The organism is Microcoleus sp. EPA2, from assembly GCA_020882975.1.
Classification (GTDB): domain Bacteria; phylum Cyanobacteriota; class Cyanobacteriia; order Cyanobacteriales; family Microcoleaceae; genus Microcoleus.
This window is the reverse complement of record JAHRFD010000002.1, coordinates 185,242-415,927: the sequence shown is the minus strand read 5'-3', so window position 1 is coordinate 415,927 and position 230,686 is coordinate 185,242. Positions and strand designations below refer to the sequence as shown.

General features: G+C 44.2%; 170 protein-coding genes and 1 tRNA gene (2 of these 171 running past the window's edge). 76 read left to right on the top strand and 95 right to left on the bottom strand.

The annotated features are described in order from the left end of the window. From lpxC to purC, 4 genes are all read right to left on the bottom strand, one after another. Window positions 1-353 carry the 5' end (the start) of a UDP-3-O-acyl-N-acetylglucosamine deacetylase gene (lpxC, locus tag AAFP14_RS04215; RefSeq protein WP_341731045.1) on the bottom strand. 490 nt of this gene lie to the left of the window's left edge, so only the first 353 of its 843 coding nucleotides appear in the window; the start codon lies at window positions 351-353; its stop codon lies off the left edge, out of view. 297 nt (window positions 354-650) lie between these two features. Beyond that, complete coding sequence (locus tag AAFP14_RS04210; RefSeq protein ID WP_341731044.1) at window positions 651-917, bottom strand: hypothetical protein; 267 nt, start codon at window positions 915-917, stop codon at window positions 651-653. Between the two features lie 198 nt (window positions 918-1,115). Next, window positions 1,116-3,527 (bottom strand): BamA/TamA family outer membrane protein, encoded by a 2,412-nt coding sequence (locus AAFP14_RS04205; protein WP_341731043.1) that lies wholly within the window; start codon window positions 3,525-3,527, stop codon window positions 1,116-1,118. A gap of 179 nt (window positions 3,528-3,706) precedes the next feature. Beyond that, on the bottom strand, window positions 3,707-4,435 hold the full coding sequence (purC, locus tag AAFP14_RS04200; RefSeq protein ID WP_341731042.1) for a phosphoribosylaminoimidazolesuccinocarboxamide synthase: 729 nt from the start codon (window positions 4,433-4,435) through the stop codon (window positions 3,707-3,709). 354 nt (window positions 4,436-4,789) lie between these two features. Here purC and AAFP14_RS04195 point away from each other — a divergent pair, with 354 nt between their 5' ends. Both AAFP14_RS04195 and AAFP14_RS04190 read left to right on the top strand, forming a co-directional pair. Beyond that, complete coding sequence (locus AAFP14_RS04195; protein WP_341731041.1) at window positions 4,790-5,221, top strand: response regulator; 432 nt, start codon at window positions 4,790-4,792, stop codon at window positions 5,219-5,221. Between the two features lie 110 nt (window positions 5,222-5,331). Then, entirely contained in the window at window positions 5,332-8,748 is a 3,417-nt protein-coding gene (locus AAFP14_RS04190; protein WP_341731040.1) for a response regulator, read from the top strand. Between the two features lie 128 nt (window positions 8,749-8,876). Here AAFP14_RS04190 and AAFP14_RS04185 read toward each other — a convergent pair whose 3' ends face one another. After that, entirely contained in the window at window positions 8,877-10,064 is a 1,188-nt protein-coding gene (locus tag AAFP14_RS04185; protein WP_341731039.1) for an RNA-guided endonuclease InsQ/TnpB family protein, read from the bottom strand. Window positions 10,065-10,180: 116 nt separating this feature from the next. Here AAFP14_RS04185 and AAFP14_RS04180 point away from each other — a divergent pair, with 116 nt between their 5' ends. Next, complete coding sequence (locus AAFP14_RS04180; RefSeq protein ID WP_341731038.1) at window positions 10,181-12,481, top strand: DNA phosphorothioation-associated putative methyltransferase; 2,301 nt, start codon at window positions 10,181-10,183, stop codon at window positions 12,479-12,481. Window positions 12,482-12,911: 430 nt separating this feature from the next. Here AAFP14_RS04180 and purH read toward each other — a convergent pair whose 3' ends face one another. After that, entirely contained in the window at window positions 12,912-14,456 is a 1,545-nt protein-coding gene (purH, locus tag AAFP14_RS04175) for a bifunctional phosphoribosylaminoimidazolecarboxamide formyltransferase/IMP cyclohydrolase (protein ID WP_341731037.1), read from the bottom strand. Between the two features lie 404 nt (window positions 14,457-14,860). Here purH and AAFP14_RS04170 point away from each other — a divergent pair, with 404 nt between their 5' ends. Further along, window positions 14,861-16,777 (top strand): PAS domain S-box protein, encoded by a 1,917-nt coding sequence (locus tag AAFP14_RS04170; RefSeq protein ID WP_341731036.1) that lies wholly within the window; start codon window positions 14,861-14,863, stop codon window positions 16,775-16,777. Between the two features lie 232 nt (window positions 16,778-17,009). Here AAFP14_RS04170 and glcD read toward each other — a convergent pair whose 3' ends face one another. The 6 genes from glcD to nfi form a co-directional block, all read right to left on the bottom strand. Beyond that, on the bottom strand, window positions 17,010-18,494 hold the full coding sequence (glcD, locus tag AAFP14_RS04165) for a glycolate oxidase subunit GlcD (protein ID WP_341731035.1): 1,485 nt from the start codon (window positions 18,492-18,494) through the stop codon (window positions 17,010-17,012). 194 nt (window positions 18,495-18,688) lie between these two features. Then, complete coding sequence (locus AAFP14_RS04160) at window positions 18,689-19,117, bottom strand: hypothetical protein (RefSeq protein ID WP_341731034.1); 429 nt, start codon at window positions 19,115-19,117, stop codon at window positions 18,689-18,691. Window positions 19,118-19,137: 20 nt separating this feature from the next. After that, window positions 19,138-21,141: an FHA domain-containing protein gene (locus tag AAFP14_RS04155; RefSeq protein ID WP_341731033.1), complete on the bottom strand. Its 2,004-nt coding sequence runs from the start codon at window positions 21,139-21,141 to the stop codon at window positions 19,138-19,140. An 87-nt stretch (window positions 21,142-21,228) separates the two neighbouring features. Then, window positions 21,229-21,759 carry an FHA domain-containing protein gene (locus tag AAFP14_RS04150; protein ID WP_340518382.1) on the bottom strand — a complete coding sequence of 177 codons (531 nt, stop codon included), beginning with the start codon at window positions 21,757-21,759 and terminating at the stop codon, window positions 21,229-21,231. 229 nt (window positions 21,760-21,988) lie between these two features. Next, window positions 21,989-22,219, bottom strand: a complete 231-nt coding sequence (locus tag AAFP14_RS04145) for a KGG domain-containing protein (protein WP_340518378.1) — start codon at window positions 22,217-22,219, stop codon at window positions 21,989-21,991. Window positions 22,220-22,792: 573 nt separating this feature from the next. After that, window positions 22,793-23,446 (bottom strand): deoxyribonuclease V, encoded by a 654-nt coding sequence (gene nfi, locus AAFP14_RS04140; protein WP_341731032.1) that lies wholly within the window; start codon window positions 23,444-23,446, stop codon window positions 22,793-22,795. A gap of 323 nt (window positions 23,447-23,769) precedes the next feature. Here nfi and AAFP14_RS04135 point away from each other — a divergent pair, with 323 nt between their 5' ends. The 3 genes from AAFP14_RS04135 to AAFP14_RS04125 all read left to right on the top strand — a co-directional run bounded on the left by AAFP14_RS04135 (window position 23,770) and on the right by AAFP14_RS04125 (window position 27,720). Further along, window positions 23,770-24,231, top strand: coding sequence for a prohibitin family protein (locus tag AAFP14_RS04135; protein ID WP_341731031.1), 462 nt, complete (start codon window positions 23,770-23,772; stop codon window positions 24,229-24,231). Between the two features lie 167 nt (window positions 24,232-24,398). Then, complete coding sequence (locus AAFP14_RS04130) at window positions 24,399-24,560, top strand: efflux RND transporter permease subunit (RefSeq protein WP_341731030.1); 162 nt, start codon at window positions 24,399-24,401, stop codon at window positions 24,558-24,560. Window positions 24,561-24,711: 151 nt separating this feature from the next. Continuing rightward, complete coding sequence (locus AAFP14_RS04125; RefSeq protein WP_341731029.1) at window positions 24,712-27,720, top strand: EAL domain-containing protein; 3,009 nt, start codon at window positions 24,712-24,714, stop codon at window positions 27,718-27,720. 502 nt (window positions 27,721-28,222) lie between these two features. Here the strand turns inward: AAFP14_RS04125 and AAFP14_RS04120 are convergent. From AAFP14_RS04120 to AAFP14_RS04100, 5 genes are all read right to left on the bottom strand, one after another. Further along, window positions 28,223-28,861 (bottom strand): lysophospholipid acyltransferase family protein, encoded by a 639-nt coding sequence (locus AAFP14_RS04120; protein ID WP_341731028.1) that lies wholly within the window; start codon window positions 28,859-28,861, stop codon window positions 28,223-28,225. Between the two features lie 180 nt (window positions 28,862-29,041). Further along, complete coding sequence (locus AAFP14_RS04115; protein WP_341731027.1) at window positions 29,042-29,986, bottom strand: phosphate ABC transporter substrate-binding protein; 945 nt, start codon at window positions 29,984-29,986, stop codon at window positions 29,042-29,044. A 72-nt stretch (window positions 29,987-30,058) separates the two neighbouring features. After that, window positions 30,059-31,171 carry an RNA-guided endonuclease InsQ/TnpB family protein gene (locus AAFP14_RS04110; RefSeq protein ID WP_341731026.1) on the bottom strand — a complete coding sequence of 371 codons (1,113 nt, stop codon included), beginning with the start codon at window positions 31,169-31,171 and terminating at the stop codon, window positions 30,059-30,061. Then, a complete protein-coding gene (locus AAFP14_RS04105; protein WP_341731025.1) occupies window positions 31,146-31,808 on the bottom strand; it encodes an IS607 family transposase in 663 nt (220 codons plus the stop codon). The genes AAFP14_RS04110 and AAFP14_RS04105 overlap by 26 nt, the downstream gene beginning before the upstream one ends. Before the next feature lie 90 nt (window positions 31,809-31,898). After that, window positions 31,899-32,597, bottom strand: coding sequence for a PspA/IM30 family protein (locus AAFP14_RS04100; protein ID WP_341731024.1), 699 nt, complete (start codon window positions 32,595-32,597; stop codon window positions 31,899-31,901). 213 nt (window positions 32,598-32,810) lie between these two features. On the opposite strand from AAFP14_RS04100, the gene AAFP14_RS04095 reads away from it, so the two are divergent. The 3 genes from AAFP14_RS04095 to AAFP14_RS04085 all read left to right on the top strand — a co-directional run bounded on the left by AAFP14_RS04095 (window position 32,811) and on the right by AAFP14_RS04085 (window position 36,681). Next, window positions 32,811-34,421 (top strand): glycosyltransferase family 39 protein, encoded by a 1,611-nt coding sequence (locus tag AAFP14_RS04095; protein ID WP_341731023.1) that lies wholly within the window; start codon window positions 32,811-32,813, stop codon window positions 34,419-34,421. A gap of 39 nt (window positions 34,422-34,460) precedes the next feature. Next, window positions 34,461-36,134 carry a glycosyltransferase family 39 protein gene (locus AAFP14_RS04090; RefSeq protein WP_341731022.1) on the top strand — a complete coding sequence of 558 codons (1,674 nt, stop codon included), beginning with the start codon at window positions 34,461-34,463 and terminating at the stop codon, window positions 36,132-36,134. A gap of 67 nt (window positions 36,135-36,201) precedes the next feature. Beyond that, window positions 36,202-36,681, top strand: a complete 480-nt coding sequence (locus AAFP14_RS04085) for a hypothetical protein (protein WP_341731021.1) — start codon at window positions 36,202-36,204, stop codon at window positions 36,679-36,681. Window positions 36,682-36,817: 136 nt separating this feature from the next. Here the strand turns inward: AAFP14_RS04085 and AAFP14_RS04080 are convergent, their stop codons facing one another. Continuing rightward, complete coding sequence (locus AAFP14_RS04080) at window positions 36,818-38,614, bottom strand: BamA/TamA family outer membrane protein (RefSeq protein ID WP_341731020.1); 1,797 nt, start codon at window positions 38,612-38,614, stop codon at window positions 36,818-36,820. 189 nt (window positions 38,615-38,803) lie between these two features. Continuing rightward, window positions 38,804-39,004, bottom strand: coding sequence for a hypothetical protein (locus tag AAFP14_RS04075; protein ID WP_340518803.1), 201 nt, complete (start codon window positions 39,002-39,004; stop codon window positions 38,804-38,806). A 160-nt stretch (window positions 39,005-39,164) separates the two neighbouring features. Between AAFP14_RS04075 and AAFP14_RS04070 the strand changes: the two genes are divergently transcribed. Then, a complete protein-coding gene (locus tag AAFP14_RS04070) occupies window positions 39,165-39,980 on the top strand; it encodes an alpha/beta fold hydrolase (protein WP_341731019.1) in 816 nt (271 codons plus the stop codon). 212 nt (window positions 39,981-40,192) lie between these two features. Next, a complete protein-coding gene (locus tag AAFP14_RS04065; protein ID WP_472851021.1) occupies window positions 40,193-41,572 on the top strand; it encodes an ATP-binding protein in 1,380 nt (459 codons plus the stop codon). A 14-nt stretch (window positions 41,573-41,586) separates the two neighbouring features. On the opposite strand, the gene AAFP14_RS04060 is transcribed toward AAFP14_RS04065, so the two are convergent. From AAFP14_RS04060 to AAFP14_RS04035, 6 genes are all read right to left on the bottom strand, one after another. After that, window positions 41,587-41,940: a slr1659 superfamily regulator gene (locus tag AAFP14_RS04060; RefSeq protein ID WP_341731018.1), complete on the bottom strand. Its 354-nt coding sequence runs from the start codon at window positions 41,938-41,940 to the stop codon at window positions 41,587-41,589. Between the two features lie 34 nt (window positions 41,941-41,974). Continuing rightward, window positions 41,975-42,586 (bottom strand): slr1658 family protein, encoded by a 612-nt coding sequence (locus AAFP14_RS04055; protein WP_341731017.1) that lies wholly within the window; start codon window positions 42,584-42,586, stop codon window positions 41,975-41,977. Between the two features lie 28 nt (window positions 42,587-42,614). After that, window positions 42,615-43,850: an adenylate/guanylate cyclase domain-containing protein gene (locus AAFP14_RS04050; RefSeq protein ID WP_341731016.1), complete on the bottom strand. Its 1,236-nt coding sequence runs from the start codon at window positions 43,848-43,850 to the stop codon at window positions 42,615-42,617. A 159-nt stretch (window positions 43,851-44,009) separates the two neighbouring features. Beyond that, window positions 44,010-46,175 (bottom strand): SpoIIE family protein phosphatase, encoded by a 2,166-nt coding sequence (locus AAFP14_RS04045; RefSeq protein ID WP_341731015.1) that lies wholly within the window; start codon window positions 46,173-46,175, stop codon window positions 44,010-44,012. Between the two features lie 124 nt (window positions 46,176-46,299). Continuing rightward, window positions 46,300-47,286, bottom strand: coding sequence for a nucleoside hydrolase (locus tag AAFP14_RS04040; protein ID WP_341731014.1), 987 nt, complete (start codon window positions 47,284-47,286; stop codon window positions 46,300-46,302). Window positions 47,287-47,404: 118 nt separating this feature from the next. Then, window positions 47,405-52,915 carry an AAA family ATPase gene (locus tag AAFP14_RS04035; protein WP_341731013.1) on the bottom strand — a complete coding sequence of 1,837 codons (5,511 nt, stop codon included), beginning with the start codon at window positions 52,913-52,915 and terminating at the stop codon, window positions 47,405-47,407. Window positions 52,916-53,395: 480 nt separating this feature from the next. Here AAFP14_RS04035 and AAFP14_RS04030 point away from each other — a divergent pair, with 480 nt between their 5' ends. Together AAFP14_RS04030 and AAFP14_RS04025 are read left to right on the top strand one after the other, a co-directional pair. Then, on the top strand, window positions 53,396-53,755 hold the full coding sequence (locus AAFP14_RS04030; protein ID WP_341731012.1) for a VOC family protein: 360 nt from the start codon (window positions 53,396-53,398) through the stop codon (window positions 53,753-53,755). Window positions 53,756-53,758: 3 nt separating this feature from the next. Then, a complete protein-coding gene (locus AAFP14_RS04025) occupies window positions 53,759-55,039 on the top strand; it encodes a recombinase family protein (protein ID WP_341731011.1) in 1,281 nt (426 codons plus the stop codon). A 5-nt stretch (window positions 55,040-55,044) separates the two neighbouring features. On the opposite strand, the gene AAFP14_RS04020 is transcribed toward AAFP14_RS04025, so the two are convergent. Both AAFP14_RS04020 and AAFP14_RS04015 read right to left on the bottom strand, forming a co-directional pair. Further along, window positions 55,045-56,184 carry an adenylate/guanylate cyclase domain-containing protein gene (locus AAFP14_RS04020; RefSeq protein WP_341731010.1) on the bottom strand — a complete coding sequence of 380 codons (1,140 nt, stop codon included), beginning with the start codon at window positions 56,182-56,184 and terminating at the stop codon, window positions 55,045-55,047. Window positions 56,185-56,219: 35 nt separating this feature from the next. Next, complete coding sequence (locus tag AAFP14_RS04015; protein WP_472851025.1) at window positions 56,220-59,249, bottom strand: response regulator; 3,030 nt, start codon at window positions 59,247-59,249, stop codon at window positions 56,220-56,222. A gap of 407 nt (window positions 59,250-59,656) precedes the next feature. Between AAFP14_RS04015 and AAFP14_RS04010 the strand changes: the two genes are divergently transcribed. Together AAFP14_RS04010 and AAFP14_RS04005 are read left to right on the top strand one after the other, a co-directional pair. Next, window positions 59,657-59,821: a hypothetical protein gene (locus AAFP14_RS04010; RefSeq protein ID WP_341731008.1), complete on the top strand. Its 165-nt coding sequence runs from the start codon at window positions 59,657-59,659 to the stop codon at window positions 59,819-59,821. Between the two features lie 9 nt (window positions 59,822-59,830). Beyond that, window positions 59,831-60,100 (top strand): helix-turn-helix domain-containing protein, encoded by a 270-nt coding sequence (locus AAFP14_RS04005; RefSeq protein WP_341731007.1) that lies wholly within the window; start codon window positions 59,831-59,833, stop codon window positions 60,098-60,100. Between the two features lie 797 nt (window positions 60,101-60,897). Here AAFP14_RS04005 and AAFP14_RS04000 read toward each other — a convergent pair. The 3 genes from AAFP14_RS04000 to AAFP14_RS03990 all read right to left on the bottom strand — a co-directional run bounded on the left by AAFP14_RS04000 (window position 60,898) and on the right by AAFP14_RS03990 (window position 70,121). Then, window positions 60,898-64,167 carry a DUF4347 domain-containing protein gene (locus AAFP14_RS04000; RefSeq protein ID WP_341731006.1) on the bottom strand — a complete coding sequence of 1,090 codons (3,270 nt, stop codon included), beginning with the start codon at window positions 64,165-64,167 and terminating at the stop codon, window positions 60,898-60,900. Window positions 64,168-64,450: 283 nt separating this feature from the next. Further along, window positions 64,451-67,621 (bottom strand): DUF4347 domain-containing protein, encoded by a 3,171-nt coding sequence (locus AAFP14_RS03995; protein WP_341731005.1) that lies wholly within the window; start codon window positions 67,619-67,621, stop codon window positions 64,451-64,453. Between the two features lie 1,006 nt (window positions 67,622-68,627). Further along, entirely contained in the window at window positions 68,628-70,121 is a 1,494-nt protein-coding gene (locus tag AAFP14_RS03990; protein ID WP_341731004.1) for a hypothetical protein, read from the bottom strand. Window positions 70,122-70,312: 191 nt separating this feature from the next. Here AAFP14_RS03990 and AAFP14_RS03985 point away from each other — a divergent pair, with 191 nt between their 5' ends. The 5 genes from AAFP14_RS03985 (at window position 70,313) to AAFP14_RS03965 (ending at window position 75,197) form a co-directional block, all read left to right on the top strand. After that, on the top strand, window positions 70,313-71,974 hold the full coding sequence (locus tag AAFP14_RS03985) for an ArnT family glycosyltransferase (RefSeq protein ID WP_341731003.1): 1,662 nt from the start codon (window positions 70,313-70,315) through the stop codon (window positions 71,972-71,974). A gap of 270 nt (window positions 71,975-72,244) precedes the next feature. Next, the gene (locus AAFP14_RS03980; protein WP_341731002.1) at window positions 72,245-72,502 is read left to right on the top strand and encodes a hypothetical protein; all 258 of its coding nucleotides are present in this window, start codon (window positions 72,245-72,247) and stop codon (window positions 72,500-72,502) included. After that, window positions 72,495-73,697, top strand: coding sequence for a murein transglycosylase A (mltA, locus tag AAFP14_RS03975; RefSeq protein ID WP_341731001.1), 1,203 nt, complete (start codon window positions 72,495-72,497; stop codon window positions 73,695-73,697). Before AAFP14_RS03980 ends, mltA begins: the two co-directional genes overlap by 8 nt. Window positions 73,698-73,720: 23 nt before the next feature. After that, window positions 73,721-74,263 carry a hypothetical protein gene (locus AAFP14_RS03970; protein ID WP_341731000.1) on the top strand — a complete coding sequence of 181 codons (543 nt, stop codon included), beginning with the start codon at window positions 73,721-73,723 and terminating at the stop codon, window positions 74,261-74,263. Between the two features lie 55 nt (window positions 74,264-74,318). Next, on the top strand, window positions 74,319-75,197 hold the full coding sequence (locus AAFP14_RS03965) for an ROK family protein (protein ID WP_341730999.1): 879 nt from the start codon (window positions 74,319-74,321) through the stop codon (window positions 75,195-75,197). A 599-nt stretch (window positions 75,198-75,796) separates the two neighbouring features. Here AAFP14_RS03965 and AAFP14_RS03960 read toward each other — a convergent pair. Both AAFP14_RS03960 and AAFP14_RS03955 read right to left on the bottom strand, forming a co-directional pair. Beyond that, window positions 75,797-76,219 (bottom strand): hypothetical protein, encoded by a 423-nt coding sequence (locus AAFP14_RS03960; RefSeq protein WP_341730998.1) that lies wholly within the window; start codon window positions 76,217-76,219, stop codon window positions 75,797-75,799. A 304-nt stretch (window positions 76,220-76,523) separates the two neighbouring features. Then, window positions 76,524-78,185 (bottom strand): CTP synthase, encoded by a 1,662-nt coding sequence (locus tag AAFP14_RS03955; protein ID WP_341730997.1) that lies wholly within the window; start codon window positions 78,183-78,185, stop codon window positions 76,524-76,526. Window positions 78,186-78,567: 382 nt separating this feature from the next. On the opposite strand from AAFP14_RS03955, the gene AAFP14_RS03950 reads away from it, so the two are divergent. Continuing rightward, window positions 78,568-81,078 (top strand): VIT domain-containing protein, encoded by a 2,511-nt coding sequence (locus tag AAFP14_RS03950; protein WP_341730996.1) that lies wholly within the window; start codon window positions 78,568-78,570, stop codon window positions 81,076-81,078. A gap of 72 nt (window positions 81,079-81,150) precedes the next feature. Here AAFP14_RS03950 and AAFP14_RS03945 read toward each other — a convergent pair whose 3' ends face one another. From AAFP14_RS03945 to AAFP14_RS03900, 10 genes are all read right to left on the bottom strand, one after another. After that, window positions 81,151-82,305 (bottom strand): RNA-guided endonuclease InsQ/TnpB family protein, encoded by a 1,155-nt coding sequence (locus tag AAFP14_RS03945; RefSeq protein WP_341730995.1) that lies wholly within the window; start codon window positions 82,303-82,305, stop codon window positions 81,151-81,153. 216 nt (window positions 82,306-82,521) lie between these two features. After that, complete coding sequence (locus AAFP14_RS03940; RefSeq protein WP_341730994.1) at window positions 82,522-83,061, bottom strand: DUF2231 domain-containing protein; 540 nt, start codon at window positions 83,059-83,061, stop codon at window positions 82,522-82,524. A 51-nt stretch (window positions 83,062-83,112) separates the two neighbouring features. Beyond that, complete coding sequence (locus AAFP14_RS03935; RefSeq protein ID WP_341730993.1) at window positions 83,113-83,397, bottom strand: hypothetical protein; 285 nt, start codon at window positions 83,395-83,397, stop codon at window positions 83,113-83,115. Window positions 83,398-83,698: 301 nt separating this feature from the next. Further along, entirely contained in the window at window positions 83,699-84,808 is a 1,110-nt protein-coding gene (locus AAFP14_RS03930; RefSeq protein WP_341730992.1) for a hybrid sensor histidine kinase/response regulator, read from the bottom strand. A 4-nt stretch (window positions 84,809-84,812) separates the two neighbouring features. Then, window positions 84,813-87,809, bottom strand: coding sequence for a PAS domain S-box protein (locus AAFP14_RS03925; protein WP_341730991.1), 2,997 nt, complete (start codon window positions 87,807-87,809; stop codon window positions 84,813-84,815). 212 nt (window positions 87,810-88,021) lie between these two features. Beyond that, window positions 88,022-90,802 carry an adenylate/guanylate cyclase domain-containing protein gene (locus AAFP14_RS03920; protein ID WP_341730990.1) on the bottom strand — a complete coding sequence of 927 codons (2,781 nt, stop codon included), beginning with the start codon at window positions 90,800-90,802 and terminating at the stop codon, window positions 88,022-88,024. A 48-nt stretch (window positions 90,803-90,850) separates the two neighbouring features. Further along, window positions 90,851-92,425 (bottom strand): PAS domain-containing sensor histidine kinase, encoded by a 1,575-nt coding sequence (locus AAFP14_RS03915; RefSeq protein ID WP_341730989.1) that lies wholly within the window; start codon window positions 92,423-92,425, stop codon window positions 90,851-90,853. Beyond that, complete coding sequence (locus AAFP14_RS03910; RefSeq protein WP_341730988.1) at window positions 92,422-92,958, bottom strand: Rab family GTPase; 537 nt, start codon at window positions 92,956-92,958, stop codon at window positions 92,422-92,424. Before AAFP14_RS03910 ends, AAFP14_RS03915 begins: the two co-directional genes overlap by 4 nt. 2 nt (window positions 92,959-92,960) lie before the next feature. Continuing rightward, the gene (locus AAFP14_RS03905; protein ID WP_341730987.1) at window positions 92,961-95,666 is read right to left on the bottom strand and encodes an OmpA family protein; all 2,706 of its coding nucleotides are present in this window, start codon (window positions 95,664-95,666) and stop codon (window positions 92,961-92,963) included. A gap of 10 nt (window positions 95,667-95,676) precedes the next feature. Beyond that, on the bottom strand, window positions 95,677-96,285 hold the full coding sequence (locus AAFP14_RS03900; RefSeq protein WP_341730986.1) for a DUF4085 family protein: 609 nt from the start codon (window positions 96,283-96,285) through the stop codon (window positions 95,677-95,679). A 1,241-nt stretch (window positions 96,286-97,526) separates the two neighbouring features. Here AAFP14_RS03900 and alaS point away from each other — a divergent pair. Then, complete coding sequence (gene alaS / locus AAFP14_RS03895) at window positions 97,527-100,235, top strand: alanine--tRNA ligase (protein ID WP_341730985.1); 2,709 nt, start codon at window positions 97,527-97,529, stop codon at window positions 100,233-100,235. Window position 100,236: 1 nt separating this feature from the next. Here alaS and AAFP14_RS03890 read toward each other — a convergent pair whose 3' ends face one another. From AAFP14_RS03890 to AAFP14_RS03875, 4 genes are all read right to left on the bottom strand, one after another. Beyond that, complete coding sequence (locus AAFP14_RS03890) at window positions 100,237-101,196, bottom strand: DUF6282 family protein (RefSeq protein WP_341730984.1); 960 nt, start codon at window positions 101,194-101,196, stop codon at window positions 100,237-100,239. A 65-nt stretch (window positions 101,197-101,261) separates the two neighbouring features. Then, complete coding sequence (locus tag AAFP14_RS03885; RefSeq protein ID WP_341730983.1) at window positions 101,262-102,167, bottom strand: alpha/beta fold hydrolase; 906 nt, start codon at window positions 102,165-102,167, stop codon at window positions 101,262-101,264. A 14-nt stretch (window positions 102,168-102,181) separates the two neighbouring features. Next, a complete protein-coding gene (locus tag AAFP14_RS03880) occupies window positions 102,182-102,628 on the bottom strand; it encodes a SufE family protein (RefSeq protein ID WP_341730982.1) in 447 nt (148 codons plus the stop codon). Window positions 102,629-102,859: 231 nt separating this feature from the next. After that, complete coding sequence (locus tag AAFP14_RS03875) at window positions 102,860-103,216, bottom strand: hypothetical protein (protein WP_341730981.1); 357 nt, start codon at window positions 103,214-103,216, stop codon at window positions 102,860-102,862. A gap of 439 nt (window positions 103,217-103,655) precedes the next feature. On the opposite strand from AAFP14_RS03875, the gene AAFP14_RS03870 reads away from it, so the two are divergent. From AAFP14_RS03870 to AAFP14_RS03860, 3 genes are all read left to right on the top strand, one after another. Further along, window positions 103,656-104,384, top strand: coding sequence for a response regulator (locus AAFP14_RS03870; RefSeq protein ID WP_341730980.1), 729 nt, complete (start codon window positions 103,656-103,658; stop codon window positions 104,382-104,384). A 5-nt stretch (window positions 104,385-104,389) separates the two neighbouring features. Next, window positions 104,390-104,989, top strand: a complete 600-nt coding sequence (locus AAFP14_RS03865) for an adenylate/guanylate cyclase domain-containing protein (protein WP_341730979.1) — start codon at window positions 104,390-104,392, stop codon at window positions 104,987-104,989. A gap of 70 nt (window positions 104,990-105,059) precedes the next feature. Then, window positions 105,060-105,995, top strand: coding sequence for a spermidine synthase (locus tag AAFP14_RS03860; RefSeq protein WP_341730978.1), 936 nt, complete (start codon window positions 105,060-105,062; stop codon window positions 105,993-105,995). 95 nt (window positions 105,996-106,090) lie between these two features. On the opposite strand, the gene AAFP14_RS03855 is transcribed toward AAFP14_RS03860, so the two are convergent. Together AAFP14_RS03855 and AAFP14_RS03850 are read right to left on the bottom strand one after the other, a co-directional pair. Then, window positions 106,091-106,438 carry a rhodanese-like domain-containing protein gene (locus AAFP14_RS03855; RefSeq protein WP_341730977.1) on the bottom strand — a complete coding sequence of 116 codons (348 nt, stop codon included), beginning with the start codon at window positions 106,436-106,438 and terminating at the stop codon, window positions 106,091-106,093. Window positions 106,439-106,695: 257 nt separating this feature from the next. Beyond that, the gene (locus AAFP14_RS03850; RefSeq protein ID WP_341730976.1) at window positions 106,696-107,325 is read right to left on the bottom strand and encodes a hypothetical protein; all 630 of its coding nucleotides are present in this window, start codon (window positions 107,323-107,325) and stop codon (window positions 106,696-106,698) included. A gap of 299 nt (window positions 107,326-107,624) precedes the next feature. Here AAFP14_RS03850 and rpsD point away from each other — a divergent pair, with 299 nt between their 5' ends. Further along, on the top strand, window positions 107,625-108,233 hold the full coding sequence (gene rpsD, locus AAFP14_RS03845; RefSeq protein ID WP_341730975.1) for a 30S ribosomal protein S4: 609 nt from the start codon (window positions 107,625-107,627) through the stop codon (window positions 108,231-108,233). Window positions 108,234-108,434: 201 nt separating this feature from the next. Here rpsD and AAFP14_RS03840 read toward each other — a convergent pair whose 3' ends face one another. After that, entirely contained in the window at window positions 108,435-109,901 is a 1,467-nt protein-coding gene (locus AAFP14_RS03840) for an MFS transporter (RefSeq protein ID WP_341730974.1), read from the bottom strand. Between the two features lie 396 nt (window positions 109,902-110,297). After that, the gene (locus tag AAFP14_RS03835) at window positions 110,298-110,714 is read right to left on the bottom strand and encodes an STAS domain-containing protein (RefSeq protein WP_341730973.1); all 417 of its coding nucleotides are present in this window, start codon (window positions 110,712-110,714) and stop codon (window positions 110,298-110,300) included. A 183-nt stretch (window positions 110,715-110,897) separates the two neighbouring features. Here AAFP14_RS03835 and cbiD point away from each other — a divergent pair, with 183 nt between their 5' ends. Next, on the top strand, window positions 110,898-112,037 hold the full coding sequence (gene cbiD / locus AAFP14_RS03830) for a cobalt-precorrin-5B (C(1))-methyltransferase CbiD (protein ID WP_341730972.1): 1,140 nt from the start codon (window positions 110,898-110,900) through the stop codon (window positions 112,035-112,037). Window positions 112,038-112,213: 176 nt separating this feature from the next. Continuing rightward, on the top strand, window positions 112,214-113,815 hold the full coding sequence (gene guaA, locus AAFP14_RS03825; RefSeq protein ID WP_472851024.1) for a glutamine-hydrolyzing GMP synthase: 1,602 nt from the start codon (window positions 112,214-112,216) through the stop codon (window positions 113,813-113,815). A 326-nt stretch (window positions 113,816-114,141) separates the two neighbouring features. Here the strand turns inward: guaA and AAFP14_RS03820 are convergent, their stop codons facing one another. Both AAFP14_RS03820 and cdf31 read right to left on the bottom strand, forming a co-directional pair. Beyond that, entirely contained in the window at window positions 114,142-114,804 is a 663-nt protein-coding gene (locus AAFP14_RS03820; protein WP_341730970.1) for a hypothetical protein, read from the bottom strand. A 236-nt stretch (window positions 114,805-115,040) separates the two neighbouring features. Beyond that, complete coding sequence (gene cdf31 / locus AAFP14_RS03815; RefSeq protein ID WP_341730969.1) at window positions 115,041-115,970, bottom strand: CDF family zinc efflux transporter Cdf31; 930 nt, start codon at window positions 115,968-115,970, stop codon at window positions 115,041-115,043. A 241-nt stretch (window positions 115,971-116,211) separates the two neighbouring features. Between cdf31 and AAFP14_RS03810 the strand changes: the two genes are divergently transcribed. Continuing rightward, window positions 116,212-116,559, top strand: coding sequence for a hypothetical protein (locus tag AAFP14_RS03810; RefSeq protein WP_341730968.1), 348 nt, complete (start codon window positions 116,212-116,214; stop codon window positions 116,557-116,559). 81 nt (window positions 116,560-116,640) lie between these two features. On the opposite strand, the gene AAFP14_RS03805 is transcribed toward AAFP14_RS03810, so the two are convergent. Both AAFP14_RS03805 and AAFP14_RS03800 read right to left on the bottom strand, forming a co-directional pair. Further along, window positions 116,641-116,781, bottom strand: coding sequence for a DUF5615 family PIN-like protein (locus tag AAFP14_RS03805; protein ID WP_472851020.1), 141 nt, complete (start codon window positions 116,779-116,781; stop codon window positions 116,641-116,643). Window positions 116,782-116,784: 3 nt separating this feature from the next. Further along, the gene (locus tag AAFP14_RS03800) at window positions 116,785-117,132 is read right to left on the bottom strand and encodes a DUF433 domain-containing protein (RefSeq protein WP_341730967.1); all 348 of its coding nucleotides are present in this window, start codon (window positions 117,130-117,132) and stop codon (window positions 116,785-116,787) included. A gap of 576 nt (window positions 117,133-117,708) precedes the next feature. On the opposite strand from AAFP14_RS03800, the gene AAFP14_RS03795 reads away from it, so the two are divergent. Continuing rightward, the gene (locus AAFP14_RS03795) at window positions 117,709-118,836 is read left to right on the top strand and encodes a GUN4 domain-containing protein (protein ID WP_341730966.1); all 1,128 of its coding nucleotides are present in this window, start codon (window positions 117,709-117,711) and stop codon (window positions 118,834-118,836) included. 293 nt (window positions 118,837-119,129) lie between these two features. Here the strand turns inward: AAFP14_RS03795 and AAFP14_RS03790 are convergent, their stop codons facing one another. Then, entirely contained in the window at window positions 119,130-119,747 is a 618-nt protein-coding gene (locus tag AAFP14_RS03790) for a COP23 domain-containing protein (RefSeq protein ID WP_341730965.1), read from the bottom strand. Between the two features lie 407 nt (window positions 119,748-120,154). Between AAFP14_RS03790 and AAFP14_RS03785 the strand changes: the two genes are divergently transcribed. Continuing rightward, window positions 120,155-120,496, top strand: coding sequence for a DUF433 domain-containing protein (locus AAFP14_RS03785; RefSeq protein WP_341730964.1), 342 nt, complete (start codon window positions 120,155-120,157; stop codon window positions 120,494-120,496). Window positions 120,497-120,560: 64 nt separating this feature from the next. On the opposite strand, the gene AAFP14_RS03780 is transcribed toward AAFP14_RS03785, so the two are convergent. Beyond that, complete coding sequence (locus AAFP14_RS03780) at window positions 120,561-121,049, bottom strand: excisionase family DNA-binding protein (protein ID WP_341730963.1); 489 nt, start codon at window positions 121,047-121,049, stop codon at window positions 120,561-120,563. Window positions 121,050-121,157: 108 nt separating this feature from the next. Here AAFP14_RS03780 and AAFP14_RS03775 point away from each other — a divergent pair, with 108 nt between their 5' ends. Next, a complete protein-coding gene (locus AAFP14_RS03775; protein WP_341730962.1) occupies window positions 121,158-121,499 on the top strand; it encodes a DUF433 domain-containing protein in 342 nt (113 codons plus the stop codon). A gap of 64 nt (window positions 121,500-121,563) precedes the next feature. On the opposite strand, the gene AAFP14_RS03770 is transcribed toward AAFP14_RS03775, so the two are convergent. The 5 genes from AAFP14_RS03770 to AAFP14_RS03750 all read right to left on the bottom strand — a co-directional run bounded on the left by AAFP14_RS03770 (window position 121,564) and on the right by AAFP14_RS03750 (window position 127,211). After that, a complete protein-coding gene (locus AAFP14_RS03770) occupies window positions 121,564-122,064 on the bottom strand; it encodes a type IV pilin-like G/H family protein (protein WP_341730961.1) in 501 nt (166 codons plus the stop codon). Between the two features lie 4 nt (window positions 122,065-122,068). Next, window positions 122,069-123,130 (bottom strand): S-methyl-5-thioribose-1-phosphate isomerase, encoded by a 1,062-nt coding sequence (mtnA, locus tag AAFP14_RS03765; protein ID WP_341730960.1) that lies wholly within the window; start codon window positions 123,128-123,130, stop codon window positions 122,069-122,071. Window positions 123,131-123,347: 217 nt separating this feature from the next. After that, complete coding sequence (locus AAFP14_RS03760) at window positions 123,348-123,935, bottom strand: TIGR04376 family protein (protein WP_341730959.1); 588 nt, start codon at window positions 123,933-123,935, stop codon at window positions 123,348-123,350. A 178-nt stretch (window positions 123,936-124,113) separates the two neighbouring features. Beyond that, a complete protein-coding gene (locus AAFP14_RS03755; protein WP_341730958.1) occupies window positions 124,114-125,361 on the bottom strand; it encodes a hypothetical protein in 1,248 nt (415 codons plus the stop codon). 737 nt (window positions 125,362-126,098) lie between these two features. Then, a complete protein-coding gene (locus AAFP14_RS03750; protein ID WP_341730957.1) occupies window positions 126,099-127,211 on the bottom strand; it encodes a ligand-gated ion channel in 1,113 nt (370 codons plus the stop codon). 188 nt (window positions 127,212-127,399) lie between these two features. Here AAFP14_RS03750 and AAFP14_RS03745 point away from each other — a divergent pair, with 188 nt between their 5' ends. From AAFP14_RS03745 to AAFP14_RS03725, 5 genes are all read left to right on the top strand, one after another. Continuing rightward, window positions 127,400-128,020, top strand: a complete 621-nt coding sequence (locus tag AAFP14_RS03745; protein ID WP_341730956.1) for a 2OG-Fe(II) oxygenase — start codon at window positions 127,400-127,402, stop codon at window positions 128,018-128,020. Window positions 128,021-128,159: 139 nt separating this feature from the next. Further along, window positions 128,160-128,606, top strand: a complete 447-nt coding sequence (locus AAFP14_RS03740; protein WP_341730955.1) for a hypothetical protein — start codon at window positions 128,160-128,162, stop codon at window positions 128,604-128,606. Between the two features lie 137 nt (window positions 128,607-128,743). Then, window positions 128,744-129,358: a class I SAM-dependent methyltransferase gene (locus tag AAFP14_RS03735; protein ID WP_341730954.1), complete on the top strand. Its 615-nt coding sequence runs from the start codon at window positions 128,744-128,746 to the stop codon at window positions 129,356-129,358. A 212-nt stretch (window positions 129,359-129,570) separates the two neighbouring features. Further along, window positions 129,571-131,001 (top strand): AAA family ATPase, encoded by a 1,431-nt coding sequence (locus AAFP14_RS03730; protein WP_341730953.1) that lies wholly within the window; start codon window positions 129,571-129,573, stop codon window positions 130,999-131,001. Next, window positions 130,979-131,587, top strand: a complete 609-nt coding sequence (locus tag AAFP14_RS03725) for an RloB family protein (protein WP_341730952.1) — start codon at window positions 130,979-130,981, stop codon at window positions 131,585-131,587. Before AAFP14_RS03730 ends, AAFP14_RS03725 begins: the two co-directional genes overlap by 23 nt. Before the next feature lie 44 nt (window positions 131,588-131,631). Here AAFP14_RS03725 and AAFP14_RS03720 read toward each other — a convergent pair whose 3' ends face one another. Continuing rightward, window positions 131,632-133,593: an ABC-F family ATP-binding cassette domain-containing protein gene (locus AAFP14_RS03720; protein WP_341730951.1), complete on the bottom strand. Its 1,962-nt coding sequence runs from the start codon at window positions 133,591-133,593 to the stop codon at window positions 131,632-131,634. 193 nt (window positions 133,594-133,786) lie between these two features. Here AAFP14_RS03720 and AAFP14_RS03715 point away from each other — a divergent pair, with 193 nt between their 5' ends. From AAFP14_RS03715 to AAFP14_RS03695, 5 genes are all read left to right on the top strand, one after another. Next, a complete protein-coding gene (locus AAFP14_RS03715) occupies window positions 133,787-134,029 on the top strand; it encodes a DUF433 domain-containing protein (protein ID WP_293352131.1) in 243 nt (80 codons plus the stop codon). Continuing rightward, a complete protein-coding gene (locus tag AAFP14_RS03710) occupies window positions 134,013-134,387 on the top strand; it encodes a DUF5615 family PIN-like protein (RefSeq protein WP_341730950.1) in 375 nt (124 codons plus the stop codon). Before AAFP14_RS03715 ends, AAFP14_RS03710 begins: the two co-directional genes overlap by 17 nt. Window positions 134,388-134,506: 119 nt before the next feature. Beyond that, the gene (locus tag AAFP14_RS03705) at window positions 134,507-135,685 is read left to right on the top strand and encodes a HEPN domain-containing protein (RefSeq protein WP_341730949.1); all 1,179 of its coding nucleotides are present in this window, start codon (window positions 134,507-134,509) and stop codon (window positions 135,683-135,685) included. A 41-nt stretch (window positions 135,686-135,726) separates the two neighbouring features. Further along, window positions 135,727-136,110: a hypothetical protein gene (locus tag AAFP14_RS03700; protein WP_341730948.1), complete on the top strand. Its 384-nt coding sequence runs from the start codon at window positions 135,727-135,729 to the stop codon at window positions 136,108-136,110. Window positions 136,111-136,118: 8 nt separating this feature from the next. Further along, window positions 136,119-136,454 carry a hypothetical protein gene (locus tag AAFP14_RS03695; RefSeq protein ID WP_341730947.1) on the top strand — a complete coding sequence of 112 codons (336 nt, stop codon included), beginning with the start codon at window positions 136,119-136,121 and terminating at the stop codon, window positions 136,452-136,454. A gap of 17 nt (window positions 136,455-136,471) precedes the next feature. On the opposite strand, the gene AAFP14_RS03690 is transcribed toward AAFP14_RS03695, so the two are convergent. Both AAFP14_RS03690 and AAFP14_RS03685 read right to left on the bottom strand, forming a co-directional pair. Continuing rightward, on the bottom strand, window positions 136,472-136,801 hold the full coding sequence (locus tag AAFP14_RS03690; protein ID WP_341730946.1) for a helix-turn-helix domain-containing protein: 330 nt from the start codon (window positions 136,799-136,801) through the stop codon (window positions 136,472-136,474). Further along, on the bottom strand, window positions 136,794-137,183 hold the full coding sequence (locus tag AAFP14_RS03685) for a type II toxin-antitoxin system RelE/ParE family toxin (RefSeq protein WP_341730945.1): 390 nt from the start codon (window positions 137,181-137,183) through the stop codon (window positions 136,794-136,796). The genes AAFP14_RS03690 and AAFP14_RS03685 overlap by 8 nt, the downstream gene beginning before the upstream one ends. Window positions 137,184-137,255: 72 nt before the next feature. On the opposite strand from AAFP14_RS03685, the gene AAFP14_RS03680 reads away from it, so the two are divergent. The 4 genes from AAFP14_RS03680 (at window position 137,256) to AAFP14_RS03665 (ending at window position 139,345) form a co-directional block, all read left to right on the top strand. Continuing rightward, on the top strand, window positions 137,256-137,645 hold the full coding sequence (locus AAFP14_RS03680) for a hypothetical protein (protein WP_341730944.1): 390 nt from the start codon (window positions 137,256-137,258) through the stop codon (window positions 137,643-137,645). After that, window positions 137,642-137,953, top strand: a complete 312-nt coding sequence (locus AAFP14_RS03675) for a nucleotidyltransferase family protein (RefSeq protein ID WP_341730943.1) — start codon at window positions 137,642-137,644, stop codon at window positions 137,951-137,953. Before AAFP14_RS03680 ends, AAFP14_RS03675 begins: the two co-directional genes overlap by 4 nt. Before the next feature lie 67 nt (window positions 137,954-138,020). Continuing rightward, window positions 138,021-138,155, top strand: coding sequence for a hypothetical protein (locus AAFP14_RS03670; protein WP_341730942.1), 135 nt, complete (start codon window positions 138,021-138,023; stop codon window positions 138,153-138,155). A 173-nt stretch (window positions 138,156-138,328) separates the two neighbouring features. Then, complete coding sequence (locus AAFP14_RS03665; protein WP_341730941.1) at window positions 138,329-139,345, top strand: histone deacetylase family protein; 1,017 nt, start codon at window positions 138,329-138,331, stop codon at window positions 139,343-139,345. Window positions 139,346-139,358: 13 nt separating this feature from the next. Here the strand turns inward: AAFP14_RS03665 and AAFP14_RS03660 are convergent, their stop codons facing one another. Next, entirely contained in the window at window positions 139,359-139,907 is a 549-nt protein-coding gene (locus AAFP14_RS03660) for a nucleotidyltransferase domain-containing protein (protein WP_341730940.1), read from the bottom strand. 162 nt (window positions 139,908-140,069) lie between these two features. On the opposite strand from AAFP14_RS03660, the gene AAFP14_RS03655 reads away from it, so the two are divergent. Next, entirely contained in the window at window positions 140,070-141,611 is a 1,542-nt protein-coding gene (locus AAFP14_RS03655) for an acyl-CoA synthetase (RefSeq protein ID WP_341730939.1), read from the top strand. A gap of 134 nt (window positions 141,612-141,745) precedes the next feature. Here AAFP14_RS03655 and AAFP14_RS03650 read toward each other — a convergent pair whose 3' ends face one another. After that, window positions 141,746-144,004 carry a DUF1796 family putative cysteine peptidase gene (locus AAFP14_RS03650; RefSeq protein WP_341730938.1) on the bottom strand — a complete coding sequence of 753 codons (2,259 nt, stop codon included), beginning with the start codon at window positions 144,002-144,004 and terminating at the stop codon, window positions 141,746-141,748. 287 nt (window positions 144,005-144,291) lie between these two features. Further along, on the bottom strand, window positions 144,292-145,059 hold the full coding sequence (locus tag AAFP14_RS03645) for a TerC family protein (RefSeq protein WP_341730937.1): 768 nt from the start codon (window positions 145,057-145,059) through the stop codon (window positions 144,292-144,294). Window positions 145,060-145,315: 256 nt separating this feature from the next. Between AAFP14_RS03645 and psaM the strand changes: the two genes are divergently transcribed. Next, a complete protein-coding gene (gene psaM / locus AAFP14_RS03640) occupies window positions 145,316-145,411 on the top strand; it encodes a photosystem I reaction center subunit XII (RefSeq protein WP_015174804.1) in 96 nt (31 codons plus the stop codon). Window positions 145,412-145,693: 282 nt separating this feature from the next. Further along, window positions 145,694-146,107 carry a slr1601 family putative cell division protein gene (locus AAFP14_RS03635; protein ID WP_341730936.1) on the top strand — a complete coding sequence of 138 codons (414 nt, stop codon included), beginning with the start codon at window positions 145,694-145,696 and terminating at the stop codon, window positions 146,105-146,107. Window positions 146,108-146,293: 186 nt separating this feature from the next. Here the strand turns inward: AAFP14_RS03635 and ctpA are convergent, their stop codons facing one another. Together ctpA and AAFP14_RS03625 are read right to left on the bottom strand one after the other, a co-directional pair. Further along, window positions 146,294-147,532 carry a carboxyl-terminal processing protease CtpA gene (ctpA, locus tag AAFP14_RS03630; RefSeq protein WP_341730935.1) on the bottom strand — a complete coding sequence of 413 codons (1,239 nt, stop codon included), beginning with the start codon at window positions 147,530-147,532 and terminating at the stop codon, window positions 146,294-146,296. A 352-nt stretch (window positions 147,533-147,884) separates the two neighbouring features. Continuing rightward, window positions 147,885-148,091: a hypothetical protein gene (locus tag AAFP14_RS03625; RefSeq protein WP_341730934.1), complete on the bottom strand. Its 207-nt coding sequence runs from the start codon at window positions 148,089-148,091 to the stop codon at window positions 147,885-147,887. Window positions 148,092-148,237: 146 nt separating this feature from the next. Here AAFP14_RS03625 and petB point away from each other — a divergent pair, with 146 nt between their 5' ends. The 3 genes from petB (at window position 148,238) to AAFP14_RS03610 (ending at window position 153,389) form a co-directional block, all read left to right on the top strand. Then, a complete protein-coding gene (gene petB / locus AAFP14_RS03620) occupies window positions 148,238-148,906 on the top strand; it encodes a cytochrome b6 (protein WP_340521812.1) in 669 nt (222 codons plus the stop codon). Window positions 148,907-149,025: 119 nt separating this feature from the next. Next, window positions 149,026-149,508: a cytochrome b6-f complex subunit IV gene (gene petD / locus AAFP14_RS03615; RefSeq protein WP_340521813.1), complete on the top strand. Its 483-nt coding sequence runs from the start codon at window positions 149,026-149,028 to the stop codon at window positions 149,506-149,508. A gap of 149 nt (window positions 149,509-149,657) precedes the next feature. Beyond that, entirely contained in the window at window positions 149,658-153,389 is a 3,732-nt protein-coding gene (locus tag AAFP14_RS03610; RefSeq protein WP_472851019.1) for a DUF7149 domain-containing protein, read from the top strand. A gap of 59 nt (window positions 153,390-153,448) precedes the next feature. Here the strand turns inward: AAFP14_RS03610 and AAFP14_RS03605 are convergent. From AAFP14_RS03605 to AAFP14_RS03590, 4 genes are all read right to left on the bottom strand, one after another. After that, window positions 153,449-153,522 (bottom strand) — tRNA-Pro (locus AAFP14_RS03605). Window positions 153,523-153,568: 46 nt separating this feature from the next. Then, window positions 153,569-153,937 carry a DUF1818 family protein gene (locus AAFP14_RS03600; RefSeq protein WP_341730932.1) on the bottom strand — a complete coding sequence of 123 codons (369 nt, stop codon included), beginning with the start codon at window positions 153,935-153,937 and terminating at the stop codon, window positions 153,569-153,571. A gap of 108 nt (window positions 153,938-154,045) precedes the next feature. Beyond that, the gene (locus AAFP14_RS03595; RefSeq protein WP_341730931.1) at window positions 154,046-154,696 is read right to left on the bottom strand and encodes a hypothetical protein; all 651 of its coding nucleotides are present in this window, start codon (window positions 154,694-154,696) and stop codon (window positions 154,046-154,048) included. 92 nt (window positions 154,697-154,788) lie between these two features. Next, window positions 154,789-155,019 carry a DNA-directed RNA polymerase subunit omega gene (locus AAFP14_RS03590; protein WP_340521819.1) on the bottom strand — a complete coding sequence of 77 codons (231 nt, stop codon included), beginning with the start codon at window positions 155,017-155,019 and terminating at the stop codon, window positions 154,789-154,791. A 131-nt stretch (window positions 155,020-155,150) separates the two neighbouring features. On the opposite strand from AAFP14_RS03590, the gene AAFP14_RS03585 reads away from it, so the two are divergent. After that, window positions 155,151-156,356, top strand: coding sequence for an RNA-guided endonuclease InsQ/TnpB family protein (locus AAFP14_RS03585; RefSeq protein ID WP_341730930.1), 1,206 nt, complete (start codon window positions 155,151-155,153; stop codon window positions 156,354-156,356). Window positions 156,357-156,507: 151 nt separating this feature from the next. Continuing rightward, on the top strand, window positions 156,508-157,197 hold the full coding sequence (locus AAFP14_RS03580; RefSeq protein ID WP_341730929.1) for a GDSL-type esterase/lipase family protein: 690 nt from the start codon (window positions 156,508-156,510) through the stop codon (window positions 157,195-157,197). A 142-nt stretch (window positions 157,198-157,339) separates the two neighbouring features. On the opposite strand, the gene AAFP14_RS03575 is transcribed toward AAFP14_RS03580, so the two are convergent. The 5 genes from AAFP14_RS03575 to AAFP14_RS03555 form a co-directional block, all read right to left on the bottom strand. After that, window positions 157,340-158,818 (bottom strand): amidase, encoded by a 1,479-nt coding sequence (locus AAFP14_RS03575; RefSeq protein WP_341730928.1) that lies wholly within the window; start codon window positions 158,816-158,818, stop codon window positions 157,340-157,342. A gap of 18 nt (window positions 158,819-158,836) precedes the next feature. Continuing rightward, window positions 158,837-159,010 carry a pentapeptide repeat-containing protein gene (locus AAFP14_RS03570; RefSeq protein WP_341731083.1) on the bottom strand — a complete coding sequence of 58 codons (174 nt, stop codon included), beginning with the start codon at window positions 159,008-159,010 and terminating at the stop codon, window positions 158,837-158,839. A 143-nt stretch (window positions 159,011-159,153) separates the two neighbouring features. After that, window positions 159,154-160,755: a GIY-YIG nuclease family protein gene (locus AAFP14_RS03565; RefSeq protein WP_341730927.1), complete on the bottom strand. Its 1,602-nt coding sequence runs from the start codon at window positions 160,753-160,755 to the stop codon at window positions 159,154-159,156. 79 nt (window positions 160,756-160,834) lie between these two features. Then, a complete protein-coding gene (locus tag AAFP14_RS03560) occupies window positions 160,835-161,440 on the bottom strand; it encodes a pentapeptide repeat-containing protein (protein WP_341730926.1) in 606 nt (201 codons plus the stop codon). Between the two features lie 59 nt (window positions 161,441-161,499). Further along, entirely contained in the window at window positions 161,500-161,976 is a 477-nt protein-coding gene (locus tag AAFP14_RS03555) for a chemotaxis protein CheW (protein WP_341730925.1), read from the bottom strand. On the opposite strand from AAFP14_RS03555, the gene AAFP14_RS03550 reads away from it, so the two are divergent. Beyond that, complete coding sequence (locus tag AAFP14_RS03550) at window positions 161,968-162,240, top strand: hypothetical protein (protein ID WP_341730924.1); 273 nt, start codon at window positions 161,968-161,970, stop codon at window positions 162,238-162,240. The two genes, AAFP14_RS03555 and AAFP14_RS03550, sit on opposite strands and share 9 nt — an antisense overlap. Here AAFP14_RS03550 and AAFP14_RS03545 read toward each other — a convergent pair. The 4 genes from AAFP14_RS03545 to AAFP14_RS03530 all read right to left on the bottom strand — a co-directional run bounded on the left by AAFP14_RS03545 (window position 162,221) and on the right by AAFP14_RS03530 (window position 171,548). Continuing rightward, window positions 162,221-165,025, bottom strand: coding sequence for a hybrid sensor histidine kinase/response regulator (locus AAFP14_RS03545; RefSeq protein WP_341730923.1), 2,805 nt, complete (start codon window positions 165,023-165,025; stop codon window positions 162,221-162,223). The two genes, AAFP14_RS03550 and AAFP14_RS03545, sit on opposite strands and share 20 nt — an antisense overlap. Window positions 165,026-165,037: 12 nt before the next feature. Further along, window positions 165,038-170,413, bottom strand: coding sequence for a methyl-accepting chemotaxis protein (locus tag AAFP14_RS03540; RefSeq protein ID WP_341730922.1), 5,376 nt, complete (start codon window positions 170,411-170,413; stop codon window positions 165,038-165,040). A gap of 120 nt (window positions 170,414-170,533) precedes the next feature. After that, window positions 170,534-171,034 carry a chemotaxis protein CheW gene (locus AAFP14_RS03535; RefSeq protein ID WP_341730921.1) on the bottom strand — a complete coding sequence of 167 codons (501 nt, stop codon included), beginning with the start codon at window positions 171,032-171,034 and terminating at the stop codon, window positions 170,534-170,536. 148 nt (window positions 171,035-171,182) lie between these two features. After that, a complete protein-coding gene (locus tag AAFP14_RS03530; RefSeq protein ID WP_340521844.1) occupies window positions 171,183-171,548 on the bottom strand; it encodes a response regulator transcription factor in 366 nt (121 codons plus the stop codon). Between the two features lie 427 nt (window positions 171,549-171,975). Here AAFP14_RS03530 and AAFP14_RS03525 point away from each other — a divergent pair, with 427 nt between their 5' ends. Together AAFP14_RS03525 and leuS are read left to right on the top strand one after the other, a co-directional pair. Beyond that, the gene (locus tag AAFP14_RS03525) at window positions 171,976-172,713 is read left to right on the top strand and encodes a phosphoadenylyl-sulfate reductase (RefSeq protein WP_341730920.1); all 738 of its coding nucleotides are present in this window, start codon (window positions 171,976-171,978) and stop codon (window positions 172,711-172,713) included. Between the two features lie 213 nt (window positions 172,714-172,926). Beyond that, window positions 172,927-175,500, top strand: a complete 2,574-nt coding sequence (gene leuS, locus AAFP14_RS03520; RefSeq protein WP_341730919.1) for a leucine--tRNA ligase — start codon at window positions 172,927-172,929, stop codon at window positions 175,498-175,500. Between the two features lie 79 nt (window positions 175,501-175,579). On the opposite strand, the gene AAFP14_RS03515 is transcribed toward leuS, so the two are convergent. Continuing rightward, window positions 175,580-176,386: a helix-turn-helix domain-containing protein gene (locus tag AAFP14_RS03515; protein WP_341730918.1), complete on the bottom strand. Its 807-nt coding sequence runs from the start codon at window positions 176,384-176,386 to the stop codon at window positions 175,580-175,582. A 151-nt stretch (window positions 176,387-176,537) separates the two neighbouring features. Here AAFP14_RS03515 and AAFP14_RS03510 point away from each other — a divergent pair, with 151 nt between their 5' ends. Beyond that, window positions 176,538-177,542 (top strand): DNA-methyltransferase, encoded by a 1,005-nt coding sequence (locus tag AAFP14_RS03510; RefSeq protein WP_341730917.1) that lies wholly within the window; start codon window positions 176,538-176,540, stop codon window positions 177,540-177,542. A 4-nt stretch (window positions 177,543-177,546) separates the two neighbouring features. Here AAFP14_RS03510 and AAFP14_RS03505 read toward each other — a convergent pair whose 3' ends face one another. Then, window positions 177,547-178,362, bottom strand: a complete 816-nt coding sequence (locus AAFP14_RS03505) for an SAM hydrolase/SAM-dependent halogenase family protein (protein WP_341730916.1) — start codon at window positions 178,360-178,362, stop codon at window positions 177,547-177,549. A gap of 203 nt (window positions 178,363-178,565) precedes the next feature. On the opposite strand from AAFP14_RS03505, the gene AAFP14_RS03500 reads away from it, so the two are divergent. Further along, window positions 178,566-179,432, top strand: coding sequence for a DUF3598 family protein (locus AAFP14_RS03500; RefSeq protein ID WP_341730915.1), 867 nt, complete (start codon window positions 178,566-178,568; stop codon window positions 179,430-179,432). A 34-nt stretch (window positions 179,433-179,466) separates the two neighbouring features. Here AAFP14_RS03500 and AAFP14_RS03495 read toward each other — a convergent pair whose 3' ends face one another. Continuing rightward, window positions 179,467-181,026, bottom strand: a complete 1,560-nt coding sequence (locus AAFP14_RS03495; protein WP_341730914.1) for a phytoene desaturase family protein — start codon at window positions 181,024-181,026, stop codon at window positions 179,467-179,469. Between the two features lie 149 nt (window positions 181,027-181,175). On the opposite strand from AAFP14_RS03495, the gene AAFP14_RS03490 reads away from it, so the two are divergent. The 3 genes from AAFP14_RS03490 (at window position 181,176) to AAFP14_RS03480 (ending at window position 193,214) form a co-directional block, all read left to right on the top strand. Beyond that, window positions 181,176-181,760: a hypothetical protein gene (locus tag AAFP14_RS03490; protein ID WP_341730913.1), complete on the top strand. Its 585-nt coding sequence runs from the start codon at window positions 181,176-181,178 to the stop codon at window positions 181,758-181,760. Window positions 181,761-181,886: 126 nt separating this feature from the next. Continuing rightward, the gene (locus AAFP14_RS03485; RefSeq protein ID WP_341730912.1) at window positions 181,887-182,882 is read left to right on the top strand and encodes a homogentisate phytyltransferase; all 996 of its coding nucleotides are present in this window, start codon (window positions 181,887-181,889) and stop codon (window positions 182,880-182,882) included. Between the two features lie 261 nt (window positions 182,883-183,143). Beyond that, window positions 183,144-193,214: a tetratricopeptide repeat protein gene (locus AAFP14_RS03480; protein ID WP_341730911.1), complete on the top strand. Its 10,071-nt coding sequence runs from the start codon at window positions 183,144-183,146 to the stop codon at window positions 193,212-193,214. Window positions 193,215-193,500: 286 nt separating this feature from the next. Here the strand turns inward: AAFP14_RS03480 and AAFP14_RS03475 are convergent, their stop codons facing one another. Further along, window positions 193,501-196,008: a glycosyltransferase gene (locus AAFP14_RS03475; protein WP_341730910.1), complete on the bottom strand. Its 2,508-nt coding sequence runs from the start codon at window positions 196,006-196,008 to the stop codon at window positions 193,501-193,503. A gap of 12 nt (window positions 196,009-196,020) precedes the next feature. Here AAFP14_RS03475 and cobA point away from each other — a divergent pair, with 12 nt between their 5' ends. Further along, window positions 196,021-197,622: a uroporphyrinogen-III C-methyltransferase gene (gene cobA / locus AAFP14_RS03470; RefSeq protein WP_341730909.1), complete on the top strand. Its 1,602-nt coding sequence runs from the start codon at window positions 196,021-196,023 to the stop codon at window positions 197,620-197,622. Between the two features lie 370 nt (window positions 197,623-197,992). On the opposite strand, the gene AAFP14_RS03465 is transcribed toward cobA, so the two are convergent. Beyond that, on the bottom strand, window positions 197,993-198,883 hold the full coding sequence (locus tag AAFP14_RS03465) for an alpha/beta fold hydrolase (protein ID WP_341730908.1): 891 nt from the start codon (window positions 198,881-198,883) through the stop codon (window positions 197,993-197,995). 743 nt (window positions 198,884-199,626) lie between these two features. Between AAFP14_RS03465 and AAFP14_RS03460 the strand changes: the two genes are divergently transcribed. Further along, window positions 199,627-202,029, top strand: coding sequence for an FHA domain-containing protein (locus AAFP14_RS03460; protein ID WP_341730907.1), 2,403 nt, complete (start codon window positions 199,627-199,629; stop codon window positions 202,027-202,029). Between the two features lie 48 nt (window positions 202,030-202,077). Beyond that, window positions 202,078-202,527 (top strand): EVE domain-containing protein, encoded by a 450-nt coding sequence (locus tag AAFP14_RS03455; RefSeq protein ID WP_341730906.1) that lies wholly within the window; start codon window positions 202,078-202,080, stop codon window positions 202,525-202,527. A gap of 392 nt (window positions 202,528-202,919) precedes the next feature. On the opposite strand, the gene AAFP14_RS03450 is transcribed toward AAFP14_RS03455, so the two are convergent. Beyond that, the gene (locus AAFP14_RS03450) at window positions 202,920-203,960 is read right to left on the bottom strand and encodes a glucokinase (RefSeq protein WP_341730905.1); all 1,041 of its coding nucleotides are present in this window, start codon (window positions 203,958-203,960) and stop codon (window positions 202,920-202,922) included. A gap of 36 nt (window positions 203,961-203,996) precedes the next feature. Continuing rightward, entirely contained in the window at window positions 203,997-206,072 is a 2,076-nt protein-coding gene (locus AAFP14_RS03445; protein ID WP_341730904.1) for an amylo-alpha-1,6-glucosidase, read from the bottom strand. A 457-nt stretch (window positions 206,073-206,529) separates the two neighbouring features. Between AAFP14_RS03445 and treZ the strand changes: the two genes are divergently transcribed. The 5 genes from treZ (at window position 206,530) to AAFP14_RS03420 (ending at window position 214,610) form a co-directional block, all read left to right on the top strand. Next, the gene (gene treZ / locus AAFP14_RS03440; RefSeq protein WP_341730903.1) at window positions 206,530-208,353 is read left to right on the top strand and encodes a malto-oligosyltrehalose trehalohydrolase; all 1,824 of its coding nucleotides are present in this window, start codon (window positions 206,530-206,532) and stop codon (window positions 208,351-208,353) included. Between the two features lie 174 nt (window positions 208,354-208,527). Beyond that, on the top strand, window positions 208,528-211,320 hold the full coding sequence (gene treY / locus AAFP14_RS03435) for a malto-oligosyltrehalose synthase (RefSeq protein WP_341731082.1): 2,793 nt from the start codon (window positions 208,528-208,530) through the stop codon (window positions 211,318-211,320). Window positions 211,321-211,500: 180 nt separating this feature from the next. Further along, window positions 211,501-211,698 carry a hypothetical protein gene (locus tag AAFP14_RS03430; protein WP_341730902.1) on the top strand — a complete coding sequence of 66 codons (198 nt, stop codon included), beginning with the start codon at window positions 211,501-211,503 and terminating at the stop codon, window positions 211,696-211,698. Window positions 211,699-211,957: 259 nt separating this feature from the next. After that, complete coding sequence (gene dnaK / locus AAFP14_RS03425; RefSeq protein WP_340549926.1) at window positions 211,958-213,853, top strand: molecular chaperone DnaK; 1,896 nt, start codon at window positions 211,958-211,960, stop codon at window positions 213,851-213,853. Window positions 213,854-214,094: 241 nt separating this feature from the next. Beyond that, complete coding sequence (locus tag AAFP14_RS03420; protein WP_341730901.1) at window positions 214,095-214,610, top strand: DUF4112 domain-containing protein; 516 nt, start codon at window positions 214,095-214,097, stop codon at window positions 214,608-214,610. A gap of 48 nt (window positions 214,611-214,658) precedes the next feature. Here the strand turns inward: AAFP14_RS03420 and AAFP14_RS03415 are convergent, their stop codons facing one another. Both AAFP14_RS03415 and AAFP14_RS03410 read right to left on the bottom strand, forming a co-directional pair. Then, window positions 214,659-215,693 (bottom strand): M28 family peptidase, encoded by a 1,035-nt coding sequence (locus AAFP14_RS03415; RefSeq protein WP_341730900.1) that lies wholly within the window; start codon window positions 215,691-215,693, stop codon window positions 214,659-214,661. A gap of 115 nt (window positions 215,694-215,808) precedes the next feature. Further along, a complete protein-coding gene (locus AAFP14_RS03410; RefSeq protein ID WP_341730899.1) occupies window positions 215,809-216,381 on the bottom strand; it encodes a hypothetical protein in 573 nt (190 codons plus the stop codon). 446 nt (window positions 216,382-216,827) lie between these two features. Between AAFP14_RS03410 and AAFP14_RS03405 the strand changes: the two genes are divergently transcribed. Continuing rightward, window positions 216,828-220,172 (top strand): EAL domain-containing protein, encoded by a 3,345-nt coding sequence (locus AAFP14_RS03405; protein ID WP_341730898.1) that lies wholly within the window; start codon window positions 216,828-216,830, stop codon window positions 220,170-220,172. Between the two features lie 221 nt (window positions 220,173-220,393). Further along, the gene (gene glgP / locus AAFP14_RS03400; RefSeq protein ID WP_341731081.1) at window positions 220,394-222,952 is read left to right on the top strand and encodes an alpha-glucan family phosphorylase; all 2,559 of its coding nucleotides are present in this window, start codon (window positions 220,394-220,396) and stop codon (window positions 222,950-222,952) included. Window positions 222,953-223,105: 153 nt separating this feature from the next. Here glgP and AAFP14_RS03395 read toward each other — a convergent pair whose 3' ends face one another. Both AAFP14_RS03395 and AAFP14_RS03390 read right to left on the bottom strand, forming a co-directional pair. Further along, window positions 223,106-223,864, bottom strand: a complete 759-nt coding sequence (locus AAFP14_RS03395) for a DUF429 domain-containing protein (RefSeq protein ID WP_341730897.1) — start codon at window positions 223,862-223,864, stop codon at window positions 223,106-223,108. A 105-nt stretch (window positions 223,865-223,969) separates the two neighbouring features. After that, window positions 223,970-224,923, bottom strand: a complete 954-nt coding sequence (locus AAFP14_RS03390) for a methyltransferase domain-containing protein (protein ID WP_341730896.1) — start codon at window positions 224,921-224,923, stop codon at window positions 223,970-223,972. 165 nt (window positions 224,924-225,088) lie between these two features. Between AAFP14_RS03390 and AAFP14_RS03385 the strand changes: the two genes are divergently transcribed. Both AAFP14_RS03385 and AAFP14_RS03380 read left to right on the top strand, forming a co-directional pair. Next, complete coding sequence (locus AAFP14_RS03385) at window positions 225,089-226,423, top strand: TrkH family potassium uptake protein (RefSeq protein ID WP_341730895.1); 1,335 nt, start codon at window positions 225,089-225,091, stop codon at window positions 226,421-226,423. Window positions 226,424-226,575: 152 nt separating this feature from the next. After that, a complete protein-coding gene (locus AAFP14_RS03380) occupies window positions 226,576-227,277 on the top strand; it encodes a potassium channel family protein (RefSeq protein ID WP_341730894.1) in 702 nt (233 codons plus the stop codon). A 117-nt stretch (window positions 227,278-227,394) separates the two neighbouring features. On the opposite strand, the gene AAFP14_RS03375 is transcribed toward AAFP14_RS03380, so the two are convergent. Next, window positions 227,395-227,637 carry a hypothetical protein gene (locus AAFP14_RS03375; protein WP_341730893.1) on the bottom strand — a complete coding sequence of 81 codons (243 nt, stop codon included), beginning with the start codon at window positions 227,635-227,637 and terminating at the stop codon, window positions 227,395-227,397. Between the two features lie 1,029 nt (window positions 227,638-228,666). Between AAFP14_RS03375 and AAFP14_RS03370 the strand changes: the two genes are divergently transcribed. Beyond that, window positions 228,667-229,368, top strand: coding sequence for a PEP-CTERM sorting domain-containing protein (locus AAFP14_RS03370; RefSeq protein WP_341730892.1), 702 nt, complete (start codon window positions 228,667-228,669; stop codon window positions 229,366-229,368). A gap of 109 nt (window positions 229,369-229,477) precedes the next feature. Here AAFP14_RS03370 and AAFP14_RS03365 read toward each other — a convergent pair whose 3' ends face one another. Then, window positions 229,478-230,686: the 3' portion of a TldD/PmbA family protein gene (locus AAFP14_RS03365; protein ID WP_341730891.1), read on the bottom strand. It continues 198 nt past the right edge of the window; 1,209 of the gene's 1,407 nt are visible here — the last part of the coding sequence; its start codon lies off the right edge, out of view — the gene reads right to left on this strand; its stop codon occupies window positions 229,478-229,480.

Here is a 230,686-nt window from a genome sequence, read left to right as displayed (position 1 = left end):
CCGGCAGCGGCGATCGCCTCCACCCAAACCAGGGCAGAACCGTCAAGCAGAGGCACTTCCGGGCCATCAACCTCAATGCGAGCATTATCCACTCCCATGCCAGCCAAAGCCGCTAACAGATGCTCTACAGTGCGAATTTGAGCATCACCTGTACCTGTCAGTTCTGTGGAAAGAGCAGTCTGAGATACGGCTTCAACTTTTGCAGGAATAATTGGAGCACCGGGCAAGTCAGTTCTCACAAAATAGCGACCTTCACCGACTTCCGCGGGCAATATTCGGACGCGAGTCTGTTCGCCACTGTGCAAACCAACTCCCGACAGTTCAAATTCAGATTTTAGGGTGTGAATAGTCATTAGTTATTAGTCATTAGTCATTAGTTATTAGTTATTAGATTTCGTAGGTTGGGTTGAAGCTTTGCGAAACCCAACAAATTAATTTGAAAGAGTTGGGTTTTCCCAAAACCTCAACCCAACCTACACTACTTTTACGGTGTGAATAGTCATTTGGAAGAAGGAAGATGGAAAATGGAAGTCTACTCGTTACCAGGCTCTGCCTGGTAACGCAGATCCGGAGGCTCTGCCTCCATTTCCCCCTAGCCACGCGAGGCAGAGCCTCTAGACATCGGTTCCCAGGCAGAGCCAGGGAACCAGTTAGCCACATCCTAAGATGTGCTTAATGCCCTCGACTACAGCCACCACAGCCGCGATATCTAAAAATGACTGGAATGGCACTATTATCGAGGTGATGCTAGCTCCAATTGCAAGACCTCCTAGAACCTTTACTACTGCGGCGGGTATCATAATTGACATAGATGGCACACTAGCTGTAGCAGCAAAGGTTAAAAGTCCCCCCATTAGAGCAATGATCGCGATTAATTCCGACGGTCCGACAGTATGACAAGAGCTAGTTTCTGTCATTTGAGTAAATTGCAATAACAGCATCGAAAAAAATAGACTCATCTTGTGCTGGTGTAAGGTTATATAGGATTGTAGCAGCCACAAGATTGTCACTTAACTGGTTCTCAGGTATAGCCTGGGAACCAATTAAACTAATAACCAATAACCAATAACCAATAACTAATGACTACTGACTAATGACTACTGACTAATGACTAATTAGAATCTCTCTCCAATCCCAAAGTGAATTTGATTGTCACCACTGTCATTGATACCGTAATCGATTCGGATCGGACCTAACGGAGATTGAATCCGCACGCCGAGGCCGTAGCCATAGCCACTACCGGGTTTTCTCCTGATACCAGCCGGATCGCCGGGGACATCTTTACCCGTTCCCAAGTCCGTACCCGCGTCAATAAATAGGGCACCACCGATAAACGAAATAATCGGGAAACGGTACTCAACACTGGCTTCTAGGAAACTGCGACCAGCCCCCATGTCCCCTTCGTTGTATCCCCGGACAGAGTTAGCGCCGCCCAAGGCAAAGGCTTCGTAGGGAGGCAAATCTCCGAAGATGGTGCCGGCTTTAAAACTAAATGCCAAGGTTTGAGGGCCTGGGGTAAAGTTGGTGTACTTGACTGGGAGGTAAAAGCTGTAACTGGCTCGCAGGCGGTTGAGCAGGATGCTGCCGGAACCGACAGGAATTGATTGTTCGACCCCAAATCTGAGCAGGGAACCGCTGGTGGGGCGCAGGGGGTCGTTGCGTCGATCGCGCACAGCACCTGCTTGCAATGTTGTCAAGTCATCGGAACCGGAATTGCTAAAACTCAACAGATTGCCTAGTTCGTCCTCCGATTCCCGTCGGCCTTTGCGATCGGTAATGGCAATCCGCTGGTACTGCAAGCCCACAGAAGCCGTCCATTCAGAGTCGGCAAAAAGATTCCGCGACAGGGGACGGGTAAAATTGATGGCGGCACCGGTGCGATTAATCCGGGGTCGATCGCCATTGGGTAGATACACTTCCTGGTCTCCACCATCAAAAATCACGCTGATCGATCGTCTTCTAAACACATTAATCGTGTAAGAAGTCCGATAAGGATCGCCAGCAATCCAGGGGTCTGTAAAACTCACATCAAACAGATTTTGACGTTCCCCGATTTGTACCTCCGCCCCCAACTTCTGGTTCCTACCGCCCAAATTTTGCTGCTGGTAACTCACCGTACCGAACAAACCCGTAGCGGAACTCAAACCCGCACCCGCGGCGAGAGAACCAGTATTTTTCTCAATCACATTAACAATTACCCTTGCCTTACGGGGGTCAGCCGTTCCCGGTTCCAAAGCCAGCCGGACGTCTTCAAAAATCCCCAAACCAAACACCCTTCTCAAATCCCTTTCCGCCTTGGTGCGGTTGAATATATCTCCAGGTTTTTGTTCTACTTCGCGGGTAATCACATAGCGGCGGGTATTCCCACCAATGGGCTGACCAGTCGCATCCGTTGCTTCTCCTTCCTTGTTGAGGAAGCGAACATCAATGGATTCGATCTGACCTTCTGCCACTTGCAGCGTGACTGTCCCGTCATCTGCGACTTGGGGTGCTTCGGTAATTTGACCCAAAACAAAGCCGTTGTCTTGATACCAGGTATTAATTTTTTTGACTCCCTCCTCAAAGCGGCGGAGGTTGAGAGTTTTGCCATACTGATCCCGGAAGCTTTCGTCCACAACGCTTTGGGGAAGCACTTGCTGACCGACGATGGTGACTCCTCGCAGCACTGGATTTGCCTGGACGATGAAGGTAACTCGCACGCCCAAAGGGGTGTCTTCCGGTACTGCGCGCACATTTTTGAAAAAGCCTGTGGCAAAAATAGCGTTGATGTCTTGTTGCAGTTGGGTACGGTTGGTTGTCCGTCCCGGTTGAGTGGTGATGACTCGGTAAATTTCGCTTTGCAGGTCTCCCGTCACCCCGCTGACTACCACTTCTGCCACTAGCACCTGGGGCTGGGCTGGCCCTGTGGGCGCGGGGGTTGGTCTGGGCTGCGGTGCGCCGGGGGGCAAAGCAGGAATTCTGTTAGGTTCTGGTGTGGCTGGGGCTGGCCTGGTCTGGGTCGGTCTGGCCGGGGCTGGTCTAGCTGGAATTTGGGCGTTTTCTATCCCCCCCGATTCCTCTGGTTTCACCTGGTCTACTGCGACTGAGGCTGGCAAAACCGCTGCTTCCGAGGGGGGGAGTTGGTTGGGTTCCTGTGGAGCCTCTGCCCCTTGATTTTGGCTGCTAGATGGGAGTCCGGGATTGGATTCTCCATCGGCTTTGGGGTCTAAGCTGGGAGTCGCCATGGGGGGCGACGGTTCTGTGAGTCCGTTTGGGGGTTCGCGGTCGTCTTCTCCCCTCCTAGGGGCGGCCGCCACTATTTTGAGGGCTTCTATTTTAGTGGCTTTGGCCACAGCCCGGTTTTGAGGAGGATTTTCGGTTAATTCTCCCTGGTTTCGATCGGGCGATTCGATCGCCTCCACGGGAGGAATGGCGGCCGATATTTTCTCTGTAGATTCAGAGTAGGATGTTTGGCCGGAAGCAGAATTTGAGAGCCCGAATGTTGCTGAGACAGTTAAAACTGCCACCAATACAGCAGATAAACGCATTTTTGTTCACTTGTTTGGAATCCACACACCACATTAGTCATCAGTCATCAGTCATCAGTCATTAGTCATTAGTCATTAGTTATTGAGTAGCTTGAATTTGCCGCTGAATGCTAACTGTTGACTGCTGAGTGCTGAATGTCCGTGACAAACTGTGCAATTTTAGCGCATTGCCAAGGCCTCTAGACTTTCTGAGCTAGAACTCGCTGGAGAACTTGCTGGTAAGCGCTTTCTACTGAACCCAAGTCGCGGCGGAATCGGTCTTTGTCCATCACACGGGCATCGGGATCGGTTTCTGCGTTGTCCCAAAGTCGGCAAGTATCGGGACTGATTTCGTCGGCAAGGATCAGGTTTTGATGTTGGTCTATACCGAATTCCAGTTTGAAGTCTACCAGGGTGATGCCACACTGGCTGAAAAATTCTTTGAGAATTTCGTTGATTTCTCTGGCGGCGGTTTCTAGCTGGTTTACTTGTTCGGGAGTGGCTAGCTGCATCAGCAGCAGTCTGTCCCGTGTCAGCAGCGGGTCTCCCAAATCGTCGTTTTTGTAATAAAACTCTACTAATGGGGGATTGACAATTGTGCCGATCGCCAATCCGGTTTGTTTGCACAGACTACCGGCCGCGATGTTTCTGACTACGACTTCTAAGGGTAAGATTTGGACGCGACAAACTCGCATCTGGTTGGGCGCTGGGGTGTCGATGAAGTGGGTGGGAATACCTTTGGCTTCTAGCATCCGAAACAGGTGGGCGGATATGGCATTGTTGATTTCGCCTTTGCCGATGATGCTACCCCGTTTCTGGGCGTTAAAGGCTGTGGCGTCGTCTTTGAAGTAAGTCAGCAAAATTTCGCTGTCTTCGGTGGAGTAGAGGATTTTGGCTTTGCCTTCGTAGAGTTTGCGATCGGCTGACATGGCGATGAATAATTTAGATGAGTTTTAGATTTTACACTAGCTCGATCGGCCTTGATTGACGAGTTTTTTCCCTCCTCTGAATCCTCTGGATTTTGGCCTTGGGTCCGATCGGCACAATAATCTAGAAAACAGAATGTACAATAAAATACATAACTTGTTCCAGTGTTGCTTTACAGGCTCCACAGTCTGTTCCACAATTCCACAATACTTATAGTTACGTTAGTTTCTCGGTTGGACCACACAGGATTAATGGCTGAAACTATTGCTGTGATAGATTTTGCGTCTTGTGACATCGGATTGTTGGGGATGCTACAACTAATGCTGCACACAAAAAATCTATAAAAAGGCAGATTTATGCAAGACAAAAAAATTAATATCCTCTTGGTTGAAGATGATGAGGTTGATGTGATGAACGTCCGCCGTGCGTTCAAAAAAAATAATATCCCTAACCCTCTTTATATCGCTGGAAATGGATTAGAGGCTCTTGCTATTTTGCGGGGAGAAGCTAAAATAGATCCAGCAATGCCTCTAGACCGCCGATTGATTTTGTTAGACTTGAATATGCCCAGAATGAACGGGATTGAATTTTTGCGAGAATTGCGCCTCGATACAAATTTGAGGTCGATTCCGGTGATCGTCCTCACAACTTCCAATGAAGATAGAGATAAGGTAGAAGCTTATAATTTAAATGTGGCTGGCTATATTCTTAAACCAGTCACTTTTTCTAATTTTGTGGATGTTATGTCTACGCTGAACAAATACTGGATGTTAAACGAGATACCATAAAAAAAAATAAATCCCCATAAAAAAAGTATTATTTTTATTGTACAAATATAAATTTTAAATTTTTATTCACGACTGTCAGTTATTTCAGAGTAATCCACAATTTGGTTGTTATGAAAACAGGGTTCAAAATTCTGATAGTTGATGATGATGAAGTCGATCGGATGAAAGTCAGGCGATCGCTCAAATCTGCCGGCGTTGTGGTGGAAATTTCTGAAGCCGAAGACTGCGCCAGTGCCCTAGAAAAATTATCGATCGACCAAAATGATATCGCGGCGGCCAGACTCTCTAAACAGGAGCAATCTCAAAAGCCGATGGAGGTTGAGAATACAGAAAATCCCCTGTTCTCCAATCAGATATTTGACTGTAAATTTGACTGCGTATTCCTAGATTACCGATTGCCAGATGGAGACGCACTGACGTTGGTACAAGATATTAGGGTAGTGGGTTTCAAAGTTCCCTTAATTGTGCTTACAGGTCAAGGTGATGAACAAATTGCTGTGGAATTGATGAAGGCGGGAGCTTCTGATTATATCGTTAAAGGCAAGCTGTCTTCAGATAGTTTAGCCCGCAGTTTTTACAATGCTATTCGGGTTTATCGCGCCGAATCTCATGCCTTTTATACCAATCAAAAACTCAAGGAAAGTGAAGAACGCTACAGGTTAGTTTTAGATGGAGTTAACGATGGAATTTGGGATTGGGATTTAAGTAAAAATGAAGTTTATTGGAACGATCGCCTGTTGGAGATGATCGGTTTGGGGCGATCGCAATTTGGTCATACTATGGAAGCTCTATACACGCGACTTCACCCCGAAGACAAAGACGATATTATCCAGGCGATCGAAGCTCACTTGGAAGCAGAAATAGACTATAACGTACAATTTCGGCTGCTGCACTCGAACGGTGCTTACCGTTACTGCACTTCCCAAGGAAAAGCTCAACGGAATTCCCAAGGAAAAGCAGTGCGGATGGCAGGCATGATTAGCGACATTACCGATCGCAAAAACGCAGAAGATGCTCTAGAAAGAGAACGGCAGCAACTGAGACAAATTATTACTTGCGTGCCTGTAGCAATGGCGATGTTCGATACAGAAATGCGCTATTTAGCTCACTCCGACAGATGGCTGACTCAATTTAATTTAAACTTACCATCCCTGAGTAACTTAAGCCATTACAACTTGTTTCCCGATCTCCCCGATGGGTGGAAAATGTTGTATCAACAAGTGTTAACAGGCGAAATAGTTTCTCGTAGCGAAGATGCTTGGGAACGAGCCGATGGCTCTATTTTAATCCTGCGTTGGGCCGCCCACCCTTGGTATAGTGCCGATGGCCAAGTCGGGGGAATGGTGATGGTTGCTGACAAGATTAATGAGTTGGTAGAAGCGCGAGAAACTGCTCTGAAAGCCAGCTTGATTAAGTCGCAATTCTTGGCAAATATGAGTCATGAAATTCGCACTCCCATGAATGGAGTTTTGGGGATGGCTGAATTATTGGTACGTACTCCCCTGGAACCAAAACAGCGAGAACTCGCTCAAACTATTTACCGCAGTGCAGAACATTTGCTGATGGTAATTAATGACATCCTCGACTTCTCTAAAATAGAAGCGGGAGAAATGCGGTTGGCAAAGGAAAATTTTGACTTGGATAACTGCCTGGAATCAGTAATAGAAATGGTGGCATCTTTAGTCGAGGAGAAAGGTATTGAATTAAATATGGTAGTTGAAAGTTCAGTACCTAGAAAATTGGTAGGAGACTCTAACAGATTGAAGCAAATATTGCTGAATTTGACCGGAAATGCCATTAAATTTACCGATGGTGGTCAAATTTTAATTTACGTAAGTGTTAAACGCGATAAACAAAATCAAGATAATCGGCAAGGAGATAAATTATTATTTTCAGTGCGGGATACTGGCATTGGAATTTCCCCCGAAGGGCAGACAAAGCTGTTTCAATCTTTTTCTCAAGTAGACAGTTCGGCGGCTAGACAATATGGTGGCACGGGTTTGGGTTTGGCTATTTGCAAGCAGTTAGTGGATAGGATGGAAGGTGAAATTGGGGTGCGGAGTTCCCTCGGTAGTGGTTCGACTTTTTGGTTTTCTATACCTTTGGAAAAACAATGGCAAGCCGAACAAACTCATCCTGAACTTGTTGGTAAAAAGCTATTAGTAGTCTCTGGAAGCGCTTTGATGAGAGCCGCAGTACGAGCCTTTGCTCAAACTTGGGGAGCTCGCTGCGATGAAGCAGAAACTGCTGCTGCTGCTTTGACTTGGTTGACAAGTGCCCATAGCCGGATGTCTTCGCAGTTGGAAGCGGGGGAAAACTGCTGCGATGTCGTGTTTGTAGATTTACAAATGCCGGATTTGGAGGCGGAGGAATTTGTTGCCCAAGTGCGATCGCTCTCGGCAATTGGACCGTTAATCGCGATCGCCTCTTTGGGCACACAACCCAAAGCTGAAGCGCTTTGCGATCGAGGCTTTAGCGGCTATTTAATGAAGCCTGTGATGGCTTCTCGGCTCCTTCCGGCCCTGCTGTGGGCAGTGAATGGTAGAGGAGATTTTGGGAGCGTTTTTGCAACCAATACTTGCGATTTGTCGGTGGTTAATTCTCCATCTTTTAATCCCACTAATTCCCAGTCACCCCTCAAAATTTTGCTAGCGGAAGACCACCAGATCAACCAACAAGTTATTCTCGCACAATTGGCGGTTTTAGGCCATCAGGCTGACTGCGCTAGTAATGGGAAAGAAGCACTGGATTTGCTGGCTGCTAACAGCTACGATTTGGTGCTGATGGATTGTCAAATGCCCATCCTTGATGGTTATGAAACCACCCAAAAATTGCGGGAACAAGAAAAGGGCGATCGACACACTTTTGTGATTGCTTTAACTGCTCATGCCATGCCGGGAGAACGAGAAAAGTGTCTGGCGATCGGCATGGATGATTACCTCAGCAAACCAGTAGATTTGGCTGCCTTAGCGGCTGCTATCAACACTTATCAAGTAGAAAGAAATCTCTCGAAAAATAACAATATTGATGACAAAAGCGACGATAATTCAACCACAATATTTACCAACCCATTGCCAAAACAGCTAGTTTCGGCTGTGTCGCCAGAACACCAAATCGCAGTTCAAACTTGGGAATATGGAGACTGCGACGGACTGTTTGACCAGCAAAGATTGGAGCAACTTGGACGAGTTAATATTAAATTGCCTCAGCGAATTTTGCAATCATTTGTGGAAAATGTAAAAGTAGATTTAGAATTTGCCCAAAATGCCGTCCTAGCTAAAGATTGGCAAGTTGTGGAATATCAAGCTCACCGTATTAAAGGAAGTTCTGCCAATGTGGGAGTTACCTTGATGTCGGATTTAGCAGCACAATTAGAGGTTCACGCTCGCAGTTTTCAGTCTCAGCAACCAAATGTCAAATGGGAAAAAAATGATGGTATCGATCGCATCCTAGGGAGTTTGTCAAATTACTTATTACGAGTTCAGCAATTTATAGAAAGTATCATGTTAAAAGGAGATGGAATTTAAAGCTTCTCAAACTCTAATTTATCCAGAAATTTGATGCAGTTGGTATACAATAGGCTCAAAATTAAGAAATGGCATTAATTTTAGCTTTGACATCCTCCCCGGCGTGAACGCATGGGGATTCCCAAACCTTACGATTTAGGTTTCTGCTTCTGTCCCTGACGGGGTTTCGCACCAGCCTTCACAGATTTACTCTGTTCGGGTCTTACGGTCGCTCCACAGACTGCAACGGCAAGCCCAGCCGCCAAAATGTTCTTTGCTGCATTGATGTCTCGGTCATGGTGCGTCCCGCAATTAGGACAATCCCATTCCCGGATATTCAACGGCATCTTTTCAACGATGTGGCCACAATTGCCACATCGTTTTGAACTCGGAAACCATCGGTCAATCTTGATTAAAGTACGGCCGTACCACTTGCACTTGTATTCAAGTTGTCTGACCAATTCACCCCAACTTGCATCATTGATAGCTAGGGCGAGTTTCCGATTTGTAACCATGTTTTTCACAGCTAAGTCCTCAATGGCAATTGTTTGGTTTTCGCGCACCAGTTGAGTGGTTAGTTTGTGAAGGTTATCTTTTCTTGCATCAGTAATTTCTTGATGCACTCTCGCTACTTTGAGTCGTGCTTTGTGGCGGTTGTTAGACCCTTTTTGCTTTCGGCTTAAAGATTTCTGCGCTCTCCTGAGTTTTCGATACTTTGCCTTAAATCCTTTGGGATTGGTAATTTTTTCACCAGTGTCCAGAGTGAGTAAACTCGCAATTCCTAAGTCAATGCCAACTTGATTGTCGCAGGAGGGTAACGTCTTAATCTCAACATCTACCAAGAGAGAGACTGACCACCTACCAGACGGTGCAAGCTTCACACTTAAGGTTGATGGTGTCGCACCGCTCGGCAGTGTTCGACTCCAGCGAATAGGCAGTGCTTGCGCGCACTTTGCTAAGTAAACTTGTCCGTTTTTAAACTTAAAAGCAGATTTGGTAAACTCTGCGCTACCGCCATTCCGCTTTTTCTTAAAATTGGGGTATTTCGCTCGCCCATCAAAGAAGTTAGTATAAGCTGTTTGCAGGTGTCGCAAACATTGCTGCAATGGCACGCAGCTAACTTCATTAAGAAAATCCAGTTCTTCCGTTTTCTTCCATTCGGTTAACATACTAGAAGTTTCAGCATAGCCGATTCTCTTTTGATCTTCATACCATCCTTGGGTCCTTGCGACTAAAGCACGGTTATAGACCAAACGGGTACAGCCCAGTGTGCGTCGCAACAAACTTTCTTGTTCCGGCGTTGGGTAGAATCGATAGCTGAAGGCTTTTAGTGTCATGCTCACCTTGAGCGCGTTACTTTCACACTCTAGCAAGTCCCGTGTGAAATAGCAGGTTTTAACAAAACTTCAAGTAAAGCCGTCCTAAAAGGACGGGGTTTCTACCCATTTTTCTGATGACTTATGAATCCGAACTCAACATTATTTCCCCGATCGCACCCTTAGAAAATAATCCCGAATTACTGACACCTCTACCTCTCATCGCTTTTTATCGGGAATTGTTGCTGCATCAAGAGCAGGTAGAGCCTGGTAATCAAGAAAATCAGGTGATTCTGGGTAACGAGGGAGTTGGGGTGGAGTTTCTGGTGGAAAAAGTGGCTCGCTGCTGTCAGAAAAGCCCCGTTGGCAAAAAATTACCCACGGCTTTTTATGTTCATGTTTCGGCTTTAGCAGCACTCCATCCTGTTGTCAGAATTTATGAAAAATGTGCCAGAGAAAATCTCCCAAATATTGATGAAGCAACTGTAATTAAATTTCAGCTTCGTCAACCGAAAATCTCTTATCTTTTTTACCCAGATTTTGATACGGATGCTCACCCGGCTTTACAAAAAAGTATCCAAATTAATCTGGAAACCGGAGAAGTTAAATGTATCGACTACAGCGCTAGTGAAAATCCACCTGTTTTGCACCGTAAAGAAACTTTTGTGACGGCGGATTATCCCCATTACCAGAAGTTTGCTCAACTGACTAACTCCGAAGAAAAATGGGGACTCCTTGACAATACTAGCGTTATTGGAACTCGCGAAGGTTGGCTGAAATATTTGGGCTATTGCGGTGTGAAAATTCAAGATCATGCTGTGGTTGAACGTGAGAAAGAGGAGAATAGTCAGTTATCAATGCCGAAGATTGAGCGACACAAGGCTGCGATGCTGCGAAATTCTCTTTCTAAACCTGTGCGTTTGGTTTTAGAATCTGATTTATTTATTGATGGCGATACTTTTTTTGATTATGGTTGTGGTTACGGTGGGGATATTAAACATATTACTGAAGAAGGTTATGCTGCTTCGGGATGGGACCCTTATTATCAACCAGATACTGTGCTAGTTCAGGCAGATATTGTGAATATTGGTTATGTAATTAATGTCATTGAGTCTTTGGGGGAACGGCGAGAAGCTTTGCTGAATGCTTGGGAATTGACTAAAAAAATATTGGTGGTGGCGGCTCAGGTATTAATTGATGATACGGATCGAGGTCAAATTGCTTATGGGGATGGGGTGATTACTTCTCGCAATACTTTTCAGAAGTATTACGAACAGGAAGAGTTGAAAATTTATATTGACCAAGTTTTAAATGTTGATGCAATTCCTGTGGCTTTAGGGATTTATTTTGTGTTTCGGGATGTGGCTACAGGTGAAGGTTTTCGGGCTGCTCGGTTTCGATCGCACTTATTGACGCCTAGAGTGCGATCGCAAGTGAAGCGTTTTGAAGATTACGCCGATATTCTGGCTCCTTTGATGGCTTTTGTGAGCGATCGCGGCCGCCTTCCCGTCAAAGGCGAATTAGCTTCAGAAGCCGCGATTAAGGGGGAATTTCACAGTTTTAATCGGGCTTGGAGGGTGATTTTGCAAGCTACGGATGCGGATGATTGGGAGACAATCGCCGACAAACGCCGCCAGGATTTGTTAGTCTATCTCGCTCTCAACGGTTTGGGCGATCGACCTTCTCTTCGTCAACTCCCGGCTCAAATTCGTAACGACATCAAAGGTTTGTTTGATAATTATCAAAAAGCTTGCACTTTGGCAGATTTAATGCTATATAGTTTAGGGAAAAGTGAGATTATTGGTGATTGTTGCGAAGATAGTGCGATCGGCTACAAACAACCAGGTTCCCTTTCAGTTCACGTCTCTGCATTAGCAGAACTAGACCCTTTATTGCGACTCTATGAAGGCTTAGCTAACCGTACCATTGGTCGTCTAGACGGTGCTACAATTATCAAATTTTACGCTGATAAACCTCAGATTTCCTATTTATTTTATCCTGATTTTGATGCTAATCCCCATCCCCCATTGCACACAGTCATGCACATAGATTTACGGGACCTTTCGGTAAAATATCAGAAATTTTATAATTTATCTAACCCGCCTATTTTAGTGAGAAAAGAAGCCTTTGTCACTTCTAATTATCCCCATTACGCCAAGTTCGATAAACTGACTCGCCAAGAACAAAAATTAGGCATTCTGGATAGTTGCTTAGTTCAGAAGCATCAGGAATGGCAGAAGTGTTTGGAGGAAAATTGTGTAAAAATTAAGGGTCATAGCTTGTTTTGGCGATCGAATGCTGACCCAGAAAAGTTGAAAATGTTGCAAAAAGCTGCGTCGCAACGTCACTCATCCAAAATTTATGTGCATGGGGGAAAGATGGAAGGAACCACAGAGGACGCCCAGAGCACAGAGGATGGGAAAAAAGAGAGAGAATGATTGATATAGCAATCTTAAATGATTAATGAAGATTTGTAGGGGTAGTGCCCCCGTGCCTACCCAGGGCTGTTTCATTCTCCAAAAAACGAGGGGTTTGTAGGGGTAGTGGATGGTGCGTGCCTACCCCCCCACCAACCATTTTCCGTCATTTCAGAGATTGGGGCAGCCACGGGGGGCTGCCCCTACAAGAGAATGAAACAGCCCTGCGTGCCTACCCCAGCAGCTAAGGGCAACCACGGGGGGATTGCCCCTACAAGAAACTATACAAATGATTTAGGATTGCTATATCAATTTCCGTGGTACTGAAATTGATATCATATAACACCCTCTCTTCTCTTCCTTCGTGTCAAGAGCGCCTTCGCGGTTAAATCATTCCGATACAACCGAAATTGATATCACTGGCGTCTTAACAGCCTTGGAGGTTGCTATATTAATGCAAAAAGTGGCGCACGTCGGTGAAAACCATTGTGATTCCGAGTTGGTTCGCGCAGTCGATCGAATCTCGATCGCGCATACTTCCTCCCGGTTGGACGATCGCACTTATTCCCGCAGCCGCCGCCGTTTTTACTGAATCATCGAAGGGGAAGAAACCATCGCTAGCTAAAACTGCTCCTTTGGCTTGTTCTCCCGCTTGTTCTAAAGCTAGTTTCACCGAACCGACACGATTCATTTGTCCCGCACCAACACCGATTGTCGTGCAATTTCGCGTCACCACGATCGCATTTGATTTAACGTGTTTGGCGACTTTCCAAGCAAACAGCAATTCTGCTAACTCTGGTGCTGTCGGCTGTTTCTCAGTAACTACGCGCCATTTACTCGTATTTTCTACTACATTATCAGAGTCTTGCACCAGCAAACCACCAGCAATTATTTTAACAGTTTGCGGAGGTCCTTGGGTCAAGTCTGGCAAAATTAACACTCGCACTTTTGCCTTTTTCTTGATAATTTCTTCCGCTTCCGGTTCGCATCCAGGAGCGACAATACATTCTAAAAATGTCTGAGTTAATGCTGTGGCTGTAGCTGCATCAATCGGGCGATTTAGTGCTACAATGCCACCAAAAGCCGATACTGAATCCGTGTCAAATGCTTTTTGATAAGCTTCAGCAATAGTGGTTCCCAAGGCTGTACCACAGGGATTTGTATGTTTGAGAATAGCCGCCGCGGGACTGTTGGGAAATTCGACAATTAGTCTCCTTGCTGCTTCTAAATCTACTAGGTTATTGTAGCTTAATTCTTTACCTTGTAGGATAGTGCTCGTCGTCCAGCCTGTGGGTGTAATTCCGCTTTGATACCAGCTTGCGGCTTGGTGGGGATTTTCGCCATACCGCAGAGTTTGCAGTTCTTTTCCTGAAACATTAAAGTCGGTGATTGGCGAGGAATTTTCAGGGTATTGACTGCTGAGATAAGCTGCGATCGCGCTGTCGTAGTTGGCTGTATGTTTGAAGGTTTCTAGGGCACATTTTTGCCTAAATTCTAAGGAAGCTGCTCCTCCATTTTGCCGCAGTTCTTCTAAATAAGTATTGTACTGGTCTGGATTGCACAAAACTGTGAGATGAGCGTGGTTTTTAGCCGATGCTCTCAGCATGGCAGGTCCGCCGATATCTATCTGCTCAATGGCGTCTGCTAGGGTAACTCCATCCTTCGCAATTGTCTGTTCAAATGGATACAGATTGACAACCACTAAATCAATGGGGCGAATCTGATTTTCGGCTAAATCTGTGAGGTCTTCTGATACATCCCTACGTGCTAAAATACCGCCATGGATGCGTGGGTGGAGGGTTTTGACTCGCCCTCCCAAAATTTCGGGAGAACCGGTATATTCTGCAACTTTTGTGACGGGGATTCCTGCTGCTTTGAGAGCTGCCGCTGTTCCGCCGCTGCTAATGATGTCAAATTCAAATTCTGCTACTAAAGTCCGTGCTAAGTCAATTAGCCCGGTTTTGTTCGAGACGCTCAGAAGTGCTAGACGTGCCATTGGTTTGAAGTTGCGATCGCAAAAATAGACAGGTTACATTCTAGATCAACTTTGGCTGCGTCGCTAGGATTTAATCATGGCCAATTTCTGATTATTTTTGATTTATATTTTTAATGATGAGCTTGTTAATCCCTACATATCTTCATAATATCTTCATAAAACTATACTAATTTATGTTGAGTAGTTTTTTAAATAGTCTTGAAAATAGCTGATGGGTGATGATAGATAATGAGCAAACCGTCAAAGTTAAAAATTTACCTTAATTTTATTTAATAATAAATTTGCATGATTACTCGAATCCGTGTGCTAGTATCTCTGGTAAATTGTTCTCTTCATCAAGATTATTGACCAGGGAGCAATTTCAAAAGCTTAATTTAATTTAAAATTTGTGAGAGGTATTAAAGATGTTTTCTAAAGATACAGAGCAAGGCCATCCTAGTAATAATATTAGCATTTTATCAAACACAGTAGCTAAAAATAGTGGTTTGAGTTCCAAATCTCTACTTTCAAAAGGTGTAGGAAATACTTCAGTACCTAGCCAAATGTCAGAAGCTTATAGTTTTAATTTGTGCGAATTGCAGCAGATGGAAAAAGCAATAGAACAATTAAAGCAAGATTTAAAAGCTAGTGAATCGAGGTTTAGGAATGCGATTGAAAAAAATGCAGATGGCATGGCAATTGTCAATAAACGAGGACTTGTTGCCTTTGTCAACCCATCAGCAGAAGCACTGTTTAACTGCAAGGCGGAGGAACTTTTAGGGAAAGAGTTTTTTGGTGTTTTGGTAGTAGAAGGTTCTGCTTGCGATATTGAGATGGAGGCAGATATTATTCCCCAAGTTGGGAATACAGATAAAACAGGAATGCGTGTGGTGCAAACAGAAGTGAAAGCTATTCGCAAGGACAAAGAAAATGCTGTGGTAGAAATGCGGGTGGTGGAAACGGAATGGGAAGGGGAAATCGCTTATTTGGCTACGTTGCGGGATATTACCGATCGCAAACGCACACAAGAAATCCTCTGGTTGTACGATCGGGCGATGGCGGCCACTAGCACCGGGATTGTGATTTCTGACGCGACTAAACCCGAACATCCCATAGTATATTGCAATCCCGCATTTGAAAGCATCACAGGCTATCGACGGCAGGAAATCTTGGGCAAAAACTGCCGTTTTTTGCAGGGAATTGATACCGATCCAGCAGCCTTAGCAATAATTCGCCAAGCCTTACAAACCCAAAGTGAATGTCAAGTAATTTTAAAAAATTATCGCAAAGACGGAACAGCTTTCTGGAATGCTTTGTCCATATCTCCAGTACGCGATCGCACCGGAAAACTAACTCATTTTATCGGTGTGCAGAGAGACATTACAGAGCGCAAAAAAGCTGAGGAAGATTTGCAGATTTCCGAAGCACAAAGTAGAGAACAAGCTACTAAATTAGTAGCAGCACTTCAGGAAGTCAAAGAAACTCATAGCCAATTAGTGCAGAGTGACAAAATGTCTAGTTTGGGATTGCTCATTGCGGGTGTCGCCCACGAAATTAATAACCCCATCAGTTTCATTTCATGCAATCTCGGCCATCTGAATAACTATACTCAAGACTTGCTACACATTCTCGAACTTTACCAACAGCAATATCCCGAACCCGCAGCAGAAATTCAAGCAGAAGCAGAGGCGATTGAACTAGATTTTATAGCTGAAGACTTACCGCAAATACTATCTTCAATGAATGTGGGAGTTGAGCGCATTTCCCAAATTGTCCAATCCCTGCGAAACTTCTCGCGAAACGACAATTCAGAAATGAAACCGATTAATCTTCATGAAGGAATTGACAGCACGCTGTTAATTCTCAATCACCGCTTGAAAGGAAAAGGAGAAATACCACCGATTCAAATCATCAAAGAATACGGAGATTTACCCAATGTCAAATGTTTTTCCGGGCCAATCAACCAAGTATTTATGAATATTCTCAGTAATGCGATCGATGCTTTAGATGATTGGAATCAACAGCGAGGGTTAGCAGAAATCCGAGGCAATCCCAGCCAGATTAAAATTAGCACAAAAGTGAGAGATACGGTTGGCGATCGCTTCCTTGCACCCAATTTTGCAGAAATCACCATTACCGACAGTGGCCCAGGAATGAGCGAAGAAGTCAAACAGCACATATTTGATAGCTTTTTTACTACAAAACCCATTGGGAAAGGCACGGGCATGGGTTTGTCAATTAGCCATCAAATAGTAGTAGAAAAACACCAAGGAGAATTAGATTGTATTTCCGAGTTAGGGAAAGGAACAACCTTTATTATCAGAATCCCTATCAAACAATAAATCAAGCATGACCAAAAACAATTACGATGGTCAAAGTGGTTTTTACTCAGGAGTTTAGTCCTGAGTAATTCAACACCGAGAGAGAGAGAGGACGAAAGTCCTCACTACAAATAGCAGGAATCACAACTTATATTAATTCCGGTTGTATCGGAATTATTAAACCACAGAGGACACAGAGGACACAGAGAAAGAGAAGAGAGAAATAATAATTCCGATGTCAACGGATTTGATATTAAAACACCTCAACACCATCGAAATTCTTCACAGTTTCCACCTTGGCCCTCGCCGCCTCTCCGCAACTTTTAGGAGTGGGAAACATCTTTCCGGGATTCGCCAAACCCTTCGGATTAAACACCTCGCGTACCCACTGCATTGTCTCCAAATCTACCTCCGAAAACATATCTGGCATAAAACATTTTTTATCAGCACCAATACCGTGTTCTCCCGAAAGACTACCTCCGACTTTCACACAAAGTTTCAGAATTTCTCCACCCAATTCCTCTACCTTTTCCAGCGCTCCTTCCACGGAATTATCGTACAGAATCAGCGGGTGTAAATTCCCATCTCCCGCATGAAAAACATTCGCAATCCGATAGCCGTATTTTTCACTTAAACCCTCAATTTCCTTGAGGACAAATGCCATTTGTGTACGAGGAATTACACCATCTTGTACATAATAATCAGGACTCAAATGACCTGCGGCGGCAAAGGCGGCTTTCCGTCCTTTCCAAATTTTCATCCGGGTTTCTGGGTCATGAGCTGTGGTGATTTCCCGCGCTCCATTCTGCTTGCAAATTTCAGTAATTCGTTGTTTATTGGCGGCAACTTCTACCTCTAAACCATCGATTTCTACTAACAAAATTGCCGCCGCATCACGGGGGTAGCAGCCTGTAGCTACAACATCTTCTACAGCATTGATGCTGATGTTATCCATGATTTCCATGCCACCCGGAATAATGCCAGCGCTGATAATATCTGAAACCGATTCTCCCGCGGCTTCAATACTGGAAAAATCAGCCAGAAGAACGCAAATAGATTCGGGGGATTTTAGAATTCTTAAAGTAACTTCTGTTGCTATACCCAAAGTGCCTTCGGAACCGACAAATACACCTGTTAAATCATAACCGGGCATCTCAGGAATTTCGCCACCCACATCCACAATGGAACCATCGGGTAGTACCAATTTTAATCCTAAAACGTGATTAGTTGTGACTCCGTATTTGAGGCAATGAACGCCACCGGAATTTTCGGCAACGTTGCCGCCAACGGAGCAAACAATTTGACTAGAAGGGTCTGGTGCATAGTAGAAACCGGCACCGCTAACTGCTTGAGTTACCCAGTTATTAATTACTCCTGGTTGTACGACTACTTGCTGATTTTCTAAGTCTACTTTCAGGATTTTGCGCATCATGGCGGTAACAATTAATACGCAGTTTTCGACTGGTAAAGCGCCACCAGAAAGCCCCGTACCAGCACCTCTGGCTACCCAGGGAATTGAGTGGCGATCGCATATTTTGACCACCTGTGCCACTTCTTCCGTAGTTCGGGGCAATACCACCAAGGCCGGTCGCTGGCGGTAGCTAGCGAGTCCGTCGCACTCATAAACCAGCAATTCTTCCCGGCGCTTGACAACGCCGTTTTTGCCCAGTATAGCTTCAAATTCTTGAATAACGGGTTTCCAGTTGCGTTCTGTTCGTTCTGTTTCTATGGCGAGCATTAGTGATTATAAAATTGGGTAGTTCTTAATCATATTGTGGCAAATTTTAGGAGTTTTGTGCAAATATAACAGTTGCCGATGTTGCTATAGCAATCCTAAATTATTTGTGAACTTCTTACTCCCAGACCTTAATAAGGTCCGGGTTGGGGTGGGGTAAAAAACTTGACGACTCCTGGAAGGATTGCTCTATATCATCAAAGCCACTGGCCGCCACGAAAACGCCAGTAGGGAAACAAAATCCGCATTAATGTTTGGGAAGCCAAATAAATCGCTAGCCAGACAAAACTGTAGTGCAAACCAAAAGCCCTCAATTCCAAATCCTGCGGAGGTATGCCGGGTAAACCGACAATTTTGATTAAAAATAACACAAAAATTGCTTCCCAAATTCCCGCCAGGAATTGAAAAGCACCAGGCCAATCTCGGTCCCAACGGAAATGCTGAATGTAGATATATAAAATATCCCAACCCATGCCAAAAATGCCTACATAGGCTAAAATTCTGAAAAATATGGCTCCTGATTGGGAGCCAATTAAACCCATGAAAAAAGGCAGTGTGGCTAAAACGCCTACAGTTGCAAATAACAAGATTCGAGTTTGCCAGCGACCAAATAAGGTAGGAGTCATCGGATTTTTGATGAGGAATTTTAGCCTGGTGATTGATTGAAAATCCACTTTAACCATTGTACTAACGATCGCACAACGCTCAATTTCCGAACACCAGGAGCCTTGGCTTTGGCGAGACTTTCCACCGATCGCAAACCAGCATACTGCAAGCCCAAAAAACTGTCCACCGGCGCATAATGACCCCCCAAAGTAATCGCACCCGCTGCGTACATCCGCCCATCCCCCTTACTCCCAGAAGCATTCCGCATGGAGAATACCTCAAAATCCTTTTGCACGCTCAAACGTCCCAATCCATTCAGTGGGAGATTGTATTGCACCACCAAATCCTCCAGCAAAGGACTGGTTTTCACCTTCGCATCCAAACCCGTAGCATCAATAATAAAATCAGCCTCTAACTGAATTTGTCCCTTGAGTTCTTTTTCCCGAATATAAGTCACCGTGCGGTTTCGACTGTCGCGCTCAACTCGCTCCACTTCCCCAAAGGTAATCTGATACCATCCTTGACTCAAACCCTCTTGTACCATACGTCGCCAGTCGCTGCGGCTAGCAGTAGTAGTCCCACCCCAATCTGTCAGCAACTGGGGCATCAATTCCGCTGGGGCCTTTTCCAACACCACCCGTAATTCTCCGCCCCAGCAAGCTTTCGGCCAATTGAAAGGTTGAAATTCATAGTGATTTTCAACGCTTCTTTGTGCGAGATTAAAGGTATTGCCAACAGGTTTGGGCGATCGCATCAAATGCAATACTTGAATATTCTGGTTGCGTTGTCTGGCTTCGTAGAGTCGCTGCACCACCCGCGAAGCCACAATTCCCCGCCCGCGCAACAACACAGTTCCACCACGGGATTCCAACTGTTTATAAACATCGTCGTGGTTTTCGTAAGCATTCACCACGGACTTAAAATCCTGGGTGATTTCGCGATAAGCTTGCAAGTCGGGCAAAAATTGAATGGCTGGATAGCCCGTGGCTAAATGCACGTATTTGGCGATCAAAAAAGCGTGTTCCCGTTGCTGGGCATTGGATTTAGAATAAGCGATCGCGTACCTACCGTCATCTGTTTTGCGAATTCCCCGCACCCTAGCATAGCGAAACATCTGATTCCAGCCAATGCGATCGACCTCCCTGTCAATAGAATCAAACACATTCCCCGCGCGAGGCGTATAAGTTTCAGCAAAAGTCGGTTCCGCAAACACCTGCCACATCAACTTCAGGGACACCCCCAAGTGACCCTTGAGCAATTCCTGCCCAGCTTCCCGCAGCGCATAGGGAGGCCAACCCCAAATATTGTCTGGACAAGAGTCAGAATTCGATCTAAGCCGTTCGTGGAGCGGAATTTGAGAATTCAGACATAACCGACGGTAGCGGGCGTAAGGCTGATTTTCCATGCCCAAAACCGCAATTCGATCGCTCTTCACCCCACAAATTCTCAGCAAATCCACCCAAATAAAGCTGCCCAAACCCCCTCCAACGGCTGCCCAATCAATCTCTGCGACGGGTACTCCCATGGATTGGATCGATCGGATTGTCACCTCAGAGGCGTGCAAAAATGCGATGGGCGGAAACTCCCCTCTACTGACGTTGGCCGAAGGTGCCGACACCCCAGGTTGTTCGATGGCGGAGTCGGGGCCATTTGTCTGGGGGTTAAAGAAAATATGAGAATTGACAGAGGGTGTTTCTATGGAATTAACCGCAAAAGAAATGCCGATCGCGTAGGGTCCTATTTGTAGCATATCGCCATTGGCCAGCACGCACCGAGTTTGGCGCACCCCATTGACAAAAGTACCGTTGCGACTGCCAGTGTCAGTTACGACGATACTATTGGCTTCGGAGGCAATCACGGCGTGGAAGCGAGAAACTTGACTGCTTTTGAGCTCAATTCGAGAAACTCGATCGCCATTAATGGTAGCAGGCATAGCTTCAAAAACTCGTCCTAAAGCGATGGGTAAGTCAAATATGGGGGAGCGCCGATCCCCGGTAACAGTATCTACCCAAGTCAGTCGCAGGCGCCAAGGTTGAGAATTCATTACTATTTTTTAAACATCCGCGATCGTAGCATCTGCAATTCTTTAAACTTAAGTCTAGGCCCTAATCTCCCCTGACTTCAACTGCGATTAAGGCGAAAGAAACACACTAGCAGCAGCCGCCAAAGAAGTACCACACCAGGGACACCCAGCACTCAATTGAGCATAGGGCGAAGTGCGAGCACACTTAGGACAGAGCAAACCATAGGTTGAAGGCACCGTGGGCTGGGCAGAAACTTGAGTCTGTTTCTCCCATAGCAACACCGTCGGCACAATCCCAACCTCCGTTGCCGATACCGAAACCACCTCCAGTTCTACTTCACCTAAACGGATGCGACTACCAGACCTCAATTTTGCCTCCCCTTGGGGGAGAATTTTCCCATCTACCAGTGACGGATTGCTTGGGCGCAAATTTCGCAATTCAAACTCCTGGGATGCGGGATTAAAAAATATTTCGATGTGAAGTCCCGATACCGTTGGATGGGACAATATTATATCGCATTTACCGGGGTCGCGGCCGATCCTCACCGTTCCCAGATTTTTGCTCGGCTGTCCGTTTTCAATGGTCTGACGTTTACGCACCCCAGCCTCAGTCCATTCTAAAGTAAGCTGGTTTGTCATGATTTTGTTGCTTCCTCAGATATAGAAAAATTTTACCCATAATTATCCAAACAAAAAAGCCCCACCAGGGGGGCTTTTTTCTATTGGATTGACTTTGGTCGAGAGAGAAATTGGTGTTTGCAAGCTGTTAGCGCCTGCATTTTTTTCTACTCTCAACAGTGTTGCCTAATTGCTTGACTCATCGTACTGTCAAACCACATTTCCTTAAGTGTGTGGATTGCTAGCAGACTTAAGCTTCGGTTTTGCGGCTTTTCCGGCCACCTTCGCGACCAATTTGAGCCATGTGCTCCCGATTTCTGCTGACAGCTTCGCCGCCTTTTTGACCTGCTTGTCTCGCTTCTTCCGAAGTAAATTCGTGGGCAGTACCTTTAGCGTGGGCAGCTTTTCCGCCTTTGCTAGCAATTGCGCGCTGTTTTTCTGCGTCCATAGAAGCGAATCCGCGTTTGCTTTTTTCAGCCATGACTGTCTCCTTGTTTTTTGTCTAATTGTTTGGATCGATCGCACCTTAGTCTGCCACTGTAGTTGGTAATCCAAGTCAGCGATCGGGTTTGTGGCCGTAAATCATGAAACGTCATCATACCAGTTTAAACCATAGGTTTCACCAGAAGGACGATCGGTTCATGAGTTTATAGGACTTATGCAGAAGCCTGGTTTTTTTTACGAAAAAACATCGTTACAGCCAGCGACAAGATTTAAAAAACCCGGTTCCTTGTGTTTTTTCTGGCATAAGTCCTAATTTACCAATGTGAAGCAAAAATGTTTCACATTTGGCGCTGTAAGTTTCCTGAGTCAATCTTTAACCGAGTTACTGTCTTTGAATCACTCTAACAATCTCCCGACTTTGATACCTCTTTCTCAGGTATAGTCATTTTTTATTTCGCTGGAAGGATGGAACCAAAAACCCAATGTTTCTCGACTCAAAGGATTTTTTCACAGCAGGCGACACCTCAATCACTAAAAGTCAAAAGTCCAAAGAGGGATACTTTTTTGTCTTTTTACTTTTGATTTTGTCGATGTCTTCCGGCCTAGCCAATTATCCAGATGTTAACTGGTCTGCCGATCGCGTTGTTTCTGGCAAGCGATATTTCAGGGCGCAGCGCAGCACGTAATCGATCGCACTTACTAAGTCTACCTTATGACCGATCGAAACATAAATCGGTTTTACTCCTGTTTGAGTTCTCAGTGCTGCACCTACAGTTTGTCCGCAATCTTGCAAAGGCTGCCAACTCCCCCGCTCTAAACCTACTTCTGAATGTTCCCCAATAAATCGAGTTTTAGCAACTCCGATGGTCGCAATTGAGGTCAAAACTCCCAAATGGCAGGCCAGACCGAACCTGCGCGGATGAGCCAACCCTTGACCATCGCACAATATTAAGTCTGGCATCAGATCTAGCTTTTCTAAAGCCTGGAGAACGGCTGGCACTTCTCGAAAAGACAGGAAGCCGGGAACGTAAGGGAAAGCAGTCACACTACAAGCCGTCGCCTGCTGTTGTAACTGTAAATCGGGAAAGCTCAGAACCGTTACAGCAGCCTGCGAAACCGCATCTGAACTGTGATAGCCCACATCTACCCCTGCAACGTACCGCACTGTTGACAGTTGGTTTTCGGCAATTACCAATGACCGGAGTTGTTCTTGAATAGCGATCGCCTCTTCAATTGTCTCTGGCCAAGGGTGTTGCTGCTGCATTTAGACCTCAATTTGACATCAATTCAACCGCTCTCATCTAACCTTAACCTATTCTGTCGCATTTTTGAACTTGATTTCTTTATATTTGATGGCGATAAATTTTCTTGGCCCCTTGAAGGCGATCGGATAGCCCTTATTTTTTTTAGTCAGAGTCTTATTACTGACACTGTGAAGGTAATTTTAGATACTCACAACCCTATGACTTTTATGAATTAAATAAATGAATTTATGAAAGGCAATATCCTAAATCGCAAGTTACGATCTTAATTAAAGGGCTAAATAGCCTAATACAAATTAACAAATTTATACAAATAGTGTTTCCCATGAAAATACGTCGTTACAACCTGAGTCTCTATAAAGCAGCAACCTCTAAAAAAACAGCAGAAGAAATTATTACTAAGCGGACGGAACTCAAAACAGAAATCGACAACAGCCTCAAAAAGCGATTGGAACCTTACGGCGTCATAGTCAGAGATGTTTCCTTGATAAATTTTGGCTTTTCTCCAGAATTTAGTAAAGCCATCGAAGCTAAACAAATAGCAGAACAAGAAGCTAAACAAGCAGAATTTACAGTCAAAAAAGCCACCCAAGATGCTCAAGCCGAAATTAACCGCGCCAAAGGTCAAGCAGAAGCCCAGCGCTTGCAGCGACTAACATTAACTCCAGAAATTTTGCAGCAGCAAGCAATTGAAAAATGGGACGGTAAGTTTCCCACAGTCATGGGAGGAAACAACAGCTTGCCGCTAATTAATATTACGCCGCCTCGCGGTCAACCAGGGAAATAGTTTGGGTGCATCTGTGTTAGGCAAATATATTCCTATAGGCTGTAGCATGACTGGAGTAAATATCTGGCGACAGCTAATAAATTGTCTGGGGTCATGCTATCGCCTATGCAAACCAGTAATGACTACCTTAGTCATGGTAGGTATAGTTATATTTGGTTTGATGAGCTATGGTTTACTGCCCAATGGGAACTTTGCCGATCGCCCTGGGACTGGGTGATGGTTCGGCAGCCCGCCGCCCGTTGGGAATTGCAGTTGTCGGTGGTTTGCTGTTTTCCCAAATTGTGACGCTGTATTTAACGCCGGTGGTTTATACCAGCCGCTCCCTTTAGGGATGGGGGCTTTACCCATCGCGTACTAGAGCTACTGCGCGAAATATGGAGTATTTTAGTAGGGAAATAAGATTGGGCTTGCGTAAGTCCTGAAAAACGTTAAAGTAAGAAAAACTCCGAAATTGTAGAGGTTTGGTTCAAAGTTCGGCTGATGGGAAATCGGGAGAACCAGTCAATTTTTAATTTAGGTGGAGTCGGGGAGGTTGGCGATCGCAATAATGGGTCACAATCACTGTGGCTTCGGGATCGAGCTTTGGCTGCTACCACCAATGGTATTGTCATTGCTGATGCTCTAGCCCCCGACTATCCCATAATTTATTGCAATCCAGGCTTTGAAAGGATTACAGGTTACTCTAGCCACGAAATATTGGGGCGCAACTGTCGCTTTTTGCAAGGTCCTGATACCGATCCGGCTACCGTCGCTAACCTCCATGAGGCGATCGCCAAAGGTCTAGAATGTCAGGTGGTGATCAAAAACTACCGCAAAGACGGTACTCCTTTTTGGAATAAGTTGTTCCTATCTCCGGTGCGAGACGAGAGGGGGTATTTGACTCACTTCGTCGGAATTTTATCAGACTTATCCGAAAGCATAGAAGTCCAGCAGGAGTTGCAGCAAACTAATGACCAACTGCAAACTATTTTGGAAGCAGTTCCCGGAACAGTATCTTGGGTGAGCTCGGATTTGCGCTATTTGGGGGTTAATCAACATTTAGCCAAACTTCACGGTTTACCGCCTTCGGCTTTCGTAGGCCAAGATATCGGCTTTCTGGGCGTGAGTTCGGATTTTTACTCTTTTTTGGGGGGTTTTTTTGCCAGCAATGCTACAGAAGTAGTCAAAGAACTTTCCACCAAGGTCAAAACCACCGATGGCCAGTCGGCGGGACATTATTTGATTGTGGCTCAAAAGTACGATGGGGGCAAAGCAGCCTGTTTGGTGGGGATTGACATCACCGAACGCAAGCAGGCAGAAGAGGCTCTGGTGTTGACTCGCAAGGCGGTGGAAAGTTCCAGTGATGCGATCGGCATGGCCGATGTCTCCGGTACTCACATCTATCAAAATCAATCTTTTTCTCAACTATTTGAATACGAAACCGTAGCAGAATTCAGGAATGCTGGGGGGATACACACCATTTTTGCTGATGCGGCCGTTGCCCAGGAGGTGCTCGAAGCGATCGCCCACGGTTATTCTTGGTGTGGTGAAGTTACCAAAATCACCAAAAGTGGCAAGATTTTGCAAGTGTTGTTGCGGGCCGATGCGATTAAAGACTCCACGGGGACAATAGTCGGTCAGATTTACATGAATACCGATATTACCGATCGCAAACGCACGGAGCAAGAACTGCGACAAAGTGAGAAGCGCTTTCGATCGCTGATTGAAAATGCTAGAGATATTATTGTAATTCTCGACGAGAAAGGTTTCTGTCGCTATGTCTCTCCTTCCCTAGAGCGGATTTTGGGCTATCCGACGGCGGAAGTTCTTGGTAGGTCTGTATTTGAGCTGATTCACCCCGACGAATTGCCCATGGTGGGTCAAGTGTTTAAAGGTATCATCCAAATGCCAAGAGTAGGCCTGGGACTGGCAGAATATCGAGTGTGGCATAAGGATGGTTTCTGGTGCGTTTTGGAAGCGGTGGCGACGAATTTACTCGCGGAACCTTCAGTGCGGGGAATTGTGGTCAACTGCCACGATGTCACCGAGCGCAAAATGGCAGAAGATAAGTTATTGCACGATGCTTTGCATGATGCTTTGACCGATTTACCCAACCGGGCTTTGTTGACAGACCGGTTGGGCCAAGCTTTTGCTCGTGTCAAACGGCATCCTAACTATCAGTTTGCGGTACTGTTTCTCGATTTGGACAGGTTTAAGGTGATTAATGACAGCCAGGGACACCGCACGGGCGATCGGCTGCTACTGGGCATTGCTCGCCGTCTCTTGACTTGTTTGCGTCCTGGTGATACCGCAGCTCGTTTGGGCGGAGATGAGTTTGTGATTTTATTGGAGGAAATTCAAGGTGTGGAAGATGCCATCACCCAAGCCAAGCAAATTCAAAAGGCGATCGAACGACCCCTACATTTAGAGGGAAATAAAGTTTCTATTACTGCTAGCATTGGCATTGCTTTGAGTAGTGAGGAATATCAGTGGCCCGGAGATATCTTGCGAGATGCTGATATTGCCATGTACCGGGCAAAATCTCTCGGCAAAGCTCGCTATGAAGTGTTTACCAGTGCCATGCACACTCGTGCTGTGGCTTTGATGCACTTGGAAAATGATTTGCGGCAGTCCATAGAAGAACTGAATTTGAAATATTCAATGTTAGATTTGCGATGGGGCAGTCATGGAGAAAATTCGTCTCTGTACGAAACTAATCGTTCCTTAGAACATCAAAAATCTCATATTTTTAGTCAAAAATTAGAATGTCCTTTTACTGTTTACTACCAACCAATTGTTAGTTTAAAAACTGGCTTAGTCGCAGGATTTGAGTCCCTCGTCCGCTGGCTGCATCCCGAACGGGGTTTGGTTTCTCCGATGGAATTCATTGCCATGGCGGAGGAAACTGGCCTAATTATGCCCTTGGGTTTGTGGGTTTTGAATGAAAGTTGCCGTCAAATTATCCAGTGGCAAAATTTGCAATTACCAGCCAAGGATTCACCGCTAACAATAGCTGTAAATCTCTCCGGGAGACAGTTTGAACAGCCGGATTCCATCGAACAAATTAAACAAGTTTTGCAGGAAACAGGGGTGGATGCTCGTTGGTTGAAGTTGGAGATTACGGAGAGTGTAGTGATGCAAGATGGGGAAGCGGCAGCGGCGATGCTTTCTCATTTGAGAGATTTGGGAATTGAGCTTTGTATTGATGATTTCGGAACTGGTTATTCTTCTTTAAGTTATTTGCATAAATTCCCGATCAATACTTTGAAAATCGATCGCTCTTTTGTCAGCCGCATCGGAGAAACAGGTGAAAATTTGGAAATCGTCAGGGCGATCGTCATGTTAGCTCGCAGTTTGGGGATGGAGGTAGTGGCCGAAGGTGTCGAAACCGCCGTTCAATTGGCTCAATTACGGCTCCTAGGCTGCGAGTACGGTCAGGGATACTTCTTCTCTAAACCTCTCGATAGCGAGGCAGCTACAGCTTTGTTGAATCAGGGTTTGCAATGGTAAGTAGAAGGAAGAAGGAAGAAGGAAGAAGGAAGAAGGAAGAAGGTAGAAGGTAGAAGCTAGAAGGTAGAAGCTAGAAGGTAGAAGCTAGAAGCTAGAAGCTAGAAGGTAGAAGCTAGAAGCTAGAAGCTAGAAGCTAGAAGCTAGAAGCTAGAAGCTAGAAGTCACCCCCCAAGGGGGGAATTTCAGGAAGAAGATCGATGTGAAGAATAGCAAGCCAGTAAGCTTTTGAGCGATTTGGATCTTGGATTTAATTAGGTGGACTTACTTAATTTAGTTGACAGTTGATATCAATTCCGGTTGTATCGGAATGATTTAACCGCGAAGGCGCTAAGGACGCGAAGTTCGAGAAGAGAGAGTTTAATACAGGACGATGAAGAGAGGATTTGGTATTACTGTGAGTTACCGATGCCCCATTCCCCCATTCCCCCATCCCCATCCCCCCTTGGGGGGGGCAGGAGGGGGGTGGGGCTGGGTGGGTAGTCCCAAGTCCCTAAATGGAAATTCAACGTCCTAAATCGTGCATGGCATTAATTTCTTGAGCGCATCTTTGAGTCAATGCTTCCAACTCCGATCGCTCCGAGGAAGTCGGCGCTGCAATTAAATTGCCAATTCGCACCGTCAGCGGCACGGCTCGTGGCAGTGCTGAATCCTTAGATGCTATAGCATGAGTTCCCCACAAACTAACAGGTAGCAGCGGTGCTTTCGCCTTAGCCGCTATCAGTGCAGCACCTAATTTGGGATCGGTAATTCTACCATCTACTGTTCTAGTTCCTTGCAAAAATACACCTGTTGCCCATCCATTTTCTAAATATTGGAGAGCCGAGCGAATCGCACTGCGATCGGCACTTTCCCGTTTGACTGGATAGGCACCATAAAGGGCGATCGCCTGTTTCAAAATAGGCACTTTAAATAACTCTTCCTTAGCCATAAATGCCACCGGTCGTCTCATGCAATTAGATAAAATAGGCGGGTCAAAATCGCTAGCGTGATTGCTGACTACTACCAGGGGTCCAGAAGTGGGAACATTTTCGGCACCGTAGATGCGACCCCGAAAATAAAGGTGTAACATCGGGCTGACAATGGACCACTTGAATAAATAGTAAAGAATTAAACTCTCGACTGGTTCGCGATTTTTGCTCACAGAAAAACCTTCGATTTTAAATCACATCGAATATTAGCCTATCAGACCCGGCCTACGGTTGGAAACCGCGCCTACACAAACGAAGTCCGCCTGCGCGGACTAAAGAATTAAGTGTCGCGTTGCGCGGACATCGCTTGTGTAGTGCCAGACTTGAGTCTGGCGAAATCATCAGCTTTCGGCTCAATTTTCCGCAAGCATCGCTTTTTGTCCTTCCGGGGAAGTTGCATAACCCAAGAAGTCCTTGACTGCTTGACTAGGAGGGTTTTTGTAAACGTAATACAACTGTCGCTGATAAGGATAGTTACCAGCATCCGGTGTCGCCCCGTCTACCGGCACTACCCGCACCGTTTTCTGATTGACTACTTGGGCGAAAGTCGCATACCCAATGCCGTTATTCCCTAAAGCTTGCAGCAGGGGAGTTGTCGCATCTCGATCGAGAGTAGTAATATTTGGCCCCGTAGCAAAATTAGCGCCTTTGAGAACCTGTTCTTTAAACGTCTGGTGAGTGCCACTAACTTGTGGTCGATTAATGATTTTAATCGGGCCAGCCTGGCCACCGACTTTCGACCAATCTTGAATATTTCCTTTGAAAATATCTTGAACTTGAGCCACAGTTAAACCTCCTGTGAAAGGGTTGTTAGTCCCGACTACAAGGGCGATCGCATCCAGGGCCACAGGTACTGCTGTCAAACCCTGACTTTGTTCTCCGGCAGTCAAAGGTTGCGATACCGCAGCAATATCGGCTGTTCCAGCCACCAAATCCTTAATTCCGTTGGCAGAACCATTTGCTTTGGTATCAACTGTAGTGCCAGAAAACTTGCCTTGAAAGCCCTTCTTAAGGTTGAGATTGATTGTCACCATGCTGGTAGAACCGTCAATTTTCACCACAGTACCGGGAGCAACAGAAGTTGGAGGCGCAAAAGAACTAGCTGCAACGGGAGATGCTCCACTCGGTACTGGGGCGACGGGAGGCAGATTCGCTCCACCATCGGGTGCGGGTGTGGGAGTGGGTGTATTTTGGGCATCCTGCGATGCTGGTTTATTCAGAAAAAAGAACGCGCCACCGGCGAGCAAGAAAAATAACAGAATAAAAACTATCGGGGGAGGCCCGCTACTCTTAGCCATAAAATTCTCCTTAGTTGGGAAGTTCTGGGTTGTGGTACATTTACGCGATACATTTCAAATATCTTGGACAAGTCAGACACATGAAAATACCTCGATAGCATCGCCCGCAAGGGTGAAGGGGGTACCCGCCAAAGCTTTTAGCATAATGCCAAAAGCACCGTTTGCGTCCCGGTCGGCAACATAACCGCATTCGGGACATTTAAAAACTTTGTTGCCGGCCAACTTGGCGTGAACGTGACCGCACCTACCGCAGGTTTTAGAAGTATAAGCTTCGTTAGTTTCTACCACTATTACCCCGTGCCGAATAGCTCTACCTAATAGCAACTGCTTGAATCGGTAATGGCTCCAAGTTAGCATTGACCGTACGACAAGCGTGTTAATCCGCCTTTTTGATTTCAGTACCATTTCTGACGTGTGAAAGGTGGGAATAAAAATCACCTTGTAATTGCGAACCAAGTAACTAGCACTTTGACGATGCAATTCATCCACTAAATTGCGAATCTTGATTCGGATTTTGTCAGCAGCACGAAGTATAGCTCGGCGTTGTTTAGCTTTAACTTGTTTTTGGTATGCACGGCTAATTAATTTGTCAAGGTGAAAGCATAATCTGACGATTCGCTCTATGTCTCCCTTGCCAATCTCTAAAACCGTTTCTCCGTCGTAACCAGTTAAAAATGTTCGCACCCCAGGATCGAGCGCAATTACCTTATTCTGGGTGGTTGATGAAGCAGGAATGTGTTCGGGGATTACAGCAAACCAACGCCGTCTATCTCTGACTAGTTGAGTGCCATACCCGCAAAAATCTGGCAGTGGTTGGGAAGATTCAAACCCACATCCTTTGGTTAATTGAGGGAACCAAACGCCTTTGATGTAATTCCCATTTTTGAATTTAATGGTGGCTACTGATTGGCGGCAACTGCGAAACTTTGCTTCACCATTGTTGGCTTTTGCTTGCCTCCAAGCGTCGCAAGCATCTTGTACAGCGTTGGCTTTGGGGTGTCTCGGTACTGTTTTCAACCAAGCTGGCAAATCCTTAAGGATTTGGGCTTCTAGATCGTAGCTGCTACCTCGGAAGCCCTTTTTCAAAGCCTCTATGCAGCGGTTATAAACAAAGCGACAACCCGCCAACCAATGTCGCCAAATTGAGTTGAGCTTGCTATCAGGATAAATCCGAATTTTCTTCACAGAGTTCGGCGCTAATTTCGCTGTCAATTTCTGTGCGTGTCGTTTTTTGTTTTTGTATTTCTGAGTCTTGCCTGAGTTGTTTTTCGTACTTACGGAGTCCGTAAAGCCTTGAGCTGAAACAGTGGACGACTGACAACATATCTTGCACGAGTTCTGCCTGTGGACTGTATTTTTGCTGGTAGAGAACCACGAGTTTACAATCGAATTTTTCACACAGCCATTCGATGAGGTCGAAGCCAAATCGGGCAAGTCGGTCTTTGTGGGCAACGACAAGACATTGGATATCGCCGCTGATAATTCGTTCCAGAATGGCGTTAAGCTTTCGCCGCCTAAAATTGAGTCCCGATCCAATTTCTGTGATGACTTCACAGCCTGGGTAACTTGTAGTAAGTGCCTCAGTTTGTCTTTTGAGATCGTCTATGAGGCTGGATGTTGAGACTCTGGCGTACAAAACTGTAGAAGGTCGAGCAAGCTCAGTTGTACCGGATTTTTGTTTGAGATATTCGGCGATATCGTAACGTCTTTGTCCTGCCTCGGTTTTGATGGTCTTGATGAGGCCATCTTCTGACCATCGGGCAAGGGTTCTGGGGTTAACTCCCAAAGCGTTAGCTGCTTCTCTTGGTGTGACATACGGCATGGCATTCTCGTGGAAGAATACTTTTGATTTTATCTGAGTTTGTCCGTTATGTCTACTATGTCCGTTGAAGTCGTGTAAACTGCCTTTAGGTCACACGTCTGAATTGTCTAACATCCGCAGTCTGCGATTAACTTCATCGTCTATGGTCATTTTTTCTAATTCTGCCTGAAGTCTTTCTTGGGGGTTCTCTGATAGCTCTGCTAAAGCTTGCTGTTGCAGATTGCGGCCTTGGACGGCGTTTTTGGCTTGCTCAAATTGCGATCGGGCTGAATCAATACTCAAGTCGTTGTTGACTTTGGCGATGGAGCCGAGTGCTTCGTTAATTTCGGCCATATCTTTCATATTTTGCATATCGGTTTTGTAGGCTTCCAGCTTCATCCGCTCTCGATTCAGCTTGTCTTTGGAAGCGTTGACGTACTGTTCGGCTTGTTTTACTTGCGCCTCTAACTGTGGCAAAATTTGTTCTGTCTGAATCACCTTCGACATTGCTAAGCGGGCTGCTTCTTCATTACCGTTGCGCTGGGCTGCTATGGCTTGGCGCTCTACAGTTTGCATTTCCCTGACTTTTTCTTCATATTTAGTTTTGGCGCGCTGGTAGGCTGCAACTTGGGTAGATACGGCTGTTGCTAGCTTTTGCACTGATTCTTGCATAGAGCGCAAAGACTCTTCGGCTACCGCCACCGACACCTCGCCGCCGGATGCTACGGGTAGTCCCCACAGCCAATTCCAGGCACCGACTATGGTTCTGCCTGCTTTTTCGCCCATCAACCAGTAAAGGACTTTTTTCATAGGAATACCAGATTAGTTGGATTTTTACGCCTAGTCTACATCAGGATTTGTCGCCCGCCCCATGGTCTCTCGAACATTGTAGCCTTTCACTCAATGACAGAATCGGCGATCGGCAGTTATTCTAAGTAAGTCCACCTAATTAAATGCAAGATCCAAATCGCTCAAAAGCTTACTGGCTTGCTATTCTTCACATCTTATAGGAGTTGATTTATTATGAAATTTAGGCAAAATGGCGATCGACTAATTTCTCAGCATCTTCCACTGCACAAGGGGCTGCGATTTTTAATTATAGCTATATTAGTCCTAGGGATATTTTTTCGTTTCGCCAATCTGGAAAATAAAGTTTACTGGATAGACGAAGGTTACACTTCTCTGCGAGTTTCCGGTTATACAGAATCTGAATTAATTAAAGAGTTAGGCGAGGGCAAAATTAACGAAATAAAAACCCTCCAAAAATATCAGCATCTCAATGCCGAAAAAAACGTTTTTGACACCGTAAAAGGATTGGCACTAGAAGAAGCTCAACTTGCTCCGCTGTATTTTGTAGCAGTCAGATTTTGGGTGCAACTGTTTGGAGATTCCATCGCAGTAACTAGAAGTTTGTCGGCAGTTTTTAGCTTGCTGGCATTACCTTGTATGTACTGGCTATGTTTGGAGTTATTTGAGTCATCGCTGACAGCTTGGTTAGCAGTTGCCATCCTTGCTGTATCGCCTTTTCAGGTAGTTTATGCTCAGGAAGCTCGACCTTACAGTTTGTTTGTTTTGTTAATTTTACTGTCTAGCGCAGTGTTGCTACGAGCAATGCGCCTAAAAACTAATAGTAGTTGGGCAATTTATGCTGCCACACTAGCTGTGGCAATGTATTCTCACCTCCTATTTGCCATGGTTGCCATAGGACATGGTATCTATGTAGTCATTGTGGAAAAGTTCCGCATTAACAAGACAGTTATTGGCTATTTTTTAGCGACCATTACAGGAATCCTAATTTTTTCGCCTTGGATTATAGTTTTTATACAAAATTTCAACTATGCCAGCGATAAAACTTCTTGGCTATCCTTGAGAAGACCGCTTTTAGAATTGGTAAAAAATTGGATTCTGAACATTAGCACTCAGTTTTTTGACGTAGGATTTTACTGGAAGTTGCCACGACCATATTTGATATCTACTTTGCCAGTTATTTTCATGATTTTAATCATGGTTGGGTATTCTTATTATCTACTTTTACGTAAAAAAGAAATTCGAGTTTGGTTATTTGTGATTACATTAACCTGCATGACAGCAGTATTTTTCTTGCCAGCGGACTTAATTAAAGGAGGAGTTCGATCGATAAACACTCGTTACATGATTCCCTGTTATTTAGGAATGCAGATATCTGTTGCTTTTCTTTTTACTCAACTTATAATCCAAGTTAAATTACAAAAATTGTGGAGAGTTGCTCTAGTTTTTCTGCTTTCAATGGGAATTATTTCATCATGTCTCTATTTATCAGCAGATACTTGGTGGAATAAATCCGGTTCTGTGCTTAATAACTCGATCGCCCGTACAGTCAACTCAGCTTCTAATCCATTAATCATCACAGACTTGGCAGGCTATAGTGTATTGAATATCGGCAATTTACTAGGTATGAGTCACCAAATAAAACCCACAGCTAAATTATTAATAATGTCACCTAAAAAAGTTGAATTTCCTGTCAATTTTGACCCGATACTTGTGTATAATATTTCCCCGGATTTACAAAAACAAATACGCAAATTTTATCAAGATAAAATACAAATGATTTACGGTCAAGGTCAAGAAATAATTCTCTGGAAAATAGTCAAATAATGAGCATTTATCTAGCAAGCACAAGTGAGTTGATTTAAAATGAAATTTACGCAAAATGGCGATAGACTAATTTCTCAGCATCTTCCAATGCACAAGGGGTTGCGATTTTTAATGATCGTTATGTTAGTCCTAGGTATATTTTTTCGTTGTGCAAATATCGATCGCAAGTTTTACTGGATTGATGAAACCTATACTTCCCTGAGAGTTGCCGGCTACACCGAAGCCGAAATGATCAAAAATTTTTCTTACCAGCAAATAACATCGCCCTCAGATTTACAAAAATATCAACACATAAATCCCGAACACCATTTAACTGACACCCTAAATTCTTTAGCAACCGAAGACCCCCAGCACCCGCCACTGTATTACATACTAGCCCGATATTGGGCGCAATGGTTCGGCAGTTCTGTCACAGCCATGAGAAGTTTACCTGTGGCGATTAGCTTGCTAGTATTTCCCGCCATTTATTGGCTAGCTTGGGAATTATTTGCCTCTAGCACTGTAGCATGGATGGCGATCGCCATTTTTGCCATTTCTCCCTACCATATTCTGTTTGCCCAAGAAGCCAGACAATACAGTTTGTGGACTGTCACTACTATTGTATCAACGGCATCCCTGCTGCGAGCAACGCGGGTACAGGAAAATCTCAATCCCATTTCGCTGATTTTCCACTGGATAATTTACGCAGTCACCTTAGCAATGGGACTTTACACCCACTTGTTATTTATCTGCGTCGCCGCCGCCCATGCAATCTACATCGCAATCATTGCCAACTGGCGCGATATTCAAACCTTTATTTCCTATTATGTAGCAGCTTTAGTAGCCTTTATCGCTTTCATGCCTTCGGTTATCAATGTTTCAGAAAACATCAATCAAATTAAAAGCACCACAGTCTGGACTGAACAGGCAAATATGTTAAAATTAGTTAGCAGGTGGGCTGGTTCCGTCACCATCGCCTTTTTCGATGTAGGCATTGATGGCAGTGCTAGTACCACACAAGTAGCCTCACTAATTCCTGTGAGTATAATTATCCTCGCTTTGGTGGGATATGCAATTTTTTTCCTGTGCCGACATACACCAAAACGAGTTTGGCTATTGATATTGTTAACAATTGCAACAACGGCGTTATTTTTAGCAGTACCCGATATACTTAAAGGTGGAAGGCGATCGGCAAATCCGCGATATTTAGTGCCATGTTATGTGGGAATGCAGCTAGCAGTTGCTTATCTACTGTCTATAAAAATTAGTGGCAATTTCGATGGTGGTAAGCACCAAAATGTGTGGAAATTCATTATGGTGTCACTGTTTGCCTCCGGCATTATATCCGCGGGAATAATTGCTCAAGCAGACAGTTGGTGGAATAAAGGCAGTGGTTGGCTACGCACCGAAATAGAAGTAGCTCAGGCGATTAATCAAGCCACGAAGCCCCTAATCATTAGCGATGCCAATATAGCATATATTATGCCTTTAAGCTATCAGCTAGAACCAAAAGTCAAACTACTAATTGCACCCCGCTGCTACACTGCTTGCTACAAAAATCGGGAATTGGCACTTGCCAAACCCAAAGTACCTACAATTCCCAAGGGTTTTAGTGATGTGTTTTTATACAGACCATCGTCAGTATTGCGATCGGGAATCCAGCAGCAAAACTATAAAATAGACCCCATTACTGATACAGTCGAGCTTAATCTCTGGAAACTCACCAAAAAATAGATTTTAGACGGATACCTTTAGCGCTAAGCTAAAAATAAGAATCAAAAAATAACATCAAAAATCTAACATGACAGTCACCGAAACTTCCAATATTCGCAAACTCCTGTGCGATCCAGACTTGGGGTTGATTCCCCACCTGGAAAAGTGCCTCAAAGACTTGCACGCATCTTCCCTTCTTTCCAAAGACAAATTCAAGGTAGAACCTTATGATATAGAACTTGGACATTGCCACACCCAGAAGTTTCCCAACGAACAAAAACCCCTTGTCACTCAGTTAGTGTTAATGAAAATACCCTTGACTGGCAAAGTTCAAGACAAGATGGAACTATTTTTGTTAGCCAGTGAATTGCAGAACCAAATCGATCTCAAAATCATTGACTGGAGTGCCTTAGAACGTCGCCAATATAACATTCATGGCATCCCTTTAAAACAACCGGTAATCAAAATAGATGGGGAAATGAATTACAATTTAGTATTTGATAGACCCCACTATTGCTGTATCACCCTAGGCCGCCAATTTGAATTAACTTACGCCGCCAGTTTTTAAGGGGAGTGGTAGGGGCAGGGCTGTTTAATTCTTTGTAGGAGTAAACCTACCATCTATAAAACCCGCCCCTGGTATCTTAAAAGAGTTTGGACTCTTCAATAATCCCCCCGATTCATCGGTGGGGAGTATCAATAATTTAAAATCGCTGCCTTGTACCAAGTACAAATTTGATGTCGCCGCCATCGCTAACACCCACATCAAAGCGGATTAATCCCAACAAGGGCGATCGCACTCGGACTCCCACCCCAAAACCAGCCCCAGTCCCAGGTTTGTCCCTCACCACCGCCGGTTTCCCCAACACGCTGTCTCCGGTTCCCAAATCTGAGGCAAAATCGACAAATATTACCCCGCCCACATCTCTACTGACGGGAAACCGATATTCCCCGGAAGCTAAGAAATAACTCCGCCCGCTACCGAGATCTCCTGTGTCGTAACCCCGCACGGAATTCCGCCCACCGAGACGAAAAGCTTCTGTGGGTGCCAAATCTCCAATTACCGTCCCTGCTTGCAGGTTAAAAGCTAAGGTTTCTGGCAATGCTTCCGTATCGCCACGGCCGAGGAAATTCAGCGGTATATATTGTATATAATTAGCTAATAATTTATTGCTCACTATGTTCCCTTGTCCCAGGGGGATGGATTGTTCGGTGCTGAGGCTGAGAACCGAGCCGCTGCTTGGGTTGAAGGGATTGTTGCGCCGATCGAGCGTGGCGCCAAAAGAAACAGTGTATAATTCGTCAACACCAGTGCCGCTGAAAGTGAGAGGGTTTCCCAATTCGTCACGGCGGGCGATATTCAAATTACGATCGCGGGTGCTGATATTTGTATAATTCAATCCCAAAGTCCCTCGCCAATCCCCCAAAGGCTTGGTAAATGCCAGATTTCCTCCCATCCGAATTTCTCGAACTCGATTGCCATTAGGCAAGTTAATATCGTTGTTGAAAATTTCCGATGTTCGGCGATCGCGAAAAGTTCTGACACTGTATCCCAAAGTATCGGTGGCGGCAACGTAAGGGCTGACAAATTGGACATCATACTCGAAATCTCGGAGGCTGGGCTGAACTTCCACCGACAGGCGTTGCGGATTTGTACCTAAAGTGCGATCGGTATAAGACAGAGGAATCGCTAAGCCAATGTCATCACTCAAACTCGCACTCACACCAAAAGACCGAGCCGATCGCTCTTGGACGTTGTATATAACATTAATATCAGTGCCAACTTCTTCAGTAGAAACAGTCACCATGTCAAACAATCCCAATTGCTGCAACTGCTGCAAATCCGATCGCACTACATCCTGACTGTAATTATCTCCCGCCTTGAGTTTGAGTTCGCCACGGATAAAATCTTCAGAAATTCTGCCCTGAATCGGATTCCCTTGCTTATCAACGGCTTCCCCCTTGGAATTGACAAATCGAATTTTCACCTCTGCAACGTAGATACCGCCCACATCTCCAGCTTGAGAAACCCGTGCAGTACCCTCTAGCTGTCGGGCTTGGCGATTGCATAAACTGCTGGTATCATTCCCCTGGAATAGGCATCCAGCCTTTTCAATACCCGCTTTTTGGGAAATGTCTGGAGAAATATCTGATGAGATAAAATCCCTTAGCATCGGAATGATTAAACTCTCTCTTCTCTTGCTTCGCGTACTTCGCGCCTTCGCGGTTAAATCATTCCGATACAACTGGAATTGATATGATTCCGGCATTTCAACCACCGCCCCTGGGCTACGGGCAGTTTTTAACACCAAGGCAAAATCTTTACTTGGGCTGGATTTAACTTTCACAGAGGGTGATGCAGCTTCTACCGCCACAGGATTTATCGACAGGCTATCTGCTGCTGCCAATTTCACCTCAGTTGCAGCTTTTGCTCCTAATTCCCCTCCAGCCCATGTGGCTATAGCCAAAATTGCGATCGCCTGAATATTTAGAATACGCATAAAAATCTATTTTTCAAACATCCACCGCATATTACCGAAAACCGACCACTATGCCTATGCCCTCACAGAAACCGGGCGATCGTCAATGGATGTGAGATTGGAGATTTTTTGAATTGTAGATTTTATAAATTGACCCCGGATAAAAATCCAGGGACACCGAATCATATTGGGCGATCGTCAACTTACGATTTAAAGAGCTTGTCTAGATACTCGTTTCTCAAAATGAGCCTGAGTCTGCTGCAAAAGTTGTTCGCGACTGTCCTTAGCCTGTGTAATGGTAGGGAGTAAGTTGCGAGCCTGTAAAGTCATGTGAAGCTGTAGGTGTGCCACGTACTCACTCACATCTTCGCGCAGCGAACAAGCTGGGTATTGTTTTAAGTTGGAGTTCAAAGTGTTCTCCTGCTTTATGTTTGCAGTATTTAAAATCATAATAGAGACTATCACAATAGTTTTGGGATTTTCCACTCCGTAATGAAGTTTAACCTTTCGATGCTTGTAGGGTAACAATAGTTTACAAACATCCCTCCAGTACCAGGACTCAAGAACACTTATGCACAAGCACACTTTAACTACATTTGTCAATGGCAACACCCAACAAGCCACTTACCTCGACATCGGGTGCGGGCAACCGTTATTAATGCTGCACGGTTTCTTTGGAGAAAAGACTTGCTGGCTCCCACTCATTGAGTTATTGCAATCTCAGTTTCGCTGCATCAGTTTAGATTTGTTAGGTTTTGGAGAATCTAGCAAACCAGAAATCTGTTACGATGTTTCCGTAGAGGTTGCTTTTGTGCGACAAGTTGTAGAACAACTAAATATCGAACCCTGCTGTATTATCGGACATTCTTTTGGGGGTTGGGTGGCGGCTGCGTATGCTCTCAAATACACAAATTCTGTCAGCAGTTTAGTGTTAGCAGCGCCTGCTGGAATTCGAGACGACACTTTTTGCGGTCAATATGATGCTTTGCGGCCCCTACTGTGGCAAACGCCGATCGTTGATTGGACTCTACAATTGGCAAAACCTTTTGCTAATTTAGCCGGAAAAAGTAACGAATTACAGCAAATATTGGGTTGGCGGCGAGAGTTAATGTCTCAACCAGTAGCTCGCTCTTTTTTAATGAGTCGGATGCGCCCGGAAGACGCCATTGATACCGTGGAAAAAGACATTCACAAATTGCAAATTCCCACTTTAGTAATTACCGGAGATAACGACGAAACAATTCCTCTGTGGCATTCTCAAACCTACGCCAAGGAAATACCAAAAGCAGAATTAGCTATTATTCCCAACGGGACTCATGGGTTGCCCCAAACTCAACCAGAAATGATGGCCAATCTGATGGGAAAATTTTTTGAGCAATTGACCTAGATCCTGTAAAAACATAGATTGTAATACTGACTGAAAAACTGTGACTAATTATACTACTTAAAGAGCCTCCTAGGGACTATATTTTTGACAGTATAGTGAAAACATTTTTTATGATGACCATATCTTCTGCGACCAGGAGTTACAGACATTCAGTTGAGTCGGAGGTATTACCTATCGTGGCATTCAAAAACTACTTCAATCTTGAAGAAATTATGACCGCTAGAAAAATTAGCGCTGCTCTGATTAACGTCAGTGGGCGACAGCGAATGCTTTCTCAAAAAACGGCATTTTTTGCCATGAGGTTGGTTTGCTCTCTAGAAACAGCAGAAAGAGAAACATTGCGGGCTCAATTGCTAGAGGCGATCGCTCTTATGGAAAAATCTCACCATGGGTTAATTCACACTGACAGCACCATCAACTTATTAACTCCCCCTTCCGCAGTTGTCAAATCAATGTATTTTGAAGCGCCACTCTATTTAGATAAACAGGTGCGCGAATATATCGATCGCATAAAAGCATTAGTACAGGTTCCCGATGCCGACCTCAAGCCAGATAATCCTCACCTATTGTACATTGTAGCCGCCGCTTCCGGCGAACTGCTCGCAGCTTTTGATGCAGTGGTGAGTCAATATCAAGAAGAAAGCGAAATGGAACAATTTGAAGTAGATCTCAGACAAGTTGAACTTTATCAAGAAAGTTGTAATGCTAGGGCTACTTCGGAATCTCAAGCCGATGAACTCAAGCGCACCCTGTGCGAACTCAAAGAAACTCAAGCTCAACTCCTGCAAAGCGAAAAAATGTCTTCTCTGGGAGAACTAATGGCTAGTATTGTCCACGAAATTAATAACCCCATTAGTTTTATTTACGGCAACTTAAGCTATGCAGAAATTTATACTCAAGATTTGCTACACCTACTGCGTCTCTATCAAGAAAACTATCCTAATCCCTGTGATGAAATAAAATATCAAATCGAAGAAATGGAGCTAGATTTTTTAGTGGAAGACTTGCCGAAAGTGATGTCTTCGATGCAAATGGGTTCCGATCGAATCCGCGAAATAGTCAAATCGATGCAGAACTTTTCCCGGACTGATAATACTAACATGACCCAATGCGATTTGCACGACTGCATTGAAAACACCGTGTTAATTTTGCGGAACCGCCTGAATTCTAAAAAAATTGGTCGTGATATAGAAGTAGTTAAAGATTACGGAAAATTGCCTCCTGTAGAGTGTTATGCCGGACAACTAAATCAAGTATTTATGAATTTGATTAGCAACGCGATCGATGCTTTGGAAGAAGCAGCAGAAAAACGACCAAATGCTTTATTAAAGATTTATATCCGCACCGAGCTAGCAGGAAGCGATCGAGTTATTGTCCGCATTGCTGACACAGGAGCGGGAATGACTGCTGACGTAAAAGAACGAATGTTCGAGCAGTTTTTTACAACTAAAGAAATCGGTAAAGGCACAGGTTTAGGAATGTCGATAGTCTATAAAATTTTAGTAGAAAACCACGGTGGCATTCTGCGGTGCGAGTCAGAACCGTCTCAGGGAACCGAATTTATCATTGAATTGCCGGTGCAACAAACTTAAACAGTTAACAAAAATCACTCCAATTGCAGCTTCAAGGTTGGCAACAACTTTTCTAAATTCTTAAGAGATTTCTGTTGCCAAGGAACATCATTTGAACCTGTTACCAACAGTTCAATCGTTTTCTTTTTCCGCACACTAATGACAAACTTGGAGAGCATATTAATACCAGAACTGTTAAGAAACTCCAGTTGTTTGAGGTTCAAAGTAATGTGAGGAGGTTCTAAACTAGCAACCTCATCTAATAAATCAACTATGGGCTTATAATCTGACGCTCCATCTAAGCTGAGTTCGCCTTTGAAACAGACTGTCACCGATTCTGGATCGTATTGAATAAAGTAGTCTTGACCTTTAAGTTCTTGAATATCCATAGTTTTGTGGTTTCCTGAGTGAATTCTGGCTCTACTAAACACTAATTTGAACGAGGGTCGTAATAGCGAGCATAGGGAGACCATCGGCTATCGATTCAAATTTCCAACCTATCTTAGCAGCATAGTCATTAATCATCGTCAGCAATCCTAATCCCGATGTTTCACTTTCTATTTCAGCATTTTTTTCAAGCTGCTGTAAATAGAGTTCATTAGAGTCAGAAATCAGCAGTTCTTTAATGAATTCCTGCAATTTATGAGCTGCTGCTTCCTTCACATAATTCGTAGCATAAATTACCGCTGTTACATCATCTTCTCCTATAAAGTGAATCCCAAACCTTACCTTGTGACTACAGTCATCATCACTAAATTTTATAGCATTTTCTAACAGTTCATTAGCAATATAGCTCACGGCTCCTTTGCTTTGTTTAATTCGTTTTTCGCTGCTAAAATTCTGCTCGTCCACTGGTAAAAAACTAGACAAATAATCTGCTACAAAATGAGCAGATACCCGATTATTTCGCCAGCGCTGCTTGATGGGGCGAGAACTGGGAGTAAATGTAAGTTCTAGGGAGTCATGATCCGGTGGAAATTCATCGATAAATTCTCCAAAAATTTCTATCCCTTTCTCCAAGCTTCCCGATGTCATATTGTCTCCCTCCAATTATTTTTTTAGGTCACTTTTGGGTAAATTTCCACACGCCATTCCAATTAGCCGGAATACTATTTTCTAAAAGTGCTTGGATGCGTTCTAGATAAATTTGGCTGGGTTTGTCATCGGGATTTAACGCCACAATTTTTTCAAAACAAACCTTGGCATTAGCAAAGTTTCCCTGACAATATTGTTCTAGTCCATCCTCAAAAATAGGCAAAGTTAGAATTTTGAGCGATCGCACTGGTTCTACTTCAACATCTAACACCTCACAAACAGTAATCGGTTCTTGTCTACCTTTCACAATCGCCCGATCCAAAAAGCGAATATGATACTTGGACGGTTGACTCAAACGTTGTACCACCTCTCCTGAAATTAATAAAGATACGCCATAATACTTAGTCAAACCTTCCAGACGAGCCGTGATATTCACATGATCGGACAGGGCATCAGCTTGCATCCGATTTGCTTCTCCAATAATCCCCACCATCGTATCACCAACATGGATACCAATGCCAATATTCACCGGAATCTCTCCATTGATTTTACGGCTTTGATTATATTTTTGCAACTCCTCTAACTTCACAATTCCCGCCTGAATGGCATCATCAACCCCTTCGGGAAAAACTGCCATCACTCCATCTCCCATATACTTGACAATAAAACCATTGTGATTCCTAATTCCGGGACTAATTCGCTGTAAATAGCTATTGATAAAGTTAAAGTTTTGTTGAGCAGTCATTTGCTCGGCCATTGTGGTGAACGAACGGATATCAGAAAACATGATAGCCATCTCTTTACTGACGTGATCTCCAAGCTGGAAATCCACAACACTCTGCTTTCCCAGAAATTGGAAAAATTCATCGGGAACAAAACGTCCGTAAGCCTGCAAAAGTTTCTCTAATTCCTGTTCCCGCGCTTTCACCGTTTGCACCATATGGGAAAAAACCTGTGCCAGTTCTCCCAGCGTATCACTGCGCGCTGCGACATCGGACAATATCTGAGGTTCAAAGCAGTTGTTTTTCACAGCGATAGCTGCATCTATCACCTTTTTTACCTGCTCGATATAAGTCTGCATCTCTCGATTATTATGACGGATTTGGTTTTCCAAATCCGTGGAATGCTCCGTGATAATTTCTACTAAAGTTTCATAGCTATTTTTTTCATCTTCGACTTCTTCAAGTTTCTCCATCAAATGCTGTAGCTGAGTCTTGAGTTCTTCAGGAGATGTAGATTGTGCTAAATTTATCTGGGTTGTCATAATTTATACTCCCGAACTTGGGAGCGAAAAATTGTTTCAATCGCTAGCTGTAAATTATTAGAGGTTACACGATGCGATCGAGAAATCCGGTTGCTTCTGACATTCTGCGCCCCCAAATCCCCGATCGCTCCTCTAAAGCTGCTCTCTCGTAGGCGATCGTCAATTATGCACAATATTTCCCTGTTGCTTCAATACTAGCAAAGTAATGTCATCAAGTACCTTTTCTTCTCCCCTAAATTTTCGCAAATCATCAATAGTGGCTTGCTTGATTTGTTCGGCGCTGCGATGCCAGTTTTGAGAAACTACTTCACAGAGTCTTTCTATACCGTAGAATTCTTTCTCGCTATTTCTGGCTTCGGGGATGCCGTCAGTATAAAGCACTACCCCGTCACCAGACTCTAAGTCTACTACAACCTGACTAATCCAATCTAAAATATCCTCATCTAAGCCGATAGGAAATCCTAAATCCATTGTGTCAATTCTTTCAATCTGACCACCTTTTCTGACCACTATAATTTCCTCGTGTTGACCGCTAATACTAACTTTACCGTCGGCGTAATTCAGCAGAGCTAGGGTCAGACATTTGTCAGATTTCATGCGCTGGACATTTTTGTAAATGGTGCGATTAAGGGTATCTAAAAAACGGACGGGATCGGATTCTTGCAGTTCCTGAAGAGTGCGGACTGCTGCTTGAGTCATCACCATCAAAATGCCACTTTCTAATCCGTGTCCTGTAACATCTCCAATGCAGATTGTCACAAGTCCCTCCGTACAAAGTACGTCGTAGTAATCGCCACCTACTTGCTCCGCTGGTTCCATAAATCCCGCAATATCTAAGCCTTTTATTGCTTGGAGTTCGGCTGGTTTGGGCAGAATTAACTGCTGCATTTGCTGGAGGATATCCAGTTCGGCACTCATGCGAATATTTTCGGTTTTGAGGAGATGGTTGAGGGTAGAAATTTCTTGATTTGCTTGGGCTAGTTCGGCAGTGCGTTCTTCAACTTTATCTTCCAATGTTTCAAAGGAATCTTTGAGTTGTCCAGCCATACTATTGAAAGAATTTGCTAATTTTTTAATTTCCACGATAGGGTGAGATTCATTTACGTGTTGATCGAGATTGCCACCTGCTATATATTCGGAGGCTTGGGTAATCCGAAAAATTGGGTGAGCAATCCAACGAGCCGAAAAAACACCAAGAGTAATTGCCACAATTAGTGCAACCACAGATAAAATAATCGTTCTGTGAGTATTCGTCTCAATCTGACCCATAAAGTCCGACTCTGGAACTATGACAACAATCAGCCAATCCAGACCGTACTCATCCTGAAATGGTGATATTTGTGCAAAATATCGCTGATTTTTGAATTTCAAATCTAATTGTTGTTCAGTCCTAATTGAATTGAAATTCTGAAAGCGTGACAGTAGATATTTTGTAGTAAATTGTACGAGGGGATCTCTACTCTCCACTGCACTGAGTAGCTGCGGAATTTGTTGAAGTTCGTTCGCTTTTTGGTTTTTGATAACAAATGGCTTTTCTGTCGAACTAGCAACCAACATTCCTGAACGTTCAATAATGAATGTTTGACCGGATTCACCTATTTTTAATGTTTTCAAAAAATCACTGATTAAGGAAAGTAAAAAATCATTGAACAGCACACCTTGGATCTGACCAGCCCCATCGTAAACAGGTACAACGGCAGATATCGCTGGTCTCGGAGTGCCTTGATAAATAAAAATATCGCTCCATGTTGCTTTTTTTGACTGAACAGCTTTCTGATACCAGGGACGTTTGTTGTTAATAAAATTAGGAATAACTTTTCGGAGAGCGATTCGATTTCCCTGCTTATCGGTTGTATAAATACCAAGATTTCCGGGACTGGAATTTTCCATTAAATTGACTTCTATTAGCCCATTATCTAGTCGTTCCATCCCCAACATTTCACCTTGTTCTGAAGCGTAGCCAATGAAACCTATTTCGGAAAATTGATTAATCTTTTTCCATAAATGTATTTCTAAATTTGGAATATCTTGCAGAGATATCTGTTTTAATTCCAGGGAATCCAAGTTAATTTTATGAATTAAGTAAGGGGTTTTAAGATAGTTCTCTAAATTTTGTTTGATGCGGTTTGATACTTCCCGGCGTAGTTGATAAGCGACTTCATTAACAGACTGCTGTCCGCTTTGGAATGACAGATAAGCCACTAGACCAACAGCAGCAAAAATTTGTAAAACAAAAGGCACGACGAGGGTGGTGCGGAGGCTGAATTTGCCGAAAGAGCCTTTCCTAGGGATATTTTTATCTATCCCTGTTTTTTGAGAAACCATAGTTATAAAAATTCCTAGCAAAAAATGGACAGTTAAAAGCAGATTCGTTAGGAGTGATTAGTTGTAAAATGCGAGCGGGATTTTTGGGGGTCAGACTAGAAACCAGGAGTAAAAATTGTACAAATTAAAGAGGATTGCTTTCCTGGTTCAGGATATTCTTAAAAACATTTTGGAAAACCTTGCTATCGACGGACATACAGACTTGAACACTCTTGGCGCAACAATCATGTATTAGTTGTCCTGAATGGTCGTCTTCTTGATTCAATTCTTGAACTACCTTCAACTTCTTAGTTTCAGTTTTTGTCACTAAGTTGACAGGGCCAGCCATTACGGCTGCTGCGAGGGGATCGTAGAAATACTCCTGAAAACCAGCACTCATGTCCTGACCTAGTTTCGCAATCATAATTTTACTAGCAAACTCTGCACAGGGGGTTTTGGCTGATCGAGCAAATTCAGTCACAAAATCCAAGGTCAATTCAACTTGATAGGCCGCATCTAGGGGGACAAAAGTTAGAGGTATAGCAGATTCCATAACTATTTTTGCTCCTAGAATATCGATGAATATATTCCATTCAGCGGTTTGGTTAGTAGGGTAGTAACCCTCAAAATCTGCGACATTACCTCTTACATCTATGGCACCACCCATGATAAATATCCTTTCAATTTTTGAATTAAATTTATGGCCGTATTGTCGGATAAAATTTCCTAAATTAGTCATGCCACCAATCGAGAGAATAGTAACTTTATCTGGGGAATCACTCAAGGTTTCATGAAAAAAAGTAACGGCGGATCTTGGATCGAGGGGGTGTGGATTAACAGGCAAATTAAGGTTAAAAATAGAGTCAATTTTTTTGCGAAAGTCTGGGGGAAATACGTTACTATAAATTAGTGGCTGGTTAGTCCCCGCACACACTGGTACTGTGCCCTTGCCTCCTAGTTCTAGCAAATTGCGTGCATTCTTGACTCCTGGGGTGAGGTGAGACTCCCCAACACCGGTAACAGTTAGTCCCAGGATTTCTATATCGGGATGTTGCATCAAAAAAAGAATGGCTAGCCAATCATCCCATCCCATGTCTGTATCGACAATGACTTTCTTTTTTTGTTTATTCATTGTATTTACCATCCTATTTAGTATCTGCCATCGTAACATAGGATATCAAAAATAAATCCCCTACCTGTAAGGGATTTGGCTACTTTACAATCGTTTACATATTGGCGTTTTACAACGCCTACTTATTTACATAACTTAACTTTTTTTGCTTGAGAACCACCAAGGTAATGTCATCAAATACCTTTTCTTGTCCCATAAATTTTCGCAAATCATCGATGGTGGCTTGCTTGATTTGTTCGGCCCTGCGATGCCAGTTTTGAGAAACTACTTCACAGAGTCTTTCTATACCGTAGAATTCTTTCTCGATATTTCTGGCTTCGGGGATGCCGTCAGTATAAAGCACTACCCCGTCACCAGGCTCTAAGTCTACTACAACCTGACTAATCCAATCAGAAATATCCTCATCTAAGCCGATAGGAAATCCTAAATCCATTGTGTCAATTCTTTCAATCTGACCACCTTTTCTGACCACGATAGTTTCCTCGTGTTGACCGCTAATACTAACTTTGCCGTCGGCGTAATTCAGCAGCGCGAGGGTCAGATTTTTGTCAGAGTTCATGCGCTGGATATTTTTGTAAATGGTGCGATTAAGGGTATCTAAAAAACGGACGGGATCGGATTCTTGCAGTTCCTGAAGAGTGCGGACTGCTGCTTGAGTCATCACCATCAAAATGCCACTTTCTAATCCATGTCCTGTAACATCTCCAATGCAGATTGTCACAACTTGGTCAGTACAAAGTACGTCGTAGTAATCGCCCCCTACTCGATCCGCTGGTTCCATAAATCCCGCAATATCTAAGCCTTTTATTGCTTGGAGTTCCGCTGGCTTTGGCAGAATTAACTGCTGCATTTGCTTGAGGAGATCCAGTTCGGCACTCATGTGAATATTTTCGGTTTTGAGGCGCTGGTTGAGGGCAGAAATTTCTTGATTTGCTTGGGCTAGTTCGGCAGTGCGTTCTTCAACTTTATCTTCAAGAGTTTGATATAACAGAGCATTTTCAATGGAGATAGCAGCTTGGGAAGATAGGATTTTTAAGACTTCCAATCTGTCAGTCGTAAATGCGCCAGTGGCGAGACTATTTTCTAAATACAAAATGCCGATCGCCTTACCTTGGTTAACAATGGGAGTACACAATACCGATTTAGGTTGGCGATCGATAATGTAGGGGTCCGCAGCAAACATATTTTCAGTAGCAATATCGTTAATTACCAAGGTTTCTCTAGTACGCCAGACGTAGTTAATGGCAGTGATGGGAAGTTCGTCGCTTTGAATGAGTAAAATATTAGGTAAATAAGATTGCTCATTTAAACATTTGGCAACTATCACTAATTCACTATTAATTTCTAATATAATATAGCTCTGAGAAGCTCCAGCATTTTCGTTTAGTATTCTGATTAAAGTTGAGAGTAATTCCTCTACATTAATTTCTCCTGATATGGCTTGAGAAGCTTTGATTACTGTTTCTAAATCCAGGGACTGCGACATATCTTTGCTAGTGCTACTAACGCCCTCTAGCATAGTTTCAGCAATTGTTATTCCCCCATAGAGGCTTGTTGTTTGTTGGAGAATGGGAGCTAGTAATTGGGAATAGTTTTGTTCTAGATTTTTAATTTTTGCCGGAGAACCCCAGCGAGCATAAGCATAGTAAGCGTCGGTTAGATAGACGCTGGCAATTTTATCTTTGCCTAATTCCAGATAGAATTTAGCAGCCAGTTCGTTTGCTAGTGCTTCTTCTTGGATGTATTGGTTTTTTTGGGCTGTCACAATGGCGCGATCGTACAAATCCATCGCTTCCAGCCTGTCTCCTAATACTCGTGCTATTTCTGCTGCTACTAATTCATACTTATGTTGATAATTCATCGGTGCATGAAACGCCCATGTTTGCATTTCTTCCTGATTGTTTCTCACTTGGTTTAAGTATTGTTCTGCTGCGATCGCCTCTGCATGGGGGTACAGTGCTAGCAGGGTGAGGGAATGGTAAAAGTTGTGCTGTGGAACCATCATTAACGACCCGACTCCAGCGACATATTGCTCTGCTAGCTGGGCATTTTCCAGGGCCCGATCGCGATCGCCAAACAAATAATTCACAACCATTTTAGCAAAATAAATCCCAAAAATGGAAGAGACATTGTTGGCTGCCAACAAAACAGGTAACATTTCATCTTCATTGAAACTTTCCCCCACTAAGCGACAATTATCATCAGCTAATCCTTGTAAATTTAATACTAATTGTCGCCATATTTGGGTATAGTAAGTCTGATATTCTTGTTTAGAATCGAGCATAAGTTCCAGATACTGTTCATATTTTTGATCTACTAATTTTAGGTCTTCGCCGCTAAAAAAACTGTAGATGCAAAGATAAATAGCAGCATAGCAAGCATACTCAAGATCGCCAGTTTCTAAACCACTTTGGACTGCCGATAGCAGATAAGGTAGAGTCGAGCGAGTCGGTTCTTTCCAATGTCTGACGCAGGCATTATAAACCATCACAACTTTCGAGTGAAATTCGGGAGATGGAAATTTATCTAAAACCTGTAAGGATAGTTGACCGTATTGATAGCCTAATTCAATTTCTCCGATTACTTCACAAATTAAACTGCAACAAGCATAGGCATAACTAGCAGGGGCAGAATTACCGTATTTGATACAAATATCTGCCATGGTAAATACAACGGTGGGGTAAATTTCGGGACTAGCTAGATAAGCCCCAGAAGCGATCGCACATAAAATCCTCAAAGCAGCTATTTTATAAGCATCCTTAATTTCTGGCAGATCGACTAAGCTAGAAATTTCCTCTTCCCCAGGGAGTTCTGTTTCCAAAACAACACCAAGCATCCCCAAAACTTCCAATCCAGTATCAACTGCTAATTTCATCTGATTTTGAGCAATATAAGACTGAATTCGTGCTTCGTAAACTCGGAATTGATCGAGGAGATTTCGCGAGTGAGATAGAACTATTTCAGTCAGTTGTTGCGATAAATCAAAATTTGTATTCAAATATTCTGCTTCTACAGATTCTACATAAATATCTAGGGTTAAGTCATATAAATCGGTCCAGCTATCATCTGGTAGTAAATGGCGGGCGATGGTTAAGTAATCAACAGCAGCAGCATAGGCTGTAGAAGTTTTCGCTTTGCGCCCTGCTAATAAATTCAAGGAAGCTAGCTGATTTCTTTCAGTGCGATCGACAATTAATTCCACTCCCATATTCAAGTGGTTGACAATATCAAATATCCGCTCTTCTTTTTCACATTCTGGGGTATTACTCAACAACAATCTGCCAATTTTTAGGTGAGTTAACTGCGTGGCATCATCAGTAATTAAAAAATAGGCAGCTTGTTGAACGCGATCGTGCAAAAATTTGTAACTTGGCAATGGACAATCGGCAACAGCTAAGGGTGATGCCTCCCCATCCTCTGTAAAAAACTTGTAAATTTGACTTTGCGGTAAAATTAGACCTTCTTGCAATGCTTTCCACAAGTCAGCAGCCGTGTCTACTTGAGATTTTTCGCAAACAACAGCCAAGGTTTCTAAATCAAATTGACTGCCAATACAAGCAGCTAACTTTAAAACATCTTGAGTGGCGATCGGCAATTTCTGCAATTGATTAGCCATAAACTCGACGACATCATCGCTAACTGCCAATTCTCTGATTTTACTAAGATCGCACTGCCACCCCCCCGCAGTCCCAGTCGGCGCAGTCGATGGTGCGTACTCTCCCTGGTTTCCAGTGTTTAAATCGAAATAAATTAACTTATCTTCGTAGAGCTTTTTGAGGAATTGATTGCTAAAAAAAGGATTGCCTTGAGTTTTTTGAAAAATCAATTCTGTCAAGGAAAGAGAGCGTTCTAGCGGACAAGTTAAAGCATCAGCAACCAGACGATTCAAGTCAAGTTTGGAAAGTGGCGCGAGAGTAATTTGATTAATTATAGGGACTGGGCGATCGCTCCCATGACTGGGCACAGAAGATGAACTCGTACCTAGCTTACGAATTTCCGATAAAGTCAGCATTAATGGATGAACATTGGAAACTTCATTATCTCGATAGGCACCAATTAAGAGCAAATGTTGCCCTTCAGATTCGCCCAGCAACAATTGCATTAATTTCAAAGATGCTGAATCTGCCCATTGCAAATCATCTAAGAAAATAACTAAGGGGTGATTTTTGGTAGCAAAGACACGAATAAACTTTTGAAATAGCAGATTGAACCGATTTTGTGCCGGACTAGGCTCTAATTCTGGGACTGGGGGTTGCTTGCCAATCAACAGTTCTAATTCGGGAATGACATCAATAATTACCTGAGCATTTTCACCTAAAGCTGACAGGATTTGCAATTGCCAATTTTCAACTCGCTCCACACTTTCTGTGAGTAATTGTTCCATTAACTTTTGCAGTGCTTGCACCCAGGCGGAGAAAGGAATATCGCGCCTGAATTGGTCGAATTTTCCTTTAATAAAATATCCACGCTGCTGAACTATTGGTTTATGAATTTCGTTCACGACAGCGGTTTTGCCAATCCCGGAAAATCCCGCTATCAACATTATTTCGGTAGTAGCTCTACGGCGTAATTTATGAGTTTTTTTGGCGCTGTTAGGGGAGGTTTTTAAATTTGTAGTTAGGGAATTTGCCTGGGGAGATGCGACGCGCTGGAAGGCTGCTAATAGGGTCAAAACTTCGATCTCTCTGCCATACAGTTTTTCGGGAATCACGAAGTGCTCAGAAATGTCTCTGTGGCCTAATGCAAACAGTTCAATAGTGCCAGTAGTGCCAGTATGGGAGTATGCTTTTAAGCAGAGTTCTAAATCATATTTGAGACCTGTAACTGTTTGATAGCGTGCTTCTGCTGTTTTTGCCATCAGTTTTAGCACGATGTTATTCAATACTTGGGGGATGGCTGGATTTAGGGCGATGGGATGAATTGGCTGGCGAGCAATGTGACAGTGAACCAATTCCATGGGTTCGTTGGATGAAAATGGCAATTGTCCTGTCAACAGTTCGTAAAAAGTTACTCCCAGGGAGTAAAAATCGGTGCGGTAGTCAATCCCACGATTCATTCTTCCCGTTTGTTCGGGAGACATATAAGCTAAAGTTCCTTCCAAGATATTGGCATTTTTAATTTCTTGATTTTCCCTAGGCAAAAGGGACGAAATACTAAAATCTATGATTTTTATTTGTTGAGTTTGAGGGTTGATTAGAATATTCTGTGGCTTGATATCTTTATGAATAATTTTGTTTTGATATATCGCTTCTAAAGCCGAGCAAATTTGAAGGGCTATCTGCAAAAAATCCTCTAAACGATTCGTGAATTTGCCATTAATTCCAAACACATCATTGGCGACGTATTCTGCCAGAGAAATACCCCCAAAGTCCTCCATCACCAAGGCAAAGCCGTTACGGTATGGTTCTAGACTTAAATGTTTGACAATCCCGGAATGATCGATATTTTTAGCAATGGTGTATTGATTGCGAAACTGCACCAGTTCGCTGAAAGTCGGATACTCAGACTTGAGCAATTTGATCACAACTGGTTGATTGTCTGATTCAGAACAACCTCTATACACCAAGGTTCTGGGACCGGAGTAGAGTAGTTCGATAGCGCGGTAGCCGGAAATTGAGAGCGGAGTCATAGTTTCTAAATTCTAGTAAGTTGTTGGTTATAGTAATATAAATAATAGTGCGGTAGGTGCATCATCGAAGGGATGTCTGTTTCACAAGAACGATCGCAGATGTCTATTAGTTTACTATGATGCCCAAGGTTTCGGGAAGATTTGACCACAAAATAAAGCTCGGTAGATAGAAAACAGATAACGAACCACATCAATTGCCTTGCTTTTTTTTGCAGCGCTTGCTTCCCAGGAGCGATCGACTTAAAAAGTCATATCTGGTAAGATATTATATCGCTACATAAATTAATTATTTAAGGATTTTTTGGAAAATTATATATTAGAATGTATAGGGCTGCATAATGTGAAAAATCAATTAATATCGATACAGTGCATAACATTGATTTTGTAGGTTTATCTGTATTCAAAGTAACAGATTATGTTATGATAAATCTGTGGATCACAATTTTTATATAAGCGTGAAATTAAAACATCTGAAAAAAAATGCAAATTACCCAACCCCTCCACAGCGCCCTACTAATTTCTAATCTCGAAAAATCCCAACACTTTTATAGCACCGTATTAGGACTGCACAAAATTGATAGACAATTAAATTTTCCCGGTATTTGGTATCAAGTAGGTAACTTCCAAATCCACCTAATTTTAGCAGAAAAAGTTATCCCAAATACCGTAGATTATGAAAAATTAGGACGCAACCAACATCTAGCATTTTCTGTTGCTAACTTAGAACTAGCTAAAGAGCAATTAATCGCTCATCATTGCCCAGTACAAATGAGTGCATCAGGTCGATCGGCATTATTTACCCAAGATCCCGACGGTAATATCATCGAACTCAGCCAGTAACAGATGAAAATCATCGCCTACTCTTACACTGAACCTCTCCTAGAAACAGCACCGACGCCTGAATTTTGGGGCCAAGAAGTCGATCGCACTTATCAAGATTTAGGAGGGCGAGAGCAACTGCAACAACTCCTAAAAGACTGCGGCACAGAACCAGTTCAATACCTGTTAATTCAGCGGTTTGAAGAACTAGGCGACACAGTGCAGCAAGTTTGCACCAGCCTAGAACAACTGGAAAACCTCGGCATCCAACTAATTGTCACAGACGAAAAACAAACAGAAAACAGAGCAAACTTGCTCAAACTCCTAGCAGAAGTCCAGCGCAGCCAACATAGCCGCAGCATTCGCAAAGGACACGCCCGCAACCGCATCAAAGCCAAGATTCCACCGGGTAAAGCTCCCTACGGCTATCGACGTAGCAAAGAGCGCTACACCATCGATAAAAGCACCGCCCCCACCGTCAAAGACTTTTTTGAACACTTTTTAATCTACGGTTCTTTGCGAGGTTCCGTGCGCTATTTAGCGAAGAAATACAACAAAAAAATCTCTGTCAGCACAGGCCGTCGCTGGCTGACAAATCCCGCCTACCGAGGCGATTTAGAATATCACAATGGTCAAGTAATTTCTAATACCCATGTCCCGATTATTTCCAGAGAAGAAGCTGCTCAAATAGACAGGTTGCTGCGTCGCAATCGCCGCTTGTCTCCTCGCACCGCCAGCGCCCCTCGTTCCCTTGCTGGTTTAGCGATTTGTGCGGAATGTCGATCGCCCATGACAGTAGCAAAAGTTAACTCCTACCGGAAAGACCGAGAATACCTTTATTTGCGGCCGATTAACTGTTGTCGGCCGGCTAAATGTAGCGGCCTTTCCTACGATGAAGTATTGCAATCTACCATCAGCGGAATTTGTCAGAATTTACCCGCTGCTGTGGCCGGGTTACAGATGCCGGATATGAATGGAATCAAAGCAGGAATTGGTAGGGCGATCGAATTTAAAGAACAAATCATCAATCAACTAGCAACCCTGATAGAAAATGGCATTTTAGACACAGAAACTGCCGAATTGAGAGCCTACAAAATCCGCACCGAAATGGCACAATTGCAAAGCAAATTGGCGCAACTACCGCCAGTTAATTTGCGAGAAACAGCTCAAACTGTTTCTCTGCCACAATTTTGGCTCGACTTATCAGAATCGGAACGCAGGTTTTATTTTCGAGAATTTATCGATCGCATTGAGATAGTCCGGGAGAATACAAATTGGAAACTGGAAATAATCTTCATTTTTTAAGGCAGCTAATCATCTTTTTTCCCTGTTAATAAATAGGCGATCGTGTCTCCTTTACCTTTTACCGATATCGAACCTCTTTCCTCAAATACATAGTCATTTTTTAACTGCTGGTAAACCGCAGTAGTAACTTGAATACACCCTGGTAATCCTTGAGATTCCATCCGAGAAGCAACATTCACAGTATCTCCCCACAAGTCATAGCTAAATTTTTTAGTACCAATGACTCCAGCAACTACAGGCCCTGTATTGATGCCAATCCGAATTTGAAAAGGTTCCCCCTTATCTGTTTTAAAATCAGCGATCGCTTCCTGCATATCCAAGGCCATATTCGCGATCGCTTCTGCATGATCGGGCCTCGGCACCGGCAACCCCCCCGCTACCATATAAGCATCCCCATTCGTTTTAATTTTCTCCAAACCATGTTTCTGAGTTAATTCATCAAACTTTGAAAAAATCTGGTTGAGGAACTTCACTAATTCTAGAGGTGAAATTCTGGCAGCAATAGAAGTAAAATCAACAATATCTGCAAATAAAACTGTGGCTGAGTCAAATCTCTCGGCATTAGTACCCTCGCCTTTTTTCAAAGCTTCAACAATCGCGGCTGGTAAAATATTTAACAATAAATGATCTGACTTTTTTTGAGCTAGGCGTAAAGCTAGCTCAGCTCCCTGCCGATCTTTAATTTCGTTTTCCAAACGTCCGACAAGTTCTTCTAATTGGTTCGTTTGTTCTTGAAGTAGTTGTTTTTGACTTTTAATGGTTAACTGATTTGCCACTCGTGCCAACACTTCTTTATCTTGAAAAGGTTTTGTAATATAGTCAACTGCTCCTACATCAAAAGCTTTCACTTTATCTGAAGCATCATCTAAGGCGCTTAAAAAAATCACTGGAATCGAACTGGTAGTTGGTGAAGATTTCAAATGTTCGCACACCTCATACCCATTCATTTCTGGCATCATCACGTCCAGCAAAATGAGATGTGGCGGAAACTCTTGCACTGTAGCGAGCGCCCTTTGCCCATTTAGCGCTTTACGAACCTGATATCCTTGTCCCGTGAGGATTGTTGATAATAGTCGCACGTTATGTGGCGTATCGTCAACTACGAGAATGCTGGCTGGAATTGTAGGATCTTGATTGCTGTCCATAAGATGGAAGACTTACTTATTTTTTATAAAAAATCTTAACATTGACGGTCTTTAACGGCCAATATTGCTAATTCTATAATATCATCAAATAAAAAATCATGGGCTAAAGCCGTTAAGATTTTTGCCGCTGAATCAAATTCTCTAGGTATTTCATCAATCAACTTAACAATTTTATCGTCGGAACATTCATGAGCAGCCTCAGATATCTTCTGCACCCAATCAAGAGGCATTTGACTCAGTTGCGATTCCACAGAGAGAGTGCTGGTAGGTACGCTAATTGTAGTTTCATTTTCGATGTTTTCCTCAACAGGCTCCTCATAAATATAGCTGATACCTAAAAGTTCTTCCATGATCGAAAACAGTATATTTGCCTCGAAGGGTTTACGCATAAAATCATCGCAGCCTGCGCCCAAAATAGTTTTTCGTTCCTCTTCAAAAGCGCTAGCAGTGAGAGCCACAATCATGGTTTTTTTACCTAGGGGATGAGCTTTAATCAGTCTGGTAGCTTCATAGCCATTCATCACAGGCATCTGCATATCCATCCAAATCAGGTGCGGTTGCCACTCTTCCCATATAGCAACAGCTTCTTGCCCATTTCTAGCTTCTCGCACGATGAGCCCTAGTGGTGACAATAATCTGACTATGACTAGACAGTTGTCAGGGCGATCGTCAACCACCAAAATCCGGTATTCTGGTTGATCCGGCGCTAAACCAATTACTTTTTTCTGTGGTTTAAGCATTTTAACATCGCTAGGATCGGCAAGCCTGAAATCAATATCAAATGAAAACTTACTTCCCAAACCAAGCGTACTTTTTACACTAATATCTCCTCCCATCATTCGTACAAAATTGCGACTAATTGGTAAACCTAATCCAGTCCCCTCTTGAGATTTATAACCTGTTTTTGTTTGCTCAAAGGGTTGAAATAATTTATTCATCTCTTCTCGCCCAATCCCAGCACCAGTATCTTCAATTTCAAAATTCACTCGTAACGATACTGGCGGAATATAATTCATATTTACCGTATCAAATTCCGGCGACACAGACTTTAGGGAAACCGTATCGGCGATGATTGTTTTTGGGGGTATCAACTCTGGATTTTGAACACTAAAACTTGTTTCTACCTGATTTTTTACTCGCAAGGTAACGCTACCCGTGTCTGTAAATTTGATCGCATTGCCGATCAGATTAATCAAAACTTGACGCAATTTACCATCATCTCCCTTCACAAAGTCCGGTACGCCTTCAGCTACTTCAAAAGTTAGCAGCAATTTTTTAGATTTAGCTTTCAATCGGAACATTTCTTCTAAGGTTTCTAACAGACGGATTAAATTAAAACTGCTTTCATTAAGCTGACTTCTGCCTGCTTCGATTTTGGACATTTCCAAAATGTCATTAATTAAGGAAAGCAAGTGTTCTCCCGCCCGATTAATAATTTGTAGATGCTGCTGGTTTTGATTGTTTAAAGATGAATCGCGCACCATCACCTGACTAAATCCCAAAATGGCATTCAGAGGAGTCCGCAATTCGTGGCTCATAGAAGAGAGAAATTCACTTTTGGCACAGTTAGCTCGATCCGCAGCTAAGACAGCTTTTTGTAAGGCCAGTTCTGCCAATTTACGTTCGTAAATTTCAGTTTTGGCTTGTTCAAAAAGGGTGGATTGCTGGATGGCAATTGCTAGCTGCACGGAAATTTGCTGGAGAGATTCTATCTCAGAAGAGTTCCAATGCCTTTGATTCCGACAGTGATGAGCAATCAGTAGTCCCCATAATTTTTCACCTTGCAAAATGGGAACCACGAGGTTAGCTTTAATTTCAAACTGGGTCAGTAAATTAAGGTGGCACTCTGAAAGACCAGCCGTGTAAATATTGTCTATCGCCCGAATGTGCCCCTGTTCGTAAACAGACACGTAGTGTTCCCGAAAACAATTATCATTAATATCAATTCCCAAAATCGGCATCGTATTTTTTGCCACGGACTCAACGGCAATAAAACCACTCCAATCTGGGTTAAAACGATAAATAACTGTTCTATCAGTTGCCAAAAAATCCCGGACTTCTTCCACAGCCATTGTCAGCACTTCTTCCAGGTTAAGAGAGGAACGAATCCGCTCTTGAATGGAATTCACTAGCCTCTCCCTTTTTAGTTGTTGCTGCAAGGTAATTTCCGCTTGTTTACGCGCAGTAATATCTACGGCATAACCAACGCACTCCATAGGTACACCCGCAGCATCTTTGACCAACTTAACCTCATCGTATATCCACCGATAACTACCGTCTTTGTGTCGTTCGCGGTATTCGTAGGAAATTGATTCTTTTTCCAATATTTGAGCGAACAAATTTGTAACATTTTCTCGATCTTCGGGGTGAATCAGGCTATACCAATCAATAGAACCATTCATGAATTCTTGCGCTTCATAACCTACCATTAAAAAAATATTTTCGCTAACAAATGTCACGTCATAATTTCCGCCTATTTGGCAGCTAAAAATTACGGCGGGAGTCGTAGCTAGTAAATATTGCAAGCGTTCGGTAACAGAGCGCAGTTTTAACTCGGCTTGCTGGCGTTCCCGAATTTCCATTTCTAAGCACTGGTTGGTTTCAATCAACTGGGATGTGCGTTCTTGCACCTTAATTTCTAAGTCATCATAGGCAGTGCGTAAAGCTAATTTTGCCTGTTTTTTCACTAAAATCTCCGCCTCCAATCTGCTATTGATTTCTTCTAATTCTTGGGGTGTTCTTAATGAAAGAAATTGTGGCAATAGTGTTACCATCTGTCCAGCAGTGTAACAGGAAACCAGTGCAGTGAGGGCTTTTTCGAGTCCCGACAACCAATAGGCGGGATGCCACAGAGTCCAAATTTCTAGGAAGTGACCTGTGCCGCACAGAATAATAAATGCACCAAATAAAGTGAAAATTCCTAAAAAAGGAACATCCCGCCGTTTTAATACAAAATAAATCAGCATCAGCGGAATTGAAAAATAGGCGATCCCAATTAAAAAATCGCCCGTTATGTGTAGCCACACCAAAGGCGTTTGCCACAGATAACAATGACCGTGTGGCATATATTGAGTAGGAGAAAATATATTTTTGACTAATTCCAACATAATGTTTGCGATTGGCAGATAATACACTTGGCTGGGAGTAATTCAACGACACATCGGAGCGCAGATTCTGGTGGGTGACTAAACTCAATCTTGTGGCTTTTCCCCCGCGGTATTTCCTAGACGTGGGTTCCAGGCATCAGGTATCTTGTTGATGATGAATAAAAGTAGGCAGATCAAAATACTTTTAATTAAGTTAGCATTAATTGACAAACCATTACCAATGTCAACTGTCACATTTTAATTGTAGCTGGACGACTAAATGTGACACATACATGACATTTTAGCTAACGATCGAGAAAAAGCCTTAAAAAACTAGGCAAACCTTCCTTGCCGCTAGGAGCGCCAGCGCCTCTTAAAATTAGGTTATGCCGATCGGTCAGAAAGTGCCAATAACACAAGATATAATGATTGTCAAGGATTTAGATCGTCCCAGAGAGGTATTCTCAAAAAAATTCTTAGCCATGAGGCGATCGTACTCAGCTTTAGAGTCGATCGCCAGCGATAATATCCACCATACCCTTACCAGATAATTGCCAGTTATGACGATCGATGAGGTACTAAACCTAACTCGCGCACGATTGCCAAAAAAATTACATCCCGTACAAGAAACAATTCTCCGCCAAGTTTGGGAAGGAAAGACTTATACAAGTATCGCATCTACCTCTAATTACGGAGAGCATTACCTGAGAAATATCGCCTCCGGCTTGTGGCAATCTCTTTCAGAAATATTGCAGACACCTATTAACAAATCAAATTTTCACTCCTCTCTAGAATCCCGTTCCTTCTTTTCTAACCCAAAAATTGTGTAATATTATAGCAAAAATTAGTGCGGAAAGTGAGACAAGTTTTTTAACTATTCCCGTCGGTAAAGAGGGTTTTTGGGTAGAAGATTTAGTGCAAACGCACATCCTCCACAACTGGGAATTCTGCGATGAACCCGAGCATTTAAGAACCATCCGCTAGGTGAGGTAATGGGTAATTGGTAATGGGTAATTGGTAATGGGTAATTGGTAATGGGGTACTTGTGCTGCCCTTCGACTACGCGAGCGGGTCGAAGTATGGGGTACTTGTGAGTTCGCAAAGTCGAAGTATAGGGCATTACTAATTATATCAATTCCGGTAACACCGGAATGATATAGAGGACACGGCAGTGCCGTTTCCCTACAAGATTATTTTGGGTAGGGACACGGTACTACCCATTGGTGTCAACTTAAGGTAAAAGTTATAGTCCGACAGGGGTTGAAACCCCTGTCTCATAGCGCAAGTCCTCTCAAAGAGGACTGAAGAATTAGTTGAGTTGATAGGTATTGGTTTGGGGCAAATCTTCAGTCAGTTTCAACTGACTTTGGCTATGAGACAGGGGTTTTAACCCCTGTCGGAGTCGCGGGATGACTAACAGACACGGGGCGGGCTGACAGCTTAAGTTGACACCTATGGGTACTACCGTGTCCTAATTTCGGCTAATAATTCCGATGCAACCGGAAACGATATTACCAATACTTCGACAACGCTGGAACCCAAGTTACCAATTACCAATTACCTATTACCAATTCTCGATCGTACCTCCGATCAGATCTCGATATAGTTTGTTTGGCAACTATAATCACTACAGACTAATGAAATCACTAGCGGTAATAGTCTTAGCCGGTACACCATTCAAATTTGCCAGCAATTGACCAGTGGCACTCACACTAATCAACACTTGATTATTGCTAGAAATAATACTGAGTTGACTCAAACTCAAACCAGGATTCAATCCAATTAGATCCTCACCCTTGCGGAAATCAGTAATCAACTCGCTTCCCCCATTCGGACTTAACACAAACACATCATTTCCCGAACCACCAGTCAAAGTATCGTCCCCAGCATCACCACTCAGGAAATCCGCACCACTACCGCCACTGAGAATATCGTTACCTTTGCCGCCATAAAGCGTATCATTGCCGGCGCAACCATCTACAAGATCGCTATCATTACCACCAAAAATTAAATCATTACCATCGCCACCACAAAGACTGTCGTTTTCTTTGCCACCGTAAAGCGTATCATTGCCAGCTTGACCAAAAATCAGGTCTGCACCTTCATTGCCAAACACAATATCATTGTCATTTCCAGCATTAATTGTGTCATTCCCTAAGTTTCCTAAAATATAGTCATCGCCATTTTCACCGAACAAGATATCGTCATCTTTGCCACCAAAAATAGTATCATTGCCGATACTACCAGCCATCGTATCTTTACCAAAATCTCCCCTCAAAAAATCGTTGCCATCGCCACCCAAAACAGTGTCATTATCCTTCCCCGCATAGATAGTATCGTTGCCATCGCCACCTTGAATCAAATCGGCACCATCATTGCCAAAAATTGAATCGTTATCGGCACCACCATCAATGTTGTCATTGCCGCCCATACCGTAGAGGGTGTCATTTCCAGACAGCCCATTAATCAAGTCGTTGATGGAGGCACCCATAATGAAATCCGCAGTGCTACCGCCGCCCTGAGTTTGTTGAACGGGGTTAGGAATAATGCTGGCAGAGTTGAATTCAGGGGCGCTGACGCGATCGCACAAGCAATCATCGGTATCAGGAATGGGAGTGGGTGTGGGTGTGGGTGTAGGTGTAGGTGTGGGTGTAGGTGTAGGTGTGGGTGTAGGTGTGGGTGTAGGAGTGGGTGTAGGTGTGGGTGTGGGAGTTGGTGTGGGAGTAGGAGTTGGTGTGGGTGTGGGTGTGGGAGTCGGTGTGGGTGTGGGTGTGGGAGTTGGTGTGGGTGTGGGAGTTGGTGTTGGTGTGGGAGTAATGCTAAATTCAAAAGCACCAATATCAACGATCGCACTTCCGTTACCATCACCATCCACAGGGCGAGTCACACCCCGCTGATCCCTAGTTGGTGCCCCCGCACCAGTACCAGTATCAATGGCGGGACTTCCTACTAGCAATGGCAGTACAAAAGCACCGTTGATATTTTGTAAAGGGCCAAGTTTCGGATCGGCGATCGTCACATTGGCAGTGGCATTATTATCATTAGGATCTCCCGTCGTCAGTTTAGCAGGAAATTGGAGATTATTTCCCCCGTCAATTAGTTCTCTTTCAGTTTGCTGCTTAACCTTAAAAGGATTACCAGCCGTATTACTATCAAAAATTGTATTTTTGACAGTAATTGGCTGATTTCCAAAGGTGGCAATACCTCCCGAATATTCCCCAGCACTATTTTTGGCAAAAGTGGAATTAACGATATTAGTTGCAAAAGAATCTGTGTTACCCACAACTATTCCTCCGCCCTGATTGGCAGCAGTGTTCCCGGAGAAGGTACTATTAACAATACTGACATTTCCATCTTCGCCAAACCACAAGCCGCCACCGTTATCATCGGCTGTGTTGTTAGCAAAGGTGCAGTTGGTAACAGTCAAATCGGCATTTCCATGACGAACACCGCCTCCCGAACCGCCAGAACCTGATGAATATTTGACTGCTTTGTTGTTAATAAAAGTGCTATTTTCTAAAACCACTTTATCTTGTAAATAGCCAAAGAGAAAGGCTGCACCTCCTTCTCCAGTCCCGATATTGCCATCAAAAACGCTGTTGCGGATCGCAATAGTGCCAGCAATGGGACCGGGGCTTGCATTGGGGCCAGAACCATTAGCGCCATCGACATAAACTGCGCCACCAACACCTTTGTCTGTGCGGTTCCCGGTGAATTTAGAGTTTTCGATGGTCAAGCTGCCCAACAGGTTATTGACAGCCCCACCGTAGCTACCTTTGTTGTTGGTAAATTCGCTACCTTTGATGGTAAGGGAACCGCCGCTTTTAGTGGCGATCGCCCCGCCGCCGCGTTCAGTGTCGTCGGCTAAAGAACCATCATTGCCACTAAACTTACTATTAATGACAGTAGTTGTACTGCGAAAACCTGTATAAATACCGCCACCGAAACCGGCAACATTATTATTGACTTGGCAATTTTCTAAAGTTAAAGTGCTGTTACCGCCAGTTTGAATGCCACCGCCACTGCTAGTTGTTTCATCATTTGGATCGGTTCCTGGAACTTTGCCGTTGGCAATAATCAGGTTTTTGAGAGTAACATTGGTCGAATCTTCTGTGAAGATTACCCGCGAAGCGTTGTTACCACTAATGGTTAAATTACTAGCACCAATTGCGTCAATTGTCAAGTTTTTGTTGATGACAAGTTGACCGCTCGTGAGAGTAATTGTTTGATTGGCTAGACTGGATGCAAATTGAATGGTGTCGCCGGCGGCTGCGGAGGCGATCGCACTTCTCAAGGACCCAGGCCCGCTATCATTAGTGTTGGTAACGGTAATAGTTGCTAAAGTTCCTTGATAATCTGCCATTACTTCTGGATTTAGGGCTAGGGGCGCTTCAATATTCCCTTTGCTAAACTCCAAATTCCAGTTACCACCGCGGCCTGTTTTATCGGTGGATGCTGCAATATCAGCACCGGTTAACTCCGAAAGGCGATCGACAAAATCACTCCCCGCACCAGCCGCAACATCGCAACCGTAAAGCATGATATCAGCTTGGTCGCTCAGGGCATTGCGCCACTCTTGCAACTGACTTTGATATTCTGATAAATTATCGGAGTTCAAAGTGGTAGAACCTAACTGCAAGCTGCCCGAATTGCCATGAGAAAAGATGTGAACTTGGTCTACAGTTTCACCAGCAGCAGCGATTTTTTGCAATTCGGCACTAATTTGTTGGACTCCATTGCGATTTTTATCTAATATAATTTTCTCTGCACCAGCCAGGATACCGTTGTCCAGAGTTTGATAGTCTTCTAAATCGGATTCTATGAAAACAATAGATTTAGAACGAGAATTGTGGGGAACTAATTGGGAATCTATGCTGGTGGATTTTTTTGAACTCATTTCGTATACCTATGAGATTTTTTCGGTTTGGTGGTAGATACAACAATGAGATTTTTTTTAGGAACCACAGAGAACACAGAGAACACAGAGTTAGAGAGGAGTAGATGTTCCTATTTTCATGATTTCTACAAAGTTTAGGACTGACGCACTTGTGACGAAAAATAAGCCTTTGCGATTACTTCGCGACCCTGGTAAGGACGTAAAATCGTAGTGAGTGCGTCAGTCCTGATTTAGATGTTTGGCGTAGTTTCTGCTCCAGTCAAAACTGGGACATCCATCGCCGTTAGATTGTTATTTGAGTGAAATCGCTAGCGGTGAGAGTATTGGGTGCAATACCGTTCAACTTGGCTAACAATTGACCAGTGCCAGTCACACTAATTAAAGTTTGATTGTTGCTGGAAGTAATACTGAGTTGATTGAAACTCAGACTTGGATTTAACCCAATTAAATCCTCGCCTTTACGGAAATCAGTAATTGTATCAGTGCCGATACTTTGGGTTAGGAAAAACACGTCGTTACCAGTACCGCCTGTCAAAGTATCGTCCCCAACATCGCCGCTGAGGAAGTCGTTACCATCGCCGCCGATGAGGAAATCGTTACCTTTACCGCCATAAAGCGTGTCATTGCCGACACCTCCATCGATGAAGTCATTTTCATTGTTGCCGAACAGCAAATCGTTGCCTTCACCGCCGTAGAGTGTGTCATTATCTTTGCCACCGTAAAGGCTGTCATTTCCAGCTTGACCAAATATCAGGTCTGCACCTTCATTGCCAAACGCAAGATCGTTGTCGTTTCCAGTATTAATTGTGTCATTTCCTAAGTTGCCTAAAATGTAGTCGTCGCCATCTTCACCGAACAAAAGATCGTCATCTTTGCCTCCGAAAATGGTATCGTTTCCTACACCGCCAGCCACAGTATCTTTGCCTAGATCTCCCTGCAACAAGTCATTGCCATCTCCGCCCACAACAGTGTCATTATCTTTGCCACCTGCGACGCTATCGTTGCCAGCACCGCCTTGAAGGAAATCTGTGCCTTCATTGCCCAAGATTAAATCATTATCGGCACCGCCATCGATGTTGTCGTTGCCGCCCAGGCCATACAAAGTATCGTTGCCGCCAAGTCCGTTGATGGCTTCGTTAATGCCTCGACCTACGATGAAGTCGGGAGTATTACCGCCGTTGAGAGTTTGGTCAACGGGGTTGGGAGTGACGCCACCAAGGTTGAATTCGGGTGCGCTGATAGGTGTGGGTGTGGGTGCCGGTGTGGGTGCCGGTGTGGGTGCCGGTGTGGGAGTTGGTGTGGGAGTTGGTGCCGGGGTGGGTGTGGGTGCCGGGGTGGGTACTACATTCACGCTAAATTCAAAGGAACCGCTGTCTACGATCGCCCCTGGAATCGTATCACCATCTTGAGGGCGAGTCACACCCCGTTGATCTGTAGCTGGTGCCCCAGAAGGAACTCCTTTATCAATGGCCGGACTTCCTGTCAGCAGGGGCCGGACAAGGGCGCCGTTGATATTTTGCAGTGGGCCCAGGAGGGGGTCTGCGATCGTAATGCTTGCGGTCGCATTGTAATCGTTGAAGTTATTGGTTTGTTTGACAGGCCACTGAAAATTGCCACCTTGGTCAGTTAGTTCGCTGCTGGTGTTTTGCTGAATGCCAAACTCATTCCCCGCCGTGTTGTTGGCAAAGATCGTGTTTTTGACAGTGACAGACTTTCCTTCGGCAGCCGAGATTGCTCCACCCACCCAACGGGCGGAATTATCTGCAAAGGTGCTGTTGACGATGGTGGTGTCGGCATAAAGAGCCATTGCACCGCCGACATTGCCGAAAAAATCAGTAGTTCCAGTAATTTGGTTCCCAGAAAAGGTGCTGTTGGTAATGGTGGTAGGCGCATCCATGATCCACATTGCGCCGCCTTGACCGGGGGCTTTGTTGCCGGCAAAGGTGGTGTTGGAGACTGTCAGTCCTTTGTTGAGTCCGTTGCTCAAGTTCACCAACCCGCCTCCAATGCCGTCGCTTCCACCGGGAAGTGACAAAGTTTCGTTGTTTTGGAAGGTGCTGTCTGCAATGGTTACGCTGTCTTGGGTGCCGGTAAACAGATATGCTGCTCCGCCTTCGCCCCGACCTTTGTTGTCTTGAAATACACTTTTGGTGATCTTAATTGTCCCGGAAGCTTCATTCGGATTGCTGGCGCGATCGGTATAAAGTGCGCCGCCGAAACCTCTTAAGAAATCATTGGGCTGACCTGCGGCGAAAGTGGCTGCGGTGGTATCGTTGCCGATGAATCGGGAGTTGTCAATTGTCAGCTTCCCTTGAAGGCTGTTAATTGCCCCACCGTTAATTCCTTTGTTGTTGGTGAAGTCGCTGTTGGTTACTGTAATTGCTTTGAAACTCAAAAAGCCGATCGCACCTGCACCCCGTTCATCATTACCTGCGGTGGCTACGTTACCGTTGAATTTACTGTTGCTGACTGTCAGGGTATTGTTGAAATTACCAAAGATTGCACCACCGCCTTTGTCGGCGACGTTGTTGTTGAACTGAACATTGTCTACTGTGAGATTTACTTCGTCCGTTGTGCCGATCGCACCTCCTGTCTCCGTTGTTTTACCGTTAGTAATAATCAGGTTTTTGACGGTGAAATTGGTAGCGGTAACTACATTTGCATTGACAAAAAACGCGCGGGAGGCGTTGTTACCGCTGATGGTTAAACCAGTGGCTGCCGCGCCGTCAATCGTGATATTTTTGCCAACGGGAATGTCTAGTTGACCGCTAGTTAAGGTGATGGTTTGATTGGCTAAACCGGGAGCGAAGGTGATGGTATCGCCGGCCGCAGCAGAGGCGATCGCCGCTCTTAGGGACCCTGCTCCGCTATCGTTATTATTGGTAACGACGATGGTAGCTAAATTCCCTTGGTAACTTGCCATCACCTCACTATTTAAGGCTAAGGGAGATTCTATATCGCCCTTGGCAAATTCTAAATTCCAGTCACCACCTATTCCGGTTAAGTTAGTGGATGCTGCTACATCGGCTCCGGTTAATTCCGAAATGCGATCGACGAAATTAGCGCCTGTCCCCGATGCTACATCGCATCCATAGAGCATGATGTCTGCTGTTTCCGACAGTCCGGTTTGCCAGTTTTGCAACTGACTGGCGTATTGTTCTATGTTATCTGAACTCAGAGAAGTGTTACCTAGTTCTAGATTCCCAGAATTACCGTGAGAAATGATGTGTACTGAATCGATCTCCCCATTAGTAGAGGCATATTTGGCAATTTCTGAAGTGATTTGTTCGATGCCGTTTTGGTTGCGATCGAGTATGATTACTTGCTGTCCTGGGAGCGCTCCGGCTGCAATGGACTCGTAGTCTGCCACGCCTGAGTCAATGAAAACTAAGGAACGTAGCGGCAGTTTTTCCACTGCTGATTGTGAGTTAACTTGAGCGAACATAGAATTCATATTTGATACTCCATCAATGGCATTACTGGTAAATACAGCCTGGGAGTAATGCGATAAGTCGTGTTTGATTACACCTTAACACCTATCTTAAATTAAATGCAAGATATCTGCCATTTTTTTTAAGTCTTTTTTTATCCAGATCTTTCATTTATTAGTAGTATTAATAACTATTTATGGTGGCGAATATTGGCCCTCATTTTTCGGTCATTTGGGTAAATAATTATCCTTTAAAATCCTACAATAAGTATCCAATATCGGCACAGATGGTTACAGCCACGGGGGGATTCACCCCACAATCTTGTCTGAGAGAGAGGCTATGTAAATCTTCTCAATAAAAGGCGATCGCGCTCGGAGACATTGATTCCGGCTCTATTGACATGACTTTTGACTATGAGTTCAAAAACTGAAACCCGACTTAGGACTATCCACCAGGAGGCTCTAAGAAATCATTTTGTTTGCTTTTTCAAACAGTCAGCTATGCCACTTTTTTAACTGGCTGACCTCTGGTTCTCTGTTATCTCAACTCAGAGTATTACAGCGCAGTTATAGGTAGCTAGAATTAGCTTGAAATCATTAATTAACAATCTCCTCAGCGTTTTGGGTGTTGCTATCTTTCACTAGAGACTTGCTGTGTGAGGTGAAATGTTCCTGGCAAGGGGGAATTATTTTCTAATAGGAAATCGGGTATCTTAATATTCTTTGTTTTACCCGTAGCTTAGTGATTACACCCAAATTTAATTTTGGCTTATTTCTCTTGGCTGTACATCCGCGATCGCACGGAATTTATGTTGTCCGTGATTTCACTGAAACCTGAGACTGTCAACAGTCAAAAGTCAAGCGTTAATCGTCAACAGTCTTGAGGGACGCTAGTAATTGGCAAAATGCACAAGGGAAATAGGCTATATAGCAGTCCTTGCAGGAGTCGTAAACTTTTTTACCCCACCCCAACCCGGACCTTATTAAGGTCCGGGAGTAAGAAATTCACAAATGATTTAGGATTGCTATATCAAGTATCTGTAGAAGGTGGTTTCTTACCTGCATTGCGAATATTGATAATCTTGCTGAGCACATCAAACCAAAAAACCGCTCCCATCGAAATAGCTACCCCACTCAACAGCCAACCGAAAACTTTCGCCAAAAAAGCTGGCCACAATACATTTCCTTCGGGGTCTATTTCTAATCTATTAGGTTCACTCCAGCCGAAAGGTACTGCTAAATTATCCAAAGCTATACCGACTTCATTTTGAACTTTTGTGAGATTTGTTAAATTATCTAATTTCGCAGGAGTATTCTTTTCTACTAACTGCTGAGCGTACAAATTCACAGTGGAGCGCAGCATCGAATCCTTGGACAACCGATTAATAATATTCACAGTATCAGCATTGGCACCGATCGCGATCGCAGTGCCGAGCAAAATAGCTACCCCTCTAGCATTCCGCTTATAAACCCCCGAAGCCCGCTCCATACTGCGATCGAACCAAATTTCAATTTCCCGCTGAAACCGCTGCAACTGCTCCTGAGTATCTCCCCCATCTTTTTGTGCGCGCTCTGCTAAAATATAAAGACTATTTTTCAGAGATTCTGGCATACTATCCACAGTTGCTTGAATTTGTTGATAAATCGGACTACCTTCTTTCTCCTCCATAATTTCTGTGACAGTCTCCTGAGTTTTCCTGACTTTCCTGATAGTATTTAAAACATTGCTTAAACTCGGTTGTAGTTGCTTTCGCAGTGTTTCGCGTTCAAATTCACTGTCAAAATTAGTTTTAATAAAGCCCATCTGCCGTTGAAACTCTCTCCCTTCTAGCTCAGATTCCGGCAAATAAACCTGAGAATCATTAATATAAAAACCCAGCTTTTCTGACATTCTATCCAAACTATTTTTTAAATTGTCAATCTCATTTTTATAATCTTGAACTACGCGATTAAATTCGCCCGTTAACCACAAAAATTCTTGATCTATAATCGGTTTAGTAGACCCGGATAGATTAAGACCATCCACAATAACTTTAATTTGTGCCAACTGTAGGTCTTTAAATCTTTCCAATCTAGTCTCGGTGATAGATTGCATCAGCTCCTGAATTTTTAAAGTATCCAAAAGACTGCTGGAAAAACTTTCGGAGGGAATGTAAGAAGGCCCACTGGATTTATCTCCAAACACATTTTTGGTACCAGTGATGCGACGGTACAATGTACCTAAACTGCGATTAAAAGACCGGAATGCTTGTGAGAGAGGCCCTTTCGCTCCCTGATTCAAATCGTTAATTATGGGATTGCTGTAAATCAAATTTGCTAACCGTCCGACTAGCTTAAATTGAGCCTCATCCCGAACACCTTCGTTACCGCCAGCAATCAGCACTTCGATGGACTTTTTTAAATGTTCGGCTCGCCACTGCAAGACAGTAGCAATCAATTCCTGAATCTCTGAAGCTAGCAAGCTTAAACTCAGGTAGATAAAAACTAAGCCGATGATAATATCTATGATTACGGGTAAATTCATCGAAAATGCCTGATCGTAAATAACTATTGTCTAAGTTTACATTCAGTTTGGGACGCTAATATAGCAAATTTTTCCCTATTTAGGAGGTATTTAAGTGCTGAAGCCATTGATTTTATTACCTTTTCACATGGACTTCTTGCTGGTTTCGACTTCCATCCAACTTCCACATCTACAATAACTCTTTTAAACTTATGTCAGAAATGTTTCCTCCGGGGAATCACCAACCCAAAATTCGCTTAAATGACCACTATACAGACAAACTGTGGATGTTGGCTGCGATGTTGGCTGCTGCATTAATTTTCGGGCTGAATCTAGGCGGGGTGCCGTTGCGGGATTGGGATGAAGCTATTGCAGCCCAGGTGAGTCGCGAAATCTGGCGCGGTAACTTAAATTGGCTTTATCCCACCCTGGATGGAGTGCCTTATTTGAACAAGCCTCCTCTAGTACACTGGTTGATGGGGCTGTGTTTCGCCCTAGGCGGTGTTAGCGAATGGACAGCGAGGTTGATACCCGCAATGTTGACAGCCACTTCTGTACCCTTGCTTTACGCCATTGCTAGGGAGTTGTTTCCCCAGCGGGCGATCGCGATTTTTTCGACTTTAGTTTATCTGACGCTGTTACCAGTGGTGCGACACGGGCGTTTGGCGATGCTAGACGGTGCTGTTTTGTGTTTTTTGCTAGGGACAATCTGGTGTTTGCTGCGATCGCGCCGGGATTTGCGCTACGCTTTGGCAGTCGGTATTGGCTTCGGACTCATTTGTTTGACTAAGGGCGTGATGTTGGGGCTGCTACTAGGGGCGATCGCCCTTTGTTTCTTGGTTTGGGATACCCCGCGACTCCTGACTTCTGGGTATCTTTGGGGCGGATTGGCGATCGGAACTTTCCCAGTAGCTGCTTGGTATTTTGCCCAATGGCTGCACTACGGCCAAGACTTTATCAACACCAATTTAGTCAATCAATCATTCCGGCGCATTTGGGAACCTGTTAGTCATCAGCAAGGCCCGCCCTGGTATTATCTTTTAGAACTGTTAAAATCACCTTGGCCGTGGCAGTTATTTTGGCTGCAAGGGCTGCGTTTGAGCTGGGAAAATCGCAATTTTCCTGGACCAAAATTAGTTTTAGTTTGGAGTGGAGTTTATCTGCTAGCTATTTCGGTGATGAATACTAAACTGCCTTGGTATATTTTACCAATATATCCAGCTTTTGCCCTAGCAGTTGGCAGCTATTTAGCCGAAGTTTGGGAACAAATGTCGATGGGAGAAGCACCGGAAAAAGCACAAGTAGAGGAACGTTTTGATGCTGTATCTTTGTTGCCTAATCCCGCCATTTTTGGAGTGATGGCGATAGTTGCGATTGTGGGTTGCATTTACTTCAGCGGCCTGGTAAAATTTGGCAATCGCCTGCCACCGCCAGAGGGAGATTTACAGTTAATGCTACTGTTTGTAGCTTTGACAACAATCCTATCAGCTTGGTTACAGCACCGTAAAGACCGACAGTTTCTATTAGTTTTAATTTGGGGAACATACGTGACATTGTTAGTATTGTTCGCCTCAAATAACTGGGTTTGGGAACTGGCCGAGGATTATCCAGTCAAGCCGATCGCCGCAATGGTCCGCGAAGGAACCCCCGCTGGTAAAGAGGTATTCACATCTCACCGCCTCCCGCGTCCATCCCTGAATTTTTACAGCGAACACCAAGTGATTGTCGCCGACGCGCCGACACTACAACAGAAATGGCAAACTCTCCCTCAACCTTATTTTCTGTTGGAAAAACCAGTGTTTCAACATCTAGATTTGGATGGTGCTGAAGTGGTGAGCACAGTTGATGATTGGGTTTTGGTAACTCGAAAATGATAGTTTCTGCACCTAGGCAACCCTAGATGGGGAGAAAAACGCGCTTTCTTGGCTGGCCGTGGGTCATTCCGGGAGTGCCCCAATCCCTGAAACACCTCCAAAATCGTCTGTGAGGGTGGTAGGGATTGTTCGACTTCGCCCTTGGATCAGCGTAGCCGAATAGCTGTCAGTTTTAAGTGTCTGAAATTTCCGAAATTTTAGTGATGCCAGATGTCCAGTAAAAGATAGAATGGTTCCAAAAGCTTAAAATCCCAACTCTAAAATACAAATATGCCCAGAACTCCCAGTGAATATTCCGTGCATCTGTTGCTGAGTGGCGGCCACCGTGAAGAAGTCCGTTTCTCAACGCTGCAAGATTTTCAGAAGTGGTACAGCACTGTTTTGGTTCCCAAGCAGGAATCCAGTGAATTTCTGAATGTCCCGATCAAAAATATTCAAGGCGAATACATGGTGGTTCGTCCTACCAGTGTTCAGGCAATTCGCGTAGAACCAATTTTTACTTCTAGCGTTGAAAGATACGATGAATAAGGGACGATGGCAATTGAGTAAAATTTTTCGGTATCAGTTATTGACGATCGCCTGTTGCGTTTTGGCGATCGCCTTTAATGCCCCCGTGATGGCAGTTTCCCCGCTACAACCAGTGAGTTTGACTCAGCTATCAGCAAGTGAATCCGAATCCATCGCCTTTGATGCTCAAATTTGGGGCGTTGAGGGCAAACCCGGAGACAAAGCATCGTTATTAAAGTCGATCGACTACAGCCTAGGTTATCTCGATAGCGCAGCAGCAGCTAATGTTTACCGACGGTATCAAGTAGCAGGAATTACGCGCGATCGAGTCCGCCGTTCCCTCGATCGCTTTCGCCAATTAGTTGTCAACTCTACCACCCCATCACAACTTCAAGAATCTGTCAAGCGGGAATTTGTATTTTACAAATCCATCGGCAAAGACGGGCAAGGCACTGTAGCATTTACCGGTTATTTTGAGCCTATTTACGCCGCCTCAAGAACCCAGACAGCCGAATATCGATATCCCCTTTATCGCGTGCCACCAAACATCGCGTCTTGGCCAAAACCTCACCCGACAAGATTGGAATTAGAAGGGGCAGATGCTTTGCAGGGAAGCAAAGGATTGTTGCGCGGATTAGAATTAGTTTGGTTGCGCGATCGCTTCCAAGCATTTCTAATTCACGTCCAAGGTTCTGCTAAATTGCAGCTCCCAGATGGTGATGTCATGACAGTCGGTTTTGCCGGGAAAACAAGTCACAGTTATACAGGAGTTGGGCGAGAATTAGTTAAAGATGGAAAGTTTACTTTAGAACAGTTAAACTTGCCAAAATTAACAGAATATTTTGCCAACTTCCCCGAAGAAATGAACAAGTATTTGCCAAAGAATCAAAGCTTTGTATTCTTCCGAGACACTAAGGGAGCTCCCGCCATAGGAAGCATTGGAGTGCCAGTAACTGCCGAAAGGTCGATCGCCACTGACAAATCCTTAATGCCACCGGGGGCCCTAGCACTCATTAGTACCAAACTTCCCTACCCCAATGCAGAAGGAAAACTCGAACAAAACAAAGTAAATCGGTACGTTTTAGATCAAGACACAGGCGGTGCAATTAAAGGTGCCGGTAGAGTAGATGTATTTATGGGAACAGGAAACTTGGCGGGCGATCGAGCCGGCTTCATCAACTCAACCGGAGAACTATATTATCCACTTTTAAAGTAGCTCGAACTATCTGTACCCCACAAATGCTAAACAAAATTTGGCAATTCCTCAAACAACTAATTCAGCGACTCTTCAAAACCCAACCATCCAATCCCCCAACACCAGAAAAGCCCCAGCCACCAACCCTAACAGACACAGAATACGAAGCTAAATTCATGGAACTTCTAGAAGGAGTAAATCAAAGCTGGAGTAGAGGAGATGTCGCCGGATTTCTGATAGCAAAACGTCTGAAAGATGCAGAATTAGCAACTTGGCTGCGTCGATTTGGCGAAAATTTGTTAGCAAACGCCGAATCTGTCGATTCAGAAAGGATTGAAATCCCGACTAGGAACATTGATGAGAACCTGAATCCAAATTCATCAGTTGCATCGCTTCAAGAATTGGCGTGCAGGCTACTGTTATTGAGTAGAATTCGTGACGGGGAATTAGGAAATGTTGCGAGGAAAATTAGTCAGGAGATATTAGCAAGATTTCCCCTACCACCCCAGGAGGATGATGGTGAGAAGGGGATGGTGATTGAAGCAGTGTTTATAGGAGATGGTTTGGGTGTTGACGGGGAAGAATAAGTTGCTGAAAATATCAATTGCTTGTTAGAATATCACATTAAAAATCACAAACTCCATGACACAAGTAATCGGCATTGACTTAGGCGGCACCGCCATCAAACTCGGCAGATTCAGCGCCGAGGGAATTTGCCATCAATCCTTAACAGTACCAACGCCTCAACCCGCCACACCAGAAGCGGTTTTAGCGGCAATGGTAGAGGCAATTTCTCAACTCAATCCAGTGGAAAATGCTGTAAAGGCGATCGGCATCGGCACCCCAGGCCCCGCAGACGCGGCTGGGAGAATAGCCAGAGTCGCCATTAACCTCAAAAACTGGCAAAACGTCCCCCTAGCTGATTGGTTAGAAGCCAAAACCGGACTGCCCACCCTATTAGCAAATGACGCTAACTGTGCTGGATTAGGAGAAGCTTGGTTAGGTGCGGGCCGCCATTTTAACAACTTAATTTTACTCACATTAGGCACTGGTGTCGGGGGTGCAGTTATCCTAGATGGCAAACTATTTTCAGGTCATCAAGGTGCCGCCGGCGAGTTAGGATTAATTACCATCAATCCCGATGGCCCGGAATGCAACAGCGGCAATCGTGGTTCCTTAGAACAGTATGTTTCAGTGCAAGCAATTCGTCGCGAAACTGGTTTAGAACCGCTAGAATTAGCAAATTTAGCAAAATCTGGAGATGCCAAAGCTGTAGAATATTGGCAAAATTATGGTCGTTATCTCGGTATAGGTTTGGCAAGTCTCATTTATGTTTTAACGCCGGAAGCTATTATTATCGGTGGCGGAATTAGTGCAGGTGCAGAGTTTTTTTTCCCGGCGGTTATAGCAGAAATAGAGCGACGGGTTCTCCCCAGTTCTAGGGAGAATTTGCAGTTATTGGTAGCTGAATTGGGAAATCAAGCAGGGATGGTAGGGGCAGCAAAACTAGCTTGGAGGTAATTTAATTGTTATTGGTTATTGGTTATTGGTGATTGGGAATTGGTCATTGCGCATTGGTTAGTGGTCAGTTGTTGGTTGTCATTAGCTATTATGTACGAGTATTATATCAGCTTTACTCCTAATATCAAATCCTCTCTTCATTGGAATTATTAAACTCTCTCTTCTCTTCCTTCGCGTCCTACCCTACGGGAACCCCTGCGGGGAACGCGCCTTCGCGGTTAAATCACCTGACGATACAACCGGAATTGATATGATTGGGAATTGGTCATTGGTGATTGGTCATTGGTGATTGGAATTGGTTAGTGGTCAGTTGTTGGTTGTCATTAGCTATTATGTATGAGTATTATATCAGCTTTACTCCTAATAGCTAACTCCAACAAACAACAAATAACCAACAACAAATAATACCATTTTCATAAAGTCCTACTACAGATGTAGTTCAAAGCCCCCCCTTAGTAAGGGGGGGTTGGGGGGGTAGATATGTAGCGCTACTTTATGCAATTGGTATAACAAACAACAAACAACAAACAACAAATAACAAATAACAAATAACAAACAACAAATAACAAATTCCCCAGTCATTAGTTATTAGTTATTGGTTATGGCCCCGAAAGTCCCGTTGTATTTTTGATATATTCCTGTAATTTTTGATAATCATGGGGATTAGTATGGGGAGCGAGCACAATATTAAGTGCACTGTCTGGTAAACAAAAAGTTAACCGACCATTAGGTTCCCAAGCAAAAAAACTAATTCGACTCAAATCGATCGAAAATTCTTTGCGATCGTAATTAATTGTGACCCAGCATTTCTGAGAATTGCGATCGATTGTTCTTTTGAGATAATCTATAACTTGCCTGTAAGCATCAGAATTACCGTGGGGATTGAGGATAATCGGCTGACTGCTATGAGGCAGCCAAAATGCGATCCTGTTATTATCCAGTTCCTTAGAAAAAGCACTAATAGTATCCAGGTCGATTATGTAAGAATTTTTCTCATAAATTAATTTAATCCAGTAAGCCACAACACCTCCTGAAACCTCCGTTTCCTGGTATGTAACAAGAGTTAAAAAAATCTATTTTGAAATCTAACCCCATAGAGCTTGACTCAACATTAGAGAATATTAGCATTTTCACATCCTTATGCTTAACCCCGATCCCTACTAGGGTTGGGAGTGGGGTTAGGTTTTTCGCTGAAAATATATTAATAATGTGTCACATCCGCCGTCACGCATCTAAATATTCCTTGATTCTGCTTCGGAGTTGCTCAGAACAACTTTCCTACAAAAATCTTATCAAACTTGATGGTCAAATTAGATGCGTGGCAGCTCATGTGGTTCCTGCAACTTTTTCGGGAACCCAATCGAGGGCCTGTGCTTCGGGAAAATCATGCTTTCCCTGGAGGCTCGCAGCCTCCATGAATCCCTGAAATAATGGGTGAGGGGAGCTGGGTCGAGATTGGAATTCTGGGTGAAATTGGCTGGCGATGAAAAATGGATGGCTTGGTAATTCGATCATTTCTACCAAGCGGCCGTCGGGAGATGTTCCCGAAATAGCATAACCTGATTCTAGGAAAAGATGGCGATAGGCGTTGTTAAATTCGTAGCGGTGCCGATGTCTCTCGTAAATCACTTGTTGGTGGTAAAGTTTGAATGCTAGGGTGTCTGGGTTGACGCGACACGGATATAAACCGAGTCGCATTGTTCCGCCCAAATCTATCACATCTTGCTGTTCTGGCAATAAGTTAATCACTGGATTTGTGGTATTGGGGTCAAACTCGGCACTGTTGGCATTTTCTAGTTGGGCGGTGTTGCGAGCCCACTCAATCACAGCACACTGCATTCCTAAACACAATCCCAAAAAGGGAATTTTGTGCTGTTTGGCGTATTGGATGGCTGCTATTTTGCCGTCTACTCCGCGAATTCCAAAACCTCCGGGTACAACAATGCCGTTGATACCGGTGAGATAATTTTCGATATTTCCCGATTCTAAATCTTCTGAGTTAATCCAGCGTAAATTGACGTCACTACCGATGGAGATTGCTGCGTGCCGCAAGGCTTCCACGACGGAAAGATAAGCGTCGTTCAACCGCACGTATTTGCCGACTAAAGCAATATCAATTTTGTGACTGGGGCTGTAGAGTCGCTTGACTAAAGTTTCCCACTGAGTCAAATCGGGTTGGCGATGTTCGAGTTGCAGCAAATTGATGGTTTGTTCTGCCAAACCTTCGTTTTCCATCATCAGTGGCACTTCGTAGATACTTTTGGCATCTTGAGCTGTGATGACGCATTCTTCGGGTACGTTGCAGAATTCTGAGAGTTTTTCTTTCATGCCCAAGGACAGGGGACGATCGCACCTACAGACCAAAATATCAGGTTGAATGCCGATCGAGCGCAATTCCTTCACCGAATGCTGAGTCGGTTTAGTTTTCATCTCCCCAGCCGAAGGAATCCAAGGTATCAACGTGACGTGCATATACACAACATTTTGGCGGCGGACATCCTTGCGAAACTGGCGAATTGCCTCCAAAAACGGCAGGGATTCAATATCTCCCACCGTGCCGCCAATTTCGGTAATTACCACATCGGGATTGGTATTTTGTGCAACTCGGTGAATGCGCTCTTTAATCTCGTTAGTGATGTGGGGAATCACCTGCACCGTACTCCCGTGATACTCGCCACGGCGTTCTTTATTAATCACCGCTTGATAAATCGACCCCGTGGTGACACTGTTGAGCCGTGACATGGATGTATCGGTAAAACGCTCGTAATGACCCAAATCCAGATCGGTTTCTGCACCGTCTTGAGTCACGAACACCTCCCCGTGCTGAAACGGGCTGAGAGTGCCGGGGTCAACGTTAATATAAGGGTCTAGCTTCAGAATGGAGACAGAATAGCCGCGGGACTTCAACAAGCGCCCCAAGGAAGCAGCGACTATTCCCTTACCGATGCTGGAAACGACACCGCCGGTCACAAACACAAATTTGCTCATAAGACTTTTGACTTTAGATGTTTTTGCTTAAGGTAACACTCAAATCTAAAAGCTAAAAACCAAATTGTCCAGCATTCATGGAGTATTTTTTGAATCTGCGGTGGGTACAGCTATTTAATTGTCTAATTTAGTCGTGGACGCAAAAAACCCGGTTTCTTCCAAAAATAGTCCTTTTTTTCGACAAATATTCACGCAGAAACCGGGTTTTTGAATCCCCATGTGTCCAGGACTGTAATTGATGAAAGATGCAATTTAGTAGGTTTGACTCGATCGCCCCACGATCCATAGTCGGTAATTTTTGGCACATCCCTGACTCAGGAACGTTTCGCGAAGGTTAAGGTCATGGTATGTAGAGCATTTCCAGTCTGCTAAAAAAATTGCTATGAAGTTTGTCTGTGTTTTATCTGCCCAACGGTTGCTTTCTGCTGGTATGGCACTCCTGGCTGCGATCGAGTGTAGCGCGTGGCTGGCTCCCGATAGAGCACGGGCGATCGCTCTTGGGGGACATTCTGCTGCTGCATCACCACAACTCCTGGCTAGAAATGAGGTTAACTGCCGTAGCGACGGATACTCGCCCCAAAGTCGGTGTCCCGTCGGCGGTTTGTTCGTCCCAAGTCAAAATCCGGGCCAGGAACAAGTCTTTGGGCTCAAACAAACTCAAGTTAAAGCTAAAATTGCCGGCAATATCTCCCGCGTCGAAGTTGTTCAGAAGTTTGAAAATTCTTTCACCGAACCTTTGGAAGCTGTTTATGTGTTTCCTTTACCTGACGAAGCGGCGGTGGATGATATGGAAATTAAAATCGGCTCACGAACTATCAAATCTGATATCAAACGACGAGACGAAGCTTTGGAAATTTACGAAAAAGCTCGAACCCAAGGCAGAACAGCGGGTTTGTTGGAACAAGAACGGGACAATATTTTTACTCAGTCTCTGGCAAATATCAAACCCGGAGAGCAAATAGAAGTTACCATTCGCTACACCGAAAGTCTCAAGTTTGAGGGAGGCGATTATGAATTTGTGTTTCCGATGGTGGTGGGGCCTCGCTATATTCCCAGAAATCTGACCCCCCCCAACCCCCCTTTAACCAGGCCGGGGGCGGTTAATACCGATGCCGATCGCATTAACCCGCCTGTACTGCCTCCAGGAACGCGATCGGGTCACGATATCGCTGTGAATGTAGAAATAGATAGCGGAATTCCGATTAGCAATGTCCGTTCTACTTCTCATCAAATTACGACCTCTCGCAGCGGCAATATTGTGCAAGTGCAACTAGCCAATTCTGATACAATCCCCAATAAAGATTTAATTTTGCGCTATCGAGTAGCTGGAGAAAATACCCAGGCAGCAGTCCTGACTCAAGCTGACAAGCGAGGCGGTCATTTTGCAGCTTATCTGATTCCGGCATTAAATTACAAAGCTAATCAAATTGTACCCAAAGATGTCGTGTTTCTGATGGATACTTCCGGTTCTCAACAGGGAGAACCGCTAGCCAAATCCCAGGAATTGATGCGCCGTTTTATTCAAGGTTTAAATCCCCAGGATACTTTTACAATTATTGATTTTGCCAATACTGCCAAAGCACTTTCACCCACTCCTTTAGCCAATACTCAGCTCAATCGAGAAAAAGCTATTGATTATATCGCTAAATTGCAAGCTAACGGCGGTACTGAATTGCTCAATGGCATCCGAACCGTGATGAATTTTCCGGCTCCAGAAACCGGAAGGTTGCGGAGTATTGTACTAATTACTGATGGTTATATTGGTAATGAAAAAGAAGCGATCGACCAGGTGCAACGGAGTCTCAAACCGGGAAATAGACTCTATAGTTTTGGTGTGGGCGGTTCTGTAAATCGGTTTTTGCTTAACCGTTTGGCCCAAGTGGGAAGAGGCACATCTCAAGTAGTTCGTCAAGATGAACCGACGGAGGCCGCAGCAGAAAAGTTTTTTCGCCAAATTAACAGTCCGGTATTGACGAATATTCAAATTAGTTGGGAAGGAATGGGGGAAAAAGCGGAGATTTATCCCCAGGTGGTGCCAGATTTGTTTGCTAGTGCACCGCTAGTTTTGTTTGGCCGGCAGAACGATCGCACCAGTGGCCAAATTCGTATCCGCGGCACTGAAGCTGACGGCAAAGTTTACGAGCAGATTTTACCCGTGAATTTTGCTCCTTCTGTCAATGTTCGCCAACGGGAGTCAAATTCAGTTGTCACGACTAATCTGGATTTTGGCAATCTGGCGATCGCTCAACTTTGGGGTCGATCGCGGATTCAGGATTTGATGAATCAAATGTTTGGTGGCGAGACTAAATCTCTGGTGGAATCAGTGACTAATACTGCTTTGAGCTATGGCTTGCTGTCGGAATACACCGCGTTTGTGGCTGTGAGCTCAGAAGTGCGGGTGGAACCAGATGGATCGCGTCGGCGAGTGCAAGTGCCTGTAGAACTGCCACAGGGGATGAGCTATGAAGGTATTTTTGAGTCGGACGAGGCGATCGGGCAAACTAGAGGCGGTGGTTCCCGTGTCAACCCAACTCGCCGGGAAGCACGATCGGCACCACTTCAGGAAGTGGCGAAACCCAGTTACCGGGAGTTGAAACCCCAGCAGCCAAGCACTTCTCCTTTGCAAATAGCTAGTGTCGAAGGGTTGGATGTGTCGGCTATTGCTGCTTTGACTCAATACCTGCAATCTGTGATGTTACCGACTGGGGTTACTGGGGAGACGGTTTGGGAATTGTGGGTACAAGATGGCCGGGTGGTGCGAGTGGCGATCGACTATGGAGCCTCGACGCTACAAGCCGCTGAGCCAATTAAGCATCTCCAGGAAGCTTTAACTTCCTGGAAACCACCCGCAGGAGTAGGCGGCAAAGTGCGCCTGAAGTTAAAAATTAATTAATCCCACAGGTTAAGCAATAAGTTGATATTTGAAATACTCACCGGCCTCTCATGAGCGGTGATTGTTGACGCTTCATCGGGTTCTGCTACCTTTCATAGTCTGACAATCCCTCTGCGCCCGTTTATAGTCGTGGCGATTCCCCATCCCGACTTTCTCTATATTCTTAGCAGCATTTTCATCTCTATCTTGCTTGGTACCACAACTTAGGCAAAGCACTGAGCGGATAGACAAATCGACTTTGCCCCACCTAAAGCCACAGTCCGAACAGACTTGGCTGGTGGGTTCCCATCTGCTAATCACATTGAATTCCCTGCCCAACTTTTCAGACTTGCCCTCGCAAAGTGTCCTAAATTCTCTCCATCCTTGCTGACTAATCGCTCTTGAAAGTTTCCGATTCTTGACCATGCCCGACACGTTCAAATCTTCCAAAATAATAACTTGGTTTTCGTTGACTATTTTAGTTGACAATTTGTGGAGGAAATCCTTGCGAGTATCGGTAATCTGATTGTGCAGTTTCGCAATCTTAATGCGGATTACATTCCTTCTTCTAGAATCATGAGGTTGACGAGCTAATTTGCGTTGCAGTTTGCGAACTTTCCGGTCTAACTTTTTATAGCTAGGGCTTTCGGCTTTTTCACCATTGCTCATTACCGCAAAGGTTTTAATTCCTAAATCAATCCCGATACTTGGATTTTTAGCTTCAGATGCAATTGGTTGAATTTCTACAACAAAGCTCAGAAAGTAGCGATTCGCACAGTCCTTGATTACCGTGACCGAGCTAGGTTCTGATGGCAACTCTCTAGACCATATTGGATTGACAATCCCAATCTTGGCTAAATAAATCCCATCACCTTTGAGAGAAAATCCTCCAACCCTAAAACGTGCTGACTGACTACTGGTTCTTTTCTTGAACTTAGGATATCCAACTTTACGTCCCTTTCTCTTTCGTTTGCAGGAGTTGAAAAAGTTCTTAAAAGCGACATCTAGGTCGGCAACCGATTGCTGCAAAGGAACGCACGACACATCTCCTAGCCAAGCCCTTTCTTCGGTATTCTTAGCCCCAGTTATGACGATTTTCTGCAAATCTGCCGAACTTGGCTTTTTGTCTGACCGCTTGCAGAGCGCAAGTGCATCGTTCCAGACTACGCGAACGCAACCGAACAACTGAGCGAGGCTCTGCTGCTGTTGGCTGGTTGGGTAAAATCTGTAGCGAAATCTTGCTTTCATAACCGTGTTAAAGTTGGTCTGTTGCTAAATAATATCTTGGTTTGCCAAAAATGACAACTGTGTTAGCGGGGGCGATTTTGCCGGAATCTACTAGGCGCTATTTTTCCTTGCTTGGGGCTGGCCAAGTTAACTCTTGGGAAGTTCAAGAAATTGATACCTCAAAAATATAGTCCTCCTCAATTTGATAATTGAGAAGGACTATATTTTTCACAAAACCTACTGATTGCGGCTGGTAGGGCCGATGACACCGACTTTGTGACGAAAACTGAGTTCGCCACCAAACCAGCCTGTAGCCCCCAGTAAGGTTGCAACGACAATGGAAATTGCTAAACCTGTTGGTACAATCGCTGTTTCTGGGTTTCCTTGTCGCAAAACCAGGTTAATCAGGGAAAGTACCAAAGCTGCGACGTTGCCGCCCATGTGCAACCAGCCAGCACTACGCTCGCGCACTCTTTTTATTTTAAAAAAGTCTAAAAAACCGGTGATCCCAGCCAAAATGCCCGCACCGAAACCGGCACCGATGAGCCAAACTGAGGCTCTTGCCCAAAATGGATCGCTTGTGAGCCAGTAGCCGATGTCAGTACCGGCTGCTCCTACCAAGAAGGCTACGGGAAATACAATCAGCACTGGGTGAAGCGGATGGCCTGCGACTGAAACTGTACTCACTATGCCACCATCGAGATATTCTCGATCGTCAGTTTCCAGAATGGGCGGAATATTGGGGAAAGGGGCAGTGTTTCTCTGATTTGTTTCCATGATTGCTACAGATAACTTTGGTTAAAAAACTCGTCTTTAAATTGATTGAATTTAATCCCAAATTCGCTCACCATTTTCGTCAACGCGGGCCTGCCGAATTACGTCGGAAATTTCTTCAGCGTCTTTGACGTGGTGCAGGGCTTTCTTTTCCCCATCCGGCTCTTCGACGATGACATAAGTGGGAACTGTAACTATATCTCCAGTTATGTCTGGAACGTGGTCTACTGCGAGTTGCTGGGCTTTTTCTTCGATGGTTTGTGGTTCGTCGGAAATGCGATCTCCCGGATTGGCACTGCGGAAAATATCTTTAGTTTCGTTGGGTTTGTCGATGCTCATAGATCCTCTCTGGTATTTCTTAATTGGATGTTGGTAACAGTAATTGATACTATTGAACGAAAAATATCCCTGATGCTACATCTCTCAAGGGGTGGAAGTTTCCGTTATGCCGATCGCAGCTAGTCTCTATCTATAGGTAGAGCCTTGATTCTAGGTTGAAGGCAGAAAGCTACATTAAATAAAATATTTTATTTAATTGTTGATTTTTGGTGCAGCAACAACAGCTCAAATAACATTAATAACAAGATTTTTTTATTACTAAAACAGGCCGGGGGCTGGCCTATTGTTCTTTAGTCAACACTCAACTATAAAAAGGCAGTGCGACAGTAAATGTACTACCTTTACCGATCGCACTTTCCACACTTATGGTACCGCCGTGGAGGTCAACAATGTGTTTGACAATACAAAGTCCCAACCCCGAACCTTTAATATTGCTGACATTACCACCCCGTTCAAACTTCTGAAATAATTTACCTATATCTTCCGCTGTCATACCAATTCCTTCATCGCGAATGCAAAAAATGACTTGCTGAGATTGGCTGCTTAATTCTAGAGACACCTCACCGCCATTGGGAGAATATTTAATCGCGTTTGACAGCAAATTTGTGAGTAGATGGTGCAGTAGTTTGGCATCGACATTCGCGTACAACAATTTTTGTTGATTCCGAAAGTTTATGACGTGTTTTTGAGTAGCTATCGGTTGCATATCATCTAATATAAGATAGCACAAATCTACCAGATTAACCGACTTTAAGTTCAGCAAAATTTTCCCCGAATCTGCTTTGGCTATCATTAAAATATCTTCCAGCAATTCACTCATATTAATCGCAGCTTTTTTAATGCGTTCTACCGTCTTGCTGGCTGTGAGTATACGACCCGAAAAATCGCAATCCTCCAGCATTTCAGCGGAGAGTTGTATGGTAGTCAAGGGAGTATTTAAATCATGGTATACCATGGCTAAAAAACGAGATTCGTTTTCGCTTTTGGCCGCAAAGAATGCAAGTTCTTGTTGCATTTTAACCGTTTCTTGATGTTTGCTCAATGCAATCTTGATGGTGGCGTGTAGCTCTCTTTCTTTAAAAGGTTTGAGGAGGTAGCCGTAGGAACCAGTATTTTCTGCTCGCTCCAAAGTTTCTTCGTCTGCATAGGCAGTTGTATAGATAATTGGTATATCTAATTTTTGATTGATGATCGTTGCTGTTTCTATGCCGTCTATTTGACCTTTAATGACTATATCCATCAAAATTAAATCTGGCTTCATTTCGCCAGCACGCTCGATGGCATCGGCTCCTGAACAAACAATACCGGCTATTTTATAACCCAAGTTTTCCAATTTATTGGATAAGTTTTTAGCTATTAAAAGTTCGTCTTCTACAATCAAAATATTAATATTTTTTTCAGAAATTTCCATGATGCTAAAGCCTTTTAAAATATTTTAATTCACTGAACTTTAAATGAAAAGTAGAGCCTATTTCTCCTGAGAGCTCAATATTTCCTTCTAGCTGTTCGGTTAAAGTGCAGACAACTTGAAATCCCATAGAATTAGTTTTTTTGAAATTAAAACTTTTGGGAAAACCTTTGCCGTTATCTTTGACGATGAGGTGGATTTCCCGATCGCCTGTTTGATAGCATTCTACACTAACCGTACCATTTGTGCGATCGGGAAAAGCGTGTTTCAAGGTATTTGACACTAATTCATTAGCAATTAAACCGCAGGGAGTCGCCGTTTCAATATTTAGCCAAATAGGTTCCGCTAATACCTGCAACTGAATACGATGGTCGCTAATATTGTAAAAATTAAATAAGTTAGTTACCAAGTCTTCCAGATATTCGCCAAAATTAATTTGTGCCAAATTTTTAGACCGATAGAGTTTTTCATGAATCAAAGCCATAGAATAAAGACGATGCTGACTTTCTTCAAACATCTTAGCTAGTTGTCGCTCGCCAACGATGTCAGATTGGAGTTCTAACAGACTAGCCACTACGCAGAGGTTGTTTTTGACACGGTGGTGAATTTCCTTCAGCAAAATTTCTTTTTCTTTCAGAGATTTTTTTAATCGATCTTCAGCTTGTTTGCGCTCGCTCAATTCGGCTTGCAGTTGCTGGTAAAGCAGAGATTGCTGAATGGCGATCGCCAATTGATTCACCAACTGCTGAAATAAATTTATTTCCCATTCTTGCCACTCACGGGGCCGCTCGCACTGCTGAGCAATTAGCAATCCCCAGAGTTGATTTACCTGAAAAATGGGCACGACTAATTTTGCTCTAACTTCAATTTCTTTCATGAAATCTACTAAATCATGTGTAATCCCGCGCCCTTTTTGTTCGGATAGATCGCAAAAGAGACCACGCACATAAGTCGGGTAATTTTCCGATCTAAAAATCTCTTCGGAAAAAACTCTATTCATCAGTGGACTGCATCCCTCCGCCACGGCTTCAGCAATGACTTTGCCACGACCTTCGGGTAAAATTTGATACACCAAAACGCGATCGGCTAAAACTACTTGCTGAAGTTCAGCCACGGTTGTGTTGAGAATTTCCTCTAATTGCAAAGATTGGCGGACCCGACGGGCGATCGCCTCCACAAGTTGCTCTTGCTCGAACTGTTGCCGTAAAGCTATTTCCGCATATTTAGAATTAGTGATGTCGGCTGCATACCCAATAATTTCAATCGGTTTTCCCCGACAGTCTACTAATAGCTTCAGTTCCGTCCGCAGCCAGCGGTAAATTCCATCCTTATGCAAAAAACGATACTCACAACAGCGATTTGTTTCCACCGATAAATCTGATAAAGTCACTAAAAATAGCCTGATATCTTCAGGGTGAATATGACTAAGCCAGAACCCAGTATCAACTAAAAACTCTGCCTGGTTATAACCGACAAGGGACCTCACATTATCGCTAATATAAGTAGTAGCAAAATTCCCTTCTGGCGAGACAGTAAAAATTACCGCTGGATTAGAAGCCAGCAAAAATTGTAACCGTTCTTTCAACTGCTGTAATTGCAATTCTGAGCCCTTACTATCGCTGGTATCTTCGATCGCACCCATAGTATACAGGGGGCTGCCATCAACATCCCGAATCAGTGTCACCGTCAATTTCACCCACATCAATTCGCCGTTCTTTTTAGCACAGCGTTTTTCAATTTGAAACCGAGGAATATCCCCATCTATAAGCTGCTTAACCAGCTTTAAATCTGCTTCTAAATCTTCCGGGTGAGTGACATCAGCAAAACTCATTGCCACCAACTCTTCGTCACTGTAGCCAAACATCTGGCGGTGAGCATCATTCACTTTAACCATGCGAAAGTCCCCCACACTTGCCAAACTCAGCGCGATGGGAGCATCGTCAAATAAATTGCGAAACTTGTCCTCGCTCTTTTGCAGTGCAACTTCTGTCAATTTGCGCTGAGTAATATCTCGTGCTACCAAAATTACTCGCTCCAAGCCGAAGGGCGAAATATTTGCCTCAAACCAGATTAACTTACCACCAATTTGCAGAGTGTAATCGATTCTCTCTGTCTGTTGAGTTATCAGGGTGCGCTCAATGTAGCTGAGCCAGAGTTTGGCTTCTGCTGCTGGCAGAACTTCAGCAACAGTTTTTCCCAGCATTTCTTCAGAAGGTTTGTACAAAAGTTGGGGAGCAGAGGGGGCAATTTTGACATAGCGACCTTCGGCATCAAGCACCAGTACAATATCAGTCATAGCATTAAAAAGTGCTCGCAGTTCTGCTTCGGAGTTTCGCAGTTTTTCTTCGACTAACTTGCCTGCTAATACTGCCATTTCGTAGCTTTCATTGTGCTGATGAACTCGTTGTTCTAACTCCGCGTTGATTTGTTGCAAAGCTGTTTCTGGAAATGGGCGATCGACTTCTGACTTGTTTTCTAAGCATTCACAGGGTGTTTCCAAATGCTGTACCACTTCGGGTTGCGACTTTTGTGCCAGATTGTAAATTTTTAATCGTAGGGTTTTTTCAGTTATTAAACCTACTAATTGACCTGCATCATCTATAATTGGTAATTGGTCAATAGAGTGTTGAATAAATAGGTCGATCGCTGTAAATATATCGGTAAATTCTGAAGCTTTTAAAGTAATAAATTTTTCCTGAATGACATCGGCTACTTTCGTTTCTTGCCAACGAGATTTTGTGGCAATTAAATTTACCACATCTCCTTGATTGAGGATTCCAACGAGCTGATTTCCGTCCATCACTAAGACACAACCGCTGGATGGTTTTGCCGTTTTACTGGAATTGACAATGGGTTGTGAATTAGTTAGATCATCACTATTTATCGCCTGACTCATCAGGGCGATCGCATCCATCAAGCTAGTTTCTGGTGCAACTGTTAGAGGATGGCGATCGATCGTTTCTAGATGTGATGATAAAAATATCGGTACATTGGCAAGTTCCATTAATCTTGACCTGTTTGGGTTTCTCCACTAATTTTAGCAATAGTTTTACTCAGTAGTTAGTAGTTCGTGGCGATCCCCTGAGCGACGAAGCATCATCCAAGAGTTAGTTGTTAGTTAACCCATGAGTAATAACCACTAACCAATAACCAATAACCCTTCGACTTCGCTCAGGGCGACGCCACTAACCACTAACCAAGAACCAATAACTAAATTTATTTTTCGCCTATAATTAAATAAGTTGTCATCTCCCCTTTCCCTTTAACATGAATAGTTTCCCGCCGCTCGAATAAGTATTTGTGTTTTAATAAATTATAAGTAGCTTCGCTCACTTGAATTCGCCAAGGCAAACCGTGAGATTCCATGCGAGAAGCAATATTAACCGTGTCGCCCCACAAATCGTAAATAAATTTCTTGATACCAATTACTCCCGCCACGACTGGGCCACTATGGATACCGATGCGGATGCTAAAATATTTGTTATTTTGAGCATTAAATCGGGCTATTTCTGTTTGCATATCCAGGGCCATTTGGGCGATCGCTTCGGCATGGTCTGCCCTAGGCTCAGGCAATCCTCCTACTACCATATATGCGTCGCCAATAGTCTTAATTTTCTCTAACCCCAGCCGTTCGCAAATCAGGTCAAAGCTGGAAAAAATTTGGTTGAGCAACTCCACCAGATCGATGGGATTCATCAGGGTAGACAAGTGTGTAAAACCCACAATATCTGCGAATAAAACGGTAACTTCAGGAAAGTATTCTGCAATAGTAGTTTCATTTCGTTTAAGCCTTTCTGCTATGGGCTTTGGCAAAATATTTAAAAGGAGTTTTTCGGATTTTTCTTGTTCTTCCCGGAGGGCATCTTCTGCTTGCTTGCGTTCGGTGATGTCATGGTAACTCCAAACTCTGCCGATGATTTCATCTCCCAGTCGCTGCGGTTCAGAGTAGCGTTCAAAAAATCTGCCGTCTTGAAATTCTAACAAATCGTAACTTTCCGCTTCTGGCTGCTCGTAAAGTGATTCTATTCTTTCTTGAAATGCTTGGGGATCTTTCAGTTGGTTGAGGACAAAAGCCACCATTTGTGCGTCCGATCGCAGTGCCATCACTTCATCGGGAATGCCCCACATTTCTATAAATTCTCGGTTGAAACTGACTATTTTTCCCGTGCGATCGGTGGCTAAAATCCCGTCAGCAGTGGAATCAAAAGTTGCTTGCAGCAGGGAGACAGATTGGGCTAAAGCATCTTCAGCTTGTTTGCGAGCAGTAATGTCTCGCAAAATCGCGCGAATTGCCACTAGCTGACCATCAGCAAATTTACAGCTTATACTACCTTCCAACAAAATTTGTTGATATTTTTTGGTTACAAAAATTGCTTCTACCGAATCTGGATAAAAAGTATTTTCATCTATTTCTTTGTCGCGAATTGCCAGATCGAATATGTGAAGAGAATCAGGGGAACTGTTGGGGTGAATGATATCAAATACTGTCATTTTAGCAATTTCTGCTTCGCTGTACCCAAGAGTTTCTCGCCAAGCCCGATTGACGTACAAAAAATGACCGTCTGCTCCAATACTTTGAATCAAGTCGCTAGCATTTTCAAATAAGTCTCGCAGTTGTTCTTCACTTTCTCGCAAGGCTGCTTCTGCTTGTTTGCGCTTAATAAATTGACCAATTTGGCTGCCAATTGTTGCCATAGTCTGGAGCAATTCTTCATCGTAGCACTGCACCTCGCAACTAAAAAAAGCGATGACACCCAAAATTGACCGGGTAGAATTTTCCTGTTCGTAGTCGCCCAAAATTGGGAAGCAAAAAGCTCCATGCAATCCCGATCTACCCGCAATTTCTCGGCGGTAAAACTTGTCACTTTCACTTATATCTCTAATCAACTCAGGGGAACCAGTGGCCCAAACGCGCCCCGGTAATCCTTCCCCCATTGCAAAGGTAGTTTGTTCTGCAACTTCTACAAATTCGCGAATAGACATTGAACGTTTTGTCCAATTTGCCACACACCGGAGCAGATTTGGATCGGAAATCGGAACTTTTCTCTTAGTTACTGACATTAGCTTTTCACCTATTTCTGGCATCCAGAGTTCGGCGGTATCCCATCCCAAACTGTCGCAAATTACAGGCAGGATTGCGGCGATCGCCTTTTTGATTGTTTCCGATGCCGAGAGTATGCGCGTGGTGACATATTGAGCTACTTTTCGCTTGCTAGCCCGCTTTCTATCTGTAATATCTCTACCGATATACAGGAAATCCTTGAGCTCTGTCGTCCCATCAGAAATACTCTTAATATCACTGGGAATAGGGGTACAGGAAAAAGCCAATGTTAGCTTTTCACCTGTTTTTGCAGTGCAAATTACTTCCCCCTTCGTTTGAACCAATTCACCTTGTTTACTGAGATCGTGTAAAGATTGACCTATGGGAGCGATCGCATTTATTTGTCGTCCTACTAATTCCGAGTCACTGTAACCAAACAAATTTTGAGCAGCTTGATTAACTTTTTTAATTTTTCCACTGGCGGTAGTCACTAACAAAACTTCTGCCATGGAAGTAATGATTTTTTCCACATAATTGTTAGTAGCTGCTAAGGTACTCAATAAAATATTCATTTCATTGGTCGCCTGAACAAGAGTTTGTTCTAAACCCATCCTGTCTGTTACATCTTCAAAAAATATAATTAATCTTTGATGACTTTCATCATTTCTGAATTCGACGATATACATATCAAAATACAGTCGCGAGTTATCCTCTAAAACCCGCGTCATCGCTTTTAAATCAAAATTTGGCAAACGTCCTTCAAAGATATCGATTAAAATTTCTTCAGTTCCTACCAATTCTGGAAAGTGAAGGCGGACATCATTTCCCGATACTATTTCGTCACAGTAGGCAAAACGCTGTACATTGGCAGATGTCTCTTGAATTAAAAAGTCTCTATCTAGTGCTAGGTACTCCAGGTGGTGAGGAACCAATAGTTTTTGTAACAGGGTTTTCATTTGGGATCTTTAGTAGTAAATGCGCCCTTGGTATCCAGAAATCTGAGATTAATCTATTTGCTTTGATTTGTAATATGGAATGGTCACTATAAAAGTAGTACCTAACCCTGTTTCGCTGGAAAATTCAATTTGACCGCCGTGCAAGTCTACACACTGCTTGACTATGGATAAACCTAGTCCAGTACCGGGTATTTTACCTACATTTTGAGCCCGGTAATAAGATTCAAACAGTTGTTCTTGGTCTTCTATAGGAATGCCAATTCCTTCATCTTTAATTTTAAATATAGCTTCTTCATCATAACAATGCAACTCAAAATAAACATTGCTATCGATTGGCGAATACTTAATACCATTTGACAACAAGTTTGTCAATATGTGTCGCAGCAATTTTTTATCCATTGCGGGTAATTTTTTGCTCTCATCATAAGATTTATTAATTAATCTCACCCGCGACATTACTCGCCTGTAAATAAAACAAACTGCATGATTTTTGCCGAAGCTAATTTTGATAGATTCTACTAAATCGTTGCAAAAACTTTTCAAGTCAACTGGTGTGGGATTGAATTTCAATTTCCCTGCTTCTGCACTACTAAGCAACCGAACATCATCTAATAGCTGAGCCATGTGTTTAGATGCTGATTGAATGTGTTCTAGGTATTCTTTTTTCTCATTGGCTGTAATTTCATCGCCGTATTCTTTGAGAATTTGAGTAGAAAACAATACTGTATTTAAAGGATTGCCAAATTCGTGAGCAAGCATCGAAAAAAAGCGAGATTTTACGTCTCTGAGTTCCTGTTCTCTTGCCAAAGACCGACGAATTTCGATTTCTTGTTGCTTGCGTTCTGTAACATCTCTACCTATGTACACAAAATCATATAGCCCCTTCAGTTCCGTCTGAATCGCCGCACAGGAAAATTCTACCCAAATTTCTGCTCCTGTTTTTGTCGTGCAGACTACCTCCAATTCTCTCACTAATTCTTCTTGAGACAAAATATAATGGTGGCGTGCTTGATAAAGCAATGTTTCTTCCACGACAATCATGGACAAAGGCTGTTCGACAATTTCTGATTCGGTGTACCCAAACAACAATTGAGCTGATTGGTTTACTGTTTTGATGATGCCCAAGGTGGTTGTGACTAACAAAGCATCCCCCATAGATATAATTACTTTATCTATGTAATCTCTCGAAGCTTCTAAGGCTCTCACTAAAAGATTTGCCTCATTAGCTCTTTGGATTAATGATTGCTTCATTACCATTTTTTCGGTGGAATCTTCAATCAAAATTAGTAATTTACTTTGTCGTTCTTCTTCTTCTTGTTCTTCGTTGTTTTCATGTTCAATTACTAACAGATCGAAATATAAAGGATGATTATTGTCGGTAAACCTAGCAATCCCCTTGACTTGAAAACTTGACCTCTGTCCGATAATTATAGATGTGAGGATATTTTCAACTCCAATTAATTCAGGAAAACAGATGCGGGCATCCACACCGGGTAAAGCCTCGCCCGCTGTATCGGCAAACCGCTGCACGGCTGAGGAAGTTTCCTCGATAATGAAATTGTGATTAATCACAAAATATTCAGTTTCTTGGGGGACTAACAGCTTTCTAAAAATATTGATCATACTTGTTCTACCATTGTGTAAGCTAGTTTATGAAAAATTTCATCGACGTCTTTGCCCGTTTTAGCAGATGTTGTGTAAACTGCGACTACTTTATCTTGACCTATGGAATGGGCAATTTCCACTAGCAGTGCTAATTTTTCTTCGTCTATCAAGTCTACTTTGTTCAAAGCGATGATTATTGACCCTTTTGGGTTGACTGAAGAAAAAAGCTTAATGTGTTCGGAAATTCGCTCAACAGTTTCTGAGCGGCTGACATCGGCAACAATTAAAACGCCGCCTGCTCCCTGCAAATAAGTCGGGGCGATACCTTTGAATTTTGTATGCCCCTCTAAATCCCAAATCAGCAACTGTGCTGTGACAATTTCCTGTTTTGTGCTGTTTTCTAATACAATGCTTTTGCGAGAAATTTTTACTCCTACGGTGGACAGATACTGGTCGCTGAATTGCCGATCGACAAAACGGCGGATCATGCTGGTTTTACCCACGCCAAAATCGCCGATCATGCACATTTTTTTAGAGATAGTAACTGACATAATTATTTGCTGTTGATGCTCTTAGTTATTGGTTCAAATAGCACGCACCTGCTTAAAAGTAGCGGTTGATTTTGTGCTACATCCACAGGAGGACTGTTGCTGGCGACGACTTGGAGGCGCTGCGGGTCAGCACCTTGCAAGACCAGGGCATCTCGCACGGTGGCTGCACGCCGGAGCGACAACTGTTGATTGATGGCAAATTCTCCAGTGCGATCGCTGTGCCCAATTATCTTAATACTTTTTTGAGGATGCTGTCTCAAAAAATCTCTGATATTGACAATTGTCTCTTGATATGTTGAATCTAATTTTGCTGTTCCTGGCTCAAAGTAAATGCGACTTGTAATTTTCAGTGGATCTAATTTAACTGTGCTAATGACTGATTGAACTCCGGGAATTTGCTTAAAAGACTCAGTAATTTTCTGCACATCTGACTGTTCCATCACTGTTCCTTCTACTGTAACTCGGCGATCGCCATACCGACTTGAAATAGAAACACCCCAGAGTTTGTTTAGAACCGCAGTGATTCGCTGTACCTCAGCCTTTGTCAACACTGGATCGGGAGGTAGCTCGACCGCGACAATTTGATTGTCTAATTTCAAATTTGGTGCCGTTGATGCAGCTATTTGGCCAGCTTTTACTCGTAATTCGGGATTTGGCAACTTTCCGGTTAACTTCAGAGTTTTGCCTTCAACACTCACATTTAAGCGATAAACCGCTAATTCTGGAGTCGATCCTAAAGCGAAAGTGGCACGATCGGCAAGGCGACGGTCAAGGTTACTGCGGTACTGATAAATTCCCCAAGGTACTACGATTAAGCTTAGCAATGCTAAGCTCAGTCCCGCAAGGGCTAGGGGGGGTTTTGCTGGTGTTTGCAGTTCTGTTTTAAATTTTGCTAATAAACCCAGTAACAGTGGATGCAGGTCATCAGATATGGTACGGGGGTTGCCGTTAAATTGATTGATAGATTTTCCGTAATTGATGATAATCCTGCTGACAGTTTCCCGCATTTTTTTGATAAAATTTTGGGGTGGTTCTCCTTTGATTACTGCTGCTAGGTAACAGTATCCGGCTACTTCTAGCATAATCTTGGATTCACCGTATTCAATTTGATTTAGTTCGGAAATTTGTCCTGGTCTCACAATACAATCATTCACAAAGCTGCTAATAGCTGTCAGCATTCCTGCGACCATTTCTGATTCGAGTTGGTAATCTCCTAATTGTTGAGCTTCGGAAATCACTAACCCTGATGCCTTGTGAATTAAGAATACTGCTTGGACGGTAAAAGGTATGGATTCTTGAAGGATTAGTTCGGCTTCGGAGACTCCTTGGACTTTGGAGCGAATTTTCCGCTTAACTCCTTCGACGCTGAGGGTGTTTGAGACTTTTTCATTGATGGTCTTGATGGCTTCTGCCATGTATTTAGAGATGGTACTGCCAATTACCGGATAGAGTGCATCCACCATTGAATCTCGTTCAAACTCAATTTGGGCTGTAATGGCTTTGCCCATTTCCGGCCCTAGGGCTTGAGCGATCGACTCTTGGTCGAGGCGAATTTGTTCTTTAATTGCCATGCCGATTTCCGGGGCGATCGCCTTAGCAATATCTGCGGGTGAATTGTGGATTTGTTGAGCAAGTGCGTCGGGAAGTAACTCAGCGATCGCCGAACTCATGGCTTGCTTATTTTCTTGAGTTTTTGCCCTAATCACTTCGTCAATAATCGGTACGATCGCCTTTACAACTTCTTCCTTAGAATCTGTTATTTTACGGCTGAGAATTTCTGCGATCCAAGGTAGCATCAGAGCAATCAACTCTTGGGGATCGTAAAGTTGGTGCTCCAATTTTCCTAATTTTTCATCGATGGTGGTCATCAGACGGCGGACTGCGGGCAAATCGTTTTCAGCCAACAGATTTTTCACTTGCTCAATATCTGATATTTGCGAGCCGAAAATCAAATGTTGCAGCCTTTCCATCGCGCTGTCGGCTTCATTGAAATCCTGTTTTATTTGTCCGAATATTTCTGTCGGCTGCGATAGGTGCGTGGGCTGTTCGAGTGAAGCCATTTCTAGAGCCAAAGCCTCCGCAGCATCTAAATGGGCGATGGATGGTGGCTCCTCGGTGGCTGGAACAACCGGAATATCGCCTATTGCTGAGGGTTGTACCTTGGTTTGGGGAGCAGCCACAGGCTCTAAATTAAGACCGCTCTCCTGAGATGTGTGAGCTGGTTGTGCAGCATTTTGAATCGGCGAGGTAGACAAGTCCTGAATCTGGTGAGCTCTCTGGTCTAGCTCCACCTCGCCGATCGCCAAAACATCTATAGTATTAACTGATGAATAGTCTTTTTCTAGTTCTGAAGTATTCAGTTTTTGAGTAACAAATAGCAAATTTTTAAACTCTTCCAAAAAAGCCAGTGCATCACCAGAATCCGCTTCACCCTCGAAGCTTTCTGGTTTTGCACTTGCTTCAACTTCCTCAGACCTACCTAACAAATCTTTCAACCCACCGAGTAGCTGCGTGCGATCTTCTTCATCACTGCTGTCTGGTTCCGACTCTGGAGTTTGTCGGTTTGAACCTGCAATAATTTTGAGTTCTACCAACAGATGCACTAACGGTTCAAGCTGAGCTGTTTCATCGTCAGCAGATTCATCAGGTTTAGAAATCAAACCCTCCAACTCATGTTCGTCAGCCGGATTTTCTTTCTGTGAGGTCATGGGTTGTTAATTATCCGTGATGGTGACGCTCTGGTAACAAAAATTCGTTATTTAGCTTATTATCCGTCACTCCCTTGAGTTCCGGTACAAATTCAGTGCCTTTGAGCCTCATGCCTAGTTCAAACAAAATTTCCGCCATGTCATCTCTGGAAACTTTGACTTCTCTGAGCATGGAAAAACGCCGATCTAGTTCTTCAAAAACTTGTGTTTTGAGAGTGCGAGTTTCTTCCGAGAGTCGCTCTCTAGTTTGGGATAGTTCGTCACGAATGGAAGTGGTTTGATTGTCTATCGCCTCGTCCAGGGCTTCTATGCTGCTAGAAAATTTTCGGTTAACGCGATCGATTTGCTGACGGAGGTCTGCGCTTTCTTCTTGGGTATTCAAGGTGATTGATTTGATTTTCTTTTCAAATGAATCAACCGCCGCCCTCATTTCTCCGGAAAGAACTGTTTTTATTTGTTCGATGCGAGCTTGCATATCTTGCTGCATCATCGACAACTCAGAATCTATTTTATCGAAGCGATTATCGTATTCTCTAAGCTGAGCTCCGAAAATTATATCGCGAATCTGGTCAATATTGCCCAGGCGTTCGCGCATTTCTTCTTTAGTTATTTCGGCCATGATTTTACCTCGAATCTCCGAAAAATGTGAATTTGAGAACTGTGCTAGATTTTTTGGCGAAACCGCCAGTCGAGCCATAAAAACGGACTCCAGAGGCTTCTCACCCACTTTTACCCTGATTTGCGACAGTTGTTTGGGACAGTTGCCTGTGTGACATAGGCCCTACGGTTTGAGACTCTTTCCCCTGAGTCGGGGATAAGTTTCTTTAGAGAATTCACTCTAAATATCCTGAGATTCAGATTGTTGGGCGCAATCCTGTTACTAAAAATGGCGATTTGCCATCTTTACCTTGCAGCAAGCTAGTCAAGGGTAGACTTTCCTGAGAGGGCAAGGTAGATTTTAATGTCTTTTATTGACATTTTCTATGATATCGCATCTTGACTGTAGCTTTAGCGACAGCAGCTTATCCACCACTAAAAAGCAGCGATCGCGAACACACATCTAATTATTTATCATGTTTAGACAGAATTATTCAGTACCAATAGCCACTATCTTGACCGATGTCACCATCTCCCCATCTCAGCGTCTCCCCCTCTACCCCACTCCCCCTCTACCCCTCTACCCCCACCTCAAAACTCCCAGACTCAGTACATGGGGAGGGTAGCGACACACCATCCACTAGCCCTACACAATCATCATTTTCTTGAGCCCTGTTACAGCCGTGCTCTATCCAGCAATCAGCGAGATTTTTTTACCTGGATTTAGTATGAGTGCTACGGCTCAATTGGTACATAAAACTTAACTATTACTTCCCAATCGATCGCCCTCTCAACAAACTTAGGGTCCGATCGACCACGACCAGACCCAATATGAGAACCTTTGATTTTTTAACAAACGAGGTGTATTTCCGATTAAGAACAATTACTTACTAGGGGTTTACAACTTTTGCAGCTTTACTTTTAATCCAAAACCACAATTAGTCAGACTCGACTTTCGTTTAGCTTTACTGTTCGATCGACAGTGTTGCTACATTATATGTTGTGTTCGGTTAATTTCTGCCACCTTGGGAATTTAGACCGGAGACACCATGTCTATATCCTCGAACTGTGTTTCTAAATATAGCGACCTCCTTTTCCTTTCTGTCCGGTGTCTATTATTAAGTTAGCATGACTGTTCTTAACTGCCAAGCACAATTTGTAAAACTTGATATGTCTTTACATTACTCATTATAATGATCTTAATATCCATATAGATGTAAGTTCTATTGTTGCTACATCTTTACATACTTAAGTGTTTTTGTCATGTCTATTTCTCCTCAGTTTCTGTCCGGTAGCCAAATTCGTCAAACATTCCTAGAATTTTATGCCCAGCGAGGACATCAAATCTTACCCAGCGCCTCCTTAGTGCCAGAAGATCCGACAGTATTGCTGACGATCGCCGGAATGCTACCATTTAAGCCCATATTTCTGGGACAGCGCACTGCCGAATCTCCCCGCGCCACCACATCCCAAAAATGTATCCGCACCAACGACATCGAAAACGTCGGCCGCACCGCCCGTCACCACACATTTTTTGAAATGTTGGGAAACTTCAGCTTCGGCGACTACTTCAAAAAACAAGCCATTGCTTGGGCTTGGGAACTTTCCACCGAAGTCTTCGGTTTAAGCCCAGAAAACTTAGTAGTTAGCGTCTTCCGAGAAGATGACGAAGCCTTTGGGATTTGGCGCGACGAAATCGGCATTCCCGCAGGGCGCATTCAACGCATGGGAGAAGCCGACAATTTCTGGCAATCCGGCCCCACCGGCCCCTGCGGTCCCTGTTCTGAAATATACTACGATTTCCACCCAGAAAGAGGCGACCAGATCGACCTAGAAGACGATACCAGATTTATCGAATTTTATAACCTGGTATTCATGCAGTACAATAAAGATGCAGAAGGAAATTTAACACCGCTGCAAAATCAAAATATTGATACGGGCATGGGACTAGAACGGATGGCGCAAATCCTCCAAAAAGTCCCCAATAATTACGAAACAGATTTGATTTTACCCATCATTCAATCCGCCGCTGAAATTGCCGGCATTGAATACACAAATAGCGACGAAAAAACCAAAGTTTCCCTCAAAGTAATTGGCGACCATATTCGAGCTGTGGTACACATGATTGCCGATGAAATTCGTGCCTCCAATGTAGGCAGAGGTTACATTTTGCGTCGATTAATTCGCCGGGTAGTACGCCACGGGCGACTGATTGGGATTGCCGAAGAATTTACGGTGCGAGTGGCAGAAAGTGCGATCGCCCTGAACGAAGCAGCTTATCCCAACGTCCGTCAGCGAGAAGCAGCAATTAAAGCCGAACTAGCAAGGGAAGAAGCTCAGTTTCTCAAGACTTTAGAACGGGGAGAGAAACTGTTATCAGAAATAGTCAAAAAAGCTCTTCTAGAAAAGGCATCTAACCTGGTGGTTGCTGAGGGCGGGCAAGATGCCGACCCCACCATACAGATTTCTGGTCAAGATGCTTTCACCCTTTATGATACCTACGGTTTTCCCCTAGAATTGACCCAAGAAATAGCCGAAGAATATGGAATAACTGTCGATTTAGATGGCTTTGAAGCAGCCATGAAGGAACAGCAAACTCGCGCCAAAGATGCCCATCAAACCATAGATTTAACCGTCCAAGGTTCCCTGGATAATTTAGCGGAAACCATCCACAGCACAGAGTTTGTTGGCTATGGGGAATTGTCGAGTTTAGCTAAGGTGGAAGTTATCTTAGTCAACGGCAAATCTGTGACAGAAGCAGTGGCGGGAACTGAGGTACAAGTTGTGTTAAATCGGACACCATTTTATGCTGAATCTGGGGGACAAATTGGGGATAAGGGTTATTTAAACCGCCCCGGCGCAGAGGGAGAAAATTCAGAGAGTTTGTTGGTGAGGATTGAGGATGTCAAAAAAGAGTCTGATTTCTTCGTACATTTCGGGATTGTGGAACGAGGAACCCTGAGAGTTGAGGATAGTATCACTGCCAAAATTGATAATAGTAGTCGTCGCCGAGTGCAGGCAAATCACACAGCAACTCACTTATTACAAGCAGCTTTGCGGCAAATTGTGGATGATTCTATTTCCCAAGCCGGTTCGTTGGTATCCTTTGATAGATTGCGATTTGATTTCAATTCTCCACGGGCGGTGACTGTGGCAGAGTTGGAGCAAATTGAGGATAAAATTAATGGTTGGATTGCAGAGGCGCATATTGCCGAAGTTGCAGAAATGCCGATCGCCCAAGCCAGAGAAAAAGGTGCTACCGCCATGTTTGGCGAGAAGTACGGCGATGTCGTGCGAGTGATTGATTTCCCTGGTGTTTCCATGGAATTGTGCGGCGGCACCCACGTCAGCAACACCGCAGAAATTGGGTTATTCAAGATAATTTCCGAGGCTGGTGTAGCATCGGGAGTTCGCAGGATAGAGGCGGTTTCTGGCCAAGCTGTGTTGGACTATTTGAATGTGCGGGATAAGGTAGTGCGCGATTTGGGCGATCGATTTAAGGCCAAACCCGAAGAATTGCCAAATCGCATCACTAATTTGCAGAATGAATTGAAAGATACTCAGAAACAATTGGCTGCTTTGAAGTCAGAATTAGCCATTGCTAAATCTGACCAATTGTTAGCCCAGGCTGAGTCCATTGGCGAATTCAAAATCATTGTGGCGCAATTGGGAGATGTGGATACAGAAGCCTTAAAAACTGCCGCAGAAAGGTTACAGCAAAAATTAGGAAATAGTGCAGTAGTTTTGGCATCTATTCCTGAACCAGACAAAGTGAGTTTGGTAGCAGCTTTTAGTCCAGAAGTCAACAAAAAAGGATTGCAAGCCGGGAAATTTATTGGGGGAATTGCTCAAATTTGTGGTGGAAAAGGTGGCGGGCGGCCGAATTTAGCCCAGGCTGGAGGACGCGATGCCAGTAAGTTAGATTCTGCCTTGCAAAGTGCCCGGAATTTGTTGATTGAAGGGTTAAGTTAAATCAGGTAATTCCTAACAAAACAGCGGGATTTTGGGTCATCATTAAATCTATTTCCCGCTGAGAAATGCCTTCACTCCTTAACTTTTTGACAAACATTTTGTAACCTTCCGTAGGTAAAGGATCGGGTTTTCTCCCCAAATCGGTGCTGAGCACAAAATGCTCTGCACCGATGAGCTTAATCGCGGCCGCCATCTTGGTAATTGAAACATGATGCCAGTTTTTATGTCCGTCATCCGCCGCATTTTCTCCCATCAAATCGTTGACAAATGCGAGTTCTAAGAAAGCTCCCATCTGGGCGGCTGTTTGCATATTTTCTAGGGACAAACCGGGTACATCAGCCATGGCGTGGGTAATCAGGATGTTCTTAATGTTGAGCAAGTGCGATCGCTCTACAACCGCCATCACCTCTTCCGGGCAAATATGACCAGTTTCCAACACCAAATTCTCTCTAGCTACCATCTGCAATACCGCTTCTGTCTCCGGTAAAACCTTGCCATTTTCTGTAATTTTAATCCCCCTTCCCGGCTGGTGAAAAGCCCTCAAATGACAATCAGCATCAACCGTTGGTAGCCATACTACTTTACCATATTTGCCACCGATGCGGTGCATAGCTTCCACCGCTTGAGGATTCATCCCACCGACAGAATGATTGAGAACAACACCTCCAAAAACTTGGATTTCTGGTACTATCTGATTAACCAAAACTGCGCGGGCTGCGGTACTCCCAAAATGATTTTTCAATACCACCGCTTTCATCTTCGCCCTAGCAGCTAATTTAGCCACTTCAAAATCATCAAGTCGGCGGGGAATCACATCAGGAGAAGAATGGATATGAAAGTCGATCGCACCTTCAATTATGCTCTTTTGTGAATCAGGAAACTGGGGATATCCCACAGCATAGACTGGGAGACAAAACCAATAGCAAAAAATCCAAACAAACATCAAAAAAACAGCTTGCATTCATCCCCTCATCTCTTCTCTCTGCGTTCTCTGCGCCCTCTGTGGTTCAATCCCTCTTAATCCTCTCAAATAAAAGATTTAATCACCTTCGCCAAATCTACAGCATTCTCTTCGTGCGTCCCCAAAGAACCAGGAATCACCCGCGATTCAACACCAGATAATTCCGCTAAAAATTCCATTTCAGCCTTAGATTTGGGAGGCGCATTTTCAGCAATTACAACCATTACCGGCATTGCTAATTGTTGAAACTTATCCGTAAATTCCGATCGCGTTTTTACCGGATCTAAACCACCAGTCACAAAAGCAGCCGAACCATACCGAGCACCTGGTTGCTGCGTAACTAGCCACTTACCGTGAATAAAATCCGGTGTGACTTTAGCCGCATCTGTGTAGACATGGCGACGATACATCAAACTGAGGAAAGAAGGCGCAGTATTCAGTTTGTAAAGAAATTGTCCCACTAAAGGCGATCGTACTAATTCTCTCACAATAGAGTGCCAGCCACTCTGCTGTTTGCTCATCGTCGGTAAAGGCCCGCGCCAAGTTGGTGCCACCAACACAATCTTTGACCAAACATGGGGTTTAGATTGCGCTAATGCCATCACATAACCCGCAGCATGACCCGCTGCAATTACCGCCACAGGACTATTAAAAATAGCCCCCACAAAATCCGTCAAAAATTGATGATATAATGACGGTTCATAGTCCGTCCGCGGGCGAGATGAATCGCCAAAACCAGGCCAATCGACAGTCACAACTTGAAAATTGGGAGACAATAATTCTGCCAAAGGACGCATTTCTCCCCGCGTCGAAACCGTACTGAATGCCGGCAATAACAAGACAGGAGTTCCCTCTCCTGTGGTTTCGTAAACAACTTTAATTGAGGTTTCTTTCCACGACCAGAGATATTCTTTAACAGTGCCTGGGTAGTTAGTAGAATTAGTTTTTGTTAAATCTGTAGTTTGAGTCATGGCTGTTTAGGTTTTTAATTGGCGGCGACTTGCTGGCTAAATTCACAAGCGAGTGCTTTATTTCTCATCATTTGAAAGATGTTGTAAAATCCATTGGCGCGAGAAGGTGTCAGGCTCACATTCAATCCCGTATCTTGAATAAAATCTGGGGTAACGTTAACAATTTCAGCCGGAGTTAAGCCGCTCAAACCTTCCACAAGTAAGCCGACTAATCCTTTGACTAATTGAGCGTCTGAATCCCCTTGAAACAAAACTTTTCCGTCGGTCAAATTTGCCGTAATATAAACTTGCGACACGCAGCCAGAAACTTTGTTTTCCGGCTGTTTATCGCCTTCGGGAAATGCTGGGAGTCGCTTAGCATACCACAGCAGTTGTTCGTAGCGCTGTTTCGGGTCGGCGTGTCGCTGAAAGCGCTGGACGATTTTGGCTAGGGCTGGGGGTAGCGCGGTGTTTGCGGACATGATTCACTTGTAGCGGTTTACTTCTTTGATATTATATATGGAATTTTGTCTAGGGGTGCGATGGATTTGATTTTTTATAACGGATGGGTTTACTAACAGTTTAATTTGGGGAATTTTTCCTTTTAAGAATCTGTTCCAAGTCAAGTTGGGAATAACCGCTACGGTAGGCTAAATCCTGATGCTGTGGGTGCGATCGAAGGTAGACTAAAGAGCGGTATGGGCGCGATGGGCTTAACTCGCTAGGGGCGGCAAACCGCGCAACTGGCGCAGCGAATTGATACACGGCGGGCAGTCGCAACCAAATAATGCCACCGCTGCATCGCTTTCTTCTTCCGTAAAGTCCAACATCGCAATCGGTTCGTCACTCTGGCGCTGCCAACGAATGGCTACTTTAGAATTGGAAGCCGCAGTTTTGGCGGGAAGCCGCAGGCAAGTCAAGCGCTGAGTGTGGGGTGATTTGACGCAGTTGGGTGCATTAGTCGGCCCGTCTGGAGTTTCGGCGCGAACGGGATTTACCATCACGTTCAAAGACATCAGAAACCCTAACAGGGTCGGATTTACCAGTAAAGTGAGGAGCAATCTATTCATTTGTTGTCAAGAGATGACTTTCCAGTAATACAGTAGCCCATTATCTCTTTCAATACAACCAACTTTTCCTCCGAATTTTCAGTGTTGCTTCGTTTGTTAAAACTTCCATTAAATAGGGATTAATCGCCGTTTCTGCAACAACAGCCCTGGATGCGAAGCCTCTGCACCAGCGGGTAAAAGTAGGGGCAATCCCCCCTGCTTGCCCCCATCTGTGGTGATGTTGCGTCCCCTACTCAAAAAAATCACCCCTCATGAAACTCTTCTATCTTTGACTAATAGACATCTCCCATAATGATTGAGGGACAGGCTTTTGAGGAGAGGTCGAATGTATCGACTTATGAATATCTGAAACTTTTGCTTCCTTTTTGGGTAAACTAATTTCAGCAAGGGCGAGTCGAAGCGGTAGAAAGTTTGACCTCAGACACAAAAGGAGGGAGAGATGAGCACAGTTTTAGTGGTAGAAGATTCCCGCAGTCAACGGGAGTGTATTTCACATCAATTGAGTTGCAGCGGATTGAATATAATGCAGGCATCTGACGGTGTGGAAGCTCTCGCTCAAATCGCCAAAAAATACCCCGATTTAATACTATTAGATATCGTGATGCCTCGCCTGGACGGCTACGGTGTTTGCAGTTTAATTAAAGCTCACCCTGAAACTCGGAATATACCGGTAGTATTTTTAACAGGGAAGGGACAGCGGTTAGATTTATTTGCCAGGTCGATGGATAGCGCAGAAGCCTATGTTAGCAAACCTTGGCTGCCCAGGGAACTGTTGGCAACTATTAAAAAAGTTTTACTCCATGCCAATATTAAGTTCGATCGAGCTTCGGCGGACGCTTGGACGGAATATGGTATTTTAAACTTAAGTACGATCGAACTCTATCAAAGCCGCGCCGATGCTTGGACTAACTACAGTGGCCAAATTATTAAGTTGTACGATTCCAGCTTAGCTGCTTTCGAGCAAGCTTTGGCAATTGAACCCAGTCACTCGACTGCGAACAAATATCGCCACAAAGTGCAGACTATCCGCACAATTTTGATGAAAAAATTAGAGCAAACTAGACCTTGCAAAATCTGCTATTATTATCATGGCAAGGATGGTATAAATTGTGCATTGCATCCGGGTTGCCGCCCTCAAGAAGTGTGTCGCGATTGGAAATTTAATTAAAACAAATGAAAACAAATAACCGTGTTTACCTGCGAGAATTACTGCAAGAAAGAAACGAACGTCCTGAAAAGATGGCAGAAATTGATGCTGAAATTAATGCAACTTTTCGCCAAACTCATGGGATTATGGTCATCGATATGTCGGGATTTTCTCGGACAACTGTGCGTTACGGAATTATTCATTTTTTGTCAATGATTCACCGGATGCACGCAATTGTCTATCCTGTAATTGCTGAATATGGTGGCACTGTAGTGAAGGAGGAAGCTGACAATATTTTTGCTGTGTTTCCTGATGTAAAATCGGCTGTGGATGCTGCGATCGATTCTCTGAAGCATACGGGGGCTGTGAATACTACTCTACCGCCTGAAATGGATATTTATCTGTGCATCGGGATAGGCTACGGTGATGTTTTGATGCTGGAAGGAGAGGATATGTACGGTTCGGAATTTAATCTGGCATCGAAGCTGGGAGAGGATTTGGCGCAACAGGGAGAGATTTTGCTGACTGATTCTGCGTTTGAAAATTTTGATGGTAAAAAGGAAGATTGGAAAAGGGTGGAATTTTCGATTTCTGGTTTGGAATTGGTGGCCTATCAGCGGGCTTAATGGTTCTAGGTTCTAGATGACTTTCGTCCCCACAGAGGGGGACTAGGAAATAAGGCAGATTTAATATTAGATGATTGACGATCGCAAAAACTGGCAAACTCTTAATTTAGCCGCCATTCAGCAGCGGCTGGCTTGGGTGCAACAACAGCCAGATGGCATGATTTTTTGTAAAGATTCTGGAGTTCATTATGTTGCAGTTAAAAAAGAGCGATCGCGCATTAAGCTATCTTTAGTAGAAAAGGTAAATTTGTATACAGATTTATTGCAATCTGTGTTTGATTTAAATAATCCTTTACATCTTGTTTCTGAATACACTCAGGCGATGATGTTAGCTTTGGTGTGGCAAAGTCAACCTCAAAAAATCTACATAGCTGGGTTTGGTGGTGGCAGAATTCCCTTAGTTTTGCATCACTATTTGCCAGAAACTCTCATTGAATGTGCGGATGTCGATCCGATCGCGATCGAAGCCGCTACCCAGTGTTTTGGGGTAAAATTAGACTCACGACTCACCGTAGCAATTCAAGATGGCAGAGAGTATCTGGAACAGCAAAAACCAGATATTCTCTACGATATAATCATGACTGATGTGTTTTTTGGCAATGGCTACTTTCCCCATCGCTTAGCAACTAAGGAATTTTATGAACTTTGCCAAAAACATTTGTCTAGTGCAGGAGTTGTGCTAGTCAATCTGCTGCAAAGAGATGAGTTTTATGCAGAAAAAATCAAAACTTTTCAAGGTGCTTTTTCCCAGGTATGTGTCTGCCCTTGGAAGGACGTTAACACTGTTTTAATTGGCAGTAATAGTCCGATTTTAGATAACAATGAGATTGTTTCTAGGGCTGCTTCTTTGCAAAATTACCATCAATTTTCCTTTGCTTTAACAGACAGAGCGCTGGAAGTTAAGTTAGGTACAGCATTAGCTGAATCTGTACCTAATTTAGACAAAGCTCAAGTTTTGTTTGATGATGCACCACCGCCGGGTTATTTTGATTGTTGGTTGTTTTGATTGTTGGTTATTTTCTGTGGTTTATGATGAATTATTTAACCACAGAGGGCGCAGAGGGCGCAGAGGAAGAGAACGGAGAGCTTTCTAATTTGGTGTTAATACCGGGGAATGGTCCGATCGACTACCATTGCATAAGTATCGATACCGCCAATGATGTTTTTAACATTGGTGAAGCCTCGCTCGCTCAACCAGTGGCACATTTGAGCCGATCGCACTCCATGATGACACAGAACTAGGGTTTCGGTGTCGCGATCGAGGCGATCGTCTATTTCCTGTGACCAGGTGGCAAATTCGCTGAGGGAAAAAATTGCAAATCCTGGGAGTGAGGCGAGTTCCACTTCGTGAGGTTCTCGCACATCTACAAGCTGCAATCTCTCCGTAGTTGCTTCTGCTAAACGCTGGCTTAATTCTTCGACAGTAATTTGACCAAAAATTTGTGACATTTTATGATTAGTTAGTTGTTATTGGTTATTGGTTATTGGTTGTTTGTTATTGGTTATTGGTTATTGGTTATTGGTTGTTGGTTATGGGTTGTTTGTTGTTGGTTATTTGTTGGTGGTTAGACCGGAATGATTTGATTTGGACTGTTGACTGTTCGCTGTCAACAGCTAACAACTACCAGCCCCGAACCAACCACTAACAACTAACCAATAACACATAACTACTAACAAATAACCAATAACAAACAACTAATAACTAATTAATTTAATTTGGAAGGTGGCGGAATCAGCAGCGTAGGAGGTGTCGATGGGGGACGATCGTCTACTTGACTTACTTTCTCCCTAGTGTCAAGACAAGTATTCATTAGGCGATCGAGCGAAAAGTCAACCTGACGGCTCAACCCGACTACGCATTCGGAAAATTGTTCTGGTAATAAGCTGCGGCGACACCCATCGAGCACCAACAGCGGAGTTGTGGTTGTAGTCCGAGATTTGGTGTTAATGTCCACTACGCAAGTTGCCAAATCTAGGGGGCGACGCACTCGCTGACAGCTAGCAAGGGCCTCCACCGCGGCAATATTCGTTTTGCGGTTGATTTGAACCACGCACTTAGAGATGTCGCGGGGGTGGAGTGCATCGGCGCAAGCGCTGGCCGCTGCATCTGCGGTAAGTCCGGCTCCCATTAGTTCCACAGAGCAGGCGCGATAGGCATTTTTAGTGCGAGGGAATCTAATCGTGATGGCTGATGCGGGCATGGGAGGCAGTATGGTGGCCAACAAACCGATGGTTGCTAGTTGTGTACCCAGGGTCCACATCCAGCGCCCACTGGGCTGTGAGCCTGGGGCTGCTGGGAGTGTTACCGAACTTTGGGAAACTTTGGGGTGGTGCATGGCGGATTTAATTTATGAATTTTTGTCACTAATTTGGTGCGATCGGGCGATCGGCTTTCACTTGAGATTTTGTGTGATATGATCGGCAACGGGTCAAAATTTGAGTACGGCAGGGCATACCGAAACTTTCGGACACCGCTCCGAACAACGTTTGGGGAGAGATGACTACTACTGATGTTAGAGTAATTCTGCGTCGGGAAGTCGTCTCGCAGAACCAAAAATCTCAGCGTTTTACACCTGAGAGTGCCAAAGTATAAAGCCTGTATAAAATTTTATACAGACATTAGAGAGGAAAATCAATGTCTCGATATCGGGGTCCCCGATTAAGAATCGTCCGTCGCCTCAAGGATTTGCCTGGGCTGACTCGCAAAACACCCAGACGGGATTATCCACCTGGGCAACATGGTCAAAACCGCAAAAAGCTATCTGAGTATGCGGTTCGCTTGCAAGAAAAGCAAAAACTTCGTTTCAATTACGGTGTAACTGAACGTCAATTGCTGCGTTACGTTCGGAAAGCTCGTCGAGTTACCGGCTCCACAGGTCAAGTGTTACTGCAATTTTTGGAAATGCGCTTGGACAACACTGTGTTTCGGATGGGAATGGCTCCTACCATTCCGTCTGCTAGACAATTGGTCAATCACGGTCATGTGACTGTGAACGATCGCGAAGTTAATATCGCCAGCTATCAGTGCAAGCCTGGAGATGTCATTTCGGTAAAAAATCGGGAACGTTCGCGCCAAATGGTGGAAGCGAATCTCAAAGACCCAGGGTTGGCTCACTTGCCCAGTCACTTGGAATTTGATAAGCAAAAACTGGTTGGTAAGGTTAATGGCATTGTGGAACGCGAGTGGATTGCGCTTCAGGTTAACGAACTGCTAGTTGTGGAATACTATTCACGTCAAGCTTAAGTTTTTCATCCTCGGTTGGTTGAAGGTGGAACTATCATTAATTGGATACTATTCCAGTTCTTTGTTGATTGTTTCTGACACCAAACTGAGGACTGAGGACTGAGGACTCAGAATTAATAAATTCCCCTATTCCCACCCCGAAAAAAGCTGATAGATTTTTTGAAGGTTTCCCTTCAAATATCTGTCAGCTTTTCGGCTATTTTAGGGAACTTTTGGCTGTCTTTTTAGTCTTAATTCGCCCGGATTAAACTGGAAAAGTAAAAAACCCGGTAGGATCTCGCGCAACGATAGACTACGAGGTTCTCGCACCAAAACCAAAGGCAGAAGCGCAATCAGCCGTAAACCAGCCGACAGGGCAAACAATCCCCCTAAACTCATCGTCGGTGCTTGAGCTAGAAAGCCACCGGCGGTAGTTCCACAAGCCCCCGCCACTCCCGCAACCGCCGCCGCGATCGCAAAATAAGTCGAAGGTTGTTTAATTGGTGCTATTTCCATTTGAATATTTTTAGTACAAAGTTCGATCGCTCCTAAAGTCGTTCCTCCCAGTAAATGTAGTAGTGGTAGCCATACCCAAAGCGCCATGGGGTAATTGCCTGTTACCAACCACAGCACAGGTGTGATTGCCACCAATAACCCAAGCGCAATTAGCAGCGGGCGATTTCCCCAGCGATCGGCTAATTTGCCCCAAAACAGCAGCAGCAGCAGATTGGCCCCGGCACTCAAGCTGTTATAAATAGTCACTAAACTCACATCTAAATTTAATTGTTGCAGCAAGTAAATATTAAAAAAAGGCGCACTTAAATTAACGGCAAATGTCCATAAAATTAAGTAAAATAAAAATATTAAAAAGTTAGAATCTTTCAGCAGCGCCGTCAAAAAATTAGTCTGGTTTTGACCTAATTTTTCCGTGAATTGCTCCCCATCTTCATCGGTTCCATAAACTTGCGGATTCACATCCACCATCAAGAATTGAAACCCCAAACTAATCAGTCCCGCCAACACTCCCAAAAATAAGACGATACCGTAGCCAAAAATCGGATCTGTCCCCCAAGTTGAAACTGCCAATCCCATCAGTGGGACTCCCAGCAAAGTGATGAAGCTGGTAGCGCTGTTGCGAAAGCCAAAATAGCGTCCGCGCAAACGGTGAGGCACCACGACGGCCATCCAACTAAACCAGTTAGAATTGGCAAAAGCTGCCAGTAAACTAGCAGCCAAGGCAGTTGCTAGTGTCCATTCCAGTAGCAGGTGGGAGTCGGTGTTTTGTCTCCCCCAGACAATTTCCACGACTAGCACCAGCCACAGCAGCCGCGACAATCCGAATACGAACAGGTTGTACCAGTGGCGGCTGGTGGTGCGATCGGCAATGTAGGCCCCTAATGGTTGCAGCAGATTCACCACCATCGGAATCGCAGATAATAGGCCTATTTCAACGCTGGTAGCACCTAGTTGGAGCAAGAAGTTGCTGAGAATTACGCCACTGGTGGCAGACTCGAAAACACTGGCAAAAACGCCGTCTAGAGTTGATGCTTTCAGAGTCAAACGAATGTCTTGTTTAGAAATTTTGAGAGCTGTTTGTGGAGATATGACTAACTGAGAGCTGGTTTTTTTTAGTAGGTCTGGGGTCTGAATAAATCGGCCTTCATTTAACTCTGCAACTGGTTCAACCATAAATCAATTTGAGATTTGAGATTTGAGTTGGAAAATTTGAACAAGCCCAGGGATACATTTAGCTGAGCTAGGATATTAATTGCCAAGAGGACGAAGATATTCAGAATCACTTAAGCTTTGATTATGCCGGAATTTCTCTGGTTATTTATTCCTTTTTCTCAAGGGCGGTTTCTTTTTCCTTATTCCAGAATTTCCCACTTTGGGGGGGTGACTTCTTGATTCTTCCTTTTCCTATCTAGTCATATAAAACCAGTCCTACCTTCAAGATGTTAGTCTAAAAGTAGGACTGGCAAGTCCGGGTAATTTTGATTATTATAGATGACAAGCCCTGGGGCTTAGCATCGACCGTTTGGAATATCTAAGTTTAGGGATTTTGCAAAAAGTAGGTAGTCTGGGTTAACAAGGTTGCGATCGCACAGTTTCGACACCAAAAAATTTTTCGAGTTCGCCCTCAAACAAGTCGCCCCAAGGTCCAAAACAAATTTCCCGCGATCGACTCCACTCCACTATGAAACTTTTACGACTAGCTAAATCCATAGATTGAAAAACGATCGACTTACCGAGTATGGCGGCTAACTCTAGCCCGATTACCAGTGCAGTGATTCCCTCTAGGGCTAAGGCCTCGACTTGTTGCAAATCCACGACAACCCCCAAGGCTGCGGTTTCCAGAGCTTGTTCCAAGTTTGCTTGGAAATCGAGAACAGCGAGTCCACCAAGACAACCCAAGGGTTGCAAAACAATCGTATTAGATGATGATGTTCTGTCAGTGGAACAAAACATAACTGACGGCATGATACTAATGGCTTTATTCATAATCGCATCTCAAACAAGTATGATCTCGATCGCAACTCGTAAACAAAAAAACAATTGACAAAAATGACGCTAACTGCGATTGACAGCCAACTCGATCGCTAACTAGGCTTAAATATTTGAGCGGTGTCACTCCTGCTCTGTGATGCTTCTTATCAGTAAATTTACAGATATCAACAATCCATAATGACCAAAACTCAACCTCGTTCCGGGTACACACTTCCAGTATTTGCCTGTGCGGCCGCACTAGCCGCCCTGCGCTGCTTGCGTAGAGGTATTCAATCTGTAGATAGCGTCTCAGTAGATTTACTAGAACCAATAATAACCGCATCAGTACCCATCGAACAAGTATCTGTAATAAAAACTGACACAGCTTTAGCTGTGACTCGCTCCGATCCAGGGGACAACCTAGATCTGACTCGCCATACCCCTGTTTGGGCAATGGTGGAATTACGGAGAGTGTCCGAGGGAGAAATTGAAGCAGCAGAAGAACAAATACTGATTGTTGGGGGCGAGGGAATTGGACATCACAAAACCGGTGGAGGAGCGGCAATCTACGATTATGCCCAGCGGCTGTTGCGTGTGAATCTCAGCCGAGAACTCCAAACCGGAGAAAAAATTACTGTCACCCTGATTCTGCCATCAGGTCGCCAACTGGCAACCCGTACTTCCAACGAAGCTTTCGGTGTGGTAGAAGGACTGTCGCTGCTGGGTACGACGGGCATTTCTCAACCCTTGAGCGCCCCCGGACAGTTGGAAATTTACCGCGAACAACTACAACAAAAAGCCCAGCTATTTGACTGTTTGGTGTTTTGCATCGGCGAAAATGGCTTGGATTTGGCTCGACAACTGGGCATCGATCCGCAGCGGCTGGTCAAAACTGCTAATTGGCTCGGTCCTTTACTGGCAGAGGCTGGATGTCAGGGTGTGAAATCTATTCTGCTGTTTGGCTATCACGGAAAGTTAATGAAATTGGCGGCGGGGATTTTTCACACTCATCACCACCTCGCCGATGGGCGGCGCGAAATTCTGACAGCTTTTTGTGCGCGGGCCGGAATGCCGTCTGATTTGTGTTCCTCGATTTTTGAGGCTGCTAGCGCGGAAGATGCTCTGGAGCAACTGCGGGTTTTTGATGCGGAGAATCAGAGCAATTGGGTCGATCGCATTTACGGCGACATTGCTCAACAGATAGACTTGCGCTCATCGGATTGCGTGTTTACTCACAGCGGGCAGCGTGTACCCGTGGGCTCAGTGATGTTCGGGCGCGATCGCAAAATAATTGTTAAAAGTGAACTAGGAGATACATTTTTGACACAAATTTGTTAATGTGGTGTGAATATCCCGTAACTCTTGCTCCAAGATCGATCGGGGATAATACTTAATTAAGTCTTAATTCCAACTCCCTAGACCTTAATTACCTAGGTTTATTTCAGACGAATAATCTCGGTTCTAGGTTCTACCCATTAGCAATTAGCAATTACCCACTAACCGTGACTACTCAAATAGAAACTGAATCCGCCCTGACCAACTCTTCTCTAGGGCAGATCGATCGCCAGAAGATAGTGATTCTCGACTTCGGTTCCCAATATTCGGAACTGATTGCTCGCCGCATTCGCGAAACTCAAGTATATTCAGAAGTTATTTCTTACCGCACTACTGCCCAACAGTTAGCAGCGATCGCTCCTAAAGGAATTATTCTTTCAGGTGGGCCGAGTTCTGTATATGACGAAAGAGCTCCCCAATGTGACCCGGAAATTTGGCATTTAGGAATACCCGTGTTGGGTGTTTGCTACGGGATGCAGTTGATGGTCAAGCAACTAGGAGGGGTAGTCGATCGGGCTAAGTTAGCCGAATATGGCAAGGCATCCCTATCCATTGACGACCCTACCGATTTGTTGACTAATGTCGAAGATGGTAGCACCATGTGGATGAGCCATGGAGATTCTTGTACCGAATTGCCAGAAGGTTTTGCGATTCTAGCTCACACGGAAAATACTTCCTGTGCGGCAATTGCTCATCACGACAAAAATTTGTACGGAGTTCAGTTTCATCCAGAAGTAGTTCATTCCATCGGTGGACAGGCTTTAATTCGTAATTTTGTTTATCATATTTGCGAGTGCGAACCGACTTGGACGACAGCTACTTTTGTCGAGGAATCGATTCGTGAAATTAGAGCCATAGTCGGAGACAAACGAGTATTATTGGCTCTATCCGGCGGGGTTGATTCTTCAACTTTGGCTTTTTTGCTGCATAGGGCGATCGGCGATCGACTTACCTGTATGTTTATCGACCAAGGGTTTATGCGGAAGTATGAACCGGAACGGTTGGTGAAATTATTTAAAGAGCAATTCCACATTGATGTTGAGTATGTTAATGCTCGCGAACGCTTTTTAGCTCAGCTTGAAGGTGTTACCGATCCTGAAGTAAAACGGAAGCGGATTGGTCACGAATTTATCAGCGTATTTGAATCAGAATCGAAGCGTCTTGGACCCTTCGATTACCTCGCCCAAGGTACTCTTTACCCAGATGTAATTGAATCGGCTGACACTAACGTAGATCCCAAAAGTGGCGAACGAGTTGCGGTGAAAATTAAAAGCCATCACAACGTCGGCGGGCTACCTAAAGATTTGTGCTTTAAGCTGATCGAACCCCTGCGAAAATTGTTCAAGGATGAAGTGCGAAAAGTCGGCCGGTCGATCGGGCTTCCAGAAGAAATCGTCAACCGACAACCTTTCCCAGGGCCAGGATTAGCGATTCGGATTCTGGGAGAAGTTACCGCCGAAAGATTAAATATTTTGCGGGATGCTGACTTGGTGGTGCGCCAAGAAATTAATCGACACGGATTGTACAACGAACTTTGGCAAGCTTTTGCAGTTTTGCTTCCCATTCGCAGTGTAGGGGTGATGGGAGACCAACGCACCTATGCTTACCCAATTGTCTTGCGGTTTATTACCAGTGAAGATGGGATGACGGCCGATTGGGCGCGAGTTCCTTACGATTTGTTGGAATTAATCTCAAATCGGATTGTGAATGAAGTTAAAGGAGTGAACCGCGTGGTTTATGACATTACTTCTAAGCCGCCTGGAACCATCGAGTGGGAGTGATAAATACAAGATTATTTTAATACAAATAAACGCAGATGGAATTTTATCTGCGTTTATTTGTGTTCATGGGTTGATATCAATTCCGCTAACTCTGACAAAGCTGAAACCGCCGTAATTCTTTCGTGCAATCCTTTTATGTCTACTGTTGTTCGGTCAGGTTTAGTCATGTGTTGAGTGTATCGCATTAGATCGCCCAAAGCAATATTGATTAAAGTTGATTTTTATTGTATAAAACCTTTGATTGCGAGTAAATTTTGATGGTAATTTTTTTAAAGTGCGATCGAGAGCGATCGCATCGTTTAATTATAAGAGTCGATCGTCCTGGTTCAAGAATTAGATTTTGGTGCTTTCGGCGGTCTTTGAGTCGCCAGATTGAAGCCACCGCCGCTTTCGGCTCCATCTCTAGAAGGTTTTCTCTGAGATGCCGATTTAGACACTCCTCCAATTATTTTCTTCGCTTTTGGAGTAGACGGGATTTCTGCTGGTGCTGCTTGCTCTGTGGCAGCCTCTAGCTCAGTTTCTGAAGCAGGTGGAGGTGGCAAATCACTTTTTTTGATCGGCTTGGGAGTAGGCTTGCTTTCCCCTTCTGTTTTTGCTTGAGGAGCATCTTGTTTAGTTTTTTGCTGATAGGCCAAATCAGATTTCTTGATTGGCTTTGGAGTAGGTCTGCTTACTTTTTCTGCTTGAATTTGTGGAGATTCCGCTCCCGATTCTGGCTGAATTTCTGAGTGAGATTCTGACCCAGACTCTGGTTGAATTTCTGTCTGAGTATCTGGCCCAGATTCTGTCTGAGATTCTGTCTGAGATTCTGTCTGAGATTCTGTCTGAGATTCTGTCTGAGCATCTGGCTCAGATTCTGTCTGAGATTCTTCCTGAAGTTCTGGTTGGAGTGATTCAGGATGATGTTCAGGAGACTGGTTGTCTGCTGCACTTGTAGATTGGGCATCTACATCAGTGGATACGTCGTGTAAGGTATTCTCAGGACTCATTACTGGCAATGGATTTGGTTGTACAGGGGTGACTCTGATATTTTTTAGCCTCGATGGTTGTGTATCGAGTCTGTTCTGCATCTGGAGTTTTATCACATCCTAGCATGGCTGGCTACATTTCATGTCAAAAATTGGAGGAATTGCGATGGGCAAAAATACCTTCTTCTTGCTCTGACAGGATTAATAAGTATTGACGAATCACCGCTGACTAATGACTAATGACTAATGACTAATGACTAATGACTTCTGTTTTCAGAATCATAGCTAATTCGATCGGACTGATAAGCCGGTGGCTCAACGTGAATTAAGATGCGTACAGGACTGAAACGTTCTTCCAAATGGGCTTCTACTTCTTCTGTAATCCGGTGAGCAGTTTCTACATCGGCCGCATTCACAATCATGTGCATATCAATAAACACTTGACGTCCCACCACGCCACGAGAGGCGATCGAGTGACAGTTGACAACCCCCGGTACATCCATGGCGATATCGTGAATAATTTCGGGTGCGATCGCCATTTCATCCACTAACCAAGGTAGATTTTCTGTGAGCACCTTCCAACCGCTGTGAAACACTAACAGAGCCACAGGAAAAGACAAAAATACATCTAAGGATTGCAGTTGAGGTATATTCCAAACTTCCCCTTGCCACACACCAATCAACCCAGCAATTACCATAATTGTTACCCAAACATCACTCATCGTGTGTTGAGCATCCGCCACTAAAATAGCACTACCCAGGCGTTTTCCAACTCGGCGCTCATAAAAAGTAACAAAAATATTGATTCCTAGTACAATCAGCAAAATCCATAGTTCGTTGGGGGATATTTTGACAAGTTGGCCACCATGTAGCAACCTTTGCACAGCGCCGCTGAGAATTTCAAAACAAGCAATCCCCAAAAAAACTGCAATTCCCAGAGCTCCGATCGCGTCAAATTTCTGATGTCCGTAGGGATGATCGCGATCGGGTTGGGGATTTGCATAATGATTAGTCACCAGTCCTAAAATATTATTAGCGCTGTCTGTGACACTGTGCAAGGCATCTGCTAACAAACTAAGAGAACCTGTCAACCAACCCACGACGGCTTTAATTGCCATGACCACTATATTTAGCAATAACGTAATGATTAATACTTTACGGATTTCGGAACGGTTATCGGCTAGCATAGAGTCTCCTGAATCAGAAATCAAAATTTCTAATTTCTAGTTTAAAGCCGAAGGAGTAACAAAAGGTTAAAAGTCTTGCAGACTCTAGCTTAGAGTTATATTTACACTCATTAATTTTGCCTAGCTTGTTGAGATAGTTTTTAATTAATTGGATTCGGGCTGCCCAATTTAGCGAGAATGTACTTCTTTTGGGTTACTGTATTTTTTAGCATTAACGATTGTGTGTTAAATTTGATTGCTTATGTCTGTTTCTCAATTTACGCTGAATTTAGTTGAAGGTTCTGTCTCCTTTAGCTTTTCCCCCCAAGCCGCGCGGGATTTGCAAAGTGCGATCGCCACTTTGATGGAAAGTCTCAAAGCAGTCGCAGCCAAAACTGCTGGCGGCAAAGCCTCTCCCCAAAAACCGATGGAATACCGCTATGCAGGGGAGGTATTTTTTGAAGTTTTTTGCAATCCGAATATCTGGCCGACACCTTTTGCGGCGAAAGTGCTGATTACGGTTCGGGACGATCGGGTGCGCGTGACTACTGAAGCCGAACTGAGCCGCCTGCGAGATGATTTGGGTCAGTATCTCGAACAAGTAGGTTAAAATTTTTAACCTCGATCGTTTGTATAGCGGTTTTCTTTTAAAGTGAGGTGGATTCGCTGTAGGGTGTGTCGGTGCTATATGTTAGATGAAACTTGCAGATGGTAGAAGGCGACGCACCTTACTATTTCCAGCTTCCTGCACTGTCAAAACATCGTGACCAAAAGTTCGCAGTAATTCCACCACTGCTAGCGGGAAGTTTTCATCTGTGTAAAAACGTGCCAACTTTTAATAAACCTCGCTTTCTTCCATAACTTCATCATTTTCTTTGATTGTTTGTTCAATTTCCTCTGGGTAAGCATCAGCATAAGCCCACGCATTTACCAAATCAGCGGCGGTTAGATCGGGAAATGATTCTAGGATGATACCATCGGAAGCACCTAGACGGCGATCGCACACCAAAGACCAAACTGGTATGCGAGTATTGCCGATACAAGCATCGCCGCCGCACACACCAGGAGTTTTTTTAATGCCTAGAGAACCGTTGGTTAAAGTTTGAGTTAGAATGCTGATGAGTTTAGCTTTATCAACGGGATTTAAGGTTAAGACTTGAGTTTCTAATTCTTGTATAGTCATAAGTGCGATCGTTCGGATCTGATATTACTTAGATTATAGCAAATTCGCGCCAGGTTTTAGGCTTCCTCATTTCTAGCGATCGCAGCTTCAATTTCTTCCTTGATTCGCGATCGAATAATTTGCAATCTCCTAGGGGCGGGTTTTACCAACCATAATTTTTTCAAACTAATTATCTTGTAAACCCGCCCCGCCCGATGTTTTTCTGTGAGTCCACAAAATCTCGATCCCCCCTAGCCCCCCTTAAGAAGGGGGGGACAAGAGTGCAGTCAAAGTCCCCCAACAATCAGGGGGAAGAGTGCAGTCAAAGTCCCCCAACAATCAGGGGGGACAAGAGTGCAGTCAAAGTCCCCCTTCTTAAGGGGGATTTAGGGGGATCTAGACTTGGCTACCAGCGAGAGATCGAGAGGCTTTTAATCTTAACTTGTTACGTGCGATCGCTCCCATCTCCTTACCCGTAGCTACGATCGCAAAAAAATGGTATCCTTTCATATTAATCTCCTACCTGGAAAACAACACATCACTGTTGTAGAAATTATTCATTTACTCCCTTATTCCCTAAAACTCTCAGCAAAATTCATGAAATTGCGCTCTTGCTGGCTAATTTTTACCCTCATCGGACTCTCCTTAACAAGTTGCTCCCAGCAGAAGTCATCTCAAGAAATTGCTGAAACAGTTAACAAGAGCCTCGTGCTGATTTACTACGCAAATCAAGGCGGACACGGTACCGGGTTTATTGTACCGGGAAAAAAGGGAGTTTGCACTGTTCTCACCGCCGGTCATGTGGTTAAAGGCTATAGTTTGAAACTGCAAACTTATCAGGATAAACAAGGTCATACAACTGACAGTATTCAAACAAGTCCAACTTACGATTTAGCAGTGGTGACGTTTAAGTCTGCCGGGGAAAGTTGTCCTTATCCAAGTGTCAATTTTGGGGATTCTAACGAGCTGAAAGTAGGACATAAAATATATATTTCTGGTTTTCCTGTTCTTCAAAACGAAGATTTAGCGCCGGAATTTTTGGAAGGTTCAGTATCGAGGATTAATGTTGTCTTGACGGAGGGCTATGGAATTAATTATATAGCTGGAGTTTCTGTTGGCATAAGTGGCGCGCCTGTTTTAGATGCTAGCGGTAAAGTGGTTGCAGTTCACGGTTTGTTGAAAAATGAAGTTCCGAGGGGAATTCCGATTAAAACTTATCTGGCAAATCAGTCTTGGGAAAATCAACTCATTAAAATAGACTATACTAAACTGGAACAGTTATTGGCAGCCGGGAAGTGGAAGGAAGCAGATAAGGAAACTACTCAAAAAATCTTAGAAGTAACGAGTCAAGAAAAAGGTTGGCTACAGACTGAAAATATCGAAAATTTTTTCTGTCCAGATTTGCAGGCGATGGATCGACTTTGGGTAAAATACAGTGATGGACGCTTCGGCTTTTCCGTGCAAAAACGGATTTATCAAAGTCTTGGTGGCACTAAAGAGTATGATGGAAAAGTGATGGCTGCTTTCGGAGCGGCGATTGGCTGGAAAAATAAGGGGGTGGCTGGCTGGCTTAATTACGACCAACTTACTTTTAATACTAATGCACCCAAAGCCCACCTCCCCGTGGAAATTGGGATAACTCATGGTTATGGTGTTGGACATATTGGTTATGGTTATGGGGAGGGTAATTGGGCAAACCTTCTTCTCTCATGCAGAGACTTGTAAAGTCAAACCTATAAAGCCTTTAAGTTTTTATTAAGAATTGTGAGGGAGTCAAAATCCACGAAGTCATGCGGTGTCTGGGTTTCCGATACCTGGCACTGGCACGGTTGACTCGCCAAGAGGTTGCCCGCAATTTGAGGGTTATAACAATTAGCCAAAATAAACTTTTCCATGAATCAGAACTTACGCACTCCGACCAAAGAAGCCGGGTTTTTTCCGAATCTGTCGGCTGCAACCAAGTATTTTCGCAAAAACCCGGTTTCTGAACCCCATGCGTAATTCCTATAAGTTTAATATCACTTAGCAGAATTAGATCCAGCAATCCGATCCTCTTCAGCCAAAAAAGGAGTTAAATCAATCTCTGGCGAAGACGGAGAAAACTTAGAAGTTGCCAACTTACCCTCACTATTTTGATAAACCCCATTACCATTCAACAAATTTTCAGTCATATCTCGCATTGCGTTATAAGCCTCTGTTTCGCTACCGGGCTTCAACGTCAACACCAGCGGACAAACCTCGTCGCCACTCAACTTAGTTTTAGCACAAATCACGTATTGATTCGGCGTCTTAGGCTCCTCTCTATAAGCTAACCGAATTAAACCATCTTTGCGATAACCGTTCAAGCTTTCAGAAATTATTTGGCAGCGTCTTACAGGCGTATAATCACCGCCTAAAGTTGTCACCATTTTCAGCCAAGGTTGTTCACCTTTATCGTGACGGTACATAACAGTCCAAACGTCACCTCCCCGCTGAGTATCTGGCTGAAGTTGGCAGGAAAAACGAGCATTTTGTCCAACCAACAGGGGTGTCCAACCTTGAACAATAGCAATTCCCGCACCGCCAACAGCCGCTAACAAACCTAGTACACTGATAGTCAGGTTTGCGACGTTAAAGAACTTTCCACTATTACTCACGGTACTAAATCCTCGATAAAGTTTTGATAGACAACAAGAGCGATCATAATAGGACTTACGGGGAGTCAGAAACCGGGTTTTTTCCGACAATACTTCGTTAAAAACCGTAAAAACTGCAAAAAACCCGGTTTCTTTGGTCTCGACACGCAAGTTCTAAATAAGTTGAAAATTTCTACATCAGCAAAGTAACGGATTCCCGAAAACCGCCAGGGGTTCAAACCCCTGGCTAATAGCGAAAGTCCTCTAAAGAGGACTGAGAAGATGACTGATAATTTCTTTAGTCCTCTTCAGAGGACTTTCGCTTTGAGGCAGGGGTTTCAACCCCTGCCGGACTGCGGGGAGTTGAAGTAGCCAATGTGCTACACTCAGCATACACTCAAAACTCACAGTAAAAATGATAAACAATTATGCAATTAGAAGATTACTTTGAATTTTTAACACCAGAAGATATCCGTATCAAAGGAACCCGCGTCGGTATCGAACACATTCTCTACGAATACATCCACCGAGGCCAAACTCCTGAAGCCATAGCTCAAAAATTTCGGACAGTGACTATGGCTCAAGTTTATGCTACGATTTTGTACTATCTAGAAAATCAAAAAACTGTAGGGAAATATGTAGGAGATTGGTTAGAATATTGCCTCAAAGCTGAAGCTGAATACGATCGCAATCCATCACCTTTTGTCTTGAAAATGCGTCAGCTTAAAGAGCAAAATAAGAAATCTCAACAACTAGATCGAGTTTATTAATGAGTGTCAAATATCTGTTAGACGAAAATATCGATCCTGAATATCGGGTGCAGCTTTTGTATCATCAATTATAAGAACTGTATACTCTGGTCTCATGCAATTCCTCTTCCTGGCTAAACTGAGCTAATTCCTTGAGAATTTCACGGCGCTTAATAGTAAGCTGCTGTTTGTATGCGATCGCACTTGCCAAACTAATCCGCCGCTGGTTTCCTACTTTTCCATAGGGAATTTCCCCATCATCGAGCAATTTGACTACAAATTCTGGCGACACATTCAGCAAACTCGCAGTTTCTTCAACAGTCATATCTTGCTCAATTGGCACTAAAGATACTGCTTTACCAGCCGCCATTAAATGTGCGGCTTGACACAACAATTGATATAGAGATTCAGGAAGTGCGATTTCTTCCCCGCCAATTTCCACAAGTTTTACTTTGGATGTTTCAGCATCACCATTTTCTGTCTTGATGCTTAACATTTTATCCAACAACTTGATAGCTTTTGTTTCTTCTTCTGTCGGTAAAACCGGATCTAGGAGTATTTTTTGCCTGTTCATGGAAATGTTTCCTGAATTCGTTTGATGCTATTATAGTATATATATAATGTAGCTGATATGCTAAACTCAGCATACACTCAAAACTCACAGTAAAAATGATAAACAATTATGCAATTAGAAGATTACTTTGAATTTTTAACACCAGAAGATATCCGCATCAAAGGAACCCGCGTCGGTATCGAACACATTCTCTACGAATACATCCACCGAGGCCAAACTCCTGAAGCCATAGCTCAAAAATTTCGGACAGTGACTATGGCTCAAGTTTATGCTACGATTTTGTACTATCTGGAAAATCAAAAAACTGTAGGTAAATATGTAGGAGATTGGTTAGAATATTGCCTCAAAGCTGAAGCTGAATACGATCGCAATCCATCTCCCTTTGTCTTTAAAATGCGGCAAATTAAGGAACAAAAAAACACATCTCAACAATTGGATCGAGTTCATTAATGACTGTTAAATACTTGTTATATGAAAATATCCGGCGCAGCTATCGATCGGGCGTGATTTATCTCTAAATCTTAGCCGTTCCAGCAGCGCAGGCTAACTTTCCATTGGTATTTATAGGATTAGCGGGTTTTTTGGTGCTAGCAGCAGCACTTTGACACAGGATTGTTTGGGTAGTATTTCCCACCAAAAACACTCCTCCCACAAAACTTTTGAGATTTGGTTGTTGGGAAACTCCATAATTAAATACAGCTTTGTTTCCCGTACTAATGGAGTATTTGTAATTGGTACTTTCAGGTTTTATCCCCAAGCCTAAATTGGCAATGGAACTTGTAAATCCCGTATTTTGTGCATAGTAAGCTTGCTGAGCTTTATTCAGGGAAATAACGTATTCTTTGCCTTCTGCTTCCTTAGCTTTCAGCGTTTTTGATGATTGAGCTTCCGAGGCTGTACAGAAAAAAACGGGCAGAGTTAGAGTTGTTAAAATCGCTCCAATCTGCCAGTTTTGGTAGCTATAAATCCGGCTTATTTTCAGAGATACCTGTTGAATTAAGCGGTTTAGTAACATAGTCTTAAACTAATTGTTTGGACTTAAACTGTTTCAATTGTGCAGGAGCAACAGTGCCATATTCTGTAATAATTCCTGAGATTAGTTCCGCAGGAGTGACGTCAAAAGCGGGATTGTAAAATTCGACTCCCACAGGACAAATCCGGGTAGTGCCAACTTGATACATTTCAACTGGATCGCGTTCTTCAATGGGAATCTGACTCCCGTCAGAAAGTTCAAAATCAATGGTAGAAAGAGGCGCGGCTACAAAGAAAGGAACGTTGTGAGCTTTGGCGATAATTGCTAAACTGTAAGTGCCAATTTTGTTGGCTGCATCACCATTAGCAGCAATCCTATCTGCACCGACAACTACGGCGTGAATCATGCCTTGTTTCATGCAGTGGGCGGCCATGTTGTCGGCGATTAAGGTAACGGGAATTCCTTCTTGGACGCATTCCCAAGTTGTCAGTTTTGCGCCTTGAAGGCGGGGACGAGTTTCGTCGGCAAAAACTCTGGCGAGTCTGCCTTCTCGCCAAGCTGAACGAATGACACCTAAAGCTGTACCGTAGCCCGCTGTTGCTAAACCACCGGCGTTGCAGTGAGTTAGTAATGTTAATTTTTCCGGTGTAGCTGGGAGAACTTCTAAACCTTTGTCGCCGATATCTTTACAGGTTTGTAAATCTTCTGCTTGAATGGTTTTTGCCATTTCTAACAAAGTTTTTTGGATGTGTTCTACGGAACCGATCGCGCCATGAGCAGTTTTGAGCATTCGCGATATTGCCCAAAACAAGTTTACCGCAGTGGGACGAGTAGATCGCAGTAAATCGCCGACTTTTTCTAGTTGAGTTAAAAATTCGGTGCGATCGCCCGTTTCGATTTCCCTCGCACCCAAATACATTCCGTAAGCTGCTGCTACCCCGATCGCCGGAGCACCGCGAACTATCATAGTTTTAATCGCCTCGGCCATGTCGTCGCAGCGACTAATTTCGACTGTGCTGTATTCCTGGGGGAGTCGGTTTTGGTCAATTAGTATAACTCGGTCTTCAAGCCAGGTGACGGGGGAAACTAGGGATTTTTGAGTAGTCATGGATTTGATTTATGTGGTTAGGAATAATTGAACTCTTCTAGGGCGCAGAGGGCGCAGAGGTAGAGAAGAGAGAGAGATTTGAGATTGACTAGAAACTATCGATTCATATTGCGTTTCATGCGATCGAGTTCTTCATGGGAATGATTGATTGAACCACAGAGGGCGCAGAGGGCGCAGAGGTAGAGAAGAGAGAGAGAGTTTTGAAATTGACTACAAACTATCGATTCATATTGCGTTTCATGCGATCGAGTTCTTCGTCTGCTTCCCAGCGTTGAAACTTTTCTTCTAAAGGGTCGGCGGCACTAAAACTGCTATAATTAGAACTTTGATTCCAACCCTTTGTATCCCAACTCTGCTCGGTTTTGGTAGCCGTTTTCGCAGTATTGCTAGTGGCTGCTTCGGCTGCTTTTGCTCGAACTTCTTTTCGCCGTAGCTGAATTTGGCGATAAAGTTCTTTGGCTTTTTCAATCCGTTCTTTGCAGCCTTGCATTTGACCCCAGCGCTGATTTCCCTGACGCAGTAAAGTTGCTTGTCTTTCTTGGGCTGCTTGGGCGAGGTCGAGCCTTTGAGATGCTTTGGCTTTATTGATGCGATCGTTCCAGCGTTGAATTTCTTCGGCTGTTGACAGAATTTCTGCTTGCAGGGTTTTCTCTTGTTTTTGGATTTCGAGAATTAGTCGCAGCGTGTCTTCTTCTTGTTCTTTGAGTTGTTCTTCTATTGCTTGCAATTCCAGATGTGGATTGCTGCGTAAGAATTCTTCTAATTTTGTTTCTAGAAATCTACTAACATCGTCAAATAAGCCCATTTTTTTATACTTCCTCAGTCATTAGTCATTAGTCATCAGTCATTAGTCATTAGTCATTAGTTGTTACTTATTATAATTGTTTTCAACCTTTGTGAGGTACAGGCTCATAATTGCCAATTACCAATTACCAATTACCAATTACCAAACTAATGACTAATGACTGCTGACTAATGACTTCTTAAAACTTCTGTCCCACAAAAACCGATCGCACATCTCCTCCTTTGCGGATGACTGCTTCTTGATTTTTAATTTCTGCCAAAGTCCAACCACTAGCGCCTATGCTTTCGCCGACATAAATTCTGCGGGCTACGCCATCTACTTCAAATAAAGCAGCCGAGCGATCGCCCAATTCCAAAATCCCTACCAGGGTGTGAGCCGCTGTGGGCGTAGTGCTGACGCTTGGTGTGGCTGGTTGTGCCTGCGGTGCTGCCGGCTGGACTGCTGCTGCTGATGGGGCTGCTGCTGATGGGGCTGCTGCGGGGGGGGCTGCTGGTTCTTCGCGAGCTGAAATTTTTGGTTCGGGAGATGTCGAAGGGGAAGGGGAAGTGGCGACGGGGCTGGTGCTGGGGCTGGTGCTACCGGCAACAGCGATCGCTCTCCCAGAGGAGGGAGGGTTAGTTGAAGGAGAAACTGCGACGGTTGGGGCTGGAAGTGGGTTTGTCACCGTTGTGTTTGCCGGCGGGACAATCACTACTTGGGGCGTGGGTACTCCTGGTTGTTGGGCGGCGGCTTGCTCGATCGCCTCAGCGACGCGGTTAACTGCTGTGGAAAGACCGGCCGTAGCTGGTGGCGCGCCGGAAATTGAAATGTTGGGCAGTGTCCCTGGGGGGGCGACTCCGGGTACTCCTGGAAGTTGGACGTTTGCCTGGGGTGATTTTTTTTGTTCGATCGCCTCTAGCGATCGCTGCACGTATTCGGAAAACTCCGTGTCTGGCGCTGTTTTTGTGGTAGCTGTCGGCGTGGTACTTGTGGTTGCCGCCACTGGTAAACGCACCAGTCCCGATCGACTTGCCAACCACAGCCCCAAAACTAACATTAGGGAACCAAAGGCTGCTCCCAGCAGCATTTTATCGAAGGATTGTTTGGACTGATGTTTTTTGGTTGTTTCTAGGGCGACTCGACGGGCGATCGCTGCGACATCTTTTTCTGAGCGCTGGTAACCCATGGCTGGCGGTGGCGACAGCACTATTTGAGGTACCGATATCGACTTGAGGGTAATAATTTCTGGCTGTACTGGCTCTGTGGGGAGTCCGCCACTTGCATCAAATGCTCGATCGACCCCTTCAAACAGTTCATCCATCAACCTATCGGCGTAGGATTCTACCGCCACTGTTTCGGCGGTGACTGTTTCCACTGTCGCCACTACGGCGATCGGGTCTTGGGCTGATTCCACACCCATCTGTTTTGCGGTGACATTTTGAGACATAGTTTTTTTTCTAATTCGCGAGCTGTCGAAAACCCTGAGACTTTTAGCTTCTGACTTCTACAGGATGATTTTAAAATTTAGCAGTTCTTTCACCTTAACAGGTGAATTGTAACTCACTCCTCACAAAATGTTTAACCTGTAGCCAACTTCCTGGGCGATCGACTTTTTTTTGATTTTGCTCGGCCTTACTTTGGCTACCTATCTTTGATTCTCTCCGACTCCATACCATATTTTGAGTTTCTTTTCAACTACTGCTAGAGAATTTTACCCCATCTTTTATACAAAACAAAATTTTACTTCATATTACTTTACTTTTTCACCAAGCCCATTTGGTTGTTTCTCACCTAAATCAGCGTCGCCATTCCAATACCCACAAACGTTTCCGGTTTTTCATATTACAGAGTCTGCTTTTTAATAGTCATAACTTACGCCAAATTATATAACTTCGATTGTACCATAGCTTAATCACTTTTTAGTAATAGACTCTGAAATATCGCAAAATCGTTAAATTAATCAGAATCTTTATCAATAATTTTTTTACATTTTTTTACAACATCAATCTTAATATAATAATTAAAAAACAAAATTTACTCAATATATAAATATTTTTTATAAAAATAACTTTCCCAAAAAATCAAAATACCTTGACGACAAACCCACTTGTGTTGAGGAAGTGGGTTTTTCCCATATTTATGGTTTCAGTTGGCTCCTACCAAAAATACGGTCATGACAATCCCTTACAAGACAACAAAAGCCAAGGGAAAAATCCAGCGCAATCTGCGGATGTTCTCATATATCAAGTCAGGTTTTTTGTTGTCTTGTAACAATAAATGTACGGTGACATTGGCCACGATCGACAAAAAGAAAAAGATATAACAGATAAATATGTATGCGTCCAACAGAGTTAGGTAAGATAACCTCGGCAAAGCATTAGCAACAGTAAAGTTAAAAGTGATTGCCGTGAGGGTGCTGGTCATGCCGACACTCATCTGAGTGGAAAAAGCTGCGTTGGAATCCATCCAAAAAGTCGCCCAAGAAAGCAGCGTAATTAGCAGCAGGGGAATAAAAACTTTAAAAAGGTAAAATTGGTAATTGCGCTTGAGTTTGAGTTCAAAAGTATATCGCGAATATTTTTTACCGTTAGGTGCAAATTTTTGGGGAGTGACTGTAGTATTAACGTCAATAATTTGCCATTCTGACAAAGAAACAAAAGAATCTTTGCTATATCCAGTTAGCTTTGGATCGTTGTGAAAAACCAGACTTCGGTCATCAAAAAACAAAGATTCCCAAACAACCTGAGCTTTTTGCGAATCAAAGGGAAAATTTCTCAAATTTAAGTCAGACGATACAGTCGTATTAACAAGTTCTAAATAATTCACATTGCCGTCGGGTTTGGCAGTGATTGACACCGCCGTCTTTTTGGGTGCTGATTGAGCATTGACAATCGTTAAAGCTGGTTCCCATACTTTTTCGGGATTTTCACGCTTTTCCGTATCTCCAACTACTTTCGGGTCAAATGCTAGACGCTCGTCTTGCCAATTTGCGGATAAATAACCGCTGACATCAAAAGTTTCATCTGATTGATTAATGCGACCGAGGTTGGTTAGGTAGAAACCCACAGCAACTTCTGTTGGCTTGTCAGGGTTAGGAGAACTTTTGAGGGAAGCTTTGGCTTCTGGGACTTTGGCTCTTAGCCGAGTCACAGTTTCTGTTGTGGTTTGTGGCGGTGCAGGGACGGAGGAATTTCTGGGAGCCTTTTGAGCTGCAACATCAGAATAACTCGAAATTATAAAAGTTAAGGCTAAGCCCAGGAAAGAGAGCAGCACTACTGCTAGTGGATTTCTGTTCATCAGGTATATTTACTCATTTTATCATCGGCGGAATTAAAACTAGACTTTATATATCACGAAATTTTTTCAGGTGTCAAGTGCGATCGACAACCATGTCTGAGAGATAGGAACAACCGATCGCCATTCCAGCAAATATTGATACCATGATGTATTCTGGATATTGCTCGATCGCACATTTATAGAATTCCTTGAAATACTACAGCAAGCATCCTAATGCTTTCTCCATTACTTATCTCAACGACTTGCGAGGAGCAATTCTCGCATCCCCTTATTTTGCCATCAATAACCTCAACCGCGACTTCATCGGTACAAAAGGCTTTTCCGTGGTATTTCAACGTTCGGAAATCGCCCAAGTAGAACAGCGTTTCCCATACTTCAAACCCTATCTAGACCAAGCCCTACAACCAGCTTGCAATGCTTTTTATCTCAACCCTCTGTGGCTGAAAGAAGGTTCCCGTGTCGATCCCCATATCGATCGCTCTTTGCGCTCCTACTGCAAAACCGTCGAACCTCCCGCAGCAGTCAGTGTTTTATACATCCAAGTACCAACAAATCTCGAAGGCGGAGAGTTAGTCTTGCGCAGCCACAAAAAACAAGTCGGGCAGATTAAACCAGAAGCAAATACCCTCGTGTATTTTCAAGGAGACTTAACCCATGCTGTGAATGCGGTGACAAGCGGTGGAACCCGCCTGAGTTTAGTTTGCGAACAATACAGTTTGAGCGCCACAGAATTGGCAGACATTCCACCATTTACAGTGGAATCTAGGGCGGCGAAGCCAAAAAGCAAATCAGGGAATCGCAACCCGTAGAATGACCAAAATCACCATCTATCAAAATAGTGAATTCCTTTAACCACCGATGACAGAAAAACCTCTATCTAGGGAACGATAGAGGGGAGCAACCAAATCAAGTAGAAATAGAATGCTAGTCTGATGGAGATTGTATTCTATGAAACTGAATTATCTGACGAAACGGCTTTCGACTGCTAGACGCTGGATGGCTGCAACTGTGCTTTGTCTGTCGGCGATCGCCTTGATGTGGCAAGGTGCATTCTTCTCCAACACCTCAGCAATGGCCGCCCCTTTTGCAAGTTCGATCGCAGCAGCAGACCTGGGCGATAAAATTCAAGATAAAGCCAGTACAGATGCTGGACGAGCCAAAAATTTCATCCGAGACACGGAAGATAAGGTGAAGGAAACAGCCAAGACTAATGCAGCTAAAGTCGATCGAGCAACCGAAGACGGTAGTGTCGCAGAGCGCAAAGCCAAAAAAGATGCAGCCACCATTGAGAAAAGAGCAGAAGAAGATTCCGCCCGGACTCAAAAAGCAGTAGACAATACCAAGAATGCTGTTGAGCGCGCTGTTGATAGCATCAAAGATGCTTTTGGTAATTAGAGAGTAGATAAGTACGTCGTTCAAACTAAACGTAAACTTCTATTGTGTCAGAGCCCGGACTGCTTTCTAAAGTCCGGGCTCTGCGTATTTTGGGTGAGGAATCAGTGGACACCACCTTTGCTTAAAGATTAAAAATTATGTACTCAGACCCTATTCAAACAGAGTATGCTAGACTTGCAGAGCAATACGATCGTCGCTGGTCATTTTATGTAAATGCGACGGTTGAGAAAACACTCAACCATCTAGAAATTAACCCAGGAGAGCGTATTTTAGACCTTGGTTGTGGCACCGGAGTTTTAATCCAGCGTCTGTTGCAAGTAGCCCCAGCATCAGAGGTTGTCGGAATTGATGCTAGTGCCGAAATGCTGGAAATTGCCAAACACAAACTACCGGAATCTGTGGATTTAAAACTAGGTAGCGCTGACAACCTGCCCTGGGCCAGCAACTATTTTGATATAGTAGTATCAACCAGTGCATTTCATTTTTTTCTAGATCCATCCCAAGCACTCCAAGAAGCAAAACGAGTTTTAAAACCCAATGGTCGTTTGGTGATTACAGATTGGTGTTACGATTATCTAACTTGCAAAGTTTGTGACTTTTTTCTGCGCTGTTTCAACCGCGCTCATTTCCGTACCTATGGAGTCGCTGAATTTCAAGGGATGATGGAAGATGAGGGATTGCAAGAAATTGCGTTCGAACGATACAAAATCGATTGGTTTTGGGGGATGATGACAGCAACAGCAATCAAGTAAGCAAGCGCTGCATCATACAGCCAATCGCTTTTTCGGTCAAAGCAAACTCCTCTATATTATGAGATTGAGTACGAACCCACAGACCCATCGGCTCTGAATATGTAATATAAACGGCTATTTTAGAGAAAAAATCTCTAAAAATTCTATTTGGTGGCACTATTGAGTAAGTTACTACAGTAAGCTCGATCGAACCCATAAATTAGTGGAAGACTATGTTAGTCCAAGTAACCATAGAAAACTTCCTATCCTTCAAGGAAGAAACAACATTCAGTATGGTAGGTGTTAGCAGCGATCGACATCATGCAGACCACCTAGCTATAGATATAGCAGGTAAGGGGCGCTCTCTCTTGCCCATCTCTGCTATCTATGGTGCAAACGCCGCAGGCAAATCTAATCTAATTAAAGCTATTGATTTTGCAAAAAATTTGATTGTAGAAGGAACTAGAAGCAGTCAGGCTATTCTAGTTGCGCCGTTTAAATTAGATGACAGCACTGATAAACCCAGCAAATTTGAATTTATTTTTACCCATAAAGGTAATCTTTATTCCTATGGATTTAAGTTAAATAATACTCAAATTATTGAAGAATGGCTTTATGTAACACCTGCTGGAAAAAAACGGGAAGTACCATTCTTTGAGCGGAGCACTTCTGAAAATAAAGAAACCAAAGTAGAATGCGGATCAAGCCTCAAAGGTCGGAGCAAAATACAAGAGCAGTTTCTAGATTTTATTGCACGGGGGACTCGTCCCAACCAACTTTTTTTGACAGAAGCGGTGGAGCGGAATGTTGAGACTGTCAAGCCTGTAGTTGATTGGTTCAAAGATGTTCTAGTTATTATACCGGCAGAATCTCAATTTGCCAATCTGGAATTTATAATATTGCAAAATGAAGAATTTACTAATTTCTTAAGTGATTTTTTGAAATTTGCAGGTACAGGCATTGATTCGCTAGCAAAAGAAGAAGTTGATTTGAATTTTGACCGTCACTTTCCAGATATGCCCGATCTGATAAAAGAGAATATACTTCAAAGATTTGCTGAAGCTCCTCATAATTCTGCGGGTACGATCGAGAGCGATACAGGTCAAAGATATCTTCTCACCAAGGGAATACAAGGTAAGTTAAGCCTCATCCAACTCAGAACTCAACACCTTCATTCTAAAGGTCATCTTGTAGATTTTTCAATGGAAGAAGAATCTGAAGGAACCCAGCGTTTGATCAACCTAATTCCAGCACTATTTATTTTACAACAAAATAGTGAAATAGTTATTTTGCTAGATGAACTAGATCGTCGCCTGCATCCTCTTTTATCGCGCAAATTTATAGAAGTAGCTTTGAGTTGCAGAAAGCTCAACAGCCAGAGCCAACTAATATTTACAACTCACGATACTAACCTTCTTGATTTAGAGATGATGCGCAGAGATGAAATTTGGTTTGTTGAAAAAAATCAGCAAGGTGAATCGCATCTTTTTTCACTTGCAGAATTTAAAATTAGACCTGATGTCCAAATAGAAAAAGGCTATTTAAATGGTCGATTTGGAGCTATTCCATTTTTTGGTGATATCCGCAATTTAGGATGGCTAGATTGTGAAACAGAGTTATCCGATCGAGAATGTAGCAAAAATGAAAAAACGCAATCGAACTAAACTACTCGATCGCCAGTATAACAAGCGAGATGCAAGGCTTTTTGTTATTGCTACTGAAGGTAGGGAAACAGAAAAGCAATATTTCGCTATGTTTCATGACTCTCGGATTAAGATAGAAATATTGGCAACAGGGGAAGATAATAAATCTGCCCCTCAGTATGTGTTGGAAAGATTAAATGAATTTATACAGAAATACGATATGAATGCAGATGATACTCTATGGCTAATGTTTGATGTGGATCGGTGGGGTGAAAAAAACATTAGTGCAATCTGCCGTGAAGCCAAACAGAAAAATTATCGACTAAGTATTAGTAATCCTTGTTTTGAGGTTTGGTTGTATTTACATTTTGATGATTTGGAGCCTAGCGATAAAACCTCTAAAGATTTTGAAGCCAGATTGCGGACTAAGTTGGGCAGCTACAATAAAAGCAATCTCGATCTAGATTTGTTTAAGGATTGTATGGAGGAAGCGGTTAAACGTGCTAAAAATTTACATCCGAATCCTCAACAGAATTGGCCCCCGACGGCAGGTTCGCACGTTTATAGGGTTGTCCAGATGCTTCTCAAAGCGGTTGAAAAGTCCTAAGATAAATTATTTATTTCACTGAAAGATTGCATTTCAACCCCTGCTCAACTCACCCGTTCCGCTAATTCTAACCATTTCTCGGTAGCCCGATCGATCTCTTGAGTCAATTGGACCAAACGTTCGGATAACTTTTTCACCTCACCAAACCCACTGGGAGGATTTTCCGACAACCTCTGCTCAATCTCTGCTTTCTCAGCTTCCATCTGGGGAATCTGAACTTCTAACTTCTCGTATTCCCGCTTTTCATTAAACGTAAGTTTGCGCGCCTTCTCCGATTCCTGACTTTCTCCCCCCCTTGTAGGGGCGGTGGATGGTGCGTGCCCGCCCTGGTTGGGGGGGTTAGCAGCAGATTGTGGTGTTTTGCTAGGATTTTTTTGTGCTTTAAGTTCCTTCGCTTCTTCCGCTTTCTTGTGATCCAAATACACCGAATAATTACCAGGATACAAACGCAAATTTCCGCCCGGTTCTAAGGCGAAAACCATGTCAATTGTGCGATCGAGAAAATAGCGATCGTGAGATACTACAATTACACAGCCGTTGAAGTCTTCCAGATAATCTTCCAACACCGCCAAAGTCTGCACATCCAAATCGTTTGTCGGTTCATCCAAAATCAGCAAGTTCGGTGCACTCATCAACACTTTCAACAAAAACAATCGGCGCTTTTCCCCGCCGGAAAGTTTGCTAATCGGTGCATACTGTTGAATCGGCGGAAACAGAAACTTCTCCAACATTTGAGAAGCCGTAATGATTTCCCCATCGGCAGTTTTCACCAATTCTGCCACACTTTTGAGGTATTCAATCACTCGTTGGTCTTCGTTGGGTATCAAATCCTCCGAATGCTGGTCGAAATAACCGATGTGAATGGTTGTGCCAATTTCGACAGTACCAGAATCTGGCTGAATTCGTCCGGTGATGATATCCATCAGCGTCGATTTTCCTGCACCGTTGCTACCGATGATTCCAATCCGGTCTTCGGGAGTAAAATTGTAGGTAAAATTTTTAATTAAAGTGCGATCGCCGTAAGCTTTAGAAATATTCAGTAACTCAACAACTTTCTTACCAATCCGGCGGCCCGCTGTAGCAATCTCAACTTTGCCATTGCTGGTTTTGAACTCTTGGGCGCGCATATCTTTAATGCGATCGATCCGGGCTTTTTGCTTGGTACTGCGTGCTTTAGGCCCGCGTTTGAGCCATTCCAATTCGCGCCGTAATACTCCGGCGTGTTTGCGCTCTGTGCTGGCGGCGGATTCTTCCGCTAAGGCTTTTTTCTCCAAGTAGTAGGCGTAATTGCCACTATAATTGAAAAGGTCGGCGCGATCGATCTCTAGGATGCGATTGGTGACGCGATCGAGAAAATAGCGATCGTGCGTAATCAGCAACAAAGCACCGCGATAGCCATTCAAATAATTCTGCAACCACTCGACAGACAGCGCATCCAAGTGGTTAGTCGGTTCATCCATCAACAACACATCTGGTTCCGAAAGTAAAGCCGTTGCTAAGGCAATTCGCTTGCGATAGCCGCCGGATAAATCGCCAATTTTGGCATCAAAATCCTCAATTCCCAACTTAGTCAAAATCAACTTAGCCTTAGTTTCCAAATCCCACGCATCCACCTCATCAATGCGTTCAGACACCGCAGACAGTCGCGCCATCAACTTGTCAGTATCGCCTTGGTGGTGGGACAATTTATCGGAAATCTCCTCGTATTCGCGCACCAAAGCCATTTGTTCGCCGCTGTCAGCAAATACTTGCTCTAGGACAGTGTGATTTTCGTCCAAATCCGGCTGTTGGGGGAGATAGACAATTTTAGCACCGGGGTTCACCCAGCGATCGCCAGAGTCGATCGATTCCAAGCCCGCAATCATTTTCAGCAGCGTGGATTTCCCGGAACCGTTGGTGCCGATGAGTCCCACTTTATCGCCTTCATCGAGGCTGAAGCTGGCATCGGTTAGGAGTTCCTTGATGCCGAAGTCTTTTTTAATAGAACGCAGAGTAAAAATAGTCATGAGTATATCAAATTATCTACTTAACTTTTGACATTCACTAGCAATTTGCAGTATTTTAGATTATATCATGTCTTGTACCGCACTTGATTTTGATTTGCGATTTCACCCAAGGCCAGCGATAATTTATCAGTCTAAGTTTCCGAACTGGCAAGATGGGATATAAAATAATAAGGAAGAGTTGAGATTAGGAGCAATGAAAATAGATCGTATTACCAGCAATCCCAAGCGGATGAATGGGCAACCATGTATTCGCGATCTTCGGCTGACTGTTCGTCGGGTAATCGAGCTGCTAGCAACTTATCCTGATCGAGCAGAACTACATCAAGAGTTTCCAGAACTAGAGGATGAAGATATCCGACAAGCTCTCATTTTTGTATCCTCTTACCTGGACGATCGGATCATTGAGCTATCTAATCATTATGAAGCTGTTGCTTGACCAGGGATTACCACTTTCTGCGGCAGCATTATTACGTGATGCAGGTATCGACACCATCCATGTTGGTGACATTGGTATGTCTCAAGCCGAAGATACCGAAATCATCCAGAAAGCCAGAGAAGAGGAACGTATAGTTGTTACCCTCGATGCAGATTTTCATACATTGCTAGCACTTGATGAAGCAGTTTCTCCCTCAGTTATTCGCGTTCGGATTGAAAGGTTACGCGCCCAAGCATTAATGGATTTGCTGCTGATGGTAATTGCTCAGTGCGAGGAGGATCTAGAACAAGGATCTGCCATTTCGATCGAGCCAAGCCGTATTCGGATTCGCCGTCTGCCACTCATACCGGATGTCTAAAAAATAGTCATCAGTATAAACAGTCATTTACCTGACTTAGTTTAACTTAGTTCGATCGAGTCCAGTTGCGAAGAGCACCCAGTATAATATAACTTCAAGTTCATTGATGAGATAACAGTATGCAGATTAACTTAGTTCCGGTATGTGAATCTGGTAATCCCTACGGTGGCGAGATGATGAGAGATGCAATTACTCGTTTTAGGAAACGACTGCTTGCTGTGATTGTTGTTTGTCCTGAAGCAGGTTTTGAATACTCAGGTGAAGAAGCCAGACCTGATAACATCACTCGTACCCATATTAATGCTGCAATAGCTTTATTTCGTGAACCAGGGACGATCGGTCAAGTTACAGGGTTCATTCATGAAAATGGAATGAACATTAACATATCTGGGACAGGTGGTCGGTATGGAAAAGAGTTCATGAAATGCTTGATCCAAAATGATATCCAGCCCTGCTTTTATCCTGTGAAACCAGTCTATGACCTATTCCAGGAATGGTCAGAAAAATCTGAGACTTTTTGTAGACAAGATTTAGATTTAGGTTTATCAACTCATGAGCGTCTGAAATGTTGGGAACAGTTTTTAATAAATGAGATTGTTCCGCATCTCTATACAGAAAGCATGGGTTTTCTCGGTTTAAACAGCCGAACAGGAACCTGGCAAGAGTCTTGGCAGGCAGATGAGATAGAAGAGGATTATACAGACAAATATCAATTAGAAGCAATACTCTCTAATACTGATTTTTATCTTACTTTCCTGGATGAGATTGCAAGCTTGCGAGTATTGAACAAACTCAGTGTGCCAGACGCCAAAGCAAATAAAACTCTGAGAAGACATCTTTATGTTGGCGTAATAGCGTGTCTCGAAACTTATCTATCTGATGCGTTCATAAATACGGTTTTGTCAAACGAAAACTATTTGAAATCTTTTTTTACATCATTCAAAGACTTTAAACAGCAAAAAATTGGCATGAATGAACTTCTTGACTTTGCTAGCAAATCCGAAGAAATAGCGAAGAAGGCAATGTTAGAAGTCCTTTACCATAACTTAGATAAAGTGAGTAAAATGTACGAAAAAATACTGAACATTGAGTTTCCCGAATTCTCTCAAATTCAAAAAGCTGTATCAATAAGGCACGATTTAGTACACAGGAACGGAAAGACTAAAGACGGCATAGAGAGTAATATTGATAGCAGAAGTGTTGATGATATTATCTCTAAAGTTGAAAGCTTCATTAGTGAAATCGATCAAAAATTGAAAGAAAAAGATAACCATTCTGAGTCTTCCAGTGGAAGCTAAACTTCTAAATAATAAACTTAATCACACTGGCGGTTAGTAACGTGGATATTCTAATTGAGTCAACAAAGGGCTTTGAAAACGATCTTACTAAGTTGAGTGAAGATGAAAAATCAGCAGCAATTCAAAAAATCAACGATTGCGCTAGCCTCTTCCCAACTAAAAAAGCCGAGCTTTATCGCAAGCTGCGTCGCCTTCCCCTACCGACAAATCTTAATGGTTACGAATCTTCACTGTACACACTAACAGTTTCTCGAACATTAAGAGTAATTTGGGCAGTTGACGAAGATCCAATTTTTGGGCAAGTTATTTTTACTCTTTTTCGAGTAGTCAAACACGATGAACTAGATAAAGTATATCAGAGTGTAGCAGAATCTTTATATCAAGATATGCCTCACCACAATCTAGCAAATGCCCAAATTTCGTAAGCTTATTTATGGCACAGACTATTACGCTCTGCGATGAATATGGCATTATTTACGAAGCAATGAAGATTTTGCCAGATGACGAGCTGAAAATTTGTTTTCTGGAAGCTTTGGCAGAACTTGAAGACAACGAATGTCACAGAACCAGAAATTTTCTTAAAACGAGACTGCACAAAGTAAAGGGTGTGAAGCAGGCAATTTATCGTGCTGATATCGATAAAGTCTCAGGTTGGCGCATCCACGTTCAGTATATTAATGGGCAAATTCATCTCAAGGATATTATTGAGGGGCAAAGGCACGATGATGTAAGTAAGGTGATTAAATCTAAGAAGGTACGCTACGAGTAGTTGTCAGTAAAACGACATCATATAGCAACCACCCTTGTCTTAGCCTGAGAATCAGATTCAGGCTTTGCAATCACCCGAATCTCCACATCACTACCCAGCGCATTTAAGAACCGGAATAGGCGATCGATTGAAAACTCATATAGTTTTCCACGCAGCAAATCAGTGATTTTAGACCGATCGATTCCCAGGCATTTTGCTGCTTCAATCTGGGTCAATTTTCGCACTGTAATTAGTTCACTAATTTGGCGAACAAGTTCCGCTTTAATCAATAATTCTGAAGAATTTGGCAGCCCTAGATCCGCAAAAACATTTCCACTACTCGATCGCACCTTAATTTCATCATTCATTTTTGTCATCCTTTAGAGATTGTTTGTAGTATTGTTCATAATGCTGTTTGGCTCGTTTTAGTCGCGCCTCAATCAGTTCAATGTCTTGTTTGGGAGTGGCAATTCCATGCTTAGATTTTTTCTGAAAGATGTGCAAGACATACACAGCCCCCTCAAATCTGACCGTGTAAACCGATCGGTAAGTGTCTCCGTCAAAGTTTTCTACAACTTCCAGAACTCCTGAACCTTTGAACCCTTTGAGTGGCTTCGCGTCTGGGTGCTTCTTACCACATTGCGCTTGATACAAGGCATACCCTATGACCTGCTGAACTTCTTCAGGAAAGTCTTTTAAGTCATCAAGGGAACTGGCAATCCATTCAACAGTCTTTAGGGGTGGATTCATAATTATAATATAGTACATTTGATATCAAATGTACTATAATTCAGATACCAACCTTTGTTGGAGTATTTTTATATGTCCTTGCAAGAGCTTAAAGAAAAAGCCAGCCAACTCTCAATCAGCGATCGCCTTGCCCTGCTAAGTGCGATCGTTCAATCGCTCCAAACTACACCGGAAATCGAAAATTGGCAATATTTAGTTGCACGTCCTCATGCTTGGCGCAAACAACTGTACATTAAAGGACGTAAATTACTGGTATCGACTATTTGTCGAGACATGACTGCTAATCAAATGTCACCCGAACAAGCAGCCAAAAATTGGGATTTACCACTGTCTGCTATCTATGAAGCGATTGATTACTGTGAGAATCATCAGCAAATTTTAAAATTAGAAGTAGACGAGGAACGCTATCGATTGGAAGCAAAAGGAGTCCAACTTGAGCCTACAAATAAGGAGGCTGAATGAAAACCGCGATCGCCCTACCAATTGACCAAATTACGAAATTGTGCCAACATTGGCAAATCATCGAACTCTCCCTCTTTGGTTCGATCCTTCGGGACGACTTTCATGCAGACAGCGACATCGATATCTTAGTTGCTTTTGCTCCCACAGCCAACTGGGGTCTACTCGATCGCGCCCAAATGCAGGAAGAACTCGAAGCATTGCTAAGCAGACCAGTTGATCTAATCAGTAAAAGAGCGATCGAGCGCAGTTCTAACTGGATTCGCCGTCAAGAAATTCTGTCTACGGCTCAAACTATCTATATCAAATAATCGCGATCGCGCTTCCTTACTAGACATTGCCACGGCTGCTCAAAAAGTCCTGCAATATAAAGGTAACATGGACAAAAGTGCATTTCTCAATGATGATAAAACGCAATCTGCGATCGTGTTTCAACTTCTGATTATCCGTGCAGCGGTGACACCCATTTCTTCAGAATTGCGATCGCACCCTAGCTGTATTGTGGCTACATAGCCCATGGCCCCAACCTGAACCCCAGCATCCGATTCACCCTTGGCAATCACAGGAGGTCGTCAAGTTTTTTGCAGAGCTTGATAAAATGCAGTAACTGTGGTATTATGCTTGCTTAAAAATAGTAGGCATTTCATTACAATTAATCTCTTCAGTTTGACTGCCAAAATAAAACGATGCAGCTTGCTACCTATCTACACCCCCAAACATTTTCTACTTCCAAGTTAATACAAACAATTTCTTTTACCGGATATTCTTTTAATTACTACAATCAAGTCAGACAAGCTCTTCAAAAATCTCTGACAGACTATCCAGCCTTACCCTTAAGAAAAGCAAAAATGAGTGATTATCAGAAGGTTCATGCTGGACAATATCTCCGCAAATTGATATTACAAGCCCTCGGTAAACCACTAGATAACATCAGCCTAGCCTTACCAGACTTGAGTATGGAATGCCAAGGTTTAGAGTATTGTTTGCCCGGTTATATCTATGGTTTGGGAGGTATGATGGAAGCGATCGACCAAATGAAACAGGGAAACCTAGAACGGGCTTACTGCTTCAGTATGGTAGGACATCATGCTCATAGGAATTGGGGACACGGTTACTGTATCTTAAATCCTCTAGCTGCTGCTGCTCGATATGCTCAGACACAAAGATTTGAAAAAGTATTGATAGTTGACTGGGATATTCATCATGGCGATGGAACTCAGTCAATTTTTAGCAACGATCCTAGCGTCTATTGTATTAGCATTCATAGTGGTGTAGATATCTACATGGCGAAAGCCTCCGACTTGAAAGCTGGCACAACAACCATTGCCGAAACTGTTGGACATTGTAACATTCCGCTGATTCCTGAATCTTTTCCAGTAGAAGTTTTGCAATCAGAGGGTATAACTGGTCGATTCTACTACGCCCATCAGAGTATCAGCACTTTTCGGCAAGCTTTAGAAAATGTACCGTGGGAACCAGACCTAGTTACTATTTTTTCTGGTTATGATTCCCACAGAGATGATTGTGGGAAGGACATCACAGATTGGACAAATGCTGATTTCTGTAAACTGACCGAAATTCTACTAGATTTTGTTAAGAGATGGGGATGTCCAGTGCTCTCTACTCATGGAGGTGGCTACAGATTACCAGTGACAGTAGCAGCAGCTACCGCCCACATCAGGACTTTAGCAACCTATGTTTAGTTTGCGGCACTAATTAATCAAGTTTTACCACACTAACTTGTTCCTGGAACTGTTCGTGAAGACGCGCTGATGCTGCATCGCCGAAAGATGCTTTCACCAAAGCATAGCTTTCAAAGTCCTGGGCGCGCCATGAAGACTGTGGCACTTCTTCTAGATAATAGAAATAGTCCCAGAGAATCGCCTCCCAACTTGTACAGCGTAAAAATTGACCGGCAATATTTCCCTGTTTTTCCCAAGGACAAGTACCAGCCGGAAGCCCTTCAAGCTCATAATTTTCACCAATCAGTACACAGGGTTCACAGTCAATAATCACTCCATCTAAGGCTATCAAAAAACCGTAATCTGTTTGTGTAATTGCACCACCACCGAGGGACTGAAGCAGCGAAATAAACTCTGCTTTGCGCTCAGCAGGAAATGCAACATCAATATCTTGATGTTCTCGCGTGATGCGATGAAGTTTGCCGTCTATCGCCCAACCACCTTGTAACCAAAGTGGTAAATTGATTGTTTCTGCTGTGGCAAATAGGCGATGAATTAACGCAATCATGTATTGTGTATTCATCGGGATTTAAGCAGGGTAAGTGGTTTCTAAATGGCTGAGTTGATTGAGGCTGATATAATAGACATCTCCAGAAAAGCCAGCTTTGAACAGGCTATTTTGCCTATTCCACAAGAATTATTGGAGATATTTAATGATAACTCAACCACATTATAATTTCAAGTTATGCTGAGATCGATCGCACTTCTGATTACCGACATGATTCAGATAAATACTCAAAACGTAAATCTCCCCTTAATAAATCGTGCTCTAGAACACAAAGAGCGCAGGGCGATCGCCACCTTGGAACAAACATATACCTATGGGGATTTACTGCACACATCCAGCCAAATAGCAACAAAATTGCTTCAGGATGTGACAGATTTACAAGAACAACGAATTGCATTTCTGATTCCGTCTGGATTTGAGTATGTCGCTACCCTGTGGGGAATTTGGCGCGCCGGTGCGATCGCCGTACCTCTATGCGTGTCCCACCCGCGACCAGAATTAGAGTATGTTATCACCAATTCGGGAGCATCAATTATTGTTGCCCATCCCAATTTTGAAGATTTATTGCGCCCGATCGCCCGATCGCACAACCTAGGATTTATCCTCACTTCCGAAACCCTTCCCACCCAGATTAGCCCTCTCCCAGAAATAGATATCACCAGACGCGCCTTAATTCTCTACACCAGCGGTACAACAGGAAAACCAAAAGGAGTAGTAACCACTCATCAAAATATTCAAGCTCAAGTAACCAGCTTAATCGACGCTTGGGAATGGACATCAAGCGATCGCATTCTCCACGTACTTCCCTTACATCACATACACGGAATTGTCAATGTATTAACCTGTGCTTTATGGGCCGGCGCAGAGTGCGAAATGCTGAGCAAATTTGATGCTGAAACAGTTTGGAATCGAATTTGTGACGGTGATTTAACCTTATTTATGGCAGTACCAACGATTTATGTAAAATTGATTACTGCGTGGGAAACCGCTACCGAAGAACGCCAAAAAAGCCGATCGAAAAGTTGTGCAAAAATGCGCCTAATGGTTTCAGGTTCAGCAGCATTACCAGTTCAAGTATTAGAAAAATGGCAAAAAATCAGCAGTCATTTTCTGCTAGAACGTTATGGGATGACAGAAATTGGCATGGCCTTATCCAACCCTTTACAAGGTAAACGAGCAGCGGGATATGTAGGAAAACCTCTACCTGGTGTGGAAGTGCGATTAGTCAACGAAAAAGGAGAATTAGTAACAGCAGGAACACCAGGAGAAATTCAAGTCAAAAGTCCCGGAGTATTTCTGGAATATTGGCAAAACCCCCAAGCAACAGCCAAAACTTTCCAAGCAGGCTGGTTTTGTACAGGAGATTTTGCAGTAGTGGAGAATGACAACTATCGCATCCTCGGAAGGATGAGTGTGGATATCATCAAAACCGGAGGCTATAAAGTTTCAGCTTTGGAAATAGAGGAAGTATTGCGATCGCATCCAGAGATTCAAGAATGTGCAGTGGTAGGGGTTGAGGATGTAGAATGGGGTGAACGAGTTTGTGCTGCATTAGTATTGCGATCGGAATCCAGTTTAAACTTAGCATCTTTCAGGAGTTGGGCAAAAGAGCAATTGGCTGTGTATAAAGTCCCAACCCGAATTTTGACAGTTGAAGAATTACCTAGAAATGCAATGGGAAAAGTGACTAAGCCGACAATAATTCAATTATTTTGTTGACAGTTATGGAGTAAGATTAAATGAACCGCGAAGGCGCGAAGAGCGCTAAGAAAGAACAGCATTTTCTTCTTTCTCTTCCTTCGCGTCCTTCGCGCCTTCGCGGTTTAATCATTCCGGTGCAACCAAACTTAATATTACCTATTTTGCGGTATCTTAGGTGGACACCAAAACAGGTTTTTGCTGCAAACCCCGATCGACTCCAAAATCCCTCGCATCACATCCGTACAGTACATCCAGTGTCCCAAATCCGCATACATTCGATCGGGATTAAACTCCACATTATAATGCAGCACACAATCCAAACCTGCAAACTCATCGGAAGATTGGGGAGAAAGCAACAGCAATTGAAAAGGTTTCCCCTGACATTTGTATTCTAGTTTATGGATCAGATCGATCGCTCCATTGCGATCGGCAATACCAGTGCGGACAAACAGCACCTTGTCGCAATGTTGAAGTGCGTACCAAAACCGCGCAGAACGTGCCGTATATCGCTGACGCATCCGTTCAAATACCGGAGACATATCATTAACAGGATCGTCTGTATCTTCAACTTCATGGGCAAAAGAAAGACCAGACCACTTGCTATGATAGATTCTACCCGCTTGGGCACTGTAGTGCAGAAAAGCCGGATTCCACATATCATAAAAACCGTTTTCGATCGCATCAGCAACATCTCCAATCTTGGTAGTGCGCGTCAAATCGAAGGGAAAAGCCGGGCCATCGTACTCCATTTTATACAGCATCATCCGCACTGCACAGCGATCGCCCAGCGGCAAAATCGCCACCCGGCTGATGTCGGATAATTGACATTTATATTGAAACAATACAGCGGACTTAGGCGGTGATTTCACCCGACTTTCAATCCCGTTGTCGCCAATCATCATGGTGCGAAAAGGTGCGTCAGGATGCAGGGGATCGTCATAGACACCAGATGGCATGGCTTTGAGTAGATGGCGAACTTCCTTCCACATGGGTTGGATGTTGTATTCTTTGTCTGATTCGTTGATAATCCACAGGCGACTATCGTCTAATTTTAAAATTCCCAAATGCCCGTCATAGAACAACAATTGTGAGTTGTTCGGTGCAAAAAGATTGAAAGCTGAAGTGTATTCTAAGTCAGCACCAGGGGCAATTTCCATTGTGGTTTCGATCGTCCCATTTTCCTGTACTGCAAAGAAAGGAAGCATCCCTGACTTGACATTTTTAGCAATATAAATCCCTGGGATCAATCCTGCTTGGCGTTGCAGTAAATTTTGGATTGCTTGCCAATGGGGAGCGATCGTGTAATTGTGGGGTGATGAATTGACAATCCGCAAAAGCTGTTCTTCCAGACAAGCAGTGACTTCAAAGCCTGCATTGTCTTGGTAAACAGGAACTGTTTTGGGTGCACAAAAGTATTGTTTTTCCTTGGCTAATTCGTCTTTGTCGATCGCAAATCGGTTAAGATCGATCGCCTCATACATCAGATTATGACCGATGGTGTTTGGGTGAGAAGGATCGAAGGATATTCCTGGTTTCCAACGTCCTTGTCCATCTTCCAACACTCCCAACCAATCCAGCACCGGAACGCCCCAATTCTGCATCCGGTGGTGGGTATCTCGCAGCAACCAGTAATGTTCTGAGTTATAGTCACCGTGGGGATATAGTCCGCCCAGCATGGGACGTGCTCCCAGGGCTCGCGTCATTTTCACCAACTGTAGCAAGCCACTTTCAAATCGGCGCTGGATTCCCCGTCGTTCGTGGGGGCGACAGTGGGCTAGCCCTTCGTTACCCAGAGACAGAGCAATAATTACCACATCAGGTTGTTCTGGGGCGACGACGGAGGGAAAACGGGCGATGGTTTTGCCGACATTTGCGCCCGCTTCTGACAAATTCACCAGTTGGTGTCCGTATTTTTCCTGCAAAGACTCTGCCAACTGGGAAGCCCAACCTTTCAACATCCAGGCTTTTTGACCCTTGGCGACGGAACTACCAATCACGGCGATTTTTAAGCCTGGGGATTTTTGATCTGAGGGGAGATTGGGAACAGGTTCTGCTTCTTCTAGGTATCCGAAGGGATAAGGCTGCAAATAACCAAAGGCGCCATCGTCTACTACGATTTTGCTGGATTTGTGGTGTGGGTCGATCGGTATCCAGCGATTAAAACCGAATTCTTCCCATGCTGCGATACCGTTGGCATCAATATACACGTACTTATATTCTATGTTCTGGCGATCGCCTACATCGAGAGCAGGCTGAATGTCTATATCTGTGTACCATAAAGGATAGCGATCGGCACTGGTGTTCAGGCGTAGGCATTTCGTGATATCCCACAGTCCTAATTCGGGAGTAGAACCGACGATACCGATGGATGCGCCAGTTTGCGTGTGTCCAATAATCTGAAATCGATACATAGGTGTTTTCTCGATCTTAAAGATACAATGCCGGACAAGAAGGCTGAATCCTCAAAGTTGTTTTTGAGAGTAACACATAGAGTGATTTAAATATGTCTTTGAAATAACATTGGCTGTGAGCTCTAGCGATCGCCTTAACAGCCTTAGCGATTGCTATACTAGACTTGTTTAAGCGGTCGGCTATCTCACTATTCACGGGGTGCATTTATACACAAAAAATAGATCGACCTTTAGCAAAAGATCGATCTATATGTTGAAACAAAAGTCAATTTTAAAATAAAAGTATCTCAAATTTCCGACTTCTGTGCTTCCTGCTCCTTGACTTCCCCTTCCGAGTCCTGCTTAAATGCAGATTCTAAGGACTCTGTAATCTCCTTCGACTCTGGAGTGCGTTTAGAAAAACCCCACACAAACATCAAGGCGATACATGAAACTACCAGCCATTGGGGAGGAACTAAATCTGGATTAATTACTTTCACCAACAACCTCATGCCCACGAACCCGACTGTGATGTAGCCGGCACTTTCCAGGTGAACGTATTCATCCAGCCAGCGGATGAACAATCCAGCCATGAATCGCAGAGCAATAATGCCAATGGTAGCGCCCGTAACCACAATCACCGTGTTATCCGAAACTGCGATCGCCGTAGTGACGCTATCCAAAGAAAATGCTAAATCCGTAAAAGCAATCATGGGAATTGCTTGCCAAACCGACGAAAATTTCGGCCCGTGATGTTCTCCCTCGGAGTCAGCATCTGAGGCGAAGTGCTGCCAAACCAGCCACAATAGGTACAGAGCACCCAGGAGTTCAAACTGCCAGTATTGGATCACCCAAGTAGCGGTTAAAATCAGTGAAATTCGCAGTACGAAAGCAATTATCAAACCGAAATTGAGAGCCTGTTGCTGTTGCTTTGGTTCTTCCAAACCTTTAGAAATAGATGCCAGGGCGATCGCATTGTCAGCCGAAAGCACAGCCTCCAAAGCCACCAAAACTAACAATAATAAAAAGGTATCAATTCCTAGATTCGGAGAAGATTCGATAAATTGATCTAGCATTAACTATGTTGTGCACCTAAAATTTGCAATGGTAGAGCTCAGCGTTAATCACCTGCTCTGTCGAGAATTAGTGTCACCTTCACTTATCTTAACCTAATCTGGTAACTCTGCGACACCCGATCGCCCTCCTTCTGCGTTCCATCTTGAGAAGTCCTAGCCGTATTTTATATTTCGAGTTGTTACAAGTGATTCCCAAAAGCGCCAATTTGCCGGAAATTAGTGAAAGCTCGTACCCGTGAACAGGAGTTTTGTCAATATGTCTTTAACAGATACCCAAGTCTACGTCGCCCTCGTAATTGCTTTGATTCCAGGAATCTTGGCTTTCCGGTTGTCTACTGAACTGTACAAGTAGTTCACAGACACTAGGGAGAATCGCCGGCACTACCTGCCTGAGCAGTTAAATCTTGAGCGTGCGGACAATTGCTGCCACAGTGGAGTAGATTGTTTGTTGTCAGCAAGACAAAACTGCAAGGGCAGGAATTTTTATATCAAAAATCTGTCCCCAGGTGTCCTGATGTCTCAAAAATTTTAGCTGGTATCACCTTGACAAACCAGGATAGGTGTGGATTCAACTAAAACTTTGCTGGAACTAGCAGCTTGAAAACGTCACTATCAGAAATCTGTAAAAAAAATTATGCAAGCGATTAAACCTACCGTTACCCCACTGCGTCCTGTCAAAAACTCCCCTCGCGTTGCTCGTGGTAACAGTCGCAGCCCTCGTTCTTACCCTCACCAAACCCTGGCGGCGGAAGCAGGAGTGAAGTTAGCAGTCAACATCGTACTTTCAGTTTGTGCAACTTCTGCTTTGATTCAGCTTTGGCCTCACTACCGGGCAGTACAAGAAAAATTGCAGGAAATCCAAGCTGAAGTCAATATTACCGAAAAGAGAGTGAATCAGTCGCGATCGGACTTTAATCGCTACTTCGATCCCAGTCTGGCTAAAACAGTGATGCAAGAGCAAAGCAATCGGGTTGACCCCCAGCAGCAACCAGTGATTTTGCAGGAATCGGAGGCCCCTGACGCCGAGGAGTCAACTCAACAACCGTGAACGAAGAAGTCCGAGGGACTCAGCAAGAAGGTCGCAAAGATATCTTCAGCCATTGACAATTTCCTAAGAGTCTGCTTGTTAGATTTCGATTCCGGTTGCACTCGACCATGATTGTTGACGGTTGACAGTCCGTCGAACAACTCAAAGGCGGGTCTAGGTACTAGCTCAAAACTTAAAACTTGGGTTTCAAGCTGACTTCGCCATTACGGTTTTTTGCTTCAGCAGTTGGAGTGCAGCTTGATATTGCAAGTCGCTCTCAGTGCCAATTTGATCCCGCGTCATCGACTCGCTAGGTACTACCCGATCGGGCACAATCCCCATTTTGTGAATATCCGTGTGATTGGGCGTCTCGTATTTCGCCACAGTCACAGCCAATCCCGAACCATCTGACAAATCAAACAGGGACTGAATCAGCCCTTTACCAAAGGTCTTTTCTCCCACCAGTTGAGCTCTGCCATTATCTTGCAGCGCACCGGCCAAAATTTCGCTAGCACTGGCAGTTCCCTTGTTTACCAAAACAATCAGGGGATCGCCTGTTAGCGCCTGTCCATAGGCATCAAAACTGCCGAGAACACCTTGTCGATTCACTGTGTAAACAATGGTGCCGGAATCGATCCACAACCGGGCAATTTCAATCCCGGATTGCAGCAGTCCCCCTGGGTTGTTCCGCAGGTCGAGAATGTAGGCGGCGGCTCCTTGTTTTTCGAGTCGGTCGATCGCATTACTGACTTCCGCAGTGGCGTTAGCGCTGAATTGACTGAGGCGAATGTAGCCCACGGGTAAATTTTCCGGCCCAGACTGCAACTCGGCATAAACCGGATTGAGAGCAATGCGATCGCGCACTAACTCAATATCCTGTGGAGATTCCCTACCTTCGCGCCCCAAGGTGAGGATGACAGCAGTGCCGGCCCGGCCGCGCATTTTAGTGGCGGCTTCGTCTAGACTCAGTTCTGAGGTAGGAGTGCCGTCAATTTTCAAAATGCGATCGAGGGGTTGGATACCGGCTTTATCGGCTGGTGAACCGGCAATCGGAGCAATCACTGTCAGAGTGTTAGTCTGGGGGTCGATCGCAATTTGTAGCCCCACACCAGTCAGTTCCCCAGAAGTGTTGACCTGCAAACTGCGGTACTGTTCTGGTTTCAGCAGTCGAGTAAAGGGGTCATCCAGATTAGCCAGCATATCCTGAATCGCTGTATAGGTTTGTTCTCGATCGCTCAGAGGGGCCTTGATAGTCTGTTCGCGAATCGACCTCCAGTTGCGATGATTGAAGGTATCGTCCACATAAGAGCGGTTGACAATTCGCCAAGCTTCGTTCAATAGCTTCTGTTCATCAGTCAGCGCCATCGCCGGCTCGGCCCAAGAACCCAAAACCATAACCCATTGGAGGACAAGTAAAATTGCGATCTGGAAAACTCGTCTGTGCATGATTGTTCCGTAAAATATGAGTAGATTGGTATCTGTTGTATTTTAAGTTTGTACGTTTTTGACCTTTTGCACATTCAACTTCAACTCTCCGAAGGCAAAAGTCATCCAGCCAGTCCAGGAAGCCCTCAACCCAAAACAAGCCGGTTTGTCGTTCTCTTCCTTAATCTCAAATCAGCTAATTACCTGAACCAACCTGGTTGAGGCCAAAGTCCTAAACAGCATCAGGTCTGTGGCAGTCCCGCCCTAAAAATTAGTTAAAGTTGACATTTAACCCAGATTAAGTGAAGTTTTATCAAAAATATGAAAATTTAGAAACCTGAGTCCGCTCACTGCATCAGATTCTACTGTGTAGCTAGGCTCGTGGCGATATGGCAGCTTGGGGCAGATATGCAGCTTGGGAAAAATGGTGTTTGAGACCCAAGCAAAAGCGATCGCTCCGTGAAATCTGCACGGCTATTATGTTACATTTTTTATCATAGTCAGGAATTCGATCGGGCAACGCCAGCAAAGGGGAGCAAGCTAGGGCTCCGTTTCCCAGCGCTAACAGCGACCGCACCATCGAGTGCCTCAGTCAGCTCCCAATTTAAAAATAGCCAAAGTCAGTTGCTAGTAAAAGCTTACTGGCGATCGCGGGGCGACAAAAATCCTTGTGGCTGCTGCCCTTAATCTCAACCACAGCAATATTCTTTTAGGAATTCTGGCTCCATGTTTTCTAAACAAATCACCGAATCAAAAACCTACCAGTGGTTTGACGAACGCCTGGAAATTCAAGCGCTCGCCGACGACATCACAACCAAGTACGTACCCCCCCACGTCAATATCTTCTACTGCTTGGGCGGCATCACTCTGGTTTGTTTCATCATCCAGTTTGCCACCGGCTTCGCCATGACGTTCTATTACCGTCCCACGGTAGCAGAAGCTTTTTCATCCGTCCAATACATCATGAATGAAGTCAGCTTTGGTTGGCTGATTCGTTCCATCCATCGCTGGTCCGCCAGCATGATGGTGCTGATGATGATTCTCCACACCTTCCGCGTTTACCTGACCGGCGGCTTCAAAAAACCCCGCGAACTCACCTGGGTTACAGGAGTAATTTTGGCAGTCATCACCGTCTCCTTCGGCGTGACGGGCTATTCCCTACCTTGGGATCAAATTGGTTACTGGGCAGTCAAAATCGTTTCCGGCGTTCCAGAAGCCATCCCCTTTGTGGGTTCTTTAATGGTTGAGTTACTCCGTGGCGGCGTCAGCGTCGGTCAAGGTACATTAAGCCGCTATTACAGCTTGCACACATTTGTGTTGCCTTGGCTGATTGCAGTATTCATGCTGGCTCACTTCTTGATGATTCGCAAGCAAGGAATCTCAGGCCCGTTGTAAGTTTTGAGTTGTAGGGGCAATATTTTTTTGCCCCTTGCTAAGTTTTGAGTTGAAAATTCAGAATTCATCGCTCATCATATTTATTTACAGCCAACAACCAAAAGGAGAACACTGTCGTTATGTCTATTCTCAAAAAACCGGATTTGAGCGATCCAGCGCTCCGCGCTAAACTCGCCAAGGGCATGGGCCACAACTATTACGGCGAACCAGCCTGGCCCAATGACTTGCTCTATGTTTTCCCTGTAGTAATCATGGGAACAATTTCTCTGTGCGTCGGTTTGGCTGTGCTTGACCCGGCTTTAGTTGGGGAACCTGCTAATCCTTTTGCTACTCCGCTAGAAATTCTGCCGGAATGGTATTTGTGGCCAGTGTTCCAACTCCTGCGCGTTTTGCCTAACAAATTGTTGGGTATTGCTTGCATGGCTGGCGTTCCCGTGGGTTTGATTTTGATTCCGTTCATCGAGGGCGTTAACAAGTTTCAAAATCCGTTCCGTCGCCCTGTGGCTACTACTGTTTTCCTATTGGGAACAGCAATCACTCTGTGGTTGGGTATTGGCGCTGTTTTCCCCATCGACAAATCTTTCACTCTTGGTCTGTTCTAAGATTTAAGCTTGGTTGATTTTGACGCCCGCAGGTTTTCTAGAAGTGCTTTTGTACTTAGGGGAAACTGTTGCGGGCGTCATTTTATTTGGTTGCTATAATTAAACATAATTAATTAATTTGATCATAATTAAATTAAATTTAAAAGCAGATGAGTCCAAATAAAATACCGCCGATAAAAGCATTAAATAAAGCATTCCTTAAGGTGAAACCCAATCGGGATGATTTTGAAAAATTTAAACACAATCTGATGAGATTAATCGACCACATCAACGAAGCAGAATCGGAGGAATTTCACAAAAATCTGGTGGCGCAGTTTTTGCGTGAGACTTATTATGGAGCCAATCATTTCATCAACACAAAAGGACGCAATGACCTAGTTATTCATAACGGAAAAGATGCCAAAAACAGCGTTGGTGTAATTCTGGAAGCTAAAAAGCCAACCAACGAAGGCGAGATGCTTAAGGTTGACAATCTGAATAGCAAAGCCTTTCAGGAATTGGTACTCTATTTTTTGCGCGATCGCATTTCTGGAAAAAACCTTGAAATCAAATATTTAGTCGCAACCAATGTTTACGAGTGGTTCATTTTTGATGCTGGTACTTTTGAAAAATCCTTTGCTCAGAATCAACAACTGGTAAAACTATTTACCGATTTTGAAGCAGGAAGACTAACGGGGAAAAAAACTGACTTTTTCTATCAAGAAATTGCGGCACCTGCTATTGAAGCAATCAAAGACGAGATTACTTTTACCCATTTCGATCTTCGAGACTACGAACAATCTTTAAGGAATACCGAAAAGCAAGATGACAATCAACTAATTCCACTATTTAAGCTGCTTTCACCAGAGCATTTATTGAAATTACCGTTTGCGAATGATAACAACAGTCTGGATAAAGCATTTTACAGCGAGTTACTCCACATCATCGGTTTGACGGAAACCAAAGCAGGCGGCAAAAAACTCATCGGGCGGAAAAAAGAAGGCCGCCATATTGGTACACTGATTGAAAATGCGATCGAGCAACTTGATAGTTTAGACAAAATCTCCCGACTCGAAAAACCAGAACAGTTTGGCGATACTTACCAAGACAGACTGTTTAATGTTGGCTTAGAATTAGTAATCACTTGGGTAAATCGCATCCTGTTCCTGAAATTATTAGAAGCGCAGTTAATTAAATATCACAATGGCGATAAATCCTTTGCATTTTTGAATTTAAGCAAAGTACAGAACTATGACGATCTAAATAGCCTTTTCTTTAGTGTTTTGGCGCGCCAACCACAGGAAAGAAGTAGTAGTATCCAAAATATTTTCGCTAAGGTTCCTTATTTAAACAGTTCATTATTTGAGCTAACCGAACTCGAACACTTAACTATTTCTATTAGCAATCTCCGGGATGAAAATCTGCCGATTTTATCATCTAGCGTCTTGAAAGATAGCAACGGGAAAAAGCGCACAGGGGAACTTAATGGCTTGGAATATTTCTTTGAATTTCTGAATGCTTACGATTTCAGCAGCGAAGGTTCATCAGAAATTAAGGAAGACAATAAACGGCTGATTAATGCTTCTGTGCTTGGGTTAATTTTTGAAAAAATCAACGGTTATAAAGATGGAGCTTTCTTTACTCCAGGCTTCATTACTATGTATATGTGCCGCGAAACAATTCGCCGAGCCGTTGTGCAGAATTTTAATGAAATTAAAGGCTGGAATTGCCAAAATATTAACGACTTGTACGACAATATTAAAGACAAGAAAGAAGCTAATCAGATTATCAATAGTCTCAAAATTTGCGATCCGGCTGTGGGATCTGGACATTTTTTAGTTTCGGCTCTTAATGAAACGATCGCGATTAAAAGTGAACTAAAGATTTTGATTGATAAACAAGGGAAAACATTAAGAGATTATCAGGTTGAGGTGGCAAATGATGAGTTAGTTGTCACCGATGATGATGGATTATTATTTGAGTATAATCCCAAAAGCCCGGAAAGTCAACGGATACAAGAAACTCTATTTCACGAAAAACAGACGATTATTGAAAATTGTTTATTTGGTGTAGATATTAACCCAAACTCTGTCAAAATATGTCGTTTGAGGTTATGGATTGAACTTTTGAAAAATGCTTATTATAAAGCCGAAAGTCATTACACGGAGTTGGAAACTCTACCAAATATTGATATCAATATCAAATGTGGTAATTCTTTGATTAGCCGTTTTGCGTTGGATGTTGATTTGCGACAAGCTTTAAGGAAAAGCAAGTGTGATATTGATAGTTACAAAAATGCTGTGCAAACTTACCGCAATGCTGAAAGTAAGGAGCAAAAACGGGAAATGGAAGGCATAATCTCATCTATTAAGGGCAATTTCCGCACAACACTTTATGGGAATGATTCAAAAAAGACTAAGTTGAGAAATCTTGAGGGTGAGCGTTATAATTTAGAGAATCAAATGTTGTTATTTCAGGAATCAACGACGGAGCAAAAGGCACGGGAAAAGAAAATCACTAAGTTAAGTAATGAGATTGATAAGTTAGAATTTGAAATTGAGGAAATAGAAAGTGGCAAAATTTACGAAAATGCTTTTGAATGGCGGTTTGAGTTTCCTGAAGTGCTGAATGATGATGGTGATTTTGTGGGTTTTGATGTGGTGATTGGGAATCCACCTTGGGGGGCCAATATAGATCCTAATCAGCTTAAACATATAAAAGCTATGAATTCTGACATTGTTGTTAGGATGGTAGATTCTTTTATGTTTTTTATTAATTTAACATTTTCCCTGAAATCAAAATTTGGTCTGGTATGTCAAATTATTCCTGATGTGATTTTATATCAAATTGACAATGAAAAGTTACGCGAAAAAATATTCAATAAATCTCAATTAGAGATAGCTTTGAATTTAGGAGATGCAATTTTTGAAGATGTCTCAAGACCTGCTTGTATCATACTCCTCACATCTAACATTAGCAATATTTCTTTGATTGGCGAATATTATGTTGGTGGCTCTGACAAGCTATCTAATATTTTACTAACAGAAATCAATACATCTTTTTTCGAGGATATTCCCAATAAAGCTATTCCTACAAAAAATATTAGTGGTTATAAAATAATTAATAAATATAAACATACCAGATTGATTGAGTTAGTAGATAATGATGAGATTCAAAGAGGAATCAGTCCTGATTTTAAAGATGCTTTTATTGTTGACGATCAAATTATTCAAAGATGTTTATTAGAAAAAGATTTTATTTTTTCTACGATTACAGGTGGTCGAGATCTCAAAAAATATCTAGTTCAAGATGTTGGCAAGAAAATTCTTTATACACAAAAAAGCGACGCTTGTCAACTTATTCCTAATATTCTCAACTATCTACAAACGTTTAAGGAGCAGATAACTTGTCAAGAGGTTGAGGAAGGTAAACATCCTTTTTGGTCTTTGCATCGACCAAGAAATAAAAAAATATTTCTTAAACAAGAAAAGATTATTGGTGTAATTACTGGAGACAGAATAATTGTGGGATTAGATGTTAATCAAATATTTCCGACAGATGGATTGTATGTAATGGCGAGTAATGGTAAATATTCAAATAAATTGCTGGTTGGTGTTTTAAACTCAAAATTATTAACTTATTTCTATAGATTGTTATCTATGGAAGTGAATAGAACCTTGGCGCAAATTAAACCAACAATTTTAAAGAATTTACCTGTTCAATTTGACAATGAAAAAATTGTAATACGAATTGAATCAATAGTCGATCAAATCCTGACAGCCAAAAAATCCGATCCCAAAGCAGACACCACAGAATTAGAAAAAGAAATAGATCGACTGGTTTATCAGTTGTATGAATTGACGGCTGAGGAAATTAAAATTGTAGAGGGAGAGACTGCATAGAAGGGTGAAAAAAACTCTAAAAACAGTAAAACCCGCTCATTGAGCGGGTTTTGTTACAATCGGAACGACAGGATTTGAACCTGCGACCCCTACTACCCCAAAGTAGTGCGCTACCAAGCTGCGCTACGTCCCGACAGCTTTAACAGCATATCATCAAATTCAGGAAAAGTCAAAAAAAATCAAAAAACTTTTAAAATTTTTGCAGCTTGGGTCAAACCCGGTATCGCAGCCGGGGGCCAAAAACCCTCACACCTCCTACCAGCACTGAGGATGAATTGCACGCTGTAAGCTTGGGGATAGCCTTCTACTTGCACCCACACTAAATCGCTTTCGGCTTCGATCGCGATTTTTTCCTCTTCCATCAACTCACTGGCCATTTGAGTCATGGTGGCGGCTAATTGGGCTAGTAGGTGGCAAAAATCGTTCAACTCAGCCTCGGTGAGTTCGATCGCCCAACCATCGCCGCCCACTAAACCCTGAAACTCGGTGCTGTTGGGGTTCCATCCCAAACGCCATCCGTCACCTGTCTTAATTACGCGATCGACCATGGAGAAATTTTTGATATCGGATGATTTAACCGCAGAGAACGCAGAGAACACAGAGGAAGAGAAGAGAGGGGCATAATTATGATTCTACCTAATCATTGAAACAAAATTTTAAGGTGCTAGTAACTTGGCGTCTCCGGGCTGGGGCTGAGGTATGGTGGGGGAGTTCGATCGCCCTTCTGGTTTTCCTCCCGTCGGTGCTTTGGGGTCTGATGAACCCAAATCCCCTGTAAAAACATCAACTAAAGCTTGAACCAAAGCATCTCGCTGACTTCTATTTAAACCTTGAATCGCAGCCCGATCGCCCTCCAAGGGATTTGAGCGCAAAACATCGTTTCCGGGATACACACTTTCGACCAAATAATCGGGAGTCACCCCCAAATAATCAGCTAAGCTCAATTTCCAATCAAAGCGATAATTGGGTGGCCGTCCTTTGACAAACACATGATATCGAATCAAGCGTGCAACTAAAGTATTATTGGGGTCTACTTTTCCAGTTTCTTTAGAAATGTAATTATTGGCGAGGGGGAAATCAGGCAATTTTTGATAGACAAATTTCCAAGCATCTTGGACTCTAATTTGTCGTGGCGAGGCTTCTTGAGCAATTTGGAGCTGAGCAATAGATGGATAATTCTGTAACGCCGATGGTTGCAAAGCCGACAAACTGAGTTGGCCCGATTCCAGTATCCAACTCAAAAGCGTGAAAATAGCCACACTCAAAGTAATTAACAAAAAACTCAAGGTCAGCTTTAATTTCTTCACGGTTTTGATAATTTATGCAAATATTAAATAATTTCAGGAAGTTTTGAGTTTGAGTCAAAATAATTGCTCGCACCTCAAAACTCTCCAAATAGCTAGATGTCTCCGATAATTTCCGGCTGTGTCAATTCGTCAGACATTTCAAATATAGCCCGCATCACTGGTTTCATTTGATGGTCGTCATTGTTGTCAAAATCTTCATAGCGACGACGTTTGGCGCGGTTCGCTACCTGCACCGTAATCCGATAACGGTTGGATGCAGCACTGATCAACTCTTCTGCCCTACGGGTTAGCTGAGTTGAATCAAAGGGTGGACGCTTAGCCATGAGACTACCTACTTATCTGATGTTAGATTCTAGTTTACCAAAGAACTGGGTCTAAAGCCCCGTCCTTGTAGGACGGATTTAATTTCATGAAAACTATGCTATAGTGTTTTATATCCATCGTAGCGACGTAAATGTTAGTATTTGAAGCTAAACTAGAAGGAAAGAGCGAGCAGTATAAACGGCTAGACGAAGCCATTCGTACTGCTCGCTTTATTCGGAATAGCTGCATCAGGTACTGGATGGACACAAAAGGTGTAGGTCGCTACGACTTAAGCGCTTATTGTGCGGTACTTGCCAAAGAATTCCCTTGGGCTGCGAAGCTCAACTCAATGGCAAGGCAAGCTTCCGCACAGAGAGCTTGGTCGGCGATTGCGCGGTTTTTTGACAACTGCAAAAAAGCAAAACTCGGAAAAAAAGGTTTTCCCCGTTTCAAAAAGCATGAAACGCACGGTTCTGTTGAATACAAGACTTGCGGATGGGTGCTTTCTGACGACAGGCGAAATATAACTTTTAGTGATGGATTTAAAGCGGGAAGTTTTAAGTTATGGGGAACTCGCGACCTTCACTTTTATCAGAATAGTCAAATCAAGCGGGTTCGCGTAGTTCGTCGAGCAGATGGATACTATGTGCAGTTCTGTATTGATGTCGAACGAAATGAAAAACGGGAACCTACGGGACGAACTATTGGTTTAGACGTAGGGTTAACGCACTTCTATACAGACTCCGATGGCAATACCATTGAGAATCCGCGTCATTTAAGAAAATCTGAACGGTCACTTAAAAAGCTTAATCGCAGACTTTCGAGAACCCAGAAAAGCTCTAAGAACAGAGATAAAGCGCGAAATCGCTTGAGTAGAAAGCACCTCAAGGTAAGCAGGCGGCGTAAAGACTTTGCTGTGAAATTAGCAAGGTGCGTAGTCCAGTCTAACGACTTGGTAGCCTATGAAGACTTGTCAGTGCGTAATATGGTCAGGAACAAAAAACTGTCCAAGTCTATATCAGATGCAGCCTGGACAGCTTTTAGGAATTGGGTTGAATATTTTGGCAAAGTATTTGGGGTGGCGACTGTTGCAGTACCACCTCACTACACCAGTCAAAATTGCTCTAATTGCGGGAAAGTGGCGAAAAAATTGTTAAGTCAAAGAACACACATTTGTCCGCATTGTGGATTTGTCTTAGACCGAGATTGGAATGCCGCTCGCAACATATTAGAACTAGGATTGCGTACCGTAGGGCATACGGGAACCTCAAACGCCTCTGGAGACATCGACAAGAGTTTGGGTGAGGAAACTCCTTCAAATAAGTCGGGTCGTAGAAAGAGGAAGCCTAAGCAGTAATGTTTAGAATCACCGTGGCTTTAGCTGGCGTGAGAATGTCAACAACAAATTCGGGTAAATCCACGGTCTCGGTGCGATCGGGTTGAAGGCGATCGGGTCTCATTGAAATATAGTGTGAATATGTCAATTATTCATTGAGTACCGTTTTGTTATGCACGCAGCGACAGCTTATTCCTTCGATCACTTGCGTCCGATAACTTCTCATCCTCTAAAATTGGTGGCGTTTGGGGACAGTTTAATCTACGGTTTTGGCGACAATGTGGGCGGGGGCTGGGTGGAACGACTGCGACGACAATGGATGTTGTCGGAGATTCCTGGGCACGTTCTTTATAATTTGGGGGTTAGGGGCGATCGCGCTTATCAAGTCGCCCAGCGGCTAGAGAATGAGTTTCGTCACCGTGGTGAGCTCAGAAATCGTGTCCCGGATGCGATGATTCTTTCGGTAGGGCTGAATGATTCGGCGAGACTACAATCTGCGATCGGGCGAAATTATACTGACTTTGAACATTTTAAAACTGTTTTAGACCACTTGTTAAATTTGTCACAACAACTTTGTCCTGTGATTTTTGTGGGGATGGTGCCGGTGGATGAAAGTAAAATGCCTTTTCAGGATTGTTTGTATTACAGTCATGCTGACCAGTATCGATATAAAGAAGCAACCAGAGTGGCTTGTGTGCAGCGGGGAATCCCTTATTTAGATATTTTTGACAAGTGGTGCGATCGGGGTAGTGATTGGTGTCGATCGCGCTTAATTTCAGATGGGATTCATCCCAATGTGGCGGGGTATGAATCTTTGTTTGAAGATGTCACAAGTTGGGAACCCCTAGCAAGTATGAGTTAGTTGTTATACAAATTTTAAAAAAGAATGCAACAGTAGTCTTGTCCCTCCCCTTTATAAAGGGGGGTAAAAGATTTTTGCACGATTTTAGAGAAATGGTATTAGTTGTTAGTTATTGAAAACTAATTGAAACTCGATCGCCAGTTCAGTAACCAGGTGGGTGTTGAAAGCCACCAACCACTTTGTCAATCGCACTTGCGAGCGCAAATAACTCCATTTCACACCACCGCTTACCAACAATTTGCATTCCAATCGGTAAACCATTCTGAGTTTTGCCAATCGGAATTACCACCGCAGGATGTCCGCTAAGATTAAATGGAATGGTGTAAGTTCCGTTTGCCACTGCATAAGGATAGGATCTGCCATCAACATCAACGGCACTCCAAGCAGGACAATGGGTAAACGCAGGGGTTGCAGCAACTGGACAAAGCCATACATCCCAAGGTTCTAAAGCCTCATCCATATAAGCAGTAAAGCGATCGCGTTCTGTAAGTGCCTCGAAATATCCTTTTAAACTTGGATTCAATAATTCTGGCAAAATGCTGGCGAAATTACCTAATTTTCGGAGTTGCTTATCGCCCTGGGTGGCGGTACGAAAAATCAACTGCAAACTGCGACGGATATTATATCGATCGACTGGTTGAGCATACGCATTCAGGTATGCTGAAACCCGTCCGTAAAGATTAAATATTTTTGTATAGTCAAAGTCTTCGGGCATCCAGGGCTCGACTCGGACACCCGCCTCAGAGAGTGTTTGGGCGATCGCATTCATAGCAGATCGAATCTCAGCAGCAACCGGAACATCGGCCCATTCATCACTCCAAGCGATTTTGAGATGTTGCAAAGGCTTCCCAGAAGGTCGATCGAGTGGAATCGGTGGGACATCGGGGCGTCGCAAATCCGCGCCGGCAATTAACGAAAAACAGAGTTGGATGTCTTCGATCGATCGGGCAAAACACCCCACTGTCATCATGTGCCGAATACACAATGGCATTCCCGGCACTTCAGGAATAAGCCCTGCTGTAGAAATACGGCGATCCGTCGGCTTTAAGCCATAAACACCACAAAAGTGAGCTGGTTGACGCACTGAACCCCCGAAATCATTGCCTAAATCCAACGGTGAAAGTCCGGCTGCGATCGCAGCAGCACTACCTCCTGAACTCCCACCAGGAGTATAGTCAAGATGCCAAGGATTATTGACCCGTGGAAACAGAGAATTTGTGCTTTGATAATCTGCTGCTAGTTCCGCCATATTGGTTTTGCCCATGATGACAGCGCCTGCGGCCCGCAATCTCGCCACAGCCGTTGCATCCTCTTGGGGGAAGTAATTTTTGAGGGGAATATAGCCTGCTGTGGTCAGGATTCCGGCTGTTTCTATGACGTCTTTAATCGTGATCGGAACTCCATGTAAAGCACCCCAATTTTCTCCTTTGGCTAGGGCTTCATCGGCAAGTTTTGCTCTAGTACGAGCCTTATCTTCATCCAGGGTACAAATGGCATTTAATTTCGAGTTGTGTAGGGCGATTTGAGTTAGGTAAGTATCGAGAACTTCGACAGCAGAGACTTTGCGATCGCGAATCATTCGCGCTAGCTGATGGGCAGAGGTAAAGGTCAGGCTACTCATAAATAACAAAATTTAATATCATTGATTTTTCCGGCCATCGGGCATGATTGTGCCTCCCATACTGGCTCGGTCGAGACTAGCACCATCCATGTTAGCATTGCGGAGATTCGTATTAGAAAGATTGGCATCTCTCAAATCAGCAAAGCGCAAGTCAGCACCATCTAAATTAGCGTCAGTAGTAGGGTGCGTCAGCTACCATTATTTTCGATCCAAACCAACTTTCTCACAACTGACGCACCACACAACAAACGGTGCGTGAGAATCATCGTTTCTGTGTCGCTTCCTCATCTCAAACCTGATGCACTCCATACCACAACTCTTTCTTCTGCAAACAGCTATGTGCGTATAGACTCCTGTGTGAATGAGAACTTCAGCTTAGGTATTCCGCTTGCCTGTAAGAGACTTGCGATCGCCTCTATACTTGCATTGTACGACATATTATCTTTAGAACCAAACGGAATATCTGCTTTCCATTTCCCATTTAAGGTGACAGTGACTATCGCAGGTGCTATAAATCTTCTAGGCGATACATACGCCTTGCTTATATACCCTTCTTCTTCGTTGAGCTTTACTTTAGCAAAATCAGATAGATAGGTTTCTAGCAGTAACCAAAATACTCTATCTACTGTGGCCTGCAAATAAACTTCTTTGTAACGTTCACGCAGAGAGATTTGACTCGTCATCCCTTTTGCACCATATATTGTATTGTTCATCCGAATAACTTCAGAATTAACAATTTTGTCTCCTATAGGCTCTTTGAGCTTACCAAAGAATGGCTTAATAAAGATATTCATTCTTTTATATGTACTGCTGTCTATGTAATTATCATCCTTTGGTAGTTGCTCTAGATACCTATTTACCTCATAACGATTCAAGTCAATACCACGTTCTGTTAATAATGCCGCGAGATATTGTTTTTTCTGGACAATGTTTGCTAACCTTACAAGTAAACCTGTATTAATGTCGCGGAGATTTCTTGTATCTATTGGTAATACTTGCAGTTTACTTAAATCGATATCTTCATCAAAAAGCAATTTAACCAAATCTTGTTTATAAGGATATATTCGTTCTATAGCCTTGCGGGAAAGTTGATCGTATGGATAATCTTGGTTATCATTAGCCAATGATATCCCTGCAATCCCAAGCAAACACTTATTTTTTAGGATGGCTAAAGAAGCGTCATCAACAGTCCTAATCTCTACTTTGGCTACTTGAGTCAAATCGTAGCCTTGAATGTATTCTAATGCTTCTTTGTCGATTGCATATAGTTCTATAGCGAAGCCATTAACCAACAATCTTCTCACAGCTAATTCATAAATTGGTTTACCTTTATAAGTATAAGCAAATTCCCAATTATTATAATAATTACTGCGCTTTCTAAAAATCGTTCTCAGGAAACGCATTTCTGAGTTCCAGTTGTAGCCTAATTCACTTATATTTATGCAAATGTGTATTACAATCAGAGGCAAAACAGCCTTTTTAACCCTCCAATTTTGTTGCCAATTAATAGAATCTTCGATGAATTTAATGTCTTCTTTTCGGGGGGATTCCACACCTAATACAAAACAGTAAGGGGCCAGACTAAATAACGTTTCCCGTAATAATGTCTCTGTGGGGCGTAATTTCTTAGCCTTGACTTGAGTTCCATTTAACTGCGGGCTGTAAATTTCAATCCGCTGCTGTTCGATAAGATCGAGTAGCGATTCAGGTAATAATTCATAGTAGATAGTAAACTGCTTTTTTCGTTGCTTTTGTAGTTGATCTAGTCTGTGGTGGCTGTCACCTGTCCACCGGCTACGCAGATTCTGTGCTTTTCCGATGTACCAAATTATGGATTTTTCATCTACAACGTAATATATTCCCGATTCTTCCGGTAGTAGCGTTCTACTTTTCAAGCTTATATGAGGTAGTTGCAGGATATGTTCGTCTTCGCTCATATTTTTTTCTGTAGTTTGTGCGATATATGTCTAGATATAATATTCCCATGTACGCGATCTAATGTCAAATGATTAAATATCATTGATTTTTCCGGCCATCGGGCATAGTTGTGCCTCCCATACTGGCTCGATCCAAACTAGCACCATCCATGTTAGCATTGCGGAGATTCGTATTAGAAAGATTGGCATCTCTCAAATCAGCAAAGCGCAAGTCAGCACCATCTAAATTAGTATTTGTCAAGTTAGCTTTCCTGAGATTAGTATTGCTGATTCTGGCTCCTATTAAAACTGAGCCACTTAAATCAGTTCGTGCTAGGTTAGTGTTGACAAAATCTGCTATCTCGAAAGTACCTCCGCTGAGGTTGGCGTCTGATAAATCTGCTCCGGTAACGATCGGGTTTTTTAAAGTAAGGTTAACTAATTTTATACCTCGGAGGTCGCAGCGGATGCAGCTTTTAGTTAGCAGCAGGGTTTCGACGTTGGCGTTGATTTGCTCAATTTCCTGTTGGGACACCTTTTCGGCAAATTCGGGGGAGACGTAGCCGAGGCTTTTGGGGTCGTCTTTTTTGGGTGATTGGAGGGGTTTTGGTTGGCCGATCGCACTTAGCCCCAGTCCCACCTGGGGACACTCTGGAATTGCTGCCAACATCAGTAGGGCGATCGACAATATTGTAATTTTTTTCATTGTATTTTTTTTCATATATCGTTGACAAAATACCATTTATATTCTATGTTATAACTGAGCTAAATAGAGATCAATAAATCCAAATTTAAATAAAAGACTTCGGAACCATCCGGTGCGCTAATTAACTTTTCTACAGCCCCCGGTAGTTGCTGTTGGCGGTACAATAGGGGAATTTCGCAAAAAGCTGCTTCGGAAATTTCTAAAATCTTCGGCATATCAGGAATGGGGATTCCCAAGCGCTCGCCTTGATTGAAAGTGCAAACAATTAGGTAGTTGCAGTCAGCCATACTTTTAGTGGAATTAAATATTCTCGATAAATCAATTAGGGTAATTAGTTCTTCCTGATGCCTGACTAAACTATTACCACTATCTAAAAAACCGTAGGGATTAAAGTCTTTGACAACGCGCTGTACTCGTTCAATCGGAACAGCATAATAAACGCTGCCTAGACCAAAGGAAACTAATTTGCGAGCCGGGGTTCTGGCATTTGTTTGTTTCTGGTTGCGGAAGCGGCGATTGTAGTTGGCGTGAGTCATAGGAGAAGGAAGAAGGAAGAAGGAAGAAGGAAGAAGGAAGAAGGAAGAAGGAAGAAGGAAGAAGGAAGAAGGAAGAAGGAAGAAGGAAGAAGGAAGAAGGAAGAAGGAAGAAGGAAGAAGGAAGAAGGAAGAAGAACCCCCCCTACCCCCCCCAAGGGGGGAAGGAATCAGGGGGAAGGAATCAGGGGGAAGGAAGAAAATGCTGTTCTTTCTTCGCGCTCTTTGTGTCTTCGCGGTTCGTTAATCATATTGTTTGATGTTTGATTAGTTTGGGGATGGCTTCTAAAAGTTGGGCTTCGCTGTAAGGTTTGGTGAAGTATTGATTTGCGCCTAGTTCCATTGCCATTTGGCGGTGTTTTTCACCGCTGCGGGAGGTGAGCATGGCTACGGGAATTTTAGCAAACCGTTGGGTCGATCGCAGCGATCGCAAAAATTCAAATCCATCCATCCGGGGCATTTCAATATCCACAATCGCTAAACTGCAATCGAGACCGTTTTGTAACTTTTCCAGGGCGTCCAAGCCGTCCTTGGCCTGCACTACTCGATAGCGAGCTCTAGTCAGCATCAATGACAGCAATTGCCGAATTGTATAGGAATCGTCTACCACTAAAATTTGCGGTGCATGACTCGAAGTTGGTGCTAAATGTGGTACTTTACCAGACACAGGGGCGATCGAACTATTGGTTGAAGGTTGACCCACCAAATCATCCACATCCAAAATAGTCACCACTCGCCCGTCTCCTAAAATTGTACTCCCCAAAACCCCACGAGGCTTAGACAGAGGCGATGGTAAGGGTTTTACCACAATTTCCTGCTGACCGATGAGCCGTTCTACGGCCACCGCCAGCATTCCTTCGCTAGAAGCTAAAACTAGCACCGGAATGTGGTCTTGGGTCAAAGGGTCAGGAGAGGGGGCATCGGGGCCTAAAACGCTATATTCGAGCAAGTCTTGGAGTCGCACTAAACGAATAAATTCCTCCCGCCACCACAGCATGGGCTGATTGCCGGCGGTGTGCACTTCGGAGGCTTTGATGTGGAGAATTTCCTCGACAGCATCGAGGGGTACTGCTATTTTATTGCGATCGGTCTTCACCATCAAGGCATCAGTAATCGACAGTAACAGTGGCAGTTTGATGATAAAACTCGTGCCTTTTCCCAGGCGAGAATCCACCTTTACAGTGCCTCGAACCGTCCGCAAATTCGCCCGTACCACGTCGAGGCCAACTCCCCGCCCTGAAAGGTCGCTCACTTCTTCGACTGTGCTGAAACCAGGCCAAAATAGAAAATCGTAGAGTTCCGCAATCGAAAAATCTTGGGCTTGTTCCTCTGTCGCCAAACCCTTTTTCACAATTTTGTGGCGAATGATTTCCGGGTCAATACCTTTACCATCATCGGCGACAGTGATAATAGTTTGACCTCCTTGGTGTCGCGCTTCTATTTCAATTTGACCGCTGGCGGGCTTGCCCATTTGCTGCCGAATTTCTGGCATTTCGATGCCGTGGTCAAAAGCATTTCTGACTAGATGTACCAAGGGGTCGCGCAAAGCATCTAGCAAACTTTCGTCAATTTTAGTATCGCGTCCCAACAGCAGTAAATTGACATCTTTATCATAGGTGAGACACATATCCCTGAGTGCTCGTGGCAAATGATCGACGGCGCGACTGAAACTGACGACTCGCAACTGCATGACGCGACTGCGTAGTTGTTCGGTGATGCGGCGCAGTTGGTCGATACTGCGCTCGAATCTCATGGATAAGGAGTCTAATTTGGTGGCAGATTGAGCAATTGCTTCGGTGGTTTCGATCACTTCAGAGGCTGTAGAGTGGAACTCTGTGTATTGATCCATTTCTAAGACATCAAAGTGAGAATGGGGTCTAGAGGATTTGCCGTTAGTAATGGTGGGAATTTCTGGGTTGAGTTCTGCAAATTTTCCGATTCCTAGGTTGTCATGGGCACTTTTCCAGTCTCCAAAGCTCATCCTGTCATATTCTTCTCGCAACTGACCGCCGAATTGGTTTAAATCGATAATACTGCGACGGATGCGCTTGACTTCGCTGCGGAGTTCGGATTCTTGAAGTTCTAAGTTGGTACGGTTGATGACTAATTCCCCGACTAGATTGACTAATTCTGTCAAGCGTTCTAAGTCTACTCGGATTGTGGGGCGCTGGGGGTTGGGGACTGAGGATTTTGTAGGGGCGGTGGATGGTGCGTGGGTGTCCTTGGTTTTGGGTTCTGGTTGGCTTTCTTCCTGAGTGGCGGGGGAGATTTTGGGGGGGTCGATCGCCTTTCCTGCTAATATTTGCTGACGTGCGGTTTGTAGGTTTTGGGCGATGGCCCAACCCTGGGATTGCAACTGTTCTAGTGTTAAATCCTTGGAGTCGATTAAATCTCTGAGGGGTTCGGCAACTTTCCCAAAGTCTGGCAATTGCAACATTCCAGCTAAACCGGAGAGTTGGTAATAAACCTGGTTGAGTGCGGTGACGCTGGTTGCTAAATCAGCCTCTGAAGCTTGGGAAAGTTCGGTTTCTAGGCGATTTAAGACTGGGGGTAATTCGTGTTCAAAAATCAATTTCAGGGTTTCTGGGGCGGGGGATTTGCTCATTACCGGAACTGCCGGTGGTTCTGGCTTGCCGTATTGACGCTCGAATTGAAGTTGAATTTGGGCGATTATCTCCAAGTTTTCTGTTTGATCCAGACTGCTGACATCGGAGTGGTGAATTGATTCGGTAGTAATTTTTTTGAGAGCATCCACACCTTGTAGCAATAGAGTTACTGTTGTCTGTTCTAGGGTTGACAAGTCTGTGCGATCGCGAAAAATGACAAAACAGTCCTCCAGAGCGTGAGCTGCGACAGATACGTTGTTAAACCCCAACATCGAACCAGCACCTTTGATGGAGTGAGCCGCTCGAAACATTTCTTTTACTGCGGCTTCTCGTTGTTTTAAATCACCAGATTCCATCCCCAATAAGTTGCTCTCCATTGATTGCAGAAACTCTTGGGTTTCAGCGATAAAAGCATCTATTAATTCATTTAAGTCGTTATCATTCATACTATCAACTGACTAACTTCTAAAATTCGCGACTGATTTTTGCAATTTAGCAACAGAACCAGACAGATCGTCCAAAGATGCTTTAACATCGGAACCTTTTTGAGCTGTTGTATTCGCAATCTCATTCACTTGCTGCATACTGTTAGAAATTTCCTCAGCCGAAATTGTTTGTTTGGCTGAGGCACGAGTAATATTTTGCACCAAAGCATTCATTTCGCGGCTAACTTCGATGATGGCGTTGAGGTGAGTTTTAGCTTCGCTGGCGAGTTTAGTACCTTCGACTACTTCCAGTGTCCCTGATTCCATTGCCTTCATGACACGACTGATTTCTTCTTGAATTGTGCCGACAATTTCGGAGATTTCTTCCGTAGCACCGGCGGATCTTTCTGCTAATTTTCGCACTTCTTCGGCTACAACTGCAAAACCTAAACCTTGTTCCCCCGCCCGCGCGGCTTCAATGGTAGCATTCAGGGCTAGCAAATTAGTTTGGGAAGCAAGTTGAGAAATAGATGTCACAATTTTGCCGATTTGTTGGGAAGACTCACCTAAACGTTTCATCATTTTTGAGGTTGAGGCGATTGTCAGTCGGAGTTCGTTAATGCCTTCTACAGCTCTATCGACCGCCATACCGCCGGCTTCAGCGGTGTGAGAAGACTGTTGGGCGACTGTTTCGGCGCGCACCGAAACATCTCGCACGTCACGGATTGAATTGACAATGCGATCGATTTCTTGCATGATGGCAGATATTTTGGCTGCTTGAACTTCTGCTTGTTGCGTCAGTTGGCTGGTATTACTAATTGACTCATCGGTGGCTGATGTTACCTGTTCTGCTAATGTTTGAATTCCTGTTACTACTTTTCGCAGGGAACCGATCAGGAAGTTGAAGGAGTCGGCGACAGCACCTAAAACATCGTTATTAACTTCTGCTCTGACAGTCAAATCGCCTTGAGCCGCGCCTTTAATTTCTCCTAACAATTTGAGGACTTGCTGGGTCAGTGAATCAGCTTCGGCTTTGCGTTCTGCTGCTAATTTTTCTAGTCCTTCTTGTGCTTTTTTGCGTTCATTGATGTCAAAGCGGATGGCAATATATTTAATAATTTTGCCGTTGGTGTCAAAGATGGGGGCGATGGTGGAATCTACCCAATAAAACGAGCCGTCTTTGCGCCGATTTTTAATTTCACCCTTCCATACCAAGCCGCGAGAAATCGTCAGCCACATTTCTTGAAAAAATGATTTGGGATGATAGCCGGAGTTGACGATGCGATGGTCGCGGTTGAGGAGTTCTCCCATACTGTAACCAGATATTTGAGTGAATCTTTCGTTGACGTAGGTGATGATGCCTTTGAGGTCTGTTTCGCTGACGATGGCGGATTCATCGAGGGCATTTTGTCGCGTTTTGAGTTCTTGCAGTAAGCGTTCTTGTGACTCTGCTAACTGCTGCATTCGCTTGGTAGATGCTTTTTCTTCAGTGATGTTGCGACAGACAACTACGCCACCTTGGATCGCCCCTGTTTCGTCTTTGATCGGCCTGCCGTTAATTTTTACCCACACACCATCTGGCTTGCCGGCGTGTCTGGTGAAAACCTCTGCGTCGTCAACTATTTCTCCTCGAATGGCTCGCGTTAAAGGTATGTCGGCGGTGGGATAGGGAGTGACTCCATCGCTCAAAAATAAACCGTATTTTGCCGACCACTCGTCGGGCAGTGTGTCTGTTGAACCCAAGCCAAAGATATTTTCGGCGGCCGGGTTGAACAGGAAAAAATTGCCTTTTGTGTCGGCTGCAACTACGCCTTCACCAATGCTATCAATTAGCAGTTGCAAGAGGTTTTTTTGCTGTCTAAATTCGGATTCGGAACGGGCTAACTGGGCGGTTGTTTCTTGTAATTGACTAATGGCGTGTTTGCTGTCGGTAATGTCGCGAGCCACTGCATACATGATCTTTTCTTGGTGTAAAGGTCGTGATTTCCACGACAGCCACTTGTAGGAACCGTCTTTGCAGCGGTAGCGATTTTCAAACGCGATTGTTTCGACTCCCTGAGCTATTTTGTTAGCTTCGGATACGGTTTGGTCGCGATCGTCTGGATGAACAAAATTGAGAAAAGGTTGTTCTTGTAGTTCTTCTAAAGTGTAGCCGAGGGTTGTTGCCCAGGCGGGATTGACGCGCTTGAATTTGCCTTCAAAATCGGCGATGCACAGCAAGTCTAGGGAAAGGGTGAAAAACCGATCGCGCTCTTGTTCTGCTTGTTTGCGATCGGTAATTTCGACTGCTACTCCGCCGACACCGATCGGCTTACCGTTTTCTCCTGGCAAAGGAAAGTAAGAGGCTAGCCAATATCGCAGTACGCCCGGTTGACTGAGGGTTGTGCCGGAAACTTCTATGTTTAAAAACGGTTCGTTGGTGGCAAGAATGTGCTGCAACATGGGCTCTAGGGTGGGAACCATTTCGGGTACAACTTCCCTCACCGTGTTCCCTAGGTGTTCGGCAATTGAAGGCCCGGTGGTTTCGGCCAATTTTTCATTTACTTGCACGAACCGCAGTTGGTCATCGAAGATAAACATGGCGGCTGGGGCTGCGGCGAAAAATGCGTCAAAGCGGGCTTGACGCAAGGCGAGTTCTCGTTCTAGGTTCTTGCGATCGGTAACTTCCAAAATGAAAGCCCCAATCCCGATCGGCTTGCCATCTTCTCCCGGTAGCGGAAAGTAAGATGAGAGCCAATCCCGCATCACATCTCGCTGTGCGGTAGTTGGATTGGAGTGTTCCATGTTTAAAATGGCTTGGTTGCTACTCAAAACCTGCTGGTACAGAGGGAAGGTGGTCGATGCCATTGCTGGTTCAACTTCCCATAAGGTTTTGCCAATGTATGCTGAAACTGGCTGGCCGCCGAGTTCGGATAGTTTTTCGTTGAACTGCACGAAGCGGAGTTGTTCGTCGGTGATAAACATTCCCGCTGGTGCAGCGGCGAAAAAGGCGTCAAAGCGGGCTTGACGCAAGGTTAGTTCTCGTTCTAGGGCAATGCGATCGCTGATGTCGCGGCCTTCGGGAATCAGCAACACGACTTTGCCAGTATCGTCGGCGATCGGTTTGATGGAGAAGTCAATGGTGGCCACTGCACCGCCAGCCACCAGTACGTCAACTTCGTAGCGGACTAGCTCGCCGGCGGCGGCCCTGGCTATCGCCTCGCGCACCTGTTGTTTGGTTTCTGGGGAAATCTGCCACCACTGGTTTTCCCAAAATGGGGTGCCTACTACGTCTTCGAGTCGGAACCCGCCGGCGGCGAGGGCTGTTTGGTTGGCTTCCAAAACAGTACCATCAGGATCTAGCAGCCCCACGAATTGGAATGACTGGTCAAAAATGGCTCGGAACAGTCTTTCCCGATCGCGCAACATCTCTTCTGCCCGCTTGCGATCGCTAATGTCGCGGGTAACTGTCGCTAAACCGACTGGTTCGCCTGTTTCTGGGTCTTTGACGGTAAACAGGGTAAAGTCAATGGGAATGTTTTCGCCGGTTTGAAAGTTTCTCAACCGGAATTCTCCCTGCCACAAGCCATCTCGCATCGTAGCAGGCAGAATCTCTTCCCTGAGTATATTAGTGTCTTCTGGTGTGAAAAAGTCAAACATGGTTTTGCTTTTGACTTGTTCCATGTTTTGAAGTTCAACTAGCTTCATTCCAGCGGGATTCAAGTATATTGCCTGCCCATCTATCGCTGCTACGCCGATAAAATCGGAGCTGCTTTCTACGATCGAAATCAATCTTTTATTTTCGATTTCGGCAAGCTTGCGCTCTGTAATGTCGTTGTTGGTTTCTAAAATTGCTTTGGGGTTTCCCTGTTCGTCTCGCTGCAAAGTCCAGCGGCTGAATACGGTAATTTGGGTGTTGTGATTGGTAGTATGAATCAGTTCTCCTTCCCAATAATCCTGCTGTTCTAGCTGTGCGGAAATAGATGCTAAAGGTTGTTTGGGAAAGATAGTGTGAAACAGGTTGTGAGTGACTTTTCCCAAGGCTTCTTCCTTGGTCCAGCCGTAGAGGCGCGATGCTCCTTGATTCCAGTAGTTAATTGTGCCATCTAGCTCTCGAATAATCAAAGCATCGCTGGCAAGGTCGAGCATTTGCAAGTTTTGTCGCAAGGTTTGTTCTGTGCGCTTGCGATTACTAATGTTGCGGGCGATGGTTGACAAAAATTCCACTTCTCCATTTTCAGATTTGTGAGCAATAATTACTTGAGAAACTGGTATTTCTTGGCCTTCTAAAGTCTGCCAAATTGTCTCACCACTCCACACTCCGTCTCGGCAAGCGGAGGGTATGCCGACTTTCATAATAGTGTCGATACTTTTGGGTGATGTCAGGGCGGAAATACTGACTCCGGCTAAATCCGAGTCTACGCCAACGTGTAAAATTTCTCTGGCGGCGCGGTTGAGATAAAGACTGTGCCCTTCGCTGTCTGCCATGCCTACCCAGTCTGTGGTTGCTTCTAAAATTGATTTGAGCCGCAATAGCTGTTGTTCTACTGCGGCGCGATCGCTAATTTCTTGTTGCAATTGTGCATTGGTTTGGGAAATCTGTTCGGTTCTTTCGTGCACTCGCTGCTCTAGTTCTGCGGTTAGCTGCTGAAATTGAGCTTCGGTTTGTTTGCTTTGGGTAATATCGCGACCTTCGGCGAGAATTTGAAATACTTCTCCAGCTTCATTTAATAGGGGTTTCAATGACAGGTCAATTACTGTCACTTGGTTATTGATGCCGGTGATTTCGTATTCTTCTCGGACAAATTTGCCTGCGGATACTTGTTTGATGTGAGTTTTTAGTTGTTGCTGGTTTGTTGGGGATGATGCCCACCAAGGTGTATGCCAAAATTTTTTTCCCAGCAAGTCTGATGGTTCGTAATCACCAAATTCTAGGGCTGTTTGATTGGCTTCGATCAGAGTACCGTCTGGTTGCAATAGCGTTATTAATTGAAAAGCTTGCTCGAAGATGGCTTGAAATCGCTGAGTAGTTTCACTAAGGGCTTGTTCTGTGTCTTTTTTAGATTGCAGAATTTGGGTGGAACCTACTAATAAGCTGTAGCGGTTGGAGAGGCTTAAAAAGGCGATCGCCGGCATTACAGTAATCCAATCGCACACCGTTTGCCAAACTGGGGAGTGTGGCAATCCTAAGTGTTCTGCTGCGTGGCCACTATGCCCGAAGGCACAACTCCAAAATATAAGTCCTGTGACTGTGGCGAAGGTGTCGAAGCCGAATTTGCGGTTTCGCCACAAACCTAAAGTAATCAGTGAGGCGATCGCAAAGTAACACAAAGAAATGATACTATTGGCTACCCCAAGCAGCAAGGGCGGGGAGATATCTGGTAAGGTTAAGGTAAAAGTTGTTGCCACAAAGTCATAGATAAGTTGCATAAGTTAGTTGTTATTGGTTATTTGTTAGTGGTTATTTGTTAGTGGTTATTTGTTAGTGGTTAGTGATTATTTGCAATTACCCATTCCCCATGAACCATTCCCAAATCAAAATTATGCTCCTTACCAGCGTTCGGAATGGGCGATCGCTTCTACATCAACAATCATCAGTAAGCGTCCATCACAATTGTACAAACCTTTGAGAAAGGGGGCGAGGTCAGAACTGACGTCTATGGCGGAGACAATGCGATCGGGATTTAGAGGTAAAACTCCTTCAACGCGGCAGACAGCTAAGCCAATGCGGATTTTAGACAGTCTTAAGTCTCGCGGATCGGGCGCTTCCACAACTAAGATGCGACTGCTGGAATGGTGGGTATCAACTGGTGCGATACCTGTGAACCGACCAAAATCTGCTGTGGCTAAAATTTCGCCCCGCAAGTTGGTTAATCCCAGCAAAAATGACTGGGTGTTCGGCACCGGCGAAATGGGTTGTTCTTTGAGGGAAAGCACTTCCCGCACTGTTTCTAACTCGACGCCAAACAAACTGTCTGCTTGAGCGAAGACGAGAAATTGCTTTGTTCCATTTGTCTGATTCCCTGCACTGCCAGAAGCAGTTGTTTTCATGGCTTATTTTTAGTCTCTAGTGTAGCTTAAAAAAAGAAATTATGTGCTATCTGTTAGCCCTTATTCGATCGCCGGAACTCGCCCTTGGTAAAATTTCGCCCTCGATCCCTGTGACACTATAAAAAAATATCTATCTTTGAGCCGGAGTTTATTTTGATAGCAAACGCTGTACAATGTTGACAAGTTGCTGAGGTTCAAAGGGTTTGCTGAGGTAAGCATCAGCCCCTAAATCAGTTCCCCAAGCTCGATCGATCTCGGTGTTTTTATGAGTACAAAATACTACGGGCAAATATGCAGTTTTGCGATCGCCCCGCAATTCTCGAATCACCTCAAATCCGTTCATTCGTGGCATTACTACATCTAAAACGACCAGATCCGGCGCTTTTTCTTGGATACGGGCGATCGCTTCTGCGCCATCTCCGGCCCGGATTACTTCCAGTCCCACATCTTGAAGAATGCGACAGATGATTTCTAGTTCGCTGGGAACATCGTCTACTACTAAGATTTTTGACATGGTTCTACACTTCCTTGCTATTTTTGACGGTATATCGGTTTTATTAGTGGCGCTGCGATCGCCTCTTTGACTATAGCCTTCAGGGATAAATTCACCCCAATGCAAATACAAATATAACTCAGCTACCGATTTTAGATGTTAGAGGAGACTATTAGACATCTCCCAAAATGATGGTGGAACAGGCATCTTACCTGTTCTTTAGGAGCTTTTGAGGAGAAGTCTGTGGAAGAAAGCAACCCCGTCAGTCTGTCGGCGAAGGAATAAATCTGTTCCCAAATCAATGGGATAGCAGGTTTTCTGTTTCTCCAGGGATGAATCTGGCGGTATGTACTGTGGATGCTGGATTGTCAAATCGATCGCTATGAGAGAGACTGCGATCGGTTACAATTCAGGGTTAGACAAAAAATAACACGGAGAACAGAAAAGTATGGTAGCCATTGGAACCAATCTAAACATTGCGGCCCTCGAAGCAGAGTACAGCACAAAAACACCGCGAGATATTCTTAAATTTGCCCTAGAAAATTTTGACAATATTGCAATTTCTTTCAGTGGCGCAGAAGATGTAGTGCTGATCGATCTCGCTTCAAAACTCACCAAAAACTTCCGCGTTTTCACCCTAGACACCGGAAGATTGCACTCGGAAACCTATCAGTTTTTAGAACAAGTTAGAAAACATTACGGCATTAAAATAGAAGTCATGTTTCCCGATGCAGCGGAAGTACAAGCCTTAGTAGACGAAAAGGGATTGTTTAGCTTTTATGAAGATGGGCACAAAGAATGTTGTGGCGTGCGAAAAGTCAAGCCACTGCGCCGCAAACTAAATACTTTAGATGCGTGGATTACTGGCCAACGGAAAGACCAAAGCCCCAGTACCCGCAACCATATTCCAGTGATTGAACAGGATACTGCATTTTCTACTCCCGACCATGAATTAATTAAATTCAACCCCTTAGCAAACTGGTCTTCCGCAGAAGTTTGGGATTACATTCGTGCTTTGGATGTCCCCTATAATAAACTCCACGAACGCGGTTTTGTCAGCATTGGTTGCGAACCTTGTACGAAAGCAGTATTGCCAAATCAACACGAACGGGAAGGTCGCTGGTGGTGGGAAGAATCGACATTAAAAGAGTGTGGTTTGCACGCTGGTAACACCCAAAAACAGTAACTGTGACTGGGGAATGGTTGCGCTAATCAATAGGACTGTTCCATAAGTCCTATTGTTGGTAAAACCACGCCCCAACCAAAATTTATATACTACAATATATAATACACAAACAGGAGCCAAAATCCTTGGAACTCAAAAAATCCGAATCGAGGCCCCTTGAATGTGCAAAAATATTCAAGCAAACACTACTAAATCCTAAAAGGAGAAATTGTTGTGGATTCCAGATATAACCCCGCATCCATAGAAGAAAAATGGCAACAGATATGGGCTGAGCAAAACTTAGACCAAATGCCAGAAGATACCCAAAAGCCTAAATTTTATGCATTATCCATGTTCCCCTATCCATCAGGAAACCTGCACATGGGCCACGTCCGCAACTACACAATTATTGATGTAATTGCCAGACTCAAGCGGATGCAAGGCTATCGTGTATTGAATCCGATGGGATGGGACGCTTTTGGTTTACCCGCAGAAAATGCGGCCATCGAGAGAGGAATTCCCCCAGCACAATGGACTAATCAAAATATTGCCCAAATGAAAGACTTATTTCATCGCCTAGGCATTTCCTTTGATTGGACAAAAGAAGTTACAACTTGTTCATCCGATTATTATCGCTGGACTCAATGGATTTTCTTGCAATTTTTAGCAGCAGGATTAGCATACCAAAAAGAAGCCACAGTTAATTGGGACCCCATCGATCAAACAGTCTTAGCAAACGAACAAGTCGATAACGAAGGTCGTTCCTGGCGTTCCGGTGCCAAAGTAGAGCGCAAATTATTGCGACAATGGTTCTTGAAAATTACGGATTATGCCGAACAGTTATTAAATGACTTAGACAAATTGCCAGATTGGCCCGAAAGAGTCAAATTAATGCAAGCCAACTGGATTGGCAAATCCGTCGGCGCTTACTTAGAATTTCCCATTGTGGGGATGGATGAAAAAATCGCTGTTTTCACCACTCGTCCCGACACAGTTTATGGTGTGAGTTATGTTGTATTGTCCCCGGAACATCCCTTAACTAATCGCGTTACTACACCGGAGCACAAAACGGCAGTCGAAAACTTTGTGAAAGAAGTGGCACTGCAAACGGAAATCGATCGCACAGCAGAAGACAAACCCAAGCGTGGCATTCCCACAGGCGGCAAAGCCATCAATCCTTTCAACGGTGAAGAAATCCCGATTTGGATTGCCGATTACGTGCTGTACGAATACGGCACCGGCGCAGTGATGGGAGTACCCGCCCACGACACGCGAGATTTCCAATTTGCCACTCAATATGAACTGCCAATTAAAGTAGTAATTGTGGCAGATGATGAAGTGCCTTTGACCGAAGCTTACACAGAATCTGGAATTATGATTAATTCTGAAAGCTTTAATGGTATGGATTCAATTAAAGGCAAATCAGCGATTATTCAATATGCCGAAAACCAAGGTTATGGCAAAGCGCGAGTCCAATATCGTTTGCGAGATTGGTTGATTTCTAGACAGCGTTATTGGGGTACTCCTATTCCTGTAATTCACTGTCCCAACTGCGGAATCGTACCGGTACCCGCATCGGATTTGCCAGTAGTTTTGCCGGAAAATGTAGAATTTACGGGCAAAGGTTCCCCGTTAGCCAAGCTGGAAGAGTGGGTGAATGTTCCTTGTCCGAGTTGCGGCACCCCGGCCAAGCGAGAAACCGATACGATGGATACTTTTATTGATTCTTCTTGGTATTTCTTGCGCTATCCCGATGCGAGAAATGAGGAGCAAGTATTTGATACGGCGAAAACCAATGATTGGATGCCGGTGGATCAATATGTCGGTGGAATTGAACACGCAATCCTGCATTTACTGTATTCACGGTTCTTTACTAAGGTTTTGCGCGATCGGGGTTTGATTAATTGCGACGAACCATTTAAGCGCCTATTAACTCAAGGCATGGTGCAAGCAATGGCCTATAAAAATCCCGTTACTGGCAAATATGTTCCAGCAGGCGAAGTAGATGCTGCAAATCCAAAAGATCCTCAGACGGGAGAACCTTTGCAAGTCTTTTATGAGAAGATGTCCAAATCAAAATACAACGGTGTTGACCCCTTGGATGTGATGGCAAAATACGGGGTTGATACGGCGCGGATGTTTATTTTATTCAAAGCGCCGCCGGAGAAAGATTTGGAGTGGGATGACGCCGATGTAGAAGGACAATTCCGCTTTTTAAATCGCGTTTGGCGGTTGGTAACAGAGTTTGCTGCACCCCCCTCTGTCAGGGCGGGCACGGGGGCACCGCCCCTACAAGGGGGGGAGAAGGACACTTTAAGTAAAGCTGAGCAGGATTTGCGGCGGGCGATTCACATTGCGATTAAGGAAGTGAGCGATGATTTGGAGGGTGAGTATCAGTTCAATACTGCGGTTTCGGAAATGATGAAATTGAGCAATGCTTTGACTGATGCTAAATGTAAAGATTCGCCGATTTATGCAGAAGGAATCAATACTTTAATTCGATTGTTAGCGCCTTTTGCACCGCACATGGCTGATGAATTGTGGCAGTTGATTGGTAACAGCGAATCGGTACACACGCAAACTTGGCCGATGGTGGATGCTTCTGCATTGGTTACTGATGAAATTACGCTGGTAATTCAGGTTATGGGCAAGACTCGCGGTACAATTCAAGTGCCTTCTGCTGCGGATAAAGCTGCTTTGGAAAACTTTGCTCGCGAGTCAGATTTGGCTAAGCGGCATCTGGAGGGTAAGGAGATTAAAAAGGTGATTGTGGTGCCTGGAAAGTTGGTGAATTTTGTAGTTGCTTAATTTTAGCTGCTGATAGCTGTCTGCATTTATAGGCTCTATACATAAGCTAATTCCCAAAATCAAATTTGTTGGCGGGGGGCTATCCTTGACTATCTGAGTAGACAAGTTCCCCCCGTCTCACTAATTTTAAGGGAATTTTAGGGTTATTAAGTGCGTCATTTCTAATTTTGAGCTTTTCTTCCCATTCTTTAAATTTTGGTTCTAGAAGTTCGGGTGTGAGTTTATAAATTTGCTTGAGAGTTATGCCTTCATACAATCCAATATACCAAGCTCCTACTTTGCGATATTTTTCAAGTATAATCTCATTCAAATGATGGTGAGTCGTCACGCCACCGCTGCGATTCAGTGAAATATTGATTGTTTTAAGCTCGTATTCTTTTCCTTCGGCGTCAATAGCATCATTTCCTTCGCGGCCAGGTGATATACGCAGCCCTAAAAGGATTAATAACTGTAAAGTCTTTCCTCCATTATCTTGAAAAATATCGGTAATCCCATATTCATTTGCGAGAGTTTGCAATTCTTGGATGCTTTTCATCGCATTTTCGAGCCGTTTAGCATCTGAAATACGTTCTTCTTTTGTAGTAACAGCCTCTTCCACAGGCTCTACAACCGAAGGGGAAACTGGTTCAGCTATGAGTGTGTTAACGAGAGCTTTATTCTCACCGCTTTGACTAAAACTGATTAAATAAGTAGCGGGTACATCAAGAGCTTCTGCCAGAGAAAAAATAACTTCAAAGGATGGGGATCTTTCACCGCGTTCCAATAAGCTGATATAGTCAGTAGTCTTGTCTATAAGTTCTGCTAGTTCGTCCTGTGTTATCCTTTTTTCTCGGCGCAATTGGCTTACCTTTGCCGCAAATTGTCGTCTGGCTTCTTTGTAATTCATGCTCTTTACAATTCATAAAAACGAACTGAAAGTTCGCTTTGTGAATAGTACGAAGAATTTACGGACTAAACAACGTACTGAAAGTACGGATCTGGATGATAATTAAACCAGTTTGTGTCTGTTGTACCTTAAACTAAAATCTAAATTACAAATGAGTAACATTTTGCCGGCACCAATTTACACCACCAAATACGGTCAATCTTATTTGGGAGATTCTCTTCATCTTCTGAATAGTCTTGCTAGCAATTCTGTAGATTTGGTGATGACATCTCCTCCTTTTGCATTGCAACGCAAAAAGAGTTATGGAAATGAAGATCAAGATTTATATGTTGATTGGCTGCTGGGCTTTGCTCCTGAAATTAAAAGAGTTCTCAAGGATACTGGCAGTTTTGTTATAGACCTTGGGGGTGCTTATCAAAAAGGAATACCTGTACGTTCGCTCTACAATTACCGCGTACTTATTAGGTTATGTGACGAATATGAATTTAAGCTTGCTCAAGAGTTTTTCTGGTTTAATCCTTCAAAACTTCCATCTCCTATAGAGTGGGTGAATAAACAGAAAATTCGGGCTAAAGATTCTGTAAATACTGTTTGGTGGCTTGCTAAAACAGAGCGGCCTAAAGCAAATATTACTAAAGTCAAAGTAGAGTATTCTGAGAGAATGAAAAAACTCTTGAAAAATGCTGATGAATTTTACACGCCCAAGGAACGTCCTTCCGGTCATAATATTAGCGATCGATTTGCTAAAGATAATGGAGGTGCTATTCCATCTAATTTACTAGAAATTGCTAATTCAGAAAGTAATTCTCAATACTTGCGTTGGTGCAAAGAGTTTAATATTAAGGTGCATCCCGCACGTTTTCCCGAAAGATTACCGTCATTTTTTATAAATTTTCTTAGTGAACCGGGAGACTTGGTAGTAGATATTTTTTCGGGTTCTAATACTACTGGTCATGCCGCAGAAGAATTATCACGAAACTGGATAAGTTTTGAACAAGAAAAACAATATATTGCTGCATCAATATTTAGATTTTTGCCTCAAGACTCTTTTTGGCAAGCGGATAAATTATATAATCAACTGTTAACAGAGGAACCATCTAGATTTAGTTTACCTCAAAGTAGGCTACTTTGGGAGGTGAATAATTATTGTTTTTGATTTTTTAATCCTGATTGTTAGTTTCAAAAACTAATTGGACGATCGCCCCACAGTCTAATTTTAGTATAGATTGAGCGCTGCCGCCGTTAACGGAGATTTCTACCCAGCCTTCGGAACCTACGATCGCCATCAAATCTCCTGGTTGGCTGTCGCTGTAGCTTTGGCCGCTGGGTATGAATATTGTATTGTTAAAATTGCTAATTGTGATTGACCAATTTTCGGTTTGAATGCTATGTTTTGGGATATTAGTAATTAGATTGCCAAAGCGATCGCAATATTGGATACAGCCTTCTATACCTGTGGCTGTAACGGTACAATTTGGTATCTGTAACTGTACTAAACTGGCAGGGTCGATCGCCTCTCCCAACTCTTCCAACGGCACCCCAGTGGCCACATGAGCGCCCACAGCAGCGAAAATATCGCGACCGTGGAAAGTGCTGCTGGGTTGAGGTGTGCGCCAGTATTGGGGGTTGGTGAGTTGGACGCAGGCGATCGCCCTTTCCCGACTCAATACTCCGCTAAACAACCCGTTATCGGGCCCGACAAGGAAGCAATTAGCACATTGAATCGCGATCGCCCTTCTGCTACTCCCCACACCAGGATCGACGACAGCAATGTGTACGGTTTCTGTGGGAAAATAAGCATAGGCAGTCATCAGACAAAACCTACCCGCGGCTATATTTTGAGGCCCAATGTCGTGGGTAATGTCGATGACTTTGAGTTGGGGGTTGATTTGGGCGATCGCACCTTTCATCACTCCCACATAAACATCGCTTAATCCAAAATCTGTTAGCAGAGTTATAGTTCTATTTTTCGACATAAGGAAGAAGGCAGAAGGCAGAAGGAAGAAGGCAGAAGGAAGAAGGAAGAAGGCAGAAGGAAGAAGGCAGAAGGCAGAAGGAAGAAGGAAGAAGGCAGAAGGAAGAAGAACCCCCCCAAGGGGGGAAAGAAGAAAGAAGAAGGAATAAAATCTATTGTTTAAGTAACTTTAAAAAATAGATTTTATGATAAAATTTGGAAAAAATGAGAGGTAAAAACATGGTATCACAATGGGAAAATTTTATGCAAAATTTGGGAGAATGGCACGGTTCTTTTACTGAGTTATCGCCACGGGGAGAGGTTGTTCAAGATACTCCTAGTATTATTACTCTCGAAAGTCTTAACGAGCGTAAAACTGTCCGATTAAAACTGCGTCGTTTTTACCCAAATCCTAGTGGTGTCGGCGAACCAGAAGTCCGGGAAATTGTTCGAGAATATCAAAATTTGGGACGGGATATCCTATTTTTTGAGAATGGATCTTTTTGTCAGGGGACTATTCAAATAGCGCCGTTTGCGGAATGCGGTGCTGAGTTTGGTTTTGTCTATAATTATCGCCGGTTGCGGTTAGTTCAGTTGTACGATACTAAGGGAAATTTATCAACGTTGACTTTAATTCGGGAACATCAGCCGGATAAAAATGTGCCTGAACGTCCGCCTTTGACTGTTGACGCTTTACTGGGAGAATGGCATGGGGAAGCAGTGACGATGTATCCAGATTGGCGCGGGCCTGATTGCTATCCTACCAAACTGCAATTGGATTTGGAAAGTGGCGATCGCCTGGTGCAGAAAATTAGTTTTGGTAGCAATGCTGAGGCTAAGACGATCGCTTCGACAGGTACCATAGAAGGTTCGGTGATTAATTTTAAGGAAGGTACTACGCCGATGCAAGTTTTGCTGCTTCCTGACGGTGGTTCTTGCACATTACCTGTGCAAGTTGAACTCAGAAAATCTGTATTTTTTGAGGCTGGTTGGTTGGTGGAACCTGACTTGAGGTTGCGGATGATTCGCAGTTATAATGAGAAAGGTGAATGGGTAAGTTTGACTTTGGTTACTGAGCGTAAAGTTAATTAAAATTGACCAATCACAAACCAGAAACTACAAATAATTATTGGAAATTTCTAATACTGCGCAGCATTTCCAAATGTTTGTGCAATGGGGCGATGGAATTAGCGGCGATCGCCCCGCTAGCGGCCACAGCGGGCAAACCAATGCCCGGAAAGGTGGAATCTCCGCAGCAATACAGCCCTGCTAAAGGTGTTCCCGGCCCCGGAAACAAGCCCCTACCCGCGGGAATTCCAGGCCCGTAGGAACCGCGATGGCGGCGCAAAAACCGTTGGTGGGTGAGGGGTGTGCCGATGAGGGTGACTTCTGTGCGCGATCGAATATCGGGAATAATCCTCTCTAAGGCTTCCCACATTACCTCTGCCCGTGCTTGTTTTTGCTGTTGGTATGCGACGCTGGTGCGATCGAGATTTTGCCACAAATCGTAGGGCTCATTTCCGGGCGTGTAAGCGTGAATGACGTGCTTTCCGGCTGGGGCGAGTCCGGGGTCGAGGAGGGAGGGAATCGAGATGAGAACGACGTTCTGAGGTGCGCTAATGCCCTGTTCCCAGTCTTTGACAAAGATGTAGTGACAGGCTAAGTCCGATCGCACTCCCGTGGCGTCAATTCCCAAATGCAGGTGCATGAAACTGTCGCATTCGGGAGTTGCCTGTCGCTGTTGCCGAAAGCTTTTGGGCACGGAAGTTTCAGGCAGCAGTTTCAGGGTATCCCACACAGAAGCGTTGGAGATGACGGCTTTGTGCGATCGAATAACTTTGCCCGATCGCAGTCGCACGCCCACAGCCCGGTTGTTTTCCACCAAAACCTCTGCGACGTGAGAATTCAGCAGCAACTGGCCTCCGTGGCGCTCTAAACCCCGTACCAGGGCATTTACCAAACCTGCACTACCGCCGATGGGATAGTCTAAAACGGCATTGGGGCGATACCAGTCGGCAAACATGAAGGCGACTTCGGCGGAAATAGTCCCCTCTGCCGGAAGTCCAGACAGCAGGAAACACAACAGGTTTAGCCAATTGCGCACAAAGGGATCTTTGACATTTTCGTCCATAATTTGGCTGAAAGGGCCAGCCAGTTTCAGGGCATTGCCGGCGCTTTGCAGGAAAGCTGGGGCAAATTGGCCTAGGGTGAAAACAGCCCCTAAATCGAAGCGCAAAGCCAGGGGGGGTAAGGCGGTGGCTGCTTGGGCGTAGGGCTCCATGACGCGCTGGAGTTGTTGCCATTCGGCGACGGCGGCGGTGCCTCGCAGTCTGGCGAGCACTTCGCCAAATTGACTCGCGCCGACGGAAGTGTCGAAATCGCCTTCGGGCAAACAGCAGCCCCAAGTATCGTAGGTGATGCAGGGGAGTTGTTCGCCGATCGCATCCAAAACTTGTCGCAGCGGATTTGCCGAGGGGCTGTAAGATAGTCCTGAGTAGAGAGAGGGCCCGGAGTCGAAGTTAAATCCGCCCTTTTCAAAGCCGTGTGCAGCCCCGCCGGCGAGGGAATGACTTTCGCAAACTATAACCTCAAAGCCATAGCGGGCAAGCATTGCACCGCAACATAACCCGCCGATTCCACTGCCGATGATGATGATTTCTGTGTTGTTTGGGGCGATCGTAACCATGTTTTTCTCCACTAATTAAGTAGTTGAGCGGTAAAATACATCTGTTGTCAAATTTGTAGTCAGGACTAAAGTCCTGATTAGGGTCTAATTTCGCTGTTGAGGACTAAACTCATCACTCCCAAACTTCCTGCTACTATATTGTTGATTAAATGGAACATATATCAATTCTAGAACAAGCCGCTCAATCTAATTCTAAACCATCTTCCAACGCAGTAGTCACAGCCCTGCTAGCCGCCGAAAAAAACTCCAAAAAAACTAAACCTCGCTATACTTTTCACCAGCTAATCGGCCACTGGCAACTGTGCTTTATCACTGGCACAAAAAAGACTCGACAAAAAGCGGGGATTGTGTTAGGTGCGGGCAAATACGTTCCTCAGTGGCTGGCGAAAATTCAAATAGCTTACTCCGCAGCACCTGTGGCCCAAGGAGAAGACAATAGTGAAATTGGCCGAGTCGAAAATTCTGTGAAAGTTGGGACTATGGAACTGACTCTTTCCGGGCCTACTAAGTTTTTACCTAATAATATTTTAGCTTTTGATTTTACCAGAATTATGGTGAAGTTGTTGGGGAAAACTGTATATCAAGGATATATTCGCGGTGGGGAAGCGCGGGAGGCGGAATTTTTGAGTTTGAGTGTGGGGAAACAGGCTTTTTTTGCTTATTTTCTAGTGGAAGATGGGATAATTGCGGCTAGGGGACGAGGTGGTGGCTTGGCTTTGTGGGGTAGGGTTTAACTGAAAAAGGGGGATGGGGAGACAATAGTCTGTTTCCCTCACCTGGTGATTAAGCAATTTAATTTTAAGATATGTTCTTATTTTGTGAGACAATTTGTTAATTAATTTTTGGGGTAATTTAGGTTTATGAGTAATGATTCTGTGGGTAAGTCTGAGAGCGATCGCAATGGTTGGGTTCCGCAAGGCTGGCTGAGGGCGTTTTGGGAGTTTTCTCGGCCGCACACAATTATCGGTACTAGCTTGAGCGTGTTGGCTTTGTATGCGATCGCCCAAAGCGATCTACTGTTGGCGAATCCTGTATTTTTACCGCTGGCTTTGGCCTGGTTAGCTTGTATTTGTGGTAATATTTATATTGTGGGATTGAATCAGTTAGAAGATGTTGAAATAGATAAAATTAATAAGCCTTATTTGCCGCTAGCATCGGGAGAGTTTTCTCAGAAAACCGGAGAATTAATAGTTGCTTTGACTGGTGCGATCGCAATTTTAACGGCGATTTTTCAAGGACCGTTTTTGCTGGCGACTGTGGGTGTCAGTTTGGCGATCGGGACTGCTTATTCTCTGCCGCCAATTCGCCTGAAGCGGTTTCCTTTTTGGGCGGCGCTGTGCATTTTTACGGTGCGGGGCGCGATTGTAAATTTAGGGTTATTTTTGCACTTTAATTGGGTGTTGAGTGTGGGAAGGGCGAAAAGTGTTTTTTCGGGCTGGGATTTGGAGAGTTTGTCTGTGGCGATTCCTGGGAAAGTTTGGGTGCTGACGGTATTTGTAGTGGTGTTTACTTTTGCGATCGCCATTTTTAAAGATATTCCTGACATGGAGGGCGATCGGCAATACAATATTACAACGTTTACGATTAAAATGGGAAAGCCGGCCGTCTTTGATTTGTCTCGCTGGGTATTGACTGTTTGCTATGTCGGCATAATTTTAGCAGGAGTGTTAATATTGCCAAATGTTAATTTAGGATTTCTGGCGCTTACTCATGTGGTAGCTTTGGGTTTGATGTGGTTTTGGAGCCTCAAAGTTGATTTGGAGGATAAAATGCAGGTAGCTCAATTTTATCAATGGATCTGGAAGTTATTTTTTCTAGAGTATATAATTTTTCCAGCAGCTTGTTGGTTGGGATGAAGGAAGATTGAAGAAGGAAGATTGAAGATTGAAGAGGGAAGAGGGAAGAAGGAAGATTGAAGAGGGAAGAAGGAAGAAGGAAGATTGAAGAGGGAAGATTGAAGAAGAACCGCCCTACCCCCCCTACCCCCCCAAGGGGGGATGGAAGAGGGAAGAGGGAAGAGGGAAGAGGGAGGAGGTAAATAGAAGGAAGGAATAGTTAACACATTACAAAAATTTGGCACTTACCAGTTAGCGAAATCCCAAACAACAAAGATAACTATGGCTTCTCAAAAGAAATCACAACAACCTGTCAGTAAACTGAATGTGGAAGACTCTTTGAAAATTGCTTGGGAATATCACCAAGCGGGGCGTTTGTTAGAAGCTGAAAGTTTGTACAGACAAGTCGTAGCCGTACAGCCGGAGTCTGCGAATGTGCTTTGTTTGTTGGGAATCGCTGTGAGACAGCAGGGTAAAATGGCTGAGTCGATCGCCTTTTATGAACAAGCGATCGCCCAACAGCCCGATTTTGTAGAAGCGCATTTAAACAAGGCTCATGTTTTGCTCGATATTGGCGAACATCAAAGGGCGATCGCCTCCTATGAACAAGTCCTTGAAATCGCTCCCCATACAGCATTAGCCCACAAAAATATCGGCTGGCTTAAACAGCAACAGGGCGACACCGACGCCGCTATTAGCTACTATCAAACAGCCATGAAACTAGAACCAACCTGGAGCGAAATCGCCCATAATTTAGGTAATCTTTTCAAAGAACAAGGTCAAACCCACGCCGCCATTGCTTGCTACCAAAAAGCTTTAGAGACCAATCCTGATTTAATCAATACCATAATCGCTTTAGGAACAATATGGCAACAGCAAGGTGAATTTCAAGCAGCCATTGACTGTTATCAACAAGCCCTAAAACTAGAACCAAACAATGCTGAATGCGTGAATAACATCGGCGCAGGATACCACGAACAAGGCAAAATACAGCTAGCAATATCCTATTACCAACAAGCTTTAAAATTAAAACCAGATTTCATGGATGCAATTAATAATCTGGGCGACGCTTTTGTCACTCTAGGACAATTTCAATCAGCATTCTCCTGTCATTGTCGAGCCTTAGAATTGCAGCCAGAAAACAGTACAGCCCACGTAGAATTTGCCCTAAGTTTGTTATTATTCGGAGATTTCCGACGCGGCTTTGCTGAGTATGAGTGGCGGTGGCGCACTTCCCAACTACAACCGAGACAATTTACCCAACCAGTTTGGGATGGTTCGAGTTTACAGGGAAAAACTATTTTACTCCACGTTGAGCAAGGTTTGGGTGACTCGATTCAGTTTATTCGCTACGCGCCGATGCTTTACAGTCAAGGGGCAAAAGTGATCTTGGTTTGCTATCCAGAATTGATGCGGTTATTTGCTACAGTTGCTGGTGTGGAATATTTGTCACTTAATTTTAAAGATTTGCCTGCCTTTGATGTTCACGCACCGTTAATGAGTTTGCCTTATATTTTGGGGACAACTTTGGAAACAATCCCGGCAAATATTCCTTACTTAGCCCCGCCTCCTGAATGCAAATTTGCCCTCGCTTCTGATGCTAAATTGAAGGTGGGAATTGTGTGGGCAGGAAATCCCAAACGCCGAAAAGATGCTCAACGCTCTTGTAATTTGAGCGATTTTATGCAATTTTTAGATGTACCGGGAATCGCTGTTTATAGTTTACAAAAAAACTTGTCCGAGGACGATCGCGCTTTATTACATCAACACTTAGTCCCGGATTTGAGTCCCCATCTCAACGACTTTGCTGATACCGCTTCTGCTATCTCTCAACTGGATTTAGTCATTAGTGTCGATACCTCCGTTGCACATTTGGCTGGTGCTTTGGGAAAACCAGTTTGGGTACTCCTTTCCTTTGCTCCTGACTGGCGTTGGCTGCTAGATAGAGAGGACAATCCTTGGTATCCGACGGCGAGACTGTTTCGCCAAAGTCAGCCGGAAAATTGGCAAGGATTGTTTGAGGATGTCAAAGCTGCTTTAAGTTGTTTTGCGATCGCCAATAATGCTAATTATGCCACAGATGGGATTGCTGCCAATGCCACCCCAGAATCGCTGCAATTCCTGCCCCTGCAAACCACACAGGAAACTAGCAACTCGTTAGTGATGGGGAGGGAAGCAGAGATTTCCCAGGGGATTGAGATGACTGCACTCCATGGGCGTGATGTTGCCACTTTAGAAGCACAATTGCAGCAAGCAGACTCCTTAATGGAAATCGGCGAAAAAGAAGAGGCGATCGCCCTTTATGAACAGATTATCTCTACTGTCCCCAATTGCGTCCAAGCCAGAATTAACTTGGGTTTTCTCCAACAAGAAAAGGGAGAATTAGATGCAGCAATTCCGCACTATAGAGAAGCTTGGAAACTCGACCAAAAGATTCCTCAAACAGCTTACAATTTGGCAAAAATATTTGAAGAAAAAGGTCAAGCACAAGAGGCGATCGAACATTACCAAAAAGCTCTGGCGGTGCAACCAGATTTCGTACCTGCCCTGATAAATTTGGCCGTGGCGCTACAAGAAAATGGCGAACTTTTAGAGGCTGTAAATCTCTATCGGCGAGCGCTGGAAGTTCAACCCCATAGCTGGGAAGCTTTAAACAATCTGGGAACAGTATTGCAAGAACAGGGTAATCTAGAAGATGCCCTGGAATATTACCACAAAGCTCTGGAATTGCTACCAGATTTTGTGGAAGCTATCAACAATTTAGGCCGGACTTTTCTCGAAAAAGGTGCGGTAGAAGATGCGATCGCCTGTTATCGACGAGTGATATCTTTGAATCCAGAACACGCTAGCGCTCGCCTGAATTTGTCCCTGGCTTTGCTGTTGGTGGGAGACTTAGAAAATGGTTTGGCTGAATACGAATGGCGTTGGAAAATTCAAGGATTTCACACAAGTCATTCCGGTTTCTTGACGGGGCCAGATGATACAATTTCAGCCAGAGAATATCGGCCCCTTTGGGATGGTTCTGATTTACAGGGAAAGACGATTTTACTCCACGCCGAACAAGGTTTGGGCGATTCTATTCAGTTTGTGCGCTATGCTGCGATCGTCAAAAATAAAGGGGGACGAGTAATTGTTGGCTGTTATCCGCAATTACATCGCTTGTTTGCCACCGTTGATGGCATTGATTTACTAATAGTTAAAGGCGAGCTAATCCCCGAATTTGATGTGCAAGCACCCATGTTGAGTTTGCCATACATTCTCGGTACAACTAAGTCAACAATCCCTGCAAATACTGCTTATTTAACACCCCCAGCAGATTGTCAATTTGCTCTATTACCAGGACGCAAATTCAAAGTTGGGATTGTCTGGGCGGGGAATCCCAAACATCGCAAGAATATGCAGCGTTCTTGCAGTTTGAGCGCATTTCTGCCACTTTTGGACGTTTCTGGCGTAAGTTTTTATAGCTTGCAGAAAGAGCTGTCACAGGCCGATCGCGCGTTGTTACATCAAACCTCGATCGTCGATTTGAGCCCCCATTTGGGGGATTTTGCTGATACCGCAGCCGCGATCGCCCAACTGGATTTAGTGATTACCATCGATACCGCTGTTGCCCATTTGGCGGGGGCTTTGGGCAAACCAGTGTGGATTTTGCTGGCGTTTTCCCCCGATTGGCGCTGGCTTTTGGAGCGGGAAGATAGTCCTTGGTATCCCACGGCGCGGCTCTTCCGTCAGTCGATCAGGGGTGACTGGGAGGGTGTTTTTGGGCGGGTGGTGCAGGCTCTGGGGCTGGCGGTTTCTGTGCATGGCGCGCCTTCGGATTTGGCCGATGCAGCGTTGCTGGAGGGGCGTGATTTCCAGCGACAAGGCAAGTTTGCGGGTGCGATCGAATGCTACTCCAGGGCGATCGCGATCGATCCTCATAACCCCATGGCGTACAGCAATTTGGGTGTTGTCAAACAACAAATGGGTTTGCTCCCAGAGGCGATCGCCCATTACCGCCAAGCTTTAGCCCTTGAGCCGAATTTGGCGGAAACTCTCAGCAATTTGGGGAGTGCTCTGGCGGATGCAGGGGAAACAGCAGAGGCGATCGCAGTTTACGATCGCGCTTTGAGTTTAAACCCCCATTGCGCCGAAGCTTGGATTAATCTGGGGCTGGCGCGGGAAGCCCAAGGGGAGTTGGCGGAGGCGATAAACTGCTATCAGCAAGGGATTGAAGTTAATCCTAATTGTCCTGAAGCTTACTTGAATTTGGGCATTGCTTTGGAAAAACAAGGGGATGAAGAAGGGGAAGCCAAGGAGTTTTACGATCGGGCGATCGCCAATTATGAACGGGCGATCGCGATCGAACCGAATTACTTTGAAGCCTTGCACAATCTAGCCTACGCTACTATTCGACAAGGAAAAATCGCCGAGGCGATCGCGTATTACGAGCGATCGACTGCACTGCAACCGAGTTTAGCAGAAACTCTGATTAGTTTGGGGAGTTCCCTGCAACAGCAAGGAAAGTTAGATGAGGCTCTAGCCGTTTGTCAGCAAGCGATTCAGAAATTGCCATCCCATGCTGAGGCTCATTGTAATCTCGGAATTGTGTTTCAGAAACAGGGAAAAATTGCCAAGGCGATCGCCTGCTATCACCAAGCTTTGAGTCTCAAACCAGACTTCCCAACAGCTTTGAACAATCTCGGTAAGGCTTTTGAGGATGAGGGAAAAATGGCAGAGGCGATCGAATGTTACCAACGGGCGATCGAACTTCAACCCGATGGAATTAATTCCTGCAACGGTTTGGGAAATGCTTTGCGGCAACAAGGACAGTTTACAGATGCTGTCGCCTGCTACAGTCACGGAGTAGAGTTCAATAAAACTCACCCAGAAGCTCACTTAAATCTCGCTTTAGCTTTGCTGCTGATGGGAGATTTTGAACGCGGTTTTTCCGAGTATGAATGGCGGCTGCTCGTTCAAGAAAAACAGTTTCCCACTAATAACTTTATCCAGCCTTTTTGGGACGGTAAAGATTTGGAGGGAAAAACTATTTTACTTTGCCCAGAACAGGGTTTAGGCGATGCCATTCAGTTTATCCGCTACGCAGATTTAGTTAAGCAAAAAGGCGGCAACGTCATTGTTTGGTGTTCGCCCCAATTACAGCGCTTATTTGAACAGGTTTGGGCCATCGATCGATTAATAGTCGATCCAGAAACAGCCCCGGATTTTGATGTCCGCGCTCAATTAATGAGTTTACCTCACCTTTTGGGTACCACCTTAGCAACTATACCCGCCCAGGTTCCCTATTTAGCACCGCCACCAGGTCTAGAATTTACTCTTCGTCCAACTTCTAACTTAAAAGTAGGAATTGTCTGGTCTGGAAATCCTAAAAATTCCCAAAATAACCTGCGTTCATTTCCCTTAACTTGCGTGGTAAAACTATTAGATATTCCGGGAGTAGAGTTTTACAGCTTACAAAAGGAATGCCCAGAAGCAGAACGTACCTTATTAGAGCAAATGCAAATAGCAGATTTAAGTGCTTATTTGCATGATTTTGCTGATACGGCGGCGGCCATTTCGGCTCTGGATTTAGTCATTTCTATGGATACTTCAGTGGCGCATTTGGCTGGGGCTTTGGCTAAACCAGTGTGGATTTTGCTTTGTTTTACCCCCGATTGGCGCTGGATGTTGGAGGGCGAAGAGAGTCCTTGGTATCCGACGGCCAAGTTGTTTCGACAAGAAAAAGCCGGGGATTGGGAAGGGGTTTTTGGGCGGGTGGCTTTAGCGCTAAAATCTCAGATTTGCGAGCATCAACCAGAGGAAAAATTAATCGAAAATCAGTCCAGTTTAGACTTAGCTCAACAACAGTTTAATCTGGGAAATCTGCTGAAGTCCCAGGGTGAATTTTCCGAGGCGATCGCCTATTTTAAAAAAGCTTTAGTTTATCAGCCAGATTTGATAGCAGCTACAACTAATTTGGCGGTGACGCTGCACCAAATCGGCGATTTTACCGAGGCAGCCAGATATTATTTGCGAGCCATAGAAATCGACCCAGACTCCCCTCAAGGCTACAACAACTTGGGCATTTTGCACCAATCTCAGGGGAATATGGCTGAGGCTGTGTCTTGTTTTCAAAAGGCGATCGCCCTGAATCCACTCTATGTCAAAGCTCTGAACAATCTCGGCTCAATTCTCCAGCAGCAGGGAGAATTTTCCAGTGCGATCGCTTATTTTCAGCAAGCGCTTTTTGCTACTTCTAATTACGTGCCAGCACTGATAAATCTGGGCGTGGCAATGGAAGCCAAAGGTCAGCCAGAAGAGGCTAAACGCTTTTATCAACAGTGCATTTACCTAGAACCTGACAACCCCCAAGGATACTATTATTTGGGTAATTTGTACTTAAAAATACACGAATTCCCCTCGGCAATTGATAATTTAGAAACCGCCTTAGTTTTGCAGCCAGATTCTGTGGAAAGTTTGAATAATCTAGGCAGTGCTTTAGAAGGAATTGGCGACATACCCAAAGCAATTGCCTCTTACGAACGAGCCTTGAAACTTGATGCAAAATGTGGTAAAGCTCATTTCAATTTAAGCTTAGCATTACTGTTGAATGGAGACTGCGAGCGCGGTTTTGCTGAGTACCAATGGCGATGGGAAACAGAGCAGGGAAAACAATTGGACTGGTTCCCTTTAGCACAGCCAGTTTGGGATGGTTCTGATTTGGCAGGAAAAACTATTTTGTTACGTTGCGAACAAGGTTTTGGCGACGCGATTCACTTTGTACGTTACGCCTCCATTCTCCAGCAAAAAGGTGCTAAAGTATTGGTCTCTTGCTATCCAGAACTCAAGGGTTTATTCCAAACAATTCCGGAAATTGAACAAGTAGTAGTTAAAGTAGAGGAGTTGCCGGAATTTCAGTTACAAGCACCGCTGATGAGTTTGCCCTACATTTTGGGAACAAACCTAGAAAATATCCCGGCAAATATTCCTTATTTATCGCCTCCTGCTGACGGGCATTTTTCTCTGGATTTAAACCCCAATTTTAAAATAGGGATTGTTTGGGCTGGGAGTTCGGAACATTTGAAAGATTTTATGCGATCGACTGATTTAAGCTATTTTCTGAAATTGTTAGATCTTCCAGGAGTAAGTTTTTACAGTCTTCAGAAAGAATTATCGGCGGGCGATCGCACTTTATTAAGTCAAATTCCAGTCACAGATTTAAGCGATAATTTGAAAGATTTGGCAGATACCGCAGCGGTGATAGCGCAATTGGATTTAGTAATTTCTGTAGATACCGCTGTCGCCCACTTAGCCGGTGCTTTGGGAAAACCAGTCTGGATTTTGCTCTCTTTTGTGCCCGATTGGCGGTGGATGTTGGAGAGAGAAGATAGCCCTTGGTATCCGACAGCACGGTTGTTTCGTCAGCAAAAACCGGGTGATTGGGAGGGAGTATTCGATCGCCTAAAAACAGCCTTACAACACATGGTGGGCACGCACCATCCACAAGACAGGGCGGGCACGCACCATCCACAAGACAGGGCGGGCACGCACCATCCACAAGACAGGGCGGGCACGCACCATTCACAAGACAGGGCGGGCACGCACCATTCACAAGACAGGGCGGGCACGGGGGCACCGCCCCTACAGTCTAATTTATTATCACCCGCTCAGGTAGAATTTCACATAGCAAATGCTCTCAACAAACAGGGTAAAAAAGCAGCAGCGATCGCCCGATATAAACAAGTAATTGCGCTGAATCCGAGTCACCCAGAAGCCCACAGTCATTTAGGCTATCTCCAACAAGAAGACGGGCTAATATCCGAGGCAATTTCCCATTATCAACAAGCCCTAGAAATCGATCCCAATCAGGGTGAAACTAACTTATACTTAGGTTGCGCCCTCGAAGAAGATGGAAAAGTTGCCCTTGCGATCGAATATTACGATCGCGCAATTGAATTATCTTCAGACTCACCGCATACTCATTTAAGACTAGCCTTAGCCTTGCTGCTTACTGGCAATTTTTCGCGCGGTTTTGCTGAATATGAATGGCGCTGGCAAACTCAAGAATTGGAAGCCAGATATTTCGCCCAACCACTTTGGGATGGTGGTAATTTCCAGGGAAAAACTATTTTGCTGCATTCAGAACAAGGTTTTGGCGATGCCATTCATTTTATCCGTTACGCAGCTTTAGTTAAGCAAAAAGGTGGCCAAGTTATTGTGGCTTGTCATCAATCTTTGCAGCGTTTATTTGCAGGAGTTGCAGGCATAGATCGTGTAGTAACAAGGCCCAAGGATTTGCTAGAGTTTCAACTACAAGCGCCACTCTTGAGTCTACCCAAAATTATGGGTACTACCTTAGAAAATCTACCCGTGAATATTCCTTATCTAGCTCCCCCACAGGATTTTAAATATTCCTTAGAACCCAACAATCAACTCAAAGTAGGGATTGTTTGGTCTGGTAGCCCGCTGCACCGAAAAAATCACGATCGCTCCTGTACGTTGAAGGATTTTAGGAAGTTTTTAAACGTGCCAGGAGTGAGTTTTTATAACCTTCAGAAAGACTTATCACAAGGCGATCGCACTTTACTCAATCAACAGCAAGTGCAGGATTTGAGCCCAGAGTTAGGAGATTTTGCCGACACCGCAGCCATTATTTCCCAACTGGATTTAGTAATTTGTGTAGATACTGCTGTCGCCCACTTAGCCGGTGCTTTAGGAAAACCAGTCTGGATTTTGCTCTCTTTTGTGCCCGATTGGCGGTGGATGTTGGAGAGAGAAGATAGCCCTTGGTATCCCACTGTGCGGCTGTTTAGGCAGCAAAAAGCGGGTGATTGGGAGGGAGTGTGCGATCGCCTAAAAACAGCCTTGCAAGAGAGGGCGGGCACGGGGGCACCGCCCCTACAATCTACTCGTTCCCAGGCTCAGCCTCAAATTCAAGCCCCAGAAACGCCCCCACTAACCCCTAGGGAGTGTTTTCAAGCTTTCCAATTAGATTCAGATCCCCCTAAATCCCCCTTAAAAAGGGGGACTTTGACACAATTCTCTCCCCTTTTTAGGGGCGGTGCCCCCGTGCCCGCCCGCTTGCTGGGGGGATCTCCGGGTTTGAAAACAGACCCTCGTTCCCAGACAGAACCTGGTAACGCAGATGCTTTGGCTCAGCCTCAAATTCAACCCCCACAAACACCCCCAAAACTAACAGGAATAGGTATCACATGGCCAGTCAGCGTCACCAGCGGCTGGGGAATTTATGGCATGAATTTAACACTGCAACTGGTGACAAATCCCGCCTGGGAAGTTGCACTATTAGCACCACCTTCCATCTCAGAAATTATCAATCCGCTGCACAAAGCGCTGTTATTACCATTATTAACAAAACAGAAACAGTTTCAAGAATTAGTAGCAGCCAATTCAGACAAACAAATCAATTGCAACTTTCCAGCACTTTACGCCCTCGGCAATAATTTAGCATCCTCTGGTTTGGAAAATCAAATTACCAGTGACTTTCCAGTGGGAGTCATCTTTTTTGAAGACACCAGAATCACAGCAGAAGCATTAGAAAAAGCCAAAAAATATAGTTCGATTGTCGCCGGTTCCCACTGGAATGCCGATGTTTTGAAAAGCTACGGCTTGACTAATGTCGCCATGGTAAATCAAGGCATTGACCCCGCAATTTTCCATCCTGTACCCAAATCTAATCTATTTGGCGATCGCTTTGTCATCTTCTCCGGTGGCAAACTAGAATATCGCAAAGGTCAAGATATTATTGTCGCCGCTTTCAAACGCTTTCACAAAAAACATCCCGAAGCATTATTGCTAACAGCATGGCACAACTTCTGGCCTCAATATATGTTAGGCATAGAACAAACCGGAAACGTCATCGGACTTCCCAATATTAACCGCGATGGCAGTTTAGGAATTGCCCAATGGTTAGTAGCTAACGGTTTACCTGTTGACTCTTTTATCGACATTGGCTTAATTCCCAATCATCTAGCCGGACAAATATTGCGAGAAGCCGATGCAGCCGTTTTCACCAATCGCTGCGAAGGCGGCACTAATTTAGTCGCAATGGAAAGTATGGCCTGCGGAATTCCTACTATTTTATCAACAAATACGGGTCATTTAGATTTGATTAGCAGCAATAATTGCTATCCTTTATCAAATCAGGGACGAGTTAAACCTACTGTTCATTTTTCCGGTATAGAAGGCTGGGGAGAGTCGGAGGTTGATGAAGTCGTCGAGGCTTTGGAACAAATTTATACTAATCGTGAAGAAGCCCAACGTCGCGGTTTAGCTGCGGCGAATTTCATGCTTGATTGGACTTGGGAAAAACAGGTTAAGCGTTTTTTGGATGTGATTGGCGGGCTATATACATAATTCCCGTAGGGGCGGGTTCATCAACAATAATCGCCCCAAAACTAACAATTTCAAAAACCCGCCCTCTCACTCTCTCTTCTCTGCCTTCGCGTCCTACCCTACGGGAACCCCTGCGGGGAACGCGCCTTCGCGGTTAAATCATTCCGATACAACCAGAATTGATATAAAATGTAGGTTGAAATTACAATTTCAATCCACCGATAGATACTGTAGGGTGCGTCGTACTCGACAATCTCCAATTAAAATCAAAAATATAGCAGCGACGCACCCTACCAGATAAAAAAGATTAATTTGCGATTGATTCCAATAGTCTGTTAGCACTGTTTACACATTCAATATCGTATAGTTCTGGATTGTAAGAAACAATTTGTGCTACCAATTTATGATGGTATGGTTGAGCTTTTTCATTTCTAGAACCATAAACTCGACGATAATTAAGAACTATTTCTCTGGTTCCCAAAAAAGGAATGCTATGTTTGTGACAATTAACCCAAAATTCCCAATCCTCATAACCTTCTTTCATCTCTCCTTTGTAACCGTTGACCAAATCCCAAACTGATTTGTGATACAATGAAGACGTGCAAATCATATTAGATTGTTTGATATTTATTGGTGAATATAAATCATAACTGGGTACGGTGCGATTTTCATTGCCACCAAAAATTTGATAAGAACCAAATGCTATGCAAGGTACTTGTGATTTTAAAGATATTTCTAAAAGACAAGTTAAGGCATTTTCAACTAAGATGTCATCGGCATCTAAGGGGATGATGTATTCGCCCTTTGCTGCTGCTATCCCAGCATTCCTCGCCATTGATATCCCTTGATTCGGTTGTTCGATTAGCCTAATTTGATGCTGGGGATTTGCTGCTATCAAATTTTGGGCGACGGTGCTAGTAGTATCTAAACTGCCATCATTGATAATGATGATTTCCCAATTTTTGTAAGTTTGGTTGATAACGCTAGTTACTGCTTGGGGTAAAAAATGAGATTGATTGTAACAGGGAATAATCACAGAAATCAAAGGTTGACTTGGAAGCTGCGGCAATGACTGGTGATTTTGAATAATTTCGGTGGAGTTTTGAGAAGTGCCGCTAACATCATAGCCTTGCAAATGTGCTGGCAACTCCCAGACAATATTGGGGTCTGGTTGATGTGCGACTGGCTCAACATTGCCCCGCCAAGCAGCACCCATAATTTGCATTGTTTGATAAATTACAGTATGCCATCCCTTTTCTTTCAAGTAATTTAAACCTTTAGCAACATCGGGAGCAGCTAAGTCATGAAATAAAATTATTGCATCTTTTTCCGCCAACTTTTCACAAACAATTGCATCATTTAACGGGCCATCACCGCCGTGTTCTCCATCAATAAAGATTAACGACCATTTGCGGTTGAATTGAGCGGCAAATTCTTCGACTCGTTGGGGACTGTAACCTGGAATTAGCTCGACGGTAGTTTGAACTCCCGACGCATTGAGAGCTCCTTGAATTGAATCGATGACACTTTGTCTGATGTCTTCTCTTTCTAATAGCGGATCGACGACATCTAAGGCAACTCCAGCCAGGGCTAAATGACAGGCTGACCAACCCAGCCAGCAGCCTATTTCTAATGCTTTTTTACCCGAAAATTGCAGGGCTGTATTGTAAAGAATGTGTGCTTCATCGCGACTGAGAAAGCCGACTGAGGAAGCTCGCCCATCGACATACCAATTGTGAGGAATTTCTCGACGTAGATAAGGCCACGGACAAGTCTGAGTATCGCCGACTATCATGTTGGGAAAGTACGCATCTGGGAGGATGATTTTCAATCCGGGGGATATGTAATCTCCGGCGGGCAATAAAGTATTATTTGCGATTTCTGAGTGTCCTTGTACTGTCATTTTTTTCGGCTGAATGGGTTGGTAACGGAGGCTGATTTCTATTGTTTCGCCGTCTGTGGTGGCTAATTTTACCAAGTCATGTTTGTGACCGGTCATGTGCAAAATCCCGATCGCCTCCTGCGGCAAATACGGTTCCACAAAACAACCCCGCTGCTTGTCCCACACGGGCAAACCAAAGTTGCAACTCCAGTTGCACCAAGCCGGCAATATCTCTGTTTTGTCAAAGAGTGCAGTGCCGTAAACCAAGCAATTTAAGGCAATTTGGTCGCTCATCAAAGATACGTGCTGCTGCAATCCCTGGGCCAAATATTCTGCCCAAAGTTCCCAGTGCGGTGCATTTTTGTGCAGCGCAAAAACACCAGCATTGATGGTAGGATAGCTGTGCAATTTCTGGGCAACTTCTTCCCCAAAAGCTGCTTGATAATCCCGATAAACAAATTCCCAGTACCAAGACAGTTTGCCGTAAGCTAAATAATAACCGCGATCGAGTTCTGGAACAACTGCTAAACCCCGCTTTGCTGCTCCTTTAACTAACAGTTCAACAGCCTTCCAACTTTGTACCCAAGCATCGGCATCTATCCAAAGATAGATGTCAAAGTTGGGGAAGTATTGGCGCAAAAACGGACGTGCTAAAAGTCCTTTTAGATAGTGAGGGGCTTCATTTTTGCCAGGAAAATCAAAGTCCCAATCGGGTTTTTTAATGATATTAACTTGTGTTTCTAGCCATTGTAATTGTTCGGGAGTGCAGCCGAGATCGAAAAAGCCGATCGCCACATTTTCCCCCTCTGGTTTTTCCCGCACCGATAAAATAGTGCCTCGCACCAGTTCAAAGTAATTTGCATCGGCGGCCGTAATGATGATAATCTGCATAAAATCAAATATAACCGACAATTTTAATATCAAGTATACCACGGAGGCAAACTCGTGAAAAACCCAAAAGGCAAAGTTTATCTAGTCGGGGCGGGGCCAGGAGATTGTGATTTGATGACAGTGCGATCGCAAAAATTGCTCTCCCAAGCCCAAGTCTTAATCTACGACGCTCTAGTCGATATCCCCCAACTCGAATTAATCCCCGTAACTTGCCTCAAAATCGAAGTCGGAAAACGCGGAGGCAAACCATCAACTCAACAACAAGAAATCAACCGTTTGCTAGTAGAATACTGCCACAAAGGTAAACAAGTAGTCCGCCTCAAAAGTGGCGACCCCTTTATTTTTGGACGTTCTAGCTCCGAAATTCAAGCATTAATCGCAGGGGACTGTGCCTTTGAAGTCATACCGGGAATTTCCTCCGCCTTCGCCGCACCATTGCTAGCAGGAATTCCCCTCACCGATCCAGTAATGAGCCGCTGTTTTGCAGTGATGAGCGCCCACGAACCAGATGCTCTGGAATGGGAAGCATTAGTCAAGATTGAAACCTTGGTAATATTGATGGGAGGGCGCAATTTGGGTGAGATAGTTTGGCAATTACAAAAGCATGGATTATCCAGCCAAACTCCCATCGCCATTATCCGAGATTGTGGCCGCCCAGAACAACGAATTTGGTTGGGGAATCTCTCCGATATCATATCCAAAACTACAGGCAAATCTCTGTCACCTTGTGTGATAATTATTGGGGAAGTAGTAAGGTTACGCGAATATTTAATCCAGCCCCAAAGCACCAACATGATCGACATAAATATCACTATTAATAAGAACCCATTGCCGCTAGCAGGAAAAACTATTTTAGTCACTCGTGCAGCTTCTCAATCGGGTCAATTTACCCATTGCCTCCAGCAACAAGGAGCCCGCGCCATCGAAATGCCCGCCCTAGTGATTGGTCCCCCTTCCACCTGGGAACCATTGGACAGCGCGATCGCCCAATTGTCAAGTTTTCACTGGTTAATTCTCACTTCCACCAACGCAGTAAACTACTTTTTTGAAAGACTAGAAGCCAGCGGCAAAGATGCCCGCAGCTTGTTCGGAATTAAAATTGCAGTTGTCGGCAAAAAAACCGCCGAAACTTTGCGATCGCACTCTTTGCAACCAGACTTTATTCCCCCTAACTTTGTCGCCGATTCCCTAGTCGAAAACTTCCCTTGGGAGGGCGTGGAGGGCGATCGCGGGGGCATCGCCCCTACCAACTGCAAAATCCTATTTCCCAGAGTAGAAAGTGGCGGCAGAGAAGTTTTAGTCAAAGAATTCACGGCGAAAGGAGCCCAAGTCATCGAAGCACCAGCTTATCAATCTTGCTGTCCCGAAAACATCGATCCGATCGCCCTAGCTGCGCTGCAAAATCGAGCAGTTGATATTATAACATTTGCCAGTTCCAAAACCGTACAAAATTTTTGTAAACTGATAGAACAAAGCCCAGAATTGTCTCGCAATCAGGATTGGTTGAAAAATGTTTGCATCGCTTCCATCGGGCCGGAAACTTCCAAAAGTTGCTACAACTTATTGGGTAAATTAGATGTGGAAGCTAAGGAATATACATTGGATGGGCTGAGTGAGGCGATCGTTCAATGGGTTGCACAAAATCAAAATTTGTAGTTTATTACCAAAAATTTGGGTCTAAAGTCCCGTTCTTTTAGGAAGACTTTAATTTTCCCACGACAGGTCAGCTAATGACCTAGGTTTTTGGTTGGTCGATCGCCCTACCAGCATCAACGCCCAATGCGATCGCCTCAGTCAAATAATTTAAAACTTAAAAAAAATGGTTTCAACAGAAAGAGCACCGACGACTGGCCGTGTTTCGTCTCGGTGCTCTTACTGGTTCGCTCCTCACACGTCCATTACTCTAGCCGACTCAGCCAACCCTGTCAAGACTTTTCACAAAACTTTTTTTGGCAAGTCTTCTAACAGCGGAAACATCAGCCTTGAAACCCTTGGACACAAAGGATCGGGATGCTGGGGAGACTCATCAATTCAACTGGGCCATCCAGTCCAAAATCAGAGCATTGACTTGAGTGGGGCGTTCGTCGTGGGGACAGTGCCCTGTGTTGGGAATCGAAACAAATTTGACCGATCGCCCATTATCCGCCAAATCCTGATAAATTTTACTACCTGCGATCGGAGTCCAGGGGTCATCAGCACCCCAAAGTACCAATAAGGGGCGATCGACTTTAGGTAGCAATTCCGACGGTTGAGGGCCTGCGGGGGCTGTCAGAATCGACGCAAAAACCTGTTGAGCTCCCGGATCGCAGGAGGGGGCGTGGAGGAGTTCTACCAGTTCCTCCGTAATGGCTTCCTGGTTCCCGTAGACTTGGCGCAGGGTGTTGCGGATGCGGTGTTTTTGGCGGATGTTGTGGAATAGCAACGGGCCAAAAATGGGCGATCGAACTAATTGAGCAAAAGTCCCCATCACCAATCCCAGAAGAAAGTTAAGTTCTTGGGGACGGTGGTTGAGCCCGCCAGCACAATTAATCAAGACTCCGCCGGCGGATATTTCGGGATGATTGGCGACTACCATCAAACTCAGCAAAGCGCCGATGGAATTCCCGACAAACACCGCCGGTTCCTGTACCAACTCCGTCCAAAAATCTGTCAGCAATTCTTCCCACAACTCTAGGCTGTAATCTAGAGCTGGCTTAGCAGAAGCACCGAATCCCAGCAAGTCTAGGGCGAATACTCGGTAGCCGCCAGCCGCCAGGGCGGGGATGTTGTTTCTCCAATGTCCGATCGAAGCTCCAAAGCCGTGAATTAAGATGAGAGGGCGGCCTGTTCCTTGGACTGTATATTGAATTTTGTGGCCGCGCCATGTCCAAATTAATTTTTCTAAGCTGTTGGCTGATACTAGCTGTTGTGTAGTCACGGCAGTTATGCAAAGTTTTGTTAACTAATTCGATCGTAGCAGGATCGCGCGGCTTGAGCTACTGCCTCCGCTAGAATCTAGAAGATAAGTAGAAGGAAGAAGGAAGAAGTCACCCCCCCAGCCCCCCCCAAGGGGGGAAATTCAGGAAGAAGGAAGAAGACTTATGCAGTCAGCTTTTCGGTCATACCAAATCCGTTAGCATCGGAATTATTAAACTCTCTCTTCTCTTCCTTCGCGTCCTTCGCGCCTTCGTGGTTAAATCATTCCGATACAACCGGAATGGATATCATCCGTATTTTACGTTTAATTAAGTGGATTTACTTAATAAGACCTATGGAATAGCACTCAAGAAACCGGGTTGTTTATCAAATATTGAGCAAGAACGAGTATTCTCAAAAAAAAACTGATTCTCACCTCCGCGTAAATCCGAAAAAAGTTCGATCGCACATCCCCCATAATTCCTGTGGAACAGGCTGTAGGGCCTGTTTTTGACTATCTGTTTGGGAGACATCTATAGCAATCCTAAATCATTTGTGAAATTTCTCTCTTACCCCCTCCCCTTAGTAAGGTCCGGGTTGGGGTGGGGTAAAAACTTTACGACTCCTGCAAGGATTGCTATATTCTTGAAATTAAATATTAAAATTTCTGGTGCGTAATGTGAGTTTTGTGAACAATCTTTTGTCGTTATAGTTGTCCAGGTTTTGATATGCTAACAAAGTGAGTCTCACAAACGCGATTGAAGTATGACAGGCAGCATAGGACAACCCACAGCTTTAAGCAATCGACCATATTTAGTCTTAAATAGTCAAGGCCAAGTTTTACAGTTTGAGTTGACACAGCAGCAACACGTATTGGGGCGCGATCGCACTCGTGCCGATTTAATCATACCTGAACTCTGGCGCGCAGTTTCCAGCGTTCACGCTGTTTTGCGCCAAGTAGGTGATAATTACTGGATTTACGACGGTAACGGTCAACAGCCAAGCACTAATGGCCTATTTGTCGATCGCACCCGCATCACTCCCAACGACGGTTATTGTCTGAAAAATGGTACAGAAATTAAAATCGGTCTTGACCCAAAAAATCAAGTTTTACTGACATATTTTAACCCCACTGCAAATCAAGTTGTAGCATCAAACAAACAGTCAATTTCCCTCAAAAATCGGTCGGTATTGTTGGGCCGCGATCCGAATGCAGCACTGCAATTAGACTCTCCCCTTGTGTCCAGACGCCACGCCACCATTGACCAAGACAGCCGCGGCAATTATATTTTACGAGACCACAGCGCCAACGGCGTGTTTGTTAACGGTCAGCGAGTCACAAATTCTCTACAATTGTCCGAGGGAGATGCCATTCGGATCGGTCCGTTTACTCTAATTTACCACAGTGGCGAGTTGGAGATGCAAGACTCCGGCAATCAAATTCGTTTGGATGCTGACTGTCTGGTGATTCCCAAGCGTTTAAGGCGAATCAAATTAGCGATCGAACCAGGGCAATTTGTCGCCTTAGTCGGCGGTAGTGGCGCGGGAAAATCTACATTAATGCGGACACTATTAGGCATTGAAAAAACTACTAGCGGTGTCGTTTATATCAACGGCGATGACCTCAGAAAAAACTTTAATATTTATCGCAATCAAATTGGTTACGTCCCTCAAGATGATATTATTCACGCCGATTTAAAAGTAGAAGAAGTATTAACCTATGCAGCTAAACTACGTCTACCACCCGATACAAATGTTAAGCAAGTAGTCGCTAAAACCTTAGAAGATATTGAAATGACTCACCGCAGCAAGGCTTTAGTCAAAGAACTTAGTGGCGGACAGCGCAAACGGGTTAGTATCGGAGTCGAACTGTTAGCCAACCCGAAACTCTTCTTTTTAGACGAACCGACATCAGGACTAGACCCCGGTTTGGATAAAAAGATGATGCAACTGTTGCGAAAGTTGGCAAGTCAAGGTCGGACGGTGATTTTAGTCACTCACGCCACAGCAAATATCACCATGTGCGATCGTATCGTATTTATGGGTCGTGGCGGTCGCCTCTGTTACTTCGGGCCACCAAAGATAGCCCTCGACTTTTTTGATGTTAAAACTGGTGATTTTGCCGACATTTACAACGAACTAGAAACAGAAGAAAGCAACGTTCAAAGCTGGGCGGATAAATTTAGCAATTCTCCCTACTATCAGCAATACATTGAAAATCATTTCAGCATCGACAATACCGCACAAAAAAAATCTACCCCCCCTCCCCAGCCAAAATCTGTATCTTTTATCCAACAACTGTTTATACTTGCTCAACGTTATTTCCAGCTAGTTTGCCGCGACGGCGTTAACTTAAGTTTAGCTCTTTTAACTGCGCCGATCGGCATTAGTTTACTGCGGCTTGCAGTCAGAGACAAAGACCCATTAATAGGCGCACCGGAAGCAACTTTAGCACCTTTAGCCTTGCGAGTTTTGTTTGTCTTTACCTGTGCAGCCATTTGGGTAGGATTGGCAACTTCTCTCCAAGAAATTGTCAAAGAATCAGCTATTTATCTCCGCGAACGTTTAGTCAATTTAGGATTATTTGCCTATGTAGGTTCAAAAGTTTTAATCCTGTCCGGGTTAGCCGTATTGCAAACCATCTTAATGGTAGCCATAATTTTGATTGCTTTTAAACACCCAGAACCGAGTTTAATTTCCTGGACAGTCGGAGTAAGCATTACCACTTTTCTAACTTTACTTAGTTGCGTCAGTCTCGGATTAGTGGTTTCAGCCATCGTCAAAAATAGCTCTCAAGCTAATAGCGCTTTACCTCTGTTATTACTACCTCAGATTATCTTTTCTGGAGTTTTGTTTAAGATGGAAGGTGTCGCCAGTAAATTTTCTTGGTTGATGTTAAGCCGCTGGTCTGTGGGTGCTTATGGCTCTTTAGTTAATGTCAATGCCATGGTTCCCGCAGCTACTAAATTGCCCGATGGGAGTACGCTTCCTCAGCCCTTTGAGCCTACTCCTGTGTACGATCCCACTTGGGAAAATTTGAGTTTAAATTGGGGGATTTTGTGCGTGCATATTTTGGTTTATTTAATCTTAACTGTGTGCTTGCAGAAGTGGAAGCATATTTTGTTCCAATTCTTCGATCGGATATCAAATCTGGCAAAAAAAAGGTGAAGCTAGTGGGAGGGAGAGCGAATATTTTGAGCAGAACGAATAGATTGTATGAATTATTGGCTAATGAAGTCGGAACCGGATGTTTATAGTATTGCGGATTTGAAATCAGATGGGATTTCGATCTGGGATGGCGTTCGTAATTATCAAGCTCGGAATTTTATGCGAGAAATGAGTCAGGGCGATTTAGTGTTTTTTTACCATTCTAATACTAAGATACCGGGAATAGTCGGTTTGATGCGTATCGTTGAAACTAATATCCCCGATCCAACTCAGTTCGATACAAATAGTGAATATTATGATGCAAAATCTACCTTCGCTGCGCCTCGCTGGCAAACTGTGAGAGTGGAGTTTGTGGAGGAATTTGCCAATTTAATATCTTTGGATGAACTGAAGGAAAATTTTAGTCATGATGAGCTTTTGGTGGTGAGGAAAGGCAATCGGTTATCGGTGATGCCGGTTTCTGAAGCTGCGGCTAAGAAGATTTTGAAGATGCAGTAATTTTATATGATATATGAGAACTATAGCCAATTGGTAATAGGTAATGGGTAATAGGTAATGGGTAATTGGCAATAGGTAACTTGGACTCCAGCGTTGTCGAAGTATGGGTAATAGGTAATAGGTAATTGGTAATTGGTAAGGTGTTTCATATCAATTCCTCTCTTCATCGGAATTATTCATTTCTCTCTGTGTTCTCTGTGTTCTCTGTGGTTAAATCATTCCGATACAACGGTCAACGATATCAGAGATTGGGGCAGCCACGGGGGGCAGCCCCTACAAGAGAATGAAACAGCCCAGCCCCCCAGCCCCCAGGGCTGTTTCATTCTCAGACAAATCATAATTTTGTAGGGGCGGTGTCCCCGTGCCCGCCCCCCTCATCCACTTAAGATAACCTAAAGACCGGCTGCACAAACTGCCGCTCCAATCAACCCTACATTGCTATTCAAAACAATGTGAACTGGTATCATTTCCAATAGCGAATCCATGCGCCCTTTGTGGGTAAAAGCCCGCATAAAACTGCCTTCTTCCATCAGTGGCAAAATTTTAGCAGCAATGCCACCAGCGATGTACAAACCGCCGTAGGGTAAAAGGGTGACACCCATATTTCCCGCCACAGCGCCGTAAGCTTCTACAAACATTTGCATGGTTTGTTCCGAAAGTCGATCGCACTTTTCCAGTGCCGCCTTGGCAATTGTCGCTCCGGGATCGACCGTTTTTTCAGTTTTCCCAATTTCTGACTCCCATTGTTTAATAATTTTCCCTACCTCCGCTGATTCCGGCGCAAATTTTATGTCCCGCAAAAACTGATAAATTGCCACAATTCCCTGGCCCGAAACTACTCGCTCGATGGATATTCTGGGAATGTCGTGTTTTGCTAACAAATATTTCAGCAATTGAAACTCCAACTCGGAGCGAGGTGCAAAGTCACCGTGTCCCCCTTCGGAAGAAAAAACTCTGAGCCCATTGGTGTCGGGAATAGCAAAACATTTGCCCAAACCAGTACCCGCACCAATCACTGCAATTGGATCGCGTTCTCGGAGTTTTCCGACTTGCAAAGTGTGCAAATCTGTCGCATCCAAACCAGACACGCCGTAGCCAATGGCGACAAAATCATTAATTAAACTAACGTGAGATATTCCTAATTCTTGTTCGAGACGCTTTACCTCAAGCTGCCAAGGCAAATTCGTCAGTTTGGCAGTATTGTTAAGGACAGGGCCTGCGATCGCAAAACAAGCTGTTTCCGGCACTGATGCCAAGTCCAACTTCACAGCAGCTTCCGCCAAAAAATGCTGCACCATCGGCACTAAATCTGGAAACTCTCCACTGGGATAGCGCAACTCATAAAGAGGTTTCATTTCACCCTCAACAGTCTTTTCTACTAAGCGTAAAATCGTCTTAGTTCCGCCAATGTCACCAGCCAATAATAATGCCATAAACCTCCGATTAAACCAACGGTTAACTGTCAACTGTCAACTATAACTATCCGTCCTCGGAATTGCTAACCAAGCCCGCAGCACCTCAGCGACTGTCCAAGCTTGTGCAGTGCAGCCCCGCGGCGCGTGCGGCGCGTCCCCCTCAAAAATTTCGCCCAAACTGCCAACTCCGCCAGCTAATATATGATGTGCCATTGGTGCTAGGAATTCGCGAGCTTGTGCTGGGTCTTTGTATACCTGCAAGTGAGCCAACACAAAGGGCCCAATCAGCCATCCCCAAACCGTGCCTTGGTGATAGGCGCTGTCGCGCTGCAATGGATCGCCTCCGTAGTCGCCCCGATATTGCGCGTCTTCCGGCGAGAGGCTGCGAAGGCCGACGGAAGTCAGAAGTTGTTGAGCGCAGGCATCTACCACCCCCCGACATCGATCGGGCGGGAGTAAAGGTGTATACCGCGGCCGATCCTTAGCCCCCATCTCTTTTGGTGACAAGGAATTGGGCGATGGCAGATAGCTTGAGTCTAGGGGTAGAGACACGGCGAATATCTGGTTGGGCCGCAGTCGGTCATCATCTCCGTCTGGACCGTCGAGAACATCGTAACAGTAACCTTTCCTGTCGTTCCAGAAACGAGTGAATCCGGCTGCTGTACGACGGGCTAATTTGTGGTATTCATAGTCAGGTTTTCCCAATTTTTGAGCAAAACTGACCATTGCTTGTATGGCATTGTACCAAAGAGCGCTGATTTCGATCGGCTTACCAATCCGCGGTGTCACCACCCAATCGCCGATTTTTGCGTCCATCCAAGTCAGTTGCACCCCCGTTTCCCCGGCGTAGATCAAACCGTCCTCGGCATCGAGGTGGATGTTATACCGAGTACCCTTGATGTGCCAATCCACAATCTCACATAAGGTCGGCCAGAGTTCGGTCAAGAGTTCGTCGTCTCCGGTGTCATCTATGTAAGCGCGAATTGCTTCAAAGTACCACAGGGTGGCGTCTACGGTGTTGTATTCCGGGGCACCACCCCGATCGGGAAAGCGGTTTGGCAACATCCCGCGATCGACATACCGCGCAAAAGTTCGCAGGATCGATCGAGCAATGGACGATCGCCCCGTACACATTGTGAGACCCGGTAGAGCAATCATCGTATCCCGCCCCCAGTCGCTGAACCAGGGATAGCCGGCGATGATCGTTTTCCCGTCCCGTTCCTCTGGCACCGGGCGATTGACAATAAATTGGTCCGCTGCTAGCACTAAGTGATTTATCCAAGGAGGAGCTTCTCTCACTTTTGACCATTGTGGCAGCAATTCTTGGTCATAGGTGCGACGGAGTTCTAAAGCGGTATCCCCGTTTAATTCGGGTTTTTTGTCCGTGCTGGCGATTAAAGTCAGAGACTGTCCTGGTGCGATGGTGAAATGGAAAGTGGCTGCGTGTAGATGATCCTCACAACACTCCAATCCGCGCCGCCTTTCGGCTGCGAGGTCAAATCCGTAGTGCCAATTGTATAAGGGCGTAGAAACTCGAAATTTAGCCTCTGGTGGGGCATCTGTTAGCAGGTAGAGGGGTGCAGCTTTGGCAAAAGCAGTCACACACAGGCCTTTTTCCACTGTTTCTAGACCGATTTGCCAATCGTCGGCGCTCGTGGTGTGGTGATAGTCGCGATAGTCGATCAGGGCCTTGACAGCCAGGGCGATCGGTTTTGAGGCGCGGTGCAAACGATATTGAATATACGTTGTGTTAGCACTTTGTTGCATCCAAATCCGCTTTTCTAGGATAGCGTCCGCCAGCGCAAATCTCCAAACAGGTGTCGTACCTTCGAGGTGAAAGCTTTCGATGTAGTTATAGCCGTGGGGTTCGATCGTCCCGTCGGCCCAGCGGTTTGTATAAAGAGGATAGGCGCGATCGAGATACACCGCCGTCTCGTCCAGTTTGGCCAGCATCAAAGTACGTCCCAGCGGGGGTTGGAGCGCGGCCACCAGCAGACCGTGATAGCGGCGGGTGAGGAGATTGGCGATCGTCCCACTAGCATAACCGCCGATCCCGTTGGTGACCAACCATTCGCGAGACTCCGCCGAGTCCAGATTGCAGCAGATTTCCCGTCCAAAAGCAATAACCATAGGAATACACTCGCTGACTTGTCATCTACCTTTAGATCTATTTTAAACATTATTTTTCGCAAAAATTGTCACCCCGGCACAGGACTAATTTGGCGATCGGGCAAAGCAGATTCATGCTTTAATAATGTAGATGGAATCCACTGCTAATTTAGCCGAGGGCGTGTTTTCAAACCACTCCTTAAGATTTAGATCCCCCTAAATCCCCCTTAAAAAGGGGGACTTAAAGACTCTTTCCCCCCCCTTTTTTAAGGGGGGCTGGGGGGGATCTTTGGGTTTGAAAACACGCCCTAGGGCCAAATTGTAAACGTGGCTCTGTCTAAAGTTAGTTGTCTGTTACTCTTTTAAGTGATATTACTTTTTAAACAGGCTGGTTGGCGATCGGGGTTCCACAGACCTATTGCCAAAATAGCATTTTTAGTCATACCGCCAACCTATGCGATCGGGAACAGAACTTAAAATGAAGATAGGAGCAAACTACCTTGGCAACAATCAATGCGAATTTACAGTTTGGGCCCCCACCCTTAAACAAGTAGCAGTTCAACTTGTTTCCCCAGACCAACGCCTGCTCCCCATGCAAAAATCAGCCGCCGGGTATTGGCAAACCACCGCTACAGATATCCCACCCGGAACCCTCTACACCTACCAACTAGAAGGCAACATCCACAGACCAGACCCCGCCTCCAAATATCAACCCCAAGGCGTACACTCCCCTTCCCAAGTCATAGATGAAAGCGCATTTACCTGGACAGATACAGATTGGCAAGGCGTACCACTAGCAGAAACCATCATCTATGAACTCCACGTCGGCACATTCACCGAAGCCGGAACCTTTGAAGCCATAATTCCCCAACTAAAGCAACTCAAAGAACTGGGAATCAACGCCATAGAAATTATGCCAGTCGCCCAATTTCCAGGCGATCGCAATTGGGGCTACGATGGCGTATATCCCTACGCAGTCCAAAACTCCTACGGTGGTCCCGAAGGCTTCAAAAAACTGATCGACGCCTGCCACAAACAAGGTATTTCAGTAATTCTTGATGTCGTTTTCAACCACCTCGGCCCAGAAGGAAACTATCTCCGTGACTTCGGCCCATACTTTACCTCAAAATACGGCTCAATTTGGGGAGACCCCCTCAACTTCGACGACGCCTACAGCGATGGCGTCCGCCACTACTTTCTGGAAAACGCCCTATACTGGTTTCGAGACTATCACATCGATGGCTTGAGACTCGACGCAATTCAAGCCATATTTGAAGTAAGTGCCAGACCGTTTTTGCAAGAAATAGCCGATGCCACCAGCGAGCTTTCTCAACAGCTAGGACGTCAACTTTATTTAATAGCAGAAAGCGACTTAAATGATGCCCGCGTTCTGCGTCCTAAAGAACTAGGAGGATTCGGACTAGATGCCCAGTGGTGCGACGATTTCCACCACTCACTGCACGCCCTCCTCACCGGAGAAAACGACCGATACTACCAAGACTTCGGCAAGTGCGAACAATTAGAAAAATCTTACCGAGAAAGCTTTGTTTACTCCGGTCAATACGCCCCCCACAGAAAGCGAAAACACGGCAGTTCTGCCAAGGATGTACCAGCCCATCAATTCGTCGTATTTTCCCAAACCCACGACCAAATCGGCAACCGCATTTTGGGAGATAGACTCTCAAAAATAGTTGATTTTGAATCCCTCAAACTCGCCGCCGCCACTGTCTTAACTTCTCCCTACATTCCTTTCCTATTTATGGGAGAAGAATACGGAGAAGAAGCACCATTTTTGTACTTCGTTTCACACTCGGACGAAAACTTAATTGAAGCGATCCGCAAAGACAAACAACAAGAATTTAAAATCTTTGAAGGACGAGGCGAATTTCAAGACCCCCAGAGTCCAGACAGTTTCCAAAAGTGCAAGTTAAACTGGGAACTACCAACAAAAGGCAAACATAAAATTCTCTGGGAATGGCACCAACATTTAATTCAACTGCGACGCACCATACCCGCCCTTAAAAAACTGGATAAAACCAGCCTAGAAGTTTCCAGCATCGAAGCAGAAAAAATCTTATTTCTACGTCGGTGGACAGATGACAGCCAGATATTCTGCATTCTAAACTTCAACGAACAACAGGTTGCTTTTACGCCAGCACTTCCCCAAGGCAATTGGAAAAAGATTTTAGACTCTGCTGAGGCAAAGTGGATGGGTCCAGGTTCCACCTTGCCAGAAAAAATAACTTCAGACCCAGAATTAATTGTCACACCCCATAGTTTTGCGCTCTATGAATTAGATTAAAACAGGAGGCAGAGCCTCTAGATATCTGTTTCCAGGCTCTTCCTAGGAACCAGAAAGAAGTATTTTATCTCTGGTTTCTCTCGTTCCGAGGCTGAGCCTGGGAATGCACTCCTGGAGGCTCAGCCTCCTCTTTAAAATAAAAAACCATAAAAAATTAGGAGTAAAATTAACATGATGCGAATTCCCACAGCAACTTATCGGATTCAATTTCATGCAGGTTTTAACTTTGAAGCCGCCAGACAAATCGTTAGCTATCTAGAAGAATTAGGCATTAGTGATTTGTACGCTTCACCAATATTTAAAGCCAGAAAAGGCAGCAGCCACGGCTACGATGTAGTTGACTCAAATCAGCTCAATCCAGAATTAGGAACCTCAGAAGACTTTGAAGCACTCACCGACGAAATCCACAACCGAAAAATGGGATGGTTGCAAGATATTGTCCCAAATCACATGGCTTACGACACTCAAAACTTGCTGTTGTTAGATGTATTGGAACACGGACCAGATTCCGACTATTTCGATTACTTCGATATCGAATGGGATCACGGTTACGAACATCTCAGAGGTCGAGTGCTGGCTCCGCTGCTAGGTAATTTTTATGGAGAGTGTCTCGAAAATGGCGAAATTCAACTCAAATACAGCGACCTGGGGTTAAGCATCAATTACTATAGCTTAAAATTGCCAGTCAAAATACAATCCTACGCGAATTTCATCAGTCATAACTTGGGACATTTAGGCAGGGAATTAGGCAGACGTCATCCTGATTTTATCAAGTTTTTGGGAATTCTTTATCTGATTAAGAATATTCCTTCAGAAACCAAAGGTAAAGAAAGATACGACCAGATAGCTTTTGTCAAAGGGCTGCTGTGGGAACTCTACAATCAAAATCCGATTGTTCAAGAATTTATCGATGAAAATATCAAGTTTTTTAATGGAGAAAAGGGGAATCCCGAAAGCTTTAACCTACTGGATGATTTGCTGTCCGAGCAGTTTTACCGTCTGGCTTTTTGGAAAGTGGGTGCAGAAGAAATTAACTACCGCAGATTTTTTACCGTCAACGAACTAATTTCGGTAAAAGTCGAAGATATAAAAGTTTTTCATAAAAATCATGCTCTGATCTTCGACTTGATTGAACAAGGAAAATTTACCGGATTGAGAATTGACCATATCGACGGACTTTACGATCCCACAGAATATTTAAAACGGCTGAGGCACAGAATCGGTGATATTTACATCACTGTGGAAAAAATTCTCGAACACAAAGAAGATTTGCCCTCCTACTGGCCCATTGAAGGAACCAGCGGCTACGACTTTTTGAATTACGTAAACGGCGTTTTTTGTCGGTCCGATCGCGAACAGCAATTTAGCGATATATACTACAGATTCACTAGGCTCAGCATCCCCTACGAACAGTTGTTTATAGACAAAAAAAGGCTAATTATTGAGAAAAACTTGGCGGGAGATGTAGACAATCTCGCTCAACTTTTGAAAAATATATCCGGTCAATCTCGACAGGGAAATGACTTTACTCGCCCCGGCTTGGAAAAAGCCTTGTCAGCCATTTTGGCGATTTTTCCAGTTTACCGAACTTACATTAATCAAGAAGGCTTGAGAGAGTCCGATCGCACTTATGTAAAAGATGCGATCGCCAAAGCCAAAGAACAAATCCCACTGCTGCTAAAAGAACTGAATTTTATCGAAACTCTCCTGTTGTTGGAAGCAGAAGAAACCTTAACAACAGAACAAAAAGAACAGCGTCGCCACTTCGTGATGAAACTCCAGCAGTTGACAGGCCCGTTGATGGCAAAAGGCATTGAAGACACACTTTTATACGTCTATTACAGACTGTTATCACTCAACGAAGTGGGAGGAAACCCCAGTCAATTCGGTGTCTCCCTCACTGAATTTCACCAATTCAACGAACATCAGCAAGCAGTGTGGCCACACAAAATGAATGCCACAGCTACCCACGATACCAAGCGTGGCGAAGACGTGCGCGCCCGAATTAACGTACTGTCAGAAATCCCCGATGAATGGGAACAGCAAGTCAAATCTTGGAGAGAGTTAAACTCTTCCAAAAAAGTCAACTTGGTGAATCGTATGGTTCCCGATACTAATGATGAATACTTCTTTTACCAAACCTTAATCGGTAGTTTCCCGTTTGAAGAAATCGAAAATACTGACTTTATTGACCGCATGAAAGATTATGTGATTAAAGCCGTCCGCGAAGCCAAAGTTCATACTGCTTGGCTGAGACCGGATAACGAATACGAGACAGGCTTTATGACTTTTGTCGATCATGTTCTCGAACCTGGTGAACAAAATCAGTTCCTGAAAAGATTCGCACCTTTCTGGAAAAAAGTAGCTGATTATGGAATTTTAAATTCCTTATCTCAAACATTGCTAAAAATCACCGCTCCTGGTGTCCCGGATATTTATCAAGGTACAGAATTTTGGGATTTAAGCCATGTCGATCCAGATAACCGCCGTCCAGTAGATTTTGAGCGCCGAATTCAGGTGTTGCAGGAAATTAAACAACAAGCTCAAAGTGATATTTTGCAACTGATTGAAGAGTTGATATCAACCAAAGAAGATGCGAGAATTAAGTTATTTTTGACCACCAGAGTTCTGGAAGCAAGAAAACAATACTTGAAAGTTTTTCAATCAGGTAATTATCAGCCACTGGAAGTAGTTGGGAGATTTAAAGATAATCTCATCGCCTTTGCCCGCAGCTACGAAAATACGACAGCTATTGTGATTGCTCCTCGGTTTTTGACGGGGATAGTCAAGGCAGAAGAAATGCCACTAGGCGAAAAAATTTGGAAAGATACGAAGCTAGAATTGTCCGAGGAAATGCCGTCTGTTTGGAAAGATGCTATTACAAATCAGATGGTAGAAAGTAACGGTCAATTAGCAATTGGTGAAGCTCTGAATTACTTTCCTTGTGCTTTGCTGATTGGTCAATAGCCATCTCCCCCAAAGCTGGTTAAGAACAGGCTGTGAGGCCTGTTCCACAATAATTAGGGCAGAAATCGAATAATCAAGCGATCGGGAGTGATATCGTTTCCGGTGGTAGCTTCCTGTGACTTTTGAATGTTCAAATACGATAGTCGAAAAAACCACAGCAACGGAATTTTGAGAACTTTTATGGCTGTTTCAACTGAAGACAGTCACAGGATAGTTGCGGATTCTACTTATATTGTGCATCAGAAAAAGCGATCTATTCCATCCAAAAAAGCGATCGCCTCTAGCAACCAAACAAAATTTATACAACAAAGACGGCAAATACAACAAAAATTATACGGTTTGCCACAATACCCCGATCGATCAAACCCCGTACATTAGGAAGAGTAAAGAAAAGCAGTCAACAACTGTAGCGTTGCAAAGCCGATGAATGCAACCGTCCCTCACAGGTTCGGTAAACACGCCTTCATCCCAAGGTCTAACCGCCCGCAGTATAGAGATAATCACCCTATCGAAGACTGTATTAAAGCAGGACTCACTATCCGTACACCTACCCAGGTGAAATCGCAGTCCTGAATAACCAGACTATCACACAGATAGAAAACCAAAATTTTGTAGAGATTGGAGCCGGAACACCCCTATGGGAAAAGTAGTTGGAATTGACCTAGGTACGACAAACTCCTGCGTCGCAGTTATGGAAGGCGGCAAACCCACCGTCATTGCCAACGCTGAAGGGGGTCGCACCACACCTTCCGTCGTAGCATTCACCAAAAATGGCGATCAACTTGTCGGACAAATCGCCAAGCGTCAAGCCGTGATGAACGCCGAAAACACCTTTTACTCAGTAAAACGGTTCATCGGCCGCCGCGTTGACGAAGTAACCCACGAAACCACAGAAGTTTCCTATAAAGTCCTCAAAGTCGGAAACAGCCTCAAACTCGACTGTCCCGCCCGCGGCAAGCAATTTGCGCCAGAAGAAATTTCTGCCCAAGTTCTGCGCAAACTGGTAGAAGACGCCAGCAAATATCTAGGCGAAACAGTTACCCAAGCAGTAATTACTGTTCCCGCTTACTTCAACGACTCCCAGCGCCAAGCTACTAAAGACGCTGGCAAAATTGCCGGGATTGAAGTGCTGCGGATTATCAACGAACCTACAGCAGCAGCTTTAGCCTACGGGTTAGATAAAAAGAGCAACGAAACCATCCTCGTATTTGACTTAGGTGGCGGTACCTTCGACGTATCGATTCTGGAAGTCGGCGACGGTGTATTTGAAGTATTGGCAACTTCTGGAGACACTCACCTTGGTGGTGACGACTTCGACAAAAAAATTGTGGATTTCATCGCCGGAGAATTCCAAAGGGCCGAAGGCATTGACCTCCGCAAAGACAAACAAGCACTGCAACGCCTGACAGAAGCAGCAGAAAAAGCCAAGATTGAACTGTCTAGCGTTACCCAAGCAGAAATCAACTTGCCATTTATTACCGCGACTCAAGACGGGCCAAAACACTTGGACACCACCTTGACCCGCGCCAAGTTTGAAGAACTCTGCTCGGATTTAATCGATCGCTCTCGCATCCCCGTAGAAAACGCAATTCGCGACGCCAAATTAGACAAATCTGCAATTAATGAAGTTGTCTTAGTCGGCGGTTCTACACGCATTCCAGCCGTGCAAGAACTGGTCAAAAAAATCCTCGGCAAAGACCCAAACCAAACGGTAAACCCGGATGAAGTGGTAGCAGTTGGTGCCGCTATTCAAGCAGGCGTACTCGCAGGCGAAGTCAAAGACATCCTGTTGCTCGACGTTACTCCCCTGTCCCTCGGTGTCGAAACCTTGGGCGGTGTGATGACCAAAATCATTCCCCGCAACACCACTATTCCTACTAAGAAGTCAGAAACTTTCTCGACTGCTGTAGATGGCCAAACAAACGTGGAAATTCACGTTTTGCAAGGCGAACGGGAAATGGCAAACGACAACAAAGATTTGGGAACATTCCGCTTAGATGGAGTACCCCCAGCTCCCCGTGGCGTCCCTCAAATTGAAGTTACATTTGATATCGATGCTAACGGTATTTTGAATGTAGCTGCTAAAGATAAAGGTACTGGTAAGGAGCAATCTATTAGCATTACTGGTGCTTCCACTTTGCCCAACAATGAAGTCGATCGCATGGTGAAAGAAGCCGAGGCGAATGCGGCTGCTGACAAAGAACGTCGCGAACGGATCGATCGCAAAAACCAAGCTGATTCTCAAGCCTATCAAATCGAGAAGCAGTTGGCAGAATTGGGTGATAAAGTTCCCCCATCTGACAAAACTAAGATTGAAGGGCTGCTTAAGGACTTGCGCGAGGCGATCGCTACCGAAGATGACGATCGCATCAAAACCCTCACAACCGAGTTGCAACAAGCATTCTACGCTGTTAGCAGCAACCTGTACCAGCAAGCAGGTGGTCCTGGTGGCCCTGGTGGCCCTGGAGACGGCGGCCCCACTGGCGGCGGCGACGATGTAATTGATGCCGACTTCACTGAAGGCAACAAATAGCAGGCTAAACTAACAGCCATCAGCTAGAATTAGGAAACCCGGTTTTGAATAGAAACCGGGTTTCTCAGTGTTATGAAAAATGATGTCAATTCTGGTTGTATCGGAATGATTTAACCGCGAAGGCGCTAAGGACGCGAAGGAAGAGAAGAGAGGGTTTTATATGATTAGGCGATCGCAATCGCTTCTAGAAAAACTTTCGTCCTCCTCCGCGGACAAAGAAATAAAGTCAGGAGTAATCTAAATGTCCCGTTCTCCTATACAAAATTCATCCCCAAATACTACCAACAAATCCCATGTTGCATCCTTGCGCCGTCTCCGTCGCATCAGCAATTTACTAGACAATGCAATTCCCATCCCCGGCACCAAATACCGGATTGGACTCGATCCGATATTGGGACTGATACCGGGTGGCGGTGATTTAATCAGTTCCATTTTTGCAGGTTATGTTGTGTTTAAATCTGCCCAAATGGGAGTGCCACAAGAGACTTTAGTACAAATGGCCGCTAACATCGTGTTTGATACAGTTGCTGGGACTGTACCCGTGGCTGGAGATTTGTTGGATGTTGCTTGGAAGGCTAATGTCAAGAATATAGAATTGCTGGATGCTCATTTAGGTTCCCCTGAACCTGCTGGGAAAAAAGCTGATTGGTTATTTGTGGCGGCTTTGCTGTTGGGTTTGGCGTTAATTGTTGCTGGTGTAATTTTCTTGAGCGTGCTGTTTTTTGGGTGGGTTTTTCGAGCATTTACAGGGGGTTGAGAATGGATAGATAAAATACACCAAGTGCAAGCAGCAACACTACGACATTTACAGCATTTCCAATAATTTAGCAGTAGCGTTGACAACGATTTGAGCAGAACCGGCGAAAAAAGGTCGATCGATGGTGGCTAGGGTATCGCTAGATTGGTGATAATGGGGCGATCGCAAATTAGCCGTATCTGTCACCAAAACAGCACCAACTCCCTGATACCAAAAAGGCGCATGATCGCTGCGCAAAACATCGGGAGTCAGTACCCCTTTAAGAGGAACTGGTAGCGTCACTATCGGTGGTAAACCTGCTTTTCTCGCCTCCGCAAAACTACCCAATAACTGCGGATGTTCCGCATCACCAATCACTGCGATAAACTCACCTACTTTGGGAGAAGTCACCCCCGCTGCATCCAGAAAAGCTTCGGGTGTCAACCCTTCGGGATATCGCTGACATCCCGCAGTATGGCAGGCATAACCCACCATATCCAAGACTACAACTCCCTGCAAATTTTTTAACCGCGCGGGACTACTGGTAAAAGCTAAACTACCTAAAAGTCCGATTTCTTCTCGATCAAAAAATGCCACTTGTAATGTCCGACCTGTGGGACGGGCTGCTAGCAGTCGTGCTACTTCTAAAGCTACTGCAACTCCGGTAGCATTATCATCAGCACCGGGTGATTTGAGTACAGTATCGTAGTGGGCGGCGACGAGAATTGCACCCGCTGTTGAGTCTGTACCTTTTCTTTCGGCGAAGATGTTAGTTCCTCTCTCGAAGGGTTGCAATTGGGGAGAAAATCCTACTATTTTCAATTGTTGAGAAATGTAATTTCTGGTGAAAGAGCGATCGCTCTCTCCATCCCGTTCTCCGGCTAAAGTTTCCAAATGTTTCCACAAACGGGACTCGTCAATTTGGGGAAAATCTACTGCTGTTTTGGTAGCAGGAAGTGGCGACGCCGAGGGGTTTTGGGAAATGGTAATCTTCCCTCCCCTCCCAACTTCGGCTACTGGTGACAAATTCTGCCACGAATAGGAACCCAAACTGGCAGCTCCAATCGCAAATATAAATACAAGTATCCAAATTAATTGTTTCATTAACACGTAAAATTTTGATGCTGTCAGGAACGAAAACCTAGGTACATGACTGATGGGGGAGTGAGAAATTATGCCCGTTAACTCTCCCCAGAACCTGAATCAAAAATATTGATGATTATTCCCAGTTTATCTCTTTACTTTCTACTACAAACCCATTGTTTTTAGCAACTGCTTGAGGGATGGTGTTTGCCGAAAATTCCACAACTTGATTTTGTTGTTGAAACCACTCAGCATAACTGGGAGTCAACTCATCAGACAGCGCTTTGAAAGTGCGTATTTCCGCTTCTAGCTGGGCTGCTATCTGATTAATCCGGCGGGCTTGTGCTTCCAAGTGCTTTTCCCCTGTCTGAACTTTATTTTCTATATCTTGCCAGTGCTGTTGGGCTAGCATTTTGTCCATTTCAGCTTGTTTATATTCAAATAGAACCTGTTTTTGTTGCAATTGTTTTTCCACAGTTCTGATTTCTCCGTCAATCTCTTCGAGTTGCTGCAACCATTGTTCGCCAAAAGCAGCATTTTGTCGGTGGAACTCGGCAATAGCTTCCGGGGTATTGTTCTTGGGAAAGCTGACTGTGACGCGGCAGGACGAGCGTTGTTTGTATAGTTTTTCCCGCGACTCTTGCAGGGTGGCAATTTCTGCTTGCATGGTGCGGACTTCTGTTTGGAGTTCTGGCAGGGTCTGACTCATTGTTTCAATTAGTGGGCCTTTGCATAGATTTTAAGCTAATTGTTGATTTTTCTGACAGGTCTCCCAGAGTTCTCTGTTAGAATTTTTTTAGTTGAGGGCGATCGCGGGTGCTGTCTAGGCATAATGTCGCATAATTTTTGGCTCAATGGCCAATGACATATTGCAAAATAATATTAAGATTGTAGTGGATTGGGAGGAGGATTTGAACATTTATATAGCAATCCTCCCATCACGCGCCGTGAATTTATTACTCCCGTAACTTAATAACGGGAGGGTTGGGGTGGGGTAAAAAAGTTTACGAATGCTATATAATTTTAGTGGTCAAAATAAATTTAAATTCAACAGTCATGTTTTGATTTACTTACTTAAGATTGTAGTTAATTTCTCCATTTTATTATCCTGTGGGGAAGGATAGATTTATTTATTAAAATCAGGAACTGGAGCCAATGAAAATTAGTAGTCCATTACTTTTGGGATATTTAACCGGTGCTATCTTCTGTGTTATGGGTTCTATTAATTTCAAAATATTTGCCGAAAATTTAGGTAATAAATTCGGTAAATATGCAGTAGAAAGCAGTGAGGTATTGCCTCAAATTTATGGCAATTCGCGACGGAATTGGGGAGCTACTTCTACTGGCAAAGTCGATTTAGTTGAGAAATCCGATCGGATTAAGATGAATAATTCCTCAACAGATTTTTTTATAGATACGGAAACCAATAAAGATCGAGCAGATAATTATAGTTTAAATCAGGTGGCTTATTATCTGGCTTTTATGTCTGTATTAGTTTCTTTATTGATGAGAACTAATATGGCGAGTATGTTATTAAAGGCGATCGCTCAAATTAATTTAAACGGGAAAAAGATTAATAGTGACTCCCCCCAAAATATCAATGTCGAAGGGAAAAATAACGAGCAGAATATAGGGCATACTATTGCGAAAATGACTCAAGATTTGCAACAAACTGCCGAATATGCTCTGGATATTTTTGAGGATATTAGTGTATCCATCGTTGCCACTACGCCCACCGGGAATATTTTATCGTTAAATTATGCTACGTGCCAACTCTTAGGATACTCGAAAAAAGAGTTAATCGGGAAACCAATAGCCACTATTTTTAAGAAAACAGAATTACCGCTGGCTGGGCGAGAAACTGAAAATTTAACAGCGGGAGATTCAGTCCGCAATGTCGAGAAAGTTTATTTGTCGAAACATGGCAGAAAGATAATTGTACTCCTATCTATTTCCACTATTCACGATGGAAAAGGTGAGGTAAGTGGCAAATTATATGTAGCCCAAGATATTACGGAAAACAAGCGGGTAGAAAGAGATTTGCGTCGCAGTGAAAAAAAGTTTCGACAACTGGTAGAAACTGTCAATGCTGCTGCATTTATCTATCAAGGCAGACAATTGCGCTATGTCAATTCTCAAACGGAAGCTATTACGGGATATAGTCGCGAAGAATTGTTATCAATGGATTTGTATGATTTAATTCATCCTGAGTTTCGTTCCGTAGTTAAAAAGTGGGGAAAAGTTAGCGAACACCGCAAAAAAGGTAATTTAAAACATGAAATTTTACTGATTGCAAAAAGCGGAGAGGAACGCTGGATAGAAGCAACATTGGATCTGATTAAGTTTGAGCGAAAAGGTTCTATATTAGTAACTGCTTTTGATATTAGCGATCGCAAATTATCAGATTTAGAACTAGAAAGGTCTCTTTCCTTACTGCAAGCCACCATTGAATCCACTGCTGATGGCATTCTTGCCGTTGACAGCCAAGGAAAAATTCTCACTTTTAATAGCAAGTTTGCCCAAATGTGGCAAGTGCCGGATTTCCTGCTCGATTCCCGCTCTAATAATCAAATTTTAGGGTTCGGAATTAATCAATTAAAGTATCCAGAAACTTTTCTCAAACGCTCTCAAGAATTGTCCGAGTTACCGGAGTTAGAAAGTTACGATATCATCGAATTTAAAGATGGTAGAATTTTTGAGCGCTACTCTATACCACAGCGCACGGGAGGAAAAATTACTGGCAGAGTCTTCAGTTTTCGTGATGTCACGGAACGGCTGCGCAGTGAAGAAGCACTGCGTAAAAGTGAAGAACGGTTTAACCTGTTGACGCGGGCGACAAATGATGCTGTTTGGGACTTAGATTTAGTGAAGGAAGAGTTATGGTGGAGCGAAGAATTTGATAAATTATTTGGATACAATATTTATAATAATCAAACTATCAATTTAGGATTTTGGTCAGATAAGATTCATCCCGAAGAACGGGAAAAAGTGATAAATAATTTCAATAATACCCTAGCAGGGGATGCTCAATATTGGTTAGAAGAATACAGCTTTCGCTGTGCGGATGGCAGATATGTTTTTGTGCTAGACCGGGGCTATATTATCCGTAATGAAAGTGGCAAAGCGGTGCGGGCAATCGGCACTATGATGGATATCACTGAGCGCAAACAAGCTGAAGAAATTATTCGCTATCAAGCTGTTTACGATCAACTCACTGGTTTGCCTAACCGTATACTTTTTAACCAGCGACTTTCCGCGGCCTTAAAACAGCTTAAAAACAGCAAAAAAATATTAGCTGTGATGTTTTTAGACTTAGACAGGTTCAAGAAGATTAATGATACCCTAGGTCACGCAGCGGGCGATCGACTGTTGGAAATTTTTGCCGCCCGCATCAACGACACTTTGCGAGGAACGGATACGGTGGCCCGCTGGGGTGGGGACGAATTTACAGTGCTACTACCAGACATCAATTCGCCGGAAGATGTAGTCAAAACTGCTCAAAGAATACAAGAGAGTTTAAAGCCAGTATTTAAACTAGAAGAACAGTCACTGCACATCACTAGCAGCATCGGGATTGCCCTCTATCCCGATGATGGAGAGGATGCGGAAACTTTAGTGAAAAATGCAGATGCTGCTTTGTACCGGGCGAAAGAAAGGGGAAGAAATAACTATCAGTTTTATAACTCAACAATTAATCCCCAAGGCAGTCAGTTGCTGATTTTAGAAAGTAAGCTGCATGATGCTCCTGAACAAGGAGAATTTGAGCTTTACTATCAGCCAAGAGTGAATATTACTACTTGGAAGATACAGGGCATGGAAGCGTTGCTGCGCTGGTATCATCCAGAATTAGGTTTGATTTATCCCAATACATTTATTCCGCTGGCGGAAGAGAATGGACTAATTGTATCGATTGGGGAATGGGTTCTGGAAACTGCTTGCAAACAAAACAAAGCTTGGCAGGATGCTTTACAGCCAGATTTACGGATAGCAGTTAATTTTTCGGCGAGGCAATTCCAGCAATTCAATTTATTAAAAATGGTGTCGGATTGCTTGGAAAAAACTGGTCTAGAAGCGAAGTATTTAGAGTTGGAAATTACCGAAAGTACGGCGATGAAAGATATGGAGTATACGAAAAAAGTGCTGACGCAGTTGCAGAATATGGGAGTGCAGATTGCGCTGGATGATTTCGGAACGGGTTATTGTTCTTTAACTTATCTCAAAAATTTCCCCCTAAATATATTGAAAATAGATAGGTCATTTGTCAGCGGGCTGACCAATGACCTGTCGGAAAGGGCGATCGCCAATGCTGTAGCCACTCTGGGGCGAGACTTGAATTTGAATGTGGTGGCAGAAGGGGTGGAAACTAAACAGCAGTTGGAATGTTTGCGATCGCTCCATTGTCAAGAAATTCAAGGCTACTACTTTAGCCCTCCCCTATCAGCCAATGATGCTACTAAAATTTTGATCGATTCTCTGTTGAAAAAGGCAAAAATTGCTTAATTGGTCAAAAGGGGGATGGGGCAAGGGACACAAGTGCCCCGCGGCGTAGTCGAAGGGTAGTGGAAGCATCGGGAATGGGGCATAGTTTTTGCCTTCTTGCCTCTTCCTTCTTCCTTCTTCCCTCTTCTTGGGACTCAAAAACTTAAAATAGTGTGCAGAATAGCGGACTTGTGCCAAAAGACAGAGGAAAATATCGCTACCCGACAATAGAAAATTTGTCTATGCAGCCGATTCGTACATTTAACGTTTCCCCTTCCCTACCCACAATTCTCGAACCCCTACGCAAGCTTGCCTACAACTTGCACTGGGACTGGAACGTAGAAACCAAAGACTTATTCCGCCGCCTAGATAGAGACCTCTGGGACTCCAGCAACCAAAACCCAGTGCTGATGCTAGGAACCATTTCTCAAGAGCGACTGCAAGAAATGGCAGAAGACAAGGGCTTCATTGCCCAAATGAACCGAGCAGCCCAGCAGTTAGAAGATTATCTCAAAAATCGCGCCTGGTACCGCAAACAGCGGGGCACAGACTTGCAAGAATGCTACGCTTACTTTTCCATGGAATTTGGCTTGGTCAAAGCCCTGCCCATTTATTCCGGCGGTTTGGGCGTCCTCGCTGGGGACCACCTGAAATCTGCGAGCGATTTGGGATTGCCCCTTGTCGGCGTGGGCTTGCTTTACCAAGAAGGCTATTTCTCCCAGTATCTCAATGCCGACGGTTGGCAACAAGAACGTTATCCGCTTAACGATTTTTACAATATGCCGCTCCATCTGGAACGGAATCCCGACGGTTCAGAATTGCGGATTGAGGTAGACTATCCGGGCCGCAAGGTTTACGCGCGGATTTGGCGGGTGCAAGTGGGTACGGTGCCTCTGTACCTGATGGATACGAATATTGAACCGAACAGTCGCTACGATCAAGATATTACCGACCAACTTTACGGCGGTGATAAAACCCTGCGGATGCACCAAGAAATCATGCTGGGCATTGGTGGTGTGAAAATGCTTAAGGCTTTGGGGCTGACTGTCACTGCTTACCACATGAATGAAGGCCACGCGGCTTTCATGGCTTTGGAACGGATACGCATACTTATGGAGGAACATCACCTGAGTTTCACAGAAGCCGAACAGGTGGTGATATCTAGTAGTATGTTTACGACTCACACGCCAGTCCCTGCGGGGTTTGACTTGTTCGAGCCGAGTATGGTAATGCACTATCTCGGTCAATATCCCAAGATTTTTGGGTTGTCCCAAGAGGATTTTCTGGCCCTGGGCCGGGAAAATACGGGGGATGCTTCGGCACCTCTGAATATGGCAATTCTCGCTATCAAAATGTCGAGTTTTGTCAATGGGGTGGCGGCTTTGCACGGTGTCGTTTCTCGCCCGATGTTTGGCGGGCTCTGGCCGGGTTTGCCACAGGAAGAAGTGCCGATTACTTCGATTACCAACGGGGTTCACGCTCGCAGTTGTGTGGCTAAGTCTACTCAGGAGTTGTACGATCGCTATCTTGGCCCGGATTGGGAAATGACTCGTAAGGACGATCGCCTGTGGGATAAGATGGCTTCGATTCCTGATGAGGAATTGTGGCGGAATCACGAACGCTGTCGATCGGAGTTGGTGGTGTTCGCGCGGGAGTGGCTACAAAAGACTTTGCGGGAACGGGGCGCTGCTCCAGGCGAGCTCGAACACGCACGGGAGGCTCTGAATCCGAAGGTGTTGACGATCGGGTTTGCTCGTCGTTTTGCTACTTACAAACGAGCTACGCTATTCTTGCGCGATGTCGATCGCATTATGCGGATTATGCGAGATCAAAACCGCCCGGTGCAATTTGTGATTGCTGGGAAGGCTCACCCGATGGATATTCCGGGTAAGGAATTGATTCGGGATATTGTTCACTTCATCCGCGAACACGACACCATGAGTTCGATGGTGTTTTTGCCGAATTACGACATTAATGTCGCTCGGATGATGGTGTCGGGCTGCGATGTCTGGCTGAATACGCCGCGTCGCCCTCGTGAGGCTTCTGGTACTTCCGGGATGAAGGCTTCGATGAATGGTTTGCCGAATCTGAGTATTCTTGATGGCTGGTGGGATGAGGCTGATTATGTTCGGACCGGTTGGCCGATCGGACATGGGGAGTTTTACGAAGATACTAAGTATCAGGATGATGTCGAGGCGAATGCTTTGTACGACTTGATGGAAAAAGAAGTTGTACCGCTGTTTTATAACCGCGATTCTGATGGCATTCCCCGTGGTTGGACGGCGAAGATGAAGGATTCTATTCGCTTGAATTGTCCTTTCTTCAATACGGCTCGGATGGTGAAGGATTACGCACGGCGGGCTTATTTCCCTGTGAGCGATCGATTCTACACGATGACTAAGGATAACTGTGCCCCGGCCAAGGAGTTGTCTTCCTGGAAGCAAAATTTGCTGCAAAAGTGGCATGACATTAAGATTGAGGCTGTTGATATTTCCCAAGATCAGGAAGTTAAGGTCAATCAGTCGATCGATGTCAAAGCTCGGATTAATCTGATGGGTTTGAGTGCGGCGGATGTGCAAGTCGAACTTTATCAAGGTTCGGTGGATGCTAACGGAGAAATTGTTGGTGGTGTGCCGATGGTGATGGAGTATTTAGGACAAGATGGTCACAATGCTAGTCTTTATAAGGCGGACATTACCTATACTTCTAGTGGCTTGCAAGGTTTGTCCCTCCGGGTTTTGCCGAAGCACGAAAATCTCAGCAGCCCCTATGAACCTGGTGTGATTCTCTGGGCACATTAGAAGAAGTCATTAGTCAGTGGTCATTAGTCATTAGTCGGGAGTCGGGAGAATAAAGGAAGATTTTCGTAATTCTCCCACTCTCCCATTCTCCCTCTCTTCCATTCTCCCTCTCTCCCCCTCTCCCACTCTCCCACTCTCCCTCTCCCTGTCTCCTTATCCAAGTTGGGGAATGACGATGTAGCCGGTGGTGCGATCGCCCAAGACCAAATTCCGCTCTATTCCCCAGTACCACCAGTGAGCGCCTATATAAGCGCACAGCAAGGCATCTAGCTGGTCTTCTAAAGCTTTGAGGGTGGCAATACTGGTGGGAATTTCTAAAGAAATTAAACCGCCCAGACTCACAGGCATCTTGCCTGTGGTAGAAGGCAGATTTAGAGAGGGTTCAAGGCTCGGTAAAATATCTATCATATACTGGCAGAGTTTCATCAATTCTAGTTGACGTTCTGCCAGTTTTCCTTTTTTGTATTTGATGATTCTGTCTAATTTAAATAAGTTTATTGTGGCTGGATGAGGATAAACTTCTATTTGATATCTGCCTAATTTTTGACATTCAATAGTTGGTGCGTGAGCAAATCCTCTGGCTTCTAAACTGAGACCTAATTCTCTAGTTTTTTGGGCAAAGGGGCGGGAAAGGTTGGCTGGATAACAGCCTGCGTGATAGCGCCCGAAGTGTTTGTGGGTGAGTTTATCTGCCTCTCGCATCCCAGTGGCATTGGCGATGATTGTGGGGGCATCTACGGCGATGATTGCTGGTTCTGTTGGGGAGATTTGGGTTTCGATCCAGGTGAGAATTTCGTTGAGGGATTGTTGGCGATCGCACTTGATTAATTCCAATCGATTTTTTTCCCAATTTAAACAGCATAAACCACTTGCTCCCGAACTCCAACCTAAGTCTATGCCGATAAATTTCATAAGTTTTTTAGGAGGCTTGAATACAAGCGTTGAGTTTTAGGTTAGTTTGAGGGAGATATTACTCCCCGTCCACTTCCTGATTCCTGCTTCCCTGTGCTTCCAGAGTTATTTGACAGCACAAATCAACCCAAAACGAATCAATCCGCTTTGATAGCCACGACTCATCAACGAGAGCGCCAGAGCAGCTTGAATCGTCGTCCAACCGCTAGTCAACAAACCCCAAATCGCACTAGGAGTCAAAGCAGAATCGATCACTATATCCCAAAAAGGAGCCACAGCTTTTGACCAGTCAGCAGTGCGAATATTTCTAAAAGGCAAACTGCGGGTAATTTCTTCATATTCCGGCAAAGAAATTACATAAGGTAAAGCATAAACCCGGTAAATTTCTGCCAATTCCCTTCTTTCTGCATCTGTTAATTCTCCGGCAGTTTCTCCCACGGGACGATGACACCATGTTGCCAAAATCAAAGTTCCCCCCGGCTTGAGGACGCGGTAACATTCCTGCAAAAATTTAATTTTATCTGGCATATGTTCGCCACTTTCTAGGGACCACACCAAATCGAAGGAGTTGTCAGGAAAAGGCGTATTCAAAGCATCGGCCACCAAAAAATTGACATTGTTTTCGAGCCCAGCCATTTTGGCCCGTTCCTTGGCTCTGTTTGCTTGTACTGGACTCAGAGTAATGCCAGTAGCTGTAATCTTAGTTTCTGTTTTACTTTGTCCAGGCGATCGACTAAGATTGCGATCGACCTCATCGTCTAACCTGAAATTATTTGCAGCTATAGAATTAAACTTTTCGGTCAAATACAGCGTACTGCCACCGATGCCGCAGCCGACATCTAGAATGCTGTAAGGTTCAGAGAGTTGGGTCTCTGATGGTGCTGCTGCCCAGTCAAGCAGTTCTTCAATCAAATCTATCTGAGCTTGTCGGCGTTCTTTCTTTAAGTTTCCTTCCGGGCCGTAGTAACCGTGGTGCATATGTTCGCCCCACACCTGTTCCCACAGACCGCTAGAAGCGTCATAAAATTGCTGAATTTGCTGGTAAAGTGTTGATGTCATCGCACGATCGCAAGTTATTAAAGAAATTCTACCGTTCTTTTGCCATTCTTGTCATCTTTTGCGATTTAAGTTCCAGGGGTAGATCTGATTCGATAGCTGGAACTCAAGGCCGAATGTTTGAAATTTCAACCCACGTTCAATCTCAAATCTAAAATCTCAAATCGAATGACTGTCTCGCGAACTATTTGCTTGGGTTTTATAGCCGTCATTACCCTAGGTGCTCTCTTATTATTGATGCCTTTTTCCACAAGTGACGGAACTTGGAGCGACCCCATCACCGCACTCTTTACTTCTACTTCTGCTGTCTGCGTCACGGGCTTGTCAGTGGTAGATGTCGGGAAATATTACTCTTTTTGGGGGCAACTCTGCCTGGTTTTTTTAGTGCAAATAGGTGGTTTAGGCTATATGACAGCCACTACTTTCTTACTGCTCTTACTCGGTCGCCGATTTGGATTGAAAGACAAAATTGCTATCCAACAATCCCTTGACAAATCTGGTCTAGATGGTGTAGTGCAACTCGTGCAGTCAATTTTAGCAACAACGCTGTTGTTTGAACTAACAGGTGTGTTTTTGCTGATGTTGGTTTTTGTACCGCAATTTGGATTTAAGGATGGTCTGTGGTCGGCTATTTTCCACAGCGTTAATGCCTTTAATAATGCGGGTTTTAGCCTCTATTCAGACAATTTAATCGGCTATAGTGGTTCGCCTCTAATCAATCTTACCATTGGTGGTTTGATTATTTTTGGAGGCATTGGCTATCAGGTAATTATGGAAATGTTCCTGTGGGTGCGCGCTTGGTTCAATAAAAGTCCGATTTGCACAGTTTTTTCCCTAAATTTTAAAGTCGTTACCAGCACAACTGCTGTACTTATATTTTTAGGAACTGTCGCATTTTTCGTCATGGAATACCATAATCCTCAAACTCTCGGTCCCCTCAGTTTGGGTCAAAAAGTTATGGCTGCTTGGTTTCAATCTGTGACCCCTCGCACGGCGGGATTTAATACAATTGACATTGGCAAAATGAGCGAAACAGCACTATTTTTGACCATCGCCCTGATGTTTGTTGGCGCTAGTCCTGGCAGCACCGGTGGCGGTATCAAAACTACAACTTTTAGGATCTTGTTTAGCTGTACCGCAGCAGTTCTGGAAGGGAAGGAGCAGGTGGAGTGTTATCAGCGCCAAATTCCCATAGCACTGATTCTCAAGACTATTAGCGTGGTGTTTGGCTCCCTGATGGTGGTGATAGTATCTGCCACTTTAGTGGGGCTGGTTAATCCCGAACTAGAATTTATTCAGGTGTTATTTGAGGCAGTGTCAGCTTTTGCGACGGTGGGACTTTCTACGGGGATTACTGCGAAGATTTCGGCGATCGGCAAGTTGATCCTGATTGCTACTATGTACATAGGTAGGGTTGGCGTGTTGCTGCTGATGAGTGCGGCCGTTGGCGATCCGAAACCCACCACTTTTAAATATCCCGAAGAAAGTTTGTTAGTGGGATAGTAGCATCTTGCCTTGTTGCCGATGTCTAAACAATGGGCAAGTGCTCAAAGTAACTTTCAACACATACCAAGAATTCAACGTTTAGGTTTTACTTTGTTACCGGGCGGGCAGATTCTATTAAATTTTGAAAATTAGGAGACTTAGTTTTGAATATGAACGTAAACCTGTCATCTTTAAACTTTTTTCGGAGTTTGCGCGCTGAAAACAAGCAGTTTGCAGTTATTGGTTTGGGACGCTTCGGCAATGCTGTGTGTTCGACTTTGCACAGTTTAGGCTATGAAGTCTTGGGGGTTGATACCGATGAAAAAAAAGTGACTCAAGCTTTGAGCGATCGCATTGCTGCTCATATTGTACAGTTAGATTCTACCGAGCCTACGGCTCTTAGGGAAGCAGGTCTATTTGAATTTGATACAGTGATTGTGGCGATCGGCAATTACTTAGCAGCAAGTATTACCACAACCTTAAATTTGAAGGAAGGCGGGGTAACTCATGTCATAGCTAAAGCTTCTTCGGAAACTCACTTAAAAATTCTCAAAAAAGTCGGGGCAGATCATGTGGTTTTTCCCGAACGAGAAATGGGCTACTCTTTGGCACGTACTCTTACAAAACCAAGTATTTTAGAGCGCTTCGACCTCGATCCCGATCACAGTATAGTTGAGTTGCTCGTTCCTGAAAAATTTGATGGCAAAACCATCACGGAGTTGGAACTCCGTCGCAAATACGGTTTGAATTTGCTAGCTGTGGGGCGAAATGACAAGTTTGAAATTAATCCGCAGCCCAATGAACGTTTGAAACGGGGTGAGGCGATGGTGGTAATTGGTTCTAATAAAGATATCAATCGCTTGCCAATTTAACAGCTCGCCCTGGGGACAATCTAGAGTTAACGTACTTCTAACTGAGGCTGGCTATCTGTTCACAGCGCTCGCTGGTTGTCCAGCTTGGTTCGGTGATTAGTGGATAGCCACTTTGTTTCACTGCCGACTCTGAAAATTCAAGATATTTTGCACGTAAGCTTTGCCCCAAACTAGGACGACTAAGAACATACCGAGTTCGATCTGCCAAGGACACACCGCCACAAACCAGATTAGACAGCCCATACCAATGATTGCCGCTATAGGAGCGGGAATGCCGTCGAGGGTTCTTCTGTCAGTCCCTGTAGTAATCACCGCAGCCACTAAAAACAGAGTTAAGGGAATCAAGCAAGTTACGAGCATAATTTTTTACCCATCAAAAGTTTTGTATGCGATCGACATCACCATATTTTGACACTTCAGTGGCGTGAATGCACGCGACTTGTACGCAAAGCTGTGTAACCTTACACAAAACTCTCATAAATCCATTGTTTAACAATATCTTGTTGTTAAAGATTATATGCTCAGCGATGGAGTGCAAACTTGGTGCTTTTAATATTGCCCCTGAATTAACTAAAAAACATTGGCCAAAAGGCCAAATTTTAGATCGATCGCGCGATCGGGGTCCTTACAAGCTATACTGAGCCTTGCCGTCATTTACTGTAGAGCGTGAATCCGTGCGCTAGGCAATTTTGTGGGCCAAGCAGAAGCAAATATAGGAAGCTCCAGGCGCGGGGTTCCTCGATCGATCGCTCAAACATGAGGTACGATCGCCTCTGTCTCCTGACTCCTGCTATCGGTCGAATAGTAGACAGTAGCGGACAACTACTACTAAACCTGTATAGATAGCCAGTCTCAGTTGATTAAATAACTAATCTACCCGTGGTCATAACACCCTAAAATATTTTCGCGTTTTAGGTTCTGTCGCCCAATTTTAAAAATCTCGATCGTGTCCCCCCTCAATACGTGACCAATGGGTTTATGTGTATCTCGATTTAAGACAACAAAAACACGGGATCGACTACGTAATTTAACTGATAACTCAACTACTTTAAATTCTCTACGCAAGTTCCAAACCACCAATATTCTTGGCTGACAATTGATTGTAGACTCCAGTGGGCTTTAAATTGCGCCCATAACACGGTGTTTATTCGTAAGTATGAGGTAGGTGAGGACTTGGATGGGCCATCAAAAAACAAGTCGGCGAAAAACGAAGCAAAAATGAGTTGAGAATTGGGCGCTCGCTAACCAGAGTTAGTAGAATTTGTAAAGACTAGGTAAAGTCTTGATGAAGAATCTGTCAAAAGCGATCGGAAGTAGCAACAAATGCCAAAAACTATCTCATAATAAGATTATTACGAACATCGTCACTAAACAAAAGAGCAAAAAGTTATGAACACCAAACTCCTGTCAGCTTTAACTGCCACCGCTGCGGCCACCGCTTTATTGGGTGCATCCGCTCCCGCCCAAGCCTTCTCCTTTGGCACCAACGGCATCACCTTCGGACAAAATCAAGATGTCCAATTTAATTTCAAAGAATCTCACGGGGCTTTCACTTCCTCTTTGGGTATCTACGAAGTGAAGGGATTCTCACTCTCTAAAGTTGCCGACTTGTTTTCGGAAACTAAATCCTCAGACGACGGCAGCGTTAACGAATGGAAAGGAACACTGGGCAATACAGTCCTGGGTTCTGGTTCCTCAGTCTTCACCTTCCTAGCCAATAAAGTTTACACCTTGGGACTCTCCAGCGATAACGGCATGGTCTACTCCACATCGGGTCTGAACCTGAACGTCGCCTATACCGGCAGCCAGCAAGCCGTATTTGGTCCCTCATCCCTGTGGAACTCACTCAGCAAAGAAACAACCTCTGCATTCCAAGCCGCTGGGTCCTACACAGATGGAATAGGTGCTCTGTTTAACGGAGGCACACTAATCTCCTTCGACGATCGCGGTGGCGGCAACGACACAGACTTCCAAGACTTCACCGTGAGTGCCGAAGCAGTCCCCGAACCAATGACAATGACTGGTTTAGCTCTCGGTTTCGGTGGCTTGATTGCCGCCCGTCGCCGTCGCGCCAGCAAAACTGTTTCCTAGTATTTACCAGTTACCTGATAAATAAAATCGGAAAAATTTAATAAGCTTTGCAGGCGTGCTGATGGGACATCAGCTCGCCTTTTGCTATGGGAAAGCAAGACAAGGGAAATTACTCCTCCTCAGCAGCCTCGCCACCGACAACAACATTGCGAATCCGCAAACTAGGGCCACCGCAGCCCACGGGTAAACCGCTTTGTCCACCCTTTCCACAGCCGCCGGATTCATCCCAATAAAAATCGTCGCCGATCGCCTCAATGTCAGCTAAAGTGCTGAAAACATTACCAGAAAGAGTGACATCCCGTACTGGTTCGGCCAATTTGCCATGGCGAATCATCCAAGCTTCCCCAGCACCAAAGGTAAACATTTCACCGTTAGTCATGCCACCTTGCCAATTCCGTGCATACACACCTTCTGTGATGCCGGAAAATAAATCAGCTACCGGTGTCGTACCCCGTTCGATCCAAGTATTAGTCATGCGGACGATCGGCGGATAATGATAATCCAAACAGCGAGCGTTCCCAGTCGGTACTTCTCCCAATTTGCCAGCAGTTTCGCGGGAGTGCAGCCTTCCGACTAAAGCACCATCCTTAATTAACTGAGTAGTAGTAGCCGGAGTGCCTTCATCGTCGTAGAAATAACTACCCCGGTGTCCCCCAGGTGCAGCGCCGTCAAAAATTTGCAACTCTTTTGGGCCGAATTGGCGGCCGAGGGTCATTACCTCCATGATGTCGGGATTTTCGTAGGCCATGTCAGCTTCCGAGAGGTGGCCGAAGGCTTCGTGGACGAATAATCCGGTCAGAATTGGGTCAATAACCACCGTGTAGGTGTTGCCACAGACGGGGGGTAAGGCTAGGGAATCTACGGCTCTCTGGGCGGCGCTGCGAACTTGAACATCGAGATCGATTAAGTCTTCGTAAGCTTTGCGGGAACCGGTGGTTTCGCGGCCGGTTTGTACGGTTTCCCCGCTGCGGGCTGTGGCGGCAAAACGCATTTCCATATCTGCCCAACCTTGTTCGAGCATTGTGCCTTCGGAGGTGGCGAGGATGATGCGTTGGGTGCTGTCGCCGTAGCGGACGGAGATGGTGGCGATGCGTGGGTCAATGCTGCGCAGAATTGCCGCGTAGCGATCGCACAATTGCTTTTTTTCGATCAGGGGAACCAGACGGGGGTCTGTTCCAGTCAGCGGTAGGAAGCAAATATCCTGTACTGGGGTGACAGGTGCCAGAATTGTTTCTGACTCGCCGATTAGTTTGGCGGAGGCGATGGCTTCTTCTATTCTGTCGGCGAGGGTGGAAAGTCGGTTAAAACTAGCAAAGCC

Excerpts from the sequence above, each read along its gene's own strand:
- AAFP14_RS04210 (WP_341731044.1), bottom strand. The coding sequence starts at position 917 with ATGACAGAAACTAGCTCTTGTCATACTGTCGGACCGTCGGAATTAATC.
- AAFP14_RS04205 (WP_341731043.1), bottom strand. The coding sequence starts at position 3,527 with ATGCGTTTATCTGCTGTATTGGTGGCAGTTTTAACTGTCTCAGCAACA.
- purC (WP_341731042.1), bottom strand. The coding sequence starts at position 4,435 with ATGTCAGCCGATCGCAAACTCTACGAAGGCAAAGCCAAAATCCTCTAC.
- AAFP14_RS04195 (WP_341731041.1), top strand. The coding sequence starts at position 4,790 with ATGCAAGACAAAAAAATTAATATCCTCTTGGTTGAAGATGATGAGGTT.
- AAFP14_RS04190 (WP_341731040.1), top strand. The coding sequence starts at position 5,332 with ATGAAAACAGGGTTCAAAATTCTGATAGTTGATGATGATGAAGTCGAT.
- AAFP14_RS04185 (WP_341731039.1), bottom strand. The coding sequence starts at position 10,064 with ATGACACTAAAAGCCTTCAGCTATCGATTCTACCCAACGCCGGAACAA.
- AAFP14_RS04180 (WP_341731038.1), top strand. The coding sequence starts at position 10,181 with ATGACTTATGAATCCGAACTCAACATTATTTCCCCGATCGCACCCTTA.
- purH (WP_341731037.1), bottom strand. The coding sequence starts at position 14,456 with ATGGCACGTCTAGCACTTCTGAGCGTCTCGAACAAAACCGGGCTAATT.
- AAFP14_RS04170 (WP_341731036.1), top strand. The coding sequence starts at position 14,861 with ATGTTTTCTAAAGATACAGAGCAAGGCCATCCTAGTAATAATATTAGC.
- glcD (WP_341731035.1), bottom strand. The coding sequence starts at position 18,494 with ATGCTCGCCATAGAAACAGAACGAACAGAACGCAACTGGAAACCCGTT.
- AAFP14_RS04160 (WP_341731034.1), bottom strand. The coding sequence starts at position 19,117 with ATGACTCCTACCTTATTTGGTCGCTGGCAAACTCGAATCTTGTTATTT.
- AAFP14_RS04155 (WP_341731033.1), bottom strand. The coding sequence starts at position 21,141 with ATGAATTCTCAACCTTGGCGCCTGCGACTGACTTGGGTAGATACTGTT.
- AAFP14_RS04150 (WP_340518382.1), bottom strand. The coding sequence starts at position 21,759 with ATGACAAACCAGCTTACTTTAGAATGGACTGAGGCTGGGGTGCGTAAA.
- AAFP14_RS04145 (WP_340518378.1), bottom strand. The coding sequence starts at position 22,219 with ATGGCTGAAAAAAGCAAACGCGGATTCGCTTCTATGGACGCAGAAAAA.
- nfi (WP_341731032.1), bottom strand. The coding sequence starts at position 23,446 with ATGCAGCAGCAACACCCTTGGCCAGAGACAATTGAAGAGGCGATCGCT.
- AAFP14_RS04135 (WP_341731031.1), top strand. The coding sequence starts at position 23,770 with ATGAAAATACGTCGTTACAACCTGAGTCTCTATAAAGCAGCAACCTCT.
- AAFP14_RS04130 (WP_341731030.1), top strand. The coding sequence starts at position 24,399 with ATGGTTTACTGCCCAATGGGAACTTTGCCGATCGCCCTGGGACTGGGT.
- AAFP14_RS04125 (WP_341731029.1), top strand. The coding sequence starts at position 24,712 with ATGGGAAATCGGGAGAACCAGTCAATTTTTAATTTAGGTGGAGTCGGG.
- AAFP14_RS04115 (WP_341731027.1), bottom strand. The coding sequence starts at position 29,986 with ATGGCTAAGAGTAGCGGGCCTCCCCCGATAGTTTTTATTCTGTTATTT.
- AAFP14_RS04105 (WP_341731025.1), bottom strand. The coding sequence starts at position 31,808 with ATGCCGTATGTCACACCAAGAGAAGCAGCTAACGCTTTGGGAGTTAAC.
- AAFP14_RS04100 (WP_341731024.1), bottom strand. The coding sequence starts at position 32,597 with ATGAAAAAAGTCCTTTACTGGTTGATGGGCGAAAAAGCAGGCAGAACC.
- AAFP14_RS04095 (WP_341731023.1), top strand. The coding sequence starts at position 32,811 with ATGAAATTTAGGCAAAATGGCGATCGACTAATTTCTCAGCATCTTCCA.
- AAFP14_RS04090 (WP_341731022.1), top strand. The coding sequence starts at position 34,461 with ATGAAATTTACGCAAAATGGCGATAGACTAATTTCTCAGCATCTTCCA.
- AAFP14_RS04085 (WP_341731021.1), top strand. The coding sequence starts at position 36,202 with ATGACAGTCACCGAAACTTCCAATATTCGCAAACTCCTGTGCGATCCA.
- AAFP14_RS04080 (WP_341731020.1), bottom strand. The coding sequence starts at position 38,614 with ATGCGTATTCTAAATATTCAGGCGATCGCAATTTTGGCTATAGCCACA.
- AAFP14_RS04070 (WP_341731019.1), top strand. The coding sequence starts at position 39,165 with ATGCACAAGCACACTTTAACTACATTTGTCAATGGCAACACCCAACAA.
- AAFP14_RS04065 (WP_472851021.1), top strand. The coding sequence starts at position 40,193 with ATGACCGCTAGAAAAATTAGCGCTGCTCTGATTAACGTCAGTGGGCGA.
- AAFP14_RS04060 (WP_341731018.1), bottom strand. The coding sequence starts at position 41,940 with ATGGATATTCAAGAACTTAAAGGTCAAGACTACTTTATTCAATACGAT.
- AAFP14_RS04055 (WP_341731017.1), bottom strand. The coding sequence starts at position 42,586 with ATGACATCGGGAAGCTTGGAGAAAGGGATAGAAATTTTTGGAGAATTT.
- AAFP14_RS04050 (WP_341731016.1), bottom strand. The coding sequence starts at position 43,850 with ATGACAACCCAGATAAATTTAGCACAATCTACATCTCCTGAAGAACTC.
- AAFP14_RS04045 (WP_341731015.1), bottom strand. The coding sequence starts at position 46,175 with ATGGTTTCTCAAAAAACAGGGATAGATAAAAATATCCCTAGGAAAGGC.
- AAFP14_RS04040 (WP_341731014.1), bottom strand. The coding sequence starts at position 47,286 with ATGAATAAACAAAAAAAGAAAGTCATTGTCGATACAGACATGGGATGG.
- AAFP14_RS04035 (WP_341731013.1), bottom strand. The coding sequence starts at position 52,915 with ATGACTCCGCTCTCAATTTCCGGCTACCGCGCTATCGAACTACTCTAC.
- AAFP14_RS04030 (WP_341731012.1), top strand. The coding sequence starts at position 53,396 with ATGCAAATTACCCAACCCCTCCACAGCGCCCTACTAATTTCTAATCTC.
- AAFP14_RS04025 (WP_341731011.1), top strand. The coding sequence starts at position 53,759 with ATGAAAATCATCGCCTACTCTTACACTGAACCTCTCCTAGAAACAGCA.
- AAFP14_RS04020 (WP_341731010.1), bottom strand. The coding sequence starts at position 56,184 with ATGGACAGCAATCAAGATCCTACAATTCCAGCCAGCATTCTCGTAGTT.
- AAFP14_RS04015 (WP_472851025.1), bottom strand. The coding sequence starts at position 59,249 with ATGCCACACGGTCATTGTTATCTGTGGCAAACGCCTTTGGTGTGGCTA.
- AAFP14_RS04010 (WP_341731008.1), top strand. The coding sequence starts at position 59,657 with ATGCCGATCGGTCAGAAAGTGCCAATAACACAAGATATAATGATTGTC.
- AAFP14_RS04005 (WP_341731007.1), top strand. The coding sequence starts at position 59,831 with ATGACGATCGATGAGGTACTAAACCTAACTCGCGCACGATTGCCAAAA.
- AAFP14_RS04000 (WP_341731006.1), bottom strand. The coding sequence starts at position 64,167 with ATGAGTTCAAAAAAATCCACCAGCATAGATTCCCAATTAGTTCCCCAC.
- AAFP14_RS03995 (WP_341731005.1), bottom strand. The coding sequence starts at position 67,621 with ATGAATTCTATGTTCGCTCAAGTTAACTCACAATCAGCAGTGGAAAAA.
- AAFP14_RS03990 (WP_341731004.1), bottom strand. The coding sequence starts at position 70,121 with ATGAATTTACCCGTAATCATAGATATTATCATCGGCTTAGTTTTTATC.
- AAFP14_RS03985 (WP_341731003.1), top strand. The coding sequence starts at position 70,313 with ATGTCAGAAATGTTTCCTCCGGGGAATCACCAACCCAAAATTCGCTTA.
- AAFP14_RS03980 (WP_341731002.1), top strand. The coding sequence starts at position 72,245 with ATGCCCAGAACTCCCAGTGAATATTCCGTGCATCTGTTGCTGAGTGGC.
- mltA (WP_341731001.1), top strand. The coding sequence starts at position 72,495 with ATGAATAAGGGACGATGGCAATTGAGTAAAATTTTTCGGTATCAGTTA.
- AAFP14_RS03970 (WP_341731000.1), top strand. The coding sequence starts at position 73,721 with ATGCTAAACAAAATTTGGCAATTCCTCAAACAACTAATTCAGCGACTC.
- AAFP14_RS03965 (WP_341730999.1), top strand. The coding sequence starts at position 74,319 with ATGACACAAGTAATCGGCATTGACTTAGGCGGCACCGCCATCAAACTC.
- AAFP14_RS03955 (WP_341730997.1), bottom strand. The coding sequence starts at position 78,185 with ATGAGCAAATTTGTGTTTGTGACCGGCGGTGTCGTTTCCAGCATCGGT.
- AAFP14_RS03950 (WP_341730996.1), top strand. The coding sequence starts at position 78,568 with ATGAAGTTTGTCTGTGTTTTATCTGCCCAACGGTTGCTTTCTGCTGGT.
- AAFP14_RS03945 (WP_341730995.1), bottom strand. The coding sequence starts at position 82,305 with ATGAAAGCAAGATTTCGCTACAGATTTTACCCAACCAGCCAACAGCAG.
- AAFP14_RS03940 (WP_341730994.1), bottom strand. The coding sequence starts at position 83,061 with ATGGAAACAAATCAGAGAAACACTGCCCCTTTCCCCAATATTCCGCCC.
- AAFP14_RS03935 (WP_341730993.1), bottom strand. The coding sequence starts at position 83,397 with ATGAGCATCGACAAACCCAACGAAACTAAAGATATTTTCCGCAGTGCC.
- AAFP14_RS03930 (WP_341730992.1), bottom strand. The coding sequence starts at position 84,808 with ATGGAAATTTCTGAAAAAAATATTAATATTTTGATTGTAGAAGACGAA.
- AAFP14_RS03925 (WP_341730991.1), bottom strand. The coding sequence starts at position 87,809 with ATGGAACTTGCCAATGTACCGATATTTTTATCATCACATCTAGAAACG.
- AAFP14_RS03920 (WP_341730990.1), bottom strand. The coding sequence starts at position 90,802 with ATGAAAACCCTGTTACAAAAACTATTGGTTCCTCACCACCTGGAGTAC.
- AAFP14_RS03915 (WP_341730989.1), bottom strand. The coding sequence starts at position 92,425 with ATGATCAATATTTTTAGAAAGCTGTTAGTCCCCCAAGAAACTGAATAT.
- AAFP14_RS03910 (WP_341730988.1), bottom strand. The coding sequence starts at position 92,958 with ATGTCAGTTACTATCTCTAAAAAAATGTGCATGATCGGCGATTTTGGC.
- AAFP14_RS03905 (WP_341730987.1), bottom strand. The coding sequence starts at position 95,666 with ATGACCTCACAGAAAGAAAATCCGGCTGACGAACATGAGTTGGAGGGT.
- AAFP14_RS03900 (WP_341730986.1), bottom strand. The coding sequence starts at position 96,285 with ATGGCCGAAATAACTAAAGAAGAAATGCGCGAACGCCTGGGCAATATT.
- alaS (WP_341730985.1), top strand. The coding sequence starts at position 97,527 with ATGTCTATTTCTCCTCAGTTTCTGTCCGGTAGCCAAATTCGTCAAACA.
- AAFP14_RS03890 (WP_341730984.1), bottom strand. The coding sequence starts at position 101,196 with ATGCAAGCTGTTTTTTTGATGTTTGTTTGGATTTTTTGCTATTGGTTT.
- AAFP14_RS03885 (WP_341730983.1), bottom strand. The coding sequence starts at position 102,167 with ATGACTCAAACTACAGATTTAACAAAAACTAATTCTACTAACTACCCA.
- AAFP14_RS03880 (WP_341730982.1), bottom strand. The coding sequence starts at position 102,628 with ATGTCCGCAAACACCGCGCTACCCCCAGCCCTAGCCAAAATCGTCCAG.
- AAFP14_RS03875 (WP_341730981.1), bottom strand. The coding sequence starts at position 103,216 with ATGAATAGATTGCTCCTCACTTTACTGGTAAATCCGACCCTGTTAGGG.
- AAFP14_RS03870 (WP_341730980.1), top strand. The coding sequence starts at position 103,656 with ATGAGCACAGTTTTAGTGGTAGAAGATTCCCGCAGTCAACGGGAGTGT.
- AAFP14_RS03865 (WP_341730979.1), top strand. The coding sequence starts at position 104,390 with ATGAAAACAAATAACCGTGTTTACCTGCGAGAATTACTGCAAGAAAGA.
- AAFP14_RS03860 (WP_341730978.1), top strand. The coding sequence starts at position 105,060 with ATGATTGACGATCGCAAAAACTGGCAAACTCTTAATTTAGCCGCCATT.
- AAFP14_RS03855 (WP_341730977.1), bottom strand. The coding sequence starts at position 106,438 with ATGTCACAAATTTTTGGTCAAATTACTGTCGAAGAATTAAGCCAGCGT.
- AAFP14_RS03850 (WP_341730976.1), bottom strand. The coding sequence starts at position 107,325 with ATGCACCACCCCAAAGTTTCCCAAAGTTCGGTAACACTCCCAGCAGCC.
- rpsD (WP_341730975.1), top strand. The coding sequence starts at position 107,625 with ATGTCTCGATATCGGGGTCCCCGATTAAGAATCGTCCGTCGCCTCAAG.
- AAFP14_RS03840 (WP_341730974.1), bottom strand. The coding sequence starts at position 109,901 with ATGGTTGAACCAGTTGCAGAGTTAAATGAAGGCCGATTTATTCAGACC.
- AAFP14_RS03835 (WP_341730973.1), bottom strand. The coding sequence starts at position 110,714 with ATGAATAAAGCCATTAGTATCATGCCGTCAGTTATGTTTTGTTCCACT.
- cbiD (WP_341730972.1), top strand. The coding sequence starts at position 110,898 with ATGACCAAAACTCAACCTCGTTCCGGGTACACACTTCCAGTATTTGCC.
- AAFP14_RS03820 (WP_341730970.1), bottom strand. The coding sequence starts at position 114,804 with ATGAGTCCTGAGAATACCTTACACGACGTATCCACTGATGTAGATGCC.
- cdf31 (WP_341730969.1), bottom strand. The coding sequence starts at position 115,970 with ATGCTAGCCGATAACCGTTCCGAAATCCGTAAAGTATTAATCATTACG.
- AAFP14_RS03810 (WP_341730968.1), top strand. The coding sequence starts at position 116,212 with ATGTCTGTTTCTCAATTTACGCTGAATTTAGTTGAAGGTTCTGTCTCC.
- AAFP14_RS03800 (WP_341730967.1), bottom strand. The coding sequence starts at position 117,132 with ATGACTATACAAGAATTAGAAACTCAAGTCTTAACCTTAAATCCCGTT.
- AAFP14_RS03795 (WP_341730966.1), top strand. The coding sequence starts at position 117,709 with ATGAAATTGCGCTCTTGCTGGCTAATTTTTACCCTCATCGGACTCTCC.
- AAFP14_RS03785 (WP_341730964.1), top strand. The coding sequence starts at position 120,155 with ATGCAATTAGAAGATTACTTTGAATTTTTAACACCAGAAGATATCCGT.
- AAFP14_RS03780 (WP_341730963.1), bottom strand. The coding sequence starts at position 121,049 with ATGAACAGGCAAAAAATACTCCTAGATCCGGTTTTACCGACAGAAGAA.
- AAFP14_RS03775 (WP_341730962.1), top strand. The coding sequence starts at position 121,158 with ATGCAATTAGAAGATTACTTTGAATTTTTAACACCAGAAGATATCCGC.
- AAFP14_RS03770 (WP_341730961.1), bottom strand. The coding sequence starts at position 122,064 with ATGTTACTAAACCGCTTAATTCAACAGGTATCTCTGAAAATAAGCCGG.
- mtnA (WP_341730960.1), bottom strand. The coding sequence starts at position 123,130 with ATGACTACTCAAAAATCCCTAGTTTCCCCCGTCACCTGGCTTGAAGAC.
- AAFP14_RS03760 (WP_341730959.1), bottom strand. The coding sequence starts at position 123,935 with ATGGGCTTATTTGACGATGTTAGTAGATTTCTAGAAACAAAATTAGAA.
- AAFP14_RS03755 (WP_341730958.1), bottom strand. The coding sequence starts at position 125,361 with ATGTCTCAAAATGTCACCGCAAAACAGATGGGTGTGGAATCAGCCCAA.
- AAFP14_RS03750 (WP_341730957.1), bottom strand. The coding sequence starts at position 127,211 with ATGAACAGAAATCCACTAGCAGTAGTGCTGCTCTCTTTCCTGGGCTTA.
- AAFP14_RS03740 (WP_341730955.1), top strand. The coding sequence starts at position 128,160 with ATGAAACTGAATTATCTGACGAAACGGCTTTCGACTGCTAGACGCTGG.
- AAFP14_RS03735 (WP_341730954.1), top strand. The coding sequence starts at position 128,744 with ATGTACTCAGACCCTATTCAAACAGAGTATGCTAGACTTGCAGAGCAA.
- AAFP14_RS03730 (WP_341730953.1), top strand. The coding sequence starts at position 129,571 with ATGTTAGTCCAAGTAACCATAGAAAACTTCCTATCCTTCAAGGAAGAA.
- AAFP14_RS03725 (WP_341730952.1), top strand. The coding sequence starts at position 130,979 with ATGAAAAAACGCAATCGAACTAAACTACTCGATCGCCAGTATAACAAG.
- AAFP14_RS03720 (WP_341730951.1), bottom strand. The coding sequence starts at position 133,593 with ATGACTATTTTTACTCTGCGTTCTATTAAAAAAGACTTCGGCATCAAG.
- AAFP14_RS03715 (WP_293352131.1), top strand. The coding sequence starts at position 133,787 with ATGAAAATAGATCGTATTACCAGCAATCCCAAGCGGATGAATGGGCAA.
- AAFP14_RS03710 (WP_341730950.1), top strand. The coding sequence starts at position 134,013 with ATGAAGCTGTTGCTTGACCAGGGATTACCACTTTCTGCGGCAGCATTA.
- AAFP14_RS03705 (WP_341730949.1), top strand. The coding sequence starts at position 134,507 with ATGCAGATTAACTTAGTTCCGGTATGTGAATCTGGTAATCCCTACGGT.
- AAFP14_RS03695 (WP_341730947.1), top strand. The coding sequence starts at position 136,119 with ATGGCACAGACTATTACGCTCTGCGATGAATATGGCATTATTTACGAA.
- AAFP14_RS03690 (WP_341730946.1), bottom strand. The coding sequence starts at position 136,801 with ATGAATGATGAAATTAAGGTGCGATCGAGTAGTGGAAATGTTTTTGCG.
- AAFP14_RS03685 (WP_341730945.1), bottom strand. The coding sequence starts at position 137,183 with ATGAATCCACCCCTAAAGACTGTTGAATGGATTGCCAGTTCCCTTGAT.
- AAFP14_RS03680 (WP_341730944.1), top strand. The coding sequence starts at position 137,256 with ATGTCCTTGCAAGAGCTTAAAGAAAAAGCCAGCCAACTCTCAATCAGC.
- AAFP14_RS03675 (WP_341730943.1), top strand. The coding sequence starts at position 137,642 with ATGAAAACCGCGATCGCCCTACCAATTGACCAAATTACGAAATTGTGC.
- AAFP14_RS03670 (WP_341730942.1), top strand. The coding sequence starts at position 138,021 with ATGGACAAAAGTGCATTTCTCAATGATGATAAAACGCAATCTGCGATC.
- AAFP14_RS03665 (WP_341730941.1), top strand. The coding sequence starts at position 138,329 with ATGCAGCTTGCTACCTATCTACACCCCCAAACATTTTCTACTTCCAAG.
- AAFP14_RS03660 (WP_341730940.1), bottom strand. The coding sequence starts at position 139,907 with ATGAATACACAATACATGATTGCGTTAATTCATCGCCTATTTGCCACA.
- AAFP14_RS03655 (WP_341730939.1), top strand. The coding sequence starts at position 140,070 with ATGCTGAGATCGATCGCACTTCTGATTACCGACATGATTCAGATAAAT.
- AAFP14_RS03650 (WP_341730938.1), bottom strand. The coding sequence starts at position 144,004 with ATGTATCGATTTCAGATTATTGGACACACGCAAACTGGCGCATCCATC.
- AAFP14_RS03645 (WP_341730937.1), bottom strand. The coding sequence starts at position 145,059 with ATGCTAGATCAATTTATCGAATCTTCTCCGAATCTAGGAATTGATACC.
- psaM (WP_015174804.1), top strand. The coding sequence starts at position 145,316 with ATGTCTTTAACAGATACCCAAGTCTACGTCGCCCTCGTAATTGCTTTG.
- AAFP14_RS03635 (WP_341730936.1), top strand. The coding sequence starts at position 145,694 with ATGCAAGCGATTAAACCTACCGTTACCCCACTGCGTCCTGTCAAAAAC.
- ctpA (WP_341730935.1), bottom strand. The coding sequence starts at position 147,532 with ATGCACAGACGAGTTTTCCAGATCGCAATTTTACTTGTCCTCCAATGG.
- AAFP14_RS03625 (WP_341730934.1), bottom strand. The coding sequence starts at position 148,091 with ATGGTGCGGTCGCTGTTAGCGCTGGGAAACGGAGCCCTAGCTTGCTCC.
- petB (WP_340521812.1), top strand. The coding sequence starts at position 148,238 with ATGTTTTCTAAACAAATCACCGAATCAAAAACCTACCAGTGGTTTGAC.
- petD (WP_340521813.1), top strand. The coding sequence starts at position 149,026 with ATGTCTATTCTCAAAAAACCGGATTTGAGCGATCCAGCGCTCCGCGCT.
- AAFP14_RS03610 (WP_472851019.1), top strand. The coding sequence starts at position 149,658 with ATGAGTCCAAATAAAATACCGCCGATAAAAGCATTAAATAAAGCATTC.
- AAFP14_RS03600 (WP_341730932.1), bottom strand. The coding sequence starts at position 153,937 with ATGGTCGATCGCGTAATTAAGACAGGTGACGGATGGCGTTTGGGATGG.
- AAFP14_RS03590 (WP_340521819.1), bottom strand. The coding sequence starts at position 155,019 with ATGGCTAAGCGTCCACCCTTTGATTCAACTCAGCTAACCCGTAGGGCA.
- AAFP14_RS03585 (WP_341730930.1), top strand. The coding sequence starts at position 155,151 with ATGTTAGTATTTGAAGCTAAACTAGAAGGAAAGAGCGAGCAGTATAAA.
- AAFP14_RS03580 (WP_341730929.1), top strand. The coding sequence starts at position 156,508 with ATGCACGCAGCGACAGCTTATTCCTTCGATCACTTGCGTCCGATAACT.
- AAFP14_RS03575 (WP_341730928.1), bottom strand. The coding sequence starts at position 158,818 with ATGAGTAGCCTGACCTTTACCTCTGCCCATCAGCTAGCGCGAATGATT.
- AAFP14_RS03565 (WP_341730927.1), bottom strand. The coding sequence starts at position 160,755 with ATGAGCGAAGACGAACATATCCTGCAACTACCTCATATAAGCTTGAAA.
- AAFP14_RS03560 (WP_341730926.1), bottom strand. The coding sequence starts at position 161,440 with ATGAAAAAAATTACAATATTGTCGATCGCCCTACTGATGTTGGCAGCA.
- AAFP14_RS03555 (WP_341730925.1), bottom strand. The coding sequence starts at position 161,976 with ATGACTCACGCCAACTACAATCGCCGCTTCCGCAACCAGAAACAAACA.
- AAFP14_RS03545 (WP_341730923.1), bottom strand. The coding sequence starts at position 165,025 with ATGAATGATAACGACTTAAATGAATTAATAGATGCTTTTATCGCTGAA.
- AAFP14_RS03540 (WP_341730922.1), bottom strand. The coding sequence starts at position 170,413 with ATGCAACTTATCTATGACTTTGTGGCAACAACTTTTACCTTAACCTTA.
- AAFP14_RS03535 (WP_341730921.1), bottom strand. The coding sequence starts at position 171,034 with ATGAAAACAACTGCTTCTGGCAGTGCAGGGAATCAGACAAATGGAACA.
- AAFP14_RS03530 (WP_340521844.1), bottom strand. The coding sequence starts at position 171,548 with ATGTCAAAAATCTTAGTAGTAGACGATGTTCCCAGCGAACTAGAAATC.
- AAFP14_RS03525 (WP_341730920.1), top strand. The coding sequence starts at position 171,976 with ATGGTAGCCATTGGAACCAATCTAAACATTGCGGCCCTCGAAGCAGAG.
- AAFP14_RS03515 (WP_341730918.1), bottom strand. The coding sequence starts at position 176,386 with ATGAATTACAAAGAAGCCAGACGACAATTTGCGGCAAAGGTAAGCCAA.
- AAFP14_RS03510 (WP_341730917.1), top strand. The coding sequence starts at position 176,538 with ATGAGTAACATTTTGCCGGCACCAATTTACACCACCAAATACGGTCAA.
- AAFP14_RS03505 (WP_341730916.1), bottom strand. The coding sequence starts at position 178,362 with ATGTCGAAAAATAGAACTATAACTCTGCTAACAGATTTTGGATTAAGC.
- AAFP14_RS03500 (WP_341730915.1), top strand. The coding sequence starts at position 178,566 with ATGAGAGGTAAAAACATGGTATCACAATGGGAAAATTTTATGCAAAAT.
- AAFP14_RS03495 (WP_341730914.1), bottom strand. The coding sequence starts at position 181,026 with ATGGTTACGATCGCCCCAAACAACACAGAAATCATCATCATCGGCAGT.
- AAFP14_RS03490 (WP_341730913.1), top strand. The coding sequence starts at position 181,176 with ATGGAACATATATCAATTCTAGAACAAGCCGCTCAATCTAATTCTAAA.
- AAFP14_RS03485 (WP_341730912.1), top strand. The coding sequence starts at position 181,887 with ATGAGTAATGATTCTGTGGGTAAGTCTGAGAGCGATCGCAATGGTTGG.
- AAFP14_RS03480 (WP_341730911.1), top strand. The coding sequence starts at position 183,144 with ATGGCTTCTCAAAAGAAATCACAACAACCTGTCAGTAAACTGAATGTG.
- AAFP14_RS03460 (WP_341730907.1), top strand. The coding sequence starts at position 199,627 with ATGACAGGCAGCATAGGACAACCCACAGCTTTAAGCAATCGACCATAT.
- AAFP14_RS03455 (WP_341730906.1), top strand. The coding sequence starts at position 202,078 with ATGAATTATTGGCTAATGAAGTCGGAACCGGATGTTTATAGTATTGCG.
- AAFP14_RS03450 (WP_341730905.1), bottom strand. The coding sequence starts at position 203,960 with ATGGCATTATTATTGGCTGGTGACATTGGCGGAACTAAGACGATTTTA.
- AAFP14_RS03445 (WP_341730904.1), bottom strand. The coding sequence starts at position 206,072 with ATGGTTATTGCTTTTGGACGGGAAATCTGCTGCAATCTGGACTCGGCG.
- treZ (WP_341730903.1), top strand. The coding sequence starts at position 206,530 with ATGAAGATAGGAGCAAACTACCTTGGCAACAATCAATGCGAATTTACA.
- treY (WP_341731082.1), top strand. The coding sequence starts at position 208,528 with ATGCGAATTCCCACAGCAACTTATCGGATTCAATTTCATGCAGGTTTT.
- AAFP14_RS03430 (WP_341730902.1), top strand. The coding sequence starts at position 211,501 with ATGGCTGTTTCAACTGAAGACAGTCACAGGATAGTTGCGGATTCTACT.
- dnaK (WP_340549926.1), top strand. The coding sequence starts at position 211,958 with ATGGGAAAAGTAGTTGGAATTGACCTAGGTACGACAAACTCCTGCGTC.
- AAFP14_RS03420 (WP_341730901.1), top strand. The coding sequence starts at position 214,095 with ATGTCCCGTTCTCCTATACAAAATTCATCCCCAAATACTACCAACAAA.
- AAFP14_RS03415 (WP_341730900.1), bottom strand. The coding sequence starts at position 215,693 with ATGAAACAATTAATTTGGATACTTGTATTTATATTTGCGATTGGAGCT.
- AAFP14_RS03410 (WP_341730899.1), bottom strand. The coding sequence starts at position 216,381 with ATGAGTCAGACCCTGCCAGAACTCCAAACAGAAGTCCGCACCATGCAA.
- AAFP14_RS03405 (WP_341730898.1), top strand. The coding sequence starts at position 216,828 with ATGAAAATTAGTAGTCCATTACTTTTGGGATATTTAACCGGTGCTATC.
- glgP (WP_341731081.1), top strand. The coding sequence starts at position 220,394 with ATGCAGCCGATTCGTACATTTAACGTTTCCCCTTCCCTACCCACAATT.
- AAFP14_RS03395 (WP_341730897.1), bottom strand. The coding sequence starts at position 223,864 with ATGAAATTTATCGGCATAGACTTAGGTTGGAGTTCGGGAGCAAGTGGT.
- AAFP14_RS03390 (WP_341730896.1), bottom strand. The coding sequence starts at position 224,923 with ATGACATCAACACTTTACCAGCAAATTCAGCAATTTTATGACGCTTCT.
- AAFP14_RS03385 (WP_341730895.1), top strand. The coding sequence starts at position 225,089 with ATGACTGTCTCGCGAACTATTTGCTTGGGTTTTATAGCCGTCATTACC.
- AAFP14_RS03380 (WP_341730894.1), top strand. The coding sequence starts at position 226,576 with ATGAACGTAAACCTGTCATCTTTAAACTTTTTTCGGAGTTTGCGCGCT.
- AAFP14_RS03375 (WP_341730893.1), bottom strand. The coding sequence starts at position 227,637 with ATGCTCGTAACTTGCTTGATTCCCTTAACTCTGTTTTTAGTGGCTGCG.
- AAFP14_RS03370 (WP_341730892.1), top strand. The coding sequence starts at position 228,667 with ATGAACACCAAACTCCTGTCAGCTTTAACTGCCACCGCTGCGGCCACC.